The organism is Streptomyces sp. NPDC053513, from assembly GCF_044544765.1.
GTDB classification, from domain to species: domain Bacteria; phylum Actinomycetota; class Actinomycetes; order Streptomycetales; family Streptomycetaceae; genus Streptomyces; species Streptomyces litmocidini.
In genome coordinates, this window is the sequence record NZ_JBITXP010000001.1 from 1 (window position 1) to 196484 (window position 196484).

Genomic DNA, 196484 nt, shown 5'->3' on the forward strand with positions numbered 1-196484 from the left:
CCCGTCGAGCGCATGATGCGCGACGCCAAGATCACCCAGATCTACGAGGGCACCAACCAGGTCCAGCGCATCGTCATGGCCCGCAACCTCCCGTAACCACCAGCCCCTCGAAAGGAGACAGGCCGTGACCCTGAAGATCGCTGTCTGTGTGAAGTACGTCCCCGACGCGACCGGCGACCGCGGTTTCGCCGACGACCTGACGACCGACCGCGAGGCCGTGGACGGCCTGCTGTCGGAGCTCGACGAGTACGCGGTCGAGCAGGCCCTGCGCATCTCGGAGGAGTCCGACGACGCCGAGGTGACCGTCGTGACGGTCGGCCCGGACGACGCCAAGGACGCGCTGCGCAAGGCGCTGTCGATGGGCGCCGACAAGGCCGTCCACGTCAACGACGAGTCCATCCACGGCTCCGACGTCATCGCGACCTCCGCGATCCTGGCCAAGGCCCTGGAGAAGACCGGCTTCGACCTGGTCGTCTGCGGCATGGCCTCGACCGACGGCACGATGGGCGTCCTGCCCGCGCTGCTCGCCGAGCGCCTGAGCCTGCCGCAGGTCACCCTGCTGTCCGAGCTCTCCGTCGAGGACGGCCTGGTCAAGGGCCGCCGTGACGGCGACGCCGCCACCGAGCTCCTGGAGGCCCCGCTGCCGGCCGTCGTCTCGGTCACCGACCAGTCCGGCGAGGCCCGTTACCCCTCCTTCAAGGGGATCATGGCCGCCAAGAAGAAGCCGGTCGAGGAGCTGGACCTGGACGACCTGGACATCGACGCCGACGAGGTCGGCCTCGCCGGGTCCTGGACCCTGGTCGACGCCGTGGCCGCCCGCCCGGCCCGCACCCAGGGCACGATCATCACGGACGAGGGCGACGGCGGCAAGCAGCTCGCCGCCTTCCTCGCCGGCCAGAAGTTCATCTGACCCACCGTCACCCCACCTCAGGAGCAAGGAATCATGGCTGAGATCCTGGTTCTCGTGGACCACGCCGACGGTGCGGTCCGCAAGCCCGCCCTCGAACTGCTGACGCTGGCCCGCCGCGTCGGCGAGCCCTCGGCGGTCGTCCTCGGCGCCGGCGAGGCCGCCGCCTCGATCGCCGCCACGGCCGGCGAGTACGGCGCGGCCACCGTGTACGTCGCGGACGGCGCCGAGTTCACCGAGCAGCTCGTCGTCCCGAAGGTCGACGCGCTCGCCCAGATCGCGAAGGAGAAGGGGGTGGCCGCCGTCCTGGTGACCTCCTCCGGCGAGGGCAAGGAGATCGCGGCCCGTGTCGCGCTCCGCCTCGGCTCCGGCCTGATCACCGACGCCGTGGAGCTGGAGGCCGGCGACAAGGGCCCCGTCGCCACGCAGTCCGTCTTCGCCGCCTCGTACCAGGTGAAGTCCATCGTCTCGCACGGCGTCCCGGTCATCACCGTCAAGCCGAACTCCGCGGCCCCGGAGGCCGCTCCGGCCGCCGGCGCGGTCGAGAACGTCACGGTGGCCTTCACCGGCAACGCCGCCAAGGTCGTCTCGCGCACCCCGCGCGTCTCCACCGGCCGTCCCGAGCTGACCGAGTCCGCGATCGTGGTCTCCGGCGGTCGCGGCGTCGGCGCGGCCGAGGGCTTCTCGGTCGTCGAGAAGCTGGCCGACTCGCTCGGCGCGGCCGTCGGCGCCTCCCGGGCCGCCGTGGACGCCGGCTGGTACCCGCACTCCAACCAGGTCGGCCAGACCGGCAAGCAGGTCTCCCCGCAGCTGTACGTGGCGGCGGGCATCTCCGGCGCGATCCAGCACCGGGCCGGCATGCAGACCTCGAAGACGATCGTCGCGGTCAACAAGGACCCCGAGGCCCCGATCTTCGACCTGGTCGACTACGGCGTGGTCGGCGACCTCTTCGAGGTGCTGCCGCAGCTGACGGACGAGATCGGCGCGCGCTGATCCGTGCCGGTCGGGGGTCGGCGGACGCCGGCCCCCGACCGGAGCAGGAAGGGGGGGGGGGGGGGGGGGGGGCCCCCCCCCCCCCCCCCCCCGGGCCCCGGGGGGGGGGGGGGGCCCGCGCCCCCCCCCGCCCCTTCTTCGTGTACTCACCCGGCGCTCAGTACCAGCCGTCGAGCGGGACCTCCTCGCAGAGCCGCACGACCGGCCTGCGCCCGGCGGAGGCGGCGCCGGCGAGCTTGACCCGGACCCCGGGGCGCACGGCGTGCAGCGGTCCGTCGACGCGGCAGCGGACGACGAAGCCCTCCGTCATGTGGACCGGCCAGAGGTCGGCGTCGGCGGCCGCGACCCCGCGCCGTACGGATATCACGCCCTCACCCCCGCTGAGTTCGGGCGCCAGGTCGGTCGACCCGCAGGTCGGGCAGAGCAGACGCTGGAACGTCGTGGTGTGGCACCAGCGGCAGCGCTGGAAGTACAGCTCGGACTCGGGGGCCGACTCCTCGGCCTGGACGGCGGTCCCGCTCCTCATTCCCGTGTGGAACACGATGCCTTCTCCTTGCACTCGGCGGCTCGACCGTGCATGGAGCAAAGATATGGCACTGAGTGCCACCAAATAAAGACCTGAGTTCCCTCAATTCGAGATACTGAGGACCCCGAGGCCGTTCGGTGACCCTCCTGAGATCCCCCGGTGACCCCTCAGCCCTCGCCGAGGCTCGACTCCACCTCGCGCACCACGCGCCACATGGGGGTGGAGCGCTTGGTGATCACCACGACGACGTCCTCGGCCTCCTCGGCCGGCGCGTCCGCCGCCTGGCCGCCGGTGGCCCAGGTGGCGCGGACGAACTCCAGGGCCCCGTCCACCTCGGCCAGCGGGTCGCCCTCGCCGCCCGAGCGCAGCCAGTGCCGCAGGGCGTGGTTGTGCGCGGCGACCACGGCCGCCGCGACGACGTTGGCGCGCAGGGTGCCGTCCCTGCGGTCGGCCCAGCGGGTGCGCAGGTAGTCGCCGAGGGTCTTCTCGTACCGCCAGACCACCGACAGCTCGTACGTGCGCAGTCCGGCCACCTCGCGGGTGAGCCGGTAGCGCTGCACGGAGAAGGTGGGGTTCTCGGCGTACATCCGCATGACGAGCCGGGCGGCGTCGCAGACCCGGACCACCGGGTCGTCGGAGTCGGCGCTCGCGGCGAGGAAGCGGGTCATGTCGGCGAGGCACTGCTCGTGGTCGGGGAAGACCACGTCCTCCTTGGACGGGAAGTACCGGAAGAAGGACCGCCGGCCGACGCCCGCGAGCGTGACGATGTCGTCGACGGTGGTCTGCTCGTAGCCCCGCTCCAGGAAGAGCTGGAAGGCCGCGGCGATGAGGGAGTCCCGCATCGCGGGCTTCGTGGAGTTCGTCGAGGCTGTTCCCATGGCTCGAACCTAACACCCGGACGGACCCTTACAGCACTCGGTGCCGGAAGAATCCGGCACCGAGTGCTGTAGTGGGGGTACGGAGGCTCAGCGGGCGCTCATGCGGAGGGCGCCGTCCATGCGAATCGTCTCGCCGTTGAGGTAGTCGTGCTCGGCGATCATCGTCACGAGCCGGGCGTACTCCTCCGGACGCGCGAGGCGCTGCGGGAAGGTGACGCTCGCGGCGAGACCGGCCCGGACGTCCTCGCCGAAGCCGGCCATCATCGGGGTGTCGACGATGCCGGGGGCGATGGTGACGACCCGGATGCCGAACTGCGCCAGGTCACGTGCGGCGGTGACGGTCATCCCCGCGACGCCCGCCTTGGAGGCGGCGTACGCGATCTGTCCGACCTGGCCCTCGAAGGCGGCGATGGACGCGGTGTTGACGACGAGGCCGCGCTGGCCGTGCTCGTCGGGCTCGTGGCGGGCGATGGCCTCGGCGGCGAGCCGCATCACGTTGAAGGTGCCGAGCAGGTTGACGTTGAGCACCGTACGGAACAGGTCGAGGTCGTGCGGTCCCTTGCGGCCCAGGATGCGGGCGGAGGGGGCGATGCCCGCGCAGTTCACGGCGAGCCGCAGCTCGGCGCCGTCGGCGTCGATCGCGGCGAGCGCCTCGCGGACCTGGTCCTCGTCGGTGACGTCCGCGGCGAGCAGCTGCACGCCCTCGGGCAGCGGCCCGGCGGCGGCCACGGCCTTGTCCAGGTCCAGGCCGTAGACGGTGGCGCCGCGCGCGGCGAGTGCGGCGGCGGTGGCGGCGCCGAGGCCGGAAGCGGCGCCGGTGACGAGAGCGGCGGAGCCGGCGATGTCCATGGAACTCCTCGTTCGTGTCGTGCGGGTGCGACCCTGCCGCCGGGATGGCCGCCGGATCGGGCGCGTGCCCGCGGAGGACCGCGCGGTCCGCGCGATCTGCGCCGCCCACCATAGAACCGTGTGTGCCGCCCCCGGAAGCGGAGGCCGAGCCGGGGGCCGGCTCCTCTTCGCCGGGCCGTACGGCGGCGGGGCCGACCCGACCGCCGATCAGGTCTGACCACACATCAGAAGGCTTTTCTGAGCGGGTACTTGTCGTCGTGGTTGATGACGGCGCGCGGTCGGCTGCCGCGGCGCGGCGGGGGCCCTCACCGAACCGGCCGCGCGGTGGGGGGAGGAGGCCGGGGGTCGACCGATCGGATGACCCCGGGGTCCACCGCCCGGGGCGCCGGGTGCAGCCGGGACGACGACGGGAGACGGCAGGGTACGGCACCAGGATGGAGGACAGAGCGGGCCACGGCTTCCCGACGGCCCCCGCGGTTCCCCGAGTCCACTGGAGCAGACCCCATGAAGCACGTGAAGAAGGCCCCCTCGCGCACCCGAGTCGTGACCGGTGGCGCGATCGTCGCCGCCCTCGCCCTCGGCGGCTTCGGGGCCTACTCCGCGAGCGCCACCGGCGAGGACACGGCGGCCGCGCCGGCCGCCGCCACCGCCGAGGCGGACGCCAAGAACAAGAACACGACGCGCTCCACGCACCTGACGGTCGAGGCCGCCACGAAGGCCGCGCAGGCGGCCCTGGACGCCGCCGAGCAGGAGAACCAGCGGGTGTCCGTGGCGGTCGTGGACCGCAACGGCAACACCCTCGTCACCCTGCGCGGCGACGGCGCGGGCCCGCAGTCCTACGAGTCGGCCGTGAAGAAGGCGTACACCGCCGTCTCCTGGAACGCCCCCACCTCCGAGCTGGCCAAGCGCCTCACGAACGCGCCGACCCTGAAGGACATCCCCGGCACCCTCTTCCTCGCCGGCGGCGCCCCGGTCACCGCCAAGGGCGCCCCGATCGCGGGCATCGGCGTCGCCGGCGCCCCCTCGGGCGACCTCGACGAGAAGTTCGCCCAGGCCGGCGTCGCCTCGCTCGGCAAGTAAGTCCCCGGGCAGACGCCCGCGTACGAGGAAACCCGCCATGAACGCGCTCGACCACACCCTCCTGGCGGCCGCCGCGCACGGTGACGCCGTCGCCGTCCGCGCGGCCCTCGACGCGGGCGCCCGCGTCGAGGCCCGGGACCGGCACCGCCGCACCCCGCTGCTGCGGGCCGCGCTGCGCGACCACGTCCCCGCCGCGCGGGCCCTCCTCGCCGCGGGCGCCGACCCGAACGCGCAGGACGACCGGTCCGACAGCCCGTGGCTGGTCACCGGCGTCACGGGCAGCGTCGCCATGATGCGGGCCCTGCTCCCGGCGGGCCCCGACCTGAAGCTGACCAACCGCCACGGCGGCACCGCCCTCATCCCCGCCGCGGAACGCGGCCACGTGCCGTACGTCCGCGCCGTGCTCCACGAGACCGCGATCGACGTCGACCACGTCAACCGGCTCGGCTGGACGGCGCTCCTGGAGGCCGTGATCCTCGGCTCGGGCGCCCGCGCGCACCAGGACGTCGTCGCCCTCCTGCTCACCGCGGGCGCCGACCCCGAGCTCCCCGACCCGTACGGCCGCACGGCGCTCCAGCACGCCGAACGGCACGGCCTGACGGAGATCGCGGCGCTGCTCCGGAGGGCCGGGTCAGGCGGGGCCCTGCGTCCCGCCGCCTGAGTGCCGTCCCCGGTGGGCGGCGACCCGCTCGCGGGTGGCGCAGCGGCGGGAGCAGTAGCGGCGCTCGGGCCCGCTTCCCTGCGAGACGAAGACGTTCCGGCAGCTGCCCGACGCGCACGCCCTGCCGGGCGGGCGCTGCCGGTCCCAGACGAGGACGGCGAGTGCCAGACAGGACGAGGCGAGCAGCCACTCGGCCCAGGGCGCGTCGTCGTCCCGGTCGACGTGCGCGTGCCAGGGGGCGGTGCCGCCGTGCGAGGTCAGCCGGAGCGGCCCGGTGTGCTCCCGCAGGAGCCGGTTCAGGACGGCGGCGGCCTCGTCGGCGGTCGCGGCGGCGAAGACCTCCCGCAGCAGGGCGGCGGCCGCCCGCATCCCGGCCACCTCCTCGGGACCGAGCTCGACGGGGCCGGCCTCCCCGTACTCCAGGAGCACGGCGGCGACCTCGCCCGGGTCAAGCCGGTCGTCGGCGAGGACGTTGACGAGGGCGGCGGCGCGGCGGGCCGTCGTCAGGACGGAGTGGCGGGTGGACCGGTCGTCGTCGAACACCCCTGGAATGTAACGCAACTTGTGGAGTTTTGAGTTACCTCCGTACTGTCCTGCGGATGCGGACCCCTACCTTTCTGGCCGGGGCGCTGGTGGCCCGCGTCGGGGACGAGGCGGCCGGACCGGCGCTGCTCCTCACCGGCTTCGCCCTCGCCGGATCCACCGCCGAGGCGTCGGCGCTGCTCGCGGCCGTCAGCGTCTCCGCCGCCCTCGGCGGACCGGTGCTCGGCGCGCTCCTCGACGGGGCGGCCCGCCCGGGCCGGCTGCTCGCCGGGGCGCTCGTCCTGTACGCGGCGGGCCTGACGCTCGTCCTCGCGGGGCTCGGCCGGCTGCCGTTCGCCGTCACCGTGGCGACGGCGGTCCTCACGGGCCTGGCGGGCCCGGCCCTCTCGGGAGGCTGGTCCGCCCAGTTGCCCCGGGTGGCGGGCGACCGGCTGTCCCGGGCGAACGCGCTGGACACGATGACCTTCGGCGCGGCGGCCCTGGCGGGCCCGGCCCTCGCGGGCGGGGCGGCGGAGGCACTGGGAGCACCGACGGCGGTGGTCCTCGCGGCGGCCCTCGTCGCCTCGGCGACTCCCGCGGCGTGGCTGCTCCCCGCGCGGGAGCGGGCCGGGGACGGGCACACCGGGCGTGCCCCGCACGGGCGCGCCGAGCCGGCCGCCGCGCCCCCGCTCACGCGTCCGGCCCCGGTGCTCCGCGTCCTGGTCTCCGGGACACGGGCCGTCCTCCGGAACCGGAGTCTCGTCCGGGCGACCCGTACCTCGGTCGTCACCTGTGTCGCCCAGGGCATGGTGACGGCCTGCGTCCCGCTGCTGGGCGAGCGGGTCCTCGGTGGAGCCGGGCGCGGGGCGGTGCTGCTCTCCTGCACGGCGGTCTCCGCCCTCGTGGCGAACGCCCTGCTCGCCCGGTTCCCGCCCGCCCTCTCCCCCGACGCGCTCGTACGGGCCGGGGCGCTGGTCCAGGCGGTCGCGCCCGCCCTCGCCCTGACCGGCGGGCCCGTGGCCCTGGTGGCTGCCTTCCTCGTCGCGGGGCTCGGCGAGGGGCCCCAGCTCACCGCCCTGTTCGCGGTGCGGCACCGGGAGTCCCCGGAGCATCTGCGCGGTCAGGTCTTCACCACCGGCGCCAGTCTCAAGATCACCGGTTTCGCCCTGGGGGCCGCGGCCGCCGGCCCCCTGGCGGCGCGGTCGCTCCCGGCCGCCCTGACGGCGGCGACGGCCGTGGCGCTGCTCGCGGCGGTCGGGGGCAGGCGGTGACCGGGGGCATGCGTCCGCCCCCGGCGCTCCGCTGCGGCCGGGGGCGGACGGACTCCGGGGTCACGCCGTGCGGGCGAGCCCCCGGCTGATGACGAGGCGCTGGATCTGGTTCGTCCCCTCGAAGATCTGCATGATCTTCGCCTCGCGCATGTAGCGCTCGACGGGGAAGTCGCGGGTGTAGCCGTAGCCGCCGAAGACCTGGACGGCGTCCGTGGTGACCTTCATCGCCGTGTCGGTGGCGATGAGCTTGGCCGCGCTGGCCTGACGGCTGAAGGGGCGGCCGAGGTCGCGGCGGCGGGCCGCGTCCAGGTAGGTGGCGCGGGCGGCGTCGACGGCGGCGGCCATGTCGGCGAGGAGGAAGCCGAGGCCCTGGTGGTCGACGATCCGGCGGCCGAAGGTGGTGCGCTCGTTGGCGTACACCACGGCGGCGTCCAGCGCGGCCTGGGCGAGGCCGGTGGCGCAGGCGGCGATGCCGAGGCGGCCGCTGTCGAGGGCGCTGAAGGCGATCTGGAGGCCCTGGCCCTCGTCCCCGATGCGCCGGTCCTCCTCGATGAGGGCGCCGTCCCAGTACGCCGCCGTCGTCGGCACGGCCTGGAGGCCCATCTTGCGCTCGGGGGCGCCGAAGCTCAGGCCCTCGGTGGCGCCGGGGGCGAGGAAGCAGGAGATGCCGTGGCTGCCGGGGGCGGTGCGGGCGAAAAGGGCGTAGAAGTCCGCCTTGCCGCCGTGGGTGATCCAGGCCTTGGTGCCGGTGACGCGGTAGCCGCTGCCGTCCTCCTGGCGCTCGGCCCTGCAGGTGAGGGCGGCGGCGTCGGAGCCGGCCTGCGGCTCGGAGAGGCTGTAGCCGCCGATGGTCCGGCCCTCGAGGATCGCGGGGAGCCAGCGCTCCTTCTGCTCCGGGGTGCCGAAGGTGTGCAGGGGGTGGCTGGCGAGGGTGTGGACGCTGGTGGCGACGCCGACGGCGGCCCAGCGCGCGGCGAGCTCCTCCAGGACCTGGAGGTACACCTCGTAGGGCTGGCCTCCGCCGCCGTACTCCTCGGGGTACGGGAGGCCGAGGAGCCCCGCCTCGCCGAGGGTGGCGAAGAGCCCCTCGGGATAGGTCTCGGCGGCCTCGTGCTCGTCCACCCGGGGAGAGAGCTCCTTGTCGGCGATCTCCCGGGTGAGGGCGATGAGGTCCGCTGCCTCGGGGGTGGGAAGCAGGCGGTCGACATCCATGGCGACTCCAGCGGCGCGCAAAGTGGTACTGGGGGAGGTACTACAGTACCGGTTAGCGTAGCGCAGAAGGGTGACGGCGTAACCCCCCGGAAGGACGGCCTGGAATACTGGCGGGGTGATCGAGACCTCCGCCGCCGACGCCCCCAAGCTGACGGGGCGCGGAGCGGCACGCCGCTCCGCCCTGTTCGAGGAACTCGTCGCCCTCCTCGTCGGCGAGGGCTTCGCCCGACTGACGCTCGACGACCTCGCCGCGCGGCTGCGCTGCTCGAAGCGGACCCTGTACGGCCTGGCCGGCAGCAAGGAGCAGCTGGTCCGGGCGGCGGTCGTGCACTTCTTCCGGCGCGCCACGGCCCGGGTCGAGGCGGTGCTCGCCGCCGCGGCGGATCCGGCCGAGCGGCTGTCCGCCTATCTGCGGGCGGTCTCGGCCGAGCTGGCGCCCGTCTCGCCGCAGTTCTTCGACGACGTGGCGGCCTTCGAGCCGGCGGCGGAGGTGTACGAGCGGAACACCCGGGCGGCGGCCGGCCGGGTGCAGCAGCTCATCGAGGAGGGCGTGCGGGCCGGCGTGTTCCGCGAGGTGCACGTGACCTTCGCGGCGGACGTCATCTCCTCGGTGATGGTCCGCATCCAGCGGCGCCAGGTGGCCGCGGCGACCGGCCTCGCCGACGCCGAGGCCTACGAGCAGCTGGCCGAGCTGCTGCTCAGTGGCCTCCGGAAGGCCTGATCCCCCGCAGCACGCGCGCCCGGCCCCGTCCTCGGAAGGACGGGGCCGGGCGGGAACGGCCGGAAACCGGCCGCTCGTACGGGCGGCCGGTCCCCCGCGCCCGGCTCCGGGCGCTGGGGGGGAACTAGCGGGCGTGCAGCGCGCGATGGGCGGCGACGATCTCCGCGTACCGCCGCCCGCTCGTCTTCACGGTGCGGCGCTGGGTCGCGTAGTCGACGTGGACGAGCCCGAAGCGCTTGTCGTAGCCGTAGGCCCACTCGAAGTTGTCGAGGAGGGACCAGGCGTAGTACCCGGCGAGCGGGACGCCCTTGCGCAGGGCGCGGGCGCAGGCGGCGAGGTGCTCCTCCAGGTAGCGGGTGCGCTCCGGGTCGTGGACCTCGCCGTCGGGTCCCGTGGTGTCGGGGAAGGCCGAGCCGTTCTCGGTGACGTACAGCCTGCGCGCGCCGTAGTCCTCGGTGAGGCGCAGCAGGAAGGCCTCCAGGCCGCCCGCGTCGATCTGCCAGTCCATGCCGGTGCGGGGCACGCCGGGGAGGCGGACCTCGCGGGCGTACGGGACGGGGCCCGTCGGGTCGTCGGCGACGGTGACCGGGAAGTAGTAGTTGAGCCCGTGCCAGTCGAGCGGGGCGGCGACGGCCTCCATGTCGCCCTGTCGCTCCGGGAGTTCGACGCCGTACAGCTCGCGCATGTCGGCGGGGAAGCCGCGGCCGAAGACCGGGTCGAGCCACCAGCGGTTGGTGTGGCCGTCCATGCGGGCGGCGGCGGCGACGTCCTCGGGGCGGGTGCTCGCGGGCGCGACGGTGGAGTGGTTGGTGACCAGGCCGACCCGGGCTCCGGGGGCGGCGGCGCGGACGGCGGCGGTGGCGAGGCCGTGGCCGAGGAGCAGGTGGTAGGAGGCGCGGACGGCGGCCGTGAGGTCGGTGAGGCCCGGTGCCATCCGGCCCTCCAGGTGGCCGATCCAGGCGGAGCAGAGGGGTTCGTTGAGGGTGGCCCACCGGGTGACGCGGTCGCCGAGGCGTTCCGCGACGATGCCGGCGTAGGCGGCGAGGTGTTCGGCGGTCTCGCGGACGGTCCAGCCGCCGCGGTCCTGGAGGGCCTGCGGCAGGTCCCAGTGGTAGAGGGTGACGGAGGGGGTGATCCCGGCGTCGAGGAGGCCGTCGACGAGCCGGTCGTAGAAGTCGAGCCCGGCCTCGTTGACGGGTCCGTCGCCGCCGGGGACGACGCGGGGCCAGGCGACGGAGAGCCGGTAGGAGTCGGTGCCGAGGCCCTTCATGAGGGCGATGTCCTCGGGCCAGCGGTGGTAGTGGTCGCAGGCGGTGTCGCCGTGGTCGCCGTTGTCGATCGCGCCGGGCACGCGGGAGAAGGTGTCCCAGATGGAGGGGGCGCGGCCGTCCTCGGCGACGGCGCCCTCGATCTGGTACGCGGAGGTGGCGGTGCCCCAGGCGAAGGACGGGGGGAAGGCGGCGAGGTCGAGCGGTTCTGACACGGGAGTCCTTTCGGGCCGGGAGGCCGTCACTTGACCGCGCCCGCGGTGAGGCCGGTGACGAGGTAGCGCTGGAGGAGCAGGAACCCGGCGACGACGGGGACACTCACCACGAGGGAGGCGGCCATCACCTGGTTCCAGTAGACGTCGTTCTGGGTGGCGTAGCCCTGGAGGCCGACGGCGAGGGTGCGGGTGGTGTCGGTCGTCATGACGGAGGCGAAGAGGACCTCGCCCCAGGCCGTCATGAAGGCGTAGACGCCGACGGCGACGATGCCGGGGACCGCGGCGGGGACGACGACGCGGAAGAGGGCGCCGAGCGGGCCGCAGCCGTCGACCTCGGCGGCCTCGTCGAGTTCGCGCGGGACGCCGTCGAAGTAGCCGATGAGCATCCAGATGGAGAACGGCAGCGAGAAGGTCAGATAGGTGAGGATCAGACCGCCGCGCGAGCCGAAGAGCGCGATGCCGGTGGCGTTGCCGATGTCGACGTAGAGGAGGAAGAGCGGCAGCAGGAAGAGGATGCCGGGGAACATCTGGGTGGAGAGCACCGTCACGGTGAAGACGCGCTTGCCGCGGAAGGCGTGGCGGCTGACGGCGTAGGCGGCGAAGACCGCGACGACGAGGGAGCAGACGGTGGCCGTGCCCGCGACGACCAGCGAGTTCACGAAGTAGTCGGCGAGCGGGACGGTCCGCCAGATGTCGAGGTACGGGCGGAGGGTGAGCCCGGAGGGGATCCACTGGAACTTCCCCGAGACGTCCGCGAGCGGTTTGAGGGAGCTGGAGACCATCACGTACACCGGCAGCAGGACGAAGCCGGTGAGCAGGGTGAGGAAGATCCGCCGGCTCCAGAGGAAGGAGCGGGGCGCGGCCATGGGCGAGCGGGGCTTCTTGTCAGCGGGCACCGGCGGCCTTCCTTTCCCGGCGGCCCCGGGTGGTGAGCAGCAGGTAGGTCCCCGTGACGGCGAGCAGGAACAGCAGGAGCAGGACCGACATCGCCGAGCCCGTGCCGAAGTTCCAGGTCTGGAACGAGGACTGGTAGATGTGCAGGGAGATCAGGTCGGCGGATTCGGGGGCCGCCTTGCCGAAGAGGACGAAGGGGGTGTTGAAGTCGTTGAAGGTCCACAGGAACAGGACGAGGACGAGGACCTGGTTGACCGGCCGCAGGGACGGCAGGGTGATGTGGCGGATCTGCTTCCACCGGCCCGCGCCGTCGAGGGCGGCGGCCTCGTAGACCTCCCGGGGGATGTTCTGGAGGCCGGCCGTCAGGACGAGGAAGGCGAAGGGCCAGCCCTTCCAGACGGAGACGACGAGCAGGGTGACGAAGGCGTTGTCGCCGATGAGCCAGAAGGCGGGGCCGTCGCCGATGCCGAGCTGGTCGTGGAGGACGTGGTTCACCAGGCCGTTGTCCCGCTGGAACATGAACGCCCAGGTGATGACCGCCGCGTAGACCGGCAGGGCGTACGGGACGAGGAAGAGCGCGCGCAGGAGGCCCCGGCCGCGGAAGGTCTCCTGTGTGAAGAGGGCGGCCGCGGTGCCGAGGAGCCAGCACAGGCCGACGGAGCAGAGGGTGAAGAGGCAGGTCGTGAGGAACGACTTCAGGAGCGCTTCGCCGACGGGGGCGTCGAGGTCGACCGAGACCGTGTAGTTGCCGAGTCCGGCCCAGGGGGCGGACGTCCAGTCGCGGATGAAGAACTGGGTGAGCTCCTTGAAGCTCATCGTGATGCCGATGAGCATCGGCAGGAGGTGGACGAGGAGTTCGAGGAGGAGGGCCGGGAGGAGCAGCAGATAGGGCAGGCCGCGGGTCCGGAGCCGCCCGGGGCGGCGCCGGCGCGGGGCCGTCCCGGGGGTGTGCCGCTGCCCGGTCCGCCCGGGGGGCTTCTCGATGGCGGTGGTGGTCATGGTGGCGTCCGGCTCACTTCTTGGGCATCTGCTGCTGGGCCTTGTCGAGCTCGGCGCGTACGGACTCGGTGGTGACCGGGCGGCCGGCGGCGGCGTCGGCGAAGAGCTTCTTGACGGCGGTGCCGACGACGGTCTCGAACTGGGACTCCTCGGGGACCTGCGGCAGGGCGGCGGCGCTGGTGGCGAGGGTCTGCTTGAGGACGGTGACGGCGGGGCCGGCGAAGGCGGGGTCCTGCTGGGCGCTCTTGACCGGGGGGATGGAGCCGTAGGCCTGGTTGAGCTTCTTCTGCTCGGCGTCGCCGGTCATGAACTTCACGAACTTCAGGGCGCCTTCGCGGTTCTTCGTGTTCTTGAAGACGGCGAGGTTGATGCCGGCGACCATGGAGTTGATCCCCGTGCCCTGACCGGGGGCGCCGGAGGCCACGGGGGCGGGGGCGACGCCCCACTCGTCGGGGTCCATGCCCTGGGCCGCGAAGGTGGTGCCGGGGGTCTGCCAGAGGACCATGGCGGTGCGGTCCTTGGCGAAGTCGGCGAGGGACTGGTTCTGGGCGTACTCGGCGTTGCCGGGGGCCACGATCCTGTGGGCGGCCATGAGGTCGACGTACTGCTTGACGGCGGCGACGGCGCCGTCGGAGGTGAAGTCGGCCTTGCCGTCGGGGGTGAAGAAGTCGGCGCCGTGCTGCTTGCCGAGGACGAAGACCTGGTGGATGTTGTTGGCGAGGTTGCCGCCCTCGACGCCGATGGCGGACTTCCCGTCCTTGCTGAGCTTCTTGCCGTCGGCGATCAGTTCGTCCCAGGTGGCCGGCGGCTTCGCTATGCCGGCGTCCCGGAACATCTTCTTGTTGTAGTAGAGCGCGTAGGCCATGGAGTAGAGCGGGACGGCGGCGGGGTCCTGGCCGGCGGCGCCGGTGGAGCCGAGCGCGGAGTCGACGAAGCGGTCCTTGCCTCCGATGGCCTCGAAGTTCTTCGCGTCCCAGGGCAGCAGGGCGCCGGTGGACTGGAGGGAGGCGCTCCAGGTGTTGCCGATGTTGAGGACGTCGGGGCCCTGGCCGGAGGTGGCCGCGGTGAGGATGCGGTTGAGCAGGTCGGACCAGGGGATCACCTCCAGCTCGACCTTGATGCCGGTCTCCTTCTCGAAGCGGTCGAGTTCGGGCCGGAGGACCTTCTTGTCGACCTCCAGGTTCGCGCCCTGGTTGGAGGCCCAGTAGGTGAGGGTCTTGCCGCCGCCGGAGCCGGAGCCGTCGGCCGGGGAGCCGCCTCCGCAGGCCGCGGCGGTGAGGACGAGGGAGAGGGTGACGGCACCGGCGGCCGCGGCTCTGATTCTGCGCATGGCTCCTCATGGCCCTTTCGGGGAGTGGCGGGGAGCTGGGGAGGGCGGGGGCGGCGGTCGCGTCCCGCGTTCAGGAGGTGAAGGCTCCGACGGCCCCTCCCCGGCTTATTTCAGGACGTGAGTTAAACCTCAAGAGAAGGTCGCGTCAAGGGTCCCGACGGCGGTATGTTGCGGGCAGGACTACTTCCCCAGGGGGCCCAAGTGACCATGCGGAACGGCCGCACCGTGCGTGACCTGCGACGCGAGAACCGCACCGCCGTCCTCCAGCGCCTGTACTTCGACGGCCCCATGAGCCGCTTCTCCCTGGGCCCGGCCACCGGGCTGAGCTCCGGCTCCGTCAGCAACGTGGTCGCGGAGCTCGTCGCGGAGGGCCTCGTCGAGGAGGCGGGCAGCGTCGACTCGGCCGGCGGACGCCCCCGCACCCTGCTGCGGATCACCCCCGGCAGCGGCTGCATGATCGGCGTGGACGTCGGCGAGACCCGGATCCGGATCGAGCTGTTCGACCTCGCCCTCACCGAACTCGCCCGCACCGAGCGCCCCTTGGCGGTCGAGAGGCCGAACCCGCACGAGCGGTACGAGGTCGGGGTCGTCGTCGACCACGTCCGGGCCGGCATCGCGGAGGTGCTCAGGACCGCGGGCGTCCCCGCCGAGCGGCTGCTCGGCGTCGGCGTCGGCGTGCCCGGCATCGTCGCCCGCACCGCCGAGGAGGGCGCGGTGGTGCACGGCCAGACCATCGGCTGGGACGCCGTCCCGCTGGAGCGGCTGCTGCGCGAGAGCGTGGACCTGCCGGCCTCGGTGCCGTACCGGATCGACAACGGCGCCAAGACCCTGGGCCAGGCCGAGATGTGGTTCGGCGCCGGACGGGGGGCGCGCAGCGCCGTGGTCGTGCTCTTCGGCTCGGGCGTCGGCGCCTGCGTGGTCACCGACCCGATGGGGCCGGGCCGGGCGCTCGAATGGGGTCATCTGACGGTACGGGTCCGGGGCCGCCGCTGCCGTTGCGGCGCCCGCGGCTGCCTGGAGGCGTACGCGGGCGCGGAGGCCCTCCTGGAGCGCTGGCGGGAGGCGGGCGGGCGGCCTCCGGCGGGCGCGGACGAGGAGACGGCCCTGACGGCGATGCTGGCGGCCGCGTACCCGGCGGACGCGGGGACGGGGCCCGACTCGACCGCGATCGAGGTCCTGGAGGAGACCGCCGAGTACCTGGGCGCCGGTTTCGCCGATCTGATCAACCTCTTCCAGCCCGAGCGCATCCTCGTCGGCGGCTGGGCGGGCCTCCAGCTCGGCGCCCGCTTCCTGGAGACGGTGAAGAAGTACGCGGCCGAGTACGCCCTGAAGTACCCGGCGGCCCGGGTCGGCATCGGCATGGGCACCCTGGGCCCCGACGCGGTGACGGTCGGCGCGGCGATCCTGCCGCTCGCGGACTTCTTCGCCCGGGGCGGGCGGCGGGCCGAGGCGGAGCCGGCCGAGGAGCAGCCGGCGTGGGCGTCGACCGTACGGGAGAGGGCGGCGCACTGAGCGCGCGCCGCCCTCCGGCTCACCTCGCGGCGGTCACGGGTACGAGACGACGGTGGACGGCACGGTGGCGGTGCCCGAGGTCGGGGCGCCCACGTCGTTGATCACGTGCTCGTACTGGCCGTTGCCGCCGAGCGAGACGACCAGCAGGTCGTGGAACTTCACGCCGGGCCGCACCGGGGCCCGGAAGCCGTGGTCCTGGCGGATCGTCGGGTCGACGTTGTAGTAGCAGTAGCTGCCGAGCCCCCAGCCCTCGTGGGTGGTCACGGAGTCGTCGACGCGGTAGGCGGCGTAGCCCTTGTGGGGACCGTCCTGGACGGCGGCCTGGTTCGGGGCGTCGTACGCCTTCTCGTTCTGGAAGAAGATCGTGCGGCCGCGCTCGCCGAACCACTCGACGTCGTACTTGTTGAAGTGCTCGACGAAGAGTCCGGTGGCGAGGACGTCGTCGCCGTACACGCGGACGCCGTAGTCGGCGCGGTTGGTCTCCCAGCCGACGCCCTCGCCGTGGTCGGCGCGCCAGACCCAGGTGTGGTCGACGATCGTGTCGTCGTTGTTGACCACCAGGGCGACGGTCGCCCTTCCGGGGCCGGCGCCGCCGACGCGGAAGTAGACGTCCTGGACGGTGGTGGGGTCGGCGGCGTGGTCGGCGGAGGCGTTCTGCGGCCCGACCTCCAGGAGGCTCGGCGAGTTCACCTGGCCGGCGTCGATCAGGAAGCCGGCGAGGCGGACGCCGTCGACGTCGGCGACGCGCATCGCGGTGACGCCGTTGTCCGGGACGATCGTGGCCAGGCCGAGGCCGAGGACGATCGTGCCGGGGCGGTTCACGGTGATCGTCCGGTCGACGTGGTAGACGCCGGGCGTGAACAGCAGGTGGAGGCCCTGGTCGAGCGCCTGGTTGACGGTGGCGGCCGTGGTTCCGGGCCTGACGACGTAGAACCGGCTCAGCGGGATCTTCTCGCCCTGCGGGGTGCCGTTCGCCCAGGTGGTGCCGCGGGCGCCGGTCCGCCTGGCCGGGGAGAAGACCTTGTACTGGTTGTCCTCCCAGATCAGGTACGGCTTCTCGCGGGAGACCGGGGTGGTGTCGAGGGTGGTGTACCTCGGCTCGGGGAAGGCCTGCGCGGGGGCGCCCTCGGTGCCGGAGAAGACCTGGTTCCAGACGGAGTTGGACCAACCGCCGATCGAGCTGTCGCGGGTGTACCACTGCTGCTGCGAGTAGTTGCCGATCTGGCCGTCGACCTTCGAGTCGGCGATGTAGCCGCCGCTGGCCCAGCCGTAGCCGCTGGGGGCGAGGTTGAGGCCGCCCTTGACATGCATGCGGCGGAAGGAGGAGGCCTGGGCGACGGCCCACCGGTCGGTGCCGTTCACCGGGTTGAGGGCGAGGCCCTCGGCACCGCGCCAGAAGTTCTGGGTGGCGTTCCCGTTGAACCAGCCGGCGTCGACGGTCACGTCGCCGTTGACGGTGGTGTCGTCGGGGCGCAGTCCGAGACCGGCGATCTGGGTGTAGAAGCCGAGCTGGGCGTTGAGGCCGTTGTAGGTGCCGGGCTTGAAGAGGAAGGCGTGCCGGCCGCTGCCGAACTGGGCCGACTCCTGCTGGGCGAAGACCTCGTCGAGCTTGGCCTGGATGCCGGGCGTGGACGGGTCGAAGACGTGCACGTTCGGCCCGAGGTCGCCGCCGCCGGGGAGGGCCGGGCCGGTCCCGGTGGTGCCGTGGACCTGGAACTCCCAGAGGGAGTAGCCCCATGCGGTGGCGCGGGCCGTGCCGTACACGCGGACGTAGCGGGCGGTGCCGGTGACGGGCAGGGACTCGTCGCCGCCGGGGCCGTTCGCCGTGCTGTACGCGGTCGTCCAGGTGGTGCCGTCGGTGGAGAGCTCGATGCGGTACGCCTTGGCGTGGGCGGTCTCCCAGCGCAGGTCGACCCTGCTGAGCGCGGCCGGGGCGCCCAGGTCCACCTGGATCCACTGCGGATCGGCGAAGGCGCTGGACCAGCGGGTCGCGGGGTCGCCGTCGACGGCGGCGCTCGCGGGGGTGCCGCCGTTCTCCTGGCTGGAGGCGGTGGCGGGCCTGCCCTGCGAGAGCAGGACGGGCGCGGCCGCGGCGGGCGGTGCGGCGACCAGCGCGAGGAGACCGGCGAGGAGCGCGGTGACGAGGACGGCGGCGGTGGCGCGGGGGCCCGGTCGTGGGGGTGGCGCGAGACGGGTGCCGGCTGCGGGCATGGCTCGAACTCCTCATGGGTGAGGGGGGTTTCGGGGATGGGGAGCGCGCACTCCGCAGCAGATGCTGGCGGTTGGCCGGTATGAGGGTCAAGGCCTCCGACACGACTTTTCTTTTGGCTTGCATTAAGTACCGAGCGAGGTGCCCCGGCGACGGTCCCCGGGCATGCGGAGGCTCCGGACCGCCGACCCGGCCCGGTCACGCGCGCGGAAGTTCCCCGCTAGCGACCGCCGGAGGAGGCGGGGACCTCGGACTTCATCATCAGCCCCCCGGTCAGCCCGGCGAGCAGCAGGAGGACGATCGACCACCAGGGCGGTCCGCCGTAACCGCCGTACAGCGCCGTGCCGAAGCCCACGCCCACCGTCTGGACCGTGACGGCCGCGGCCGCGCCCGCCCCCTTGTGCCGGCGGCCGAGGCGGTCGTCGAGCACGGTGACGAAGAGCGGCATGAAGGCCAGGCCCATGCCGAGGCCCGCGAGGATCATGAACGGGAGCAGCGCCACGTATCCCCCGCCGCCCTCGATGCCGACGATGGTCAGCGCCACACCGAGCGGCGTGATCACCAGGCCCGACACGACGAGGGCACGGGGCGCCGCGCCATGCGCCGGCAGACGCGGGGCGACCAGGACGGCGCCGACGGCGGTCGCGGCGACCATCGGCAGCATGGCGAGCCCCGTCAGGAGGGGGGAGAAGCCGAGGTCCATCAGGATGAAGGCCAGCGCCGGCACCAGGGCGAGGATGCCGGCGCCGGCGAGGAGCAGGGTGAGCAGGGCGCCGAGTCGGCCGCGGTCCTTGAGGACGTACGGGGGGAGCAGCGGGTCCGACGCGGCCCCCTGCCACCCCAGGAAGGCCGCGAGCAGCACCACGCCTCCCGAGATCAGACTCAGGACCAGCGGGGTTCCCCAACCCGGAGCCGCCTTGACGGAGCCGTACAGGAGCAGGGCGACCCCGAGGGTGCCCAGCAGGACCCCGGCCAGGTCGAAGCGGGTGCCGGCGCGGTCCGGCCGGTCGTGCGGCAGGACGCGGGCCCCCGCCAGGGCGATCAGGGCGAGGAGCGCGATGACGCCGAACAGCGGGCCCCGGCCCAGCAGCCCGGTCGAGATCTCGACGGCCGGCCCGCCGACACCGACCGTGACGTACACGCCGAAGGCCCTGGCCCGCGCCTTCGGCTCCGGGAAGGCGGTGGCCACCAGGGCCGGCGCCGCCGCCGTCACGAGCGCGCCGAAGCCGCCCTGGAGCACCCGGGCCACGATCAGCGCCGGGGTGGCGAACTCACCGGCGGAGCCGCCGAGCACACAGGCCGCCGCGAGCCCCGAGAGGCCGACGACCAGCGTCCGCCGGCCGCCGAAGCGGTCGACGAGGTGCCCGCCGAGCAGCAGCAGCGCGGCGAAGGGGACCGCGAAGGCGTACGACCGCGGATCCTCCCTGTCGAAGCCGAACGGGCTCTCCCCACCGAAGCCGAACGGGTCCTGCATCGCCCCGAGCAGTACCGCCAGTTGCGCGAGCGCGATCACCGCGAGGCCGCCCCGGCGGCGCGGTGGCACGGCGGGGTCCTGGTGGGCCGGAGCCGTGGGGGTGTACGCGGCGGGCGTGGCGGCGCGGACGTGCGCGGGGGCCGGGGGCCGGGCCTGCGCCCGGGGCGCCGTCTCCGTCACGGACCGGTCGGCGGGGGCCTCGGCCCGTGCGGCGGGCGCCTCGGTCCGTGCGGCGGGCGCCTCGGTCCGTGCGGCGGGGACGTAGTCCAACAACCCGGCCGCGTGGCGGCCCAGTTGGACCAGGACCTCGCCGGGCAGCCAGACCCCGCCGCCGTCCCCGGCGGTGGCGGCGGCGATCCGCTCGGGGGTGGGCCGCGCGGCCGGGTCCTTCTCCAGGCAGGCGCGGACGAGGCCGAGCAGCGACTCCGGTACGCCGGTGAGGTCGGGCTCCTCCTCGGCGACCCGGAAGAGGTGGGCGTTCAGGCCGGTGTCGGTGGCGCCGAAGAGGAGGCGGCCGGTGGCGGCGTACACGAGGACGGCGCCCAGGCAGAACACGTCGCTGGCGGGGGTGAGTTCGAGGCCGCGGACCTGCTCCGGGGACATGAAGCCGGGCGAACCGATCAGCATGCCGGTGCGGGTGTGCAGGCTGTCCCCGGTCAGGCCGTCCATCGCGCGGGCGATGCCGAAGTCGATGACGCGGGGCCCGTCGACGGTCACCAGGACGTTGGACGGTTTGAGGTCGCGGTGGATCAGGCCCGCCTCGTGCACGACCCGCAGCGCGAGGGCGAGGCGGTTGGCGAGGACGCGGACCGAATACTCGGGCAGCGGCCCGAAGTCCCGTGCGACGACGGTGGTCAGGTCCGGCCCTGCGATGTACTGGGTGGCCACCCAGGGCACGGCGACCCCGGGGTCCGTGTCCGCGTCGAGGACGTCCGCGGTCCAGTTCCCGCCCACCCGCCGGGCCGCCGCCACCTCGCGGGCGAAGCGCTTGCGGAACTCCGGCTGGGCGGCGTACTCGGGCTGCACGACCTTGACCGCGACCGTGCGGCCGACGTCGGAGCGGCCGAGGTAGACGAGGCCCATCCCGCCCGCCCCCAGACGGGCGATGAGGCGGTACGGGCCCACGTGCGTGGGGTCTTCGGCGGTCAGCGGGTCCACGCGGGAAATCTAGCCCAGCTCTCGGCCGCCGTCCGGGAAACGGATCCAGGAGTGATCCGAAGGACACGCCCTGCGCTGCCGACCCTACGCGACCGGCCCTACGCGACCGAGCCTATGAGCCCGTCCGGACGGTGGGGTCCGTCGTGGTGGATCGGGGTGTGGGCGCCGGTGAGGGAGACGCCGCTGCCGCCCCGGCGGTTGGCGACGATCTCCGCGCCGATCGAGAGGGCGGTCTCCTCGGGCGTGCGCGCGCCGAGGTCGAGGCCGATCGGGGAGCGCAGCCGGGCGAGTTCGAGTTCGGTGACGCCGACCCCGCGGAGGCGCTCGTTGCGGTCCTCGTGGGTGCGGCGGGAGCCCATCGCGCCGATGTAGGCGACGGGAAGCCTGAGGGCGGCCTGGAGGAGCGGCACGTCGAACTTGGCGTCGTGCGTGAGGACGCACAGGACGGTCCGGCCGTCGACCTCGGTCGACTCCAGGTAGCGGTGGGGCCAGTCGACGACGATCTCGTCGGCCTCGGGGAAGCGGGCGGGCGTCGCGAAGACGGGCCGCGCGTCGCAGACGGTGACGTGGTAGCCGAGGAACTTGCCGACCCGGACGAGGGCGGCGGCGAAGTCGATGGCGCCGAAGACGATCATGCGGGGGGCCGGGACGGAGGACTCGACCAGGAGGGTCAGCGGCTGTCCGCAGCGACTGCCGTCCTCGCCGATCTCCACGGTGCCGGTGCGGCCCGCGTCGAGCATCGCCAGGGCCTCGGCGGCCGCGGTGCGGTCCAGCTCGGGGTGGCCGCCGAGCTTCCCCTCGTACGAGCCGTCGGGACGGACCAGCAGGGCCTGCCCCAACAGGTCCGCCGGTCCGTCCACGATCCTCGCCAGGGCCGCCGCCTCCCCCGAGACGGCGGCGGCCAGCGCGGCGGGGAAGACCCCGCCGCGGACCGGGGTGACGAGGATGTCGATGATGCCGCCGCAGGTCAGGCCGACCGCGAAGGCGTCCTCGTCGCTGTAGCCGAAGCGCTCGACGACGGTCTCGCCGTCCTCCAGGGCCTGGACGCACAGGTCGTAGACCGCGCCCTCCACACATCCGCCGGAGACCGATCCGATCGCCGTGCCCTCGCCGTCGACGGCGAGGGCGGCTCCCGGCTGCCGGGGCGCGCTGCCGCCGACCGCCACCACGGTGGCGACGGCGAAGTCGCGTCCCTGCTCGACCCACCGGTGCAGCTCTTCGGCGATGTCCAGCATGTCGGTCTCCTTTGGAGTGTGCGGAGGGCGGGTCGGGCGTCAGCTGACGCCCAGCCAGCCCTCGATCGGGTGAAGGGCGAAGAACACGATGAAGATCGCGGTGAGGGCCCACATGAACGCGCCGACCTCGCGCGCCTTGCCCTGCGCCACCTTGATGACGGTGTAGGCGATGACGCCGGCCGCGACACCCGGGGTGATGCTGTAGGTGAACGGCATCAGGACGACGGTCAGGAAGACCGGGATCGCGACGGAGCTGTCGCCCCAGTTCACGTGCTTGGCGTTCATCATCATCATCGCGCCGATGACGACCAGGGCGGCGGAGCCGACCTCACGGGGCACGATCTGGGTGATCGGGGTGAAGAAGATGGCGGCCGCGAAGAACAGGCCGGTGATCACCGAGGAGAAGCCCGTGCGGGCTCCCTCGCCGACGCCGGTGGCGGACTCCACGAAGACGGTCTGGCCGGAGGCGCCGGAGACGCCGCCGATCGCGCCGCCCGCGCCGTCGATGAACAGCGCCTTGGACAGGCCGGGCATCCGGCCCTTGTCGTCGGCGAGGTTGGCCTCGGTGCCGACGCCGATGATGGTGGCCATCGCGTCGAAGAAGCCGGCGAGGACGAGGGTGAAGACGATGACGCCGACGGTGATGAAGCCGACGTCGCCCCAGCCGCCGAAGGAGACGTCGCCGAAGAGCGAGAAGTCCGGGCTGGAGACCGCGCTGCCCTTGAGCTCCGGGGCGCCGTTGGCCCAGGCGCCCGGGCCCTTGGCCGGGATGTCGGCGACCGCGTTCACGATCAGGGAGACGATGGTGCCGGCGACGATGCCGATGAGGATCGCGCCCGGGATCTTGCGGGCCTGGAGCGCGAAGATCGCGAGCAGGGTGACCGCGAAGATCAGGACCGGCCAGCCGACGAGCTCGCCGCCGGCGCCGAGGGTGATGGGCGGGCCGAACTGCGGGCCGGCGCCCACGAAGCCGGCCTTGTTGAAGCCGATCAGCGCGATGAAGAGGCCGATGCCGATGGTGATGCCGTGCTTGAGCGGCAGCGGGATCGCGTTCATGATCATCTCACGGAGACCGGTGACCACCAGGAGGCAGATCACCACACCGTAGACGACACACATGCCCATGGCCTGCGGCCAGGTCATCTGCGGGACGACCTGGGTCGCCAGCACACCGGAGACGCTGAGCCCCGCCGCGAGGACGAGCGGGACCTTGCCGACGAAGCCCATCAGCAGGGTGGTCACCGCCGCCGCGAAGGCGGTCGCCGTGATGACGGCGGAGGAGGCGAGGACGTGCTTGTCGACGTCCGGGCCGCCGAGGAGGATCGGGTTGAGCAGGAGAATGTACGCCATCGCCATGAAGGTGGTGACGCCGCCGCGGATCTCCGTCGCGACGGTGGATCCTCTCTCCGAGATGTGAAAGTACCGGTCGAGCCAAGAACGGCCGGCGGGGACGTTGGAGCCGGAGCCCGCGTCCTCCGAGGCGGTCTTGGGCTCCACAGACGACTGGGTCATGGGGCCTACTCCCAAGGTTCAAAGGGGCACCCGCATCAGACTTCGAAGCTCTGACGGTGAAGCTGCGGGATTTGGGATATTTCGTTGGCTGCACGACCCGGGGGACGGCCCGAGACGAACGGGTGATGCCGTGAAGCGTGGGTACTGCGGTGATGCTGGTACTGCGGTGATGCGGAGGTACTGCGGTGATGCGGGTTTCCCGAGAGGGAGTTGCTCCGGGCGGTGCGGGCGGTGGAAGTGTGACGTTCCGGGGAGGCACGCACCGCCCGGAGAGTCCTACAGGGTGCCGGTGAGCGCCTCGGGGCGGACCGGCGTCTTGTTGAGCTCCAGGCCCGTCGCCGCCCGGATCGCCGCGAGGACGGCCGGGGTGGACGACAGGGTCGGGGCCTCGCCGATGCCCCGGACGCCGTACGGCGCGTTGGGGTCGGCCAGCTCGAGGTAGTCGACCGGGATGGTCGGCGTGTCGAGGATGGTCGGGATCAGGTAGTCCGTGAAGGAGGGGTTGCGCACCTTCGCGGTCTTCGGGTCGACGATGATCTCCTCCATCACCGCGACGCCCAGGCCCTGGGTGGTGCCGCCCTGGATCTGGCCGATCACGGAGAGCGGGTTGACCGCCTTGCCGACGTCCTGGGCGCAGGCCAGCTCGATCACCTTCACGAGACCGAGCTCGGTGTCCACCTCCACGACCGCGCGGTGCGCGGCGAAGGCGTACTGGACGTGGCCGTCGCCCTGGCCGGTGACGCGGTCGAAGGCCTGGGTCGGACGGTGCCGCCACTCCTCCTCGACCTCGACGGCCTGGTCCTCCAGGACGTCCGCGATGGTGGCGAGGGCCTCGCCGCCGTCGGTGACGACCTTGCCGCCCTCCAGGAGGAGTTCGGCATTGGCCCACGCCGGGTGGTACGAGCCGAACTTGCGCCGGCCGATCTCCAGGACCTTCTCGCGGACGAGTTCGCAGGAGTTCTTGATGGCGCCGCCGGTCATGTACGTCTGGCGGCCCGCGGAGGTCGAACCGGCCGAGCCCACCTGGGTGTCGGCGGGGTGGATCGTGACCTGCTGGACGCCGAGCTCGGTGCGGGCGATCTGCGCGTGGATCGTGACGCCGCCCTGGCCGACCTCGGCCGCCGCGGTGTGGACCGTGGCGACGGCCTCGCCGTTGATGACCTCCAGGCGGATCTTCGCGGTCGAGTAGTCGTCGAAGCCCTCGGAGAAGCCGACGTTCTTGATGCCGACGGCGTAGCCGACGCCGCGGACGACGCCCTCGCCGTGCGAGGTGTTGGAGAGGCCGCCCGGCAGCGCGCGGACGTCCGCGCCCTCGCCGGCGGTCTCCCACTGGCGCTCCGGCGGCATCGGGCGGGCCTTGACCCGGCGGAGCAGCTCGGCGACCGGGGCCGGCGAGTCCACGACCTGGCCGGTCGGCATGATCGTGCCCTGCTCCATGGCGTTGAGCTGGCGGAACTCGACCGGGTCCATGCCCAGCTTCGCCGCGAGCTTGTCCATCTGGGCCTCGTACGCGAAGCAGGCCTGGACCGCGCCGAAGCCGCGCATGGCGCCGCAGGGCGGGTTGTTGGTGTAGAGGCCGATCGCCTCGATCTCGACGTCGTCGATGACGTACGGGCCGACCGAGAGGGAGGAGGCGTTGCCGACGACCGAGACCGTGGACGAGGCGTAGGCGCCGCCGTCCAGGACGATCTTGCACTTCATGTGCGTGATCTTGCCGTCCTTGGTGGCGCCGTGCTCGTAGTAGAGCTTCGCCGGGTGCCGGTGGACGTGCCCGAAGAAGGACTCGTACCGGTTGTAGACCATCTTGACGGGCTTGCCGGTGCGCAGGGCGAGCAGCGAGGCGAGGATCTGCATGGAGATGTCCTCGCGGCCGCCGAAGGCGCCGCCGATGCCGGCCATGGTCATCCGGACCTTGTCCTGGGGCAGGCCGAGGCAGGGGGCGATCTGCTCGCGGTCCGCGTGCAGCCACTGGGTGGCGACGTACAGGTCGATGCCGCCGTCCTCGGCCGGCACGGCGAGGCCGGACTCCGGGCCGAGGAAGGCCTGGTCCTGCATGCCGAAGGTGTACTCGCCCTTGACGATCACGTCGGCGCGCTTGGCGGCCTCGGCGGCGTTGCCGCGGATGATCGGCTGGCGGTGCACGATGTTGGGGTGCGGGACGTGGGCCGCGTGGTGGTCGTCGCGGTTCTCGTGGACCAGGATCGCGTCGGGGGCGGTGGCCGAGGCCTCGTCCGTGATGACCGGGAGCTCCCGGTACTCGACCTTGATCTTGGCGGCGGCGCGGCGGGCGGTCTCCGGGTGGTCGGCGGCCACGAGGGCCACCGGCTCGCCGTGGTGCCGGACCTTGCCGTAGGCGAGCACCGGGGTGTCCCGGAACTCCAGGCCGTAGTTCTTGGCGGCCGGCAGGTCCTCGTGCGTCAGGACGGCGTAGACGCCGTCCGTCGTGAGGGCCTCGGAGGTGTCGATGGACACGATCTCGGCGTGCGCGACGGTGGAGCGCAGGACCTGGCCCCACAGCATGTCCTCGTGCCACATGTCCGAGGAGTAGGCGAACTCGCCGGTCACCTTGAGGGTGCCGTCGGGGCGGAGCGTGGACGCGCCGACGCCGCCCTGGGTGTGGTTCTGGGTGACGTCGGTGGGCGTGCCCACCGGAGCCGTACGGGTGTTCTGAGCCATCGTCAGACCGCCTCTCCCTGACGCTCCTGGCGCGCGGCCGCGAGGCGGACCGCGTCGAGGATCTTCTCGTAACCGGTGCAGCGGCAGAGGTTGCCGGAGAGCGCCTCGCGGATGTCCGCGTCCGTCGGGGACGGGTTGCGCTCCAGCATCTCGTCGGCCGCGACGAGCAGACCGGGGGTGCAGAAACCGCACTGGACGGCGCCGGCGTCGATGAACGCCTGCTGGATCGGGGAGAGTTCGACTCCCTCGCCGGTCTGCGAGTCCTGGGCGGGCTTCGCCTCCCACTTCCTGGCGGCGTCGACCGAGGTGCCGCAGGCACCGCTCGCGCAACCGCCGTGCGCCTCGCGCTCCTTGGCGTACTCCGCCAGGCCCTCGACGGTGACGACCTCGCGGCCCTCGACCTGACCGGCGGCGACCAGACACGAACACACCGGCACGCCGTCGAGGCGGACCGTGCAGGAGCCGCACTCGCCCTGCTCGCACGCGTTCTTGGAGCCGGGCAGACCCAGGCGCTCACGCAGAACGTAGAGGAGGGACTCGCCCTCCCAGACGTCGTCGGCTTCCTGCGGACGACCGTTGACCGTGAAATTGACGCGCATGGTTATGCAGCTCCCTCAAGCGTGCGGCCGGCGCCGCGGTACTGCTCCCAGGTCCAGCCGAGCTGGCGGCGAGCCATGATGCCGACGGCGTGGCGCCGGTACTTGGCGGTGCCGCGGACGTCGTCGATCGGGTTGGCGGCGGCCGAGCAGAGGTCGGCGAACTGCTTCGCGATCGAGGGGGTGATGATCTTGCCGTTGTCCCAGAAACCGCCCTCCTCCAGAGCCGCGTTCAGGAAGGCCTCGGCCTCCTTGGCGCGGATCGGGGTGGGCGCGGCGGAGCCGATGCCGGTGCGCACGGTCCGGGTCTCCGGGTGCAGGGCCAGGCCGAAGGCGCAGACGGCGATGACCATCGCGTTGCGGGTGCCGACCTTGGAGTACTGCTGGGGGCCGTCCGCCTTCTTGATGTGGACGGTCTTGATGAGCTCGTCGGGCTGGAGCGCGTTGCGCTTCACGCCCGTGTAGAACTCGTCGATCGGGATGAAGCGGTTGCCGCGCACCGACTCGACCTCGACCTCGGCGCCCGCGGCGAGCAGGGCCGGGTGGGCGTCACCGGCGGGCGACGCGGTGCCGAGGTTGCCGCCGACGCCACCGCGGTTGCGGATCTGCGGGGAGGCGACCGTGTGCGAGGCCAGCGCCAGACCCGGGAGCTCCGCGCGGAGGTTCTCCATGATCTGCGTGTACGGAACGGAGGCGCCGAGGCGCACGTTCTCCTCGCCGACCTCCCACTCGCGCAGCAGCTCGATACGGTTCAGGTCCAGGAGGTACTCGGGGCGCCGGTGGTCGAAGTTGATCTCGACCATGACGTCGGTACCACCGGCGATGGGCACGGCCGTGGGGTGCTCGGCCTTGGCGGCGAGCGCCTCCTCCCAGCTGGCGGGGCGAAGGAAGTCCATGGTGGCTCTCTTCTAGTGATTCTGGTGATCGGGGGTCGAGCTAGTGGGTCCGGGGGGACGGCCGGCCCTCGACATCGTGTTCATGTGCTGTTCACGCGGTGTGTGGCCTAGTACACAAGCCACTGTCGCCCGGGGTGCAGTCACCGAAAACATGAAGGAGTTGGCTGGTGCCCGTCGTCGTCTTGTAGATTCGAACGAACGATGGAGAACAGAAACCTCTCCGTTTCCCCCTGGAAACGGTGGCACCGCGCCACCGTCGACAACGCGACACCCACCATCACCGAACGAAGGAACGGCGGCGACACGATGCGGCTGCGCGCACTGCTGGAGAACGACGCGCTCGGGCTGCGCCTGCTCGGCGGCGAGGACGAGCTGGACCGGACCGTCCGAGGCGTCATGACGACGGACCTCAAGGACCCCAGCCGGTACCTGTCCGGCGGCGAGCTGGTGCTGACCGGCCTCGCCTGGCGGACGGACCCGGCCGACGCCGAGCCCTTCGTCCGGATCCTGGCCTCGGCCGGGGTGGCCGCGCTCGCGGCGGGCGAGGCCGAGCTCGGCGACATCCCCGACGATCTCGTGGAGGCGTGTTTGCGCCACCGGCTGCCGCTGTTCGCAGTGAACGAGTCCGTTGCGTTCGCGACGATCACCGAGCATGTTGTTCGACAGGTCTCCGGCGAGCGGGCCGGCGACCTGGCGGCCGTCGTCGACCGCCACAGGCGGCTCATGACCTCCGGACCGGCGGGCGGCGGACCCGAGGTCGTCCTCGACCTCCTCGGCTCCGACCTGGACCTGCGGGCCTGGGTCCTCTCCCCCACCGGCCGCCAGATCGCGGGCGCGGGCGAGCCCCTGGACGCCGGGCGCGCCGCCACCCTGGCCGGTGAGCACCTGGCCGCCACCCGCACCGGCCGGCGCGGCCCGCACCGGGTGAGCATCGCCGGAACGGCGTACTCCCTCTTCCCGATCCGCAACACCGGCCGGGGCGCCGCTCCCGCCTCCCGGGACGTGCGCGAGACGGTCCTGTCGGACTGGCTGCTGGCCGTCGAGGCGGACGCCGGGGACTGGCCCGCCGCCCGGCTCGACCTGCTCCAGGGCGTCACCCAGCTGATCGCCGTCGAGCGGGATCGGCGCGACGCGGCCCGTACGGTACGGCGCCGGCTCGCCCAGGAGGTCCTGGAGCTGGTGCAGACGGGCGCCGCGCCCGCCGAGATCGCGGCCCGTCTGCGGGTCGCCGCCCCGGTGCTGCTGCCCGGCCTCGGCACGGCCCCGCACTGGCAGGTGGTCGTCGCCCGCGTGGAGTGGGACCAGGAGGCCGGCCAGGCCCCCGTGGACAGCGGGCCGGTCGCCCAGTCGCTCCTGGAGGAGATCCTGGTCGACCCGGCGGCCGTCGGCGCCGAGTCGGCCGACCGGATCGCGGTCGCGCACAGCGGCGACGAGGCGATCGCCCTGGTCCCGCTGGCCGCGGGCCCGCTGCCGGAGAGCGAGGACGAGGGCCCGGCCCCCGCCCTCGGCCTCCACGCGGACGCGCTGCTCGCCTCCGTACGGGCGCCGCTCTCCTCGGGCCTCGACGGCGACGGGCGCCTCACGCTGGGCGTCAGCGCGGCCGTAGCGTCGGCGGAGGGCCTGCGCGGGGCCCTGGAGGAGGCCCGGCACGCCCGCCGGGTGGCCGCCGCCCGGCCGGGCCGGGTCTGCGCCGCCGGGCACCACGAGCTGGCCTCGCACGTGCTGCTGCTGCCGTTCGTCCCGGACGACGTCCGGCGCGCCTTCACGGCCCGGCTGCTCGACCCGCTGCGCGACTACGACCGGCGCCACCGGGCGGAGCTCATCCCGACCCTGGAGGCCTTCCTGGACTGCGACGGCTCCTGGACCCGCTGTGCGACCCGCCTCCACCTGCACGTGAACACGCTGCGCTACCGGGTGGGCCGGATCGAGCAGCTCACCGGCCGTGACCTCTCCCGCCTGGAGGACAAGCTCGACTTCTTCCTGGCGCTGCGGATGAGCTGACGCCGTTCGGGTGAACCGGACCGGATCCGCCAGGGCCCGGCGCGGCCCCGATGATTCACTCCTTCGGGCGAGTCCGGAGGAGTGGCGCACGGGGCCGCGCCGGGCCCTTCGGCGTGGGGCCCGCGGACCGGGCCCCGGGCCTGATCACCGGCGTGATCACGGGCCGGCCGGCCGTCCGGCGCCCGCTCGGAACGGGCCGGGGCGGAGGTCCGCGCCCCCCGCGGACTCTTGTGAAATCTTTCACCCGACCCCTTGGCCGGGTACTCCGATCCGTGCTGAGATGCCGTCCTACTCAACAGCTCGATGGCGCGCTCGGGGAGGGCAATGTGGCGGATACCGCCATGTCTGGTTCCGAATCAAGGGGTGGCGAAGATCCGTCCCTCGCCTACGGCAAGGAGACACCCGTGGAGACCGCCATATGGCGGCTCCGCTCCCGAGGTTGCTGGACGGACGCGGCCGCGCTGCTCGCGCCGCACGCGTCCGAACCGGCGGCCGCACTCGAACGGGCCGCGCTGCTCATCGAGCGCTGCCTCTACACCGAGAAGGGCTGGGCCGACGCCGAGGAGGCGCTGCGGGCGGCCGAGGCCGTCGCCGGAACCGACGAGGAACGCGGGGCCGCCGCCTGCGAACGCGGCTATCTCGCCTACGCCTCCACGCTGTTGGGGGTGCGCGACCGGGCCGACGAGGCCCGGATGGCGCTGGGCCGGGCGGCGGCGCTGATCGGCCCCTCCGCCGCCGGCCGCCCCCTGCTGGACTTCCGGCGCGGGCTCGTCGCCCAGAACCTCGGCGACTCCCCGCAGGCGGCCCGCGCCGCGTACCGCAGGGCGCACGAGGGGGCGACCGCCCAGGGCGACTCGCTCCTGCTCTCCTTCACCTGGCGGCACCTCGCCGGACTCGCTCTGCGCGAGGGGGAGTTGGCGGAGGCGCGGCACGGCTTCGCGGAGTCCCTGCGGATCCGCGAGGAGCTGGGCTACCTGGTGGGCACGGCTCCGGCGCTCACCGCCCTGGCGACCACGGAGACCGAGCCGGAGGCGGGCCGTCTGCGCGCCGAGGCCCGGCGCCTCTTCCAGCTGCTCGGCGGGGTGCCGACCTGGCTCTCGGGCCAGCTGACCCCCCGGGCCGCCACCTGAAGTCGCCCGTACGGGACGTCTGCTGACGTCCCGTCACGGGTCAGTTCCTCGGCGCGAGGCACACCAGGCTCTCGTCGGTGCCGACGAGCAGGGAGCCGGCGCCGGTGACCGCGACCGCGCGGACCGGGGGACCCGGGCGGAAGGAGAGCGTCGCCCCGCCCTCCGGCCGGTGGAGTTCGACCAGGCCGTCGGCCCAGGCGGCGGCGACCAGCGGCCCGTGCGGGGTCTCGGTCGCGTGCAGGGAGACGACCGGCGAGGGGCGTTCGGCGAGGGGCTCGGGACGCGTGGTGCGGCCCGGCGTCCAGAGCCGGACGCTCCCGTCCGCGCCGCCGGAGCAGACGAACGGGGTCTCGGACTCGACCGCGGCGACGGCCGTGACCCGGCCGCTGTGCGCGGCCGACTGGTGAAGGCCCGTCAGACCGAAGGCGTGGACGGAGCCCAGCCGGTCCCCCACCACCACCGAACCGGCGATCGCCGCGAGGGCCGTCCCCGGATGACGGGCCAGGGTCGCCGAGACCGCCTCGGTGAGCCGCTCCAGGTACGGGGGCCGGGGCGCCGTTCCCCGTACGGCGTGCAGCCGGCCCCGGTCGTCCAGGAGCAGCACCGTGCCGTCGGGCGCGGGCGCCAGCGCGGTGATCCGGCCGGGGACGGTGTGGGCGAGCCGGCCGGCCGGGCTCGCGTCGGCCTCGTGGAGCAGACGCACGGTGCCGGTGGGGTCGCCGACGAGGAGGATCCCCTCCAGGGGGCCGCCGGCCGCGCCGAGCACGGTGACCGGGCCCGGCCAGGGCGGCGTCAGATCGCCTCGGTGGCGAGCCCACCGGATCCGCCACGGCGCGGCCTCCGCGAGCTCGGCGAGCGCGGGGCGGAGCCGGGGGTCGGCGCCGTCGCCCAGGGCGGCGAGCAGGACCAGCGCCCGGTCCGCCGGGGCCTGGGCGCGGCAGAGCGACTGCCCGGCGCGCATCCAGGCGGTCCGGAGCCCGCCGTGCTCGTCGACGGCGCCCTCGCCGGGGCGGGCGGACGGCTCGGGACCGTCGAGGGTGCCGGGCACCCCGGCGAGGGCGGCACCGGTGACGTACGCCGTGGTGACGAGCAGCGGGTCGGCCGCGCAGACGGCGGCCGGGTCGGAGAGGTCCGGCAGCGGCGGGGCCGGCTCCGCCCGGGCGCCGTCGGCGGCCTCGGGCCCGCCGTCCAGGTCGACGACGGCGATCCGGCGTTCGGCGCGCAGGACGGCCGGGGCCGGGGTGTCGCTCCGGGCCTCGACCACGAGGCGGATCCGCCCGACACCGGCGAGTTCCGCGATGAGCCGGGTGAGGGCTGCGGGTTCGGCGGCGGCGTGGAGGTCCGTGAGGAGGAGGACGGCCCCGCCGGCGGGCCGCGGCTCGCTGGTGGCCAGGGCGTGGACGAGGTCGCCGGGCGACCGGGCCACGACACCGAGGCGGTCGGCGATCGTCCAGGCCGCGCCGAGGGCGCTCTGCCCGGCGAGCGGGACGAGCACCCGGGGCGTCCGGCGGCGGGAGCGCCCGGAGCGCGGGCCGTGCGCGGCGAGCCAGGCGAGGAGGGCGGTCTTGCCGTTGCCCGGGGCGCCGGTGACGAGGCAGAGCCGGGGCGCCTCGGGATCGGTGAGCCAGCCGAGCAGCGCGGCGGCCTCGGCTTCCGTACCGCCCCGTGCCGGGGACGGGCTCGCGGACGGCATGGGGACACCTCACGGGTGACGCGACACGGCGGACGGCTGACGACTTCGACCTTAGTCGTCCGGGCCGCGGCCGGTACCCCACCGACGGAACCGGCTCGTGAACCGAAGCGGAACACCGGGGCCCCGCCGGTCCCACCGGCCCCTCCCGAGGTCTTCCCGCCGGACGGGCCTCAGCACTCCGAGCCGGCGAAGTGCTCCCGCACCAGGGCCTGGACGACGCCCAGGTCCTGGGCGATCAGGGCGTCGAGCAGGGCGGTGTGCTCGGCGGCGTCGGCGACGAGGTCGCCGTGGCGGAGGGCGGGGGCGCTGATCAGGGGCCACTGCGAGCGGCGGTGGAGGTCGTCCGCGACGGCGAGCAGCTGCTCGTTCCCCGCGAGGGAGAGGACGGCCCGGTGGAAGGCCCGGTCGGTCTCGGCGTAGTGGGCGCGGTCGCCCCGGGCGGCGGCGGTCGCGGTGGCCTCGGCGAGTGGCCGGAGCTCGGCCCAGCGGGCGGCCGGGACCGTGCGGGCGAGCCGCAGCATGACGGGGACCTCGATGAGCGCGCGGACCTCGGCGAGTTCGGCGAGCTCGCGGGGGGTGCGCTCGGTGACGCGGAAGCCCCGGTTCGGCACGACCTCGACGGCCCCCTCGACGGCGAGGCGCTGCATGGCCTCGCGGACGGGGGTGGCGGAGACGCCGAAGCGTTCGGCGAGGACGGGGGCGGAGTACACCTCGCCGGGGCGGAGCTCCCCGCCGACCAGGGCGGTGCGGAGGGCTTCGAGGATCTGGCCGCGGACGGAGTGCCTGCGCACGGTGCGGGGGCCGGGGGCCGTCGGTTCGTCGTGGGTGTGCTCGCCACGGGCGTGCTCGGCGCTCCGGCCCGGCTCCGCGCCGCGCGTCTGCTCCGGGACCCGTACGGCCTCCGCGCGCGACGGCCCCGGTCGCGGGGGCGCCGTACGGGCGGACTCCGTGGGCGACGGCTCCGGACCCGGGGACGTCGCGCGGGCGGACCCCGGACGCGCCGGCTCCGAACGTATGAACGTCGCGCGGGCCGGCTCCGGGCGCGCGGTCCCCGTGGCGTCGCCGAAGGGCGGGGACGGTCTCTCCGTCGCCCGCTCGCGCGCTGCGCCCTGCTCCACCCGGGTCCTCCTGCGGCCTCGTGCCGGGCCCGGCTCGCGTCGCCGGGGTGCTCTGTGCACCATAGGCGAACGGACCGACATCCGGGGCATACGGGCTGCCACCGCAGGTGGGAGGGGTTCTCCCTCGGTGAGAGACCACCCCGAATCGGGTAAGGTAAGGCTAACCTGCCCGCGCTCGCGATTCGGTGGTCCGCATGACCGTCCCCGCCCTGCTGCCCGCCCCGCCGCCCGCTCCCCCCGCCTCGCCCGTCGCGGCCTCCTACGCCCGGCTCGCCGAGGTCTTCCCCGGCCTGCGGATGGAGGAGCCCGCCCGGGACGAGCGGCTGCCGAGCGGCGCGGGCTGGGTCGGCGCGGACGAGCTCGCCGCCGGCGGTCCCCGCCTCGACGCCTTCCTCGCCTGGGACGACGCGCAGGTGCTGCGGGACCACGGCACCCGGGCCCGCCCCGACGTCGTCGCGGGCTTCGGACTGCACCGGTACGCCTGGCCCGCCTGCCTCCTCGTCACCCTCCCCTGGTTCCTGGACCGCAGGGTGCCCCGCCTGCCCGTCCGGAACGTGGCCTTCCAGCGGGCGCTCGGCCGCATGGCGGTCCGGGTGGAGGAGTTCGCCTGCCTGCCGGGCGATCCCGCGGCCGCCCTCCCCGGCGCCCGGGTCGTCGCCGACGAGGAGGCGCTGCGCGCCGAGGTGCGCGCCTCGCTCGCCGAGCACCTCGAGGCGGTCCTCGACGGCTTCGGGCCCCGGATGCGGCGCGGCCGCCGGGCCCTGTGGGGGATGGCCACGGACGAGGTCGTCGAGGGTCTCTGGTACGTCGCGGCCCTGCTCGGCGAGGAACGGCGGGCGACGGCCGAGCTCGAACTCCTCCTGCCGGGCACCACCGGGCCGTACAAGCCGTACGCGGGCGGGGCGGGCTTCCGCGAGCTGGCCGGCGCCGAGGGGACGGACGGCGCTCCGCGGGCCACCCGCGACCGGGCCACCTGCTGCTTCTTCTACACGCTGCGCCCCGAGGACACCTGCCTCACCTGTCCGCGCACCTGCGACGCCGAGCGCGTCCGCCGGCTGACCGCGACCGCCTGAGGGCCCTGGGGCGCGACCGCGCCTACGCCACCCGGAGGGGTGACGTAAATCGAACTCAAACCCCTTGCCCTGCACGTGAGTTCGACCAGATCGCACCTATTCGCATGCCCCGCGACCCCGATGGCGTGCTCTTGCCCCGAAACCCCTTGAGCACCCCACGGGGTCGGCCAGTATGGGCCGCCAAACGCCCTACTGCGATGCAAGGGACACCGCATGAGACTGACCGACATATCGCTGGACTGGCTGCTTCCGGGCGGCGTGATGGTGGCCGGAGTCCTGACGGCGGTGGCGGTGCTCGCGCGCGGGAAGCGCGCCGGTGACCAGGCCTCGGCCGACGACTCCTGGGAACGCAGCGAGGAGCGCCGCAGACGCAAGGAGGCCGTCTACGGATTCGCCTCGTACGGGCTGCTCTTCCTCTGCGCGGCCGTCGCGGCGGCGCTCTCCTTCCACGGCCTCGTCGGCTTCGGCCGGCAGAACCTGAACCTCGCCGGGGGCTGGGAGTACCTCGTCCCCTTCGGCCTCGACGGCGCCGCCATGTTCTGTTCGGTGCTCGCGGTCCGCGAGGCCAGCCACGGCGACGCGGCCCTCGGCTCGCGCCTGCTCGTCTGGCTGTTCGCGGGCGCGGCGGCCTGGTTCAACTGGGTGCACGCACCGCGCGGCATGGGCCACGACGGTGCTCCGCACTTCTTCGCCGGCATGTCCCTCTCGGCGGCGGTCCTCTTCGACCGGGCGCTGAAGCAGACCCGGAGGGCGGCGCTGCGCGAGCAGGGCCTGGTGCCCCGCCCGCTGCCGCAGATCCGCATCGTGCGGTGGCTGAGGGCGCCCCGGGAGACCTTCGCGGCCTGGTCGCTGATGCTCCTGGAGGGCGTACGGACCCTGGACGAGGCGGTCGACGAGGTGCGCGAGGACCGGCGGGAGAAGGAGCAGAACCGGCTCCGCCGGCGCGACCAGGTCAAGCTGGACCGGGCGAGGCTCAAGGCGATCAACCGTCAGCACCGCGCCTTCGGGCTCGGCCGCGGCGGGGGTCGCCAGGTCGAGATGGCGGCCCTCGGCACCTCGTCCGGTACGGGTACCGGTCCGGGTGCGGGCGGCGGTTCGGGCTCCGCGACGGCGGCCGTGCAGGCCGCCGTCGCGGAGCCCGCCATAGCGGACCCCGGACAGCTGCCGCTTCGGCCCCGGCCCTCCCTGCAAGCCGTGAGGGGCGATGAGCCCCGCCCCGGCGAGTCCCGGACGGTGGACCTCACCGCCGAGGACGACACCCAGGCGCTGCCCCGTCTCGACTCCCTGGAGCGCAAGCTCAAGGACCTGGAGCAGCAGTTCGGCTGAGCGGGGGAACGGAAAGGAGAACGGCGGGGCCGCCCCTCAGGCGGCCCCGCCGTTCAGTTCGAACCACACCACCTTGCCCGCGCCGCTCTCCTCGACCCCCCAGGAGTCGGCCAGGGCCTGGACGAGGACGAGTCCCCGGCCGTGCGTACCGTCGTCGGCGGGCGGCGCGGGCGGCCGCTCGAGTCCGGGCACGAAGTCGCGGACCTCGACCCTCAGCTGCTCGGGGACGACCGTCGCGGTCACGACGGCCCCGTGCTCGGTGTGGACCAGGGCGTTGGTCACCAGTTCGCTGGTGAGCAGTTCGGCCACGTCGGAGGCGCCCGGTCCGCCCCATCTCCGCAGCAGTTCACGCAGGGCGTGCCGCACCTCCGGCACCGCGGTGAGATCGGCGCATCCCACCTTTCTGAGCAGTTGAGTCGGCTGTCGTGCCTCCCCGGCCATATCCCCCACCCCAGGTCGCGTCGAACAGGCTCACGGGGATGCATGCCCCGCCTCACCGTCCGCATTCATGAGGCGGGACTTCCGGACACCCCTCAGGGCCGGGGCACGTTGCGCAGGTTGGAACGGGCCATCTGGAGCATCCGGCCCACGCCGCCGTCCAGGACGATCTTGCTGGCGGAGAGCGCGAAGCCGGTCACCATGTCGGCGCTGATCTTCGGCGGGATGGAGAGCGCGTTGGGGTCGGTGACCACGTCGACCAGGGCCGGCCCCTTGTGCCTGAAGGCGTCCTTGAGGGCGCCCGCGAGGTGTTTGGGCTTCTCGACGCGGACGCCGTAGGCCCCGGCGGCGCGGGCGATGGCGGCGAAGTCCGGGTTCTTGTACGTCGTCCCGTACGAGGGGAGTCCGGCGACCAGCATCTCCAGCTCCACCATGCCCAGCGAGGAGTTGTCGAACAGGACGACCTTCACGGGCAGGTCGTACTGGACGAGGGTCAGGAAGTCGCCCATCAGCATCGAGAAGCCGCCGTCGCCGGAGAGCGAGACGACCTGGCGGTTCCGGTCCGTGAACTGGGCGCCGATCGCCTGCGGCAGGGCGTTCGCCATGGAGCCGTGGCTGAACGAGCCGATGATCCTGCGCCGCCCGTTGGGCGAGAGGTAGCGGGCGGCCCAGACGTTGCACATGCCGGTGTCCACCGTGAAGACCGCGTCGTCGTCGGCGAGGTCGTCGAGGACGGAGGCGACGTACTCGGGGTGGATCGGGACGTGCTTCTCGACCTTGCGGGTGTAGGCCTTGACGACGCCCTCCAGCGCGTCGGCGTGCTTCTTCAGCATCTTGTCGAGGAAGCGGCGGTCGGTCTTCGCGCGGACCCGGGGGATCACACAGCGCAGCGTCTCGCGGACGTCCCCCCAGACGGCGAGGTCGAGCCGGGAGCGGCGGCCGAGGTGCTCGGACCGGACGTCGACCTGCACGATCCTGACGTCGTCGGGCAGGAAGGCGTTGTACGGGAAGTCGGTGCCGAGCAGGATCAGCAGATCGCACTCGTGGGTGGCCTCGTAGGCAGCGCCGTACCCCAGCAGACCGCTCATCCCCACGTCGTAGGGATTGTCGTACTGAATCCACTCCTTGCCCCGCAGCGCGTGGCCGACCGGCGCCTTGATCCGCTCGGCGAACTGCATCACCTCGGCGTGCGCGCCCGCCGTGCCGCTGCCGCAGAACAGCGTCACCCGGTCGGCGGCGTCGATCATCCGTACGAGCGCGTCGATCTCGGCGTCCCCGGGGCGGACGGTGGGCCGGGTGGTGACGAGCGCGGTCTCCGCCGTCTTCTCCGGGGCCGGCTGGGAGGCGATGTCGCCGGGCAGCGAGACGACGCTGACGCCGCCGCGGCCGACGGCGTGCTGGATCGCCGTGTGGAGCAGCCGGGGCATCTGCTTCGGGCTGGAGATGAGCTCGCTGTAGTGGCTGCACTCGCGGAACAGCTGGTCCGGGTGGGTCTCCTGGAAGTAGGAGAGCCCGATCTCACTGGACGGGATGTGCGAGGCGAGGGCGAGGACCGGGGCCATGGAGCGGTGGGCGTCGTACAGGCCGTTGATGAGGTGGAGGTTGCCCGGTCCGCAGGAGCCCGCGCAGGCGGCGAGGCCGCCGGTGATCTGGGCCTCGGCGCCCGCCGCGAAGGCGGCGGTCTCCTCGTGCCGCACCTGGACCCAGTCGATCGCCCTGGTGCGGCGGATCGCGTCGACGACCGGGTTCAGGCTGTCTCCGACCACTCCGTACAGGCGCCGGACGCCGGCCCGGACGAGGATGTCGACGAACTGTTCCGCAACGTTCTGTTTGGCCATGGCTCCATCAACACACGGCCCGGCGGGTCACGCCTCCCAGACGGCCACCCCCGTACGGTCGTCGGCGTAACCGGTCACCCTCAGCTGGGTGTCGGCGAGGAAGGCGGCGAGGCCGGGCGGCTCGGCGTCGGCCCAGCGGGCGGCGAGCTCGTGGGCGAGGGCGGGTTCGCCGCGCATCGGCTCGGCAAGTCCGGGCGAGGCGAGGAGCAGGGTGTCACCCGGGCGGGCCACGGAGGCGCGGAAGCGGAACGGGTCGGCGGGCGGCGGCACGGGCTCCTCGACGAGCGGCGGCGCGGTGGTGATGCCGAGGTCCATGGTGAGCCTGTCCCCCTCCTCGGTCGCCTCCGGGACGGGCGGCGAGCCGAAGCCGACGACGGGGGCGCCGGTGACGGCGGCCGGTTCGGGCAGGAGCGGTTCGAGGTCCTGCCAGGAGCCGTCGCGGAGCCGGAAGAGACCGCCGCCGCCGATCCCGAAGAAGACGCGGGTGCGGCACTCGGGGTCGGCGGGGACGAGGAGGCAGCGGAGGGTCGCGGTGTACTCGTCGGGGGCGAGGCCCCGTTCGGCGGCGCGGGCCCGCAGCTTGCCGTAGGTCCGGTCGGTGAGCCGGTGGAGGCCGGACTTGAGGTCGCCGCGGCGGCCGGACCTGATGTCCTCGGAGAGCCGGGCGTGGCTGCGGCAGACGGCCTCGGCGATCCACTGGCAGGCGTCGGCGGCGGCGAGGTGGGCGTCCTCGGCGGCGCGGGAGCCGGCGGCGACGGCGACGAGGACGAGCGCGGACTCGTCGTGGCCGAAGCGGGCGGTGAGCAGGGCGTCCCGGCGGGGCTCGCCCCGGTAGCGGGCGGAGTCGCCGCGTACGGAGGCGGCGCGCAGGGTGCAGGTGCCGTAACGGGCGCCGTCGAGGACGGTGTCGGCGACCAGTTCGGCGAGCCCGCCGGGCCGGGCGACGGGCAGCGCGGTGGGCTCGGCCTCGTAGGTGGGCGGCCTGCTCCCGATGAACCCGGTCCTCGGACGGGGCACGGAGACCTCGACGGTCGGCTCCGGGGGCACGGCCGCGGCCACCTGGACGGTGAGGTCGGGATCGGGGTCCGGCTCCTCGGACGGGGACCCGCCCACCGGGACGCCGGGTCCGGCTGCGGGCTTCTGGGGCAACGGCACCTGGACGGTGGGCGTGACGACGGGCGCGGTGACCGGGGGCGGCGGGGGCGGGGCCGGGAAGGTCCGCGGCCCGCTGCCCCCGGGTGCCTCCCAGGGGGCGGGGGGCGCGGAGGGGGCGGGCGGCGCGGGGGGCACGCTCGGCACGGAGGGCCTGCCCGGCGTGGGCGGCGCACTCGGCGTACGCGACGCGGAAGCCGCACTCGACGCGGGCGGCGCGCTCGGCGCGGGCGACGCAGACGGCGCGGGCGACGCAGACGGCGCGGGCGGCGTCGGCGGGGTGTTCGGCCGGGAGGCCGCCGGCGGTGTCGGCGGCACCAGGGGCGCCCTCGGTGCCGGGGGCACGGACGGCGCGTCAGGCGCGCTCGGCGCGGAGGCGACGGGCGGTGCAGACGCCGTGGGGACCGCAGGCGGCGCAGGCGCCTCGGCGCCCCCGGACGGCGCGGGTGGCGCGGCGGCCGTGGGCAGCGCAGGCGGTGGCTGGGGTGGGCAGGAGGTCGCCGGTGGCGGCGGGACCGGGGGCGCGCTCGGTGGCACGAGTGGCGCCGGTGCTGCCGACCGCGCCGGCGGAGGGGGCTCCGGGGCCGACGTCGCCGCCTGCGCGCCGTCCGGGCGGTCCGGCCGCGTCGCGCGGGGTGTCGTGTCGAAGTGGTCGTCGAGCGTGTCGCCCGAGACCGTCGGGGCCGTGTCCGGCACCGACTCGTCGTAGAGCCTGTCCCACCAGTTGTCCCCCTGCTGAGTCATGCCCTTATTGTCCACCGCCGACGGCACCGGAAAACGGGACACCAGGAAAACCGTTGCCGCAAATGGGTGGTCCGCCGGGCGGCCCCACCCCCCACGGGAAGGACGCCCGGCGGACCGGCGTGATCAGCGCACGTCGTAAGCGCGGACCACGGTCTGGGTGACGGAGTTGCCGTTGGCGTCCGTCAGTTCGGTCTTCAGGGTGACCTGCTTGCCGGTCGCGCCCGCGTGGTTCACGGTCGCGGTCCAGCCGTCGCCCTGAGGGGAGACCCGCGCTTCGGTCCAGGTCGTACCGCCGTCGTAGGAGTACGAGAGCTTCGCCGAGGTGAGCGCCGCGGGAGTGTAGCCCGCGTGACCGGTCGCGGTGAGGCCGATGTGCTGGCCGTCGGTCGCGGCGAGGGTCTTGAGTCCGTCCTCCGGAAGGTCGTACCGGGGGAAGAGAATCGGGATGCCCTGAGAATAGACGCTCTCGTCAAGCTTGGAGGTGAATTTCCACACCGAGTTGACGGATGTGGAGCGGGCCCACACCTTGCTGCCGATCTTCATGGTGTTCTGTTCGAGCGTGTACGTCCCGGCTTCGGCCGGTACCTCGAAGACACCGAACGGCCAGCCGGTCTCGCCGACGACCTCTCCGTCACGACGGAGGCTCAGGTTCCCGATGTCGCCGAAGGAGCCGGGCTCGGCGTAGTGGGTGCGGTCGCCCCACATGGCGTCGGCGAAGCCGATGAGGTTGCCCTGCCGCTCGGCGGCGAGGACCGGCTCTCCGGTGGCGTCGCGCGGCGCGGTGGGCGCGATGACGCCGTCGTACCACTTCTCCGTGCGCCGCTCGCCGGGCGCGTACGCGTGGCGGGCGCCCATCATGATCTCGCCGAACGGGAAGCTGCTGTTGACCATCTGCAGCCAGGCGGTGTCACCGGTGGAGTAGTACTCCGTGCGGGTGCCGGGCGCGGGGACGGTCTCCAGGGAGCCGAAGGAGACGCCGACGCCGTTCGGACGGTAGGCGGCCGGGAACTCCGTGAAGTCGGTGGTGACGCCGGCCGATCCGTAGGTCGAGTCGGTGCGGCCCAGCCGGGCGTCGCGGACCCGGTACTCCTCGTCGTCGCGGATCGCGCCGGTCTCGGGGAAGGCGAGGTTGTAGAGGTAGGGGCTCTTCGCGGTGGCCTTCCAGTCGAGGGTGACCTCGCCGGCCGCCAGCTCGCCGAGGAGCGCGGTGGCCTCGGCGGACGGGACGGAGAGGACGGGGAGGCCGAGGCCGGTGAAGCCTCCGGTGGGGTACCAGCGGCCGGGGGCCCGGTGGTACGTGACGACGGCGACGGCTCCGGCGGCCTTGGCGTTGCGGGCGAGGACGCCCGCGTTGGTGGAGTCGTCCGGGAGCCGGACGAGGGCGATGCGGCCCTGGACCCCGGCGGCCTTGAGCTCGTCCGGCGTGCCTGTTCCGGCGTCGACGAGGCGGGCGGAGCCGGTGCCGTCGAGGTTGTCGGAGCCGATGGAGGCGGTGAGGGGGTGGAGGGCCAGGCCGTCGTCCGTGCGCAGCGAGGTGATCTGCGGGGCGGCGGTCCGCCAGTAGCTGCCGAACTCGAAGTCGCCCTCCGCGGGGGTCCCTTCGACCGAGGCGTAGTAGCCGCGGATGGTGCGCGGGCCCGCGGCGGTTCCGGCGTGCAGCCAGAAGTCGTCCCAGGAGCGGGCGAACGCGAGGGTGGCGCCGCGGAGTTCGGAGGCCCGGTCGGTCCGCACCGACAGCTTGTGGGCCTTGCGGGCGTCGAGGACGACCGTGGTGTCCTTCTTCAGCTCCACCTGCGGGCGGCCGAGGTAGCTGAGCGAGTCGTTCAGCGTGGCGCCCTCGCCCGCGTCGGGCGTGGTGACGAAGGAGGAGAGGAAGTAGCTGCCGGGGCGCAGGCGGTAGACCTGGTCGGCGGCGCCCTCGTTGAAGCGGCGCTCGCCGGTGGCGTCGTCGGTGCCGATGACGTCGAGGGAGGAGGCGCCGGAGGCGGGCTCGCCCTGACGGTCGATCAGCTTGACGCGCAGGGTGACGGTCTCGGGCTCCACGTACAGCGAGAACGGGGTGGAGACGTGGACGCCGCCCTTGCCGGTGGCGACGACGCGGCCGGTGACGTCGCCGTACTGGGCGCGCTCCAGGCGGGCGTCGGGGTCGAGGGCGAGCGGGACCTCGACGGTGGCGCCGGCCGGGACGGTGACGGTCCTCCTGCCGAGGCGGGCGACGGCCGACCGGACGGCGGAGCCGTCGTTGCCGGTGACCTTCTCGACGGCCAGGTCGAGGGTGACGGGCGCGTCGGAGGTGTTGGTGTACGGCACGGAGACCGTGGTCCGGTCGGACTTGTCCTGCGGCCAGGCGAAGGTCCCGCCCTGGACGGCGGGGGCGCCGAGGACCGTCTGGTCGATGGCGGCCTTGACGTCGAGGCGGCCGCCGCCGACCTCGCGGACGTCGCCGGGGACGCCGCTGTCGGCGGAGGCGACGAGCGCGGACTTGATCTCCTGGGCGGTCCAGTCGGGGTGGCGCTGCTTGACGACGGCGGCGGCGCCCGCGACGTGCGGGGTGGCCATCGACGTGCCGGACATGGACTGGTAGGCGTACACGCCCCGCCCGCCGGCCGCCGCGGCGGAGATGCCGACGCCGGGCGCGGCCACCTCCGGCTTGAGGGTGTGGTTGACGATCGTCGGACCGCGGCTGGAGAACCAGGCGGTGGAGTCGTCGCGGTCGGTGGCGCCGACGGTGAGGACGCTGGGGGCGCAGCCGGGCGAGGAGACGGTGTTGTGCGCCGGGCCGGAGTTGCCGGCGGCGATGACGAACAACGTGCCCTCGTTCCGGGCGAGTTCCTCGGCCGCGACGCTCATCGGGTCGGTGCAGTCGGTGGGTACGGGGCTGCCGAGGCTCATGGAGACGACGTCGGCGCCCTGCGCGACGGCCCATTCCATGCCCGCGATGATCCAGGAGGCGGCGCCGGAGCCGGAGTCGTTGAGGACCTTGCCGTTGAGGAGGTCCGCGCCGGGGGCGACGCCCTTCTTCTTCCCGCCGCTCGCGGCGCCGGAGCCGCCGACGGTGGAGATGGTGTGGGTGCCGTGGCCCTGGTGGTCGCCGGTGGTGTCGGAGTCGGTGAAGTTCTCCGAGGCGACGATGCGGCCCTTGAGGTCGGGGTGCTCGGCGTCGGCGCCGGTGTCGAGGACGGCGACCTTGGTGCCCTTGCCGTCGTAGCCGGCGGCCCAGGCCTCGGGGGCGTGGATCTGCTTGGTCGACTGCTCCAGGGTGGCCTCGACCTTGCGGTCGAGCCAGAGCTTCTTCAGGCCGGAGGCGGAGCGGGCGGCCGGGGCGGCGATGTCGGCCCAGAAGGTGGCGGCCTGCTTCTTCTCGGCCTTGAGCGCGACGCCGTCGACGGCCTTGAGGACCTGGCCGCGCCTGGCGCCGCGGGGGGCGGCGGGGACGGAGCGGGCGAGGTCGGAGCCGTAGACCGCGATGAGGGGGAGCGTGGTGGTGGCGGAGTCGTCGTAGCCCTGGCGGATCAGGCCGGTGACGTTGAAGAGCTCCTCGTCGACGCGTCCGGCGGCGAGCGCGGCGGTGGCGTCCTCGGGGTAGACGTACAGGTCCTGGCCGGAGCGGCGGGTCTGGACCAGGGGGACGGTGCCGTCCTCCCGGGGCAGGGCCGTGGCCGCCGGGTTCCCCTCGGCGTCCCGGGTGACCAGGACGCGGTCGCCGGTGACCAGGGTCACCGTGGCGGTCCTGGCTCCGTCGCCGGCGCGGGCCGAGGCCTCGCTGCCGACCAGCGGTCGCTTGCCGGTCGTGTCGTCCTGCGGCTCATCGGCCATGGACGGCGCGACCGCGGTGACGGCCAGGACGACGGCGGTCGCCACCCCCAGGGCCGTACGCGGAATCGGACGCATCGCTCTCCCCATCTGAATCCGGAAAAAGGACATAAAGGGCCCCTCTCCGGAGGCTGTTGGTGCTGCGGTGGCGCCACATTGGCAGAGGTGAGGGCGGTACAGGGATGATGGGAGAGGCGGGAATACGCCGTGGCCGTTTCCCGCCAGGTCACCAACGGAACGAATGCCTCCGGTGAACGTCCCCGGAAGATCCGGGACGCCCGCGGGAGGTGCGGCGAGGGGTGGGGCATCCATGCTGGGAGCGATAGGGCTCGACGAACGCCAGGAATCCGCGTACCGCGCCCTGGTCGCGCTGGGCGCGGCGGAGGTCACCGATCTGGCGCACCGGCTCGCCCTGTCCGAGCAGGAGACCGAGCGGGCGCTGCGCCGTCTGGAGTCGCAGGGGCTCGCCGCCCAGTCCTCGGCCCGCACCGGCCGGTGGGTCGCGGCGCCGCCCGGGGTCGCGCTCGGCGCGCTGCTGACCCAGCAGCGGCACGAGCTGGAGCAGGCCGAGCTGGCGGCCAAGCTGCTCGCCGAGGAGTACCGGGCGGAGGCCGCGGAGGCGGCCGTGCACGACCTGGTGGAGGTGGTGGTCGGCGCGAGCGCGGTGACCCACCGCTTCCTCCAGCTCCAGCTGGGCGCCCAGGAGGAGGTCTGCGCCCTGGTGACGGGCAAGCCGATCGCCGTCTCCGGCCTGGAGAACCACGCCGAGGAACAGGCGGCCGGACGCGGGGTCCGCTACCGGGTGGTGATCGAGCGCGAGGTGCTCACGCTCCCGTCGGGGCTGCTCGAACTCTCCGCGGCGCTGAGCCGCGAGGAGCGGATCCGGGTCGCCGACCGGGTCCCCACGAAGCTGGTCGTCGCCGACCGGTCCCTCGCCATGGTCCCGCTGACCGGCCGGGGCGCCGAGCCGGCGGCGATCGTCGTGCACGCGAGCGGGCTGCTCGAATCGCTGATGGGGCTCTTCGAGTCGGTGTGGCGCGAGGCGCTGCCGCTGCGGCTGGGGGCGGGCGCGCAGATCACCGAGGACGAGGCGCCGGGTCCGGACGCGATGGACCTGGAGATCCTGTCGCTGCTGCTCGCCGGGATGACGGACGCGAGCGTGGCCAAGCAGCTGGACCTGGGGCTGCGGACCGTGCAGCGGCGGGTGAAGGGGCTGATGGAGCTGACCGGGGTGACGACCCGGCTGCAGCTGGGCTGGCACGCGTACGAGAAGGGCTGGGTCGCCCGCGGCTGACGCGGGGGCGTATGGGAAGGTGAGCGGCCGGTTCCGCATACCTCCGGGAGTCCCCCATGAACGGAAGGCGCCGTCGCGCCCTGCTCGCCACCGTCCACCCCCTGCTCGAACCCGGGGAGCAGGTGGAGGTGACCTGCGTCGTCGGCCTGAGCACGGTCTCCGTGGGCCGTACCGCCGCGTTCGGGGTGGCCTCGGCCGTCCTCAGCGGCGGCGCGATGGCGGTGATACCGACGCCGGTCCCGATGTACCTGGCGATGACCGACCGCCGGCTCTTCGTCTTCCGGGCGGATCCGGTCTTCGCCAAGCCGGTCGAGCACACCATGACGATCGCGCGCGACGGCCTGTTCCGCTCGGCGATCAGGGAACGGATCCTGAACTCCTCGTTCGTCCTCTCCTCGCCGAACAGCGACAACGTCCTGAAGCTGGTCTTCCCGCTGATCAGCCGCAAGGAGCGGAACCTGGTGGCCGCGGCCCTGCCCCTGGCGCCCTGACCCTTCGGCCCCTGCCGCGTACCCCGTCCGCCCCGTGCGACCTGCGGACATCCCGGGCGTCGTGCACGCTGACAGCGTGGGTGTGTGGCAGCTCCTGATGATCGGGACGGTGATGCTGCTCGGCCTGTTCGGGGTGCTCGCGCCCGGCGTGCCGGGGACGTGGCTGGTGTGGGCGGCGATGCTCTGGTGGGCGCTGCACGAGCGCACGGACCTGGCCTGGATCCTGCTGGCCTCCTCGACCGGCCTGCTGCTCCTCACCCAGGTGATCGTCTGGCAGCTGCCGCCGCGCCGCCTCAGGGGCGTCGGCATCACCCGGCGCATGGTGACGTACGCGGGGGTGGGCGCCGCCCTGGGCTTCGTCCTGATCCCGGTGGTCGGCGCGATCCCCGGCTTCGTCGGCGGGATCTACCTCTCGGAGCGGCTCCGCCTCGGCGGCCACGGCCAGGCCAGGGCGGCGACCCGGACGGTGATGCGGGCGGCCGGCACGAGCGTGCTCGTCGAGCTCTTCGCCTGCCTGCTGGTCGTGGGCGCCTGGGCGGGCGCGGTGATCTGGGGCTGAGGGGCTCAGGGGTGTCTTGCCGATCAGGCCGGGCTCAGGTAGCGCGCCGCGTAGGAGCGCCAGGGGCGCCACTCCTCCGCCCCCGACGGGGCGCCCTTCGGGGGCACGTCGGGGTCGCCGAGGGCCCGCATCCGGATCAGCGCGGCGGCCTCGGCGGTCACGCCGGGGACGGTGAGCAGGGCGCGCTCGGCCTCGTCGCGGTCGGCGCCGGGGTCGAGGCGTACGGCTCCGTCGGCGAGGGCACGGGCCAGCGGCCCCGCGACGGGGTGCTCCGTCAGGGCGGCGGGTTCCGGGAAGACGTGGGTGAGGGTTCCGCAGGCGGTGGCCAGCGGGGTGCCGTGGAGCTCGACGAGCCGGGCCGACTCCTCGGCGCCGAGGACCGTCCGCAGCGCGAACTCCTCGGGCTCGGCCGTGCCGGGAGAGCGCACGCCCGGCCGGGCCGCCACCTCGGCGGCGAGCGCGGGGGCCGTCCCGAGGCGTTCGGCGACCGCGTACGGGTCGGCGTCCAGGTCGAAGAGGCGGCGCAGCCGGTGCACGGCGGTGGTCAGGTCGCGCAGCTCGGTCAGGTGGATCCGGGCCTCGAGCCAGCGTCCGCCGGAGCGCTCGTCGACGGAGACGACGCCGGTGCCGTACGGGAGGCGGAGCGTGCGCCGGTAGGTGCGGGCGCCGGGGGCGCCGACGACCTCCTCCACCCGGGGCACGGCCTCGGCGGCGAGCAGGTCGAAGACCTCGCCGGCCGCGTACGGCCCCCGGTGGGCGAGCCGCAGCGGCACCCCGGCGGCGAGCGCGGTACGGGCTCCCGCGCCGCTGCCCGCCTCGGCGCGCAGGGCGGTGGGGGTGCGGGCGTAGACGGCGCGGATCGTCTCGTTGAACTGGCGGACGCTGGCGAATCCGGCCGCGAAGGCGATCTCGGTGACGGGCAGCCCCGTGGTCTGGAGCAGCAGCCGCGCGGTGTGCGCCCGCTGGGCGCGGGCCAGCGCGACCGGTCCCGCGCCCAGTTCGGCGGTGAGCTGGCGCTGCACCTGCCGGGTGCTGTAGCCGAGCCGGCCGGCGAGGCCGGGCACGCCTTCGCGGTCGACGACGCCGTCGCCGATCATCCGCATGGCGCGCCCGACGACGTCGGCCCGGACGTTCCACTCGGCGGAGCCGGGCACGGCGTCCGGACGGCAGCGGCGGCAGGCGCGGAAACCGTGACCCTGGGCGGCGGCGGCCGTGGGGTAGAAGGAGACGTTCTGCCGCTTGGGCGTGACGGCGGGGCAGCTGGGACGGCAGTAGATGCCGGTGGTCCGGACGGCGAAGAAGAACTCTCCGTCGAACCGCGCGTCCCTGCTGCTGACCGCCTCGTAGCGGGTGTCGTCGTCCCTCATGGCTCCCAGTGTGCGGGAGCCGGCACCGCCCGGCTCGCGGTTTTCGGACACCGCGATCGGCTCGGTCCCGGCATCACCGGGTCCTGCCGCCGCCGCGCTTGAGCTCCATGGCCTTCTGGCCCTCCCTGCCCATGCGCTTCCACTCCTTGAGCATCTCGGAGCGCACCCGGGCGTCGGTCTTGGCCACGATCCGCCGGTTCTCGCGGATCAGCTTGCGGTAGCTCTCCAGGCGGCGCACGGGCAGCGAGCCGTCCTCGATCGCCGCCGCCACCGCGCAGCCCGGCTCGGACTCGTGGGCGCAGTCGTGGAAGCGGCAGTCCCCGGCCAGTTCCTCGATCTCGGAGAAGACCTGGCCGACCCCGGCCTCGGCGTCCCAGAGTCCGACGCCGCGCAGTCCGGGGGTGTCGATGAGGACTCCCCCGCCGGGCAGGACGAAGAGGTTGCGGGTGGTCGTGGTGTGCCGGCCCTTGCCGTCGACGTCACGGGCGGCCTGGACGTCCATCACGTCGTCGCCGACCAGCGCGTTGGCGAGGGTCGACTTGCCGGCGCCGGAGACGCCGAGCAGCACGGTCGTGCCGCCCGCGATCGTCGCGGCGAGCACGTCGAGCCCTTCCCCGGTGGTGGAGCTGAGCGGCAGCACCTGGACGCCGGGCGCGACCGTCTCCACGTCCTCGACGAGGTAGGAGAGCCCGACCGGGTCGGGCACGAGGTCGGCCTTGCTGAGGACGACGGTCGGCTGGGCGCCGGACTCCCAGGCCAGGGCGAGGAAGCGTTCGATCCGGCCGAGGTCGAGTTCGACGGCGAGCGAGACCGTGATGACGGCGTGGTCGACGTTGGCGGCGAGGATCTGGCCCTCGGACCGCTTGGAGGAGGTGGAGCGCGCGAAGGCCGTACGGCGCGGCAGGCACGCGCGCACGTACCGGGGGTCGCCGGCGCCCTCCGGGTCGACGGCGGCCCAGTCGCCGGTGCAGACGACCCGCAGCGGGTCGTGCGGGGTCACGAACGCCGTGTCGGCGCGGACGATGCCCTCGGCGGTGGCGACGTCGCACTGCCCGCGGTCGACGCGGACGACCCGCCCCGGGACGAGTCCCCGGGCGGCGTGGGGCGCGAAGTCGGCGGCCCAGCCGGAGTCCCAGCCGTGGGCGTCGAGCAGGGAGGAGGAAGAGGAGAGGGAGGAAAGCGGGAAAGACAAGGGGGACCCTTCGAAGGGCGGCCCCGGCGGCGCGCTCCGAGCGCGCGGATCGAACGGGTGTCAGCCGGAGGCCACGGAAGTGGGAACGATGAACTCCTGAATGCGGGCAGAGCCCGTCACCGTGACAGTCATCAATGTCCTCACCTCCGGCTTCTTCTCGACGAACCGACACCGTCCCTCTGGGTACGGACGAGCAGCACCATAGCCCGCCCCGGGGCACGGCACCACCGATTAAATCCGGAACCCCGCCGCCGCACCGGGGCGTTGACGTGGTGCGGCGGCCTGGCGGTGGTCAGTCCCGGCCCGGCGTCAGCCGGAACAGGCCTTGACGATCACGTAGATGATGACGCACAGGAAGATCACGCCGAAGCACCCGTCGCCGTCGTCGCCGTCGACCGACCGCCGGATCCGGTCGCGCTCGTCCTGGCGTCCCCGGTCGTACGCCTGCCGCTTCTCCCAGTCGTCGAAGTACATGGCGTCTCCCCCAAGCCACCGCACGAACGATCACGTCAGAGTCCCCTCCGGGCGGCCCCGTGCCGTGGGCGCAGGTGAGGGCCGGCCCGGTACCGGACGAGTACGACCCGGACGGGTCTCCTCTCGCCGGGGCGTGTGCCCGGGCCGGTGTGGTCCCCGACCCGGGCAGGAGCGACGCCGCCCCCGGTCCCGTCGATCAGCGCGCTGCCCGGGTCGGTGGGTTCTCATCGTGCCGTCGGCCCGCCGGATCGGCTTGTGGGTGCGCGCACAGTGGCTTGTGATCCCGTGCGGATCGCCGGAGGCGGGTCGCCTCCGCCCGGTACTCGCCCGGGCTCATCCCGTATGCGGCCCTGAACGCACGGCTGAACTCGGCCGGTACGAGCAGTCCCCAGCGGGCGGCGATGGCGGCGATCGGCCGGTCGTGCATTCCGGGGTCGGCGAGGTCGGCGCGGCAGCGTTCCAGGCGCCGGTGCCGGATTGTCGCCGCGACCGTGGCCGGTTCCTGCTGGAACAGGGCGTGGAGGGAGCGCAGGGAGATGTGGTGGTGGGCGGCGATGACCGCCGGCCGGAGCTCCGGGTCGCCGAGGTGGCGGGTGATGAAGGCGTTGATCCGGGCACGCAGCACCGTGGTGCGGGTCTCCGACGGCACGAGCTCCGCTCTGTCGAGCCGGTCGGCGGCGAAGGAGGCGATCAGGTCGGCGGTGACGGTGCCCAGGCGATGGGCCTCCGCCGGCCCGACCTCGGACGCGTGGGCGAGCAGGGTGTGCAGGTGCTGGTGCAGCAGGGCACCGCTCACCCCCTCGGGGGCGAGTCGTCGTGCGAGGAGGCGGTCGACCTGTGCGGACGGTAGGGGCAGGGCGTTCTTCGGGATGCGGAGCACGGCCACCTCGGTCATGGCGCCCTCGTCCCGCACGCCGGCCCGCAGCGGGTGGGACGTGCCGAAGAGGACCATGTCACCCGGCCCGACGAACGCGTCGTTGCGGAGTTGGGTGGCCGTCATGGCGCCGCGGCGCATCCACCCGAGCTGGTAGGTCTCGGGGTCGACGCTTCGGATGTGCCGTGCCGTACGCGCTGCTTCCAGCGGAGGAAAGGTGAAGCGTGCGACCTGCACCGCGCCGAGCTGGAGCGCCGACACCTCGGAACGGAAGTCCGCTGTGTAAGGGGTGGAGAGGGTGATGGGGAAGATGTACCGCTGTATCTGATCGGAGTACCACGCGAAACGGTCCACGGCCTGCACGGCCTCGCTCGACAGGGTGGTCAGCAGCCCGTCCCGCCCGCCGGCCCTCTTCGGGTCGGGGCGCAGGCCGGCCGGCTCCTGGGGGTTCGCCTTGGACACGCGCCCATCGTGGGGAGCGGGTGCGAAAGCCGGACAGCCCGTTTCCGGCCAACACGGCGTGCGCTCCGGGACGGCGCACACGCGCGTGCTTCACGGCCCGGCCGTGGGCCGGGAGGTGCGGGGGCGGCCGGGGGCCGCGTCCGATTCGTACAAGACCGGCCACGGGCCTCGCGCCTACCGTGCGGTCATGGACACAGCACCGCGCATCACTCCCCGCTTCGACCTCGTCGGCCTCGTCGTCTCGGACATGGCCGCCTCGCTCGCGTTCTACCGGCGCCTCGGCCTGGACGTCCCTGCCGGGGCCGGGTCGGCCCCGCACGTGGAGGCGGCGCTGCCCGGCGGGCTGCGGATCGCCTGGGACACGGAGGACGTCATCCGTTCCTTCGATCCCGGCTGGACGCGTCCGGTGGGCAACCGGGTCGGGCTCGCCTTCCGGTGCGGTGCGCCGGCGGAGGTGGACGCGGTCTACGAGGAGCTGGTCACCGCCGGGTACCGGGGGCATCTGAAGCCCTGGGACGCCGTGTGGGGGCAGCGCTACGCGGTGGTCCTCGACCCGGACGGCGGCGAGGTCTCGCTCTTCGCGGCCTCGGAGGCCGCGTAGGCGCTCAGGGTGGTCCCCGCGAGGGCCCGGACCTCCCGCGCCAGGTGGGCCTGGTCGACGCAGCCCGCGCGCGGGGCCGCCTCCGCGAAGGGCACCCCGGCCCGGACCAGGGCGAGCGCGCGCTGGAGGCGCAGGACGCGGGCGAGGATCTTCGGGCCGTAGCCGAAGGCGTCGAGGGAGCGCCGGTGCAGCTGCCGGGCGCCCAGCCCGACCGCCTCCGCCGTCTCGGCGACCGGCCTGCCCGCCGCGAGCCGCGCCACGACGGCCCGGAGCAGCGGATCGGGCCCGGGGCCCCGGGCGGCCCGGCGCAGGACGAGGTCCTCCAGGGCGGCGGCCGGATCGGCGGCCTCCGTGATCCGCTCGCCGAGCCGCCGCGCCGTCGCCTCGCCCCACAGCGCGCCGAGGGCGACCCGCCGGTCGCGGAGTTCGCGGGCCGGGACGCCCAGGAAGCCGGGGGCGTCACCGGGGGCGAAGCGGACGCCCGCGTACCGCGCGGCGGACTCGCCCGGTACGTACGCGCGCGTGTCGGGTCCGGCGACGAGGAGGCTCCCGTCGGCCCAGATCAGGTCCATGCAGCCGTCGGGCAGGACGGGCCGGTCCGCCGTGGGGCCGGCGGCGGTCCGGGTCCACAGCACGGCTCCGTCGAGCAGGGCGGGGCGCTCCTCGTACACCCTTCGAGCGTAGGCCCTGGGCCGGGGCGGAGGTCAGTCCTTCTCCCAGCCCGAGTGGAGGCGGGACTTCACGTCGTCCGGGGGGAGGAACCTGGACCAGCGCTCGGGGAACTCGGACGGCATGTCCGGGTCGTCCTCGTCGACGTCCTCCGCCTCGGCCCGCACGCGGGCGACGAGTTCGGCGGCCTGGACGGCGCGGGCCCGTTCGTTGGCCTCGCGGGCGGCGGCGGTGGCGACGGAGGGCCAGACGCGGTCGATGGCGGCGTTCACGGCGGCGCCGACGAGGACCGCGAAGGCCGAGACGCCGATCCAGAGCAGGACGGCGATGGGCGCGGCGAGCGAGCCGTAGATCGTCGGTCCCTCGACCTGGCTGGTCAGGTAGATGCGCAGCAGGAAGCTGCCGAGGACCCACATGCCGAGGGCGACGAGGGCGCCGGGGATGTCCTCGATCCACGGCGACCTGACGGGCACGGAGACGTGGTAGAGCGTGGTGAGGAAGGCGATGGAGAGCAGGATGACGGCCGGCCAGTAGAGGACGGCGACGACCTCGGTGCCCCAGGGGACGAGCTGGACGACCCGGTCGGGGCCGACGACGGCCAGGGGCAGCACGACGGCTCCGATGAGCAGCGCCACGATGTAGAGGAGCAGGGCGAGGAGCCGGGTCTTGACGATGCCCCGGTGTCCGTCGAGGCCGTACATGACGGTGATGGTGTCGATGAAGACGTTCACCGCGCGCGAGCCGGACCAGAGGGCGATGGCGAAGCCGAGGGAGATCAGGTCGGGCCGTTTGCCCTGGGTGATGTCGTCGAGGAGCGGTTCGGCGATCTCGTGGACGCCCCGGTCGGAGAGGACCGTGCCGGCCGCGTGGAGGATGTTCTCCCGGATGCTGGTGACAGTGTCGGTGTTGGTCCAGTCGTCGGCGTAGCCGAGGACGGCGATCAGACCGAGCAGCAGGGGCGGCAGCGACAGCAGGGTGAAGAACGCGGCCTCGGCGGCGAGGCCGAGGATCCGGTACTCGATGCACGAGTTGACGGTGTCCTTGAGGAGCAGCCAGGCCATCTTCCGCTTCGAGACGTTGCGGTAGAGGACGCGCGCGCGGTGGAGCCTGCTCCAGGGCCGACGCTCGGGCCGATCGGGTGTTTCTCTTGCTGCCTGCACCTGCTTACCGTATCGGCATGGCAGCGAGCACCCACACCGTGACCAACCAGGCTCCGCCCCTGGTGGGGTACGACGTCTTCACGAGCGACCGGGCGCTGGCGGAGGCGGTCGAGCGCCACCTCGCCCCGGCCCTCCTGGAAGAGGCGCGCGACGAGCTGAGCCTGCTGGGCCGGGCGACCGGTTCGGCCCAGGTGCGGGAGTGGGGTGAGCAGGCGAACGAGCATCCGCCCCGGCTGCGGACCCACGACCGGTACGGCCGGCGGATCGACGAGGTCGAGTTCCATCCGGCCTGGCACCGGCTCCTCGGGAAGGCCGTCTCGGCGGGCCTCACGGACGCCTGGGGCCGTCCGGGTGGTCATGTGCGGCGGGCCGCCGGGTTCCTGGTGGCCTCGCAGGCGGAGGCGGGGCACGGCTGCCCGGTGTCGATGACGCACGCCGCGGTGCCCGCGCTGCGCGTCGAGCCGGAGCTCGCGGCGGTCTGGGAGCCCGCGGCCCTCTCGCACGTGTACGAGCGGGAGCTCCGTCCGGTCGCGGAGAAGCCGGGGGCGCTGCTCGGCATGGCGATGACGGAGAAGCAGGGCGGCAGCGACGTCCGGGCGAACACCACGGAGGCCCGGCCGCTCGCGGCCGACGGCGAGTACGTCCTGACGGGGCACAAGTGGTTCTGCTCGGCTCCCATGTCGGACGCCTTCCTGGTCCTCGCGCAGGCTCCGGGGGGCCTGACCTGCTTCCTGGTGCCCCGGGTGCTCGCGGACGGCTCGCGCAACGCCTTCGCGCTCCAGCGGCTCAAGGACAAGCTGGGCAACCGGTCGAACGCCTCCGCCGAGGTGGAGTTCGACGGGACGACCTGGGCGCGCCGCGTCGGCGAGGAGGGGCGCGGGATCCGGACGATCATGGGCATGGTCGCGGCGACCCGGCTCGACTGCGTGCTGGGTTCGGCGGCGCTGATGCGGCAGGCGGTGGCGCAGGCCGTGCACCACGCCTCGTACCGCTCGGCCTTCGGCGGGCTGCTCGTCGAGAAGCCCCTGATGCGGAACGTGCTCGCCGACCTGGCCCTGGAGTCGGAGGCGGCGACGGTACTCGGCATGCGGCTGGCAGCGGCGTACGACGCCACCGACGGCGGCGACAACACCGACGGCGGCAGCGACAGCGGTGACAACACCGACGGCGGCAGCGCCCACCCTGCCGACACCGCCGGCGGGAGCGACCCCGAACAGGAGCGCGCTTTGCTCCGTATTGCCGTGCCTGCGGCGAAGTACTGGGTGACGAAGCGGTGTACGCCGGTGGTGGCGGAGGCACTGGAATGCCTGGGCGGCAACGGGTACGTGGAGGAGTCGGGGATGCCCCGGCTGCTGCGGGAGTCGCCGCTCAACTCGGTCTGGGAGGGCTCGGGGAACGTGCAGGCGCTCGACGTGGTGCGGGCGCTGCGGACCGAGCCCGCCGCCCTCGACGCGCTGCTGCGGGAGGTGGGGGCGGCGCGGGGCGCCGATCACCGGCTCGACCGGGCCATCCGGGGGCTCCTCGTCGAACTGGCGGACCTGGAGGGGATCGAGGCGCGGGCCCGGCGGCTCACGGAGCGGATCGCACTGGTGCTCCAGGGCGCGCTGCTCGTGCGGTGGGCTCCGCCGGAGGTGGCGGACGCGTTCTGCGCGGCGCGGCTCGGCGGGGACGGCGGCGCGGCCTTCGGGACGCTCCCGCACACGCTGGACCTGCGGGCGGTGGTGGAGCGGGCGCGGGCCGTGGTCTGAGGAGGCGTACGGCGGCGCGGGCCGTGGTCCGAGGGGAGGTACGGCGGCGCGGGCCGTAGCACGAGGGTACGTACGGGGGTGCGAGCCGTGGTCCGGGGGGAGGCACGGCGGCGCGGGCCGTACGGAAACGCCGTGCCGGGCGCGCCGGAGGTGGACCTGACGGGGCGTCGATCAGGTCGGCACGCACGGAAAAGCGGGGGTGGTGCTGCGCCGACACGGCACCACCCGCCGCTGTCACCACCCTCGCCCACGGGGCCGGTCGGTCGCCAGAGTTGCAAAGGGTTGCAGGATTACCCGAACCGGGCCTCGCCGGGCGCTCCCGGACGGCACGATGGGCACCGACACTCCGGACATCTGCCCTGTGCAGAACCGATACATCACGCCGGGTGGCGGGGAGAGACCGATGAAGAACACGCAGCTCGACATGAAGCGGCTCGCCGCCATGGACGCCACCCAGGCCAGCCGACTGCTCCATCGGGTGCGCGAGGAGACCCTGGCCGGGCGGCGCCCGCCGATCGCGCCCCGCCCGGAGATCGACGCGTCCTGGCGGCGGATGGCCCGGCTCGGACTCGACCCGGACCAGAGCACCAGCACCGTGCTGCTCCAGCGGGACGAGCTGGAGGAGCGGCGCAGGACCACGCTCCTCTCCGAGGTGATGCAGACGCTGAGCGGCGGCATCGCGGGCATCGCCGACGCCTCCCTCCAGATCATGGTGGTCACCGACGAGCACGGGCGGGTGCTGTGGCGCCAGGGGAACTCCGCCGTGCTGCGGAAGGCGAACGGCATCTGTCTGGAGGAGGGCGCCGCCTGGGCCGAGGACGCCACCGGGACGAACGCCGTCGGCACGGCGCTCGCCCTGGACCGGGCGGTGCAGGTGCACTCCGCCGAGCACTACGTGCAGGCGCTGCACAACTGGACCTGCGCCGCCGCGCCCGTGCACGACCCGCGCGACCAGCGGCTCCTGGGGATCCTGGACGTGTCCGGCCCCGCCTCCAGCTTCCACCCCGCGATGCTGGCCCTGGTCGGCTCGGTGGCGCAGCTCGCCGAGGCCGAGATGCGGGAGCGCCACCGCCGGTCGGTCGAGCGGCTGCGGGCGGTGGCGGCGCCGATCCTGTGCCGGGTGGGCGGCCGGGCGGTCGCGGTGGACGACCACGGCTGGACGGCGGCGGTGACCGGCCTCGCGCCGGTGGACCGGATCCCGCTGCCGAAGTCGTTCCGGGCCGGCCGGGTCTGGCTGCCCTCGCTCGGCGTGTGCGCGGTGGAGCCGCTGCCGGGCGGCTGGCTGCTGCGGGTCGAGGAGGAGGCCCTGCCCGAGGAGCCGGACGCGGGGGCGGCGAGCCGGGTGGTCCTGGACCTGAGCCGGCCGCGCCGCTGGACGGTGGCCGTGTCCGGGGCGGCGGGCAGCTGGCAGCAGGAGCTCAGCCCCCGGCACGCGGAGCTCCTCTATGTACTGGCGCTGCACCGCGACGGGCGGACGGCGGCCGAGCTCGCGGACGACGTGTTCGGGGACCGTACGCGGACGGTGACCGTACGGGCGGAGATGTCCCGGGTGCGGCGGAACCTGGCGGGGGTCCTGGCGCACCGCCCGTACCGCTTCCGGGAGGAGGTCGCGGTGGAGGTCCTGCGCCCGGAGCGCCCGGGAGACCTGCTCCCCCACTCGACGGCCCCGGCGGTCCGCGCCGCGAGCCCGGCCTGATCCGTCGCTCTAGGAGGCGAGCTTCCGGAAGAGGGCGCCGATCTCGGCCCGGTCCGCGACCAGCGGCAGGGTGTCGAAGTACAGCTCCCATTCCCCGCCGGGGCCGAAGCGCTCCACGATCCCGAAGGGGATGCCGGTGCCCTTGGCGCCGGAGGCGGTGCCGTGCCACTCGACGTAGGTCGTGGTCGTGCCCTCGGCGACCTGGCCGGCCTTGAGGTGGAGGTCGGCGGTGGCGAAGAGCCGCTCCAGGTAGGCGCGCTTGCCGGCCCCGGTGGTGAGCGGGGCGTCGAGCCCCGGGCCGGAGAGGCGCGCTCCCGCGGTACGGGCGAGCAGGGCGTCGACGTCCTCCGTGTTCCAGGCGGCGAGGCGGTCCGGGACCTCGGCGGCGCGGAGGCCCGCGGGGATGCCGCCGCCGGGCTCGTCGCCGCGCCGGCCGCTGTCGCCGCGCTCGCCGCCGCGCTCGCCGCTGTCGGTGATGCCCGCGAAGAGCGGGACCGGCGCGTCCCCGGGCAGGGTGTCCCGGAAGAGGACGGCCCGGTCGTAGTAGCGGCGGGCCTGGAGGGTGCGGCCCTCGTCGCCGAGGACGTTCCGGGCGATCTGGGGGTAGGCGACGGTGCGGCCCTTGAGGGTGACCTCGTTCCACTGGCCGAACATCACGGTGCTGCCGTCGGCGACGACGTTCGTGCCCCGGTAGGCGAGGCTCGGCGCGAGGACGAGGGAGCCGGTGATGGAGGTGCCGATCGCGGTGCGCCCGCGCTGCGGCTCGGCGCCGGCCTCCCAGAGGGTGGCGTCCGGGTCGAAGATGTCGAGGTAGGCCCGGACCCGGGGGTGGCCGAGGTCGCCGTACGCGGGCGGGGTCCCGGTCGGGAGCTTCCCGAAGGCGATCTGCCGCTCCATGAAGGCGCAGGCGTTGGGGGTGATCCGCCCCTCCAGCCGGTCGACCTCCGCCCGCGCCGCCGGGCAGTCGCTCCGGACGGCGTCCGTGCCCCCGCCCGGCTGTGCCTGTGCCGTCGTCACGGTGACCGCCGCCGCCACGACCGCGGTCGCCATCGCGATGCCCAGCAGACCACGCCGACCCGTACCCATGTTCTCGCCCTCTCGTCCGATCACCGGGCGGCCGCTGCCGTCCCGGTGCGATCACCCTGCCGGGGGCGGGGCCCGGCGGTCGATTACCTCCGAGGTCATGGGCGGCCCGGCTCGCGCGCGGCAGGGTGGCGGCCCGGTTCGCACGCGGCAGGGTGGCGGCTCGGTTCGCACGCGGCGGAGTGGCGGCCCGACTCGCGCGGCCGGAGGGGGCGGTCCGCTCCACCCGCGGCCGGGGGCGCGCGTCGCCCAGGGCTGTCCGTATGCCGGACGCCTTGTCCGCCGGCGCCGAACAGGGTGGGAATCCGGCGCTCCGCATGATGCGATGACCCCATGAGCATCACTCTCACCACCTGGTCCCTCGAACAGACCTCCCCGTCCGACCTCCGCCCCGCCACCCCGCCGGAGGGCGACGACGTGGAGATCCGGCGCGCCGAGGTGCCCTCGGCGGAGTTCAGCCGCTTCCTCTACACGGCGGTCGGCGGCGACATCCGCTGGTCCGACCGGCTGTCGCTGACGTACAAGCAGTGGCAGGAGATAGTGGAGAAGCCGGGCGCCGAGATCTGGGTGGCGTACGACAGGGGGACGCCGGCCGGGTACGTGGAGCTCGACCCCCAGGACGACGGTGTGGTGGAGATCGTCTACTTCGGCCTGATCCCGGCCTTCCGGGGCCGCCGGATCGGCGGCCACCTCCTCTCCTACGGAGCGGCGCGCGCCTGGGACCTGGCCGAGCGCTGGCCGGAGCGGGAGGCCACGAAGCGGGTGTGGCTGCACACCTGCTCGCTCGACGGCCCGCACGCCATGGCCAACTACGAGCGGCGCGGCTTCCGGCTCTTCGACACCAAGGTCGAGGAGGTCGAGGAGTCGGAGACCCCCGGTCCCTGGCCGGGCGCGCACGCCTGACGCCCTCGGGTGTTCTCGTGCGCTCGTGAAGGGGCCCCGAACAGGGCCCCTTTCGCGTGACCTGGAACACACCGTCTCGCTCTGCGGGACGACTATGTCCGAATGATGGACGATGCTGGACTGGGTCCAAAGTCCCGTGACACGCTTCCGTCATGCCTGGAACTGGAATTGCCTTGGTGAGTCGGCGGCACGTCGACCTCGGCCGCATGTCCAGCGCCATCTGTTCGGCGCGCTGAGAGAACCAGCACCGCCGCCATCTCCTCATCGCCCGACTCTGCCCCACCCTGCTGCGCACTGACGCGCCACCCTCTGACCTGAGCGCGAGTGTGCAGGTCAGAGCCGCCCTCTCGCAGTCCCGAAGGACAAGACGCCATGGCCGCCACCCCGGAAAACCCCACTCCCGCCGCCGCCCGCCGCAAGGCCGGGCGCCACCGTGGCGAGGGTCAGTGGGCCGTGGGGCACTTCACCCCCCTGAACGGCAATGAGCAGTTCAAGAAGGACGACGACGGTCTCAACGTGCGGACACGTATTGAGACGGTCTACTCGAAGCGCGGCTTCGACTCCATCGACCCCAACGACCTGCGCGGACGCATGCGCTGGTGGGGCCTCTACACCCAGCGCAAGCAGGGCCTGGACGGCACCAAGACGGGCGTGCTGGAGCCGGAGGAGCTGGACGACGAGTACTTCATGCTCCGGGTCCGCATCGACGGCGGCCGGCTGACCACCGAGCAGCTCCGGGTGATCGGCGAGATCTCCGAGGAGTTCGCCCGCGGCACCGCCGACATCACGGACCGGCAGAACGTCCAGTACCACTGGATCCGCATCGAGGACGTTCCCGAGATCTGGAACCGCCTGGAGGCGGTCGGCCTGTCGACCACCGAGGCCTGCGGTGACACCCCGCGTGTCATCCTCGGCTCCCCCGTGGCCGGCATCGCCGCCGACGAGATCATCGACGGCACCCCCGCCATCGACGAGATCCAGCGCCGGATCGTCGGCAACAAGGACTTCTCCAACCTGCCCCGCAAGTTCAAGTCCGCGGTCTCCGGCTCGCCGCTCCTCGACGTGGCGCACGAGATCAACGACATCGCCTTCGTCGGCGTGGAGCACCCGGAGCACGGCCCCGGCTTCGACCTCTGGGTCGGCGGCGGTCTGTCCACCAACCCGAAGCTCGGCGTCCGCCTGGGCACCTGGGTCTCCCTCGACGAGGTCCCCGACGTCTACGAGGGCGTCATCTCGATCTTCCGCGACTACGGCTACCGCCGGCTGCGCAACCGCGCCCGCCTGAAGTTCCTCGTCGCCGACTGGGGCCCGGAGAAGTTCCGCCGGGTCCTGGAGGACGAGTACCTGAAGCGCAAGCTGACGGACGGCCCCGCCCCCGAGCAGCCCGCGGGCCAGTGGCGCGACCACATGGGCGTGCACGAGCAGCGGGACGGCCGCTTCTACATCGGCTTCGCCCCGCGCGTGGGTCGGGTCGACGGCGCCACCCTGACCAAGATCGCCGACCTGGCCGAGCGGCACGGCTCCGGCCGGGTGCGGACCACCGCCGACCAGAAGATGCTCCTGCTCGACATCGAGCAGGACCAGGTCGACTCGGCGGTCGCCGCCCTGGAGTCGCTCGACCTGCGGGTGAACCCGACCCCGTTCCGGCGCGGCACGATGGCCTGCACCGGCATCGAGTTCTGCAAGCTCGCGATCGTCGAGACGAAGGGCCGCGGCTCCTCGCTCATCGACGAACTGGAGCGCCGTCTCCCGGAGTTCGACGAGCCGCTGACGATCAACATCAACGGCTGCCCGAACGCCTGCGCCCGCATCCAGGTCGCGGACATCGGCCTCAAGGGCCAGCTGGTCCTGGACGACGAGGGCAACCGCGTCGAGGGCTACCAGGTGCACCTGGGCGGCGCGCTCGGCCTGGAGGCCGGCTTCGGCCGCAAGGTCCGCGGCCTCAAGGTCACGGCGGCCGAGCTCCCGGACTACGTGGAGCGGGTCCTCAAGCGCTTCCAGGCGGAGCGCGAGACCGGCGAGCGCTTCGCGACCTGGGCGGCCCGCGCCTCCGAGGAGGCCCTCTCATGAGCGAGCGTGCGGCCCCCTTCTTCTGCCCCTACTGCGGGGACGAGGACCTGCGTCCGAACGAGCAGGGCCACGGCGCGTGGGAATGCGCCGCGTGCAGTCGAGCCTTCCAGCTGAAGTTCCTGGGGCTCCTCGCCCCGGCGACTTCGGGCAACACCACTGGAAGGAAAGACATATGACGGTCACTCAGGACACGACCGCGGCCGACCTGAAGGCACTCGCCGAGCAGGCCGGCCGTGATCTGGAGGACGCCTCCGCGCTGGAGATCCTCCGCTGGGCCGTGGACACCTTCGGCGACCGCTTCTGCGTGACCTCCTCCATGGAGGACGCGGTCGTCGCCCACCTCGCCTCCCGCGTGAAGCCCGGCGTGGACGTCGTCTTCCTCGACACGGGCTACCACTTCGAGGAGACCATCGGCACCCGGGACGCCGTGGACGCCGTCATGGACGTCAACGTCATCACCCTGACCCCGCGTCAGACCGTGGCCGAGCAGGACGCCGAGTACGGTCCGAAGCTCCACGACCGCGACCCGGACCTGTGCTGCGCGCTGCGCAAGGTCAAGCCGCTGGAGGAGGGCCTCACCGCGTACGGCGCGTGGGCCACCGGCCTGCGCCGCGACGAGTCCCCGACCCGGGCGAACACCCCGGTCGTCGGCTGGGACGAGAAGCGGCAGAAGGTCAAGGTCTCCCCCATCGCCCGCTGGACGCAGGACGACGTCGACGCGTACGTCACGGAGCACGGTGTCCTCACCAACCCGCTCCTCATGGACGGGTACGCCTCCGTCGGCTGCGCCCCCTGCACCCGCCGCGTCCTGGAGGGCGAGGACGCCCGCGCCGGACGCTGGGCGGGCCGCGCCAAGACCGAGTGCGGGCTGCACGGATGACGAACCCTCAGAGACTTCAGGAGAACCACGTGACCGGTGCCACCATCTGGCTCACCGGCCTGCCGAGCGCCGGAAAGACCACCATCGCGTACGAGCTGGCCGGTCGCCTCCGCGACGAGGGCCACCGCGTCGAGATCCTCGACGGCGACGAGATCCGCGAGTTCCTCTCCGCGGGCCTCGGCTTCAGCCGCGAGGACCGCCACACCAACGTGCAGCGGATCGGCTTCGTCGCCGAGCTGCTCGCCTCGCACGGCGTGAAGGTCCTGGTCCCGGTCATCGCCCCGTACAACGACAGCCGCGAGGCGGTCCGCAAGCGGCACCAGGCCGAGGGCACCGCCTTCGTCGAGGTCCACGTGGCCACCCCGGTCGAGGTCTGCTCCGTCCGTGACGTGAAGGGCCTCTACGCCAAGCAGGCCGCGGGCGAGATCAGCGGCCTCACCGGCGTCGACGACCCGTACGAGGCGCCCGAGAGCCCCGATCTGCGGATCGAGTCGCAGAACCAGACCGTGCAGGAGTCCGCGGCGCAGCTCCACGCGCTGCTCACCGAGAGGGGTCTGCTGTGACCACCGTTGCCCATACTCACGACACCACGGACAGTCCGTTCGCGCTGTCGCACCTCGACTCCCTGGAGTCCGAGGCCGTCCACATCTTCCGCGAGGTGGCGGGCGAGTTCGAGCGGCCGGTGATCCTCTTCTCCGGCGGCAAGGACTCCATCGTCATGCTGCACCTGGCGCTGAAGGCCTTCGCCCCCGCGCCGGTCCCCTTCACGCTGCTGCACGTCGACACCGGGCACAACTTCCCCGAGGTCATCGAGTACCGCGACCGGGTCGTGGCCCAGCACGGGCTGCGGCTGCACGTGGCCTCCGTGCAGGAGTACATCGACGCCGGCAAGCTCCGCGAGCGTCCCGACGGCACCCGCAATCCGCTGCAGACCGTCCCGCTGACCGAGGCGATCCAGCAGCACCGCTTCGACGCCGTCTTCGGCGGCGGCCGCCGCGACGAGGAGAAGGCCCGCGCCAAGGAGCGGGTGTTCTCGCTGCGCGACGAGTTCTCGCAGTGGGACCCGCGCCGCCAGCGCCCCGAGCTGTGGCAGCTCTACAACGGCCGGCACGCCCCCGGCGAGCACGTCCGGGTCTTCCCGCTCTCCAACTGGACCGAGCTGGACGTCTGGCAGTACATCCAGCGGGAGAAGATCGAGCTCCCCGAGATCTACTTCGCCCACGAGCGCGAGGTGTTCGCCCGCAACGGCATGTGGCTCACCGCCGGCGAGTGGGGCGGCCCGAAGGAGTCGGAGACGGTCGAGACGCGGCTGATCCGCTACCGCACCGTCGGCGACATGTCCTGCACCGGCGCCGTCGACTCCGACGCCACCACGCTGGACGCCGTCATCGCCGAGATCGCCGCCTCCCGCCTCACCGAGCGGGGCGCCACCCGGGCCGACGACAAGCTGTCCGAGGCCGCGATGGAAGACCGCAAGCGCGAAGGGTACTTCTAAATGAGCACGTCCACCGAGCAGCTGTCCGACCAGCTGGCGGCCACCACCCTGCTGCGTTTCGCCACCGCCGGCTCCGTCGACGACGGCAAGTCCACCCTGGTGGGCCGACTGCTGCACGACTCCAAGTCGGTCCTCGCCGACCAGCTGGAGGCCGTGGAGCACGCCTCGCGCTCCCGCGGCCAGGAGGCCCCGGACCTGGCGCTGCTGACCGACGGCCTGCGGGCCGAGCGCGAGCAGGGCATCACGATCGACGTGGCCTACCGCTACTTCGCGACGCCCCGCCGCCGCTTCATCCTCGCCGACACCCCCGGGCACGTGCAGTACACCCGGAACATGGTCACCGGCGCCTCCACCGCCGAACTGGCCGTGGTCCTGGTCGACGCCCGCAACGGCGTCGTCGAGCAGACCCGCCGGCACGCCGCCGTCGCCGCGCTGCTCCGCGTCCCGCACGTGGTCCTCGCCGTGAACAAGATGGACCTGGTCGACTACCGGGAGTCCGTCTTCGCCGCGATCGCCGAGGAGTTCACGACGTACGCCTCCGAGCTCGGCGTCCCGGAGATCACCGCGATCCCGATCTCCGCGCTCGCCGGCGACAACGTGGTGGAGCCGTCCGCCAACATGGACTGGTACGGCGGCCCGACGGTCCTGGAGCACCTGGAGACCGTCCCGGTCAGCCACGACCTGACGGCCTGCCACGCCCGGTTCCCCGTGCAGTACGTGATCCGCCCGCAGACCGCCGAGCACCCCGACTACCGGGGCTACGCCGGCCAGATCGCCGCCGGTGCCTTCCGGGTCGGCGAGGAGATCACCGTCCTGCCGTCGGGGAAGAAGTCGACGATCACCGCGATCGACGCGCTGGGCGAGTCCGTGGACATCGCCTGGGCCCCGCAGTCGGTGACGATCCGGCTCGCCGACGACATCGACATCTCGCGCGGCGACCTGCTCGCGCCGAGCGGCGACGCCCCGGCCACCAGCCAGGACGTCGAGGCGACGGTCTGCCACGTGGCGGACCAGCCGCTCGCCGTCGGCCAGCGGGTCCTGCTGAAGCACACCACGCGCACGGTCAAGGCGATCGTCAAGGACATCCCCTCGCGGCTGACCCTCGACGACCTCTCCCAGCACCCGAACCCCGGGCAGCTGGTCGCCAACGACATCGGCCGGGTCGTGGTCCGCACCGCCGAGCCGCTCGCGCTCGACGCGTACGCGGACTCCCGTCGTACGGGATCGTTCCTGCTGATCGACCCCGCGGACGGCACCACGCTCGCGGCCGGCATGGCGGGCGAGTCCTTCGCCACGACCAAGGCCGTCGCCGCGGTCGACGAGGAAGAAGGGTGGGATTTCTGAGATGAGACAGAACGTCTACGCCACCTTCGCGAAGGAGGGCGGCCGGGTCGGCTCCGGCGCCCTCGGTGCGGGCATGGGAGGTGTCGCGCGATGTGCGTGCTGACCTCCGTGCGCCGCGCGAGCGGTGCGACACGGCTCCACCCGCTCCACCCCGAACGACATAGACGCAGACTTCGCTGAGAAGTTGAACCGAGGGGAACCACCCGTGCCTGCCACCACCCGTACCACCCTGCGCCGCGGCCTGGCCGCCGCCGCCGCCCTGCCGCTGCTGATCGGCGCGCTCGCCTCCTGCGGCTACGGCTCCGAGGCCAAGAACGACGACGACGCCACGAAGAAGGTGGCCTCCGAGGGCGAGAAGCTCTCCGCCGACACCGTACGGCTCGGGTACTTCCCCAACCTGACGCACGCCACCGCGCTCGTCGGTGACCAGGAGGGCATCCTCCAGAAGGAGCTGGGTGGCACCAAGCTGGTCCCCACCACCTTCAACGCGGGCCCGTCCGAGATCGAGGCGCTGAACGCCGGCTCGATCGACATCGGCTTCATCGGCCCCTCGCCGTCCATCAACGGCTACGTCAAGACCAAGGGCACCAACCTCCGCATCATCGGCGGTGCCGCCTCCGGTGGCGTGAAGCTCGTGGTGAACCCGGCGAAGATCAAGACCCTGGACGACCTCAAGGGCAAGAAGATCGCCACCCCGCAGCTCGGCAACACCCAGGACGTGGCCTTCCTCAACTGGATCTCCGAGAAGGGCTGGAAGGTCGACGCCCAGAGCGGCAAGGGCGACGTCTCCGTGGTCCGCACGGACAACAAGGTGACCCCGAACGCCTACGCCTCCGGCGCCATCGACGGCGCCTGGGTGCCCGAGCCGACCGCTTCGAAGCTGGTCAGCGAGGGCGCGAAGGTGCTGCTCGACGAGTCCGACCTGTGGCCGGACAAGAAGTTCGTCATCACGAACATCATCGTGTCGCAGAAGTTCCTCAAGGAGCACCCGGACGTCGTCGAGGCGTTCCTGCGCGGCTCGGTGAAGACCAACGAGTGGATCAACGCCAACCAGGACAAGGCGAAGGCCTCGGCCAACGCCAAGCTGAAGGACCTCTCGGGCAAGGCCCTGGGCGCCAAGGTGATCGACGCCGCGTGGCCGTCCATCCAGTTCACCAACGACCCGCTGGCGGCCACCCTGCAGGCCCAGGCCGACCACGCGGTGAAGGCCGGTCTCCTGAAGCAGCCCGAACTGTCCGGCATCTACGACCTGAAGCCGCTCAACAAGGTCCTGAAGGCCGCGGGTCAGCCCGAGGTCTCCGACGCCGGTCTCGGCGCGAAGTAACAGTCCGCAGCTGATCCCCAGGAGGTGACGACCATGGCCACGACCACGACGCTCGCCAAGGCCGAGGACCGTGCGGCGGTGACCCATGCCGCCCGCATCGAGCACGTCTCCAAGTCCTTCGGCGGACCCGCCGGCGGGCAGCTCGTCCTCGACGACATCTCGCTCGATGTCGCCCCCGGCGAGTTCGTCACCCTCCTGGGCGCCTCGGGCTGCGGCAAGTCCACCCTGCTCAACCTGGTCGCCGGGCTCGACCGGCCGTCCGCGGGGTCCATCGAGACCCCCGGCGGCCGGCCGGCCCTGATGTTCCAGGAGCACGCCCTCTTCCCGTGGCTCACCGCGGGCAAGAACATCGAACTCGCCCTGCGGCTGCGCGGGGTGCCCAAGGCCGAGCGCCGGGACGAGGCCGAGCGCCTGCTCTCCCTCGTCCGGCTCGGCGGCTCGTACGGCAAGCGGGTCCACGAGCTGTCCGGCGGCATGCGGCAGCGGGTCGCGCTGGCCCGCGCGCTCGCCCAGGACAGCGACCTGCTCCTGATGGACGAGCCGTTCGCCGCGCTCGACGCCATCACCCGGGACGTGCTGCACGACGAACTGACCCGCATCTGGCGGGAGACGAAGCTGTCGGTGCTCTTCGTCACCCACAACGTGCGCGAGGCCGTGCGGCTGGCCGAGCGCGTCGTCCTCCTCTCGTCCCGGCCCGGCCGGATCGCGCACGAGTGGGCCATCGACATCCCTCAGCCGCGCCGCATCGAGGACTCCGCCGTCGCGGAGCTGTCCCTCGAGATCACCGAACACCTCCGTGGGGAGATCCGCCGCCATGGCCAGCACTGACATCAGTCCGCACACGGACGACCTCGCCGGTCTCGAAGCCGGTCTGGACGCCCTCGACACCGTGAACGTCGACCGGACCCCGGTCCGCCAGGTGCTGGTCAAGAAGGTGCTCCCGCCGGTCGTCGCCGTCGTGCTCGTCCTGGTGGTGTGGCAGCTCCTGGTGTCCTTCAAGGTCACCGACGAGTACAAGCTCCCGGCGCCGTCCGCCGTGTGGGACAGCCTGACGGTGATGTGGCGGGAGGGGACGCTGTTCAGCGTCCTGTGGACCAGCGTGTCCCGGGCCCTGTACGGGTTCGTCCTGGCGCTCGCGATCGGCACCCCGCTGGGCCTGCTCGTCTCCCGCGTGAAGTTCGTGCGCGCGGCGATCGGCCCGATCCTCGCGGGGCTCCAGTCGCTGCCCTCGGTGGCCTGGGTGGCGCCGGCCGTCCTGTGGCTCGGCCTCAACGACAGCATGATGTACGCGGTGATCCTGCTCGGCGCGGTCCCATCGATCGCCAACGGCCTCGTCGCCGGCGTCGACCAGGTCCCGCCGCTCTTCCTGCGGGCGGGCCAGACGCTCGGCGCGCGGGGCATCAAGGGCGCCTGGTACATCGTGATGCCGGCGGCGCTCCCCGGCTACCTGGCCGGCCTCAAGCAGGGCTGGGCGTTCTCCTGGCGTTCGCTGATGGCCGCGGAGATCATCGCCTCCTCGCCGGACCTGGGCCTCGGCCTCGGCCAGCTCCTGGAGAACGGCCGCAACAACATCGACATGGCCGGGATCTTCCTGGCGATCATCCTGATCCTGATCGTCGGCATCGCCATCGACCTGCTCGTCTTCAGCCCGCTGGAGCGAGCGGTCCTGCGCCGCCGCGGCCTGCTCACGAAGGCCTGACCATGAACCGCCCCGCCCTCCCGTCGCCCACCACCGCCCTTGCGAGGAAGCGCTCCGCGCCTGTCCTGTTCGTCGTCGCCCACGGCAGCCGCGACCCGCGGCACGCGGCGACCGTCCAGGAGCTGGTGCGCCGGGCCGGTGCGCTGCGGCCGGGGCTGCGCGTGGAGACGGCGTTCCTGGACTTCAACCTGCCGTCGGTGCCGGGGGCCCTGGACCGCCTGGCCGCCGACGGGGTGCGGGACGTGGTGGCCCTGCCACTGCTCCTCACCCGGGCCTTCCACGCGAAGGCCGACATCCCCGCCGTGCTCCGCCAGGCGCCCCCGTCCCTGAGCATCCGCCAGGCGGAGGTCCTCGGCCCGTCGCCGCTGCTGCTCGCGGCGGTGGAGCGGCGGTTGTACGAGGCGGGCCTCACGCCCGCCGACAAGCCCACGACCGGGGTCGTCCTGGCCTCGGCGGGCTCCACGGACCCGGAGGCGATCGCGGTGATCGCAGAAACGGCGCGGGAGCTGCGGCGCACCGGTTGGTGCTCCGTGCGGCCCGCGTTCGCCTCCGCATCTCTTCCCCGCACGGAGGACGCCGTCCGCGCCCTGCGCACGGACCCGGCCGTCCGCCGGGTGGCGGTGTCCCCGTACGTGATCGCCCCGGGCCGCCTCCCGGACCGCATCGCGGCGGGCGCGACCGAGGCCGAGGCCGACGTCCTGGCGGACGTCCTGGGCGCCTCTCCCGAACTGGCGAGCCTGCTCCTGGAGCGGTACGACGGGGCGCGCGCGGCCCACCGGCCGGTCGCCAGGACCGCTTAGGCGTGTGACTGCCGCGGCTTGATCACAGCGGGGTCTGGGTCTTCTGCTCGAGGCGCTCGTAGGTGGACACGAACTCCGTTCGGCGCTCGTGTCCATATTCGACCGGTACAGGCCGACGAGCCGCTCTTGCACCGGACGACGGTGCCGCGCATCCGGCAGGGGTTGTGCGGGGCTGCCGGAGAACTGACGAAAACCGATTCGTCACCGTGCGTCAGTAGCCGGTGCCGCGTTTGACCTGGGTGCGCTCGATGCTGTGGGTCGCTCCCTTGTCGTCCAGCGTGCGGCATGCGTCGGCGATGTCCTGGGTCAGGCGGTCGATCTGTTCGCGGCTCAGGGTCTCCTTGGCCAGGGCACGCAGGATCTTCACCCGTTCCGCGTTGGGCGGGAGGGTGTAGGCCGGCACCATCCAGCCCCTCTCGGCCGAGAGCTGCCAGGCGATGTCGGACTCGTCGTAGGCGTGCTCGCCGGCGAGGCGGAAAGCGACCAGCGGCAGCTGCTCGAGGTCGCTCCCGATCACTTCGAAGCGGCCACTGCTGCGCAGGTTGTCCGCCAGTGCGCGGGCGTTCTCCTGCATCGCCTTCATGACGTAGGTGTAGCCCTGGCGACCGAGCCGCACGAAGTTGTAGTACTGCGCGAGCACCATGGAGGCACCGGTGGAGAAGTTCAGCGTGAACGTCGCGTCGGTCTTGCCCAGGTAGTTCTCGTAGAAGACGAGGTCCTTGGCGAGGTCGGCCTCTTCGCGGAAGACAAGCCATCCGATTCCGGGGTAGACCAGTCCGTATTTGTGTCCGGAGACGTTGATCGAACGGACCTGTTCCAGCCGGAAGTCCCATTTCGAGTCCGGGTAGAGGAAAGGCCACACGAATGCGCCGCTGGCGCCGTCGACATGGATCGGAATGTCGAGGTCCCGCTTTTCGCGGACGTCCCGCAGGAGCTTGTCGATCCCGACGACATCGTCCTTGTGGCCGGTGAACGTGGTGCCGAGGACGGCGACGACGCCGATCGTGTTCTCGTCGAGGTGGGGCTCCACGTCCTCCGGGCCGATCGTGTACTTGTCCTCTGCGAGCGGGACGATCCTGGGCTCGACGTCGAAGTAGCGGCAGAACTTCTCCCACACGACGTGGACGTCACCGCCGAAAACCAGGTTGGGTCGGTCGATCGAGAGGCCGGCTGCCTGGCGGCGCTCGCGCCACTTCCACTTCAGGGACAGCGCGCCGAGCATGATCGCCTCGGATGAGCCCTGGGTCCGGCATCCGGTCGTCCGGCCGGGCGCGTGGAAGAGGTCGGCGAGCATGCGTACGCAGCGCTGCTCGATCTCGGCGGAAATGGGATACTCCGCATGGTCGATGAAATTGCGGTGAAGGTTCTCGGCGATCAGCCGTTGGGCCTCCGGCTCCATCCACGTGGTGACGAACGTGGCGAGGTTGCGCTGCGGGTCGCCCTCCATGGCGAGATCCACATCCACGAGCCTCATTGCGTCCGTCGCGGCCATGCCCTCCTCGGGGAAGGTCTCGGACGGAGCGGGAACCGTCAGGAATCGGTTGCCGAACAGAGCCGCGTCATCGCGCTTGGTCATGCCCCGAATTCAACAGCTTCGGAGCCCGCCGCAGTCGAGGGACACACCGCGAGGCCGACGAGGTCGGCGACACCAGGCTTTGCCCGGCCTCAAGGAAGGGATTGCAAAAGAAACGGCTCTGTTCCACGTCCGGTAATGACGGAAGGCGGTGTCAGGGCATCGTCGTCATCGACCCCGGCATTGCCTGTCCCCTGTCGTGCGACGACAGGGATCGTCCAGCTGTCCGGTGCCTGTGTGCATCGGGGTGCGTCCGGCCGAACCGCCCCCACGCATGATCGGCCGCGAAGTTCCCAGATCTGACATGGCCTGGCAGCCGTGCGACGGTGGATGGAGGACCGCGGCCCGGGCACGCGTGTCGCTGCCGCGTGAGAGATCCCCTGACCGTGCTGATCAGTGGAGGACGGGCCATGCGGGCGAGGGACGAAGCACCGGGCAGATCCCGGGACGAACACGCGACACGGCGGGACGGGACGGGGGCCCGTAAGCGGCTCGGCCGGGAGGCGGCCGAGCGGGGGGCTCGGCACACCAGGCGGGCGACCGAATGGGGCAGGGCGAAGTACGTGGGGTCGTGGGCCGAGGACCTGTGGCGGCGGCTGGACGCGTTCGACTTCCTCAACCAGGCCATGCTGCTCGCCGCCACGCTCCTGCTGTGCGCGGTCCCGTTCCTGCTCATCGCATCCGCCCTGGCCGGACGGTCGGCGGTGTCGGGGCTGTCGCTCCGGCTGGGGCTGAACGGGCAGGCCGCCACCGACGTGAGTGACCTGTTCACCTCCGACGCGGCCACCTCGGCGGCGGTCACCGGCCTGTCATGGGTGTTCTTCGTCCTGAGCGGAATCGCCGTCGCAAGTTCGCTCCAGAAGCTCTACCAGCAGATGTTCCAGCTCCGTCCGCGTGGGGCGCGGGACCGGCTGCGGGCACTGGTCTGGCTCGTCCTGGTCGTGGGCTGGACCGCCCTGGGCACCGCCACGGGGCCGGGGTTCTACGAGAAGGCGCCGGTCCTGTGGTGGATCATCATTGTTCCCGCGTTCATCGCGTTCTGGTGGTTCACGATGTGGTTCCTGCTTGCGGGGCGCGTCGCCTGGCGCAAGCTGCTGCCGTGCGCGGTGGCCACCGGTTCGTTCTGGATCGGCATGTTGATCGTCTTCCATTTCGTCTTCTCCGGCATGGTCACCGGATACGACGAGAAGTACGGGCCGATCGGCGTGGTCTTCGCCCTCATGTCGTTCTTCATCGCGATCGGAGTGGTGATCACCCTCGGCGCGGCCACGGGCATGATGTGGCAGGACCGCCACATGTCCTTCCGGGCAGCGCTCACGAAGATGAGGCGGTCGTCGTGACTCCCGGCAGTGACGGTGTGAACCAGAACCGGCACAGACCCTCGATCCGAAGGATCGTCTGGACCGTGGCCCGCGTGGTCGGCTCGGCCACCGCCCTGGTCGCCGTCTACTACCTGCTGCCCCTGGACCACTCGTCCGTAGCGGCCACCCTCACCATGCTGCTCGTCGGGCTGGCGGGGTTCGTCGCCCTCCTCGCCGTCCAGGTCCACTCGATCCTGCGCGCCCGGGACCCGGGCCTTCGGGCCGTCGAAGCCATGTCCACCAGCATCCCGTTCTTCCTGCTGCTGTTCTCCGCGAGCTACGTCGCACTGGCCGCGCTCTCGCCCACGAGTTTCGGCGAGCCGCTGTCCCACAGCGACGCCCTCTACTTCACCGTCACCGTGTTCTCGACCGTCGGATTCGGCGACATCACCGCCAAGACCGAGGCCGCGCGGCTCGTGGTGACCGTCCAGATGCTCGCCGACCTGGTGATTCTCGGCCTCGCCCTCAAGATCATCGTGGGTGCGGTCCGCCGGGGCCGGCAGCGCAGGGCCGATACGGACCGTACTCGGAGCGGAGGCCACGGACGATGACGACGAACGGGTCCAACAGGCGGGAGCCTCCTGCCCCCAGGGAGCACCGGAGCGACCGGAGCGCCCTCCCAACAGGGGCGTTCGTCGACCACGTGCGCGCGGACGGGGCCGTGGTCCGGTGGGAACCGCGGCGTCACCGCAAGCATCAGCGGCCCGCCGCCGGGTCGACCTGGTGGGCGCCCGCCGCCCGCGGCTGGTGGATCGCGGTGCTGTTCGCCATCGGGTCGCTGCTGTTCGCCGTCGGCTCGGTGCCCGGCTACACCGAGGCGGTCGGGGCGCACCGGGACACGGTCACGTACTTCGTCGGATCCCTGTTCTTCACCGCGGCGTCGTACCTCTCCTACCGCGAGGCGGTCGACGCGGCCCCGCCGGCACTCGACCCCACGCCGCGGCGGCTCCTCGTCTGCCGGCCACGACGGATCGACTGGTGGGCCACCGCGATCCAGCTGGTCGGCACCCTGTACTTCAACGTCAGCACCGGCGTCGCCATGGGAGGCAACCTGGCCGCGACCACCGCCCACCAGCACATCTGGCGCCCCGATGCCATCGGCTCGGTGTGCTTCCTCGTCTCCAGTCTCCTCGCCTGGTACGAGACCTGTCACGGCTGGACCGCCTGGCGGCCGGCGTCGTGGGCCTGGTGGATCACCCTGGCCAACCTCGTCGGGTCCGTGGCCTTCGGCATCTCCGCCGTGGCCGGCTACATCGACCCGGTCACCGGCCAGGTGCACAACGCGACCGGAGCCGACACGACGACCCTGATCGGCGCGGCCTGCTTCCTCGTCGGCTCCGTACTGCTCCTGCCCGAGCGCACCGAGGAAATCCGCGATCAGGCAGCCTCACCTGGAGCGACGCCATCCCGGGTTCCCCGCGGGCGATGAGGGCGACCACTGCTCCACGCACCGCGCCATGCCCGTGCCGGGTGCCGCCCTCGGCCGTGGGGAACGCAGGCGCGGGCGGGAGGCGGCTCGCTCATCATGCAGCCGCCTCGCGGCGCACACCGAGGTCAACGCTGCCCGGCGCGCCCGGCGGGAGCCGCGGCCCGGGGCGGTCGATCGTCGGCTGATGTGCGCTTGGCGAGGAGTCCGGCCAGGTACGTCACCACGACCGCGATCCCGACCCCGGCGAAGGTGAAGCCGATCCGCCGTGCTTCCTCCGCCAGATCCGTCGGATGCGGCAGCCCCTCCGCGATCAGCACGGTTCCGGCCACGGCCGCGATGTACCAGGTGTAGTTCACGGCACGGATCGCCCCGGCGAGGCCGCCGAGAACCACGATGATCGCTCCCATCGCGACCTTGTTGTCGACTCCCAGCAGGACCACCGCCGCCAGAACGGCACCGATCACCGTCCCGGTCAGGCGCTGCGCCGCCACCAGCGCCGACTGGCCCAGGCTCGGCTTCATCGCGACCAGCGCGGCGACCGGCATCCAGTCGGCGTTCGGGACGTCCAGCCCGAACGCGATCGCCACCGCGGCCGCCACGGCGACGGCGCGGATCATCGCGTACATGATCACCTTGCGGCTCAGCGGCATCGGTGTCGTGTCGCCGGGGAGCAGTTCCGCGCCGGTCTGCTGCCGCCCGGAGCGTCCGCCGGCGAGCCACATGAGACCGATGTACCCGATCATCAGGGCCGACCCGATCAGCCAGGCGAGGGCCTGCGGCCAGGCGCTGGTGTGCACCCCGTCCGCCCGGTACGCGCCCGGCAGGGCGAGCGCGATGAGGAACCAGACGTTCAGCAGCAACGCGGCGACGAACCGGTGCGTGCCGTACGTCACGGCCAAGCCGGCCAGGACGGTGACCAGGAACGCGGCCAGCACCACCCATCCCCACGCCTGTGCCCCCAGCCAGTAGCCCAGCGCGGTCAGCAAGGCACCGGAGAGGGCGATGACGGCCAGCCGCGGGGCGCGGTAGGAGTACCGGCCGCCCGGGTCGCACAAGCCGGTGAACAACGCCCCCAGCGCCACGCTGACGAAGTACTTCTCCTCGCGCAGAGCGCCCAGGACGACCAGCGGGAGCAGCATCACCAGCAGAATCGAGACGCCCCGCCGCAGGTTGAACCCCTGCGGGTTGATCTTGAAGATCGCCGAGGCTTCGAACCCGGCCATCACCGCCACCTCCGACCCGGGATCGGCCAGTGGCCCGGACTGCCCGGACCGACCCCGGCGGGGCCGGCCCTACGGCAAAACGAGCCCTCACTACGAGAGTCCCCGCCCGGACCGCAGCCCGCGACCGCGACGGGACACCCGAGGCGAGCGGTGTAAAACTGCCGGACGTCGGTTACACATGGGTCTCCGAACAGACGGAGATCTGCCATGCCCCCTTCGTCGCACCAGCAGCGGGACCGTCAGGCCCAGCATCGTCTGGCGGTCCTGCGCCACGCTGCGGCCTCACGGAACAGCCACCGGCCGCGGCGCCGGTCACCGCACCCCTGCCCCAGCGGCGGCGCCGGGCGAAGTACTACCAGTTCACCGCCATCGACGACACCGGCGTCTTCGACGACAAGCCGAGAGAGCGGGAGGACTACGACGACTACCACCGCCCCCACGGCGCCCTCGGCGGACAGACCCCCTACGAGCGCCTCGAGCAGAAGACCCAGACCCCGCTGTGATCAAGCCGCGGCAGTCACACACCTAGCCCTTCGGGTTCCGCCCGCTGGCGGCGAGGGCGCGGTCGAGTGCCGGGGCGTCGTCCGGTACGTCGACGACCGCGGCGAAGCCCTCGTACCGGCGGTACATCTCCGCGTACCGTTCGACCACGTCGAGCAGGAACACCGCCGTGGCCTCGGGCAGGGTGAAGTCCTGTCCGGTGGAGCGGGCCAGGTCCCAGCCGTGCAGGGCGAGTTCCTCGACGAGCATGGCGGCGATCTCGGCGGCCGGCACGGGGCTGCCGCTCATGTCGACGTCCCCCTCCCAGGCCTCCGGCCTCTCCCAGGCGGCCAGGGCCCGGTCGAGCTGCGCCGCGTACGCCTCGGCCCAGCCGTCCTCGCCGGCGAAGTCCCGCTGGACGGTCTCCTCGGGGAGCTGGGTGCGCAGGGCGCGGTGCTCCAGGCCGTGCGAGGTGTAGAGGACCAGGTGGTTGGCGAGTTCGCGGACCGTCCAGCCGTCGCAGAGGGAGGGGGCGGCGAGGTGGTCGTCGCGGACGCCGCGGGCGACCCGGCGGGCCTCGGCGGCGCAGACGGTGAGGTGGGTGTGGATCTCGTTCATGCCGTCGACCGTACGGAACGCTCCCGCACCCGGTCTTGAACTTTCGCGACAGGGTGTCCCCGTCAGCCGAAGTCCAGGCCGCCCGTGCGGGTGCGCTTGAGTTCGAAGAGGTCCGGGTCGGACGCGAGGACCCGGAAGCTGTCGAAGAGTGCCGCGGCGCGCTCGCCGCGCGGGATCGCCCGCAGGACCGGGCCGAACCAGACGGTGCCGTCGACGTGGAGGGTGGGCGTGCCGACGTACGCGCCCGCCTCGGGGTCCTTGCCCGCCTCGTGGCTGCGGCGGACGGCCTCGTCGTGGGCGGGATCGTGGGCGGCGGCGGCGAGTTCCGGCGGGAGGCCGACCTCGGTGAGCGATTCGGCGACGACGGCGTCGAAGTCCTTCTGCTTCTTCTCGTGGATGCGGGTGCCGTACGCGGTGTAGAGCGGCCGCAGGATCTCCTCGCCGTGCTGTTCGGCGGCGGCCGCCGCGACCCGGACGGGGCCGATGGAGGCGTCGACGAGTTCGCGGTACCAGTCGGGCAGGGTGTTGCCCTCGTTGTGGAGGTACAGGCTCATGACCTTGAAGCGGAGGTCGATGTCCCGGTGGCGTTCGACCTCCAGGATCCAGCGGGAGGTGATCCAGGCGAAGGGGCAGGCGGGGTCGAAGTAGAAGTCGACGGCGGGGCGGCCGGCGGCGGCGGTGGTCTCGGTGGGCGTGGTCCCGGTGCTCGTCATGACCTCGAATCTAGTGAGGTGATGGCCCGGTGCCACGGGCCATTGCACAACCGTCCGACTGGGCCACTTCGGGGTCAGTCCTCCCGTGTCATCTCGATGAGCTTGAGCACGGTGTTCCAGTTCCGGGCGGTGGCGACGAGGCCCTTCACGACGGACGGCCGGGAGACCGCCTCGCCCAGCCTGGAGTTCCCGAGGCCCTCGGGGGTGTAGAGGTAGAGCACGCGGTCGCCGAGGGCGAAGTCCTCGGGCAGGAAGGCCTGGCGGTCGATCGCGGCGAAGCGCTCGGGGTCGGCGGGCCCGGAGTAGTAGACGGCGTGGAGCTGCTTGCCCTGGAGTTCGGCGGCCGGGAAGGGGCAGGCGTCGGCGACGGCGGCGAGGTAGTCGCCGTCGCGGACGAGACAGTCGACGCGGAAGCCGAAGCGTTCCTCGATCGCGTCCTCCAGCGCGGTCCCGAGTCCGTCCTCGCCGGCGCCGGAGTCGGTGGTGAAGACCGCGTTGCCGCTCTGGAGGTAGGTGCGGACGTCCGTGTGCCCGAGGCCTTCGAGGAGGTTCCGGAGCTCCGCCATGGGGACCTTCCGGCGTCCGCTCACGTTGATGCCGCGGAGCAGGGCGGCGTAGGTCTTCGCGTTCGTCATGGGGGTCAATCTAGGGGGCCACCGCGCCTCGTGGGGGGCGGCACGGTGGCCGGTTCGAACACTGTCCGATGGCGGGGGCGCGGAGAAGACCCTTCACCCATCTGTGACTTTTTCAACAAGGTTTCGTAATGACGAATCCATCATTTCCGTTGATAGCGGGCGAGGACCCGGTTGCCGTCCTCGACCAGTCGCCTGCGCAGCTCCGCGCCGTCGATGGCGCCGCTGTAGTACTCCTGGAAGGCCGGGGTCGCCACCTTGTCCTTCCACTCGGGGTAGCCGCGTACGGACTGCGCGGGGGCGGGCCGCAGCCACCGGGCCACCGCCGCTCCGGTCGCCCAGCCGTCCTTCGCGGTGTGCAGGGAGGGGTCGGCGAGCGCGGCGGTGCCGGTCGGCAGCATCCAGTCGCCGCGCGCGAGCCGCACCATGTTCGCCGGGCGCAGGAAGAAGTCGAGGAACGCGGCCGCCTCCTTCTTGTGCGGGCTGTCCTCGGCGATCGACAGGGTCTGCGGGGAGACGCCCTGGGCGAGTCCCTCGGCGCCGGCGGGCGCGGGCAGCACGGTCCACTCGAAGCCCTTCGGTGCCTGCTGCGCGATCTGCTGCCGGTAGGCGAAGCCCAGGGGGACCATGGCGTACTTGCCGGCGAAGAAGCCGGGGAGGGTGTCGGAGCCGCCGCTGCCGAGCGTGGTGCGCGGGGCGGTCCGGTCGGTGACGACCTGGTCGTGGACGGTGCCGGGGACGATGCCGTCGGCCTCGGTGAAGTCGAGGGTGACCCGGCCGTCCGGACCCCGGTGGAAGAGCCGGCCGCCGGCCGAGACGCCGAGGTTGAGGCTGACGGAGACGGGTTCCCTGAGCGGCCAGGCGACCGCGTGGCGGCCGGGGCCCATGGTCCGCGTGAGGTCCTGGGCGATCTGCCGGAACTCGGTCCAGCTCCAGGGTTTCCCGGGGGTGGGGACGCGGACGCCGGAGGACTCCAGGATCTTCCGGTTGGCGATGATGACGCGGGGTTCCTGGAGGAAGGGCACGCCGTACACGCCCTCGCCGAAGGTGGTGGTCTCCCAGCCGGCGGCGGGGATGTCGGCGCGCAGCCGCTCGGACAGCAGCGGGCGGAGGTCGGCGAGCCGGCCGCCGTAGGCGAAGTCGGCCAGGTCGTCGGAGGCGTCGTGGATGATGTCGGGCGCCTCGCCGCCCTCGAAGGAGGTGAGGAGCTGGTCGTGCACGGAGTCCCAGCTGCCCTGGACGTACTCGACCTGGATGCCGGGGTGGCCGGCGTTCCACTCGTCCACCAGCCGCCGGTTGGCCTCGACGGACTCCTCCTGCCAGGCGAGGGACTGGAACCGGAGCCGTACGACACCGTCGCCGGGGCCGTCGCCGCCGCCGGCGCATCCGGTGAGGAGGAGGGCGAGCGCGGCGGTGAGGGCGAAGATCCGTCGTCTCATGACTTCACCGCCCCGGCGAGCGTCCCGCCCGCGATCCGTTTCTGGAGGACTCCGAAGACGACGAGGGAGGGCAGGGTCGCGAGGAAGGCGGCGGCCGCCAGCGGGCCGAGGTCGGCGACGCCCTCGGCGCCGAGGAAGTGGGTGAGGACGACCGGGAGGGTCTGCTTCCCGGGGGACTTGAGCAGGACGAGCGCGAAGAAGAACTCGTTCCAGGCGGTGACGAAGGCGAAGAGGGCGGTGGCGACGACGCCCGGGGCGAGCAGCGGCGCGACGACCGAGACGAGGGTGCGGATCCGGCCGGCGCCGTCGACGGCGGCGGCCTCCTCCAGTTCGGCCGGGACGGCCCTGACGTACCCCATGAGCATCCAGAGGGCGAAGGGCAGCGACCAGACCACGTAGACCAGGACGAGGCCGACGACGCTGTTGACGAGGTGCAGGTTCTTGAGGACGAGGAAGAGCGGGATGATCACGAGGACGAAGGGGAAGGCCTGGCTGATCACCACCCAGCCGGTGGCGGCGCCGGAGAGTCGGCCCCGGTGACGGGCCGTCACGTAGGCGAGCGGGGTGGCGATGCCCACCGCGACGACGGCGGCGGAGACGGCCGCGAGGAGGCTGTTCGCGGCGGCCCTCAGCAGCGGCTGCTCGTCGAAGGCCTGCCGGAAGTTGTCGAGGGTGGGGTCCTTCGGGATCCAGGTGGGGTGGAGCGAGGCCAGTTCGGGTGCGGGCTTGAAGGCGGTGGAGACCAGCCAGAGGAAGGGGAAGGCGAGGAAGACCAGGTACGCGAGGAGGGCCAGGTACTGGCCCGCTCGCGCGGGCCCGCTCGTCCGCAGGGCGCTCACCGGTCCTGGTCCCCTTTCAGACGGCGTACGAGGGAGAGGGCGATGAGCACCGAGACGGCGGCGACCATCACGCAGCCCATGGCGGAGGCATAGCCGAACTGCCCGTAGCGGAAGGCCTCTTCGTAGGCGAAGAGCATGGGGAGCCGGGTCCGGCCGCCCGGTCCGCCGCTGGTCAGGACGTAGACCAGGGCGAAGGAGTTGAAGTTCCAGATGAGGTTGAGGGCGGTGACGGCGAGGGCGACCGGCCGCAGCGCGGGCCAGGTGACGGCGCGGAAGCGGCGCCAGGCACCGGCGCCGTCGAGGGCGGCGGCCTCGTGGAGTTCGCGCGGGGTGTTCTGGAGGCCGGCGAGCAGGGCGACGGTGGTCTGCGGCATCCCGGCCCAGACGCCGACGACGATGACGGCGGGGAGGGCGGTGGCGAGCCCGGAGAGCCAGTCGTGGCCCTCGCCGAGGCCCAGGTTCCGGAGGGTCTCGTCGAGGATGCCGGCGTCGGGGTTGTAGACGAGCCGCCACATGATGCCGACGACGACCTCCGGCATCGCCCAGGGAATGACGGCGAGGGCCCGGGCCGGCCCGCGGAGGCGGAGGTCCTGGTCGAGCAGCAGGGCCAGGCCGAGGGCGAGGAGGAACTGCGGGACGGTGACCCCGACGGCCCAGACCACGCCGATGCGGAAGGACTCCCAGAAGAGCGTGTCGTGCAGCAGGTCCTGGAAGTTGAGGGTGCCGATCCAGCGGGTGGCCTGGGTGCGGCCGGACTGGGCGTCGGTGAAGGCGAGCGCGATGCCGTAGAGGAGCGGGCCGACGCTGAGGACCAGGATCGGCAGGAGCGCGGGGAGGACCAGGAACCAGGCGCCGGGGTCCGGGCCGCGTGGCCGTGTCCCGGGGGCGGCGTCCGCGGCGCGCGCGCCGCCGGGCCGCTTCGTCGCGGTCACCGAGCTCACGATCGGACCTCCCTCTGCTGCTGACGCCGCCGTGGGAACCCCGTCATGGTGCTGACGGGGTGGGGGGCCGTCAAGCCGCCCTGCGGGACGAGCCCCGCGGATGGGAGACTTTGGCTCGAACGCACAGGTGAGGGAGAGGTCGATGGACGAGGCGCGGGCACGGGAGATCCTGGCCGGGGCGGGGCTGCCGGTGGCGGGGGCGCGGCTGCTCGCCCTCGGGGAGAACGCGGTCTTCGCCCTGGGCGATCTGGTGGCGAAGGTCGGCCGGGACGCGGAGCTGGTCGCGCGGGCCGAGCGGGAGCTCGCGCTGGCCTCCTGGCTGGAAACCGCGGGTGTTCCGGCCGTCCGGGCCGCCGAGGAGAAGCCCCGGCTCGTGGACGGCCACCCGGTGACGCTCTGGCACCGGCTGCCGGACGCGGTGCGGCCGACGGAGCCCCGCGACCTGGCGCCGCTCCTCCGAGCCGTCCACGCGCTGCCGGAACCGGCCGGTCTCGCGCTCCCCCGTCGTGAGCTGCTCGGCGGGGTCGAGCGGTGGCTGCGGCTCGCGGGGGACGCGATCGCTCCGGCGGACGCGGCGTTCCTGCGGGAGCGGCGCGACTCCTTCGCCCCGGCGGCGGCCGCGCTCGTCCCGCACCTGACCCCGGGTCCGATCCACGGGGACGCCCTCCCCCGGAACGTGCACGTGGGCCCCGACGGCCCGGTCCTGGTGGACCTGGAGACCTTCTCCTCGGACCTGCGCGAGCACGACCTCGTGGTCCTCGCCCTCTCCCGGGACCGGTACGGCCTGGACCCGGCGGCGTACGAGGCCTTCACCGAGGCGTACGGCTGGGACGTCCGGGAGTGGGAGGGGTGCGCCGTGCTGCGCGGGGCGCGGGAGACCGCGAGCTGCGCGTGGGTGGCCCAGCACGCGCCCTCGAACCCGAAGGCGCTCGCCGAGTTCGAGCGGCGGGTGGCCTCGCTGCGGGACGGCGACCCCGAGGTGCGCTGGTACCCGTTCTGACATCATGTTCCCCGTCGAACCGGCCGGTGACGAACGGGGTGTTGAAGATGCGCGTGGAACTGTCGGACGTCACGCTGGACGTCGAGGTGAGCGGTGAGGGCCCCGCGGTCCTGCTGGTGCACGGCTTCCCGGACTCGCACCACCTCTGGCGCCACCAGGTCGCCGCGCTCACCGCGGCGGGCTTCCGGTGCGTCGCCCCGACGCTGCGGGGCTTCGGCGCCTCCGACCGTCCCGAGGGCGGTCCGGAGGCGTACCACCCGGGCAAGCACGTCGGCGACCTGGTCGAGCTCCTCGCCCGGCTCGACCTGGACCGGGTCCATCTGGTGGGTCACGACTGGGGTTCGGGCATCGCCCAGGCCCTGACGCAGTTCTTCCCCGACCGGGTGCGGAGCCTGAGCATCCTGTCCGTGGGGCACCTGGCGTCGATCCGGTCCGCGGGCTGGGAGCAGAAGCAGCGCTCCTGGTACATGCTGCTGTTCCAGCTCGCCGGGCTCGCCGAGGACTGGCTGGCGCGGGACGACTTCGCGGGGATGCGGGACATGCTGGGCGAGCACCCGGACGCGGAGGCCGTGATCGAGGGGCTGCGGGCGCCGGGCGCGCTGACGGCCGCGCTGAACATCTACCGCGCGGGCATCCCGGCGGAGGTCCAGTTCGGCCCCGAGGCGCCGGCGGTGCCGCTGCCGGAGGCCGTGCCGGTGATGGGCGTGTGGTCGACCGGCGACCGCTTCCTGACCGAGCGTTCGATGTCCGGGACGGAGGAGCACGTGGCGGGGAGCTGGCGCTACGAGCGGGTCGAGGAGGCGGGGCACTGGCTCCAGCTGGACCAGCCGGAGAAGGTCAACGAGCTGCTGCTGTCCTTCCTCAAGGAGAACTCCTGACGGACCGGTTCCGGTCGATCGTCGCCGATCCCGGCTGACCGCTTCCGTCGGACCGCCGGCGAAGGGTGATCGTTTCCATGGACGGGGCCGGCGGAGGGCGATTCCAAACCCGCCGGGAGAGTGAGTCCGGCGCCGTCGCGCGGAGCGGGGGCGGTGGCCGCTTTCCGCACCGCCGCGGCTTCTGAGCTGGAACGATGCCGCCGTCCCCGCTCCCCCGCGCGCCGCAAGGCCGGGGAACAGGCGGGGACTTCCCGGCATCAGGCACGGACCGGCCCGCGCGCCCGCGGGCCGGCCGGCCCCAGCGAGAGGACGGCTCAGTGAGCACCCCTCAGGACGACAACGAGCTCAGCGCGGTCACCGCGGCCCAGGTGACGCGGATCGCCGACCACGGCATCTACGCCTCCGCCACCGAACTCGACCCGGCCGCCGCCGACCTGGCCCGGGCGCTGGTCGCCACGCTGACCGAATCGGCGGAGCAGCCCCTTCTCACGCCCGAACTCCGGCAGCTGGTGGAGCAGGTGCGGGCCAGGGCGGTCCCGGACGTCTTGAAGATCACCGCCCACGACGGGGTGCGCCTGTCGGCGTTCACGATCAAGCTGAACGGCGACGAACCCCGTCCGGTGGTGATCGTGCCGGCGGGCTGGACGCCGCTCGGCTGGACCATCTTCGCGTACGCCTACCTCCGGCTGGCACTGCGCGGCTACCACGTCCTCGCGTACACCCCGCGCGGCATCGGCCAGACGTTCCCGCTGCTCGGCGGCGGCTACCGCGACGCGTTCTTCACCTCCGGAGGCACGATCGACGTCGCCGGTCCGAACGACTGGGCCGACGGCTCCACCGTCATCGACTACGCGCAGCAGTACTTCGCGCCGAGCGCGATCGCCTTCCTCGGCGAGTCGTACGGCTCCGGCATCAGCCAGCTCGTCGCGGCGCACGACCCGGCCGACCGCGTCGACGCGGTCGTCGCCCTGAGCACCTGGGGCAACCTCGCCACCAGCCTCTACGACAACGACACCCGGCACCTGAAGGCCGTGGAGGCCCTGGTCGCCCTCACCGGCGGCCCCGAGGAGCGGAAGTTCGACCCCGCCACCCGGCGGCTCCTTGCGGACTTCAGGGCCGGGAGGAACCTCCCCGGCGTGGTCGCCTGGGGCACGGAGCGCGCGCCGGCCTCGTACGTCGACCGGACCAACGCCCGCGGCGTCCCCACCTTCCTCTCCAACACCTGGCACGAGACGCTGTTCCCGGTCAACCAGGTCGTCGAGCACTTCGAGCGGCTGACCGTGCCCAAGCACCTGAACCTGTGGATCGGCGACCACGCCGCCCCCGAGGGCGCCGGGCTGACCGCCCCGTCCGGCGGGCCGGACCTCCCCGTCGAGGAGGCCTTCGCCTGGCTCGACCACCATGTCCTCGGTGCCGCCGACGGCGTGCCCGAGTGGCCCGTGGTCAACAGCCAGATCATGTTCACGTACCGGACCCGGACCGACCCGGAGACCGGGAAGACCGTCATCACCGAGCCCGCCGTCCGCGAGCCCCACGGCTCCTGGGCGGAGGTCACCACCTCCACCGAGCGCTGGTACCTGACCTCCGTCGGCTCCGACAGCCGTGACGGCGGCCTCGCCCAGGAGGCGGAGACCGGCTGGAAGAGGGAGTTCACGGCGGGGCGGATCACGGACGCCACCGCGGTCGACGCCCTCGTCACCACCGGCCAGGCCGAATGGAGGGGCGACCCGAAGACGTACCCCACGGGCAAGTTCGACCGGCAGCACCTCGCCGTCTGGACCAGCGCGCCCCTCCAGGCCGGCGCGGACGGCACGGGCCGCCGCGTCCGGGGCGTCCCCGAGCTCACCCTCACGGTCCGCAGCACCACCGAGTCGACGACGCTGGTGGCCTACCTCTTCGACGTCGCCTCCGACGACACGGCCCGCATCATCACCCACGAGCCGCTCACCCTGACGGACCTGACCCCCGGACAGGACCGCATCGCCACCTGGAGGCTCCAGGCCGCGGGCTACGACGTGGCCGCGGGCCACCGCCTCATGCTCGTGGTCAACAGCAAGGACCAGCTCTACTCCGACGCCCTCACCGACGCCGGCGCCGACAGCAGCACCACCACGATCGTCTCCACCGACGAGGGGGCCGCGCACCTGACGCTGCCGCTGGGCTGACCCGGACGACGGGCCTCAGGCCGCCGCGACCGCCGTGCGCAGGGGCCACGCGGAGTCGACGACCGCCTCCGCGTCGCCCTTGCCGCGCAGGAAGGCCTGGAGGCCCTCGGCCCAGACGCGGTACCAGCCGATCTGGCGCTCGTGCAGCTCGGCCGGGTCCAGACCGGCCACCTGCGGGTGCCGCTCGGCTATCGCGACGGCGACCCGGACGGCGGCGAGCGCGTCGGCGGCGGCCTGGTGGGCGGCTTCGAGCACCACGCCGTACTCCCCGCAGACCGCCTCCAGGGTGCGCTTGCCGCGTCGGTAGCGGTCGACGGCCCGGTCGATCGTGTACGGATCGACGACCGGGCCGATGGCGGCCCCGCCGAGCCGCTCCTCGAGGGACGGCAGTCCGTGGCGGCGCAGCTCGGCGGCGAGGAGCGTGAGGTCGAAGGAGGCGTTGTACGCGACGACCGGGACGCCGTCCTGCCAGTAGGCGGCGAGGGCCTTCGCGATCTCGTCGGCGACCTCGCGGGCCGGCCGGCCCTCGGCCGCGGCGCGCTCGGTGCTGATGCCGTGGATCGCGGCGGCCTGCTCCGGGATGGGGACGCCCGGGTCGGCGAGCCAGTCCCGCCGCCGCCTGACCTGCCCCCCGCCGTCGACCTCGACGATCGAGGCCGTGACGATCCGGGCCTCCAGCGGTTCGGTGCCGGTCGTCTCCAGGTCGAAGCCGACAAGGGTCGAGCCGTGCCAAGCCATCGGGTCCTCCTTACGTGATCTCCCCCGTGGTGCTGACCACCCTCGCACGCACCACTGACAACGTCCCCGGCCACCCCCGGGAACGGGGCGGAAGACCGGCCGGCCGGATCAGGAGACGGGCCGGGAGTCGAGCCAGACCGACTCGAATTCCTCCCGGTACGTCTCGAAAAGTCCGTGATCTCCGTCACGGGTGGACTGTCCGTGCCGGACGACGTTCCGGCCGCCGCCGCGCAGGACGAGGACCGGCGCCTCCATGCCCCGGGCCCGGCGCAGGTACGACTGGACGACCCCCACGCCGTCCGGCCCGTCGCCGTCCACCAGATAGGCGGTGAAGCGCGGGGTCTCGTCGAAGACGTGGATCTGGAAGGCGCCCGGATCGCGCAGCTTCGAGCGGACCCGGCGCATGTGCAGGATGTTCATCTCGACCGAGCGGCTCAGCTCGCCCTTCTTCAGGCCGAGTTCGCGCTCGCGGCGCTTGACGGCGCTGCTCGCGGGGTTGAGGAAGAGCAGCCGGGTGCGGCAGCCGGACTCGGCGAGCCGGACCATGCGGCGGCCGGAGAAGTTCTGCACGAGCAGGTTGAGGCCTATGCCGGTGGCGTCGAGGCGGCGGGCGCCGCCGAAGAGGTCCTCGGCGGGCAGCTGTCGCTGCAGCCGGACCCGGTCGGGGTGGACGGAGACGACGTCCGCGTACCGGTCGCCGACGAGGTCCTCGACCGCGTCTACGGGCAGCCGGTCGGCGGACGGCACCCCGGCGCCGCCGCCGAGGATCTCCAGGATGCGGGCGGAGGCCCGCTCGGACTGGGCGAGGACGGTCAGCGAGAGGGCCCGGTTGCGGGAGACCACGTTCCGCGTGACCTCCAGCTCGTCGAGGGCGAGCTCGACCTCGCGCCGGTCGTCGAAGTAGGGCTCGAAGCAGGGCCAGTGCTGGACCATCAGCTCGCGCAGCTGCGGCAGCGTGAGGAAGCTCAGCACGTTGTCGTCGGCCGGGTCCAGGAGGTAGCCCTTGCGCCGGGAGACCTCGCGGACGGCGACGGCCCGCTGGACCCATTCCTGGCCGGCGGGTCCGGCCGCGGCCACCACCCACTCCTCGCCGTGCACCGGTTCGTACACGGGCCGCAGGACGGCGGCGACCACGGCGCGCAGCCGCTGTTCGACCAGGTTCAGCCAGATGTAGGCACGGCCGGCGCGCTGGGCGCGGGTGCGGACCTCGCTCCAGGCCTCGGGGCCCCAGTCGAGCTCCGCCCCTATCTCCACCGGCCGCCCGACGGTGACCGTGCCGGGCGGCACGGCCCCGCCCGGCGGCAGGACGACGCCCGGAGGCACGGCCGTGCCCGGCGGCGCCTCCACGGGGTCGGTCGGACCCTCCTCGTGACCCGCGTCGCCTGGGGGCAGCTCCAGACCTCCCGAGCTCACCCGCGCACCGCCTTCTGCTCCCGGACACCCGTTCCGGCGGACAGGATGACCATGTGACAACGATCAAGGAAGGGTACTCCGCGAGCGGGAGGCGGTGCAGCAGGATCGTCAGGCTGCTTCCTCAACTCCCCAGATCGGGCTGCCCGTTCTGGGAGGCGAGATCGGCCGGAGTGAGCGGATTCATAGCGGTTACGTCCCTGGGCGCGAGCTGGAAGCCCTGCCAGTGGACCGGCATCGGCTGCTGGTCCTCGTCCCGGGCGATGTGGTGGAACCCGATGTTGACCCACACGGACGGTTTGGTCAGAGTCTCACCGTTGACCCATTCGTCCACGCTGTCTCCGGCGCCGGCCGCGCAGCCGCCGATGTTGTTGCTCGCGAACTTCTCGCAGGCGCGGGACTGGGTGAAGTACACGTCGTGCCTGGTGAAGCCGCGGCCCGCGTGGGTGTCGGTGTGACCGGGCACGATCTCGTACGAGCGGGCGTGGCCGTCGGCGTTCTTGCCGGTGCCGCTGACCACTCGCCACCAGCGCATGTTCTTGGCGTCGCCGGCGAGTTCCTTGGTGACGACGGTGCGCTTGGTCTTCACGGTGGGTCCGCCGCCGCCCGCGGGGGGCGCGGTGACGGTGGAGTCGAACTGCTCGATCCGGTCCTTGGTGGAGCCGTCGAGGCCGAAGTCGAGCTTCCAGAAGACGTTGTGGGCGTGGCTGGTGGCGTAGCCGCGGGCCCCCTTGCCGAGGGGCCAGCCGCGTCCGTCGGTGGCGTTGTAGTCGACGGGCGAGAGGCTGCCGGTGGCTCCGACGTTGGCGCCGATGGTGCCGTCGGCGGTGAAGCGCCACTCGGTGATGTACTCGTACCAGCCGACCTTGTTGACGGTGTAGACGAGCAGGTCCTTGGCCTGGGCCTGCCAGACCTTGGAGCCGCCGTCGCTGGCCATGCGGTACGCGTGCCCGCGCGCCCGCGTGGTGGTGCACAGGCCCTTGACGTCGCCGACCTCGGCCACCTTGACGGTGGTGATGGTGCCGCCGGGGCATTCGGCCGGCTTGAGGTTCTGCAGGCCCCAGCCGAAGCCGGCGCCGGTGAGGTCGTCGTACTCGGCGCCGCCGTCGTCGTACGGCACGTGGATCTGGGCGAGCCGGGCGCTGTTGAGGACCTTGATGGGGGCGGCGGCGCCGGGCGGCTGGTAGGTGACCCGGTCGAGCGTGAGCCCGGCGTCGGTGTCGTACCGCCAGCACATGCGCCAGGTGGTGCCGCCGTCGAGCTTCTGCGTGATGCGGTACGCGGCCGAGCAGTCGGGCATCACGGAGTGCGCCGCGCGCGTCGGGGCGGGCGGGTTGGGTGCGGCGGTGGCGCCGGCCGCGGGGCCGGCGGCGGCCGTGGCGGTGCCGAGCAGGGCGGCGGCGGTCAGGACCGCGCCCCGCTTGCGGGTGCGCCCGTTCCGGATTCGCTGGATGGACATGGGGACGTACTCCCTCGTGCGTGTCGTGAGGCTGTGGAGTGGCCGGGCCGGTGGTCAGCCGACGCGGGTGACGGTCCTCGCGGAGAGGTCGACGACCAGGTTCCGGGTGTCGATCCAGGCCCCGTTGAGGACCTTGGTGACGAGCCGGACGCACCGGTGCTCCCCGCAGCGGGCGAGCGCCGCGGGCACCTTGCTCTCGCGGTAGGTGCGGTAGACGTCGCCGTTGAACCACAGCTGCTCGGTGGAGGTCAGCTCCTTGCCGGTGGCGTCCTCGTAGTCCTCCTTGACGCCCTTGCCGAGCGGGCCGGCGAGGATCAGCTCCAGGGCCTCGCGCAGCTCGTCGGGGTGGGCGGAGGGCTGGACCCCGCGCTGCGCTCCAGAGCTCTCGACCTTGCCGGTGTCGAGGTTGACGGTCTTGGTGACGAGCTCGTCCCGCCCGTAGTCGTAGAGGCGGACCTCGGCGCGGCGCGAGTCGTCGCCCGGGACCGGGTCGGCGAGCCGGGTGCCGAGGCGCTGGGGGCCCCTGCCGCCCGTGACGTCCTGCTGGGCGGTGGCGGCGGGCGGGGCCAGCGCCAGCGCCTCGGCCCGGGCGAGCTCGTCGTCCGTGAGCGGGTCGCTTCCGACGCCCTTCTCCCCCTCGGCCGCGGGCGGGGCCACGGTGGCCGGCGGCGGCGCGGATCCCTCGGCCCGGTCTCCGGTCTCCCCCTGCCCGGTGTCACCGGCCGAGCCGCCGCCCGCCGTCGCTCCGGGGACCCCGGCGGCGCCGACGGCCCCGGTGGAACCCCCCGGCCCGGCGGAATCGTTCGCCCCTGCTGATCCCGGCAGGCTGATCGCGACCGCGACGGCGGTTCCCGTCACCGCCATGGCCGCTCCGGCCACCACCTTCCCCAGGTGGCGGCGCGCTATTTCGTACACACTTCCCCCTCTGTCCCCCTCTTGGTCTGCGGTCACCCGGTAGGACGGGGCGAAGTCCTAGGAGGTTGCCACTCTTTCGGGCAGGATCTGGCCGAAGAAGACCTATAAAACCCGGACAGAAGAGGAAGAGTCGTATCCATGCAGGTCTGGCCGGGACAGGCGTACCCCTTGGGCGCCACCTATGACGGAGCGGGAACCAACTTCGCGGTCTTCTCGGAGGCCGCCCACAGGATCGAGCTGTGTCTGCTGCACGACGACGGCTCGGAGACGGCGGTGGAACTGCGCGAGACCGACGCGTTCGTACGACACGCCTATCTGCCGGGCGTGATGCCCGGTCAGCGGTACGGGTTCCGCGTGCACGGCCCGTACGCGCCGGAGCGCGGGCTGCGCTGCAACGCGGCGAAGCTGCTGCTCGACCCGTACGCCCGCGCGGTGTCGGGGCAGATCAAGTGGGGCGAGGCGGTCTACGGCTACCCGTTCGGGCGGCCCGACGCGCGCAACGACCTCGACTCGGGCCCGCACACCATGGCCTCGGTCGTGGTCAACCCGTACTTCGACTGGGGCGACGACCGGCGCCCGCGCACCGAGTACCACCACACGGTGATCTACGAGGCCCACGTGAAGGGCCTCACGATGCTCCACCCGGACCTTCCGGAGGAGCTGCGCGGGACGTACGCGGGGCTCGCGCACCCGTCGGTCATCGGCCATCTGAAGGAACTGGGCGTGACCGCGCTCGAACTGATGCCCGTACACCAGTTCGTGAACGACCACCGGCTCGTGGACGCGGGGCTCTCCAACTACTGGGGCTACAACACGATCGGCTTCTTCGCCCCGCACAACGCCTACGCGTCCTGGGGCGACCGGGGCCAGCAGGTCCTGGAGTTCAAGTCGGCGGTCCGGGCGCTGCACCAGGCGGGCATCGAGGTCATCCTGGACGTGGTCTACAACCACACGGCCGAGGGCAACCACCTGGGTCCGACGCTCTCCTTCCGCGGCCTGGACAACCCCTCGTACTACCGGCTCGCGAACGACCGCCGGTACTACATGGACACCACCGGCACCGGGAACTCGCTGCTCATGCGCTCCCCGCACGTGCTCCAGCTGATCATGGACAGCCTGCGGTACTGGGTGACCGAGATGCACGTGGACGGCTTCCGCTTCGACCTGGCGGCCACCCTGGCCCGTCAGTTCCACGAGGTGGACCGGCTGTCCTCGTTCTTCGACCTGGTGCAGCAGGACCCGGTGGTCAGCCAGGTGAAGCTGATCGCCGAGCCGTGGGACGTGGGCGAGGGCGGCTACCAGGTGGGCAACTTCCCGCCGCTGTGGACCGAGTGGAACGGCAAGTACCGGGACTGCGTGCGGGACCTGTGGCGCGGCGAGCCGCGCACCCTCGCCGAGTTCGCCTCCCGGCTCACCGGCTCCTCCGACCTGTACCAGGACGACGGGCGGCGCCCGCTCGCCTCGGTCAACTTCGTCACCTGCCACGACGGCTTCACCCTGCGCGACCTCGTCTCGTACAACGACAAGCACAACGAGGCGAACGGCGAGGGCAACCGGGACGGCGAGAGCTACAACCGCTCCTGGAACTGCGGGGCGGAGGGCGAGACCGAGGACGTGGGGATCGCCGAGCTGCGCGCCCGCCAGATGCGCAACTTCCTCGCCACGCTGATGCTCTCGCAGGGCGTGCCGATGCTCAGCCACGGCGACGAGTTCGGGCGGACGCAGGGCGGCAACAACAACGCGTACTGCCAGGACAACGAGGTCTCCTGGGTGCGGTGGCCGAAGGAGAACGACGAGGCGGACTCCACGCTCCTGCGGTTCACCCGGGCGATGGTCCGGCTGCGCCGGGACCATCCGGTCTTCCGGCGCCGCCGCTTCTTCCACGGCAGGCCGGTGGAGGGCACCCACGACGAGCTGACCGACATCGCCTGGTTCACGCCCGAGGGCGAGGAGATGACCTCCCGCGACTGGCAGGCGGCGCACGCCCAGGCGCTGACCGTCTTCCTCAACGGCAACGCCATCTCGGAGCCGGGCCCGCAGGGCGAGCGGATCGCCGACGACTCCTTCCTGCTGATGTTCAACGCCTCCTCGAAGGAGCTGGAGTTCGCGGTGCCGGACAGCCACGGGCGCTGCTGGCGCATGGTGGTGGACACCTCGGACCCGGAGGGCATGCCGCCGCGGGAGGGCCCGGAGCTGGCGGGCGGCGAACGGGTGACGCTGGCGCCGCTCAGCCTGGCCGTACTGCGCCGGCCGGCCTGAGCTCCCGCGCGGGAGGGGTGACCCGGACCGTCCAGGACAGCGCCGCGCAGGCCACGGCCGCTCCCACCGCCACCGCGAAGGCGGCGGGGGCGCCGTGGCCTTCGGCGAGCCGGCCGGAGAGGGCGAGGGCGAGGGCCTGGCCGCCCACGATCCCGCTGGTGAGGAAGGCCATCGACTCGGCGAGCCGGGCGGCCGGCACGGTCCGCTCGGTGAGCCCGAAGACGGTGATCAGGTGCGGGGCGTAGGCGGCGCCGAGGACGACGACGACCGCGTACAGGGCGGCCAGGGAGCCGACGAACAGCAGCGGTACGGAGAGGAGGACGAGCCCGGCGGTGGCGGCGCGCCAGCGGGTCGCGAGTCCGATCCGGGCGGGCACGGCGGCCATGGAGAGGCCGACGGCGGCGCTCATGACGCCCATGGCCGCGTAGACGAGCCCGGCCTGGGCGGGCGCGCCGAGCTCCTCGGTGAGGGCGGTGATCCCGGCCTGCGAGGCGCCGAACATGGCGCCCTGGAGGACCATCGTGCCCCGCAGGGCGTACGCGGACCCGGGCAGCCGCGTCCGTTCGGCGGCACCCGTACGGGTGGAGACGACCGGCGCCGCGGGGGCGGTCGCCCGGGCCGTCGGGTGGAGGGCGAAGGCCGTCCCGCAGACGGTGAGGAGCAGCGCCGCCAGGAGGAGCGCGGCCGCGGGGTGGGCGAAGGCGGCGGCGAGGCCGACGAAGGCCGGGCCGAGGACGAAGGAGACCTCGTCGAGGGTGCCCTCGAAGGAGAGCACCGCGCCGACGAGCCGGTCGTCCGCGCCGGCGCGCCGGGCGAGGGCCACGGAGCGGGTCCGGGCCAGCGGCCCGACCTGCGGGACGGTGGCCCCGGCGAGCGCCCCGAGCGCCATGAGCGGGCCGGTGGCGGCCCCGGCGAGGGCGGCGAGGACCAGGGCGGTGACGGCGACCGCGTTGGCGAGGGAGGCGGCGAGGACGATCCCGCGCTGGCCGTGCCGGTCGGCGAGCCGGCCGATGACGGGCCCGGCGACGGTCTGCCCGGCGGCGAGCGCCCCGCCCGTGAGGCCCGCGACGGCGAGCGAGCCGCTGGTCTCGGCGACCAGGAGCAGACTGCCGAGCTGGCACATGGCGGTGGGCAGCCGGCCGAGGAAGGAGACGACCGGCAGGGCCGGGCCGAGCAGGGACAACGTGTCGCGATACGTCCGGAGCATCACGCGAACGTAACGCGATGCACACGAACGGGTGCATGGGGCGATGACACAGAAGCCTCCCGACGGGGTACGTACGTTCGCATGACGCCCATTCCCCCCACCTCGACCTACCGGCTGCAGCTCCAGCCGGAGTTCCCGTTCGCGGCCGCCGAGCGCGCCGTGCCGTACCTGGCGGGCCTCGGGGTCTCGCATCTGCACCTCTCCCCCGTCCTGGAGGCGGTGCCCGGCTCGACCCACGGCTACGACGTCACCGACCACCGCTCGGTACGGGCCGAACTGGGCGGCGAGGAGGGGCTGCGGGCCCTGGCGGCGACCGCGCGGGCGCACGGCCTCGGGCTCGTCGTGGACCTGGTGCCCAACCACATGGCGGCCTCCCCGCGCCACAACCACGCGCTGCGCGCCGTGCTCCGCGAGGGCCCCGACTCGCCGTACGCCCGCTGGTTCGACATCGACTGGCGCGCCGGGGACGGCCGGGTGCTGCTCCCGGTGCTGCCCGCGCGGCTCCCGGAGGTGCGGGACCGGTTCCGGGTCTTGGACGGGTCCCTGCACCTGGACGGCCAGGAGTTCCCGCTCCGCGCGGGCACCGAGGGGCTGCCGCTCGACGAGCTGCTCGACGCCCAGTGGTACCGGCTCGGCTGGTGGCGGCTCGCCCGGACCGAGCTCGGCTACCGCCGCTTCTTCACCATCTCGGACCTGATCGGGGTGCGGGTGGAGGACCCCGAGGTGTTCGCGGCGAGCCACGCGAAGATCGTGGAGCTGGTCGGGGACGGGGTGATCGAGGGGCTGCGCATCGACCACCCGGACGGGCTCGCCGATCCGCAGGGCTATCTGGAGGACCTGGCGGCGGCGACCGGCGGGCGGTGCTGGACGGTCGTCGAGAAGATCCTCACCGGGCCCGAGACGCTGCCCGCCGCCTGGCCGGTCGCGGGCACCACCGGGTACGACGCGCTGCGGCAGCTCGACGGCGTCTTCACCGACCCGGTGGGCGCCGACGAACTCGCCGACGCGTACCGGGAGTTCGTCGGGAAGGCCGCAGACCGCGGCGGGCACTGGGAGGCGACCGCGCGCCGCGCCGCGTACGAGGTGGTCGGCCACGACCTGGCCGCCGAGACAGCCGCGCTGACCCGGATCGCCGGCCGGATCTGCGCCGTCGACCCCGAGCTGCGGGACCACGCCCCCTGGGCGCTGCGCACCGCGATCCGGGAGCTCCTCGTCCGGGTCCCCGTCTACCGCCCCTACCGGACCGGCGGCGAGGAGGTGCTGACCGCGGAGGCGGCGCGCGGCGCGAAGGCCGCGTTCGCGGTGCCGGAGGAGGCGACGGCGGTCGACGCCGTACGGGACCTGGCGCTCGGCAGGCGCGGCGACGGGCCCGAACACCGGGCGTTCCGCGCGCGGTTCGCGCAGACCTCGTCCGCGCTGCGGGCCAAGTCCGTGGAGGACACCGCCTTCTACCGGTACACGCCGCTGCTCTCCGCGAACGAGGTCGGCGGCGACGCGGGGCGCCCGGCGGTGCCGGTGGAGGAGTTCCACGCGTACTGCCTGCGGATCGCCCGGGACTGGCCCGGCACCGGCACCGTGCTCTCCACACACGACACCAAGCGCAGCGCGGACGTCCGGGCCGGGATCGCGGTGCTCTCCCAGTGCCCGGAGGTGTGGGCGGAGCTCCTCGCGGAGGTCGCGGGGGTGCCCGCGCCCGATCCGCACGTGGCGTGGACGGCCTGGCAGACGGCCTTCGGGCTCGGCGCCCCGGACCCGGACCGGCTGGTGCCCGCGATCCTCAAGTCCGTGCGGGAGGCGGGGCTGCGGACCAGCTGGACGGAGCCGGACGAGGAGTACGAGCGGGCGGTGGCCGAGTTCGCGGCGGCCGGGCCCGGCCGGATCCCGCTCCGGACGGCCTCGGAGGCGGCCTTCGCCCTGGAGCCGCACGTCCGGGCGCACGCGCTCGGGGCCGCGCTCGTCCAGCTGACGATGCCGGGGGTGCCGGAGCTGTACCAGAACACGGAGCGGGAGTACCGGGCGCTCGTCGACCCGGACAACCGGGCGCCGTTCGCGGTCGGCCCGGAGGACGAGCGGACCGCCCTGGTCCGGGCGACGCTGGGGCTGCGGCGCGCGCACCCGGAGGCCTTCGGGGCGGGCGGCACGTACGTCCCGCTGACGGCGGAGGGCCCGGCGGCCGCGCACTGTCTGGCCTTCGCCCGTTCCGGCCGGGTGGTCACGGCCGTGACCCGGCTCTCGCTGCGGCTCGCCCGGGCGGGCGGCTGGCAGGACACGGAGCTGGTGCTGCCCGAGGGGCGGTGGGTCGACGCGCTCGACGGGGTGCGGGAGTTCACGGGCGGTCCGGCGACGGAGGTGAAGCTGGCGGAGCTGTTCGAGGAGCGGCCGGTGGCGCTGCTGGCACGGGCGGAGTGAACGGCTGTTCCCCTCCATGACAAGCTGATGATCATGACAAAGGACCAAACCGGCCGGCTCATCGGCGCCGCCTTCGGGCTCGTGTTCGTCCAGGCCAACGCGAGCGCCCTGCCGACGGCGGTCGCGACGCCGCTGCGCCTCCTCGCGATCGCCGCGTTCCTGGGCGTGGTCGTGTTCGGCCGCCGTCGCGGCCGGGCCGTGCCGGCGGCCGGGACCGCCGTCGCGCCCGGCGCCGGCGTCGGCTTCGGGCGCCGCTACTGGTACGTGGTGGCGGCGGAGGTCCTCGGCCTCGCGGCCGGGCTCCTGGTGATCAGCCGTGTGCTGCACGTCCCGCAGGCGGCCGTGGGCTGGATCGCCTTCGTGGTCGGCGTGCACTTCTTCGGCCTGGCGGTGGCCTGGCGCAGACCCGCGCTCCACGTCCTCGCCGCCGGGCTCACCGCCTGCGGCGCGGCGGGCCTGGTGCTGGCGGCGCTCGACGCCCCCGTCACCGCCGTCAGGGTGACCGCCGGAGTCCTCCCCGGCGTCCTCCTGCTCGCCTCCGTCTGGCGCTCCCCGACGGGACCCGGCCGCGTCCGCGGACCGGGTCCCGTCGGGGAGCCGGGGGTGATCAGGAGCGGGAGGCGCGGGTGACCTCGCACCTGGTGTACTCGGAGCCGTCGCCGGATCCCGGGTACGAGGTGGTCAGCTCGGCGCTCTGGGAGGCGCCGGCCGCGACCGCGACGGCGGTCTTCGTCGCGGTGGCCGGGACGGCGGTGCCACCGGCGGCGCCGGTGAACTTCATCGTGACGTCGTAGTCGTAGTCCAGCAGGCCGTCGTTCTTGATGGTGATCCGGGCGACGAGGTTCTTCGTCGCCGGGTCGAACTTGCACTCGTCGATGGTGATGTCGCGCGAGGCCTTGTTCGAGCTGCTGGAGCCGCCGGGCACGGAACCACCGGAGCTGCTGCCCGTGGTGCCGTCGTCGTCGTGGTGGCTGCCGCTGCTGCTGCTGTGGCTGCCGGAGCTGCCGCCGCAGCTGCCGCCGTGCGAGCCGCGGGCGCCCGTCAGGGCGACGACCGCGATGCCGAAGACGGCGATCGCGCGGACATGACGCATATTCATATGTGAATCCCCGTGGAAAGTGGAATGACGTGCACCCGTTGACGAGCGCACGTCACCTTCTCACATCGGCCGGAGGACCCCTCAACCACCCGGCCGGACGATCAGGCTCCGGGGCGCCCGGGTGATCAGCCCGGTGAAGACGGGACGGAAACCGTCGGCCAGACGCAGGCGGGGCATGGCCGTGAAGAGGGCCCGCAGGGCGTACTCCGCCTCGAACCCGGCGAGGAGGACCGCCGGGCAGAAACCGGCCCCGTAGGTGAGCTGGCCCGGGTCGTCGCGGAACGGATCGAAGCGGTCGGGTTCGCGAAAGCGATCGGGATCGCGGCCCGCCGAGCCGACGAGCAGGGCGACGGACGCGCCCGCCGGGACGACGCCGCCGCTCACCGGCACCTCGGCGCCGGTGCGGCGCACCGCGATCTGCACGGGCGGGTCCCGGCGCAGCGACTCGGTCCAGGCGCGGGCGACCAGACCGGCGGGCGCGTCGCGGAGCGCGACGACCAGGTCGGGGTCGGCGAGGACGTTGCCGAGGAAGGAGGCGAGCGCCTTCTCCCGTACGGCGATCTGGCCGCCGCACTCCCCCGCGAGCGCGCCCGCCGCCCGGCCGCGGACGAGCCGCATCATGTCGCGGTAGGGCACGCCGACGGCCGCGGCGACGGTGCCGGCCGGCAGCCAGTGGCAGAAGTCGGCGACCAGGTCCGCCTGGGAGCGTTCGGCGATCCGGCGGGCCAGGACGTAGGCGGTGCGTTCGGTGACGGCGCGCAGGGCCTCGACGTCGACGTCGACGTGGGCCCGCGCGCACGGCGGGTCGCCGGGCCGGTGTCCGTGCGTGAAGCGTTCGTCGGTGAGCGCGGCGGCCACGTCCGCGTACCGGCTGAGGACCCAGGCCCGCAGCAGCGGGTCGTACGTGAGCGGGAACTCCTCGCGCAGGGTCCGGTGGATCCCGTGCGGGTCCAGCGAGGCGCCGGGGTCGAGGGGGCTCGGCGCGACGGTCCGTCCGCCGGGCGGGAAGGGCCCGGCGGAGGCCGGGCCGACCGGGGTCGGTACGCGTCCGGCGCCGGGGGCACGGGCCGGAACGCCGGAGCCGGACGCCGCGCCGGGGCCACGGCCCGGCCCGCCCGCCCCAGACGCGGCGGGAGCACCGACAGGGCTGCCGGCCGGGGGGCCGCCGGGCCGCCGGAGCGGCTTCGTGGGGGCCACGGCCGACGGGGCCGCCGGAGCCATCGACGGCAGACGTTTCCAGGGGTCCCCGGACTCCTCCGGCCGCTCGCTCCGGTCCGGCCGGCGGTTCGGCGCGTCGCTCATCTCGCCCCCTGTCGATCGGCGGTGGGTGGCGCGGCCGGAGATCGTGGCGCGCGTCTGCCCAGCCCATCACCGCGGGTCCCGCACCGCCCGCCACGTACCGCCGAACGGGTGAACGCGGGGGTCAGCCGTGCGACAGCCGGAAGGTCATCTGGCCGAAGCCGACCACGTCGCCCGCCCGCACGACCACGGCGCCGGTGACCCGCCGTCCGTTGACGGTGGTGCCGTTGGTCGAGCCGAGGTCGCGCAGCACCCACATCCCGCCCTGCAGCGAGAGTTCGGCGTGCAGCCGGGAGGCCGTCTCGTGGCTGAGCCGCAGTCCGTTGACCGGGTCGCGCCCGATCCGCAGCGGGTACGGGCCGGGCTGGGGCAGCAGCAGCTTCGGGAGCCGCTCCGCGCTCCAGGCCCGCCCGATCCGCGCCGTGAAGGCGGACATCCGCTCCACCGCGCCGACCACCCGCCGGGTCCAGGTGCCCTCGGTCCGCAGGTCGGCGGTGAGCAGGGCGAGTTCGTCCGGCCGGCGGGCCTGGAGCGCGCGCTCCATCCGGAAGAGGAAGGTGTCGTGCGAGAGGCGGCCCTGGGCGGCACCCTCACGGAGCAGCCCCAGCGCGCGGTCCCGCTCGGCGTCGGTCAGCCGAGGGGAGTTCGCCGGAAGCTCGAAAGGGGTCGTCACATCCGAGATTGTCGGTCCGTCGGGCCCGAAGTGTCCAGAAGGGCCCCGGGCCTGGGGAAACTCCGTACACAGTCGTGACGGATCGCTGTTACGGTCTGGCGTCCTCACACCAGAGACCCCCGGGGGAACCCAGACGTGACCACGTCTTCTTCGTCCACGCACGACCCGCACCACGAGGGGCACGACCCTCACGACCCGCACGGCGTCGCCGCCGCCCCGTCCTCCTCCCTCGTCCCCGGCCTGTACGTCCGCCGGCTCGCCGGACCGGAGGAGCTCGACCTCTTCCTGCGCCTCACGTACTCGCTCGACCACGAGCTCGCCGACGACCTCGCCACCGGCCGGCGCCTGCCCTCCTGGATGTGGGTGGCGCTCGACGGCGACCGGCTCCTCGGCCGGGTCGCCTGGTGGACGGGCACGGCGGGCGCCGCACCGCAGATGCTGGACGTCTTCGACCTGGCCCCCGAGCTGTCCGCCGAGGAGCGCGCCGAGGTGGGCCTGCGGCTCCTGCGGACGGCGACGGCCGACGTGGTCGGGGACGCCCGGCGCCCCGAGTACATACGGTTCCTCCCGGCCGACTGGCGCGAGGTCCCCGAGACCCGGTCCCGCCTGGAGTCCCTGTTCTCCGTCCTGGAGCGCACGGGCGCCCGCCCGCTGGTCGAGCGGCTGCGCCTGGAGTGGCGCCCCGGCACCCCCGTACCGGAGCCGACGGACCGTCTGGAGTTCCGTCCCGTCAGGGACCGCGAGGACCTCCTCGCGCTGATGACGCCGGTGATGGAGGGCACGCTCGACGCGCACGGCCGGGCCGGCCTGGCCTCCGGCCTGTCGGCGCGGGAGGCGGCGGAGCTGCACCACGACGAGGAGCTCGCGCGCTACTCCTCGCCGCGCGCGTGGTGGCGCGTCGCCGAACTGCCGGGGAGCGGCGAGCCGGTCGGCTTCGTCGTGCCCGCGCGGAACAACTACCACCACGTCATCGCGTACCTCGGTGTGCTGCCCGCCCACCGCGGGCACGGGTACGTCGACGACATCCTGGCGGAGGGGACCCGGATCCTGGCCGCCGCCGGCGTGCCCCGGATCCGTGCGGCGACGGACCTGCGGAACGTGCCGATGGCGGCGTCCTTCGCCCGGGCGGGCTACGTGACGTTCGAGCGCGCGGTCAACTACGTGTGGGACGCGCCGGGCGAGTCGGGGTCCTGACTGCCAGGATGGTCGCGGTGGTGGAGTGAGTGGACCGTCGACGAGGGGATTCCCGTGCTCTTCGAGGTGTGGGCGCCGAGCGCCCGTGACCGGGTGACGCTGGAGCTGAACGGCTCCGACCACCCCCTGGACCGGGACGCCGAACGGGACGGCTGGTGGACGGGCGTGGTGCCCGCCGAGGACGGCGACCGGTACGGCTTCTCGCTCGACGGCGGGCCCGTGCTGCCCGACCCGCGCTCGCGCCGGCTGCCCGACGGGCCCGACGGCCTGAGCGCGGTCGTCGACCACTCGGCGTACGCCTGGCGCCACTCCTCCCCGCGGCTGCGGCTGCGCGGCGCCGTCCTGTACGAGCTGCACGTCGGCACCTTCACCCCGGAGGGCACGCTCGACGCGGCGGCCGCGCGGCTCGGGGAGCTCGCGGGCCTCGGCATCACCCATGTGGAGCTGATGCCGCTGTGCCCGTTCCCCGGGGTGCGGGGCTGGGGGTACGACGGGGTGGCGCCGTGGGCGGTCCACGAGCCGTACGGCGGACCGGAGGCGCTGAAGCGGTTCACGGACGCGGCGCACGGCCTCGGCATGGGCGTGGTCCTCGACGTGGTGCACAACCACCTGGGCCCGTCGGGTAACCATCTCCCGTCCTTCGGGCCGTACTTCACCGACACCCACCACACGCCGTGGGGCGCGGCGGTGAACCTGGACGCGCCGGGTTCGGACGAGGTCCGGGCGTACTTCCTGGGGAGTGCGCTCGCCTGGCTGCGGGACTACCGGATCGACGGGCTGCGGCTCGACGCGGTGCACGCCCTCGCCGACACCCGGGCGCTGACGTTCCTGGAGGAACTGTCGGCGGCCGTGGACGAGTTGGCGAAGGAGCAGGGCCGCCAGCACTTCCTGATCGCCGAGTCCGACCTCGCCGACCCGCGCACGACCACCCCGCGCACGCTCGGCGGGCTCGGGGTGCACGCCCAGTGGAACGACGACTTCCACCACGCCCTGCACACCGCCCTGACCGGCGAGGACCAGGGCTACTACGCCGACTTCGCGCGCGCCCCGATGGCGGCGCTGGCCAAGACCCTCACCCGCGTCTTCTTCCACGACGGCACGTACTCCGCCTTCCGCGGCCGTCACCACGGGCGCCCGGTGGACCGGGAGCGCACCCCCGCCCACCGCTTCCTGGGCTACGCGCAGACGCACGACCAGATCGGCAACCGGGCCCTCGGCGACCGCCTGTCGGCCTCGCTCTCCCCCGGGCTGCTCGCCTGCGCGGCGACGCTCGTCCTCACCGGCCCCTCGGTGCCGATGCTGTTCATGGGCGAGGAGTGGGGGGCGAGCACGCCCTGGATGTACTTCACCGACCACACCGACCCGGAGCTCGCGGAGGCCGTACGGCGGGGCCGCAAGCGGGAGTTCGCCGCGCACGGCTGGTCCGAGGACGAGGTGCCCGACCCGCAGGAGCCGGCCACCCGCGACCGTTCGGTCCTCGACCGCTCCGAGCGCGAGCGGGACCCGCACAAGCGGCTGCTGGCCTGGCACCGTCAGCTCATCGCGCTGCGCCGCACCCTGCCCGATCTGACGGACCCGGACCTGGCGGGGGTGAAGGTGGCCTTCGACGAGGAGGCCCGCTGGCTGGTCTTCCGGCGCGGGGACCTGCGGGTGGCCGTGAACCTGGGCAAGGAGCCGGTGGTGATCCCCCTCGGCTCCAACGGCCGCGACCGGGTCCTGGCCTCCTGGGACCCGGTCGAGCCGCCGGCGGCGGACGGACTGCTCAGCCTCCCCGGCGAGTCGGCGATCGTCCTCACGGACGGCTGAGCCCCTATTCCACGATGGCCATCTCGTGCGGGGTGTTGTTGAAGCGGCGCCCCGCGCCGTCCTCGGTGGCCGTGACGATGTCCTCGATGCGGACGCCGAAGCGGCCGGGGAGGTAGACGCCCGGTTCGACGGAGAAGCACATGCCGGGGACGATGGGGAGCTCCTCGCCCTCGATCATGTACGGCGGCTCGTGGGTGGTGACGCCGATGCCGTGGCCGGTGCGGTGGATGAAGTACTCGCCGTAGCCGGCGTCCGTGATGACCTTGCGGGCCGCCCGGTCGACCTCCTGGCAGGCGACCCCGGGGCGCACCGCCTCGAAGCCGGCCTGCTGGGCCTCGCGGACCAGGTCGTGGACGCGGCGCTCCTCGTCGGTGGGCTCGCCGACGTGGACGGTGCGGGTGGTGTCGGAGCCGTAGCCGTGCTTGAGGCCGCCGAAGTCGAGGACGACCATGTCGCCGCGCTCGATGACCCGGTCGCCGGCCTCGTGGTGCGGGTTGGCGCCGTTGGGGCCGGAACCGACGACGGTGAAGTCGACCTGCGAGTGGCCGGACTCCATGAGGAGCCGGGCGAGGTCGGCGGCGACGTCGGTCTCCCTGCGGCCCGCGAAGCGGACCTTGAGGATCTCGCCGTACGCCTGGTCGGCGGCGGCCCCGGCGGCCGCGATCCGGGCCAGTTCGTGGGCGTCCTTGACGCCGCGGAGCATCGGCAGGGCCTCGGTGAGGGAGACGTACGAGGTGCCGGGCAGGGCCTGCTGGAGGCCGAGGAGGTGCATGGCCCAGGCGTTGTCGCTGACGCCGAAGCGGCCGTCGGCGTCGAGGAGCGGGGCGGTGACGGCGTACGGGTCCTTGCCGTCGGTCCAGTCGCGCAGGGTGAGCGCGGCGGCCCCGGCGGCCTTCTCGGCGTCGGGCGCCTCCAGGGTCGGGACGACGAGCACCGGTTCCTGGCCGACGGCGAGGACGAGGACGGTGAGCCGTTCGGTGATCGCGGTGGGCTGGTAGCCGGTGAGGTAGACGAGGTCGGGGCCGGGGGCGACGAGCACGCCCGCGAGTCCGGCGTCGGCGGCGGACTCGACGGCCCGGGCCATCCGGGCCCGGTAGTCGTCCGCGGTGAAGGGCACGACCTCTTCGGGGGCGTCCGTGCTCGGCATGGTGGCTTCTCCTCGACGTCATCGTCCGGTACGACGTACAGCATCCTGCCGGGCGGGGACGCGGGCCGCGACCGGATACCGGACGGGAGCGACCGGTTCAGCGGCGGTCGGGCCCCTGGGCGATGAGCCGTTCCAGGAGCTCCTGGAAGTCGTCGCCGACGACGATCCGCAGGTCGCCCCGCTCCTCGTCGTGCTCGCTGAGCTGGGTGAGCGTGCCGCCCCGCCACCAGAAGACGTACGGGCTGATGGCACCCGGCACGTCCTCGTACCCGGCGGCGGCGAAGGAGGCCATCGCGCCGAGGGCCGGGATGATCGAGGTGTCCCGGATGGGGTGGAAGGCGAGCTGGTGCCGGAAGGGCAGGGCGACGAGGGCGCCGTGCTCGCCGAGCGGGAGGCCGGTGACCCGCCGGACGACGCCGTCGAGGTCGAGGACGCGGCTCGCGGTGTAGAAGGAGTCGCCGAGGATGACCTCGAAGCACATGCCGTCGGCGTCGCGGACGGTCTCGTGCTCCTCGACGGGCAGTCCGCGCAGGTTGCGCAGGGCCCGGTCGCGGAGCTGCGCGTGGTCCCCGAGCCGTTCGAGCGCCTCGTCGGTGAGCATCATGACGCTCTCGGGCAGGTCGAGGGCGAGGACCTCGTAGAGGCCGGGGGCGACGGTCCTGGCATAGCCGAAGGCTCCGGCGTCGATGCCGTCCCCGCTGACGATCCGGGGGTAGAGCTGGGCGCGGATCTGTTCGGGCGGCAGGGTGTCGAGCGCGGAGGGGCCGTCCATGGCGCGGACGACGAGACCGATGTGACGGCCGATCATGTCGGGCCAGACGCGGGGGCCGCGCCGGTCCTGGTGGCAGACGGCGGCGAGGTTGCCGAGGCCGAAGCGGCGGCCCTTGTCGTCGACGACGTGGTCGGCGTAGACGGTGACCTCCAGGCCGAGCTCGGCGAAGGTCTGGCGGACCCGGCCGCGGAAGAGCGCGGCCTCGCGCTGGGAGAAGTACGCGAACTCGGGATCCCTCGGTGCGTCGTCGCCGTCCCTTCTGGGTCCTCGTCGCAGCCACCCCACGCCCGTCCGCCTTCCGTCGCCGTTGCGCCCAGGGTAGCGACTGCGGGTGTCAGCTCTTGAGGCGTCCCGTGAACTCGGCCACGGGCCCGGACGGTTCGCCGTGGGCGCCCGCCGGCAGGAGGAGCTCGACGCGGTGGACGAGCCGGGGCGCGACCAGGGGGACGGCGGCCGCGCCGGGGACGCCGTCCGTCGCGGACAGCGGCAGCAGGGCGAGTCCGTGCCCGGCGGCGGCCAGGGCGCCGAGGGTGCGGGTGTCGGTGCCCTCGTAGCGCAGGGCGGTGCGGAAGCCGCGCCCGGCGGGGCCGCCGTGGACGGCCCGCAGCCGGTCGAGGGGGATGCCGGCGGCGGGGGCGTCCAGCCAGCGGGCGTCGACGAGGTCGTCGAGGCGGAGTCCGGGGCGTGCGGCGAGGGGGTGCCGGCCGGGCAGGACGACGGCGAGCGGTTCGTCGGCGACGCCGGTCGCGGCGAGCGGGGCGACGTCGGGCAGCCGCAGCGGGTCGCTGGGGGCGGCGATGCCGTCGACGAGCCCGGCGTCGGCATCGCCGGTGGCGACGGCGACGGGCACCCGCTCGCGGGACAGGGCGCGCAGGGTGACGCCGGTGGCGGGCAGGGCGGCGAGGACGCGGGCGGTGAGGGCGAGCGGGGAGGCGGCGACGTCCAGGGTCGCGCGGGGCGCGGCGGTGAACCGGTCGAGGTCGGCGCGGGCCGCGTCGAGGCGGAGCAGCAGCGCCCCGGCGTGTTCGAGGAGCCGCTCCCCGGCCGGGGTGGGGGCGACGGGCCGCCGGGTGAGCAGGGGAAGTCCGAGGTCGGCCTCCAGGGCGGCGATGTGCTGGGAGACGGCGGACTGGGTGTAGCCGAGGTCGCGCGCCGCCTCGGAGAAGGAGGCGAGGCGGGCGACGGTGACGTACGTGCGGAGGAGGTGCGGGTCCATGGGTTCAGGACCCGAAGGGGGTCTTCAGGAGGTCCTTGGCGTAGTGCGCGAGGGAGCGGTTGTAGCGGGGCAGCAGGGGCGCGAGGGCGCCGAGGGCGAGGGAGGCGGCCTCGCGGTCGCGGCCGGTGTCGGCGAGGGCGAGGGCCAGGAAGGCGTCGACGGCTCCGGAGAGCGCCCGCTCGTCGGCGTCGAGCCGGTCGGCGGGGAGGGCCCGCTCGGCGGTGAGGAGTTCGACGCTGCGGTCGGGGCGGCCGAGGTTGCGCAGGCTGCTGGCGAGCTGGATGACGGCCCGTCGACGGCGCAGTCCGGTGAGGCCGAGGCCGAGGGCCCGCTCGTAGTGGGCGACGGCCTCCTCGGGCATGCCGGTGGAGTCGTGGGCGGCGCCCTGCTCGAAGACGGCGTCCGGATCGTCGGCGGGCCGCTCGGCGGCGAGTTCGGCGACGCGGGCGCGGAAGTCGGCGGGCTCGTGGTCGTCGAGGCGCTCCCAGAGCGCGGCGACGCGGGTCTCCCAGTCGTGATCGTTCGTCATGCGGCCACCCTAACGGGAGGCCCATAAGCGTTTGTGATGGCGAGTGCAGGAATCATCGTTGGACGTGAACGAGGGGGGCGGCCCAGCATGGCGACCATGACCACGAACACGAACACGCCCCCGCACACCCCTCGGATCGCCCTGGTCGGCGACCGCTCCCCGCACGTCCGCTCGCACGTCCGCATCCCGGTCCTCCTGGACGCCCTCGCCGAGCGGGACGGGCTCGCGCTCGACGCGTACTGGATCCAGACGGTCGACGCGGAGGCCCCGGGCGCGGTGAAGGGCTTCGACGCGGTGTGGGTGCTGCCGGGGAGCCCGTACGCCAGCGAGGCGGGGGCGCTCGCGGCGATCCGTACGGCCCGCGAGGACGGCATCCCGTTCCTCGGCACCTGCGCCGGCTTCCAGCACGCCCTGATCGAGTACGCGCGGGACGTCTGCGGCCTGGAGCGGGCGGCGCACGCCGAGAACGATCCGGCGGCCGATCCGGGCGACCTGCTGATCGCGCCGCTCTCCTGCTCGCTCGTGGGCCACGAGGGGGTCGTACGGGTCACCCCCGGCTCGCTCGCCGAGAAGGCGCTCGGCGCGGAGCGGACGACGGAGCGCTACCACTGCGACTACGGCCCGGACAGCCGCCACCTGGACACCCTGCGGGCACACGGCCTGCGCTTCACGGGCGCGGACGAGGAGGGCGGCATCCGCGTCGCCGAACTCCCCTCGCACCCCTTCTTCCTGGCGACCCTCTTCCAGCCGGAACTGGCGGGCGACGGCACCGTGCCGCACCCGCTGGTCCGGGCACTGGCGGTGGCGGCGACGGAGCACGCGGCGGCGCTTCAGGGGGCGGGCGCGCCGTAGAGCTCTTCCGTCGGGCCGTCCGCTCGGAGGCGGGGCAGGTGCTCGCCCGTCAGGACGCGCGGTCTCGGCCGTGGGCCCGGAGCCGCCCACGGACGCGCGGCGGCCGCGTACGCCGACCCGCCCCGAGCCCACGGTCACGGGACGGAATCACGGTGCCCGGCTAAGCCGTCCTCACGACGACGTGGGCGCGGTCCCGGCCGCGGGCCACCAGGCGGGCGTTGGCCTCGTCGGAGTCGTGGACCCAGCGCTCGGCATACGCCCGGTCCTTGCCGAAGCGGACGTGCCGCTCGACGAGCCGGGGCACCCGGAGCCGGGCGTCCAGGTCGAGGTACCAGGCCTCGTCGAGGAGCGGCAGGACGTCGGCCCAGGCGCCCTCGTCGTGCAGCAGGTAGTTCCCCTCCGTGACGACGAGCGGGACCTCGGGCGCCACGGGGATCGCCCCGGCGACCGGCTCCTCCAGGGAGCGGTCGAACGCGGGCGCGTAGACGGTGGTGCCGGGGACGGGGGTACGGAGCCGGGCGAGGAGCGCGGCGTACCCGGCGGCGTCGAAGGTGTCCGGCGCCCCCTTCCTGTCCGCCCGCCCGAGCCGCTCCAGCTCCGCCTGGGCCAGGTGGAAGCCGTCCATCGGGACGAGCACGGCGAGCCCGTCGAGCCGGTCGACGAGACGGGCGGCGAGCGTGGACTTCCCGGAGCCGGGCGGGCCGGCGAGCCCGAGGATCCGCCGCCGCCCGGGGGCGGCGAGCGCCTGCGCGCGTGCGACGAGCCGATCGAACTCCTGGACCTCCATGCGGCGCATTCTCGCACCGCGCGCCCCGATCGGTGACGGGCGTCGCGGGCCGGTGGCGGGATCGAGGCCGGGGCGCGGCAGCGGGCCAGTGGTGCGGCAGGGCAGGGGTGGCGACGGGGCCCCGGCCGGGTCGCGTCCGGGCGACCGTGTCCCTGTCCCCGCCGGTCCGGGTGGTGTCAGACGGTGCTGATGTCGGCGAGGGTGCTCTGGAGCCGGCGGATCGCCTCTTCGGCCTCCGCGTACTGCCGGGGGGTCGGGAGGACGGCGCCGAAGGTGGGGCCGTCCTCGGCGGGCAGGGCGCGCCAGTGCAGGATGGGAGTGAGCGCGGTGGCGGCCGCGCCGAGGAACCAGGCCAGGCGTCCGTGGACGTGGGCGAGGGCGATGGCCAGATCGGCGAGCGCCTCCCGCAGGTGTGCCAGCCGGTCGACCGTGGACAGGCCCTGCTGGGCCTCCGGGGTGCCGACGGCGGCGCGCAGGTCGGCGGCGGCCTTCGCGGCGACGGTGCGGTCGGCGCCTTCCGGCACCCACGTCCGATCGCGCAGCTGCCGTTCGGCTTCTTCTACCAGGTCGTCGATGACCGTTCGCATGTCCACGCGCGTCACTCTATGCCCGTTTCCGCTCATCGACGGCAGGGCGTGGACAGGCCGGCCGATGATCAGACCGCCTTGAGCGCCGAGCGGCCCGCCGTGATCGGCAGGACGCCCCCCGGCGGCGCCTCCGCGTCCCGCGCCTCGACCCGCACCCCACGTGCGCTGTGCACGGGGTGCGGGGTGCGGGGTGCGGGTCGGGGGACCCTCGGGGCGACCCTCCCCGGACCCTCGCTCCGACCCTCCATCCCGCAAGGGTCATCCCCACCACGACGCGGGTCGACGCGGGTGGGTTCCGACCCTTCCGCGTATTACGTTGGGGAAATGCCGTCCATCGCACTCGTCACCCTCGTCGTCCGTGAATACGACGAGGCCATCGCCTTCTACACCGACGCCCTCGGCTTCGAGCTGGTCGAGGACACCGACCGCGGCGACGGGAGCCGCTGGGTCGTCGTCCGTCCGCGCGGCGCGGCCGGCGTCGGCGGCCTCGGCAACACCGGGCTGCTGCTCGCCCGCGCGAAGAACGAGGAGGAGGAGGCCTCGGTCGGCAACCAGACGGGCGGCCGGGTCGGCTTCTTCCTCCACACGGAGGACTTCGCCGGCGACCACGAGCGCATGACGGCCGCCGGGGTGAAGTTCCTGGAGGAGCCCCGCCACGAGCCGTACGGCTCGGTCGCCGTCTTCGAGGACCTCTACGGCAACCGCTGGGACCTCCTCCAGCCCGCCGGGTAAAAACCGGTGTCGCCCGCGCGGCGGCCCTCCCTACACTCGCGGCACGGCGCACCGACCGGTGTGCCGTGCCGCGAGCATCCACCGAGGAGAGCCGACCGTGCGTACGCGCCGCTTCGACGTGATCCTCGCCTCTCGCTCCGGCCGGTGGCGGCTGCGCGCCCGCCATCGCCGACCCGTGACGTACTGATCCCCTGGGATCCGTCCGGGAATCGCGCTGCCCCTCTCCCACGCAGCAGCGAAAGGCACGACACACCGTGCGTACCGACACCACCACCCGAAGCGTCCGCAACCTCGGCATCCTCGCCCACGTCGACGCCGGCAAGACCACCGTCACGGAGCGGTTCCTGTTCCTGACCGGCGCCACCCACAAGCGCGGCGAGGTCCACGACGGCACGACCGTCACCGACTTCGACCCGCAGGAGCGGGACCGGGGCATCACGATCTTCGCCGCGGCCGTCAGCTGCGACTGGGCGGGCCACCGGATCAACCTGATCGACACGCCCGGTCACGTCGACTTCTCCGACGAGGTCGAGCGCTCGCTGCGCGTCCTCGACGGCGCCGTCGCCGTCTTCGACGCCGTCGCGGGCGTCGAGCCGCAGAGCGAGACGGTGTGGCGCCAGGCCGACCGGCACGGGGTACCGAGGATCGCGTTCGTCAACAAGCTGGACCGCGCGGGCGCGGAGCTCGACGCCGCCGTGGCGTCGATCCGGGACCGCCTCGGCACCGTCCCGCTCCCCGTCCAGCTGCCCATCGGGCGCGAGGACGGCTTCACGGGCGTCGTGGACCTGGTCCGGATGCGGGCGTACGTGTGGGCCGACGGCTCCGACGCGTTCGCCGTCCTGCCGGTCCCCGACGAGCTCCGGGACGAGGCCCGGCACCGCAGGCGGCGCCTGGAGGAGACGGTCGCGGAGCTGCACCCGCGCGCCCTGGAGGAGTTCTGCGAGCGGAACGCGCTCTCCGAGGACGTCCTCACGGCCGCCCTCCGCGACCTCACCCTCTCCGGCGAGGCCGTCGTCGTCCTCTGCGGCTCGGCGTACCGCAACCGGGGCATCGAGCCGCTGCTCGACGCCGTCGTCGCGTACCTCCCGGCCCCGTCCGACATGCCGCCGGTGCGCGGCGAGGTCCCGGCGGACCCGGAGGCGCCGTTCACCGCGCTCGCCTTCAAGGTGAACGCGACGGCCACCGGCCGCATGACGTACATCCGCGTCTACGCGGGCACGCTCGGGAAGGGGGACACCGTGCTCGACACGACCGCCGGGCGTACGGAGCGGATCGCCCGCATCCTGCGTGTCCAGGCCGACCGGGCGACGGAGGTGGACTCGGCGCGCGCCGGTGACATCGTCGCCGTCGTCGGGCCGAAGTCCGCCCGCGCCGGGGCGACGCTCTGCGCCCCGGACTCGCCGGTCGTCCTCGAACCGCCGACAACCGCCGACCCGGTGGTCTCGGTCGCCGTGGAGGCCCGCCGCGGCACGGACACGGGCCGGCTCGCGACGGCCCTCGCCCGGATGACGGAGGAGGACCCGTCGCTCGTGGTGCGGTCCGATCCGGAGACGGGCCAGACGGTCCTGTCCGGTCTCGGCGAGCTGCACCTGGAGGTCGCGGTGGAGAAGCTGCGGCGCGACCGGGGCCTGGAGGTCGCGGTCGGCCGTCCGCAGGTGGCGTACCGGGAGACGGTGACGAAGGGCGTCACGAATCTCACCTACCGCCATGTCAAACAGGACGGCGGCGCGGGCCAGTTCGCCCACGTCGTCATCGACGTCGAACCGACGGAGAACGGGGAGGAGTTCGCGTTCCGCTCCACGGTCACGGGCGGTCGCGTCCCGCAGGAGTACGTCCGCGCGGTCGAGGCCGGCTGCCGGGACGCCCTCGTCGAGGGCCCCCTCGGCGGCCATCCGGTGACGGGTGTCCGGGTCACGCTCACGGACGGCGCCACGCATCCGAAGGACTCCTCGGAGATGGCGTTCCGCACGGCGGGCCGCTTCGCCCTGCGCGAGGCGCTCCGCGCGAGCGTGACGACCCTGCTCGAACCGGTGGCCGAGGTGACGGTCACCGTCCCCGCCGAGTCGGTCGGCTCGGTCCTCGGCGACCTCGCGGCCCGCCGGGGCCGGGTCACCGACTCGACGACCCGCTCCGGCACGGCGGTGGTCTCGGCGACGGTCCCGCTGGCCGAACTCTTCGGCTACGCGTCCCGCCTCCGCGGCCGCACCCAGGGCCGGGGCACCTTCACCACCCGGCCGGCGGGGTACGCCCCGGCCCCGTAGGGGCCGACGGCGTGAACGCGGTCCGGGCCGTGGTGACCCCACGGCCCGGACCGCGTGCCGGGGCGCGCACGACGTGACGCATACCGCCGTCGTCAACAGGCTTGGAGAGGAGTCAGGTTGGCAGCACCGGACGGCAAGGGGGACAAGTGACGGACCGACAGGAGCTGCTGTACCGCGTAGAAGTCGACCTCTCCTGACACAAGTCCATCTACAGCAGCGGTGACGGCGGCAACTGCGTCGAGGTCGCCACCTGCCCCACCACCGTCCACGTCCGCGACTCCAAGAACCCCACCGGCCCCCGGCCGGCCCTCTCCCGCGACGCCTGGACGGAGTTCCTCGGCCAGCTCGGCCGAGGAAGCATCACCTCCATGTCCGTGGTTCGTAACGAGCTGTCCCGCACCGGAACACGGCAGCCGCGCCGGTGCAGAATCTGCTCGTCGAGCCATGTGAAGGACACGGGGGATCACCATGCGCGCTGCCCGCAAGAGCTGGAAGACGTACGCCCTGGGAGCCGCGGCCGTCGCCGCGCTCCTCTCGTCGACGGCCTGCGGGCCGGACGGCGGTACGGATGACGGGGCCGTGAGCCCGGCCCCGTCCCGTACCGCGAGCGCGACCGGCACCACCGCCCCCGCCACCCCGAGCCCGGCTCCGACCACCGACGCCCCGCAGCCCACCGCGACCCACTCCGCGAAGCCGAGCGGCAGCGGCAGCGGCAGCGGCAGCAAGGAGAAGGCCCCGGCCTGCGGTGACCAGGACCTCTCCATCGGCACGTCGTACTGGGCGCACGACTCGGGTCAGCACCTCCTGATCACGGCCACCAACGTCACCGACAAGCCCTGCACGCTCTACCACTACCCCTTCATCACCTTCGGGCAGGACGTCGACGGCCCGCTCCAGCCGATGGAGTCCCCGGCGAAGGCCGTCGCCACGATCGGGCCGAAGCAGAAGGCGTACGCGGGCGTGAAGCTGTTCCTGGGCGGCGAGAAGACGAAGACGTACGAGTCGTTCGGCATCGCGTACCAGGACCCGAACAGCAACGACGACGGGTCTCCGATCGACGTCGCGCTGTCCGACGAGGTCCAGTTCGTCACCGTCGGCCGGAACCCGTCGGTCACGTTCTGGAACCTGGACCGCAGCGAGGTCGAGAGGTTCGTGTTCAAGGCCCGGTGACGCCGGCGGCGCGGTGGTCGCCGGGCCGCGAGCCCCGCGATTTCGCCGACTGCGTGCGGGCGACGGCCGCGACCGGGGTCTGACACGGCTGATCAGGACCCGTGTGCCAGGATGCGGGGGCCGGCCCTCCACCGCACACGGGCGGCCGGCGCCGTACGACACGAGGAGCGACACGATGAGCACGGGCCCCGCAGGCTACCTCTCCGGGATGTTCTCGCTCGAAGGGCGAAACGCCCTGGTCACCGGCGGCAGTTCCGGCATCGGCAAGGCCATCGCGGGGGCGCTGGCCCGGGCGGGGGCGAGCGTGGTGGTCCTGGCCCGCAAGGAGGCCGAACTCGTCGCGACCGTCGACGAGTTGACGGCCGACGGCCGCCGGGCGGCCTGGGTGAGCGCCGACCTGGGCAGCCGGGAGGGCATCAAGGCCGGGGCGGAGGCCGCGGCGGCCGTCTTCGGGGAGCCGGACATCCTGGTGAACTCGGCCGGCATCAACCTCCGTCCGCCGTTCGGCGAGCTGGGCGAGGAGGTGTGGGACACGACGATGACCGTGAACCTGGAGGCGCCGTTCCTCCTCGGCCGACGCTTCGGCCCCGGCATGGCGGAGCGGGGCTTCGGCCGGATCATCCACATCACCTCGCAGCAGGCGCACCGCGCGTTCGTCCAGAGCGGGGCGTACGGGGTGTCCAAGGGCGCCCTGGAGTCGCTGGCCCGCTCGCAGGCCGAGGCCTGGTCCCCGTACGGGGTCACCGTCAACACCCTGGTCCCCGGCTTCGTGATGACCCCGCTCAACCAGCGCCTCTCCTCCGACCCGGAGAGGGTCGCCGCCCTGGCCGCCCGCACGATGGTCGGCCGCAACGGCCTGGCGGAGGACTTCGCGGGCGCCGCCGTCTTCCTGGCGAGCGCCTCCTCCGCGTACGTCACGGGCCAGTCGCTCTTCGTGGACGGCGGCTTCTCGGTGCACTGAAGGCCCTGCCCGGATCAGACGTAGAAGTCCTCCGCGTCCCGCATGGGATACCCGTAGAGGTCGGTCATCGCCCCGTACTTGCCGGTGCCCATGTAGTAGTTGCCGGTGTGGTGCAGGCAGAAGAACCGGCTCCGCTCGTCCATGACGATCACCTCGCCCTCCGAGGAGTCCCAGCCGACGGGGAAGACCCGCACGCCCAGGTTGCGGCTCAGCTCCGCGATCTCCTCGGCGGTGCTGTCCCAGACGATGACCGGCTTGAAGTGCAGGTACTCCTCACGCCGCGCGTCGATGGTCAGGCGGAGACCCGCGTGCTCGGCGAGGAATTCGGTGGCGGCGGCGAACGGCTCGACCGGGTACCCGTCGTTCCGGGTCTCCTCGACGACCTCCGCCACGAACGCCGCCGCCTGTTCGGCGACGTTCCGGCCGGGAAACCAGCCGTGCTCGCCGAACCAGGCGTCGACGTCGGCGGGGACTCTCAGACGGGGCACGAGGGACTCCTCGGTCGCGCGAGCGGGGCATCGGTCAGGACGCCGGGGAACCCGCCCAGTCCGCGAGGGCCCGGGCGCAGGCGTCCAGGGCCTTCGCCGTGGGGCCGCTCGTGGCGGACAGGGCGGCCGACAGGGTCAGGCCGGGGCCCTCGGTCTCGCCGCCCACCGTCACGGCGCAGGCGGCCGTCGCCGCCGGGCCCTCCGTGCCGGGCGGCGCGGACACCGTGAGGGTCAGCTCGCAGGCGCCGGGGCGCGCGCCCGCCGCCTCGCACCGGTCCGCCATCGCGGCGGCGAGGGGTTCGGCGTTGTCCTCCAGCGCCCCCGGGCGCAGCGGGAACTCCTCGTCCACGGCCACGACGCCGATCCCCCGCAGGGTGGTCGCCCTCAGGTGCAGGGCGCGGGCACCGAACAGGCCCGCGCTGTGCAGGACGTAGACGGCGACGAGCGCGGCCCGTACCGCCGCCCCGAGGTCGTTCCCGCCGCCGGACAGCGGGAAGCGCCACCGGGGCGGCCGGAGCCGTACCGGCGCGATCCCGGAGGTCAGCGCCGTCAGACCGGCGTGGACCGTCTCGCCGAGGAGCCAGGGGCCGCCCGGGCCGAGCATGAGGAGCCGGCCGTGCTCGTCGACCGCGAGCGGCGCGTCCGTGTCCGTACGGCCGAAGGGGAAGAGGCGGGCGCCGAGGGAGTGGGCGAGCCGGTTCAGGGCCGGGACGTCGAAGCGGGCCTCGCGGGGGTCTATGACGGCACCGAGGGCGGCGACCTCCCGGCCGCCGTCGGCGGCCGGGAGGACGTGCAGGCCGTGGAACTCGCGCACGGCGCGGTCGGCGGCGGGGAAGAGTTCCGCTCCGACGGTCACCACGACGAGGACCGCCAGCATGGCGGGGTCTCCCGCGTCCCGGCCCGGCCGCCAGCCCGCTTCCGTCAGTACGTCGCTCATGCCTGGTCGCGTCATGCCTGGTCGTGGAGGATCGTGATCCCCAGCCGGTCGAGGAGCGCCGAGCAGGAGCGGCAGACCTCGGCCTCGGTGCCGTGCTCGGGATCGCCGTGCGGGCGGATCTTGCGGGCGACGACCGCCGCGCCCGCGAAGTGCGGGACGGCCTCGTCGAGGGTGGCGGTGCGGCCGTCGCCGCGCTGCCGGTCGAAACCGAAGAGCTCGTCGGAGACGAGGGCGGACTCGGCGCAGTAGCCGATGAAGGGCTCGCGCAGGGCGGGCGGCAGCCCGTCGAAGAACTCCCGCACGGCCGGGTGGAGATCGGGCTCGCCGTCGCCGGTGAGGTTGGTGTGGCTGGTGATGGTGCCGTGGATGAGCAGCGAGGCAGCCGTACCAGGGATCAGGTCAGACATAGAGGTCCTCCGCGTCCTGCATGGGCCAGTGGAAGAGGCCGATCATGGCCCCGTGCTTGCCCGTCCCCATGTAGTAGTTGCCGAAGCTGCTCATGTTGAAGAAGCGGCCCTGCTCGTCGATGACGAGGATCTCCCCCTCCGCCGAGTCCCAGCCGATCGGGAAGACCCGGGCGCCCAGGCCGCGGCTCAGCTCGGCGATGTCCTCGAAGAGGTCGCCCCAGACGGGGACGGGCGTGAAGTGGAGGTGGTCCTGGCGCTGGGGGTCGGTGGTCACGCGGAGTCCCGCGTGCTCGGTGAGGAAGTCGGTGGCGGCGGCGAAGGGCTCCAGGGGGAAGCCGCTCTTCCGGCTCTCCTCGACGACCTCCGCCACGAACGCCGAGGCCTGCTCGCCGGCGTTCCGACCGGGAGTCCAGCCGTTCTCCGCGAACCAGGCGTCGACGTCCGCGGGGGCGTTGAGATGGGGCATGGGGAGGTTCCTAACCTGCGTAAGCGGTGATGCCGGCCATGTCGAGGGCGATCGCGCACGAGCGGCACGGCTCTTTGTAGTCGTTGTGCTTGAGGATGCCCCGCGGGTCCCGGCCGACCTGCACGGTGTACATCTGCGCACCGTTCATCGCATCCCGCACGTGGTCGATCGTACTGATGTTCGTACCGCTCGGGTCGAGCTGGCGGAGCCGGTCCGAGAGCAGCAGAGGCTCGGCGCACTGCCCGTGGCCCGCGCCCGGCCTGCCGCCGTCCCCTTCGATCCTGGCCTTCACCTGGTCGTAGATGTCCTGCACGGCCGGATGCAGGTCCGGCTTGGCCTGACCCTCGAACTTGGTCGCGCTGGTCTGGCTGGTGACGACACCGTCGTGGAGCAGCCCGCCGGCGCAGGCGTTGTCCTTGACGAGGTGTTCGCCGACCGGGAACCGGGTCTTGGCCAGGTCGATCTGGTGCTTGGGGTCGTTCTTGTTCTCCGGGTCCGCCCTGCGCGCCTTGTCGGCGAGGTCGCGGGCCTCCTGGACGAGGGCCTCACGCTGCTGCTCGGGGGTGAGGTGGCTCACGTCGAGCGGGTCGGTGCGGTGGTGGCGCATGGTGCCGGCGGAGCTGCCGTGCCAGGGCGGGGCCGGGGTGATGCGGTTGCCGCCGGGGTTGTTCCCGGAGCCGCCGTTGCCGCCACCGCCGGGGGGATTGCCGTTCCCGCCGCCACCGCCGCCGCCCGCGCCGCCCTTGCCCCCGTTGTCGTGGTCGCCCTTGCGCTGGCGGGCGAAGCGGTCGCGCAGGTCGTCGTCGGTGTTCTTGTGGTCCACCGAGATCTGCTTGACGACCTTGGGCAGCGTCTGGCCGACGTGGTCGCCCATCGACTTCGCCGCCTTGGTCAGGGCCTCCATCGCCTTGTCCGCGACCGGATCGATCGCGTCCGCGATCGAGTCACGCCCCCGGGTGCGGCCGTGCGCGGTCTTCGCCTTCGTGAGTTTGCCCGCCGTCTTCCCGTGGATGCGCACGCTCACGGTGTTGAGCTGGGTCGAGGCGTGGTCGTGCTCGGCGTGCTCGATGTGCAGGTTCTTCAGCCCGCTGCCCCGCGCACCGCCGCCCCCGCCGCCGGCCGAGGCCAGGTTCAGGCTCTCCTTGCCCGACTGCACCCCGTCCTTGAACCCGTCCGTACCGGCCTTCTTGGTCTGGTCGAGGTCCACCCCGTCCTGCAGCCCGATCGCCATCGCGCCCAGCTGCACCACCAGGTCCGCCGCCATGCCCTCCAGGGCCGCCACCGCCGGCTCGGTCAGCGCGGCCACCACGTACCCGACGGCCTCCTCCACGCACTCCTTGATCAGCCGCTTGATCACCTCCTGCGTGGCCCGCATCGCGCCCGCGCCGATCAGCGCCGACAGACCGCCGGTCACCGGGATCAGCGAGAGCGCGATGCCCGCCTCGGAGGCGAGGTAGCCCAGCTGCACCAGGGCCGCGAGCTTCATGCCCTCCACGGCGCCGGCCGCCAGGTCGAGGCCGCCCGCGATGGTGCGGGCGGCGCCGGCGATGTCCTTGAAGTGCTTGCCCTTGACCTTCTGCCAGTGCTCGTCGAGGGCGTCGATCGCCTCGCCCTGGCCCGAGGACAACAGCCGCTCGAAATGGTTGTTCGCGAGCTGACCGTCGTCCTCCAGGTCGTCCGCGAACTCCCTGAGCGCGTCCGCCATCTCTCGGTACGCGTCCTCGTCGACGTTCGGCCAGGCCACACCGATCAGATCCAGCAGTGTGTCGGCCCAGTCCGGAACCGTGACAGCCATGTTCATGCCCCCGTGTCGGCTGTTTGCAATCCGCAACAGTCCTACCACAGGGGGCGGCTGACGAACCGTCCGGGGGTCAGCCTTCCTCGGGCTCCAGGCGCAGCGAGATCGAGTTGATGCAGTACCGCTGGTCCGTCGGGGTCGGGTAGCCCTCGCCCTCGAAGACGTGACCCAGGTGGGAGCCGCAGCGGGCGCAGCGGACCTCGGTGCGGATCATGCCGTGGGAGGTGTCCGCGACGAGCTCGACGGCCTCGCTGTCCTTCGGGTCGTAGAAGGACGGCCAGCCGCAGTGCGACTCGAACTTCTCGTTCGACGTGAAGAGCTCCGCCCCGCAGGCGCGGCAGGAGTAGACGCCCTTCGTCTTCGTGTCGGTGTACTCACCGCGGAAGGCGGGCTCCGTGCCGGCCAGCCGGAGCACCTGGTACTCCGCCGGGGTCAGCTGCGCCTGCCACTCCTCGTCCGGCTTCTCGACCTCGTACGCCATCGTTCGTCCACTCCCTCAGTTCGCCAGGCGGGCGAGGATCTTCGGACCGAGGTCCGTGACGTCGCCCGCGCCCATCGTGAGAACGAGGTCGCCGGGGCCGGCCATTCCCGCGATCACCTCCGGGACGGTCTCCTTGTCGTGGACGGGCGTGACGTCGGCGCCCGCGGCGACGGCGGCGTCGATGATCAGCCCGCTGGTGACGCCCGGGATCGGGTCCTCGCGGGCCGGGTAGATGTCGAGGACGACGGAGGCGTCGGCGAGGGCCAGCGCGTCCCCCATCTCCTTGCCCAGCTCCTGGGTGCGGGAGAAGAGGTGCGGCTGGAAGACGACGAGGAGGCGGGAGTCCCCGGCGGCGCCGCGCATGGCCTCCAGGTCGGCGGTCATCTCGGTGGGGTGGTGCGCGTACGAGTCGATGACCTGGACGCCCTTGGCCTCGCCCTTGAGCTGGAGGCGGCGGCCGACGCCGGTGTAGGCGGTCAGCGCCTGGGCGAGCCCGGCCGGGTCGATGCCGGCGCGGGCGCCGGCCGCGAGGGCGGCGGCGGCGTTGTGGGCGTAGTGGCGGCCGGGGACGGAGACGGTGAAGGTGTGCTCGACGCCGTCGAGGAGGACGGTCACCTCGCTCTTCATGCCGTTCGGGACGATCTTCAGGATGCGGGCGTCGGAGTCCTCGGACTCGCCGACGGTGACGATGCGCAGGCCGTCGCGGTCCGCGACGCGGCGGGCCAGCTCGCGGGCGCCCGCGTGCTCGCCGACGACCAGGGTGCCGCCGGGGCGGATCTTGGCGGCGAAGGCCTCGAAGGACTCGTAGATCTCGTCCATCGACGCGTAGTTCGCGTGGTGGTCCAGCTCGACGTTGAGGACGATCGCGACGGCGGGGTCGTACTTCTGGAAGCTGCGGTCGCTCTCGTCGGCCTCGGCGACGAAGATCTCGCCCTCGCCGTGCCGGGCGTTCGTGCCGGGGCCCGCGAGGTCGCCGCCGATGGCGTACGAGGGGTCGAGGCCGAGCTCGGTGAGCGCGACGGCCAGCATGGAGGTGGTGGTCGTCTTGCCGTGCGTGCCGGCGACGGCGATCGCGCTCAGGCCGTCCATGAGGGAGGCGAGCGCGTCGGAGCGGTGGACGACGGGGACGCCGAGCTCGGCGGCGCGGGCCAGCTCGGGGTTGTCGGCGCGGATGGCGCTGGAGACGACGACGGCGGAGGCGTCGTCGGCGAGGTGCTCGGCGGCGTGGCCGATGTGCACGGTGACCCCGAGGGCGCGCAGCGACTCGGCGGTCGCGGACTCCTTGGCGTCGCTGCCGGCGACCTTGGCGCCGCGCTGGGCGAGGATCTTCGCGATGCCAGACATCCCGGCACCGCCGATGCCGATGAAGTGCGGCCGTTCCATGGCGGCGGGAATGGCGGGTGCCATGCGGATCTCTCCCCGGGGTGGTTCGTGGCTGCCTGCTGCGCGCGCGACGGGCAGGCGTCTGGAAGCCCCCAGCCTAGTGGCTCCCGGTCCGGGCCCCGGCGGCCGACGGGTCCGTGTCCGCGCCCCCTGCACGGGGCGCGGACACGGGACGTCCGCTACTCGCTGTGGGCGAAGAGCTTCAGGACGGGGACGCCGACCTTGTGGCGGGCCCGGGAGGCCCAGTCCCGGTGGAAGAACTCCTCCACGTAGTGCGGGGCGGTGAGGACGATCACCTCGTCCGCCTTCGACTCGTCGACCACCGCCTTCATCTTGTCGAGCGGGTGGTCCTCGACGACCTGGCCGACCGCTTCGCAGCCGGCCTTCCTCAGGGCCTGGAGCGAGACCTCCAGGGCCTGCTCGGCCAGCGGCCGGGCCTCCTGGCCCTCCGGTTCGTCGCCCTCGCGGGCGGCGTCCTTGAGCTCGCCCATGGCGACGTCGTCGATGGCGCGCAGCAGTACATCGGCCTGGTCACCACGAGGCTGCATGAGAACGATGAAGGACACGCCCTCGTCGCCGTGCAGGGTGGTGACGAATTCCACGTCGACGGACGTGAGGGGCTTCTCGATCATCAGAACGCTTGTGAACAACTCCGGAGCCCTTCTGCGGAAACCATCCTTCCCCGTGCCCGCACGGGGTCTGCGACAGTAAGTGTGCCCAGCCGACGCTAAGCGGAACGGCAAATTCCGCCGATTGTCAGATCCGACGGTAGCGGGTGAAGAGGAAGCCGTCCTGCTCCAGCACGGAAGCCACCTGGAAGCGTGTCGGGACGGCCACCGTGGGGCCCCCGGCGATCCGCTGGGCGTCACCCGCCGTCATCGTCGGCGAGATCGTCAGGCACAGCTCGTCCAGGACGTCCGCCCCCACGAACTGGCCCAGCAGCCGGGGCCCGCCCTCGGTCAGCTGGCGGCGCAGCCCGCGCTCCGCGAGCACCGCCACCGCACGGGCCGGCACCACCCGGGCCCCGTCGCCCGCGAAGAGCACCTCGGCGCCCGCCTCCCGGGCGGCCCGGATCCGGTCGGCGGGCGCGCCGGAGCCGGTGAGGACCACGGTCGGCACCAGCGGCTCGGTGAAGAGCGGCAGCGAGAAGTCCAGGTCGAGGGAGGCGCTGACCACGGCGATCACGGGCGCCGGGCCCTGTCCCGCGGCGGCCCGGCGGTCCGCGAAGGCCTCCCGCGCCCGGGCCGGGCGGTAGCCCTCCAGGCGGACCGTCTCGGCGCCCACCACGACCACGTCGGCGAGCCCGCGCAGGATGCCGAAGATCCGCATGTCGGTCTCGGAGGAGAGGGGCTGGGAGCGCCCGTCGTGCTGACCGGCGCCGTCGAGCGAGGAGACCATGTTGGCCCGCAGCCAGGTGCCGCCGCCCTCCGGATACGCGTAGGCGTCGGCGAGGGCGTCGAGCGACCACTCGCGATCGGAGGCGGGCGACCACCCCTGGTCGGAGGCGGTCGAGGCTGTCATGTCCGTCACAGGGAAGAGCTGGCGCATCCTCGCAGTCTGGCACGGCGCTTACAGTGGGGAACTGTGTCGACCCGTGCCTTCACCGAAGCGGCTTCCTCCGAAGCGGCCCCGCTCTCGCTCTGCTCCCGAGAGCCCCACGTCCCCGCCGACCGCCTCGTCGCGGAGATGGTGCCGCCGCCGCGCTTCGACTCCGTCCGCTTCGACACGTACCTGCCCGACCCGAACCAGCCGAGCCAAACGGACGCCGTCAAGGCCCTGAGCGCCTTCGCCGAGGGCCTCGGCGGAGCGCACGCCTCCGGCGCCGGCAAGCGCCGCTGGTTCGCGAAGAAGCCGGCCGCCCCGAGCGGCCCCCGCGGGGTCTACCTGGACGGCGGGTACGGCGTCGGCAAGACCCACCTGCTCGCCTCGCTGTGGCACGCGACCCCCGCGGAGCCCGCGCTGAAAGCATTCGGCACCTTCGTCGAGCTGACCAATCTGGTGGGCGCCCTCGGCTTCCAGCAGACCGTGAAGACGCTCAGCGGACACCGTCTCCTCTGCATCGACGAGTTCGAGCTCGACGACCCGGGCGACACCGTCCTCGTCTCCAGCCTCCTCGGCAAGCTCGTCGAGTCGGGCGTGGCCCTCGCCGCCACCTCGAACACGCTCCCGGGCAAGCTCGGCGAGGGCCGCTTCGCCGCCGCCGACTTCCTCCGCGAGATCCAGGGCCTCTCCGCCCACTTCCGGCCGCTGCGGATCGACGGCGAGGACTACCGCCACCGCGGCCTGCCCGAGGCCCCGGCCCCGTACTCCGACCAGGTCGTCACCCAGACCGCGTACGCGACGCCGGGCGCCTCCCTCGACGACTTCCCGCACCTGCTCGAACACCTGGCCAAGGTTCACCCGAGCCGGTACGGCGCCCTCACCGACGACCTCGGCGCCGTCTGCCTCACCGACGTCCAGCCGGTCCCGGACCAGTCGACGGCCCTGCGGCTCGTCGTCCTCGCCGACCGCCTGTACGACCGCGAGATACCCGTGCTGGCCTCCGGACTCCCCTTCGACAAGCTCTTCAGCGACGAGATGCTGAACGGCGGCTACCGCAAGAAGTACTTCCGGGCGATCTCGCGGCTCACCGCGCTCGCCCGCGACGCGAAGGGGCTCGTCGCGCAGTAGCTTGGGGGCCGTACCCGATCGAAAGGGATCCACCATGGCCACCGTGCGTCACGCCCACACCGTCTGGCAGGGCGACCTCCTCAAGGGCTCCGGCGTCGTCACCCTCGACTCCTCCGGCATCGGTTCGTACGACGTCTCCTGGCCGGCCCGGTCGGAGGAGCCCAACGGCAAGACCAGCCCCGAGGAGCTCATCGCCGCCGCGCACTCCTCCTGCTTCTCGATGGCCTTCTCCAACGGTCTGGCCAAGGCGGGCCACGCCCCCGAGCGCCTGGAGACGAAGGCCGACGTCACGTTCCAGCCGGGCGAGGGCATCACCGGCATCCACCTGACCGTGCGCGGGACGGTCTCCGGCCTGGACGCGGACGAGTTCCAGGCGCTCGCCGAGGACGCGAAGAAGAACTGCCCGGTCAGTCAGGCGCTCACGGGCACGACCATCACCCTCACCGCCGAACTGGCCTGACGACAGGTCAGCGTCCGCGCCACATGAGGCCGTTGTGGCCCGCATGGTTCTCCTGTCACCACCGTGCGTGATACACACATGCGGGTCACACGTCACATCTGTCCTGTCCGCCAGCAGGAAGTGGGTTGTTGCCTCATGTCCGCAACACGACGTCAGATCCTCTCCCGCACCGGCGCGTCCGTCGCCGGGATCGCCTTCACGGGCGCCCTCTCCGAGCTCTTCGCCGGAAGCGCGAGCGCCGCTCCCCGGACGGCCGGCTACGGCCCCCTCGTACCGGACCCGGACGGTCTCCTCGACCTCCCCGCCGGCTTCCGCTACAAGGTCCTCTCCCGGCAGGGCGACCCGCTCCGCTCCGGCGAGGGGCTCGTCCCCGGCAACCACGACGGCATGGGCGCCTTCGCCGGCCGCCGCGGCCGGGTGCACCTCGTCCGCAACCACGAGAACCGGGTCACCGGGAAGATCGCCGTCCCCACCGTCCCGGGCCTCACCTACGACCCGGCCGGCAAGGGCGGCTGCACGGTCCTCGAACTCGACGGCCGCAACGACGTCCTCGGCGAACGGGTCGCCATCGCCGGCACGGCCGTCAACTGCGCCGGCGGCCCGACCCCCTGGAACACCTGGCTGACCTGCGAGGAGACCGAGGACCGGGCCGGCACCAACGGCTACACCAAGGACCACGGCTTCATCTTCGAGGTCGACGGAGCCGACCCGCACCGCACCGGGGCCGTCCCGCTCACCGCGATGGGCCGCTTCCAGCACGAGGCGATCGCCGTCGACCCGAGGAGCGGCATCGTGTACGAGACGGAGGACGCCTTCGAACGGCCCTTCGGGCTCTTCTACCGCTTCCTGCCGGAGAAACCGCTCGGCGGCACCGGCTCGCTGCGCGCGGGCGGCGCCCTGGAGGCGATGCGGGTGCCGGGCGTACCCGACCTGTCCGCCGTCCAGGAGGCCGGTACCCGCTTCGAGGGCATCGAGTGGGTCCCCGTACCCGATCCGCTGGCGACCGGGACCCCCGTCCGGCACCAGGACTTCGGGCCCAAGGGCATCACGCACGCCCAGAAGCTGGAGGGCTGCTACTGGGGCGGCCGGGCCGTCTACTTCGTGTCCTCCTTCGCGCGGGCCAAGGACGGCTCGGCGGCCACGCACTTCGGCCAGGTGTGGAAGTACGAACCCCACCGGCGGCGGCTCACCCTCGTCGTGGTCTTCGGCCCGAGCACCGACGTCCGGCTGCCCGGCGAGTCCCCGGACAACATCTGTCTGGCGCCGACCGGGGGCCTGATGGTCTGCGAGGACGGCGACGGGGCGCAGCACGTCTTCGGGGTGAGCAGGGACGGCGAGGTGTACGCGGTCGCCCGGGGCGCGCAGAACATCGGAACCCCCGAGGCCCCGGAGTGGGGCGAGTTCGCGGGCGTCACCTTCTCGCCGGACGGCTCGACGATGTACGTCAACTGCTACACGCCCGGCACGACGTTCGCGGTGACGGGGCCGTGGTGCTGAGCTAGCGGGCGCCCGGGATCCGTCGCACGATCGGGAGAGGACGATCGTGCGGGCGCGATCGGCGCGGCGGAAGGGGCGACGGATGCCGAAGAAGGACGGCGGGAAGAAGGACGGGGGGAAAACGGGTGGCGGGAAGAAGAAGCGGAAGGCCCCGGCTCCCGAACCCGCACTGCGCGACCTCCTGCGCGTCCCCGAGGGCGAACGGATCGACCTCGCCGCGTACGACGCGGGGGCGACCCCGGCCGGTCCCGCCGACAAGACGGCGGGGCTGGCCGCCACCACCGCCCTCGGGCCGCGCCTCGCCGAACTCCAGGAGCGGCTGTACGCGGCGAGCACCGCCGGCGACCGGCGACGGCTGCTCCTCGTCCTCCAGGGCATGGACACCAGCGGCAAGGGCGGGACGGTCAAGCACGTCATCGGTCTCTTCAACCCCTCCGGCTGCCGCATCCACGCCTTCAAGGCGCCGACGCGGGAAGAGCGGAACCACCCCTTCCTGTGGCGGGTCGTGTGGGCGCTCCCCCAGGCGGGCGAGATCGGCATCTTCGACCGCTCGCACTACGAGGACGTCCTCGTCGCCCGGGTCCGGGAGCTGGTCCCCCGCCGGCTGCTCGGCCGTCGCTACGGCCAGATCAACCGCTTCGAGAAGTCCCTCGCCGAGGACGGGGTGACCGTCGTCAAGGTCTTCCTCCACCTGTCGTACGAGGAACAGCGCGCCCGGCTCCTCGCCCGCCTGGACAACCCCGAGAAGCACTGGAAGTTCGATCCGGGCGACATCGAGGAGCGGACGCTGTGGCCGGCGTACCAGCAGGCGTACGAACTCGTCCTCGAACGCTGCTCGACGGACGAGGCCCCCTGGTACCTGGTCCCGGCGGACCACAAGTGGTACCGCAACTGGGCGATCAGCAAGCTTCTGCTCGAACACCTCGAGGATCTGGACCCGCGGTACCCGCCGGGGGACTTCGACGTGAAGGAGTACCGGGCGCGGCTACTGGCCACATGAGCCGATCCGGACGTGGGCGGAACCCGATGTGGGCCGATCCGGCGGGTGACCGTGGAGCCGTCAACCGATAATCACTTTGATCGGTTAACTTCCGGTCGTGAACACTTCTGCACGGAAATTGGCGGCGCTCGGTCTTCTGGGCGCCGCCCTCGTCGGCTGCGGCACCGGCACGGCCGATGCCCCGGCGCCCAGGCCGAAGGCGAAGGCGGCCGTGGTCGCGAGTCCCTCGCCCAAGGCCAGCGCGGCCGCCCCCGGCCCCAAGCCCGCGCGCGTCCCCGCCGCCCCGCCCACCATGGCGCCCGGCCCCAACGGCCTCACCCCCGTCTACACGCACCGCGCGAAGAGCACCGAGAAGGTCGTCGCGCTCACCTTCGACGCCGACATGACGGCCGATCAGGGCTCCCGCGCCGCGCGCGGCGAGCACTTCGACAACCCCGAGCTCATCGCCACCCTGCGCCGGCTCAAGGTGGACGCGACCGTGTTCATGACCGGCCGCTGGGCGGAGGAGTACCCGGACCAGGCCAAGTCCATCGGCGGCGACCCGCGCTTCGAGATCGCCAACCACTCCTACAGCCACTACGCCTTCTCGTCCCCCTGCTACGGCCTGCCGACCGTCCCCCGGCCCGACATGGCGTCCGACGTGCAGCGCGCCTTCGACGCCTTCCGGGACGCCGGGGCCGTCAACGTCGTCCCGTACTTCCGCTTCCCCGGCGGCTGCTACGACGACGCGGCCCTGCGCGCCCTCGCCCCGGCCGGGGTCACCGCCGTCCAGTGGGACGTCGTCAGCGGCGACGCCTTCGCGAAGGACGCGGACGCCGTCGCCGACCAGGTCCTCGACGGCGTGAAGCCCGGCTCGCTCGTCGTCATGCACTGCACGCGCAGCGCCGCCCCCGTGACCGAGACCGCGATCCGCCGGATCGTCCCGGAGCTCCGCGCCCGCGGCTACCGCTTCGTCAAGGTCTCGGAGCTCATGAGCCGCTGACCCGGCGCCTCACTCCAGGCGCGCCGTCGCCCGGCACGCGAGCGCCGCCGTCGCCGCCGCCAGGAGCAGCGCGCCGGCGCAGGCGGGCCAGGGCGGCTCGGCGGTCGCCGTGCGGGCCCCGGCGACCAGGACGGTCATCGCGAGCTTCGCCGGGGACCCCGTGGTCACGAGCGCGAGGAGGGAGCCGAGGACCAGGGCGGCCAGGGACCAGCCGGGGGCCCGGAGGAAGGGGCGGGAGGTCAGCGCGCCGACGGCGGCGCCCGTCAGGGCGCAGGCCAGGGCCGCGGGCAGCCCCGTGAGGACGGCGGCGAACGGGGTGAGCCCGCGCCGGTCGCCGACCGCCGTCACCACGAGCACGGCGACCGTGCCGACGAGCACCGGCCAGGCGGCCCCGTTGAGCAGCGCCGCGAGGTGCGCGCGGCCCCGGCCGGCGGCGGCCGCGACCACGCTCCGGGCGGCGGGCGGCTCCTGGGTGAGGCAGATCCGTACGGTCCAGGCGGCCACCGGGAGCAGGGCGGCCGCGGTGAACCCGAGCGCCCCGAGCACCGGCTCGCCGGCCTGGACGCCGACGCCGATGAAGGCCGCGTAGAGGAGCAGCGGTGCCAGCCAGCGCTGGGACCGGAGCAGCAGACCCGACTGGTAGCGCAGGAGCGCCGTCATACCCGTACGCCTTCGGTGCCGAGGTGGTGGATGTGCCAGGAGGCGGCGAGCAGCACGCCGAGGAGGGCGTCGGAGTGGGCCGCGTCGACGGTGAGGACGGTGGTGCCGCCGTCGGCGCCGGGGGCGGCGACCGGGTCGCCGGGCAGACGGCCGGGGAGCGCCCGCCCGCCGGAGACGACGATACGGACGCGGGCCCGGGAGGCGGCGGGCACGGCCCCCGACAGGGGCACGGCAGGGCCGGGCCCCGGCCCGCCCGTCGAAGAACCGCCCGCCACCGCCCCGGGCCCGGGCCGAACCCCCTGAAGACCCACGCCCGCCGTCCCGGGGGCGGGCCGAGCCTCCCCGGGTCCCACGCCCGCCGTCCCGGGCCCGGGTCGGGCCTCCCCAGGTCCCGTAGTCGTCGTCCCGAGCTCGGGACGAGCCTCCCGGAGGCCCACGCCCGTCCCCACGGGCCCGGGCCCGGCCGCCCGGGCTCCCGGTTCCGGGTCCGGACCCGCCGGGCCGGGAGCCGTCGCCTCCCGTACCCGGCCGCCCTCCACCCCGTACACCGCCGCCGCCTCCCCCTCCAGTCGGCGGGGGTCGTGGTCGACGAAGACGACCGTCGCGCCGGCGGCCAGGCGTTCGCGGACGGCGGTGTCCAGTTCGGCGCGGGCGCCGGTGTCGAGGCCGGTCCAGGCCTCGTCGAGGACGAGCAGGGCCGGGTCGGCGAGGAGGGCCTGGGCGACGGCGACCTTCTGGCTGGTGCCCTTGGAGAGCTCCGCCAGAGCCGTACGCGCGTGCTCACCGGCCCCGAACCGCTCCAGCCACTCCCCCGCCCGGGCCCGCGCCGCCGCCCGGCCGAGGCCCTGGACGCGTCCGAGGTGGACCAGGTAGTCGACGGCCGTGAAGGGCAGGGCGACGGGGAACCGCTCGGGGACGTACGCCGTGCGGGCGGGCCGGCCGGTGACGCGGCCCTCGGTGGGCGCGTCGACGCCGGCGAGCAGCCGGAGCAACGTGGACTTGCCGGTGCCGTTGGTGCCGACGACCCGGACGAGCGCGGCGGCGGGCAGGTCGAGCGAGACCTCCCGCAGCACCCACGGCCCGCGAAGGCCGTGCCGCCGCCCGACCTGCTCCAGTCTCAACGCGAGAGCCTCAGTTCGAGGTCTTCTGCGGGGTGAGCTCGCTCGGCCGGACGACGACGAAGCCCTGCCCCTCCAGCTTGAGCTGCACCGCCTCGCCCGAGCCGCCGCGGATCATCGAGCCGAGCGACTGCGAGCGGTGCAGGGAGGTGTGGAGCTGCTCGCTCCAGCCGACGACGGCGTCGGTGTCGACGTACACCGGGGCCTGCGGGGTGACGGGGATGACGATCGGGTTGCCCTCGCACATCAGGGCGATCTTGCCGTGGCCGGAGAAGACGGAGTTGAAGAGGCCGCCGCCGGTCATGCCGGCGCCCTTCACGGTCCTGATGTCGTAGTGGAGCGTGGAGTCGAAGCAGAGCACGTTGCGGCCGTTGACGGTGAACGCCTCGCCCTGCTCGATCTCGACGATGAAGCAGTTCTGCGCCTCGTGCGCGAACCAGGCCTCGCCCTGGCCGCGTACGGCCATCAGCGGCAGGCCCTCGCCGGTGACGGCGCGCTTGAGCATGCCGCCGATGCCCTGGCCCTTGCGTTCGAACTGGAGGTCGCCGCGGAAGGCGATCATCGAACCCTGGCGGGCGTGCATCTCGCCGTTGACCGTGTACTTGACCGATTTGGCGTTCTGGAGGGTCATTCCCGGGAAGGTCGCCGCCTCGGCGAGGTGTTCGCCCGCAAAAAGATCACTCTTCATGCAGGGCATCCTGTCCCGGAAGGGATGATTCCCACAAGAATCGCTCGTCACCCTGATGGCAGACTTGCCGGGTGAGCAGCAACGAGACCGATCTCCGCGACGAGAAGCCCCAGTTCGTCCTCCCCCTGGTCGTCCGGATCGAGCGCGACGCGCCCCCGAGCCGCACCGACGCCCTGGAGACCGCGGCGCGGGCCGTCCTGGAGATCCTCAGCGACGACCGGTCCCTCGGCGAGGGCGAGTGGGCGCGGGCGATCGCCGACTGGCAGGACGCCCGGATCCGGAAGGTGGTGCGCCGGGCCCGCGGCGCGGAGTGGCGCCGGGCGGGCGCCCTCCCCGGGATCACCGTCGGCGGTACGGAGGCGGAGGTACGGGTCTTCCCGCCGGTCCCGCTCGACGGCTGGCCCAAGGACCTCGCCAGGCTCCAGGTGTCGGGCACCGACCTCGACGACCCGGCCGGGCCCGGTCCCGTGCCGGAGGGCGCGGTGGTGCTGTGGCTCAACCCGGAGCTCGACATGTCGGCCGGCAAGGCGATGGCCCAGGCCGGACACGGGGCGCAACTGCTGTGGTGGGCGATGTCGGACGCCGACCGGAAGGCCTGGCGCGAGGCGGGCTTCCCGCTCGCGGTGCGGACCGCGACGGCCGAGGACTGGTCGGAGCTGACGGTGAGCGGCCTCCCGGTGGTGCGGGACGCGGGCTTCACGGAGATCGCCCCGGGTTCGTGCACGGTGGTGTCCGAGGGCGGCACGCGTTTCGCCCCGCAGCTGCGGCTCCCCCGGACCTGACCGGCACGACCGGGCGGCCGGGTGTCGGACCCGTGCCGTAGCGTGCGGGTCCTTCGCTTCGAGGAGATCCACATGTCCGTTCCCGCCCGCCTCAGGGCCACCGTCCCCGCCCCCCTGTCCTCGCCCGATGCCGGTCCGCCGGAGATCGCGGGCCTGCCGGGGCGCAGGATCCTCGTCCAGGGGAGCGACGAGGAGGTCGTGGCGCGGCCCCTGGACGACGCCTTCGCCGCGGTCCCGGGGACGGAGGTCCGTTTCCCCGCCCCGTGGCCGCGCCGCCGCGGGACGTGGGAGGTGGCGCCGGACGCGAGCCTGGCCGTCTTCGCCGGGGTGCACGCCGTGCGCGCCGTGGAGCCGTCGGGCGCGACGCGCTGGGAGGTCCGGCACGGCTGCTGGTACGGCGCGTGCCGGGAGATGCACGAGTCGTACGAGGAGTACGCGGAGGAGCGGGACCACCGCTACCCGGACGGGGGTTCGGTCGGCTTCTCCGCGGACGGGAAGCTCGTCTGGGCCCATGTGCGCGGCCCGTTGCCCGAGGGCGGGCTGGGCCCGGACGCCGTCGACGAGTGGCTGGTGATCGACGCCGTCGACGGTCGTGTGCTCGCCCGTGGCGACGCCGGGGCCGCGGCGGCCGGCAGCGAGCACCTCCCCCACCCGACCGACCCCGGCCGGATGGGCCTCGGCATCGGCGAGGGCCAGGACGGCGCGTCCCTGCGCCTGGGCCGCTGGGACGGAGAACGGCTGGACGTCACGTATGTGGAGGGCGACCTCTGCCTGCTGGACGTGAGCCCCTCGGGCGAGCGGATCATGACGGTCTCCCACGACCAGGACGCGCTCTCCGTCCGCGACTTCGACGGCCGGCCGGTGGAGGGGCTGGAGTGGGACGCCGAGTCGGTGCTGCCGCCGCACCCCGACGCCCCGTCGAACGACGAGGACGCCGAGGACGAGGCGCCCGCCTGCTGGGACTGGGCGGGCGGCTTCGTGGACGGGACGACCCTCGTCGTCTCGTCCGTCGAGAGCGACGACGAGTGGGGCGAGGTCCGGCACTGGCTGCTCGACACCACGGGCACGCACGGCCTCCGGCGGATCGCCTATCCGTCCCCGCCCTCCGGACAGCCGACCGCACTCGGGCACGGCGCCTGGGCGACGCCGTCCGAGTCCGGCGACGCCCTGCACGTCTGGGTGGCGGCCGAAGCTCAAATGAACCTCTGAACCTGGGCCCCTCGCGGTTCGGACGGAGGCGCCCGGGCCATCACGTGAGGGACTGAGGACCGAAGGAGGGGGACATGACGGAACTCGGCATCGGCATCGGGTGGCGTCCCGAGATCGCCGAGGCGGTGGAGGCACTGCCCGGCGTCGACTGGGTGGAGGTCGTCGCGGAGAACATCTGCGCGGACCATCTGCCCGACTCCCTGGCCCGGCTGCGCGAGCGCGGCGTGACGGTCGTGCCGCACGGCGTCTCGCTCGGGCTCGGCGGCGCGGACCGGCCGGACCCGGCGCGGCTCGCGGCGCTCGGCGAGAAGGCGGTGGCCCTGGGAGCGCCGCTGGTCACGGAGCACATCGCGTTCGTACGGGCCGGGGGGCCGCTCACCGCGACCCCGCTGCTCGAAGCGGGCCACCTGCTGCCCGTGCCCCGCACGCGGGACGCCCTCGACGTGCTCTGCGAGAACGTGCGCATCGCGCAGGACGCGCTGCCCGTCCCGCTCGCCCTGGAGAACATCGCGGCCCTGATCGCCTGGCCGGGCGAGGAGATGACGGAGGGACAGTTCCTGGCGGAGCTGGTGGAGCGTACGGGGGTGCGGCTCCTCGTCGACGTCGCCAACCTGCACACGAACCACGTCAACCGGGGCGAGGACCCGGCACGGGCCCTGTCCGAGCTGCCGGTCGAGGCGATCGCGTACGTGCACGTGGCGGGCGGCGTCGAGCGGGACGGGGTCTGGCACGACACCCACGCGCACCCCGTGCCGAAGCCGGTGCTGGACGTCCTGGCGGACCTCACCTCACGGGTGTCCCCGCCGGGGGTACTGCTGGAGCGCGACGACGACTTCCCGCCGGCGGCGGAGTTGGCGGCGGAGCTGGAGACCATCCGGACCGTCGTGGGCACACGTTCCGCGAGGGCGAAGGGGCTCCCCCCTGCTCGAGCGGAGTCGAGGGCTCGGGGGAGGGTGGGCACGGCCCACGCGCACGGCGCCCGATCCCTTGAGCCCGCACCCCGACGGGCCGTCGCCGACCCGCTCCTCATCGGCGCGGGCGCCCGCGCATCGGGCGGCCCGATGCCGAGCGCCCCGGTCGTCCACGAGCCCGACCCCGCACCGCGAGCCGGCGCCCGCCAGCGCCTGGCCGTGACCCAGGCCGCCCTCCTCTCCGCCCTCGTCGCCGGCACCCCCGTCCCCGAAGGCTTCGACACCCGGCGGATCGGGGTCCAGAGCCGCGCCCTCGCGGCCAAGCGGGCCGGGGTCGTCGCGAAGGTCGCGCCGGAGCTGCCGGAGATCCTCGGCAAGGGCTTCCGGCCCGCGTTCCTCGCGTACGCCCGGTCCCGCCCCATGACCGGCGGCTACCGCCGGGACGCGCTCGACTTCGTCGAGCACCTGCTGCTCGCCGACCGGCCGGAGGACCCGGCGGCGCGGCGGCGGCTCACGGAGTGGTGGCAGGACCGTTCCGGCAGCCGCCCGCCGGGCCGCGCCACCCGGCTCGTACGGGCCGCCCGACACGCCCTCGTACGGAGATGACCATGGACGTCCTGCTCGTGCTCCTCTACCTCGCGGGCGCCGTCGGCATCGCCCTCGTCATCACCCGGGTCGTCCGGACGCGCGGCGGGCCCGGCGGGCCCGTCCACGACCGGTACGAGGTCGCCTTCCTCAACGGCGGCCCGGCCCGCGTCGTCGACACCGCGCTCGCCGCCCTCCAGGGGGACGGCAGGATCGCGATCGGCGGCCCCGGCATCGTCGCGGTCGTCCGTCCCACCGCGTACGACCCGGTGGAGCGCGCCGTCCTCCAGGAGCTCGCCGCAGCCCCGCACGGGGCCCTGCCCCCTCTGCGGCTCGGCGTGATGCGGCATCCGGCGGTCCAGGAGATCGGCGACGGCCTCGCGGCGCGCGGACTGGTCGTCGCGCCGTCGACCCGGCGGACCACGGCCCGCTGGTGCCTCGCCCTCGGGCTGACGGCCTTCGTGCTCTTCCCGGTCTCGATCCTCCTCACCGTGGTCGACTTCGCGAGCGCCCCGGAGTTCCGGCTCCCGTTCGTCATCAAGGTGCTGCCGGTGCTGCTCGCCGCCGGGATCACCGCGATCGTCTGCGGCTCGATCTCCGCCGGGCAGGTCACCCCGGCCGGCCGCCGTGCGGTCTTCGCGTACGGGCGGGCGCACGGCCATCCCTCCGACGCCGGGCGTCTCGTGGCCCTGCACGGGCTGCGGGCCGTGCCGGATCCGGTGCTCCGGGAGCAGCTCGTCGCCGCCGCCCGGTTCCACGCGCCGCCTCGGCGGCGGAACGGGCGCGGCGGGCGGCCCCCGGCGGCGCACTTCCCGTCCGCGGACGCGGCCGTCCTCGGCGCGGCGACCGAGTGGTGCGCGACCAGCGGCTCCTGCGGAGGGGGCGGCGGGAGCTCCTGCTCGGGCGGCGGGAGCTCCTGCTCATCGGGGTCCTGTTCCTCGGGTTCCTGCTCCGGCGGCGGGTCGAGCTGCGGCAGCTCCGGGAGTGGGTCGAGCTGCGGAAGCTCCGGCGGCGGGTCGAGCTGCGGAAGCTCCAGCTCGTGTTCGAGTTCGAGCTCCAGCTCGTGTTCCGGTTCCAGCAGCTGAGGGCCGGGGCCGATCGGGTGGCGGGCGCGTCCCCCGTCCCGTAGAACCGGGGCATGATCTGGGTTCCGCTCCTCCTGGTGGCGTACGTCGTGGCCGGTGTCGGCTGCGCGCGGGTCTGCCGTGCCTCGCTCGCCGCCGCCCGCCCGCACGGGTCGCCCGGCGGTGCGCGGGAGCTCACCGTGTGCGAGGCGGCCTACCTCGCCGGCGGGCCGCCGCGGGTCGTCGATCTGACCCTGGTGTCGATGCACCGGTCGCGGCGGCTGCTGCTCGCCCGCACCGGCTGGGCGACGGTCGTGGACGCGACCGGCGGGGACGAGCTGGAGCGCGCGGTGCTGGCGGCCATCGGGCCCGGCGGGCAGTCGCCGGTCCCCGCCGTCCGTCCGGTGGTCGCGGCTGCCGAGTGCGTGCGCCTCCTCGCGGAGGATCTGGTCGAGCGGGGGCTCGCCGTGTCCGAGGAGGGCCGTCGGGAGGTCGCGTCGGGGGTGCGGGCGGTACGGGCGGGGTTCCTGCTGACGCTGGTCCTCGGGACGGTCGCGGTGCTCCTGGTGCCGGCGGCCGACCGGCCCCCGGTCGTCGCCGGGTTCGCGCTGCCGCTGGTCGGGGCGGGGCTGTGCCTGCTGATCGGCCGGACCGAGGCGTATCCGTACACCCGCTGGGCGTCGCCGGCCGGGCAGCGGCTGCTCGCCGGGCTCTCGCGGACCGATCCGCCGACCGCCCTGGCGACGCGTGGTCCCGCCGTCCTCGAACCGGAGCTCCGTGCGGCCCTGGAAGGCTGAGGCACGGTCGGGAAGGTCCCGGAAATGACGCCGGTGCGGCGCGCGTGACGCGCGCCGCACCCGGAGCCGGACCCGGTGTCGCTGGAGCGGCGGGCAATGGTGCCGCCCGCCGTCTGATCTTCCGGGTCAAGGGGTGGCGGGGGGGGGGGGGGGGGGGGGGGGGCCCCCCCCGGGGGGCCCCCCCCCCCGGGCCCCCCCCCCCCCCCCCCGGCCGCGCGCCGGGGGGGGGGGGGGGGTCGAGGCGCCCCGCGCCCCCCCCCCCCCCCCGGCCCCCGGGCCCCGCCCCCCCCCCCCCCCCCCCCCCCCCCCCCCCCGCCACCAGGTTTCACACGGCCGTCAGGCCAGGCCCGCCACCAGGTCGGCGACGCTCTTGCGGCGGCCGGTGAAGAACGGGACCTCCTCGCGGACGTGCATCCGTGCCTCGGAGGCGCGCAGGTGGCGCATGAGGTCGACGATGCGGTGCAGCTCGTCGGCCTCGAAGGCGAGGAGCCACTCGTAGTCGCCGAGCGAGAAGGAGGCGACCGTGTTGGCGCGGACGTCGGGGTAGCCGCGGGCCATCTTGCCGTGGTCGGCGAGCATGCGGCGGCGGTCCTCGTCCGGCAGCAGGTACCAGTCGTAGGAGCGCACGAAGGGGTAGACCGAGACGTAGTCGCGCGGGTTCTCGTCGGCCAGGAAGGCCGGGATGTGCGACTTGTTGAACTCGGCGGGGCGGTGCAGCGCCATGTTCGACCAGACCGGCTCCAGGGCGCGGCCCAGCTTGGTGCGGCGGAAGAGGTTGTACGCCTCCTGGAGCTCGTCGCTCGTCTCGGCGTGCCACCAGATCATGACGTCGGCGTCGGCGCGCAGACCGGAGAGGTCGTACGTGCCGCGGATCGTGATGTCCTTGGCCGCGAGCTGGTCGAACAGCTCCTGGACCTCGTCGGCGTAACCGCCGCGGTCCTCGGGAAGAACGTCGCGCAGCTTGAAGACGGACCACAGGGTGTAGCGGATGACCTCGTTGAGGTCCTTCGCCTTCTTACCGGCGTTCGGGATCTTTTCGGGCGCACTCATACGCCTATTCTCGCCCGTCACGAGGAGTGCCCCGCACCGGGGTGCCCCGTTCCCGACGTGGCGATGATCTCGTCGGCCGCGCGGTGGGCCGAGGCGATGCAGGCGGGGATGCCGACGCCGTCGTACGCGGCGCCCGCGAGCCGCAGTCCGGGGAGGGCGGCGACGGCGGCGCGGACGCGGGCGACGCGGGCGAGGTGGCCGACGGGGTACTGGGGCAGGCCGCCGATCCAGCGGGTGACCGTGGACGCGACCGGGCGGGCGGAGAGTCCGGTGGCGGCGGCGAGGTCCTTGAGGGAGGCGTCGACGAGGTCGGAGTCCTCGCGATGGACCTGTGCCTCCTCGCCGTGGCGGCCGACGGAGGTGCGCAGCACGAACAGGTCGGGGGCGGCGTCGGAGACCCACCGCCACTTCTGGGCGGAGAAGGTGGAGGCCTTGACGGTGTGGCCGTCGACGGGCGGGACCAGGAAGCCGGAGCCGGACAGGGCGGGCACGTCGGAGCGGCGGAAGGCGAGGGTGATCAGGGCCATGGAGGCGTAGTCGATCGCGTCGAGTTCGGCGGCGGCGGCCGGGGCGAGGCCTCCGAGGAGGCCGGCGGCGGTGCCGGCGGGGGTGGCGAGGACGACGGCGTCGGCGTCGAGGGACCGGTCCCGGGTCACCACCTGCCAGCCGGTGGCGCCGGTGCGGACCAGCGCGCTCACGGGCGTGCCGGTGAGGATCTCGCCGCCGGCGGCGCGGATCGCGTCGGCGACCGCGCCGGGGAGGGTGCCGATGCCGCCCTCGATGCCGAGGAAGACGGAGCCGCCGAGGCCGGTGGCGGCGCCCGCCGCGTCGGCGGGGGTGGCGGCGCCGGCGCGCTGGACGGCGTGGACGGCGGCGGTGAGCGTGGGGTGGACGCGGGCGGCCTCGAAGAGGGCGGGGACGGCGGCCTTCATCGAGATGCGGTGGGCGTCACCGGCGTACACCCCGCCGAGGAGGGGTTCGACGAGCCGGTCCACGACCTCGTGGCCCATGCGGGCGGCGACGTACGCCCCGATGGCGATGTCCTCGCCGATCTCGGTCGGCGGCAGCTCCAGGTCGCCGCCGATGCGGCGCACGCCCTCCGCCGAGAGGAGCCCCTCGACGGCGGCGGGGCTGCCGGGGACGCCCATGACGTGTCCCTTGGGCATGGGGACCAGCTCGCCCCGGGACCAGACGGACGCGGTGGTGGTCGCGGGAGGCTGGAGCCGGTCGCCGAGGCCGACGGCCCGGGCGAGGGCGACGGCCTCGGGACGGCGGGCGAGCAGCGACTCGGCGCCGAGGTCGACGGGCGCGCCCGCGATCTCCCCGGCGAGGAGCTTGCCGCCGAGCCGTCCCCCGGCTTCGAGGAGGGTCACCCGGTGGCCGGCGAGGGCCAGCCGGTGGGCGGCGGCGAGTCCGGCGATCCCGCCTCCGGCGACGACGACGTGCGGCCCGGTCCGAGGCCCGGCGTGCTGTCCCGTGGTGTCCGCGTTCATGGCACCACTCTCTCAAACCGGCCCCCCGCTCCCGTTCCGAGGCCGGACCGTGACCGCATCGCTACCGCCGGAGGGCAACCCGCACCCGGGAGCCGTACGTCCAAGAGGCATCACTCGTCACCACCTTGGGGGGATCCTCGTGCGGGCAGCAAGAACGAGAACGGCGGCCGCGGTCCTGCTGGCGGCCTCACTGGCCCTGACCGGCTGCGGCGCGGGCGCCGCGGACACGGCCTCGGACGGCAAGGGGGGCGCGGCGGCGGGGCCCGCCGACGCGGGGGCCGGGGGCGCCGCGGACCGCTCGGCCGCCGGGAGCGGCGCGGGAGCCGCCGGGAAGCCCGCGTCGAAGGCGTCGGCCGGGCAGCACGTCATCCGTACCGCCTCGCTCTCCGTGGAGGTGAAGGACGCGGCGAAGGCCCTGGTCACGGCCCGCCGGGCGGCGGCGGACGCGGGCGGGCACGTGGAGAACGAGTCGACGGAGCGCGTCGACGACGCGTACCTCGTCTCACAGCTCGTGCTGCGGGTGCCGCAGGAGCGGTACGACTCCGTCCTCGCCGAACTCGCGGGCACCGGGAGGCTCCTCGACCGCAAGGCGGGCGCCGAGGACGTCACCGACCAGGTGGTGGACGTGGAGAGCCGGATCGCCACCCAGCGGGCGAGCGTGGCGCGGGTGCGGGCCCTGATGGACCGGGCGGAGAAGCTGTCCGACGTGGTGACCCTGGAGGGCGAGCTGAGCCGCCGTCAGGCGGACCTGGAGGCGCTGCTCGCCCGGCAGTCCTCGCTGAAGGACCGGACGACGATGGCGACGATCACCCTGCGGCTCTCCGAGAAGGAGAAGCCGCCGGCGGAGGAGCCGGAGGAGGGACGTCCCGGCTTCGGGGACGCCCTGAGCGGCGGCTGGCACGCGCTGGTGGGCGCGGCGGCCTGGGTCGGGATCGTGCTGACCGCCCTGGCCCCGTGGCTCGCGGTCGCCCTGGTGGTCTTCGTCCTGTGGCGCCGTCTCGTCCGGCCGCGCCTCGCGTCCCGTCCCCGGCCGGCGGCCGCCGTCCCCGCCCCGCCGGACGTCCCGCGGAACGCCGCCGGAGCGCCCACGGGGACCGAGGGACCGAAGGCCCCGCAGCCCCGGGAGGCCCCCGAGAAGTAGCGTCTCCCCATGAGCGAACGACTGGTGGTCATCGGTGGCGACGCGGCGGGCATGTCCGCCGCGTCGCAGGCACGCAGGCTCAAGGGCCCCGACGAGCTGGAGATCGTCGCCTTCGAGCGCGGGCACTTCTCCTCGTACTCGGCCTGTGGGATCCCGTACTGGGTCGGCGGGGACGTGGCCGCGCGCGGGGAGCTGATCGCGCGCTCCCCCGAGGAGCACCGCGCCCGTGACATCGACCTGCGGACGCGGACCGAGGTGACGGAGATCGACCTCCCGGGGCAGCGGGTCCGCTCGCGGGACCTGGAGGCGGGCACGGAGACGTGGACGGGCTTCGACAAGCTGGTGATCGCGACCGGGGCCCGGCCGCTGCGCCCGCCGCTGCCGGGGATCGACGCGCCGGGGGTGCACGGGGTGCAGACCCTGGACGACGGTCAGGCCCTGCTCGACTCGCTGTCCGCGGCGCCGGGGCGGCGGGCGGTCGTCGTCGGCGCCGGGTACATCGGCGTGGAGATGGCGGAGGCCCTGCTGAGCCGGGGCTACGAGGTGACGGTGCTGACCCGGGGCGAGCAGCCGATGGCGACCCTCGATCCGGACATGGGACGGCTCGTGCACCGGGCGATGGACGGTCTGGGGATCAGGACGGTCGTCTCGGCGCCGGTGACGAAGATCCTGACGGGTTCGGACGGCCGGGTGCGGGCGGTGGCGACGGAGGCGGACGAGTACCCGGCGGACGTGGTGGTCCTCGGCACGGGCGTGGAGCCGGAGACCTCGCTCGCGCGGGCGGCGGGGCTGCCCCTCGGGGCGTACGGGGGGCTGCTCACCGATCTGTCGATGCGGGTCCGGGGGCACGGGAACGTCTGGGCCGGCGGGGACTGCGTGGAGGTCCTGGACCTGGTCTCGGGCCGGGAGCGGCACGTGCCGCTGGGCACGCACGCCAACAAGCACGGCCAGGTCATCGGGGCGAACGTGGGCGGCGGTTACGCGACCTTCCCGGGGGTCGTGGGCACGGCGGTGTCGAAGGTGTGCGACCTGGAGATCGCGCGGACGGGCCTGCGGGAGAAGGATGCCCGGGAGGTGGGGCTGCGGTTCACGGCGGTGACGGTCGAGTCGACGAGCCGGGCGGGCTACTACCCGGGGGCCGCGCCGATGACGGTGAAGATGCTGGCCGAGCGGCGCACGGGCCGGCTGCTCGGGGTGCAGATCGTGGGCCGGGAGGGCGCGGCGAAGCGGGTGGACGTCGCGGCGGTGGCGCTCACGGCGAGGATGACGGTGGAGGAGATGACGGCCCTGGACCTGGGGTACGCGCCGCCGTTCTCGCCGGTGTGGGACCCGGTGCTGATCGCGGCGCGGAAGGCGGCGGGGGCCGTGCGGGCGGCGGGTTGACCCGAGCGGCGCAGCGACGGTGCGTGACCGTTTGCGGCCATGATGTCACCATGAGTGACTGGTCGCATGATCAGACACACGACGCGCGCGCTCTGCGCCGCCTCTCTCGTCATAGCCCCGGTCGCCCTGGCGGCGACGCCCGCCCACGCGGTGACCACCTGCCAGGTCAACGGCGTCACCGTCAGCAGCACGAACGTCGTCGGCACCGCGGGCTCCGACCGCATCACCTGCGGCTCGCTGGCCCCCGGTGACCAGGTCAGCGGCCTCGGCGGCGCCGACTACATCTCCATCGGCGGCAGCCTCGGCAGCGGTGCCGTCGTCCGGGGCGGCAGCGGCCAGGACTACGTCCTGGTCAACGGCTCCGTCGGGTCGATGGCCCAGGTCCTCGGTGAGGCGGACGGCGACTACATCCGCACCGGCACGAACCTGGGCGTCGTCAACGGCGGCACCGGCTTCGACCTGTGCCGGGTGGCGGGCGGCAACCCGCCCGTCAACTGCGAGGCCTGACACCCGTCGGCCCCGTTCCCTGTGCGCCGCCGGCCCCGGCGGCGCACAGGGGCGTGCGGGCTCCGCTCAGCGGGCGGTCCGCGTGTGCACGTACTCGACGAGGCGGCTCAGCGCGTCCGGGTCCATCGCCGGCATGACGCCGTGGCCCAGGTTGAAGACGTGCCCCTCCAGGCCCTCGGCGGCGGCCAGGACCTCGTCGGTCTTGGCCTCCACGACCTCGCGCGAGGCGAAGAGCACGGCCGGGTCCAGGTTGCCCTGGAGGGCCTTGCCGGGGCCGACGCGGCGGGCGGCCTCGTCGAGCGGGACGCGCCAGTCGACGCCGACGACGTCCGCGCCGGCCTCGCCCATCAGGCCGAGGAGCTCGCCCGTGCCGACGCCGAAGTGGATGCGCGGGACGCCGTAGGAGGCGACCGCGTCGAAGACCTTGGCGGAGGCCGGCATCACCGAGCGGCGGTAGTCGGCCGGGGCGAGGGCGCCGACCCAGGAGTCGAAGAGCTGCACGGCGGAGGCGCCGGCCTCGATCTGGACCTTGAGGAAGGTCGAGGTGATCTCGGCGAGGCGGTCGAGCAGGTCGGCCCAGAGCTGCGGGTCGCCGTACATGAGCGCCTTGGTGTGCTCGTGGCTGCGCGACGGGCCGCCCTCGACGAGGTAGCTCGCGAGGGTGAAAGGCGCGCCGGCGAAGCCGATGAGCGGGGTGTCGCCCAGCTCCTCGGTGAGCATGCCGATGGCCTCGGTGACGTAGTGGACGTCCTCGGGGGTGAGGTCGCGCAGCCGGGCCAGGTCGGCGCGGGTGCGGATCGGGTCGGCGACGACCGGTCCGACGCCGGGCTTGATGTCGAGGTCGAGGCCGATGGCCTTGAGGGGGACGACGATGTCGCTGAAGTAGATGGCGGCGTCGACCTTGTGGCGGCGCACCGGCTGGAGCGTGATCTCGGTGACCAGCTCGGGCCGCATGCACGACTCGAGCATGGGGATGCCCTCGCGGACCTTCAGGTACTCGGGGAGGGAGCGCCCGGCCTGTCGCATGAACCAGACGGGGGTGTGGGGCACCGGCTCGCGCCGGCACGCCCTGAGGAACGCGGAGTCGTGCGTCCGCGACTGCTGCTTCGTCTGCTGGCCCTGCGGGCTGTCCATGGCACTCACGCCCAAATCTTCGCATGTGGCGGGAAGCCGCTCGTCCGGGCCGGGTGTCCTCCCTGCACAGAGGCCCCGTTCCGCCTACTCTTCCCCGCATGGCTGCGGCTCAGGGACATTTTTCCGATCATTCCGACGGCGATCGAGGGACGGACGTAACGGCGGACAGTACGGAGGCGAACCCGGTTCCGCCCGCCTTCCGGCGGGCGGTGGAGGCCTTGCGGTCGGCGAGGCTGCGGTCGGAGATCGAGATCGACCCGACCAGGCCGCCGCAGCGGCTCGCCCCGTACGCGTACGCGGTGGAGGCGGCCGTCGTGGAGGGCGAGGAGGACCTGGCGGACGGGCGGCTCGTGCTGCTGCACGACCCGGACGGCCACGAGGCCTGGAAGGGCACGTTCCGCCTGGTGACCCTGATCCGGGCGGAGCTGGAGCCGGAGATGGCGGCGGACCCGCTGCTGCCCGAGGTGTGCTGGTCCTGGCTGACCGGGGCGATGGAGGCGCGGGGGCTCGCGTACGGGGAGGCGAGCGGGACCGTGACGATGGCGGGTTCGCACTACTTCGGCGGGCTCGCGGACCGCAGGCCGGCGACCCAGATCGAGATCCGGGCGTCCTGGACCCCGCGCGAGGGCCTGGGCGGGGTGCCGGACACCGGGGCGCACCTGGCGGCCTGGTGCGATCTGCTCTGCCAGATCGCGGGTCTGCCGCCCGCGCCGGCGGACCCGGGGGCGGGGACGGTGACGGGCGCGGGGATCGTCTCGTTGCCCCAGCGCCGGGGGCCGCAGGGGGCCTGAAGGGGTCCCTGCGCGGCCCGCGGGCCCTTCCGGGAGGGCACCCCGGCCCTCCCCCGTGGGGGTGACGGGGCGGGGGCCGCTCGTAGGATGATCGATCACGCGTCCGAATTGCCCTAATTGTTACTCACCAAATCGTGATCTTTCCCTAAAGGCGGGCGGCCATGCTGCCGAAGGAGTCAGTGACCCCTTCACAGCACGGGTTCGCCCCCGGCTTCTTCCCCGAGCCGGCTCCGTCCCGCACCCTTCCCCCCAGGAGGCCTGGTGTCCGTTCTCCTCGAGCAGCCCGCAAGCCTGGTCGCCTACCGCCCGAACAAGCCGACGGCCATGGTCGTCGTGGCCGATCCGCGCGTCCGTTCCACCGTGACCCGCCACCTGTGGGCCCTCGGAGTACGCGACGTGATCGAGGCTTCGTCCATCGCGGAGGCCCGTCCCCGCGTCGGCAACCCGCGCGACATCTGCGTTGCCGACGTCCACCTGCCCGACGGCAGCGGCCTGACCCTGCTGTCCGAGACCCGCGCCGCGGGCTGGCCCAACGGCCTCGCCCTCTCGGCCGCCGACGACATCGGCGCCGTGCGCAACGCCCTGGCGGGCGGCGTGAAGGGCTACGTCGTCACCGGCACCCGGACCAACATCGGTCACCCCACCCGCCCCGGCGCCGCCCCCATCGGCGCCGCGGCGGCCCGCCTCGGCCACCGCCGCCCCCCGGGTGCCCCGAGCCACCCGGGCGGCTACCGCGAGCTCTCCGGCCGTGAGGTCGAGGTGCTGCGGCTCGTCGCGGAGGGCCAGTCGAACAAGGCGATCGGCGTCTCCATGGGCCTCTCCGCCCTCACCGTCAAGAGCCACCTCGCCCGCATCGCCCGCAAGCTGGGCACCGGCGACCGCGCCGGCATGGTCGCGGTGGCCCTGCGGACGGGGATCATCCACTGACGGCCGTCGGACACGGGTGCGCGCCTGTCGGCGGAACGTTCCGTCGACAGGCGCTTGCCGTTCACCGATACCCTTGACACGTGACCGACGCCCAAGAGACCGCAGCAGACACAGCACTGCGCACCACCGGGGGCGGCCCCCCGGACGACGATGTCCCTGCGAATGGGCTTCCGATCCCGTTGCTGGAGCCCCGCGAGGGGATTCCGCCCGTCGTCGAGACCGAGGACGCCCTCGCCGAGGTGATCGCCGCGTTCGCCGCCGGGAGCGGTCCCGTGGCCGTGGACGCCGAGCGCGCCTCCGGCTACCGCTACGGCCAGCGCGCCTATCTCGTCCAGCTCCGCCGCGAGGGCGCGGGCACCGCGCTCATCGACCCCGTCGGCTGTCCCGACCTCTCGGGGCTCGGCGAGGCGCTGTCCGGGGCCGAGTGGATCCTGCACGCCGCGACCCAGGACCTCCCGTGCCTGCGCGACATAGGCATGCTCCCCACCTCGCTCTTCGACACCGAGCTGGCCGGCCGTCTCGCGGGCTTCCCGCGGGTCGGCCTCGGCGCGATGGTCGAGTCCGTCCTCGGCTACGCCCTGGAGAAGGGCCACTCCGCGGTCGACTGGTCGACCCGCCCGCTGCCCGAGCCGTGGCTGCGGTACGCGGCGCTCGACGTCGAGCTCCTCGTCGACCTGCGCGACGCGCTGGAGAAGGAGCTCGACCGGCAGGGCAAGCTGGAGTGGGCCCGCCAGGAGTTCGACGCGATCGCCTCGGCCCCGCCCGCCCCGCCGCGCAAGGACCCCTGGCGCCGCACCTCCGGCATGCACAAGGTGCGCCGCCGCCGTCAGATGGCGGTCGTACGGGAGCTGTGGACGGCCCGTGACAAGGTCGCCCAGCGGCGCGACGTCTCCCCCGGCAAGGTGCTGAGCGACGCGGCGATCGTGGAGGCGGCGCTCGCGGTGCCGGTGAACGTGGCCGCGCTCACCGCGCTGCCCGGCTTCGGCAACCGGATGGGCCGCCGCCAGCTGGAGCAGTGGCAGGCCGCGGTGGACCGCGCCCGGGCCCTCCCGGAGAGCGAGCTGCCCCAGCCGGGCCAGCAGGTCGCGGGCCCGCCCCCGCCGCGCGCCTGGGCGGACAAGGACCCGGTCGCTGCCGCCCGCCTCGCGGCGGCGCGCACGGCGGTCTCGGCGCTCGCGGAGGAGCTGAACCTCCCGCAGGAGAACCTGATCACCCCGGACACCGTGCGCCGGGTCTGCTGGGAGCCGCCGTCCCCGGGCACCCCGGAGACGGTGGCGGCGGCCCTGACCGGCCACGGCGCCCGCCCGTGGCAGGTCGAACTGGTGACCCCGCTGCTCGTGAAGGCGCTGGCAGCGAACGCGTGATCCGGACGGCGGGGCCCCCGGCGCCCGGAGAGGCGCCGGGGGCCCCGCCGCGTCCCGGGACGGGCCCTACGGGGCCGGGCTGAGGTTGCCGTCGACGTCCATGTCGAAGACGCCTTGCGTCTTGCCGTCGACCTTGAGCTGCTTGAGCCAGTGCTTCGAGAGCTCGTGCACGTTCCCGTGCTGGATCTCCCACAGCACGGAATGCCCCGCGCAGGCCAGCTTGACCATCAGCTTGTGGGTGCCCGCGATGGAGTCGTACAGCGCGGGGACCGAGAAGTTGAGTTCCGGGTTGGGGTTGGGCGGTTTCGTGTTCGCCTGCCTGTCGTGCTCCCCGTACACGATCAGTACGGGCACGCTTCCGCCGAGCACCCCGCCCTGCTTCGCCGTGGTCTCGTTCCACCCCCACCGGGCGAAGCTCCTGAACCGGCTGAGCCCGTCGAGGCCTCCCCAGACGCTGCCGACCGGGTCGCTCTTCAGCAGCGCGTCCCAGACCACGTCGACGATGCCGTCCTCGCGCTGACCCTCGCAGTGCAGTTCGCCGCCCCAGCCGCCCGGGGAGGACAGTCCGCCCTTCGTGCTGAGGTTGGTCGGGAAGCCGGGCACCGGCAGCGAGGCCGGCGGATCCGAGGTGCCCTTGGCCGGGAAGATCGGCGCCAGCAGGAACAGGCTCTCGACCTTGCCGGGGTTCTGGACCGCGTACGGCCCCATCCAGAACGCGGCGGCGGACCAGCCGACGAAGGCGACCTTGTCCGCCTGGCACAGGTCGAGGACGAACTTCACGACGGTGTTCAGCTCGTCCCGGTCGCTGTACGAGTCGTTCAGCTGGTACGGGTAGTTCGGCGGGCCCGGTGTGAACCCCGGCGGCCGCGGCGTCAGCAGGTTCTGCTGGGTGGGGTTGACGTTGCGGGGGTCGCCCATCTCGGGACGCGCCGAGAGGCCGGAGCCCTGGAGGTCCATCATGAAGACGTCGTAGCCGGCCTGGGCCAGCGCCCCGGCCCAGCTGTAGTCCTTGTACCGGAGGTCGAAGCCCGGGAGCACCGGGACGCTCCGGCCGTGGAGCATGAGGACCGGCTTGCGCTTCTGACCCGGGGGCGTGCCGTTGCGTTCTCGTACGAAGAGCTCGACCTCCTCGCCCTTGTTCGCGGGGACGGTGGACGTGTGCCAGACCCAGTGATCGGTGGTGATGACCTTCGCCATGGAAGTCCGTTCCGTGAGGGGACCCGGGGTCGCGCGCCCCGGTCCGGCCAGCGTCTTCCGGGCGGGTCGAGGGCGCCACGGCACGGCCGCCGGTCTGGGCCCATCGGGTTGCGGGAACCTCCCAACGGAGGGGCGCGCGGAGGGGGCGCGTGCTGTGGTGTGGGATGTGACCTTCGCCGCTTGGCCCCCAGGGGGTGGGCAGCTTGGTTACCCGCAAGTAGCATGGGGGAAGCAAGCGCACGCTTAGACGTGGGCCGCAGCAGCAGTGCCATCCCGCACCCTGGAGGAGAGCCATCGTGCCTCGTACCGTCAGGGACGTCGTCTTCGTCGACGGCGTCCGCACCCCGTTCGGCAAGGCGGGCCCGAAGGGCATCTACCACGAGACCCGCGCCGACGACCTCGTCGTGAAGGCCATCCGGGAGCTGCTGCGCCGCAACCCGGGCCTCGACCCCGCGAAGATCGACGAGGTCGCCATCGCCGCGACCACGCAGATCGGCGACCAGGGCCTGACCCTCGGCCGCACGGCCGGCATCCTCGCCGGACTGCCGCAGTCGGTGCCGGGCTACTCCATCGACCGCATGTGCGCCGGTGCCCTCACGGCCGTGACGAGCCTCGCCGGTTCGATCGCCTTCGGCGCCTACGACGCCGTCATCGCCGGTGGCGTCGAGCACATGGGCCGCCACCCCATGGGCGAGGGCGTCGACCCGAACCCGCGGTTCGTCAGCGAGAAGCTGGTCGACGAGTCCGCCCTCTTCATGGGCATGACCGCCGAGAACCTGCACGACCGCTACCCCACCATCACCAAGCAGCGCGCCGACGAGTACGCCGTGCGCTCGCAGGAGAAGGCCGCCAAGGCGTACGCCGACGGCAAGATCCAGCAGGACCTGGTGCCGATCTCGGTGCGCCGCACCGACGCCTCCACCGGCGAGACCGGCTGGGGCCTGGTCACCGCCGACGAGCCGATGCGTCCGGGCACCACCCTGGAGTCGCTGGCCGACCTGAAGACGCCGTTCCGCGTCCACGGCAACGTCACCGCGGGCAACGCGGCCGGCCTCAACGACGGTGCCACCGCCTCGATCATCGCCTCCGAGGACTTCGCCCGCGAGAACGACCTCCCGGTCAAGATGCGCCTCGTCTCGTACGCCTTCGCCGGCGTCGAGCCCGAGGTCATGGGCTACGGCCCGATCCCGGCGACCGAGAAGGCCCTCGCCAAGGCCGGTCTGTCCATCGAGGACATCGACCTCTTCGAGATCAACGAGGCCTTCGCGGTCCAGGTCCTCGCGTTCCTGGAGCACTACGGCATCGCCGACGACGACGCCCGCGTCAACCAGTACGGCGGCGCCATCGCCTACGGCCACCCGCTCGCCTCCTCCGGCGTCCGCCTGATGACGCAGCTGGCCCGCCAGTTCGAGGAGCAGCCGCAGGTCCGTTACGGCCTCACCACCATGTGCGTCGGCTTCGGCATGGGCGCGACGGTCATCTGGGAGAACCCCCACTGGGAGGGCAAGTGAGCACCACCGCCGAGCTTCTGAAGGGCGCCGCCGAGCTCTTCCCGGACGAGGTCGTGACCTCGGCCCACGTACGGCACTTCGAACTCCCCGCCGGTGCGGGCAGGTTCGCGCTGATCACGCTGGACAACGGCTTCGACCACACCAAGCCGACCACCTTCGGCCCGCAGTCCCTCGCCAACCTGAACGCGGCGATCGACCAGGTCGAGGCCGAGGCCGCCAACGGTGACATCGTCGGCGTCGGCATCACCGGCAAGCCGTTCATCTTCGCCGTCGGCGCCGACCTCAAGGGCGTCGAGCTGCTCAAGAAGCACGACGAGGCGCTCGCCATCGGCAAGGGCGGCCACGACGTCTTCAAGCGGCTGTCCGGCCTGGCCGTGCCGACCTTCGCGTACTACAACGGCGCGGCCATGGGCGGCGGCGTCGAGGTCGGTCTGCACTGCACCTACCGCACCGTCTCGAAGGCCCTGCCGGCCTTCTCGCTGCCCGAGGTCTTCCTCGGCCTGGTGCCCGGCTGGGGCGGCTGCGCCATCCTGCCGAACCTGATCGGTGCCGAGAAGGCCGTCTCGGTCATCATCGAGAACTCGCTCAACCAGAACCGCCAGCTCAAGGGCAAGCAGGTCTTCGAGCTCGGCATCGCCGACGCGATCTTCGAGGGTGCCGACTTCCTGGAGCAGTCGCTGCTCTGGACCGCCTCGGTCCTCAAGGGCGACGTCACCGTGGACCGTCCCGAGGTCGACCGCGGCGAGGCCTGGGACCAGGCCGTCGCCAAGGGCCGCGCCATCGCCGACTCCAAGGTGCACGGCGCCGCCCCGGCCGCCTACCGCGCCCTCGACATCATCGAGGCCGCCAAGGACGGCGACCTGCAGAAGGGCTTCGACGCCGAGGACCAGGCCCTCGCGGACCTGATCATGGGCGGCGAGCTGCGCTCCGGCATCTACGCCTTCAACCTGGTGCAGAAGCGCGGCAAGCGCCCGGCCGGTGCCCCGGACAAGTCCCTGGCCCGCCCGGTCACCAAGGTCGGCGTCGTCGGCGCCGGTCTGATGGCCTCCCAGCTCGCGCTGCTCTTCCTGCGCCGCCTGGAGGTGCCGGTCGTCCTGACCGACATCGACCAGGAGCGCGTCGACAAGGGTGTGGGCTACGTCCACGCCGAGATCGACAAGCTGCTCGGCAAGGGCCGCATCAACCAGGACAAGGCCAACCGCCTCAAGGGCCTGGTCTCCGGCGTCCTGGACAAGGCCGAGGGCTTCGCGGACGCGGACTTCGTCATCGAGGCCGTGTTCGAGGAGATGTCCGTCAAGCAGAAGGTGTTCGCGGAGGTCGAGGCCGTCGCCCCGGCGCACGCGATCCTCGCCACCAACACCTCCTCGCTGTCGGTCTCCGAGATGGCGTCCAAGCTCCGGCACCCGGAGCGCGTGGTCGGCTTCCACTTCTTCAACCCGGTCGCGGTCCTCCCGCTCCTGGAGATCGTCAAGGGCGAGCAGACCGACGACGCCTCCCTGGCCACCGCCTTCGGCGTCGCCAAGAAGCTGAAGAAGACCGCGGTCCTCACCAAGGACGCCCCGGCGTTCGTCGTGAACCGCATCCTGACCCGCTTCATGGGCGAGATCCAGAACGTCATCGACGAGGGCACCCCCGTCGAGACGGCGGAGAAGGCGGTCGAGCCGCTCGGCCTGCCGATGTCCCCGCTGGTCCTCCTGGAGCTCGTCGGCCCGGCCATCGGCCTGCACGTCTCCGAGACCCTGAACCGCGCCTTCCCGGAGCGCTTCAAGGTCTCCCCCAACCTGAAGGCCGTCGTCGAGGCCGGCAAGCGCGGCTTCTACGTCTACAAGCCGGAGAACGGCTTCAAGCCGGAGCTCGACCCCGAGGTCGCCGCGCTCCTGAAGCAGGGCGACGTCGTCCTGACGGAGGAGCAGGTCCGCGACCGCGTCCTCGACGCGGTGGCCCAGGAGATCGGCCTCATGCTGGAGGAGGGTGTCGTCGCCGAGGCGCAGGACATCGACCTCTGCCTGATCACCGGCGCGGGCTGGCCCTTCCACCTGGGCGGCATCACGCCGTACCTGGACCGTGAGGGCGTCTCCGAGCGCGTCAACGGCAAGCGTTTCCTGGCGCGGGGCGTGGCGAGCGTCCCGGCGTAACACCCGGACGCGTCAAGACGACGGCCCCGGCACCTCGCACAGGTGCCGGGGCCGTTCCCGTGTCGCGGGCGGGCTCAGCCTATGGAGCGCCAGCCTTCGAGCAGCAGCCCCTCGGCGCCCACCTTCTGACGGGTGGTGACCGGCGTGCCCCCGTCGGCGACGGTCATCGCGACCAGACCGCCGTCGAGGCCCCGGGTGAGGACGGCGTCCAGGTGCCCGTGCCGCTCCCCGGTCTCCGACCAGTCCAGGCCCTCCGCCTCCTGCTCGCTGGGGTAGGCGGCGAGGGCGAGCCTGCCGCCCTCGGACTGCTGGGCGAGGACCGTGCAGTCGAAGCCGTCGATGCGACAGCGGGCGGCGGACAGCCGGCCGGTGCCGACGGCCTTGCCCAGCGGCGTCGGCTGCAGGGAGCGCTCCGGGGACCAGGCCATGACCCGGCCCTCCTGGTCGAGGTAGAAGAGCGTCGCGTGCCCGGAGGGGCCGGTGACGGCCGCGAGGGTGCCCATGGTCACCGAGGCCGGCAGGATCTCCTCGCGGAGCGGCTTCGCCCCGGCTTCGCGCTGTACGTAGCGGACGAGGCCCGTGGCGTGCGAGCTGTACAGCTCGACGAGGCCGGAGCCGTTGGTGAGGGCGACCGGCGAGGGGTCGGTCCTGGAGCCCTTCAGGTCCCACCAGGGGTGCCAGCCGCCCGCGTCCTTCTGGGCGCGGACGCTGAGGCCGCCGCCGCCGTTCCGTACGAAGGCGTAGACGCGGCCCTGGGCGTCCACGGCGACGGCGGGGTTGCCGGTCCAGGGGCCCTTGCCGTTCGAGTGCCCCAGGGGCCGCCAGGCGGCCGCGGGGCGGCCCGTCTGGAACTGGACGGCGTGCACCAGCTCGACGTGGCCCTCGTCCCCGCCCGTGGGCCGCAGGCCGACGAGGTGGACGTACCGGTCGGCGCCCTGGCCGACGGCGAGGAAGGGGGTCAGGCCGTCGCCGCCGAGGGAGACGGGGCCGCTCCAGCCGCCGCCGGGCTCCTCGGTCCAGCGCACCACCTCGCCGTCCCGGGGCAGATAGGCGCTGAAGCGGCCCTCCTCCCCTCTGGTCAGCCAGCCGCCCTGGAGCACGGGGGCGGCGGGGCCGTGGGAACGGTCGGTGGGGGCCTGGGATCGATTCGCCATGAGGGGGTCCAGCACTCCGGTCGTCGGGAGGAGTTCGGCTACGAACCGACTGTATCCGCCCTCCCGGACGCTCTCCGCCGCGCCCGGGGACCCCGCGGCCCTGGCCCGCTCAGTACCGGGCGTCCTGGCCCTCCCGGCCGAGCCGGCTGTGACCGCGCCCGTACAGGAAGTACACGAAGAAGCCGATCACCATCCAGACGGCGAACCGGAACCAGGTCTCGCCCGGCAGGTTGAGCATCAGCCAGACCGAGGCGGCGACGGAGAGGATCGGCAGCACGGGCACCCAGGGGGTGCGGAAGGCGCGCGGCAGGTCGGGGCGGGTGCGGCGGAGGATGATGACGCCGATGGCGACCATGACGAAGGCGAAGAGGGTGCCGATGTTCACCAGGGTCGCGAGCTCGTTGATGCTGGTGAAGCCGGCGACGACGGCGATGATCACGCCGAGCAGGATGGTCGGCCGGTACGGGGTCCTGAACCGGGGGTGCGTGACGGAGAAGAAGCGCGGCAGCAGGCCGTCGCGGCTCATCGCGAAGAAGACGCGGGTCTGGCCGAGCAGCAGGATCAGACAGACCGTGGTGAGGCCGACGGCGGCGCCGAAGCTGATCACGCCCGCGTACCAGGGGTGTCCCGCCGCCTTGAAGGCGTCGGCGAGCGGGGCGCTGGTGGACAGCCTGGTGTACTTCTCCATGCCGGTGACGACGAGGGCGACCGCCACGTACAGCACGGTGCAGATGAAGAGCGAGCCGAGGATGCCCCGGGGCATGTCCCGCTGCGGCAGCTTGGTCTCCTCCGCGGCGGTGGCCACCACGTCGAAGCCGATGAAGGCGAAGAAGACGACGGAGGCGGCGGTGAAGATGCCCATGACGCCGAAGTTGGTCGGCTCGTAGCCGAAGATCAGCTGGACCATCGGCGAGTTCCAGCCGGAGGTGCCGCCGGGCGGGGAGACGGCCGGCGGGATGAAGGGCTTGTAGTTGTCGCCGACGATGAAGAACAGGCCGGCGATGATCACGATCATCACCACGGTCACCTTGATCGCGACGACGACCGCGGTGATCCGGGCGGAGAGCTTCATGCCCAGGACGAGGACGACGGTCAGCACGAGGACGAGCAGGAACGCCAGGATGTCGAAGGTGCCGCCCGTGACGTCCGGGCCTTCGAGCGCGGCCGGCAGGTGCCAGCCGATGTTGTCCATCAGGGATCTGACGTACCCGGACCAGCCGACGGCGACCACCGCCGTGCCGAGGGCGAACTCCAGGACCAGGTCCCAGCCGATGATCCAGGCGGGCAGCTCGCCGATCGAGGCGTACGCGAAGGTGTACGCCGATCCCGCCACCGGCACCGTCGAGGCGAACTCGGCGTAGCACAGGGCGGCGAGGGCGCAGACGATGCCGGCGGCGACGAAGGCGAGGGCGGTCGCCGGTCCGGCGTTCTCCTTGGCGACCTTGCCGGTGAGGACGAAGATGCCGGTGCCGATGATGACGCCGACGCCGAACACCGTCAGGTCCCAGGCGGACAGGGACTTCCGGAGCGCGTGCTCCGGCTCCTCGGTGTCGCGGATCGACTGCTCGACCGTCTTGGTCCGGAACATTCCGGTGTTGGCGCGTGGCTGCTGGTCCGTACTCACGTCCACCTCCCTGCCATGGGGCTGCCCGTCCTGTGGCCAGAATGCACGCGAAAGGGCCGGTCGGCACTCCGAAGAGTGAGCCGACCGGCCCAAAGGTGACGCCGGGTGAGGTCGCCCCCCGTCAGTCGCGGGCGGGCTCCACGGCCTTCGCGCTGCTCTCGAACCGTCCGTCGAGCCGCGAGACCAGACCGGTGACCTGGCGCGCGATGTCCGGAGCGGTCAGCCCGATCTCGGCCAGGACCTCGCCGCGGGAGGCGTGGTCGAGGAAGCGCGGCGGGATGCCGAAGTCACGCAGCGGTACGTCCACCCCGGCGTCGCGCAGCGCCTGGGCGACGGCGGAGCCGACACCGCCGACGCGGCTGTTGTCCTCGACGGTGACGACGACCCGGTGGCGCTCGGCCAGCGGGGCGAGGGCCTCGTCGACCGGCTTGACCCAGCGGGGGTCGACGACGGTGGTGGAGATGCCCTGGCGGTCCAGGAGGTCGGCGATCTCCAGGCACATCGGCGCGAGGGCGCCCACGGAGACCAGGAGGACGTCGGGCTTGTCGGTGCCGGCCTCGCGGAGCACGTCCATGCCGCCGACGCGGCGCACGGCGGGGACGGCCGGGCCGACCGCGCCCTTGGAGAAGCGGACCACGGTCGGGGCGTCGGTGACCTCGACGGCCTCGCGCAGCTGGGCGCGGACCTGGTCGGCGTCGCGCGGGGCGGCGAGCCGCAGGCCGGGCACGACCTGGAGGATCGACATGTCCCACATGCCGTTGTGCGAGGCGCCGTCGGTGCCGGTGATGCCGGCCCGGTCCAGGACGAAGGTGACGCCGCACTTGTGCAGGGCCACGTCCATCAGGACCTGGTCGAAGGCGCGGTTGAGGAAGGTCGCGTAGACCGCGAAGACCGGGTGGAGGCCGCCGGTGGCGAGGCCGGCCGCGGAGACCGCGCCGTGCTGCTCGGCGATGCCGACGTCGAAGACCCGCTCGGGGAAGGCCTTGGCGAACTTGTCGAGGCCGACGGGCTGGAGCATGGCCGCCGTGATGGCGACGATGTCCTCGCGCTCCTTGCCGAGCGCCACCATCTCCTCGCCGAAGACCGAGGTCCAGTCGGCGCCGGAGGAGGCGATGGGCAGACCGGTGTCGGGGTGGATCTTGCCGACGGCGTGGAAGCGGTCGGCCTCGTCCTGGAGGGCGGGCTGGTAGCCGCGGCCCTTCTCGGTGAGGCAGTGGACGATCACGGGGCCGCCGAAGCGCTTGGCGCGCGTGAGGGCGGACTCCAGGGCCTCGATGTCGTGGCCGTCGATGGGGCCGACGTACTTGAGGCCGAGGTCCTCGAACATGCCCTGCGGGGCGATGAAGTCCTTGAGGCCCTTCTTGGCGCCGTGCAGGGTCTCGTAGAGCGGCTTCCCGACGACCGGGGTGCGCTCCAGGATGTCCTTGCCGCGGGCGAGGAAGCGCTCGTAGCCGTCGGTCGTGCGCAGGGTGGCCAGGTGGTTGGCGAGGCCGCCGATGGTGGGCGCGTAGGAGCGCTCGTTGTCGTTGACGACGATGACGAGCGGGCGGTCCTTGGCAGCGGCGATGTTGTTCAGCGCCTCCCAGGCCATGCCGCCGGTGAGGGCGCCGTCGCCGATGACCGCGACGACGTGGTCGTCCTTCTTCAGGACCTCGTTCGCCTTGGCCAGGCCGTCGGCCCAGCCGAGGACGGTGGAGGCGTGCGAGTTCTCGATGACGTCGTGCTCGGACTCGGCCTGCGAGGGGTAGCCGGAGAGGCCGCCCTTCATCTTGAGCTTCGAGAAGTCCTGGCGTCCGGTGAGGAGCTTGTGGACGTAGCTCTGGTGGCCGGTGTCCCAGAGGACCTTGTCCTTCGGGGAGTCGAACACCCGGTGCAGGGCGATGGTCAGCTCGACCACGCCGAGGTTGGGGCCGAGGTGCCCGCCGGTCTTGGAGACGGCGTCCACGAGGAACGTCCTGATCTCGTCGGCCAGCTGGTCCAGCTGTTCCGGGGAGAGCCGGTCCAGATCTCGCGGTCCCCTGATACGGGTCAGCAGAGCCACCCGTTCCTCCTTGCTTTGAGCTGGTCGAGCTTGCCGATTTGTCGAGTCTAATGTTCCGTCTTGGATCGTGGGCATCGGGCCGGGGGGTGAGGCGTCACCCGTACGGCCGACAAGCCGCTGACCTGTACGGCTCCGGTACGCGCGCGTGCACCGGTTCCGTACGCGCGCGTGCGCCTTTGTCCGTACGCGCGCGCACCTGCTTCCGTACGCGCGCGTATACCGGCTCGGACGCACCACAGCCCGGCACCGGTTTCCGGTGCCGGGCTGCTGTGACGGGGGTTACGCGCGGCCCGCCGTCTTCTGCGTGCGGCGGGAGACCGAGTCGATGATCACGGCGATGAGCAGGACCGCTCCGGTGATCATGTACTGGATCGCGTTCGAGGACAGGTTCATCTGGTTGAGGCCCTGGACGATCGACTGGATGACCAGGATGCCCAGGAGCGCCGACCAGACCTTGCCGCGTCCGCCGAACAGGGACGTGCCGCCGATGACCGCGGCCGCGATGCACATCATCAGCTGGTTGCCGCCGCCGAGGGAGCGGTCGGCGCCGCCCGTCGCGGAGGCGAGGAAGAGACCGCCGACGGCGCCCAGCGTGCCGGAGACCATGAAGACCGAGATCCGGATCCACGACACGTTGATGCCGGCGCGGCGGGCGGCCTCGATGCCGCCGCCGACCGCGAAGACCTGGCGGCCGTAGGTGGTGCGGCGCAGGACGAAGTCGGTGACGAGCAGGATCACCAGGAAGATCACCAGGGAGAGCGGCAGGCCCTGCTCCTGGTTGAAGCCGTACGCGGCGACGAGGACGAGGACCGCGAGGACGGCGGTGCGCAGGATGATCTCGCTCTGCGGGCGGTGCGGCAGCTCGGCGGCCTTGCGGCGGCGGGAGTCGCGCAGCTGGGCCAGGTAGAAGGCGGCGACGACGACCACGGCGAGGCCGTAGGCGGCGGCGACGTCGGAGAAGTAGTACTTCGTGAGGTCGTTGACGAAGCTGCCGATCGGGGTGGAGATGGTCGACCGGTCGCCCATCACCCAGGTCTGCAGGCCGGCCCAGCCGAGGAAGCCGGCGAGGGTGACGACGAAGGCGGGCACGCCGATCTTGGCGAAGACGATGCCGTGGAAGGCGCCGATCAGGGTGCCGGACAGGATGCCGAGGAGGATGGCGAGGCCGTCGGGCATGTCGGTGCCGAGGACGCCCCAGACCGAGCCGGCCAGACCCGCCACGGAGCCGACGGCGAGGTCGATCTCGCCGAGCAGCAGGACGAAGACGATGCCGACGGCCATGATGCCGGGGCCCACCGCGTACAGGGTGATCTGGTCGAGGTTGTACGAGGTGATGAAGTTGCCGGTGAGGGCCTGGAAGACGACGCCGATGACGATCAGGCCGACGACGACGGGCAGCGAGCCGATCTCGCCCGAGCGGATCTTGCGCTTGAACTCCTCGACGTAGCCCTTGAAGCCCTGCTCGCGGACGAGGAGGCGGGGGTCGACGGCGGGGACCGCGGCGGCGGCCGGGGCCGCCTCCTCGCCCGCGCGCGGCTCGGGCACGGTGTCCTCGGAGGTGCTGGGGGTGGTGCTCACTTCGCTACCTCCGCGTTGCGGGCCTGACGGCGGGTCACGGCGTTGTCCGTGGCTCCGGTGATCGCGGCGATGATCTCTTCGTGCGTGGTGGTGGCCACCGGGAAGGTGCCGTTGTTGCGGCCGAGGCGCAGCACGGCCACGGTGTCGGCGACGGCCTTGACGTCGGCCATGTTGTGGCTGATGAGGATGACGCCGAGGCCCTGCTCGCGCAGCCGCTCGACCAGGTCGAGGACCTGCGCGGTCTGCTCGACGCCGAGCGCGGCGGTGGGCTCGTCCAGGATCACGATCTTCGGGTCGCCGACCAGGGCGCGGGCGATGGCCACGACCTGTCGCTGGCCGCCGGAGAGGGCGGCGACGGGGATGCGGACGCTGGGGATGCGGATGGAGAGCGTGGAGAGCAGGTCCTTGGCCCGCTTCTCCATGGCGACCTCGTCGAGGACGCCGCCCTTCTTGATCTCGCGGCCGAGGAACAGGTTGGCGACGACGTCGAGGTTGTCGCAGAGCGCGAGGTCCTGGTAGACGGTCGCGACACCGAGGTTCTGGGAGTCGTGCGGGCGCTGGATCTCGACGCGCTCGCCCTCCCACTCGATGACGCCCTCGTCGATGGGGTGCACGCCGGCGATCGTCTTGACCAGCGTGGACTTTCCCGCTCCGTTGTCGCCGACGAGCGCGACGACCTCTCCTGCGTGGACTTCGAGATCGACACCGGAGAGGACCTGGACCGCTCCGAACCGCTTGAAGATCCCGCGCAACGCCAGCACGGGCGTCTGGGACACGTGAACCAACTCCTTCGCCGCCCGGGGGGGCGGCGGCATGTCGCGCCGCCGGTGCAGCGCCGAAGTTTCGAGGGGGGGCTGGGCTCGTCCGGCCCCCGGACCGACAGCGGGGTCTGGGTCGGTCGGGGGCCGGACGGGCTGGAGGGGGCGGATCCGGGCGCGGTGCGCCGGCCTTGTTACCGGGGGTCTTCACCCTCTGTACTCGGGGCCGCGCGGCGCCCGCTTCGGGGGCGGCTCACGCCGGGATCCGCGCCGGCGGGCCCTCGTGGGGCCCGGCCGGTTCGGGCGGGGTTACTTGATGCCCAGCTCGGTGCACTTGGCGGCGAGGTCCGCCGTGCAGAGGTCGGCGGCCTTGTAGATGCCGTCCTTGACGACCGTGGACTGGATGTTGGTCTTGTCGACCACGACCGGGGCGAAGAGCGTGGAGGGCACGCCGTCGGTCTGGCCCTGGGCGCCGATGTCCTTGCCCTTGAGCAGGTTCACCGCGAACTTGGCGGCCTCGGGGGCCAGCTGGAGCGGCGACTTGTAGATGGTGAAGGTCTGGGTGCCGGCGATGATGCGCTGGACGCCCGCGACCTCGGCGTCCTGGCCGCCCACCGGGATGCCCTTGACGCCGGCGTTCTCGAGGGAGGTGACGATGCCGCCGGCCATGCCGTCGTTCGCGGAGTAGACGGCGCCGATCTTGTCCTTGCCGACCGAGGAGATCGCGGCGGACATCTTCTCGCCCGCGACCTTCGGGTCCCACTCGCCGGAGGCCTCGTAGGCGATCTTGCCGACCTTGCCGTCGAGGGCGGTGTGGGCGCCCTTCTTGAACAGGGCGGCGTTCGGGTCCTTCTCGTCGCCGTTGATCATGACAACGTTGGCGGTGGCGGCCTTCGCGCCGAGCGCGGTCAGCAGGGCCTGGCCCTGGAGCTCGCCGACCTTGTTGTTGTCGTGGCTGACGTAGGCGTCGGCGCCCGGGACGGCACGGTCGTACGCGACGACCTTGACGCCCTTGGCCTTCGCGTCCTTGACCCAGCCCTCGGCCTTGGCGGCGTCGACCGGGTCGAGGGCGATGACCTTCACGCCGTCGGCGATCAGCTGGTCGAACTGCTGCTTCTGCTTCACCACGTCGGAGACCGCGTTGTTGTAGACGATCTCGCAGTCGGAGCAGGCGGCCTTGACGGCCTTCTCGAACTGGGGCTTGTCCAGGGCCTCGTAACGCGAGGTCTTGTTCTCCGGCAGGAGCAGACCGATCTTGGTCGAGCTGCCCTTGTCACCGCTGTCGTCGCCACCGGCCTTGCCGCAGGCGGCGAGCGAGAGGGCCATCGAGACCGCGGCCGTGGCTATGACGGCACGACGCGTCACTGCGTTCATGTGGGGTTGCCTCCCTGACGAGGCCGCGACGGTGCGGCCGAGGTGTCCCGAAGTCAACTCGGCCGCAACGTCGCCGTCAAGAAGTAAATCCTTAACGAGATGACAACGACGGTGTTCGTTATCTAAGTGAAGGCAAGGCGGGACGTCGGAGCAGCGGCGGGCAGCGCGCTCCCCAACAGGGTCGAATCGCCCATTTCGCTCAGTACGAGGGCGAGGGCGCCGAGCACCTCGGCGCGGCCGCCGAGGGCCCCCTGGGCCAGCGAGAGCTGCCGGGCGGCACTGGGGATCGCGTACCGCGCGACGGAGTCCCTGATGGGCGCGAGGACCAGCTCACCGGCCTCCGCGAGGTCGCCGCCGAGCACCACCCGGCTGGGGTTGAGGAGGTTGCAGAGGTTGGCGATGCCGCTGCCGATGTGCCGGCCGACGTCGGCGATCACCCGGCGGCAGCCGGGGTCGCCCTCCCGGGCCAGCTGGACGACCCGCTCCATGGTCAGGTCGGGGCCGTGGCTCGGCTGGAGCAGCGGCAGGACGTACCGCGCGGCGGTGAAGGTCTCCAGGCAGCCGCGGTTGCCGCAGCGGCAGACCGGTCCCGACTCGTCCAGGGTGATGTGCCCGATCTCCCCGGCGGTGCCGCCGGGGCCCCGGTAGACCCGGCCGTCGATGACGAGGCCGGCGCCGACGCCGCTGGCCACCTTGATGTAGGCCAGGTCCTTGACGCCCCGGCCGCTGCCCCAGACGAGCTCGCCGAGCGCGCCGAGGTTGGCGTCGTTGTCGACGTGCACGGGGACGCCGAGCCGGCCGGAGAGCTCGTCGGCGGGGTTGATGCCGCTCCAGCCCGGCAGGATCGAGGTCGAGCCGAGGGTTCCGGAGGAGACGTCGATCGGACCGGGCACGCCGAGGCCGACGCCGATGACCTTGTCGGGGCCGATGCCGGTGGCCCGGATCAGCCGTTTGACCAGCTGCTCGGCCCGGTCGAAGCCCTCGGCGGCGGAACCGTCCACGTCGAGCGGCTCGGCCTCCTCGGCGAGCACCTGGTGGGCGAGGTTGCCGACGGCGACCCGCAGGTGGGTGTGGCCGAAGTCCACTCCGATCACGATGCCTGCGTCGCCGGAGAGCGAGACGCTGCGGGCCCGGCGGCCCCCGGCGGAGGTCGGCGTGACCTCGACGGTGCCGCCGTCCTTCAGCTCCCGCACGATGTTGGAGACCGTCGCGGCGGAGAGGCCCGTCGTCCGGGCGATCTCCGCCTGGGTGAGCGAGCCGGCCATGCGCACCGCCCGGACGACCCGTTCGAGATTGGCCCTGTGCAGAGACGTCTGCGATCCCGGAGTCTCCATCGACTCTCTCACTCCCACCGTTTTCTCCAACATGTGAACTCTAAGGGGACGCTTTCGGCTTGGTCCCCGTCAAGACCTTGAGTGTCGGACGGCGAGCGTCACACGACGCGCGGGGCCCCCGGCGCGGACGCGCCGGGGGCCCCGGGAAGTGCGGTGGCGGGGTTACTTCACGGCGCCGGCCGTGAGGCCGGCCACCACCTGCCGCTGGAAGACGATGTACGCCGCGAGGACCGGGAGCATCGCCATCACCAGGCCGGCGAAGAGGCCGGACCAGTCGCCCTTGTAGCCCTGGCTGACGGCCAGCTGGACGAGGCCCTGCGAGAGCACCTTCTTCTCCGGCTCGGTGTTGAGCACCGTCGGCAGCAGGTACTGGTTCCACTGGCCGAGGAAGTTGAAGATGCCGACGCTGATGAGGCCGGGCCTGGCCATCGGCAGCATCACCTGGAAGAAGGTCCGGGTGTGCGAGGCGCCGTCCACGAAGGCCGCCTCCGCCACCGAGGTCGGCAGGGTGCGGAAGAAGGCCGTGAGGAAGAAGACGGTGAACGGCAGCGAGTACGCGATGTAGACCAGGATCAGGCCGTGCAGCGTGTTGAGCAGGGCCATGTTCTGGAGCACGTAGAAGAGCGGCACGAGCGCCAGGATGACCGGGAAGCTCATCCCTCCGATGAAGAGGAAGTAGATGAAGCGGTTGCCCGGGAAGTCGAAGCGGGCCAGGACGTAGGCCGCCATGGAGCCGAGGAGGAGCGTGCCGAAGAGCGAGCCGCCGACCACCAGGAGGGTGTTCAGGAAGTAGTCGCTCATGTGCGCCTCGGTCCAGGCGCGCGACCAGTTCTCGAAGTGCAGACCGTCGGGCAGCGACCAGGGGGAGGTGAAGATCGCCTTGTCGGTCTTGAAGGAGGTCATGACCGCCCAGAGCAGCGGCATGACGACCATGATCGCCCAGATGATCAGGACGCCGTGCGAGAAGACGTTGAGGGTCGCGCCCTCGGCCTTGGCGGTCCTGCGGGGGGCGGGCGCCGCCGTCTTGGCGACCGCGGGGCCGGGGCCGGCCGGGGAGCCGGGGGTCTCGACGCCGGTGGTGGCAGTGTCGGTCGTCTTCATCAGAACTCCAGCCGCTCGCGCCGGCCCACCTTCATCACGACGGCCGCGAAGGCCAGCGTGACGACGAGGAGCGCGACACCGATGGTCGTTGCGTAGGCGGCCTGACCGTCCCGGAACGCCTTCTGGTACACGTACAGCGGAAGGACGATGGTGGAGAAGTCGGGTCCGCCGCCGTTGGGGCCGACGGTCATGATCTGGACGACGGCGAAGGATTCCGCGCCGAGCGCGAGGATGCCCATGTAGATCCAGCCGGACTGCACGGTGTCCCAGAGCAGCGGCATGGTGATCCTGAAGAACGTGGTGAAGCGGTTCGCGCCGTCGAGCAGGGCCGCCTCGTAGAAGTCCCTCGGAATGGAGGCCATGCCGGCCGAGAAGAGGACGACGAAGAATCCGACCGTGGACCAGACGAGGACGACCATCACGCAGATGAGGGCGAGGTCGGGATCTCCGAGCCAGTCCGGCTGGATGCTGTCGAGACCGACGCCCTTCAGTACGGAATTGATGGCTCCGCTGTTCGGGTTGTACGCGAACTGGAAGAGCAGCGCGACGATCGCGATCGACAGCACCTGCGGGAAGAAATAGACGATCTTGTAGAAAGAGGATCCGCGCACACCCGCGATCGCCGCGCCCCTGCGGCGCCGACCGCCGACATTGAGCATGAAGGCGAAGAAGAGCGCGAGCCCCACGGTCACCAGGGGCAGCACCACCGCGAAGGTCAGACTGTGCTGGAGCGATTTCCAGAAGACCTCGTCGTCCAGCATCCTGCTGTAGTTGTCGAATCCGACCATCCCGAATTCGGGACTCAGTCCGGTCCAGTCCGTGAACGAGTAGTAGATGGACTGGATGAACGGCCAGATGACGAACAGCACGTAGAGCGCGAGGGGGGCCGCCAGGAACCCCACGATGAAACGGTACTTTCCGTGTTGCATTCCTACCGACCCCGATCTTTCCCGCGACAGACGCGCCGCTGGTGCCACGCGCCGAGGGCCGGGGCCCGCTCCCGGTCGGCGGGAAGGGGCCCCGGCACTGCTCACTGGTGCTTGTAGTGCTTGATCGAGGAGTCCTTGGCCGCCTCGTCGGCGTACTTCTGGATCTTCTTGATCGTCTCGGCCGGGGTCGCGCGGCCGGCCATCATCTCGCCGAGGCCGGCGACACCGATCTTCTCCTTCTGGAGGGCGACGTACCAGTCCTGGAGGCGCGGGTTGACGACGTTCTGGCCGGCCTTCTCCAGGGCGGCGACGCCGGACTTGAGGCCCGGGGTCAGCTCGATGCCGTCGGTGCCGCCGTTGAAGGCGGTCAGGGACTTCACGGACTGGGTGAAGTTCTTCGAGGAGGCCTCGCTGAGCATGATGCGCAGCTGCTCCAGGCCGCCCTCCAGGTTCTTCGCCTTCGCCGGGACGATGAAGGGCTCGCCGCCGGACGCCCAGATGGTGCCGAAGGGCATCTTGTCGGACGAGTCGATGCCGGTCGGTGCCGAGACCGCCAGGTCGAAGTCGGCCGGCATGGTCTTCGCGGCCTCGTTCTCGACCCAGGAGCCGTTCGGGATGAACAGCGCCTTGCCCTCGGTCCAGGCGGTCTGCGACTGGATGTGGTCGAGGCCGGGGGTGCCCTTGAGGATGTAGCCCTTCCTGACGAGCTCGTAGTACGCCTCGAAACAGGTCTTGACCGCGGGGTGCTCCCAGGCCTTCGGCTCCAGGTTGTCGATGGCGTCGAGGACCTCGCGGCCGCCGACCTTGCCGATCATCGGGTAGAGCGAGAAGGGGACGTAGTACGGGTACTTGCCGGCGTACGTCCAGCCCGCGATGCCCTTCTTCTTGGCCTTCTCGCAGACGGCCAGCATCTCGTCCCAGGTCTCGGGGTACTTCGCGTCGAGGGAGTCGAGCAGCTTCTGCGAGTACCAGACGCCGTAGACCGTGTAGGCGTAGTACAGGATCCACACCGGGTCGCCGTCGAACTGGCCCATCTCGACGATGCCGGGCCGCAGGGTGTCGCGGACCTTCTTGCTCGGGTCGTCGATGGACGGCGCGTCCAGGAGCGGGGTGAGGTCCGCCAGCTGCTTCTGGCCGACGAGGACGCCCATGTCCATCTGCTCGGCGCCGGAGTTGTCGATGAGGTCCGGCGGGGTGCCGCCGTTGAAGCGCGGCTGCAGCGTGGTGGTGATCTTCTGGGTCGGCGTGAACTTGACGCTCGCCTTGGGGTAATTGGTCTCGTAGACCTTGATCGCGTCCTTGGCGTACTGCTGTCCGAATCCGCCGTCGAAGAGGACGAAATCGAGCGGTGCCGCCTCGTTCACCCCGAGCGGATTCTTGTCGGACTTCGTGCCCTTTTCGACCTTCTCGTTACCACTGTCGCCACCGCTCGCGCAGGCGGACAGGAAACCCATGGTCGGCACGGAGATCAGACCGATGGCGGCGGAACGCTTGATCAGATCGCGACGGCCGAGGCCCTCACTGTGGTGTGCGGAGGTGGATCCCATGCTCAAGTCCTCGCCTTCATTCAGGACTCAGGCGGTGTGCCGGTCGCCCGTACTCACTCGCCACAGGCGAAGGGCCCCGCCACCGCGGTCATTTGCAGCCGGGTCGTGCACGCGTCGGGCCGTCGCCGGATTGCTCCGACTGGCTGGACGCCGACAGGTATAGTCCACTTCCCTTCACGGGAGCAAGATCGAAACCAGGTTTGCACGACCATCTTTCCCGAGTTGAGACCTCCGGGATAAGCACGCTGGATCTGCGGCGTTTCGTCCAAGCATTCGCCGCGCAACACCCTTGACATGGCATCAGGGTCGCCCCATGGGCCGGGCCGGGGCGTCAGGCGACCGGAGACGCGCGGAAGGAAACGCGCAAATGGTGCATACGACCGCCATCGAAACAGTTGTGTCACAAACCAGTTGCCCGGTGAAGATCTCGTGAGAAGGATCCTGGATCATAGAGGTCCCGCCCAGCCCTGCCCTCCGGCACGAGCGCGCGGCGGGACTGCCTCATTCCATACGGATCTGGAGTATTACGTGGCCAACTCTTCTGGCCTGAACCGCACGGGCGTCCTGTCCCGTGTCACGGTCGCGGCGATAACGGCCGCCCTGGTCGGTACCACGACGGCCGCCGTCGCGGCGGACGCGCCGCAGGAGCGGACGGCGTCCGCCGCCGTCCAGAAGCCCTCGGGCAACGCGAGCGCCTTCGCCGCCGAGAGCACCTCCGACGCCCAGGTGAACGCCCTCTACGGCGTCGACTCCCGCGGCGACATGTACGGCTACCCGCCGAACGGTCAGGGCGGCCTCGACGCCCGCGTCTACACCGGCTACGGCTGGGGCAACGCCAAGTTCATCACCCAGGTCGACCAGGACCACGACGGCAGCGCCGACGGCATCTGGGACGTCACCGCGGGCCGCCTGTCGTACATGGCGTACGGCGGCGACCCGGTCTCCATCGGCAGCGGCTGGAGCATCTACAACAAGGTCCTGTCCGCGGGCCAGCTGGGCGGCGGCACCGCCGACGACCTGCTCGCCCGTGACAGCTACGGCACGCTGTGGCTGTACCTGGGCTACGGCAACGGCAAGGTCACCACCCGCTACAAGGTGGGCGGCGGCTGGCAGGCCTACAACCAGATCGCCGGCAAGGGCGACCTGAGCGGCGACGGCAAGGACGACATCGTCGCCCGCGACAGCTCCGGTGTGCTGTGGCTCTACAAGGGCACCGGCAGCTACACGACGCCGTTCGCCCCCCGCACCAGGATCGGCGGCGGCTGGAACGCCTACAACGCCCTCGTCTCGACCGGCGACATCGACCTCGACGGCATCACCGACCTGGTCGCCCGTGAGACCACCGGCGCCCTGTGGCTGTACAAGGGCACCGCGAACGGCACCACGCCGTTCAAGCCGCGCGTGAAGATCGGCACCAGCGGCTGGAACACCTACCGCCTCATGTTCTGATCCGTGCTCCCGTCGTGAGACGGCGCGCGTGACGAACGAAAGGGCCCCGCTCCTCTTCCGAGGAGCGGGGCCTTTCGTCTACCGGATCCGGTGGCGTCAGCCGCGGATCAGATTGCGGAGCACGTACTGCATGATGCCGCCGTTGCGGTAGTAGTCCGCCTCACCGGGGGTGTCGATGCGGACGACCGCGTCGAACTCGACACCGGTGTCGGTGGTGACCTTGACCGTGCTCGGCGTGGTGCCCTCGTTCAGCTCCGTGACGCCGGTGATGGAGAAGGTCTCCTCGCCGGTCAGGCCGAGCGAGTCGGCCGACTGGCCGGCCGGGAACTGCAGCGGCAGGACGCCCATGCCGATGAGGTTCGAGCGGTGGATGCGCTCGTACGACTCGGTGATGACGGCCTTGACGCCGAGGAGCGCGGTGCCCTTGGCGGCCCAGTCGCGGGACGAGCCGGAGCCGTACTCCTTGCCGCCCAGGATGACCAGCGGGGTGCCGGCGGCCTGGTAGTTCTGCGAGGCGTCGTAGATGAAGGAGACCGGGCCGCCCTCCTGCGTGAAGTCGCGGGTGTAGCCGCCCTCGGTGCCCGGCGCGATCTGGTTGCGCAGGCGGATGTTGGCGAAGGTGCCGCGGATCATGACCTCGTGGTTGCCCCGGCGCGAGCCGTAGGAGTTGAAGTCACGACGCTCCACACCGTGCTCGGTGAGGTACTTGCCGGCCGGGGTGTCGGCCTTGATGGCACCGGCCGGGGAGATGTGGTCGGTGGTGACCGAGTCGCCCAGCTTGGCCAGGACGCGGGCGCCGACGATGTCGGTGACCGGGGTGGTCTCCATCGTCATGCCCTCGAAGTACGGGGGCTTGCGGACGTAGGTGGACTCGGTGTCCCACTCGAAGGTGTTGCCGGTCGGGATCGGCAGCGCCTGCCACTGGGCGTCGCCCGCGAAGACGTCCTGGTAGGACTTGTTGAACATGTCCTCGCCGATGGCGTTGGCCACGACGTCGTTGACCTCGGCCTCGGAGGGCCAGATGTCCTTGAGGAAGACCGGGTTGCCCTCGGTGTCGGTGCCGAGCGCGTCCCTGGTGATGTCCACCTTCATGGAGCCCGCGATGGCGTACGCGACGACCAGCGGCGGGGAGGCCAGGTAGTTCATCTTGACGTCGGGGTTGATGCGGCCCTCGAAGTTGCGGTTGCCCGAGAGCACCGAGGTCACGGCCAGGTCGTGCTCGTTGACGGCCTTGGAGACCTCCTCCGGCAGCGGGCCGGAGTTGCCGATGCAGGTGGTGCAGCCGTAGCCGACGAGGTTGAAGCCGACCTTGTCGAGGTACGGGGTGAGGCCCGCCTTGTCGAAGTAGTCGGTGACGACCTTCGAGCCCGGGGCGAGGGTGGTCTTGACCCACGGCTTGCGGGTCAGGCCCTTCTCGACGGCCTTCTTCGCGACGAGCGCGGCGGCGACCATCACGTACGGGTTCGACGTGTTGGTGCAGGAGGTGATGGCCGCGACCGTCACCGCACCGTGGTCGAGGGTGTAGGTCGAGCCGTCGGGGGCGGTGACCTGGACCGGGTTCGACGGGACCGTGCTGGAGACGGCCGGGGCGTCGGAGGCCGGGAAGGACTCCTGGCCCGCCTCGTCGACGCTGTCGACGTAGTTGCGGACGTCCTGGGCGAACTGCTCGGCGGCGTTCGCGAGGACGATGCGGTCCTGCGGGCGCTTCGGGCCGGCGATCGACGGGACGACGGTGGAGAGGTCGAGCTCCAGCTTCTCGGAGAAGTCCGGCTCGGCCTTCGGGTCCAGCCAGAGGCCCTGCTCCTTGGCGTACGCCTCGACGAGCGCGACCTGCTGCTCGGAGCGGCCGGTGAGCTTGAGGTAGTTCAGGGTCTCGTCGTCGATCGGGAAGACCGCGGCGGTGGAGCCGAACTCCGGCGACATGTTGCCGATGGTGGCGCGGTTGGCGAGCGAGGTGGCGGCGACGCCCTCGCCGTAGAACTCGACGAACTTGCCGACGACACCGTGCTTGCGCAGCATCTCGGTGATGGTCAGCACCAGGTCGGTGGCGGTGGTGCCGGCGGGCAGCTCGCCGGTCAGCTTGAAGCCGACGACGCGCGGGATGAGCATGGAGACCGGCTGGCCGAGCATCGCGGCCTCGGCCTCGATGCCGCCGACGCCCCAGCCGAGCACGCCGAGGCCGTTGACCATGGTGGTGTGCGAGTCGGTGCCGACGAGGGTGTCGGGGTAGGCCTGGCCGTTGCGGACCATGACCGTGCGGGCCAGGTGCTCGATGTTCACCTGGTGGACGATGCCGGTGCCGGGCGGGACGACCTTGAACTCGTCGAAGGCGGTCTGGCCCCAGCGCAGGAACTGGTAGCGCTCCTTGTTGCGGCCGTACTCCAGCTCGACGTTCTGGCCGAAGGCGTCCTTGGTGCCGAACTTGTCGGCGATGACCGAGTGGTCGATGACCAGCTCGGCCGGGGCCAGCGGGTTGATCTTCGCCGGGTCGCCGCCGAGCTCCTTGACGGCCTCACGCATGGTGGCGAGGTCGACGACACAGGGCACACCGGTGAAGTCCTGCATGATCACGCGGGCGGGCGTGAACTGGATCTCCTGGCTCGGCTGAGCCTGCGAGTCCCAGTTGCCGAGGGCCCGGATGTGGTCGGCGGTGATGTTCGCGCCGTCCTCGGTGCGGAGCAGGTTCTCCAGGAGGACCTTCAGGCTGTAAGGGAGGCGCGCGGAGCCCTCGACCTTGTCCAGCTTGAAGATCTCGTACGACTCGTCGCCCACGCGCAGCGTGCTGCGGGCGTCGAAGCTGTTCGCCGACACGACAGTCTCCTTCATATATGTGCGCGTTCCACCACATCCTGCCGCCACGTACACGTCGTCGATCCGCTAAGGTAAGGCTAAGTTAGGTAACCCTTACCAGGGTGGCGGCAGCGGTGCGCCTCGGCAGATATCTCGATGTCGAGATAACTCTAGTACATCACCGCCGCCCGGTCATGCCTGGCATGCTGCGGATCCACGGGACGCACGACCCGTCCCGCCCACCCCCCTTCCCCTCCACCCCGAACGGATGCGGCCCGATTGCCGCGGCGGACGCCCCGGCCGACGATCGATCCATGATCAGCGGCGCGCACGTGGTTCTCTACACCCGGGACGCGGAGGCCGACCGGGCCTTCCTCAGGGACGTCGTCGGCTTCGAGCACGTGGACGCCGGAGGGGGCTGGCTCATCTTCAGGCTGCCGCCCGCCGAGATCGCGGTGCACCCCACGACGGGCGAACCGCAGCACGAGGTGTACCTCATGTGCGACGACCTCACCCATACCCTGACAACCCTGGAGGATCGGGGCGCGGAGATCTCACGGGCCATCACCGACCAGGGCTGGGGCCTGCTCGCCGCCGTCCGCCTGCCGAGCGGCACCGAACTCCCCCTGTACGAACCGCGCCACCCGACCGCTCACGCCGATTCACCCTGATGGCCCACCCCATGACGGAACACATCTCATATCTGAGATAACGTGACGCCATGGAAGACGACTACCTCGTACGCATCGGCAAGCTCATCCGTGACGCCCGGCAACACCGCGGCTGGACACAGACTCAGCTCGCCGAGGCGCTGGCCACGAGCCAGAGCGCCGTCAACCGGATCGAGCGCGGCAACCAGAACATCAGCCTTGAGATGATCGCCCGGATCGGCGAAGCCCTCGACAGCGAGATCGTGTCCCTGGGATACGCGGGACCCATGCACCTCCGCGTCGTCGGCCGCCGTCGCCTCTCCGGCTCCATCGACGTCAAGACGAGCAAGAACGCCTGTGTCGCACTGCTCTGCGCCACGCTCCTCAACAAGGGCCGCACCGTCCTGCGCCGGGTCGCCCGCATCGAGGAGGTCTTCCGGCTCCTGGAGGTCCTCAACTCCATCGGCGTCCGCACCCGCTGGATCAACGACGGCGTGGACCTGGAGATCGTGCCTCCGGCCGAGCTCGACATGGAGTCCATCGACGCCGAGGCCGCGATCCGCACCCGCTCGATCATCATGTTCCTCGGCCCGCTGCTGCACCGCATGGACCGCTTCCGGCTGCCGTACGCCGGCGGCTGCGACCTCGGCACGCGCACGATCGAGCCGCACATGATCGCGCTGCGCCGCTTCGGCCTGGAGGTCACGGCCACCGAGGGCATCTACCACGCCCGGGTCGAGCGCTCCGTCTCCCCCGGCCGCCCGATCGTCCTGACCGAGCGCGGCGACACCGTCACCGAGAACGCGCTGCTCGCCGCCGCCCGGCACGACGGCGTGACCGTCATCCGCAACGCCTCCTCCAACTACATGGTCCAGGACCTCTGCTTCTTCCTGGAGGCCCTCGGCGTCCGGGTCGACGGCATCGGCACCACCACCCTGACCGTGCACGGCGTGCCGCAGATCGACGTGGACGTCGACTACTCCCCCTCCGAGGACCCGGTCGAGGCGATGAGCCTGCTCGCCGCGGCCGTGGTGACGGAGTCGGAACTGACCATCCGCCGGGTCCCCGTCGAGTTCATGGAGATCGAGCTCGCCGTCCTGGAGGAGATGGGCCTCGACCACGACCGCTCGGCGGAGTACCCGGCGGACAACGGCCGCACTCGCCTGGTCGACCTGACGGTCCGTCCCTCCAAGCTGGAGGCGCCGATCGACAAGATCCACCCGATGCCGTTCCCGGGCCTCAACATCGACAACGTCCCCTTCTTCGCGGCGATCGCGGCGACGGCCCAGGGCAAGACCCTCATCCACGACTGGGTCTACGACAACCGCGCCATCTACCTCACCGACCTCAACCGCCTCGGCGGCCGCCTCCAGCTCCTGGACCCCCACCGCGTCCTGGTCGAGGGCCCCACCCGCTGGCGCGCCGCCGAGATGATGTGCCCGCCGGCCCTGCGCCCGGCCGTGGTCGTCCTGCTCGCCATGATGGCGGCGGAGGGCACGTCGGTCCTGCGCAACGTCTACGTCATCAACCGCGGCTACGAGGACCTCGCGGAGCGCCTCAACTCGATCGGCGCGCAGATCGAGATCTTCCGGGACATCTAGGTCCCGGTCCCGGAGAAAGTCGCGAGAAGCCGGAGAACCCCCGCGCCGGGCGCGGGGGTTCTGTCTACGATCCCCGCGTGGACTCGTACCCCTCTGCCCCGCCGCCGTCCCCGTCGCCTCCCCGGGAGGCCGTTCGGCGGTGGTGGCGGCCGGGGGTGGTCGTCGGTGGTCTGGTCGTGCTGCTCGTGGTCGTGTGGGGCGTGCCCCGCCTTTTCGGTGGTGGTGCGCCGGGGGAGGAGCCGGTGCGGGGTGGCGGCCGGTCGCCGGAGGTCACGGGCACCGTCTCCGTCGCTCCTCGGCCCACCGGGCCTCCCGTGCTCGTGGGGAGGAACATGGAGGAGGCGAAGGCCGCCGCCTCCGCCGCCGGGTACGCCGTCGTGTCGCACGACGCCTCCGACCAGGATGCCCGGCAGTGGGACGCGGACGAGTGGACGGTGTGTTTCCAGGCGTCGGCGGGGCGGCGGGACGGCGGGCGGCCCGTGCTGGATCTCGGGGTGGTGCGCGTCGGGGCGCCCTGTCCCGCCGTCGACGGCGGGAAGATCCCCTGGCCCGCCATGCCCGCCGTCACCGGCATGGCCTTCGCGCGGGCCGGGCAGGCGCTGGCGCCGGTCGGGTTCAGGAAGGTCGTGCCGGAGAGCGCGTACTCCGACGTGGCGCTGCCCGGCGTCGCGGATCCGTGGAAGGTCTGCTTCCAGGATCCCGAGCCGGGCGAGACGGTCGAGGATCCGCAGTTCGGGACCGCCTATCTGAAGCTGGCGCCGCCCGACGCCCCCTGTCCCGAGCGGCCCTACGCCACCTTGAGGCCGTAGTGGGGTTCAGCCGGCGCCCGGCATCACTCCGCCGCCCTTGAGGCGTTCGAGGTCGGAGGCGCGGACCTGGATCACGAAGAGGGCGACCAGGGCGCCGACCACGGCGAAGACCGCCGCCGTGACGAAGCCCGCGGAGACGCCGGAGGTGAGGACCTGGTCGCTCCAGGGCGGCGGGAGCTGCCCGGTCTTCGCGAACTGGGCCTTCTCCAGCGGGCCGGCCTGGGAGAGGAAGGCGGGGACCTGCTTGTCCGCCTCGTTGCGGCTGGCCGTGCCGAAGACGGTCACCAGGATCGAGAGGCCCAGCGAACCGCCCACCTGCTGCATGGCGTTGAGCAGGCCGGACGCCGCGCCGGACTCCCGCTGTTCGACGTTCGACAGCGCCATGATGGTCAGCGAGACGAACATCAGGCCCATGCCGAGGCCGAAGACGAGGATCGGTCCGAGGATGCTGCCCGCGTAGGTGGAGTTCACGTCGGTGAGCGTCAGCCAGGACAGGCCGGCCGCGGCGAGCACCGAGCCCGTCACCATGAAGGGCTTCGGACCGTACTTGGGCAGCAGGTTGGACGTGAAGCCGGCGCCGACCGCGATGATCGCGCTGACCGGCAGGAACGCGAGGCCCGTCGTCAGGGGGCTGAAGCCCAGCACCTGCTGCACGAAGAGGGTGAGGAAGAAGAACATCCCGAAGATGGCCGCCGCCAGGCAGAGCATGATGACGTAGGTGCCCGAGCGGTTGCGGTCGGCGAACATGTGCAGGGGCGTGATGGGCTGCTGGGAGCGCCGCTCGATGAGGATGAACGCGGCCAGGAGGACGATCGCGGCGCCGAACGAGCCGATCGTGTAGGGGTCGCTCCAGCCCTCCTGCGCGGCCCGGATGAACCCGTACACCAGCGCCACCATGCCGAGCGTCGAGGTCAGCGCGCCGGCGAGGTCGAAGTGGCCGGGGTGCCGCTCGGACTCCCTGACGTGACGCGGTGTGAGGAGCGCGATCACCACGGCGATCGGGACGTTGACGAAGAAGATCCAGCGCCAGTCCAGCCATTGGACGAGCATGCCTCCGGCCACCAGTCCGATCGCGCCGCCGCCGGCCGAGACGCCCGCGAAGACGCCGAAGGCCCGGTTGCGTTCCGGGCCTTCGTCGAACGTGGTGGTGATGAGGGAGAGCGAGGTCGGCGAGGCTATCGCGCCGCCGACGCCCTGGAGCGCCCGGGCCGCGAGGAGTTGCCACTCACTCTGCGCGAGCCCGCAGAAGAGGGAGGCCAGTCCGAAGAGCAGCACGCCGAAGATGAAGACGCGTCGCCGGCCCAGGATGTCGCCGGTTCGCCCGCCGAGGAGCAGCAGCCCGCCGAAGGTGAGCGTGTAGGCGTTGACGACCCAGGACAGGCTGGTGGTCGAGAAGTCCAGCGCCGTCTGGATGTGCGGGAGGGCGATGTTCACGATGGTGATGTCGAGGACCACCATCAGCTGACAGGACGCGATCACGAACAGGGCTATGCCCTTGCCGTCCCCGCCCTTCTTCGGAGGGGCGGTCTGCGCAGGTGTCGTCGGCTTGGGTGTACTCATGTGGCGCCTCGGGCCTCGCCTGGTGAGTGTGCCGTGGGCCGGTCAGTCCACCTTTCGACACTAAGCCCGGCCCGAGCGGGTGACCAGTTGATCAAGCGGACGCGGGTTCGTCGAGGACCGCGAAGCCGTCGAGCTCCACCAGGGCCTGCTCGTCCCAGAGGCGTACGACTCCGATGACGGCCATCGCCGGGTAGTCGCGGCCCGCCAAGCGGCGCCAGATCCGGCCCAGTTCGTGCGCGTGGTCGCGGTAGCCGGGGACGTCGGTGGTGTAGACGGTGACGCGGGCGAGGTCGGCGGGGGTGCCGCCGGCGTGCCGCAGGGCGGTGAGCAGATTGCCGAGGGCGGTGGCGAACTGCTCGGTGATCCCCTCCCCCACGACCTTGCCCCCGGTGTCGAGGGCGGTCTGCCCGGCGAGGAAGACGAGCCGGGTGCCGGTGGCGGTGACGGCGTGCGAGAAGCCGGTGGGCGGGGAGAGTTCGGCGGGGTTGTGGCGGTGCAGGCTCATGCGGTCGTCTCCTTCGGCTCCTTCGGGGCGTACGGGGCTCCCAGGGGTCGCCGCTCGCCGGGCGGCACCTCGGTGGGCACCACCTCGGTGGGCGGCACCTTCGCGTACAGCTCCTTCGCGATGATCGTGCGCTGCACCTCGGTCGCGCCCTCGTAGATCCGGGGCGCGCGGACCTCTCGGTAGAGGTGTTCCAGGAGGTGGCCGCGCTGGAGGGCGAGGGCGCCGTGCAGCTGGACGGCGGCGTCGACGACGTACTGGGCGGTCTCGGTGGCGAGGAGCTTGGCCATGGCGGAGCGGCGGGGGACGTCGGGGTCCCCCTCGTCGTACGCGACGGCCGCCGCGTACACGAGGAGGCGGGCGGCCTCGGTGCGGGTGGCCATCTCGGCGACGCGGTGCGAGACGGCCTGGAGGTCGGCGAGGACGCCGCCGAAGGCGGGGCGGGCGACGGTGTGGGCGAGGGCCGCGTCGAGGGCGGCCTGGGCCATGCCGACGGCGAAGGCGCCGACGCTGGGCCGGAAGAGGTTGAGGGTGTTCATGGCGACCCGGAAGCCCTTGTCGGGTTCGCCGAGGAGGTCCTCGGGGCCGACGGGGACGCCGTCGAAGGTGAGGGTGCCGAGGGCGTGCGGGGCGAGCATGTCGAGCGGTTCCCCGCCGAGGCCCGGGCGGTCGGCGGGGACGAGGAAGGCCGTGACGCCGCGCGCTCCGGCGCCCCGGGTGGTGCGGGCGAAGACGGTGGCGAAGTCGGCCTCGGGGGCGTTGGAGATCCAGCGCTTCTCGCCGTGCAGGCGCCAGCCGCCGCGGCCGTCGGGGACGGCGTCGAGGGCGAGGGCGGCGGCGTCGGAGCCGGCGTCCGGTTCGGAGAGGGCGAAGGCGGCGACGGCCCGCCCGGCGGCGGCCTCGGGGAGCCAGCGGGCGCGCTGGGCGGGGGTGCCGAAGGCGGCGACGGGGTGGGTGCCGAGGCCCTGGAGGGCGAGGGCGGTCTCGGCCTCGGTGCAGGTGCGGGCGAGGGACTCGCGCAGGAGGCAGAGGTCGAGGGCGCCGGCCTCGAAGAGGCGGGAGAGGAGGCCGAGCTCGCCGAGGGCGGCGACGAGCGGGCGGTTGACCCTGCCGGGTTCCCCCTGGTCGGCGAGGGGCTTGAGCCGTTCGGCGGCGAGCGCGCTGAGCTCCGCACACCAGGTGGTCTGTGCCGGATCGAGCGAGAATGCGGGCATGTGGGCCCTCTCCGGCGCCCTCCGGCGCCCTCGTCGCGGCGCCGTGAAGCGCCCTGATCCCTGCGCCTCGCGGCGCCTCGGTCCCGGCGCCGTGGGGCGCCGCGGTGCCGGCGCCTCGCAGCGCCGTGGTGCCTGCGCCTTGCGGCGCCTTCGTCGCGACGCCGTGGGGCGCCGTGGTTCCGGCGCCGTGAAGCGCCCCGGTTCCTGCGCCTCGCGGCGCCCTGCTTCCCGCGTCCTGAAGCGCCCCGCCTCCCGCGCCCCCGGGTTCCTCCGTCCCGGCGCCTCCCGGCGCCCCTGTCGCGGACCGTTGACTGTCGTCACCAACACGATACGCTCGTGGAGCGACGGACGACCCCACCACGACAGGGGGACGGACTCATGGAGCTGACGCCCTCGGCCCACCTCGACACGTTCGCCCGCGACCGGCTGCCGTCTCCCGACCACTGGCCGCGTCTCCTCTTCGACCTCCCCGAGCTCCGCTACCCCGATCGGCTCAACTGCGGCACGGAACTCCTCGACCGCACGGTGGAACGGTTCGGCGCCGACCGGCCCGCCTTCCACGACGGCGAGGGCGGGGTCTGGAGCTACGGGGAGCTCCGCGACCGGGTGGACCGCATCGCCCACGTCCTCACCACCGACCTGCGGGTGCTGCCCGGCAACCGGGTCCTCCTGCGCGGTCCCACCACCCCCTGGCTCGCCGCCTGCTGGCTCGCCGTGATGAAGGCCGGCGGCGTCGCCGTCACCGTCCTGGCCCAGCAGCGCGCCCCCGAGCTGGCCGTGATGGCCGAGGCGGCCCGGTGCACCCACGCGCTCTGCGACGACCGCGTCCTCGACGAGCTGCTCGCGGCCCGGATACCCGGGCTCCGGGTCACCCCCTTCGGCGGGGACGGGCCCGATGACCTGCTGACCCTCGCCGAGCGCCACCCCGACCCGTACAAGGCGGTGCCGACCGCCGCCGACGACGTGGCCCTGATCGCCTTCACCTCCGGCACGACCGGGCGGCCCAAGGGCTGCGTCCACTTCCACCGGGACGTCCTGGCCGTCGCCGACACCTTCTCCGCGCACGTCCTGCGGCCGCTGCCCGACGACGTCTTCGCCGGCTCTCCCCCGCTCGCCTTCACCTTCGGCCTCGGCGGGCTCGTCGTCTTCCCCCTGCGGGCCGGGGCGAGCGCGGTCCTCCTCGAACAGGCCGGGCCCAAACAACTGCTCGCGGCGATCGAACGGCACCGGGTGTCGGTGCTCTTCACCGCCCCGACGGCCTACCGGGTCATGCTGCAGGAGCTGACCCAGGGCACGGCCCCGGAGGTGGCCTCGCTGCGCCGCTGCGTCTCGGCGGGCGAGAACCTGCCCGAGGCGACCTGGACGGCCTGGTACGCGCGGACCGGGCTGCGCCTGATCAACGGCATCGGCGCCACCGAACTGCTGCACATCTTCATCTCCGCCGCCGACGGCGACATACGCCCCGGCACCACGGGCCGCCCGGTGCCCGGCTGGCAGGCCAGGATCGTCGACCGCGACGGCAAGGGCGTCCCGGACGGCGAGGAGGGGCTGCTCGCGGTGCGCGGCCCGGTGGGCTGCCGCTATCTGGCCGACCCCCGCCAGGAGGAGTACGTACGGGACGGCTGGAACATCACGGGCGACACGTACGTCCGCGAGCCCGACGGCTGGTTCCGCTACGTCTCGCGCGCCGACGACATGATCATCTCGGCCGGCTACAACATCGCCGGGCCCCAGGTCGAGGAGGTGCTCCTCGACCACCCCGACGTGGTGGAGACGGCGGTGGTCGGCCGCCCGGACGAGCTGCGCGGCCAGGTCGTCGTGGCGTACACGGTGGTACGGGACGGGGTGCCGCGCGACGCCGGCACCGCCGCCGCGCTGCGGGCCTTCGTCCGCGCCCGCATCGCCCCGTACAAATCGCCCCGGGAGATCGTCTTCCTCGACGCGCTGCCGCGCACGGCGACGGGGAAGCTCCAGCGCTTCCTGCTGCGGGACCCGGCGTGACCGGCATGACGTGTCCACCACCGCTTAAAGTGATCACGTGGCCGAGCAGCACACCCCCCGATCCCTGATCGTCTCCTTCTACGGCGCCTACGGCCGTGCGCCCGACGAGTCGCCGGTGCCGGTGGCCGCGCTCATCCGGCTGCTCGGCGTGCTCGGCGTCGACGCGCCCTCGGTGCGTTCCTCGGTGTCGCGGCTCAAGCGGCGCGGTCTGCTGCTGCCGGGCCGGACGGCGGCCGGCGCCGCCGGGTACGCCCTCTCGGAGGACGCCCGGCGGCTCCTGGACGACGGCGACCGCCGGATCTACGCCCGTACGGAGCCGAAGCTGTCCGAGGGCTGGGTGCTCGCCGTCTTCTCGGTGCCCGAGGCCGAGCGGCACAAGCGGCACCTGCTGCGCTCCCGGCTCGCCCGGCTGGGCTTCGGCACGGCGGCGCCGGGCGTCTGGATCGCGCCCGCCCGGCTGTACGAGGAGACGCGGAACGCCCTGGAGCGCCTGGAGCTCTCCCCGTACGTGGACCTCTTCCGCGGCGACCACCTGGGGTACGCGGCGACGGCCGGGGCGGTGGCCCGCTGGTGGGACCTGCCGGCGATCGCCGGGCTCCACGAGGAGTTCCTCGCGGCCCACGAGCCGGTCCTGCGGGCCTGGCGGTCGGCCCCGGCGGGCGCCGAGGACGCCTACCGGGACTACCTCCTCGCCCTGGACTCCTGGCGCCGGCTGCCCTACGCGGACCCGGTGCTCCCGGCGGAGCTCCTGCCGGACGACTGGCCGGGCCGCCGCTCGGCGGAGGTCTTCACGGCCCTGCACGAACTGCTGCGGGACCGGGGCGCGGAGTACGTGCTCCCCTTCCTGTCGGGGGACGCCGACACCCCCTAGACCAGATGGCCGCCGCCCTGCGGGTTCCGCGCGTTCGGGGAGGCGGCGCCGTCGGGTCAGACGTGGGGGGAGGCGGGGTCGCCGCCGAGTCGCAGGGTGCCGACTCCGTCGAGGATCCTCTCGGCGGAGGCGACGTGGCGGCCCGCGGTGATCAGGTCGCGCAGACACCGGTCGAGCGGGGTGCGCTCGGTGTAGACGGCCGCCGATCCCACCGCGTCGTACAGCAGCTGGACCGCTTCCCGGCAGGCGCGGTGGGCGAACCGGCGGGCCAGCGCGGCCGTGCCGCGTTCGGGTGCCACGCCGGCGGTCTGGGCCGCCCAGGCCTTCTCCAGCGTGGAGTACACATAGGCGTCCGCCGCGCCGATCAGGGATTCGGCGCGCGCGAGGTCGGCCGGGGCCCCCGGCCACGGCGGCGCGGCGCGCCTGGCGGCGAGGAGCTCACGGGCGCTGTCCAGCGCGGCCCCGGCGATGCCCAGCGGGATGCCCGCCATCTTGTGGGCGAGGTTGTCGGCGCGCAGGTGGGGCGGTTCCCCGTGGGCGCCGGGCGGCTGGAGCGCGAAGGTGTGGTGCCGCGGTACGTGGAGGTCGACGGCCTCCACGTCGTGCGAGCCGGTGCCGCGCAGGCCGGTGGCGTGCCAGGTGTCGATCACGCGCAGCCGCGCGGTGTCGAGGACGGCGATCCTCGGGGTGCCGTCCGGGGCGTGGAAGCCGGCCAGCATCCGGTCGGCGTGGGTGATTCCGCTGGCCTGGGCCCAGCGGCCCGACAGGAGGTAGCCGTCGCCCCGCCGGACCGCCCGCCCGGTCGGCGGGAGCACGGTGGCGGTGACCATGTCGGGGTCCGGGAACAGTTCGGTGAACACCTCGTCGGGGAGGTGGACCGCGGCCAAGGCGGCGTTCAGGGCGACGGCCGCGCACCAGGCGACCGAGCCGTCCCCCCGGGCCAACAGGTCGACGGCCCGGGTGATCTGCGGCACCGTCAGCTCCACGCCGCCCCGGCGGGGCGGCAGGGCCGCGCGCAGCAGCCCGGTGGCCTTCAGGCCGTCGAGGACGTCGGCGGGGAGCCGGCCCAGCCGTTCGATCTCGGACGCGCGTGCCGGGAGGTCCGCGGCGTATGCCCGTACGCGGTCCATGACCTGCCCGGCCGTCGGGGCCGGTTCGGCCGGCGGGGCCGGGGCGGCCGGCGGGGCCGGGGCGGCGGTGCGGGGACCGAGGGCGGCCGGCGGGGGCGGGGCGGTCGTCAGGGCCGGTTCGGGGTGGGGCGGCAGTTCCGCGGTGGTCATCCGGTCCTCCTCCTGGTGCGGCTGTCCCCACCGGTCCGGTGGGGGTGGTGCTGTCGGCGGGCGCGGGTCACAGGTCGTCCAGGGCCTTGTCGAGTGCGGCGGCCAGGGTCCGGAGGTCCGGGTGGCGCATGACGCTGTAGTGGTCGCCGGGCACGTCGACGCTCTCGGCCCGGTCGCCGAGGAGCGCCAGCCACCGGCGGGTGGTCCGGGGAGTGGCGCCGTCCATGGCGCGCAGGAGCCGGACCCTGCCCCGATAAGGGGCGGGCTCGTGGTCGGCCAGGGCGCGGCTGAGGCGCAGGAAGCGGCCCGCGAGCCGTTCCAGGGTGGGGGCGTCGACGTCGGCGGGCAGGACGGCGGCCTCCCGGGCCCGGACGAACAGTTCGCCGATCGGGGACCTGCCGTCCGCGGGTTCCAGGTCGGCCGGGTCGGGGGCCCAGTCGCTGCCCGCGAGTCCGGCCAGGTCGCGGGCGAAGCGGGCGAGCAGCTCCGGGTCGGAGGGCGCTCGCGTGCGGCCGGGCGGTTCGAGCAGGTCCACGGCCGCGACGAGTTCGACCGTCCTGCCCCGCTCGGTGAGCAGGCGGGCGGTCTCCAGGGCGATCACGCCGCCCATGGACCAGCCGCCGAGGCGGTACGGGCCTTGCGGGAAGCGGGCGGTGAGCGCGTCGGCGTAGTGCGCGGCGAGGTCGGCGACGGTGTGCGGCGCGGGGTCGAGGTCGGGGTACTGGAGGGCGTGGAGCGGCTGGTCGTCGTCGAGGAGGGTGCCGAGCGCGGCGTAGCAGAGCACGTCGCCGCCGACGGGGTGGACGAGGACGAGCGGCGGCCGGGTCCCGCCGTCCCGGATCGTGACCAGCGCCGCCCGGTCCGTGTCGTCCGGCCGCTCGCGCAGCGCCTCGGCGAGGGCCGCGACGGTCGGCCGTGCGAGCAGCGTGGCCACCGGCAGCGACCGGCCGGTGCGCTGCCGGACGCGGGCCATGAGCCGTACCGCGAGGAGGGAGTCGCCGCCGAGGTCGAAGAAGTCCGCGGTGACGTCGACGGGTCCGTCGGCCGGCGGGAAGAAGTCCGCCCAGATGCCGGCGAGGAGCCGTTCGGTCGCGTCGCGCGGGGCGGTCGCCCGCGCCGGGCGGGCCGCCGTCTCCCGGGGGGACGGCAGGCGGCCGCGGTCCACCTTGCCGTTGCCGGTCAGCGGGAGTTCGTCCAGGAGGACGACGCGGGCGGGCACCATGGCGCCGGGCAGTTCCTCGCGGAGCGCTTCGCGCAGCGCGTCCTCGGTGCTGTGCGAGACGGCGTACGCGACGAGGTGCCGCGGGCCGCCGCGCTCGCCCTCGGCCGTCACGGCCGCGGCGCGGACGTCCGGCCGCCGCAGCAGCGCCGCCTCGATCTCGCCGAGTTCGATGCGGTGGCCGCGGATCTTCACCTGGGTGTCGAGGCGTCCCAGGAACTCGATGGTGCCGTCCGGGAGGTAGCGGCCGAGGTCGCCGGTCCGGTAGAGCCGTTCCCCGGTGGTGGGGTGGTGCGGGAACGCCGCGCGGGTCTTCTCCTCGTCGCCGAGGTAGCCGCGGGCCAGGCCGGCCCCGGAGATGTACAGGTCGCCGGGGACCAGGGCCGGGCGGGGCCGCAGCGCCTCGTCCAGGACGTGGAACTTCTGGTTCCGTAGGGGTCTGCCGTACGGGACGCTCGTCCACCGCGGGTCCACGTGGGTGATCGGGTGCTGGATGGACCAGATGGCCGCCTCGGTCGCGCCGCCGAGGCTCCAGGTCCGCGCGTTCGGCAGCGCCGAGGCGATGGCGCCGGGGAGGGTGACCGGGATCCAGTCGCCGCTCAGCATCACCACGCGCAGCGACGGCGGGCCGTCGAGGGTGCGCAGGTGCTCGACGAACATGTCCATCAGGGCGGGGACGCTGTTCCAGATCGTCACCCGGTGCCGGTTCACCAGGTCCAGCCAGGCGGCCGGTTCCCGCCGGTCCGACGCGTCGGGCAGGACGACGGCGCCGCCGGCCGCGAGCGGGCCGAAGACGTCGTAGACCGAGAGGTCGAAGTGGAGTGCGGACAGGCCCAGGACTCGGTCGTCCGCGGTCACGGCGAACCGGTCGTTGACGTCCTGGACCGTGTTGACCGCGGCGGCGTGCTCGATCATCACGCCCTTGGGGGTGCCGGTGGAGCCCGAGGTGAAGATGACGTACGCGAGGTCGCGGGGCCCGGCCGGGCAGGGCGGCGGGGTGCCCCTCTCCCCGTCGGCCGGCCCGGCGTCGACGCGCAGCGCGCGGGTGCCGTCCGGGAGGTCGAGGCCGTCCGCGTCCGGCGTCCGGGTCAGGGCCAGCCGTACGCCGGCCGATTCCATGATCGTGCGGAGCCGGCGGGCGGGCATGGTGGCGTCGAGCGGTACGTAGGCGGCGCCGGCCTTGAGGACGCCGAGGGCCGCGACGACCTGCTCCCAGCCCTTCTCCATCACGATGCCGACGAGCGTGCCCGGGCCCGCGCCGTGGCCGGCCAGCCAGTGGGCGATCCGGTCGGAGCGGCGGTGCACCTCGTCGTAGGTCAGGGTCCGGGAGGCGGTGATGACGGCGGGCGCGTCCGGCCGGGCCGCGGCCTGCCGCAGGAACCCGTCGTGCAGCAGCCCGGCGGGGAGGGGGCCGTCGGTGGCGTTGGCGGCCCGCCGGAGCTCCAGGTCGGCGGCCGGCACCGGCACGGACGGCGGGCGGCGCCAGGCCGTCTCGCCGCACAGGTCCCGCACCAGTTCCCGGTAGGCGTCCCACATGCCGTCGACGACGCCGTCGGGGAACACCTCCTCCACCACGTCCCAGTTGAGGACCAGTTCCCCGTCCTCCTCCAGGGCCTGGTGGTCGAGCCAGACCTGTGGCGTCCGCACCGAGCTGGAGACCGGGCGGCCGGCGGTGCCGAGGGCGGTCAGCGCCGTGAGCGCGCCGGGCCCGCCGGTGGCCCGCCCCGAGAAGCCGAGCGTGCTGGTGAAGACCACCGGCATGCTCGCGAGGCCGGTGCCGCCCCGGGTGCGGTTGAGCTCGCGCAGCACCTCGACGCCGCTGACGTACCCGTGTTCGAGGTCGGTCAGGAGCTGGTCCTGCAGCCTCCTGGCGCCGGAGGCGAAGGCCTCGGCGGGGGCGGCGTCGACTTCGAGGAGGGTGGTCGCGCTGAGGTTTCCGACGATCCGGCCGGCGTCCTCGTGCAGGGGCCGCCGGTGGAACGCCAGCACGTTGAGCGTGAAGCGCGGCGAGGCGCTCCAGGCGGCGACGACCTGCGCGTACGCGGCGCACAGGGCCGCCGAGGGGGAGACCCCCGCCGCGGTGGCGTGGTCCTTGAACCGCCGCCAGGCGCCGGGTCCGACACGGGCCGTGCGGTGGGTGAAGACCGGCCGCCGGGGCGCGGGGCCCGGGCGCAGCGGCAGGGCGGGGGCGGGCGGCAGCGAGTCGAGGCGGCCCTGCCAGTAGGCGAGGGCCCCCTCGCGCCGCGCGGCGTCCTCCTCGGCCGCGGCCAGCACGTAGTCCCGGTAGGTGACGGCGGGGGCGGGCGCGTCGGGCGTGCCGGAGCGGTAGGTCTGCGCCCATTCCCGGAACAGCAGGGCGGAGCTGCGCCCGTCGATGATCAGCGCGTCGAAGTTGAGGTGCAGCCGGGTGGTGCGCGCGTCCAGCAGGGTCGCCCGGACGTCGAACAGCGGCCAGACCGCGGTGTCGAAGACCTGGTGGCGCATCTCCTGGTGGATCTCGGCCAGTCGGCGGGCCCGCTCGGCCTCGTCGCACGCCCGCAGGTCGACCGTCGTGATCCGGTACGGGGGGACCTCGGGGAGCACGCGCTGGCGGCCGTCCTCGCAGATGACCGCGCGGAGCATGTCGTGCCGGTCGACCAGGTGCCGGAAGGCGGCGGCGAGCCGCTCGGTGTCGGTGTCGTCGAGGTCGACCTCGACGAGGAAGGAGGTGGGGACGCCGCCGAGCTCGAAGGCATCGGTCCGGCCCACCAGATAGGCCTGTTGGAGGGCGGTGAGGGGGAACGGCTCGTACCGGGCCGCCGGGTCGGCGGGCGACGTCGTCGCGGGTGGTGCCGTGGCGGGCGACGCTGTGGCGGGCGGCGGCGTGGCGGGCTCGGCGGTCCGGTGCGTGCCGCCGGGCGCCGTCCGGGCGGTCCGGACGGTCCGGGTGAGGTCGTCGACGCTCCGGCCGTCCAGGAGGTCGCGCAGCGGGACGTCGACGCCGAGCCGGCGGACGAGGCTCTGCCGGACGTCCATGGCGATCAGCGAGTCGACGCCCAGGCTCCGCAGCGGCAGGTGCAGTTCGTCACCGGTGACGACGGCGCCCCGCGCCCGCCCGACGATGCCGGCCACCGTCTCGGGGGCGTCGCCGGTGGCGGGCTCGGGGTCCTGGCCGGTGCCGGGAGCGGTGGTCCGTACGGTTTCCCGTACGGTGTCGGACTCGGTGTTCCGTACGGTGTCGGGCGCGGTGTTCCGTATGGTGTCGGACTCGGCGTTCCGTACGGTGTCGGTCGCGGCGTTCCATACGGTGTTGGGCGCGGCTTCGGGGTGTGGGCGGTCGCTGCGGGTGGCCCTGGTCGGGAGCCAGTACCGCTCGCGCTGGAAGGGGTGTCCGGGCAGGGTGGCGGGCGGGCCGCCGAGGTCGCCGTGCACCCGCTTCCAGTCGATCCGCGTGCCGTGGACGAAGAGGGCGCCGAGGCCGTCGAGGAGGGTGCGGCGGGCGTCCTCCCCCGCGCACAGCGACGGCAGGAAGGCGGCGGGAGCGGTCGCCCGGAGCCCGTCGAGGACCGGCGAGGCGGGCCCCAGCTCCACGAAGCCGCGCTGTCCGCCGCGCAGGAGCGCGGCGACCGTGTCGGTGAACCGTTCCGGCCCGGCGGCGTCCGTCGTGGGCCGGGTCGCCGCCTGCCACGCGTCCCGCAGGCTCATGGTCCCCTGGAGGCAGGCGGCCACCGGCTCGCCGACGCCGTGGCCGAGGACGGCGGCGGGCTCCACGCCCCAGGACCGCCACAGTTCGGCGAGCGCGTACGCGACGGCGAACGGCGAGCGCCGGTCGGCACCCGCCTCGGCGCACCGCGCCAGGGCGTCGCGGAAGACGGGCTCGGTGTCGGCCAGTCCGGCGAGCGTGTCGGCGTACCCCGGTTCCGGGAAGCCGGTGACGAGGAAGACCGGGCCCCGGTCCGCCTTCGGGGGCCGGACGCCGACGCGGACGCCGGGCGGCGGATCCCCGTCCGGGCGCGTCCGGGCGAGGAGGCCGCGCAGTTCGGCGCGCGAGGAGGCGACGGCCGTGAGCCGGTGCGGGAAGTGCGCCCGCCCGAGGCTCGTGGTCCGGCAGATCGCCGCGAGCGATTCTCCGGTGGCGGCACCGGTGGACTCGGCGGCGAGCCCTGCGCCGCCGCCGTGGATGTCGATGTCGCTGCCGCTGCCGACATCGGAGTCGGAGTCGGCGTCGGCGTCGGCGTCGGCGTCGGCAAGCAACTCGGCGTAACGTGCGGCGAGTTCGGCGAGGGCGGTCGGGGTCCTGGCCGACAGGGTCAGCAGGCGCGGCCGGTCCGGCGCGTCGGCGGGCGGGGTGCTGCCGGGGTCGGCGGGGGCCTCTTCGAGGATGACGTGGGCGTTGGTGCCGCTGATGCCCTGTGAGGACACCGCCGCGCGGCGCGGCCCGGACGTCTCGGGCCACGCGGACTGCCGGGCGACGAGCTCGACGCCCGCCGACCAGTCGACGTGCGGGGTGGGCTCCGCCACGTGGAGGGTGGCGGGGAGGCGGCCGTGCCGCATCGACAGGACCGTCTTGATGACGCCGGCGACGCCGCCGGCCGCCTGGGTGTGCCCGATGTTCGACTTCACCGAGCCGAGCCGCAGCGGCCGGTCGCGGCCGGAGCCGTAGACGGCGAGCAGGGCGCGGGCCTCGATCGGGTCGCCGAGCGGGGTGCCGGTGCTGCCCGCCTCCACCACCTGGACGTCTCCCGGCTCCAGGCGCGCGTCCTTCAGGGCCTGCCGCAGGACCCGCTGCTGCGCGGCGCCGTTGGGCGCGGTGAGGCCGTGGCCGGCGCCGTCCTGGTTGACCGCGCTGCCGCGCACCACGGCCAGGACGGGGTGGCCCAGGCGCCGGGCGTCCGACAGCCGTTCCACCAGGAGCATGCCCACGCCCTCGGAGAGGCCGCTGCCCGAGGCGGCGGCCGAGAAGGGGCGGGACCTGCCGTCCGGCGAGAGGCCCCGCATGCGGGTGAACTCGGTGAACAGCCGGGGGGTGGACATGATGGTCGCGCCGCCCGCCAGCGCCAGCGCGCACTCGCCGCGGCGCAGCGACTGGACGGCCAGGTGCAGCGCGACCAGCGAGGACGAGCAGGCCGTGTCCACGGTGAGGGCCGGGCCGCGCAGGCCGAACGTGTAGGAGATCCGGCCGGAGGCGATGCTGCCGACCGACCCGGTGGTCAGGAAGCCCTCGGCCTCCTCCGGCACGTCGTCGCCCGTCTGCCCGTAGTCCTGGCAGGACAGTCCGGTGAAGACGCCGGTCTCGGTGTCGCGTACCGACTCCGGATCGATCCCGGCGTCCTCGAACGCCTGCCAGGCGGTTTCGAGGAGCAGCCGTTGCTGCGGGTCCATGGCCAGGGCCTCGCGCGGGCTGATGCCGAAGAAGCCCGCGTCGAAGTCCGCCGCGCCGCGCAGGAAGCCGCCCGCGCCGGTCAGGCTCCGGCCGCCGCCGTCGGGGTCGTACAGGCCCTCGTCCCAGCCCCGGTCCCGGGGGAAGGGGCCGACGGTCTCGCCGCCCTCGACGAGCAGCCGCCACAGGGCGGCGGGCGAGTCGATCCCGCCCGGGTAGCGGCACGCCATGCCGACGATCGCGATCGGCTCCCGGTCGCCGTCCTCCAGCTCGCGCAGCCGCTCGCGGGTCCGGTGCAGGTCGAGGGTGAGGCGCTTGAGGGAGCCGAGCAGCCTCTCGTCCGTTTCTGATGCCATGACGGATCGGTCCTTCGCGGGGTCAGGAGCCGGAGAGCTCGCGGTCGATGAAGTCGAGGAGTTCGTCGGCGGTCGCGGCCTCGATGAGTGCCGCCACCCGCGCCTCGGAGTCTTCGGAGTCCCCGGAGTCTCCGGAATCCCGGGAGTCCCCGGAGCCCTTGGAGTCCCCGGAGACGTCCGGGGGTGCGACCGCGGCCGTTTCGCGGGCCCCGGTCGGCGGGTCGGCCGGGGTCTCCTCGCCGAGGGCGAGTCCGGCGTCCAGGACGGCGACGACCTCCGGCGGCGTGGGGGCCTCGAAGAGGAGGGTGACGGGGAGTTCGAGGCCGGTCGCCGCGTTGAGGCGGTTGCGGAACTCGACCGAGGTGAGCGAGTCGAGCCCGAGCTCGCCGAACGGCCGGTCGTCCACGATCTTCTCGGGGTGGGTGCCGAGGACGGCGGCCATGTGGGTACGGACCAGGTCGGCCAGGACCTCCGCCCGTCGCGCGGCGGTCAGGCCGGTGAGCTCCTCCCGCAGCGGCCTCGGCCGCCGGCGGCCGGGGTCTCCCCCGGGCCGTCCCGGGCCGCCGGCCGCCACTTCGCGGAGCACCGGCGGGAGGTCCGCCGCCAGGTCGCGCAGGGCCTCGCGGTCGAACCTGGCGGGGGCCAGGACGGCGTGCGGGGACGGCAGCGCCGCCTCGAGGAGGGCCAGGCCGTGGTCGGGGGCCATCGGCACCAGGCCGGCCCGGGCGAAGCGGGCGCGGTCGGCGTCGGTGAGGGCGCCGATCATGCCGTCCGGGTCGTCCCAGAGGCCCCAGGCCAGTGCCAGGGCGGGCAGGCCCCGCGTCCGGCGGTGGCGGGCGAGCCCGTCGAGGAAGGCGTTGGCGGCGGTGTAGCCGCCCTGGCCGGCCCCGCCGAGCGTTCCCATGACCGAGGAGGCCAGGACGAACGCGGTCAGCGGGTGGCCCGCGGTCAGTTCGTGCAGGTGCCAGGCCGCGTCGGCCTTGGCGCGCATGACCCGGTCGATCTGACCGGGGGTCAGCGAGGTGACCGGCGCGTCGTCCACCAGGCCCGCGACGTGGACCACCGCGGTCAGCGGGTGCCGTTCGGGCACGGCGTCGATCAGCGCGGCGACGGCCCGCCGGTCGGCGACGTCCACGGCCGCGAAGTCCACCCGGGCGCCGAGGCCGGCCAGTTCGGCCGCGAGACCGGCGGCGCCCGGCGCGTCACCGCCGCGGCGGGAGGCCAGCAGGAGCCGTCGTGCGCCGTGGGCGGTGACCAGGTGGCGGGCGAGGGCCCGGCCGACGGCGCCGGTGCCGCCGGTGACGAGGACGGTGCCGTCCGGGTCGAGGACCGGCGGGACGGTGAGGACCACCTTGCCGACGTGGGCGCCCTGCCGCAGCAGCCCGAACGCCTCGGGCGCGTGCCGGACGTCCATGGCGGTGACGGCGGGCCAGGTGAAGACGCCCTCGGCGAACAGCTCGACCACCCGGTTCAGGAGCCGGCCGAGGTGCTCGGGCGGCAACTGGAGGAGGTCGGACGCCCGGTGGCGCGCGCCGGGGTGCGCGGAGGCCACCTCGGCGGGGTCCCGCGGGTCGGTCCTGCCCAGCTCGACCAGGAGGCCGCCGGGCCGCAGCAGCCGCAGCGACTCGTCGAGCAGCTCGCCGGTGAGGGAGTTCAGGACGAGCGCCATGCGCCGGCCGCCGGCGCCGAAGCGGGCGCCGAAGCCGGGCTCGCGGGAGGAGGCGAGCCGGTCGTCGGTCAGGCCGAGGGCGCGCAGCGCGGGCCACTTGGCGGGGCTCGCGGTCGCGTGGACGTCGGCGCCCAGGTGCCGGGCCAGCTGGACCGCGGCCATGCCGACGCCGCCCGCGCCGGCGTGGATCAGGACGGGGTCGCCCGCGGCCGTCCCGCCGAGTTCGGTCAGGGCGTGCAGGGCGGTCATGTGGGTGACGGGCACCGCGGCGGCCTGGGTGAAGGACCAGCCGTCGGGGATCTTGACGAGGGTGCGGTGGTCGGCGTGGGCCTGGTCGGCGAACGCGCCGGAGAACAGGCCCATCACCCGGTCGCCGACGGCCAGTCCGGTGACGCCGGGGCCGGTCGCGGTCACCACGCCCGCGCCTTCCAGGCCGAGCGGGCCGGGGTCGCCGGGGTGCATGTCGAGCGCGCCGAGGACGTCGTGGAAGTTGAGCCCGGCGGCGCGGACCGCGATCCGGACCCGGCCGGGTCCGGGTTCGGCGGCGGCCTCGGGGCACGGCCGGATCTCCAGGGCGGCCAGGGTGCCGCGTTCCGGGATGTCCAGGCGCCAGGCGGGCGCGTCCCCGGGCAGCGGCAGGGCGGGGCCGCCGGCGGCGGGCTTGAGGCGGGGCACGAGGACCGCGCCGTCGCGGACCGCCAGTTGGTGTTCGTCCGACGCCGTCGCCGCGGCCGGGACCCCGGCGGTCTCCGGGCCGAGGTCGACCAGGACGAACCGGCCCGGGTGTTCGACCTGTGCCGTCCGCACCAGGCCCCAGACCGCCGCCTGCGCGAGGTCGGTCACGGTCTCGCCGGGCCGGACCGCGACGGCCCCCCGGGTGACCAGGACCAGCCGGGCCCCGGCGGGCCGGTCCTCGGCGAGCCACCGGGCGAGCAGGTCCCGCGTGCGGCGGACCGCGTCCCTGGCCGCCGCCGGCACGTCGGAGGCGTCCGCGCCGCCCGGGCAGGCCACGACGGCGTCCCCGGCCGGCCGTGCCGCCGCGAGCGGCGCGTCCGGCTCGTACGCGTCCCACGGCACCGGCACCCGGTAGGCCGGTCCCCCGGCGGAGGTGGTGGGCAGCGGTTCCCAGTCCGGCGTGAACAAGGAGTCGCGGGCCGCGGCGGCGGGATCGAGGGAGCGGGCCGTCGTGACCGGGAGGAGTTCCAGCGACTCGACGAGGGCCGCGGGCTTTCCGGCGGGGTCGAGCAGGGTGAGGGAGGTCCCCCCGTCGTCGGCGGGCCGCGCGTGCGCCCGCAAGGAGGCGTGGCCGCCCGCGCCGAGGAGGGTCACGCCTCGCCAGCGCAGCGGCTGCACGGGCCGGCCCAGGCGGCCGAGCGCCTCCGCGGCCTGGGCGTGCAGGGAGGCGTCGAGCAGGGCGGGGTGGAGGTGGTACGAGCCGGCGTGCGGGGCCTCCGGCTCGGGGAGGACGGCCTCGGAGAACCACTCCTCCCCGTGGTGCCAGGCGGCCCGGAGCCCCTGGAACACCGGTCCGTGCCCGTGGCCGCGCAGGGCGAGGTCCTCGTACAGACGCGCCACCGACACCGACACCGGCGCCGACGCCGACGCCGCGCCGACGGGCGGCCAGGGGGTGGGGGCCGGAGAGCCGGAGGCCGAAGAGGCGGAGGCCGGTGGGACGGGAGCCGGAGAGGCAGAGGCGGCTGGGGCGGAGACCGGAGAGACGGAGGCCGGTGAGACGGAGCTCTCCGGGACGGAGGCCGGAGAGACGGAGGCCGGTGGGACGAGTCGGGTGGGGCCCAGGGTGCCTCGGGCGTGTTCGGTCCATTCCCCGCCGGGCGCCCGGCTCGACACCCGACAGGCGCGCAGCCCGGCGGCGTCTTCGGCAGCCACCCTGACCCTCAGGTCGACGGCGCCGTCCCGCGGGAGTTCCAGGGGCGCGAGGAGCGTCAGTTCCTCGACGCGTGCCGTGCCGACCGTCGCGCCGGCGTGCAGGGCCATCTCCAGGAATGCCGTGCCCGGCACGGCGGCCCCGCCCGCGAGCGTGTGGTCGGCCAGCCAGGGATGGGTGCGGATGGACAGCCGTCCGGTGAACACCGTCTCGCCGTCGCCGAGGTCGACGGCCGCCCCGAGCAGGGGGTGACCGGCCGGGTCCTGGCCGAGTTCGACGGCGCCCGAGGGGCCGGCCGTGGGCATGAGCCAGTGGCGGCGGTGCCGGAAGGGGTAGGTGGGGAGGGCGAGGAGGCCGTCGGTGTCCGTGACCGGGCCGGTGAGCCGTTCCCACGCCAGGGGCAGGCCCCGGACGTACGCCTCGGCGGCGGAGGTGAGGAAGCGGCGCAGGCCCCCGTCGTCGCGGCGCAGGGAGGCGGTCACGATCCCGTCGGCTCCGGCCTCCTGGAGGATCTGGCCGAGGGCGCCGGTGAGGACCGGGTGCGGGCCGGCCTCCACGAACGTGGTGTGGCCGGAGGCGACGAGCGCCTGGGCCGCCTCCTGGAAGCGGACCGTGTGCCGCAGGTTGCGGTACCAGTACGAGGCGTCGAGTCCGGCGCCCTCCTGCCAGTCGGCGGTGACCGAGGACATCATCGGGATCTCGCCCGCGCGCGGCGTCAGGGACGCGAGGCCGGCGAGGATCCGGTCGCGGATCGGTTCGACCGCCGGGCTGTGCGAGGCGAAGGCGGCGGGGATGACGCGGGCGTCGACGCCCTCGGTCCGGTAGCCGTCGACCAGGGCGGCGATCGCGTCCGGAGGGCCGGCCACGGCGGTGGTGGAGGGTCCGTTGACGGCGGCGACGGCGAGGAGGGCGCCGAGGCGTTCCCGTACCCGCTCGGCGGGCAGCGGGACCACCGCCATGCTCCCCTTGCCCATCAGGTCGACGGCGACGGCGCTGCGCAGCGCGATGGCGCGGGCGCCGTCGTCGAGGGAGAGCGCCCCGGCCACGACGGCGGCGGCGATCTCGCCCTGGGAGTGGCCGATCACGGCGTCCGGGACGAAGCCGGCCGACCGCCACAGCGCGGCCAGCGACACCATCACGGCCCACAGGGCGGGCTGTACGACGTCGACCCGGTCGAGCAGGGGCTCGCCGGCCAGGACGTCGGCGAGCGACCAGTCGACGTACGGGGCGAGGGCGCGCTCGCACTCGGCCAGGCGGGCGGCGAAGACGGGGCTCTCGGCGGCGAGCCGTGCCGCCATGCCCCGCCACTGGCCGCCCTGGCCGGGGAAGACCAGCACGGTCCGGCCGGGCTCGGCGGCCCGGCCGGTGACGAGGCCGGGGGCCTCCTCGCCGCGGGCCAGCGCGTCCAGGGCGCGCACGGCCTCCCGCCGGTCGGCGGCGATCACCACGGCGCGCTCGTCGAGGGAGGCCCTGGTGGTGAGGGCGGGTGCCGCGCCGACCGGGTCGAGGGGTCCGGCGGCCAGCCCGCGGGCCTGCTCCCGCAGCGCGTCCGTGGTCCGGGCCGACAGGACCACGGGGACCACGGGCGGCCGCGCCGGCTCCTCGGCGGGTTCGGGCGCGGGGGGCGGTTCGGCCAGGATCACGTGCGCGTTGGTGCCGCTGATGCCGAACGAGGAGACGCCGGCGCGGCGCGGCGCGCCGGTGGGCGGCCAGGGGCGGGAGCGGTCGAGGAGGGCCACCGCGCCGGAGTCCCAGTCCACGTGCGGGGAGGGTTCGTCGGCGTGCAGGGTGGCGGGCAGGGTCGCGTGGCGGAGGGCCTGGACCATCTTGATGACGCCGCCGACGCCCGCCGCCGCCTGCGCGTGTCCGATGTTCGACTTGAGGGAGCCGAGCCACAGGGGCCGGTCGCGGTCGCGTCCGTAGGCGGCCAGCAGGGCGTTGGCCTCGATCGGGTCGCCGAGCGCGGTGCCCGTCCCGTGCGCCTCCACGGCGTCGATCTGTCGCGGGGTCAGGCCGGCGTCGGCCAGGGCCTCCTCGATGACGCGCTGCTGGGCGGTGCCGCTCGGGGCGGAGAGCCCGTTGGAGGCGCCGTCGGAGTTGACGGCGCTGCCGGCGATCACCGCGAGGACGGGGTGGCCGTGGCGGCGGGCGTCCGAGAGCCGTTCGACCACGAGCATGCCCGCGCCCTCGGCCCAGCCGGTGCCGTCCGCCCGGGCGGAGAAGGCCTTGCAGCGGCCGTCGGCGGCCAGCACCCGCTGGCGGGAGAGTTCCACGAACATGCCGGGGGTCGCCATGACGGTGACCCCTCCGGCCAGGGCGAGCGCGCACTCTCCCCCGCGTACGGCCCGCACCGCCTGGTGCAGCGCGACCAGTGACGCCGAGCAGGCGGTGTCGATGGTCAGCGCGGGCCCGTTCAGGCCGAGGACGTAGGAGATCCGGCCGGAGACCACGCTCACGCCGGTGCCGGTGAGGAGGTGGCCCGCGACACCGGGTCCGGCCGCTTCCATGCCGGGCCCGTAACCGGAGTGCATCGCCCCGGCGAACACTCCCGTACGGCTCCCCCGCAGCGTCGCGGGGTCGATCCCGGCGCGCTCCAGCGCCTCCCAGGCGACCTCCAGGAGGAGCCGCTGTTGCGGGTCCATGGCGAGCGCCTCGCGCGGGCTGATCCCGAAGAACTCCGCGTCGAAACCGGCCGCGTCCCGCAGGAAACCGCCCTGGCGCACGTACGAGGTGCCCGCGCGTTCCGGGTCCGGGTGCTGGAGGGCCGCCAGGTCCCAGCCGCGGTCCTCGGGGAAGTCGCCGATGGCGTCGGTGCCGGTGGCGACCAGGTTCCACAGGTCGTCGGGGGACCCCACCCCGCCGGGGAAGCGACAGGCCATGCCGATGATGACGACGGGGTCGTCGTCCGGGGCGTCGTCGGAGTCGTCGTCCGGGGCTCCCGTGGCGGAGGGGACGTCGGTACGGGCGGGGGCGGGCGGCTCCGGTGCGGCCTCGGGGGAACGGCCCGTCGGCGACTCGCCCGCAGCGCCGATCGAGGTGATCGCGGCGGCCGCGGCGGCCGGGCTGGGGTGGTCGTACAGGAAGGTGCTCTCCAGCCGGAGCCCCGTGGCGGTCGACAGCCGGTCGCGCAGTTCGAGGGTCATGGCCGAGTCCAGGCCCAGTTCCCGGAAGGTCAGGCCGGGCCCGACGTCGGCGGCCGAACCGGCGCCGAGCACGACGGCGGTGAGGCTTCGCACCTGCTCCAGGACCGCTCGCGGGTCCCCGGACGGGGGCGCGGCCGGGGACGGGGCCGGGGGCGGGGGCCCGTCCGGTGCCTCCCCGATGGCCCCGGTGGCCTCGGTAACCCCGGTGGCCCCAGTGGCCCCCGGCAGTCCCGCGGGCCAGAAGGAGCGGCGCTGGAAGGGATAGGTCGGCAGATCGACCAGGGGGGCGGAGCGCGACAGCAGCGAGGCCCAGTCGACGGCGGCGCCGTGCACGAAGGCGTCGGCCGCCGCGGTGAGGAACCGGCGCCGGCCCCCGTGGTCGCGCCGGAGCGTGCCCAGCGCGGCCCCGTCGCCGCCGCGCAGGTCGATCGCCTGGCGGACGGCCGTCGTGAGGACGGGGTGCGGGCTGACCTCCAGGAAGGTCGTGTGGCCGGCGCCCAGCAGCCTCTCGACGGCCGGTCCGAACCGCACGGGTTCGCGCAGGTTGCGGAACCAGTAGGCGGGGTCCAGGGCGGCGGTGTCGATCGGTTCGGCGGTGACGGTGGAGACGAAGGGCACGTCGACGGAGCGCGGGGCGATCCCGGCGAGGGCGGCGAGCAGCTCCTCCCGCAGCTCCTCGACGTCCGCGCTGTGCGAGGCGTAGTCGACGGGGACCGGGCGGGTGCGCACCTGCTGCCCGTAGTGGGCGGCCAGCGCGTCGAGTTCGGCGACCGGCCCGGCGACCACCGTGTGCGCGGGGCCGTTGACCGCGGCGACTGCCGACGCGGGGGCGACCGTGCGGAGGTCCCGCGCCACCCGTTCGGCCGGCGCCTCCACCCACAGCAGTCCGCCCCGCCCCGCGATCCGGCGCAGCGTCCGGGCGCGCAGGGCCACGATCCGCGCGCCGTCCTGGAGGGAGAGGGCGCCCAGGGCGGTGGCCGCGGCGATCTCGCCCTGTGAGTGGGCCACCACGGCGGCGGGTTCCACGCCGGCCGCGCGCCACAGTGCGGCCAGCGACACCATCACCGCCCACAGGGCGGGCTGGATCACCTCGTCGCCCTCCAGCGGCGGCGCGCCGGGGACGGCGCGCAGGACGTCGGTGACCGACCAGCCGGTGTGGGGGCGCAGGGCGTCGGCGCAGGCGGCGAGGCGGTCGGCGAAGACCGGCTCGGTGTCGAGCAACTCCGCCGCCATGCCCGCCCATTGGGAGCCCTGCCCGGGAAAGACGAAGACCGGCCGGACCGGTGGCCCCTCGTGGCGGCCCTCGGTCACGGCCGCCGACGGGCGGCCGGCCGCCCGGGCCTCCAGCCCGGCGAGGAGGCCGTCGCGGTCGTCGGCGACGACGACGGCGCGGTGCGCGAACGTGGTGCGGGTGACGGCCAGCGACCGGCCGACGGACGCGGTCCCGAGGTCCGGGCGCACCTCCAGCCGGGCGCGCAGCCGTTCGGCCTGGTCCCGCAGGGCGGCTTCGTCGCGTCCCGACAGGACCCAGGGGACCGGGCCGGCGCCGCCCTCTCCGGCCGTACCGCTCACCCCGGCCGCGCCGCCCCCTCCGGCCGTCGCACTCCCCCCGGCGGCATCGCTCCCGCCCACGGCATCGCTCCCGCCTGCCGCATCGCTTCCGCCCGCCGCATCGCTCCCGCCGGCTCCGTCGGTCGCCTCGGCGCCCCGCCAGTCCGTCAGGATCACGTGGCAGTTGGTGCCGCCGATCCCGAACGAGCTGACCCCGGCCACCAGCGGTGCCTGCGGGGACGGCCAGGGCCGGGTCTCGGTGTTGACCCGCAGGCGGAGTTCGTCGAGCGGGATCCGCTCGCCGGGGCCGGAATGGTTCAGGCTGGGCACGAGTGCGCGGCGGCTGACGCACAGGACGGTCTTGATGAGGCCGGCGATGCCGGCGGCGCCTTCCAGGTGGCCGATGTTGGTCTTCACCGACCCGACCAGGAGGGGTGCGTCCCCGGTACGGGCCGAGCCCAGCGCCGCGCCGAGCGCGGCGGCTTCGACCGGGTCGCCGACCCGTGTCCCGGAGCCGTGCAGTTCGACGTACTGGATCTCGCCCGGTGCGACGCCGGCGTCGGCGCAGGCGGCACGGAGCAGCCGTTCCTGCGAGGCGCGGCCGGGGGTGGAGAGGGTCTCGGTGGCGCCGTCGTTGTTCAGGGCGCTGCCGCGGATGACGGCGTGGACGCGGTCGCCGTCCCGGACGGCGTGTTCCAGGAGCTTGAGGACGACGATCCCGCCGCCCTCGCCGCGCACGTAGCCGTTGGCGCGCGCGTCGAAGGTGAAGCAACGGCCGTCCGCCGACAGGGTTCCGGCCCGTTCCAGGGTCAGGGTGCTGCGCGGCGCGAGGATCAGGTTGACGCCGCCGGCGAGGGCGAGGTCGGAGGTGCCGTCGCGCAGGCTCGCGCACGCGAGGTGCACGGCGGTCAGCGACGAGGACTGTCCGGTGTCCACGACCAGGCTCGGGCCGGTCAGGCCGAGCGCGTGGGAGATCCGGTTGGCGGTCACGCCGCGCTGCAGTCCGGTGAGCGTGTGGCCGGTCACCGCGTCGGGGCCCAGGTCGTGCAGCAGGGTGGCGTAGTCGTCGGCCGTCACGCCGAGGAAGACGCCCGTGGGGCCGGCTTCGAGGCGGTGGGGCGGGATCCTGGCGTCCTCCAGGGCCTCCCAGGCCAGTTCGAGGGCCAGGCGCTGCTGCGGGTCCATGGCCACGGCCTCTCGGTGCGAGATGCCGAAGAAGTCGGGGTCGAAGCGGTCCACGTGGTCGAGGAACCCGCCGCGGGCCGGTCCGCGGCCGGCCGGCCGGTCGGTGAGGGCGTCGCGGCCGTCGTGGAGCAGCGGCCAGAACGCGTCGGGGCCGTCCGCCCCCGGGAAGCGGCAGCCGATGCCGACGACCGCGACGGCGCGTGGGGGGAGGTCGCGCCTGCCCCGGTCGGCTTCGTTCCTCATCGTTCCCCCTCGCAGTCCCCATACAATCAGACAGCAGATGACCATAAGACGCCTTACATTCACCGTCAACAGCACCCCGCCGCGCATCGGCCCGCGACCGGAGAACCGGAGCGTCCGCAGAAGCGCTTGCATACATAAGATCTCTTATATAGAGTCAGCCTCGAATCACCGTCAGCAAGTGGAGGGTTGAAAGTTCCATGACACTGCCTGCCAAGCAGCTCGGCACGACCTCGATGACCATCAGCCGCACCGGCTTCGGGGCCTGGGCCATCGGTGGCGGGGGCTGGCACTACGCCTGGGGTTCCCAGGACGACGCCGCCTCGGTCGCCGCCATCCGGCACGCCGTCGAGGCCGGCGTCAACTGGATCGACACCGCCGCCGTCTACGGCCTGGGACACTCCGAGGAGGTCATCGCCAAGGCCATCGCCGACTTCCCCGAGGCCGACCGCCCGTACGTGTTCACCAAGTGCGGCCTGGTCTGGGACGACAACGACCCGACCGCCCCGCCGCGCAACTCGATGCGGCCCGACAGCGTCCGCCGCGAGGTGGAGGGCTCCCTGCGCCGCCTCGGCGTCGAGAGCATCGACCTGTACCAGGTGCACTGGCCGGACACCGGCGGCGAGGCCCTCGACTACAACGACCCCCAGGCCCAGGCGGCGGCGCGGGGCGCCACGCCGCTGGAGGAGTACTGGCAGGTCATGGCCGACCTGAAGGCCGAGGGCAAGGTCCGCGCCATCGGCCTGTCGAACCACTCCCCCGAGCAGGTCGCCGCCGCCGAGCGGGTCGCCCACGTGGACGTCGTCCAGCCGCCCTTCTCGGCGATCAACCGCTCCTCCGCCGAGCTGATCGCGCAGGCGAAGGCGGCGGGCACCGGCGTCATCGTCTACTCGCCCATGCAGTCGGGCCTGCTGACCGGCGCGTTCTCCAAGGAGCGCGCCGCCTCCCTGCCGGACGACGACTGGCGCAAGACCCACCCCGACTTCACCACCGGCCTGGACGCCAACCTCGCCCTCGCCGCCGCCCTCGTCCCGGTGGCCGAGCGGCACGGCGTCTCCACCGGCGCCGTCGCCGTCGCCTGGGCGCTGGCCTGGCCCGGCCTCGACGGCACGATCGTCGGCGCCCGCACCCCCCAGCAGGTGGACGGCTGGATCGCCGCCTCGACGCTCGAACTGACCCCGGCCGACTTCGCCGAGATCGCCCGCGCCATCGAGACCACCGGCGCCGGCGAGGGCCCGGTCTCCGCCGCCTGACCCCCCGCGTGGAGCCGCCCGTTCCCCCCGGGCGGCTCCGCATCCCCCCACCAGGGCCGGACCCCGAGGGATCATCCCTCCCCGGGGCCCGGCCCTGCCGTGTGCGCGCCGGGGCCGTACGCCCCCGGCCCCGGATCGCCGGCCGCGGCGGGCCGCCGCGCGCCGGCGGCCGGGAGGTACGTGAACAGCAGCCGGTCCGGCTCGCCCCACGGGACGAGCACTTCGAGGTGGTGGCCGGCCTCACCACGGGCGGGACGCTCGGCGCACGGGGCACCGGCGGCACCCCCGGGCGCGCCCCGGCCGGACCAGCGCCGGGCGAAGTCGGGGCTGTGGGAGGACAGTTCGCGGACGAGGCCGGCCAGGAGCGGGTCGTCGGAGCACCGTGCGGCGTGGTCGCGCAGGGCACCCACCACCGCTTCCGCGGTGTCCTCGCCGCGGAGGGCCGGCGGCCGGGCCGGGAGGGGGAGGAAGACCAGCCGGGCGAGGTTGCGGTCGGCGGCGGGCAGGGCGGCGAAGTCCACCAGGGCCTCCCGCGCGCACGGGTTCCAGGCGAGGACGTCCGTACGGCCGCCGAGGAGGACGGCGGGCGCGTGGCGGAGCGCGGCCAGCAGCCGGAGCGGCCCGGGACGGGCTTCCGGGACCCCGGGGCACTCTCCCGGGACCTCGGGACGCTCCTCCAGGACTCCGGGGCGACCTCCCGGCCCCCCGGGCCGAGCGAGGGCCCGCAGCCGGGCGCTGCCCCGCTCGTCCAGCCCGAGGACGGCCGCCACCTTCGCGCAGACGGCCTCGGAGACGGTGCGGACGCGCCCCTGCTCCAGACGGGCGTAGTAGTCGGCGCTGATCCCCGCGAGCAGCGCGAGCTCCTCGCGGCGCAGGCCCGGCACCCGACGGCGCGTCACCCCCGGGGGCAGACCGAGGTCCGCCGGACTGAGCGCCGCCCGCCGGTCACGGAGGAACTCCCCCAGCTCCGACATGATAATCAGCCCCCTCATAGACATAAGACATCGAATAAGTGTCAGTAGACTACACAGAGAGAGCCGCATCCCGCGGCGACGGAGAGGAACGACCATGCGCACCACCACTCTCGGACGCACCGGCATCACGGTCAGCCGTGTCGCCCTCGGCACGATGATGCTCGGCGCCTGGGGAAACCCGGACCACCAGGAGGCCGAGCGCCTGATCCACACCGCCCTGGACGCGGGGGTCACCCTCATCGACACGGCGGACATGTACTCCGCCGGCGAGTCGGAGGAGATCGTCGGCAAGGCCCTGAAGGGCCGACGGGACGAGGTGGTCCTGGCGACCAAGGTCCACTTCCCGATGGGAGAGGGCGGGCTGCGGCAGGGCAACTCGCGCCGTTGGATCCGGCAGGCCGTCGAGGACAGCCTGCGCCGCCTGGACACCGACCGCATCGACCTCTACCAGGTCCACCGGCCCGACCCGACGACCGACATCGACGAGACGCTGTCGGTCCTCTCCGACCTGGTCCGCGAGGGCAAGGTCATGGCCATCGGCAGCTCCGACTTCCCCGCCGAGCAGATGGTGGAGGCCCGCTGGACGGCCGAGCGCCGCGGCCACGTGCCGTTCCACACCGAGCAGCCGCCCTACTCCGTCTTCATGCGGGGCGTGGAGCGGTCCGTGCTGCCCACCGCGCAGAAGTACGGCGTGGGGGTGCTCACCTGGAGCCCGCTCGCCAGCGGCTGGCTGACCGGCCGCTACCGCCGCAGCACGCCGCTCGAACTCAACGCCTTCCGGCGCGACCTCATCTCGCACAAGTTCGACCAGAGCCTGCCGGGCAACGCGCGCAAGTACGAGATCGTCGAGGACCTGATCGAGCTCGCCGCGGAGGCGGGCCTGCCCCTCACCCACCTGGCGCTCGCCTTCGTGCTCAGCCACCCGGCCGTCGACAGCGCCATCATCGGCCCGCGCACCGTCGAGCAGCTCGACGACCTGCTGGCCGCCGCCGACGTCGAACTCGACGACGCGATCCTGGACCGGATCGACGAACTCGTCCCGCCCGGCACCGACCTCAACCCGTCGGACGCCGACTACACGCCGCCGCACCTGGCGGACGCGGCGCTGCGACGCCGCTGATCAGCGCGGTGCGCGTGCCATCGGGACGGCGGTGCACATCTGAAACAAGACTGTTCTCAGATGCCATGCACCAATAAGAGATATGCGGGGTAACCTTCGAGTCATGGCGTCATCGGCGATGGAAGAACGCATCGGGGACCGCATCAAGCGGGTGGAGCAGGAGCTCACCTCCGCCAAGCATGCCGCGCTCCGGCCGTTCAAGATCAATGTCCCGCAGTACAACGTGCTCCTGGCCCTGCAGCAGCAGCCGGGACTGTCGGGAGCGGCCCTCGCGCGCCGCGGCATGGTCACACCGCAGACGATGTCGTCCGTCCTCTCCACCCTGGAGGGCCGGGGCCTCGTCGAGCGCCGGCCCCATCCGATCCACCTGAACATCCTGGAGGCCCACCTCACCCGGACCGGCAGCACGCTGGTCCGGCGCGCCGACGAGGCGGTCAAGGAGGTGGAGGGCCTGCTGGCCGGCTGCTTCAAGCCGCGCGAGGCCGCGGAGTTCCTGACCCGGCTCGACGCGTGCTCGGCGGCGCTGGCCGGCTTCAAGCCCGCCGCCGCCAAGAAGTAGCCGAGAAGCGGCCGCCCGCCCCCGGCTCCGTCCCGGCCCCCGTCCCGCATCCGGGACGGGGGCCGGATCCGCTTGTTCTATAAGATCTCTTATATAAGACTGGGATCGAATGGGCATCAGATACGCCACCCTTCGATCCAAGGAACCCTCATGTCCGCGAGCACCGCGAACCCCCGTGACCTGGACCCGGCCTTCGCCCTGCACCGCGGCGGCAAACTCGCCGTCACCCCCACCGTCCGCGTCGACGACCCCCAGCAGCTGTCCCTCGCCTACACGCCCGGCGTCGCCCGCGTGTGCACCGCCATCGCCGAAGACCCCGACCTGGTCCACGACTACACCTGGGCCGCGCGCACCGTCGCCGTCGTCACCGACGGCACCGCCGTCCTCGGCCTCGGCGACATCGGCCCCCGGGCCGCCCTGCCGGTCATGGAGGGCAAGGCCCTGCTGTTCAAGCAGTTCGCCGGCGTCGACGCGGTGCCCGTCTGCCTGGCCACCACGGACGTCGACGAGCTGGTCGAGACGGTGATCCGGCTCGCCCCCGGCTTCGGGGGCATCAACCTGGAGGACATCAGCGCGCCCCGCTGCTTCGAGATCGAGGACCGCCTGCGCGCGGCCCTCGACATCCCCGTCTTCCACGACGACCAGCACGGCACCGCCGTCGTCGCCCTCGCCGCCCTGCGCAACGCCGCCCGCCTGACCGGGCGGGACCTCGGCGAGCTGCGCGCCGTGGTCGCCGGAGCGGGCGCCTCGGGCATCGCCGTCAGCCGGATCCTGAAGGAGGCGGGGATCGGTGACATCTCCGTCGCGGACAGCAAGGGCATCGTCCACGCCGGACGGGACGACCTCAACCCGGCCAAGGCGGCGCTCGCCGGGTGGAGCAACGCGGCCGGCTACACCGGATCCGTCGAGGAGGCGCTGCGCGGCGCCGACGTGTTCATCGGCCTGTCCGGTGCCACGATCACCGAGGGCGCCGTCGCCGGCATGGCCGGGGAGGCGATCGTCTTCGCCCTGTCCAACCCCACGCCCGAGGTGGAACCGGCCGTCGCCCGCCGCCACGCGCGCGTGGTGGCCACCGGCCGCAGCGACCACCCCAACCAGATCAACAACGTGCTCGCCTTCCCCGGCATCTTCCGGGGGGCCTTCGACGCCCGCGCCACCGCGATCACCGAGGGCATGAAGCTCGCGGCCGCCGAGGCCATCGCCGGGACCGTCGGCGACGACCTGCGGGCCGACTTCGTCGTGCCGAGCCCGTTCGACCCGCGGGTGGCGCCCGCCGTCGCCTCCGCCGTCGCCGAGGCGGCCCGCCGCGACGGCGTGGCCCGCGCCTGACGCCGCGGGGGGGGCGGGCCCGCACCGGCCCGCCCCCGCCCCTCACCCCCTCCACCCCTTTCCTTCCTCCCATCCCTCTCCCTACGAAGCGAGGACACCATGTACACCGTCGCCGTCTCCTTCGACGTGCCCGCCGAACGGCGCCAGGACTTCATCGACGCCGCGCTGGAGGACGGGCGCCAGTCGCTCGCCCACGAGCCCGGCACCCGCGCCTTCGACCTCGTCGCCGACGCGGAGGACCCCGACCGCTTCTACCTGTACGAGGCGTACGACGACGAGGCCGCGTTCGACGCGCACTGCCAGGGGCCGTACTTCGCCCGCTTCTTCGAGACGGTCGGGGCCTGGGCCGAGGGCCCGACCTGGCTGCTGCGCGGCACGAGCGTGCCGGCGCCGACCCCGGCCTGACGGAGACGGCCGGTGCCCCTCGGGACACCGGCCGTCCGGCAGGCCGTACGGCGGGGGGGGGCCCCCGGGCCCCCCCCCCCGCCCCGCGCCCCCCCCCCCCCCCGGCCCCCGCCCGCGCCCCCCCCCGCCCCCCCCCCCCCCCCCCCCCCCCGCCGGCCCCCCCCCCCGCGGGCCCG

At 73.3% G+C, this 196484-nt stretch carries 159 protein-coding genes and 2 pseudogenes; 76 read left to right on the forward strand and 85 right to left on the reverse strand.

Going from position 1 to position 196484, the window contains the following annotated elements:
* The 3 genes from ACIGW4_RS00005 to ACIGW4_RS00015 all read left to right on the forward strand — a co-directional run.
* Positions 1–96: acyl-CoA dehydrogenase family protein (locus tag ACIGW4_RS00005; protein WP_157849844.1), on the forward strand; the 96-nt coding region annotated here is incomplete at its 5' end.
* Between the two features lie 28 nt (positions 97–124).
* Entirely contained in the window at positions 125–910 is a 786-nt protein-coding gene (locus ACIGW4_RS00010) for an electron transfer flavoprotein subunit beta/FixA family protein (protein WP_123456077.1), read from the forward strand.
* A 33-nt stretch (positions 911–943) separates the two neighbouring features.
* Positions 944–1900, forward strand: coding sequence for an electron transfer flavoprotein subunit alpha/FixB family protein (locus ACIGW4_RS00015; protein ID WP_398713490.1), 957 nt, complete (start codon positions 944–946; stop codon positions 1898–1900).
* Positions 1901–2057: 157 nt separating this feature from the next.
* Here ACIGW4_RS00015 and ACIGW4_RS00020 read toward each other — a convergent pair whose 3' ends face one another.
* The 3 genes from ACIGW4_RS00020 to ACIGW4_RS00030 all read right to left on the reverse strand — a co-directional run bounded on the left by ACIGW4_RS00020 (position 2058) and on the right by ACIGW4_RS00030 (position 4153).
* Complete coding sequence (locus ACIGW4_RS00020; RefSeq protein WP_190161086.1) at positions 2058–2441, reverse strand: zinc ribbon domain-containing protein; 384 nt, start codon at positions 2439–2441, stop codon at positions 2058–2060.
* Positions 2442–2593: 152 nt separating this feature from the next.
* On the reverse strand, positions 2594–3304 hold the full coding sequence (locus ACIGW4_RS00025) for a TetR/AcrR family transcriptional regulator (protein ID WP_123456074.1): 711 nt from the start codon (positions 3302–3304) through the stop codon (positions 2594–2596).
* A gap of 87 nt (positions 3305–3391) precedes the next feature.
* Positions 3392–4153: an SDR family NAD(P)-dependent oxidoreductase gene (locus tag ACIGW4_RS00030; protein ID WP_399577393.1), complete on the reverse strand. Its 762-nt coding sequence runs from the start codon at positions 4151–4153 to the stop codon at positions 3392–3394.
* A 513-nt stretch (positions 4154–4666) separates the two neighbouring features.
* Between ACIGW4_RS00030 and ACIGW4_RS00035 the strand changes: the two genes are divergently transcribed.
* Together ACIGW4_RS00035 and ACIGW4_RS00040 are read left to right on the forward strand one after the other, a co-directional pair.
* The gene (locus tag ACIGW4_RS00035; RefSeq protein ID WP_399578161.1) at positions 4667–5233 is read left to right on the forward strand and encodes a heme-binding protein; all 567 of its coding nucleotides are present in this window, start codon (positions 4667–4669) and stop codon (positions 5231–5233) included.
* A 37-nt stretch (positions 5234–5270) separates the two neighbouring features.
* A complete protein-coding gene (locus ACIGW4_RS00040; protein WP_399577394.1) occupies positions 5271–5894 on the forward strand; it encodes an ankyrin repeat domain-containing protein in 624 nt (207 codons plus the stop codon).
* On the opposite strand, the gene ACIGW4_RS00045 is transcribed toward ACIGW4_RS00040, so the two are convergent.
* Positions 5865–6437: a CGNR zinc finger domain-containing protein gene (locus tag ACIGW4_RS00045; protein WP_399577396.1), complete on the reverse strand. Its 573-nt coding sequence runs from the start codon at positions 6435–6437 to the stop codon at positions 5865–5867. The two genes, ACIGW4_RS00040 and ACIGW4_RS00045, sit on opposite strands and share 30 nt — an antisense overlap.
* 56 nt (positions 6438–6493) lie before the next feature.
* Here ACIGW4_RS00045 and ACIGW4_RS00050 point away from each other — a divergent pair, with 56 nt between their 5' ends.
* Positions 6494–7687: an MFS transporter gene (locus tag ACIGW4_RS00050; RefSeq protein WP_399577398.1), complete on the forward strand. Its 1194-nt coding sequence runs from the start codon at positions 6494–6496 to the stop codon at positions 7685–7687.
* 60 nt (positions 7688–7747) lie between these two features.
* On the opposite strand, the gene ACIGW4_RS00055 is transcribed toward ACIGW4_RS00050, so the two are convergent.
* Positions 7748–8899: an acyl-CoA dehydrogenase family protein gene (locus ACIGW4_RS00055; RefSeq protein ID WP_123456069.1), complete on the reverse strand. Its 1152-nt coding sequence runs from the start codon at positions 8897–8899 to the stop codon at positions 7748–7750.
* A 115-nt stretch (positions 8900–9014) separates the two neighbouring features.
* Here ACIGW4_RS00055 and ACIGW4_RS00060 point away from each other — a divergent pair, with 115 nt between their 5' ends.
* Positions 9015–9620 carry a TetR/AcrR family transcriptional regulator gene (locus ACIGW4_RS00060; RefSeq protein ID WP_359590459.1) on the forward strand — a complete coding sequence of 202 codons (606 nt, stop codon included), beginning with the start codon at positions 9015–9017 and terminating at the stop codon, positions 9618–9620.
* Positions 9621–9744: 124 nt separating this feature from the next.
* Here ACIGW4_RS00060 and ACIGW4_RS00065 read toward each other — a convergent pair whose 3' ends face one another.
* From ACIGW4_RS00065 to ACIGW4_RS00080, 4 genes are read right to left on the reverse strand one after another with little or no spacing between them, the layout of a single operon-like run.
* A complete protein-coding gene (locus ACIGW4_RS00065) occupies positions 9745–11103 on the reverse strand; it encodes a GH1 family beta-glucosidase (protein WP_398713499.1) in 1359 nt (452 codons plus the stop codon).
* Between the two features lie 26 nt (positions 11104–11129).
* Complete coding sequence (locus ACIGW4_RS00070; RefSeq protein WP_123457556.1) at positions 11130–11969, reverse strand: carbohydrate ABC transporter permease; 840 nt, start codon at positions 11967–11969, stop codon at positions 11130–11132.
* A 19-nt stretch (positions 11970–11988) separates the two neighbouring features.
* Positions 11989–12996 carry a carbohydrate ABC transporter permease gene (locus ACIGW4_RS00075; RefSeq protein ID WP_399577401.1) on the reverse strand — a complete coding sequence of 336 codons (1008 nt, stop codon included), beginning with the start codon at positions 12994–12996 and terminating at the stop codon, positions 11989–11991.
* Between the two features lie 13 nt (positions 12997–13009).
* Entirely contained in the window at positions 13010–14326 is a 1317-nt protein-coding gene (locus ACIGW4_RS00080; RefSeq protein WP_123456065.1) for an extracellular solute-binding protein, read from the reverse strand.
* Positions 14327–14527: 201 nt separating this feature from the next.
* On the opposite strand from ACIGW4_RS00080, the gene ACIGW4_RS00085 reads away from it, so the two are divergent.
* Positions 14528–15838 (forward strand): ROK family protein, encoded by a 1311-nt coding sequence (locus tag ACIGW4_RS00085; protein ID WP_398713504.1) that lies wholly within the window; start codon positions 14528–14530, stop codon positions 15836–15838.
* Between the two features lie 33 nt (positions 15839–15871).
* Here the strand turns inward: ACIGW4_RS00085 and ACIGW4_RS00090 are convergent, their stop codons facing one another.
* From ACIGW4_RS00090 to ACIGW4_RS00120, 7 genes are all read right to left on the reverse strand, one after another.
* Positions 15872–18049, reverse strand: a complete 2178-nt coding sequence (locus tag ACIGW4_RS00090) for a discoidin domain-containing protein (protein WP_398713506.1) — start codon at positions 18047–18049, stop codon at positions 15872–15874.
* Between the two features lie 218 nt (positions 18050–18267).
* Positions 18268–20679 carry an MFS transporter gene (locus tag ACIGW4_RS00095; protein ID WP_399577404.1) on the reverse strand — a complete coding sequence of 804 codons (2412 nt, stop codon included), beginning with the start codon at positions 20677–20679 and terminating at the stop codon, positions 18268–18270.
* Between the two features lie 98 nt (positions 20680–20777).
* Positions 20778–21914 (reverse strand): XdhC/CoxI family protein, encoded by a 1137-nt coding sequence (locus tag ACIGW4_RS00100; protein WP_359590464.1) that lies wholly within the window; start codon positions 21912–21914, stop codon positions 20778–20780.
* A 39-nt stretch (positions 21915–21953) separates the two neighbouring features.
* Complete coding sequence (locus ACIGW4_RS00105) at positions 21954–23426, reverse strand: NCS2 family permease (protein WP_359590465.1); 1473 nt, start codon at positions 23424–23426, stop codon at positions 21954–21956.
* Between the two features lie 276 nt (positions 23427–23702).
* The gene (locus tag ACIGW4_RS00110) at positions 23703–26102 is read right to left on the reverse strand and encodes a xanthine dehydrogenase family protein molybdopterin-binding subunit (RefSeq protein ID WP_123456059.1); all 2400 of its coding nucleotides are present in this window, start codon (positions 26100–26102) and stop codon (positions 23703–23705) included.
* Positions 26103–26104: 2 nt separating this feature from the next.
* Positions 26105–26701: a (2Fe-2S)-binding protein gene (locus ACIGW4_RS00115; RefSeq protein ID WP_123456058.1), complete on the reverse strand. Its 597-nt coding sequence runs from the start codon at positions 26699–26701 to the stop codon at positions 26105–26107.
* Between the two features lie 2 nt (positions 26702–26703).
* Positions 26704–27594 (reverse strand): xanthine dehydrogenase family protein subunit M, encoded by an 891-nt coding sequence (locus tag ACIGW4_RS00120; RefSeq protein WP_041131867.1) that lies wholly within the window; start codon positions 27592–27594, stop codon positions 26704–26706.
* 306 nt (positions 27595–27900) lie between these two features.
* Between ACIGW4_RS00120 and ACIGW4_RS00125 the strand changes: the two genes are divergently transcribed.
* Positions 27901–29595 carry a PucR family transcriptional regulator ligand-binding domain-containing protein gene (locus ACIGW4_RS00125; RefSeq protein ID WP_123457555.1) on the forward strand — a complete coding sequence of 565 codons (1695 nt, stop codon included), beginning with the start codon at positions 27901–27903 and terminating at the stop codon, positions 29593–29595.
* Positions 29596–29921: 326 nt separating this feature from the next.
* Positions 29922–30725, forward strand: coding sequence for a hypothetical protein (locus tag ACIGW4_RS00130; RefSeq protein ID WP_123456057.1), 804 nt, complete (start codon positions 29922–29924; stop codon positions 30723–30725).
* A gap of 40 nt (positions 30726–30765) precedes the next feature.
* Here the strand turns inward: ACIGW4_RS00130 and ACIGW4_RS00135 are convergent, their stop codons facing one another.
* Positions 30766–32418: a WD40 repeat domain-containing protein gene (locus tag ACIGW4_RS00135; protein WP_123456056.1), complete on the reverse strand. Its 1653-nt coding sequence runs from the start codon at positions 32416–32418 to the stop codon at positions 30766–30768.
* 170 nt (positions 32419–32588) lie between these two features.
* On the reverse strand, positions 32589–33536 hold the full coding sequence (locus ACIGW4_RS00140; protein WP_398713515.1) for an FCD domain-containing protein: 948 nt from the start codon (positions 33534–33536) through the stop codon (positions 32589–32591).
* A gap of 194 nt (positions 33537–33730) precedes the next feature.
* Here ACIGW4_RS00140 and ACIGW4_RS00145 point away from each other — a divergent pair, with 194 nt between their 5' ends.
* On the forward strand, positions 33731–34609 hold the full coding sequence (locus ACIGW4_RS00145; protein WP_399577408.1) for a (2Fe-2S)-binding protein: 879 nt from the start codon (positions 33731–33733) through the stop codon (positions 34607–34609).
* A 213-nt stretch (positions 34610–34822) separates the two neighbouring features.
* A complete protein-coding gene (locus tag ACIGW4_RS00150) occupies positions 34823–35935 on the forward strand; it encodes a DUF2637 domain-containing protein (protein WP_123456055.1) in 1113 nt (370 codons plus the stop codon).
* Between the two features lie 36 nt (positions 35936–35971).
* Here ACIGW4_RS00150 and ACIGW4_RS00155 read toward each other — a convergent pair whose 3' ends face one another.
* From ACIGW4_RS00155 to ACIGW4_RS00170, 4 genes are all read right to left on the reverse strand, one after another.
* Positions 35972–36376 (reverse strand): ATP-binding protein, encoded by a 405-nt coding sequence (locus ACIGW4_RS00155; RefSeq protein WP_123456054.1) that lies wholly within the window; start codon positions 36374–36376, stop codon positions 35972–35974.
* 92 nt (positions 36377–36468) lie between these two features.
* The gene (locus ACIGW4_RS00160; RefSeq protein WP_123456053.1) at positions 36469–38211 is read right to left on the reverse strand and encodes a pyruvate dehydrogenase; all 1743 of its coding nucleotides are present in this window, start codon (positions 38209–38211) and stop codon (positions 36469–36471) included.
* A gap of 27 nt (positions 38212–38238) precedes the next feature.
* Positions 38239–40107: a protein phosphatase 2C domain-containing protein gene (locus tag ACIGW4_RS00165; RefSeq protein WP_399577411.1), complete on the reverse strand. Its 1869-nt coding sequence runs from the start codon at positions 40105–40107 to the stop codon at positions 38239–38241.
* Between the two features lie 123 nt (positions 40108–40230).
* Entirely contained in the window at positions 40231–43998 is a 3768-nt protein-coding gene (locus ACIGW4_RS00170; RefSeq protein ID WP_399577414.1) for a S8 family peptidase, read from the reverse strand.
* Between the two features lie 232 nt (positions 43999–44230).
* On the opposite strand from ACIGW4_RS00170, the gene ACIGW4_RS00175 reads away from it, so the two are divergent.
* The 3 genes from ACIGW4_RS00175 (at position 44231) to ACIGW4_RS00185 (ending at position 46264) form a co-directional block, all read left to right on the forward strand.
* Complete coding sequence (locus ACIGW4_RS00175) at positions 44231–45214, forward strand: helix-turn-helix domain-containing protein (protein WP_359590472.1); 984 nt, start codon at positions 44231–44233, stop codon at positions 45212–45214.
* Between the two features lie 56 nt (positions 45215–45270).
* Positions 45271–45705: a hypothetical protein gene (locus tag ACIGW4_RS00180; RefSeq protein ID WP_399577416.1), complete on the forward strand. Its 435-nt coding sequence runs from the start codon at positions 45271–45273 to the stop codon at positions 45703–45705.
* 76 nt (positions 45706–45781) lie between these two features.
* Entirely contained in the window at positions 45782–46264 is a 483-nt protein-coding gene (locus ACIGW4_RS00185; RefSeq protein ID WP_123456049.1) for a DUF456 domain-containing protein, read from the forward strand.
* 23 nt (positions 46265–46287) lie between these two features.
* Here the strand turns inward: ACIGW4_RS00185 and ACIGW4_RS00190 are convergent, their stop codons facing one another.
* The 4 genes from ACIGW4_RS00190 to ACIGW4_RS00205 all read right to left on the reverse strand — a co-directional run bounded on the left by ACIGW4_RS00190 (position 46288) and on the right by ACIGW4_RS00205 (position 50633).
* The gene (locus ACIGW4_RS00190) at positions 46288–47631 is read right to left on the reverse strand and encodes a DNA-3-methyladenine glycosylase 2 family protein (RefSeq protein ID WP_398713526.1); all 1344 of its coding nucleotides are present in this window, start codon (positions 47629–47631) and stop codon (positions 46288–46290) included.
* Between the two features lie 73 nt (positions 47632–47704).
* A complete protein-coding gene (gene rsgA / locus ACIGW4_RS00195; protein ID WP_123456047.1) occupies positions 47705–48823 on the reverse strand; it encodes a ribosome small subunit-dependent GTPase A in 1119 nt (372 codons plus the stop codon).
* Between the two features lie 309 nt (positions 48824–49132).
* On the reverse strand, positions 49133–49297 hold the full coding sequence (locus ACIGW4_RS00200) for a hypothetical protein (RefSeq protein ID WP_185094670.1): 165 nt from the start codon (positions 49295–49297) through the stop codon (positions 49133–49135).
* Between the two features lie 196 nt (positions 49298–49493).
* Positions 49494–50633 (reverse strand): helix-turn-helix domain-containing protein, encoded by a 1140-nt coding sequence (locus ACIGW4_RS00205; protein WP_399577419.1) that lies wholly within the window; start codon positions 50631–50633, stop codon positions 49494–49496.
* 187 nt (positions 50634–50820) lie between these two features.
* On the opposite strand from ACIGW4_RS00205, the gene ACIGW4_RS00210 reads away from it, so the two are divergent.
* Positions 50821–51234, forward strand: a complete 414-nt coding sequence (locus tag ACIGW4_RS00210; RefSeq protein WP_399577421.1) for a VOC family protein — start codon at positions 50821–50823, stop codon at positions 51232–51234.
* Here the strand turns inward: ACIGW4_RS00210 and ACIGW4_RS00215 are convergent.
* On the reverse strand, positions 51168–51905 hold the full coding sequence (locus ACIGW4_RS00215; protein WP_399577423.1) for a DUF6597 domain-containing transcriptional factor: 738 nt from the start codon (positions 51903–51905) through the stop codon (positions 51168–51170). The genes ACIGW4_RS00210 and ACIGW4_RS00215 overlap by 67 nt on opposite strands.
* 33 nt (positions 51906–51938) lie before the next feature.
* Positions 51939–53063 carry a YihY/virulence factor BrkB family protein gene (locus tag ACIGW4_RS00220; RefSeq protein WP_359590481.1) on the reverse strand — a complete coding sequence of 375 codons (1125 nt, stop codon included), beginning with the start codon at positions 53061–53063 and terminating at the stop codon, positions 51939–51941.
* Between the two features lie 17 nt (positions 53064–53080).
* On the opposite strand from ACIGW4_RS00220, the gene ACIGW4_RS00225 reads away from it, so the two are divergent.
* Together ACIGW4_RS00225 and ACIGW4_RS00230 are read left to right on the forward strand one after the other, a co-directional pair.
* Complete coding sequence (locus ACIGW4_RS00225) at positions 53081–54811, forward strand: acyl-CoA dehydrogenase family protein (protein ID WP_398710433.1); 1731 nt, start codon at positions 53081–53083, stop codon at positions 54809–54811.
* A gap of 403 nt (positions 54812–55214) precedes the next feature.
* Positions 55215–56507, forward strand: coding sequence for a GAF domain-containing protein (locus ACIGW4_RS00230; protein ID WP_359590484.1), 1293 nt, complete (start codon positions 55215–55217; stop codon positions 56505–56507).
* 9 nt (positions 56508–56516) lie between these two features.
* Here the strand turns inward: ACIGW4_RS00230 and ACIGW4_RS00235 are convergent, their stop codons facing one another.
* A complete protein-coding gene (locus ACIGW4_RS00235; protein ID WP_399577426.1) occupies positions 56517–57593 on the reverse strand; it encodes a hypothetical protein in 1077 nt (358 codons plus the stop codon).
* Positions 57594–57923: 330 nt separating this feature from the next.
* Here ACIGW4_RS00235 and ACIGW4_RS00240 point away from each other — a divergent pair, with 330 nt between their 5' ends.
* The 12 genes from ACIGW4_RS00240 to ACIGW4_RS00295 all read left to right on the forward strand — a co-directional run bounded on the left by ACIGW4_RS00240 (position 57924) and on the right by ACIGW4_RS00295 (position 68105).
* Entirely contained in the window at positions 57924–58493 is a 570-nt protein-coding gene (locus ACIGW4_RS00240) for a GNAT family N-acetyltransferase (RefSeq protein WP_123456031.1), read from the forward strand.
* A 152-nt stretch (positions 58494–58645) separates the two neighbouring features.
* The gene (locus tag ACIGW4_RS00245) at positions 58646–58729 is read left to right on the forward strand and encodes a putative leader peptide (protein ID WP_356067285.1); all 84 of its coding nucleotides are present in this window, start codon (positions 58646–58648) and stop codon (positions 58727–58729) included.
* Positions 58730–58865: 136 nt separating this feature from the next.
* Positions 58866–60563, forward strand: coding sequence for a nitrite/sulfite reductase (locus ACIGW4_RS00250; RefSeq protein WP_399577428.1), 1698 nt, complete (start codon positions 58866–58868; stop codon positions 60561–60563).
* Positions 60560–60739 carry a hypothetical protein gene (locus tag ACIGW4_RS00255; protein ID WP_086825442.1) on the forward strand — a complete coding sequence of 60 codons (180 nt, stop codon included), beginning with the start codon at positions 60560–60562 and terminating at the stop codon, positions 60737–60739. Before ACIGW4_RS00250 ends, ACIGW4_RS00255 begins: the two co-directional genes overlap by 4 nt.
* On the forward strand, positions 60736–61443 hold the full coding sequence (locus tag ACIGW4_RS00260) for a phosphoadenylyl-sulfate reductase (RefSeq protein ID WP_041131841.1): 708 nt from the start codon (positions 60736–60738) through the stop codon (positions 61441–61443). The genes ACIGW4_RS00255 and ACIGW4_RS00260 overlap by 4 nt, the downstream gene beginning before the upstream one ends.
* The gene (gene cysC / locus ACIGW4_RS00265) at positions 61440–62006 is read left to right on the forward strand and encodes an adenylyl-sulfate kinase (protein ID WP_399577431.1); all 567 of its coding nucleotides are present in this window, start codon (positions 61440–61442) and stop codon (positions 62004–62006) included. The genes ACIGW4_RS00260 and cysC overlap by 4 nt, the downstream gene beginning before the upstream one ends.
* On the forward strand, positions 62003–62938 hold the full coding sequence (cysD, locus tag ACIGW4_RS00270; RefSeq protein ID WP_123456026.1) for a sulfate adenylyltransferase subunit CysD: 936 nt from the start codon (positions 62003–62005) through the stop codon (positions 62936–62938). The genes cysC and cysD overlap by 4 nt, the downstream gene beginning before the upstream one ends.
* On the forward strand, positions 62939–64282 hold the full coding sequence (locus ACIGW4_RS00275) for a sulfate adenylyltransferase subunit 1 (RefSeq protein WP_123456025.1): 1344 nt from the start codon (positions 62939–62941) through the stop codon (positions 64280–64282).
* A 205-nt stretch (positions 64283–64487) separates the two neighbouring features.
* The gene (locus ACIGW4_RS00280) at positions 64488–65606 is read left to right on the forward strand and encodes an aliphatic sulfonate ABC transporter substrate-binding protein (protein WP_359590490.1); all 1119 of its coding nucleotides are present in this window, start codon (positions 64488–64490) and stop codon (positions 65604–65606) included.
* Between the two features lie 33 nt (positions 65607–65639).
* Positions 65640–66434 carry an ABC transporter ATP-binding protein gene (locus ACIGW4_RS00285; protein ID WP_123456023.1) on the forward strand — a complete coding sequence of 265 codons (795 nt, stop codon included), beginning with the start codon at positions 65640–65642 and terminating at the stop codon, positions 66432–66434.
* Positions 66421–67305: an ABC transporter permease gene (locus ACIGW4_RS00290; RefSeq protein WP_399577435.1), complete on the forward strand. Its 885-nt coding sequence runs from the start codon at positions 66421–66423 to the stop codon at positions 67303–67305. The genes ACIGW4_RS00285 and ACIGW4_RS00290 overlap by 14 nt, the downstream gene beginning before the upstream one ends.
* Positions 67306–67307: 2 nt before the next feature.
* Positions 67308–68105: a sirohydrochlorin chelatase gene (locus tag ACIGW4_RS00295; RefSeq protein WP_399577437.1), complete on the forward strand. Its 798-nt coding sequence runs from the start codon at positions 67308–67310 to the stop codon at positions 68103–68105.
* 211 nt (positions 68106–68316) lie between these two features.
* Here ACIGW4_RS00295 and ACIGW4_RS00300 read toward each other — a convergent pair whose 3' ends face one another.
* Complete coding sequence (locus ACIGW4_RS00300; protein ID WP_398710443.1) at positions 68317–69681, reverse strand: glutamate decarboxylase; 1365 nt, start codon at positions 69679–69681, stop codon at positions 68317–68319.
* Positions 69682–70241: 560 nt separating this feature from the next.
* Here ACIGW4_RS00300 and ACIGW4_RS00305 point away from each other — a divergent pair.
* The 3 genes from ACIGW4_RS00305 (at position 70242) to ACIGW4_RS00315 (ending at position 72468) form a co-directional block, all read left to right on the forward strand.
* Complete coding sequence (locus ACIGW4_RS00305; RefSeq protein ID WP_398710445.1) at positions 70242–71018, forward strand: YhjD/YihY/BrkB family envelope integrity protein; 777 nt, start codon at positions 70242–70244, stop codon at positions 71016–71018.
* Positions 71019–71083: 65 nt separating this feature from the next.
* Entirely contained in the window at positions 71084–71590 is a 507-nt protein-coding gene (locus ACIGW4_RS00310) for a potassium channel family protein (protein ID WP_398710447.1), read from the forward strand.
* A 92-nt stretch (positions 71591–71682) separates the two neighbouring features.
* Positions 71683–72468 (forward strand): hypothetical protein, encoded by a 786-nt coding sequence (locus ACIGW4_RS00315; RefSeq protein WP_399577441.1) that lies wholly within the window; start codon positions 71683–71685, stop codon positions 72466–72468.
* Between the two features lie 125 nt (positions 72469–72593).
* On the opposite strand, the gene ACIGW4_RS00320 is transcribed toward ACIGW4_RS00315, so the two are convergent.
* The 7 genes from ACIGW4_RS00320 to ACIGW4_RS00350 form a co-directional block, all read right to left on the reverse strand.
* Positions 72594–73691, reverse strand: a complete 1098-nt coding sequence (locus ACIGW4_RS00320; RefSeq protein ID WP_399577443.1) for an FUSC family protein — start codon at positions 73689–73691, stop codon at positions 72594–72596.
* Between the two features lie 525 nt (positions 73692–74216).
* A complete protein-coding gene (locus tag ACIGW4_RS00325) occupies positions 74217–74789 on the reverse strand; it encodes a TIGR03086 family metal-binding protein (protein WP_399577446.1) in 573 nt (190 codons plus the stop codon).
* 62 nt (positions 74790–74851) lie between these two features.
* Entirely contained in the window at positions 74852–75502 is a 651-nt protein-coding gene (locus tag ACIGW4_RS00330; RefSeq protein WP_398710454.1) for a DsbA family protein, read from the reverse strand.
* Positions 75503–75576: 74 nt separating this feature from the next.
* Positions 75577–76137 carry a DUF1697 domain-containing protein gene (locus ACIGW4_RS00335; RefSeq protein ID WP_359590496.1) on the reverse strand — a complete coding sequence of 187 codons (561 nt, stop codon included), beginning with the start codon at positions 76135–76137 and terminating at the stop codon, positions 75577–75579.
* A 140-nt stretch (positions 76138–76277) separates the two neighbouring features.
* A complete protein-coding gene (locus ACIGW4_RS00340) occupies positions 76278–77573 on the reverse strand; it encodes an ABC transporter substrate-binding protein (RefSeq protein ID WP_399577449.1) in 1296 nt (431 codons plus the stop codon).
* Positions 77570–78412, reverse strand: coding sequence for a carbohydrate ABC transporter permease (locus tag ACIGW4_RS00345; RefSeq protein ID WP_123456014.1), 843 nt, complete (start codon positions 78410–78412; stop codon positions 77570–77572). Before ACIGW4_RS00345 ends, ACIGW4_RS00340 begins: the two co-directional genes overlap by 4 nt.
* Positions 78409–79353, reverse strand: a complete 945-nt coding sequence (locus ACIGW4_RS00350) for a carbohydrate ABC transporter permease (RefSeq protein ID WP_398710459.1) — start codon at positions 79351–79353, stop codon at positions 78409–78411. The genes ACIGW4_RS00345 and ACIGW4_RS00350 overlap by 4 nt, the downstream gene beginning before the upstream one ends.
* Positions 79354–79495: 142 nt before the next feature.
* Here ACIGW4_RS00350 and ACIGW4_RS00355 point away from each other — a divergent pair, with 142 nt between their 5' ends.
* The 3 genes from ACIGW4_RS00355 (at position 79496) to ACIGW4_RS00365 (ending at position 83396) form a co-directional block, all read left to right on the forward strand.
* Entirely contained in the window at positions 79496–80353 is an 858-nt protein-coding gene (locus ACIGW4_RS00355) for a phosphotransferase enzyme family protein (RefSeq protein ID WP_399577451.1), read from the forward strand.
* A 47-nt stretch (positions 80354–80400) separates the two neighbouring features.
* Positions 80401–81231 (forward strand): alpha/beta fold hydrolase, encoded by an 831-nt coding sequence (locus ACIGW4_RS00360; protein ID WP_399577453.1) that lies wholly within the window; start codon positions 80401–80403, stop codon positions 81229–81231.
* A 317-nt stretch (positions 81232–81548) separates the two neighbouring features.
* Positions 81549–83396 carry an alpha/beta fold hydrolase gene (locus ACIGW4_RS00365; protein ID WP_398710463.1) on the forward strand — a complete coding sequence of 616 codons (1848 nt, stop codon included), beginning with the start codon at positions 81549–81551 and terminating at the stop codon, positions 83394–83396.
* A 15-nt stretch (positions 83397–83411) separates the two neighbouring features.
* Here ACIGW4_RS00365 and ACIGW4_RS00370 read toward each other — a convergent pair whose 3' ends face one another.
* From ACIGW4_RS00370 to ACIGW4_RS00385, 4 genes are all read right to left on the reverse strand, one after another.
* Positions 83412–84134, reverse strand: coding sequence for a 3'-5' exonuclease (locus tag ACIGW4_RS00370; protein WP_123456009.1), 723 nt, complete (start codon positions 84132–84134; stop codon positions 83412–83414).
* A 108-nt stretch (positions 84135–84242) separates the two neighbouring features.
* Positions 84243–85547, reverse strand: coding sequence for an SAV2148 family HEPN domain-containing protein (locus ACIGW4_RS00375; protein ID WP_123456008.1), 1305 nt, complete (start codon positions 85545–85547; stop codon positions 84243–84245).
* Positions 85548–85668: 121 nt separating this feature from the next.
* On the reverse strand, positions 85669–87003 hold the full coding sequence (locus tag ACIGW4_RS00380) for a copper amine oxidase (RefSeq protein WP_123456007.1): 1335 nt from the start codon (positions 87001–87003) through the stop codon (positions 85669–85671).
* Positions 87004–87057: 54 nt separating this feature from the next.
* Positions 87058–87918, reverse strand: coding sequence for a Tat pathway signal sequence domain protein (locus tag ACIGW4_RS00385; protein WP_399577456.1), 861 nt, complete (start codon positions 87916–87918; stop codon positions 87058–87060).
* A 138-nt stretch (positions 87919–88056) separates the two neighbouring features.
* Here ACIGW4_RS00385 and glgX point away from each other — a divergent pair, with 138 nt between their 5' ends.
* Positions 88057–90177, forward strand: a complete 2121-nt coding sequence (gene glgX, locus ACIGW4_RS00390; RefSeq protein WP_123456005.1) for a glycogen debranching protein GlgX — start codon at positions 88057–88059, stop codon at positions 90175–90177.
* On the opposite strand, the gene ACIGW4_RS00395 is transcribed toward glgX, so the two are convergent.
* Positions 90146–91384: an MFS transporter gene (locus ACIGW4_RS00395; protein ID WP_398710465.1), complete on the reverse strand. Its 1239-nt coding sequence runs from the start codon at positions 91382–91384 to the stop codon at positions 90146–90148. The genes glgX and ACIGW4_RS00395 overlap by 32 nt on opposite strands.
* Before the next feature lie 90 nt (positions 91385–91474).
* Between ACIGW4_RS00395 and treY the strand changes: the two genes are divergently transcribed.
* On the forward strand, positions 91475–93793 hold the full coding sequence (gene treY / locus ACIGW4_RS00400; RefSeq protein ID WP_399578164.1) for a malto-oligosyltrehalose synthase: 2319 nt from the start codon (positions 91475–91477) through the stop codon (positions 93791–93793).
* A gap of 33 nt (positions 93794–93826) precedes the next feature.
* A complete protein-coding gene (locus tag ACIGW4_RS00405) occupies positions 93827–94423 on the forward strand; it encodes a hypothetical protein (RefSeq protein ID WP_399577459.1) in 597 nt (198 codons plus the stop codon).
* Here the strand turns inward: ACIGW4_RS00405 and ACIGW4_RS00410 are convergent.
* The 3 genes from ACIGW4_RS00410 to ACIGW4_RS00420 form a co-directional block, all read right to left on the reverse strand.
* Positions 94401–94892: a hypothetical protein gene (locus ACIGW4_RS00410; RefSeq protein WP_399577462.1), complete on the reverse strand. Its 492-nt coding sequence runs from the start codon at positions 94890–94892 to the stop codon at positions 94401–94403. The genes ACIGW4_RS00405 and ACIGW4_RS00410 overlap by 23 nt on opposite strands.
* 81 nt (positions 94893–94973) lie before the next feature.
* Positions 94974–96194 carry a cytochrome P450 gene (locus ACIGW4_RS00415; RefSeq protein ID WP_399577464.1) on the reverse strand — a complete coding sequence of 407 codons (1221 nt, stop codon included), beginning with the start codon at positions 96192–96194 and terminating at the stop codon, positions 94974–94976.
* 121 nt (positions 96195–96315) lie between these two features.
* Positions 96316–96864, reverse strand: a complete 549-nt coding sequence (locus ACIGW4_RS00420) for an FHA domain-containing protein (RefSeq protein ID WP_399577466.1) — start codon at positions 96862–96864, stop codon at positions 96316–96318.
* Positions 96865–97104: 240 nt separating this feature from the next.
* On the opposite strand from ACIGW4_RS00420, the gene ACIGW4_RS00425 reads away from it, so the two are divergent.
* Together ACIGW4_RS00425 and treZ are read left to right on the forward strand one after the other, a co-directional pair.
* Positions 97105–98058 carry a GNAT family N-acetyltransferase gene (locus ACIGW4_RS00425; protein WP_399578167.1) on the forward strand — a complete coding sequence of 318 codons (954 nt, stop codon included), beginning with the start codon at positions 97105–97107 and terminating at the stop codon, positions 98056–98058.
* Between the two features lie 54 nt (positions 98059–98112).
* Positions 98113–99864, forward strand: a complete 1752-nt coding sequence (gene treZ, locus ACIGW4_RS00430) for a malto-oligosyltrehalose trehalohydrolase (protein WP_123455999.1) — start codon at positions 98113–98115, stop codon at positions 99862–99864.
* A gap of 4 nt (positions 99865–99868) precedes the next feature.
* Here the strand turns inward: treZ and ACIGW4_RS00435 are convergent, their stop codons facing one another.
* The 4 genes from ACIGW4_RS00435 to ACIGW4_RS00450 form a co-directional block, all read right to left on the reverse strand.
* On the reverse strand, positions 99869–101011 hold the full coding sequence (locus ACIGW4_RS00435) for an aminopeptidase P family protein (RefSeq protein ID WP_123455998.1): 1143 nt from the start codon (positions 101009–101011) through the stop codon (positions 99869–99871).
* Between the two features lie 97 nt (positions 101012–101108).
* A complete protein-coding gene (locus ACIGW4_RS00440; RefSeq protein WP_123455997.1) occupies positions 101109–102068 on the reverse strand; it encodes a hypothetical protein in 960 nt (319 codons plus the stop codon).
* Between the two features lie 49 nt (positions 102069–102117).
* On the reverse strand, positions 102118–102999 hold the full coding sequence (locus ACIGW4_RS00445; RefSeq protein ID WP_398710476.1) for a LysR family transcriptional regulator: 882 nt from the start codon (positions 102997–102999) through the stop codon (positions 102118–102120).
* A gap of 4 nt (positions 103000–103003) precedes the next feature.
* Positions 103004–103528: a tetratricopeptide repeat protein gene (locus ACIGW4_RS00450; protein ID WP_123455995.1), complete on the reverse strand. Its 525-nt coding sequence runs from the start codon at positions 103526–103528 to the stop codon at positions 103004–103006.
* Between the two features lie 96 nt (positions 103529–103624).
* Between ACIGW4_RS00450 and ACIGW4_RS00455 the strand changes: the two genes are divergently transcribed.
* Complete coding sequence (locus tag ACIGW4_RS00455; RefSeq protein ID WP_399577471.1) at positions 103625–104380, forward strand: hypothetical protein; 756 nt, start codon at positions 103625–103627, stop codon at positions 104378–104380.
* Positions 104381–104540: 160 nt separating this feature from the next.
* On the opposite strand, the gene ACIGW4_RS00460 is transcribed toward ACIGW4_RS00455, so the two are convergent.
* Together ACIGW4_RS00460 and ACIGW4_RS00465 are read right to left on the reverse strand one after the other, a co-directional pair.
* Positions 104541–105176, reverse strand: a complete 636-nt coding sequence (locus tag ACIGW4_RS00460; RefSeq protein ID WP_398710479.1) for a nucleoside/nucleotide kinase family protein — start codon at positions 105174–105176, stop codon at positions 104541–104543.
* A gap of 167 nt (positions 105177–105343) precedes the next feature.
* Positions 105344–105754: a hypothetical protein gene (locus ACIGW4_RS00465; RefSeq protein ID WP_398710635.1), complete on the reverse strand. Its 411-nt coding sequence runs from the start codon at positions 105752–105754 to the stop codon at positions 105344–105346.
* A gap of 324 nt (positions 105755–106078) precedes the next feature.
* On the opposite strand from ACIGW4_RS00465, the gene ACIGW4_RS00470 reads away from it, so the two are divergent.
* The 5 genes and pseudogenes from ACIGW4_RS00470 to ACIGW4_RS00490 all read left to right on the forward strand — a co-directional run bounded on the left by ACIGW4_RS00470 (position 106079) and on the right by ACIGW4_RS00490 (position 110878).
* Positions 106079–106486 carry a VOC family protein gene (locus ACIGW4_RS00470; protein WP_359590513.1) on the forward strand — a complete coding sequence of 136 codons (408 nt, stop codon included), beginning with the start codon at positions 106079–106081 and terminating at the stop codon, positions 106484–106486.
* A 254-nt stretch (positions 106487–106740) separates the two neighbouring features.
* Positions 106741–108747, forward strand: a complete 2007-nt coding sequence (gene fusA, locus ACIGW4_RS00475; protein WP_399577475.1) for an elongation factor G — start codon at positions 106741–106743, stop codon at positions 108745–108747.
* 206 nt (positions 108748–108953) lie between these two features.
* A pseudogene (locus tag ACIGW4_RS00480) lies at positions 108954–109085 on the forward strand (DUF397 domain-containing protein); the annotation flags it as partial.
* Positions 109086–109215: 130 nt separating this feature from the next.
* A complete protein-coding gene (locus tag ACIGW4_RS00485) occupies positions 109216–109917 on the forward strand; it encodes a DUF4232 domain-containing protein (RefSeq protein ID WP_399577478.1) in 702 nt (233 codons plus the stop codon).
* 175 nt (positions 109918–110092) lie between these two features.
* On the forward strand, positions 110093–110878 hold the full coding sequence (locus ACIGW4_RS00490; RefSeq protein WP_399577479.1) for an SDR family NAD(P)-dependent oxidoreductase: 786 nt from the start codon (positions 110093–110095) through the stop codon (positions 110876–110878).
* A gap of 14 nt (positions 110879–110892) precedes the next feature.
* Here the strand turns inward: ACIGW4_RS00490 and ACIGW4_RS00495 are convergent, their stop codons facing one another.
* From ACIGW4_RS00495 to ACIGW4_RS00535, 9 genes are all read right to left on the reverse strand, one after another.
* Positions 110893–111366, reverse strand: a complete 474-nt coding sequence (locus ACIGW4_RS00495; protein WP_359590518.1) for an SUKH-3 domain-containing protein — start codon at positions 111364–111366, stop codon at positions 110893–110895.
* Positions 111367–111400: 34 nt separating this feature from the next.
* Positions 111401–112303 (reverse strand): SUKH-3 domain-containing protein, encoded by a 903-nt coding sequence (locus ACIGW4_RS00500; RefSeq protein WP_398710486.1) that lies wholly within the window; start codon positions 112301–112303, stop codon positions 111401–111403.
* Positions 112304–112314: 11 nt separating this feature from the next.
* Positions 112315–112710, reverse strand: coding sequence for a YwqJ-related putative deaminase (locus ACIGW4_RS00505; RefSeq protein ID WP_123455986.1), 396 nt, complete (start codon positions 112708–112710; stop codon positions 112315–112317).
* Complete coding sequence (locus ACIGW4_RS00510) at positions 112703–113176, reverse strand: SUKH-3 domain-containing protein (protein ID WP_123455985.1); 474 nt, start codon at positions 113174–113176, stop codon at positions 112703–112705. The genes ACIGW4_RS00505 and ACIGW4_RS00510 overlap by 8 nt, the downstream gene beginning before the upstream one ends.
* Before the next feature lie 10 nt (positions 113177–113186).
* Entirely contained in the window at positions 113187–114971 is a 1785-nt protein-coding gene (locus ACIGW4_RS00515) for a YwqJ-related putative deaminase (protein WP_398710487.1), read from the reverse strand.
* Positions 114972–115047: 76 nt separating this feature from the next.
* Positions 115048–115455: a peptide-methionine (R)-S-oxide reductase MsrB gene (gene msrB, locus ACIGW4_RS00520; RefSeq protein ID WP_123455983.1), complete on the reverse strand. Its 408-nt coding sequence runs from the start codon at positions 115453–115455 to the stop codon at positions 115048–115050.
* Between the two features lie 15 nt (positions 115456–115470).
* A complete protein-coding gene (gene murC, locus ACIGW4_RS00525; RefSeq protein ID WP_359590522.1) occupies positions 115471–116862 on the reverse strand; it encodes a UDP-N-acetylmuramate--L-alanine ligase in 1392 nt (463 codons plus the stop codon).
* A gap of 155 nt (positions 116863–117017) precedes the next feature.
* On the reverse strand, positions 117018–117488 hold the full coding sequence (locus ACIGW4_RS00530; protein ID WP_359590523.1) for an indole-3-glycerol phosphate synthase: 471 nt from the start codon (positions 117486–117488) through the stop codon (positions 117018–117020).
* A gap of 106 nt (positions 117489–117594) precedes the next feature.
* Positions 117595–118386 (reverse strand): pyrimidine reductase family protein, encoded by a 792-nt coding sequence (locus ACIGW4_RS00535; protein ID WP_399577485.1) that lies wholly within the window; start codon positions 118384–118386, stop codon positions 117595–117597.
* A gap of 36 nt (positions 118387–118422) precedes the next feature.
* On the opposite strand from ACIGW4_RS00535, the gene zapE reads away from it, so the two are divergent.
* From zapE to ACIGW4_RS00560, 5 genes are all read left to right on the forward strand, one after another.
* Positions 118423–119508 (forward strand): cell division protein ZapE, encoded by a 1086-nt coding sequence (gene zapE, locus ACIGW4_RS00540; RefSeq protein WP_123455979.1) that lies wholly within the window; start codon positions 118423–118425, stop codon positions 119506–119508.
* Between the two features lie 34 nt (positions 119509–119542).
* Positions 119543–119968, forward strand: coding sequence for an OsmC family protein (locus ACIGW4_RS00545; protein WP_123455978.1), 426 nt, complete (start codon positions 119543–119545; stop codon positions 119966–119968).
* Between the two features lie 135 nt (positions 119969–120103).
* Positions 120104–121465, forward strand: a complete 1362-nt coding sequence (locus tag ACIGW4_RS00550; protein ID WP_399577488.1) for an alkaline phosphatase PhoX — start codon at positions 120104–120106, stop codon at positions 121463–121465.
* A gap of 82 nt (positions 121466–121547) precedes the next feature.
* On the forward strand, positions 121548–122465 hold the full coding sequence (locus ACIGW4_RS00555) for a PPK2 family polyphosphate kinase (RefSeq protein WP_399577490.1): 918 nt from the start codon (positions 121548–121550) through the stop codon (positions 122463–122465).
* 97 nt (positions 122466–122562) lie between these two features.
* On the forward strand, positions 122563–123447 hold the full coding sequence (locus ACIGW4_RS00560) for a polysaccharide deacetylase family protein (protein ID WP_399577491.1): 885 nt from the start codon (positions 122563–122565) through the stop codon (positions 123445–123447).
* 9 nt (positions 123448–123456) lie between these two features.
* Here the strand turns inward: ACIGW4_RS00560 and ACIGW4_RS00565 are convergent, their stop codons facing one another.
* From ACIGW4_RS00565 to ACIGW4_RS00575, 3 genes and pseudogenes are all read right to left on the reverse strand, one after another.
* On the reverse strand, positions 123457–124107 hold the full coding sequence (locus ACIGW4_RS00565; RefSeq protein ID WP_399577493.1) for an ABC transporter: 651 nt from the start codon (positions 124105–124107) through the stop codon (positions 123457–123459).
* Positions 124108–124451: 344 nt separating this feature from the next.
* A pseudogene (locus ACIGW4_RS00570) lies at positions 124452–125228 on the reverse strand (ATP-binding cassette domain-containing protein); the annotation flags it as partial.
* A 10-nt stretch (positions 125229–125238) separates the two neighbouring features.
* Positions 125239–125913: an AIM24 family protein gene (locus tag ACIGW4_RS00575; RefSeq protein ID WP_123455973.1), complete on the reverse strand. Its 675-nt coding sequence runs from the start codon at positions 125911–125913 to the stop codon at positions 125239–125241.
* Between the two features lie 71 nt (positions 125914–125984).
* Between ACIGW4_RS00575 and ACIGW4_RS00580 the strand changes: the two genes are divergently transcribed.
* The 5 genes from ACIGW4_RS00580 to ACIGW4_RS00600 all read left to right on the forward strand — a co-directional run bounded on the left by ACIGW4_RS00580 (position 125985) and on the right by ACIGW4_RS00600 (position 131261).
* Positions 125985–126695 carry a peptidyl-tRNA hydrolase gene (locus tag ACIGW4_RS00580; RefSeq protein ID WP_123455972.1) on the forward strand — a complete coding sequence of 237 codons (711 nt, stop codon included), beginning with the start codon at positions 125985–125987 and terminating at the stop codon, positions 126693–126695.
* A 72-nt stretch (positions 126696–126767) separates the two neighbouring features.
* Positions 126768–127904: a hypothetical protein gene (locus ACIGW4_RS00585; protein ID WP_399577496.1), complete on the forward strand. Its 1137-nt coding sequence runs from the start codon at positions 126768–126770 to the stop codon at positions 127902–127904.
* Between the two features lie 74 nt (positions 127905–127978).
* Positions 127979–129421, forward strand: coding sequence for a DUF692 family multinuclear iron-containing protein (locus tag ACIGW4_RS00590; protein WP_399577499.1), 1443 nt, complete (start codon positions 127979–127981; stop codon positions 129419–129421).
* 2 nt (positions 129422–129423) lie between these two features.
* The gene (locus tag ACIGW4_RS00595; protein WP_399577501.1) at positions 129424–130485 is read left to right on the forward strand and encodes a TIGR04222 domain-containing membrane protein; all 1062 of its coding nucleotides are present in this window, start codon (positions 129424–129426) and stop codon (positions 130483–130485) included.
* A 53-nt stretch (positions 130486–130538) separates the two neighbouring features.
* Complete coding sequence (locus ACIGW4_RS00600) at positions 130539–131261, forward strand: TIGR04222 domain-containing membrane protein (RefSeq protein ID WP_398710504.1); 723 nt, start codon at positions 130539–130541, stop codon at positions 131259–131261.
* Between the two features lie 336 nt (positions 131262–131597).
* On the opposite strand, the gene hemQ is transcribed toward ACIGW4_RS00600, so the two are convergent.
* Together hemQ and hemG are read right to left on the reverse strand one after the other, a co-directional pair.
* Positions 131598–132311 carry a hydrogen peroxide-dependent heme synthase gene (gene hemQ / locus ACIGW4_RS00605; protein WP_030690075.1) on the reverse strand — a complete coding sequence of 238 codons (714 nt, stop codon included), beginning with the start codon at positions 132309–132311 and terminating at the stop codon, positions 131598–131600.
* Positions 132312–132328: 17 nt separating this feature from the next.
* Positions 132329–133804 (reverse strand): protoporphyrinogen oxidase, encoded by a 1476-nt coding sequence (gene hemG / locus ACIGW4_RS00610; protein WP_399577504.1) that lies wholly within the window; start codon positions 133802–133804, stop codon positions 132329–132331.
* A gap of 139 nt (positions 133805–133943) precedes the next feature.
* Here hemG and ACIGW4_RS00615 point away from each other — a divergent pair, with 139 nt between their 5' ends.
* The 3 genes from ACIGW4_RS00615 (at position 133944) to ACIGW4_RS00625 (ending at position 136835) form a co-directional block, all read left to right on the forward strand.
* A complete protein-coding gene (locus ACIGW4_RS00615; RefSeq protein ID WP_399577507.1) occupies positions 133944–134945 on the forward strand; it encodes a DUF4349 domain-containing protein in 1002 nt (333 codons plus the stop codon).
* 9 nt (positions 134946–134954) lie between these two features.
* The gene (locus ACIGW4_RS00620) at positions 134955–136328 is read left to right on the forward strand and encodes an FAD-dependent oxidoreductase (RefSeq protein WP_123455964.1); all 1374 of its coding nucleotides are present in this window, start codon (positions 134955–134957) and stop codon (positions 136326–136328) included.
* A 66-nt stretch (positions 136329–136394) separates the two neighbouring features.
* Positions 136395–136835 carry a hypothetical protein gene (locus ACIGW4_RS00625; RefSeq protein WP_398710510.1) on the forward strand — a complete coding sequence of 147 codons (441 nt, stop codon included), beginning with the start codon at positions 136395–136397 and terminating at the stop codon, positions 136833–136835.
* Positions 136836–136901: 66 nt separating this feature from the next.
* Here ACIGW4_RS00625 and hemE read toward each other — a convergent pair whose 3' ends face one another.
* The gene (gene hemE / locus ACIGW4_RS00630; RefSeq protein WP_123455962.1) at positions 136902–137978 is read right to left on the reverse strand and encodes a uroporphyrinogen decarboxylase; all 1077 of its coding nucleotides are present in this window, start codon (positions 137976–137978) and stop codon (positions 136902–136904) included.
* Positions 137979–138067: 89 nt separating this feature from the next.
* Between hemE and ACIGW4_RS00635 the strand changes: the two genes are divergently transcribed.
* From ACIGW4_RS00635 to ACIGW4_RS00645, 3 genes are all read left to right on the forward strand, one after another.
* On the forward strand, positions 138068–138760 hold the full coding sequence (locus ACIGW4_RS00635) for a DUF3000 domain-containing protein (protein WP_359591080.1): 693 nt from the start codon (positions 138068–138070) through the stop codon (positions 138758–138760).
* Positions 138761–139021: 261 nt separating this feature from the next.
* Positions 139022–139687 (forward strand): response regulator transcription factor, encoded by a 666-nt coding sequence (locus ACIGW4_RS00640; RefSeq protein WP_015037008.1) that lies wholly within the window; start codon positions 139022–139024, stop codon positions 139685–139687.
* Positions 139688–139767: 80 nt separating this feature from the next.
* Positions 139768–141051 carry a ribonuclease D gene (locus ACIGW4_RS00645; protein ID WP_398710513.1) on the forward strand — a complete coding sequence of 428 codons (1284 nt, stop codon included), beginning with the start codon at positions 139768–139770 and terminating at the stop codon, positions 141049–141051.
* Positions 141052–141117: 66 nt separating this feature from the next.
* Here ACIGW4_RS00645 and ACIGW4_RS00650 read toward each other — a convergent pair whose 3' ends face one another.
* Positions 141118–142248, reverse strand: a complete 1131-nt coding sequence (locus ACIGW4_RS00650) for an alpha/beta hydrolase (protein ID WP_399577514.1) — start codon at positions 142246–142248, stop codon at positions 141118–141120.
* Positions 142249–142544: 296 nt separating this feature from the next.
* Between ACIGW4_RS00650 and ACIGW4_RS00655 the strand changes: the two genes are divergently transcribed.
* Both ACIGW4_RS00655 and ACIGW4_RS00660 read left to right on the forward strand, forming a co-directional pair.
* Positions 142545–143759 (forward strand): thiolase family protein, encoded by a 1215-nt coding sequence (locus ACIGW4_RS00655; RefSeq protein ID WP_398710517.1) that lies wholly within the window; start codon positions 142545–142547, stop codon positions 143757–143759.
* A complete protein-coding gene (locus ACIGW4_RS00660; RefSeq protein ID WP_398710519.1) occupies positions 143756–145894 on the forward strand; it encodes a 3-hydroxyacyl-CoA dehydrogenase NAD-binding domain-containing protein in 2139 nt (712 codons plus the stop codon). The genes ACIGW4_RS00655 and ACIGW4_RS00660 overlap by 4 nt, the downstream gene beginning before the upstream one ends.
* A 74-nt stretch (positions 145895–145968) precedes the next feature.
* On the opposite strand, the gene ACIGW4_RS00665 is transcribed toward ACIGW4_RS00660, so the two are convergent.
* The 10 genes from ACIGW4_RS00665 to ngcE all read right to left on the reverse strand — a co-directional run bounded on the left by ACIGW4_RS00665 (position 145969) and on the right by ngcE (position 159334).
* A complete protein-coding gene (locus tag ACIGW4_RS00665; protein ID WP_123457546.1) occupies positions 145969–147048 on the reverse strand; it encodes a hypothetical protein in 1080 nt (359 codons plus the stop codon).
* Positions 147049–147157: 109 nt separating this feature from the next.
* Positions 147158–148636 carry an amino acid permease gene (locus tag ACIGW4_RS00670; protein WP_123455956.1) on the reverse strand — a complete coding sequence of 493 codons (1479 nt, stop codon included), beginning with the start codon at positions 148634–148636 and terminating at the stop codon, positions 147158–147160.
* 157 nt (positions 148637–148793) lie between these two features.
* On the reverse strand, positions 148794–150713 hold the full coding sequence (gene dxs / locus ACIGW4_RS00675) for a 1-deoxy-D-xylulose-5-phosphate synthase (RefSeq protein ID WP_123455955.1): 1920 nt from the start codon (positions 150711–150713) through the stop codon (positions 148794–148796).
* Positions 150714–150992: 279 nt separating this feature from the next.
* A complete protein-coding gene (locus tag ACIGW4_RS00680) occupies positions 150993–152291 on the reverse strand; it encodes a sugar ABC transporter permease (RefSeq protein WP_399577518.1) in 1299 nt (432 codons plus the stop codon).
* On the reverse strand, positions 152288–153076 hold the full coding sequence (locus tag ACIGW4_RS00685; protein ID WP_015037000.1) for an ATP-binding cassette domain-containing protein: 789 nt from the start codon (positions 153074–153076) through the stop codon (positions 152288–152290). Before ACIGW4_RS00685 ends, ACIGW4_RS00680 begins: the two co-directional genes overlap by 4 nt.
* A 282-nt stretch (positions 153077–153358) precedes the next feature.
* Positions 153359–154423, reverse strand: a complete 1065-nt coding sequence (locus ACIGW4_RS00690) for a sugar ABC transporter substrate-binding protein (protein ID WP_123455953.1) — start codon at positions 154421–154423, stop codon at positions 153359–153361.
* Between the two features lie 122 nt (positions 154424–154545).
* Positions 154546–155757, reverse strand: coding sequence for an ROK family transcriptional regulator (locus ACIGW4_RS00695; RefSeq protein WP_123455952.1), 1212 nt, complete (start codon positions 155755–155757; stop codon positions 154546–154548).
* A gap of 162 nt (positions 155758–155919) precedes the next feature.
* The gene (locus tag ACIGW4_RS00700; protein ID WP_123455951.1) at positions 155920–156858 is read right to left on the reverse strand and encodes a carbohydrate ABC transporter permease; all 939 of its coding nucleotides are present in this window, start codon (positions 156856–156858) and stop codon (positions 155920–155922) included.
* Positions 156858–157787 (reverse strand): carbohydrate ABC transporter permease, encoded by a 930-nt coding sequence (locus ACIGW4_RS00705; RefSeq protein ID WP_123455950.1) that lies wholly within the window; start codon positions 157785–157787, stop codon positions 156858–156860. Before ACIGW4_RS00705 ends, ACIGW4_RS00700 begins: the two co-directional genes overlap by 1 nt.
* 101 nt (positions 157788–157888) lie before the next feature.
* Entirely contained in the window at positions 157889–159334 is a 1446-nt protein-coding gene (ngcE, locus tag ACIGW4_RS00710) for an N-acetylglucosamine/diacetylchitobiose ABC transporter substrate-binding protein (protein WP_123455949.1), read from the reverse strand.
* Between the two features lie 528 nt (positions 159335–159862).
* On the opposite strand from ngcE, the gene ACIGW4_RS00715 reads away from it, so the two are divergent.
* Complete coding sequence (locus ACIGW4_RS00715; RefSeq protein ID WP_399577523.1) at positions 159863–160783, forward strand: FG-GAP repeat domain-containing protein; 921 nt, start codon at positions 159863–159865, stop codon at positions 160781–160783.
* Between the two features lie 96 nt (positions 160784–160879).
* Here the strand turns inward: ACIGW4_RS00715 and acnA are convergent, their stop codons facing one another.
* Positions 160880–163594, reverse strand: a complete 2715-nt coding sequence (acnA, locus tag ACIGW4_RS00720; RefSeq protein ID WP_123455947.1) for an aconitate hydratase AcnA — start codon at positions 163592–163594, stop codon at positions 160880–160882.
* A gap of 293 nt (positions 163595–163887) precedes the next feature.
* Between acnA and ACIGW4_RS00725 the strand changes: the two genes are divergently transcribed.
* The 3 genes from ACIGW4_RS00725 to ACIGW4_RS00735 all read left to right on the forward strand — a co-directional run bounded on the left by ACIGW4_RS00725 (position 163888) and on the right by ACIGW4_RS00735 (position 166633).
* Positions 163888–164244 carry a VOC family protein gene (locus tag ACIGW4_RS00725; protein WP_399577526.1) on the forward strand — a complete coding sequence of 119 codons (357 nt, stop codon included), beginning with the start codon at positions 163888–163890 and terminating at the stop codon, positions 164242–164244.
* A 50-nt stretch (positions 164245–164294) separates the two neighbouring features.
* Positions 164295–165824 carry a UDP-N-acetylglucosamine 1-carboxyvinyltransferase gene (locus tag ACIGW4_RS00730; RefSeq protein ID WP_123455945.1) on the forward strand — a complete coding sequence of 510 codons (1530 nt, stop codon included), beginning with the start codon at positions 164295–164297 and terminating at the stop codon, positions 165822–165824.
* Positions 165825–166156: 332 nt separating this feature from the next.
* Positions 166157–166633 (forward strand): PASTA domain-containing protein, encoded by a 477-nt coding sequence (locus tag ACIGW4_RS00735; RefSeq protein WP_399577529.1) that lies wholly within the window; start codon positions 166157–166159, stop codon positions 166631–166633.
* Between the two features lie 6 nt (positions 166634–166639).
* On the opposite strand, the gene ACIGW4_RS00740 is transcribed toward ACIGW4_RS00735, so the two are convergent.
* The 3 genes from ACIGW4_RS00740 to ACIGW4_RS00750 form a co-directional block, all read right to left on the reverse strand.
* Positions 166640–168193: an MFS transporter gene (locus ACIGW4_RS00740; RefSeq protein WP_123455928.1), complete on the reverse strand. Its 1554-nt coding sequence runs from the start codon at positions 168191–168193 to the stop codon at positions 166640–166642.
* Positions 168194–168284: 91 nt separating this feature from the next.
* Positions 168285–168698, reverse strand: coding sequence for a RidA family protein (locus ACIGW4_RS00745; protein WP_399577531.1), 414 nt, complete (start codon positions 168696–168698; stop codon positions 168285–168287).
* Positions 168695–169909 carry an acyl-CoA dehydrogenase family protein gene (locus ACIGW4_RS00750; RefSeq protein ID WP_399577534.1) on the reverse strand — a complete coding sequence of 405 codons (1215 nt, stop codon included), beginning with the start codon at positions 169907–169909 and terminating at the stop codon, positions 168695–168697. The genes ACIGW4_RS00745 and ACIGW4_RS00750 overlap by 4 nt, the downstream gene beginning before the upstream one ends.
* A 378-nt stretch (positions 169910–170287) precedes the next feature.
* On the opposite strand from ACIGW4_RS00750, the gene ACIGW4_RS00755 reads away from it, so the two are divergent.
* Both ACIGW4_RS00755 and ACIGW4_RS00760 read left to right on the forward strand, forming a co-directional pair.
* On the forward strand, positions 170288–171910 hold the full coding sequence (locus ACIGW4_RS00755; protein ID WP_399578171.1) for an AMP-binding protein: 1623 nt from the start codon (positions 170288–170290) through the stop codon (positions 171908–171910).
* A gap of 37 nt (positions 171911–171947) precedes the next feature.
* A complete protein-coding gene (locus ACIGW4_RS00760) occupies positions 171948–172781 on the forward strand; it encodes a PaaX family transcriptional regulator C-terminal domain-containing protein (RefSeq protein ID WP_123455924.1) in 834 nt (277 codons plus the stop codon).
* Positions 172782–172837: 56 nt separating this feature from the next.
* Here the strand turns inward: ACIGW4_RS00760 and ACIGW4_RS00765 are convergent, their stop codons facing one another.
* The 3 genes from ACIGW4_RS00765 to ACIGW4_RS00775 form a co-directional block, all read right to left on the reverse strand.
* Positions 172838–174061, reverse strand: a complete 1224-nt coding sequence (locus ACIGW4_RS00765; protein WP_399577536.1) for an acyl-CoA dehydrogenase family protein — start codon at positions 174059–174061, stop codon at positions 172838–172840.
* Positions 174062–174128: 67 nt separating this feature from the next.
* Positions 174129–180995 carry an amino acid adenylation domain-containing protein gene (locus ACIGW4_RS00770; protein WP_399577537.1) on the reverse strand — a complete coding sequence of 2289 codons (6867 nt, stop codon included), beginning with the start codon at positions 180993–180995 and terminating at the stop codon, positions 174129–174131.
* 22 nt (positions 180996–181017) lie between these two features.
* Positions 181018–190671, reverse strand: a complete 9654-nt coding sequence (locus ACIGW4_RS00775) for a type I polyketide synthase (RefSeq protein WP_399577538.1) — start codon at positions 190669–190671, stop codon at positions 181018–181020.
* Positions 190672–190868: 197 nt separating this feature from the next.
* On the opposite strand from ACIGW4_RS00775, the gene ACIGW4_RS00780 reads away from it, so the two are divergent.
* Positions 190869–191921 (forward strand): aldo/keto reductase, encoded by a 1053-nt coding sequence (locus ACIGW4_RS00780; protein WP_221211250.1) that lies wholly within the window; start codon positions 190869–190871, stop codon positions 191919–191921.
* Between the two features lie 71 nt (positions 191922–191992).
* Here the strand turns inward: ACIGW4_RS00780 and ACIGW4_RS00785 are convergent, their stop codons facing one another.
* Positions 191993–192895, reverse strand: coding sequence for a helix-turn-helix domain-containing protein (locus ACIGW4_RS00785; RefSeq protein ID WP_398710542.1), 903 nt, complete (start codon positions 192893–192895; stop codon positions 191993–191995).
* A 94-nt stretch (positions 192896–192989) separates the two neighbouring features.
* On the opposite strand from ACIGW4_RS00785, the gene ACIGW4_RS00790 reads away from it, so the two are divergent.
* From ACIGW4_RS00790 to ACIGW4_RS00805, 4 genes are all read left to right on the forward strand, one after another.
* Positions 192990–194015 (forward strand): aldo/keto reductase, encoded by a 1026-nt coding sequence (locus ACIGW4_RS00790; RefSeq protein ID WP_399577542.1) that lies wholly within the window; start codon positions 192990–192992, stop codon positions 194013–194015.
* Positions 194016–194118: 103 nt separating this feature from the next.
* On the forward strand, positions 194119–194574 hold the full coding sequence (locus tag ACIGW4_RS00795) for a MarR family winged helix-turn-helix transcriptional regulator (protein WP_123455918.1): 456 nt from the start codon (positions 194119–194121) through the stop codon (positions 194572–194574).
* Between the two features lie 150 nt (positions 194575–194724).
* Entirely contained in the window at positions 194725–195903 is a 1179-nt protein-coding gene (locus ACIGW4_RS00800; protein WP_123455917.1) for an NADP-dependent malic enzyme, read from the forward strand.
* A gap of 99 nt (positions 195904–196002) precedes the next feature.
* Positions 196003–196308 carry a putative quinol monooxygenase gene (locus ACIGW4_RS00805; protein ID WP_359591038.1) on the forward strand — a complete coding sequence of 102 codons (306 nt, stop codon included), beginning with the start codon at positions 196003–196005 and terminating at the stop codon, positions 196306–196308.
* Positions 196309–196484: the final 176 nt, after the last annotated feature.

What these genes read in the sequence shown, in the direction of transcription:
- ACIGW4_RS00015 (WP_398713490.1), top strand. Translation starts at nt 944, where the DNA reads ATGGCTGAGATCCTGGTTCTCGTGGACCACGCCGACGGTGCGGTCCGC.
- ACIGW4_RS00025 (WP_123456074.1), bottom strand. Translation starts at nt 3,304, where the DNA reads ATGGGAACAGCCTCGACGAACTCCACGAAGCCCGCGATGCGGGACTCC.
- ACIGW4_RS00030 (WP_399577393.1), bottom strand. Translation starts at nt 4,153, where the DNA reads ATGGACATCGCCGGCTCCGCCGCTCTCGTCACCGGCGCCGCTTCCGGC.
- ACIGW4_RS00040 (WP_399577394.1), top strand. Translation starts at nt 5,271, where the DNA reads ATGAACGCGCTCGACCACACCCTCCTGGCGGCCGCCGCGCACGGTGAC.
- ACIGW4_RS00050 (WP_399577398.1), top strand. Translation starts at nt 6,494, where the DNA reads ATGCGGACCCCTACCTTTCTGGCCGGGGCGCTGGTGGCCCGCGTCGGG.
- ACIGW4_RS00055 (WP_123456069.1), bottom strand. Translation starts at nt 8,899, where the DNA reads ATGGATGTCGACCGCCTGCTTCCCACCCCCGAGGCAGCGGACCTCATC.
- ACIGW4_RS00070 (WP_123457556.1), bottom strand. Translation starts at nt 11,969, where the DNA reads ATGGCCGCGCCCCGCTCCTTCCTCTGGAGCCGGCGGATCTTCCTCACC.
- ACIGW4_RS00075 (WP_399577401.1), bottom strand. Translation starts at nt 12,996, where the DNA reads ATGACCACCACCGCCATCGAGAAGCCCCCCGGGCGGACCGGGCAGCGG.
- ACIGW4_RS00080 (WP_123456065.1), bottom strand. Translation starts at nt 14,326, where the DNA reads ATGCGCAGAATCAGAGCCGCGGCCGCCGGTGCCGTCACCCTCTCCCTC.
- ACIGW4_RS00090 (WP_398713506.1), bottom strand. Translation starts at nt 18,049, where the DNA reads ATGCCCGCAGCCGGCACCCGTCTCGCGCCACCCCCACGACCGGGCCCC.
- ACIGW4_RS00100 (WP_359590464.1), bottom strand. Translation starts at nt 21,914, where the DNA reads ATGCTGGACATCGCCGAAGAGCTGCACCGGTGGGTCGAGCAGGGACGC.
- ACIGW4_RS00105 (WP_359590465.1), bottom strand. Translation starts at nt 23,426, where the DNA reads ATGACCCAGTCGTCTGTGGAGCCCAAGACCGCCTCGGAGGACGCGGGC.
- ACIGW4_RS00110 (WP_123456059.1), bottom strand. Translation starts at nt 26,102, where the DNA reads ATGGCTCAGAACACCCGTACGGCTCCGGTGGGCACGCCCACCGACGTC.
- ACIGW4_RS00115 (WP_123456058.1), bottom strand. Translation starts at nt 26,701, where the DNA reads ATGCGCGTCAATTTCACGGTCAACGGTCGTCCGCAGGAAGCCGACGAC.
- ACIGW4_RS00120 (WP_041131867.1), bottom strand. Translation starts at nt 27,594, where the DNA reads ATGGACTTCCTTCGCCCCGCCAGCTGGGAGGAGGCGCTCGCCGCCAAG.
- ACIGW4_RS00125 (WP_123457555.1), top strand. Translation starts at nt 27,901, where the DNA reads ATGCGGCTGCGCGCACTGCTGGAGAACGACGCGCTCGGGCTGCGCCTG.
- ACIGW4_RS00135 (WP_123456056.1), bottom strand. Translation starts at nt 32,418, where the DNA reads ATGCCGTCCGCGAGCCCGTCCCCGGCACGGGGCGGTACGGAAGCCGAG.
- ACIGW4_RS00145 (WP_399577408.1), top strand. Translation starts at nt 33,731, where the DNA reads ATGACCGTCCCCGCCCTGCTGCCCGCCCCGCCGCCCGCTCCCCCCGCC.
- ACIGW4_RS00150 (WP_123456055.1), top strand. Translation starts at nt 34,823, where the DNA reads ATGAGACTGACCGACATATCGCTGGACTGGCTGCTTCCGGGCGGCGTG.
- ACIGW4_RS00155 (WP_123456054.1), bottom strand. Translation starts at nt 36,376, where the DNA reads ATGGCCGGGGAGGCACGACAGCCGACTCAACTGCTCAGAAAGGTGGGA.
- ACIGW4_RS00160 (WP_123456053.1), bottom strand. Translation starts at nt 38,211, where the DNA reads ATGGCCAAACAGAACGTTGCGGAACAGTTCGTCGACATCCTCGTCCGG.
- ACIGW4_RS00165 (WP_399577411.1), bottom strand. Translation starts at nt 40,107, where the DNA reads ATGACTCAGCAGGGGGACAACTGGTGGGACAGGCTCTACGACGAGTCG.
- ACIGW4_RS00170 (WP_399577414.1), bottom strand. Translation starts at nt 43,998, where the DNA reads ATGCGTCCGATTCCGCGTACGGCCCTGGGGGTGGCGACCGCCGTCGTC.
- ACIGW4_RS00175 (WP_359590472.1), top strand. Translation starts at nt 44,231, where the DNA reads ATGCTGGGAGCGATAGGGCTCGACGAACGCCAGGAATCCGCGTACCGC.
- ACIGW4_RS00180 (WP_399577416.1), top strand. Translation starts at nt 45,271, where the DNA reads ATGAACGGAAGGCGCCGTCGCGCCCTGCTCGCCACCGTCCACCCCCTG.
- ACIGW4_RS00190 (WP_398713526.1), bottom strand. Translation starts at nt 47,631, where the DNA reads ATGAGGGACGACGACACCCGCTACGAGGCGGTCAGCAGCAGGGACGCG.
- ACIGW4_RS00200 (WP_185094670.1), bottom strand. Translation starts at nt 49,297, where the DNA reads ATGTACTTCGACGACTGGGAGAAGCGGCAGGCGTACGACCGGGGACGC.
- ACIGW4_RS00210 (WP_399577421.1), top strand. Translation starts at nt 50,821, where the DNA reads ATGGACACAGCACCGCGCATCACTCCCCGCTTCGACCTCGTCGGCCTC.
- ACIGW4_RS00225 (WP_398710433.1), top strand. Translation starts at nt 53,081, where the DNA reads ATGGCAGCGAGCACCCACACCGTGACCAACCAGGCTCCGCCCCTGGTG.
- ACIGW4_RS00230 (WP_359590484.1), top strand. Translation starts at nt 55,215, where the DNA reads ATGAAGAACACGCAGCTCGACATGAAGCGGCTCGCCGCCATGGACGCC.
- ACIGW4_RS00235 (WP_399577426.1), bottom strand. Translation starts at nt 57,593, where the DNA reads ATGGGTACGGGTCGGCGTGGTCTGCTGGGCATCGCGATGGCGACCGCG.
- ACIGW4_RS00240 (WP_123456031.1), top strand. Translation starts at nt 57,924, where the DNA reads ATGAGCATCACTCTCACCACCTGGTCCCTCGAACAGACCTCCCCGTCC.
- ACIGW4_RS00245 (WP_356067285.1), top strand. Translation starts at nt 58,646, where the DNA reads ATGCCTGGAACTGGAATTGCCTTGGTGAGTCGGCGGCACGTCGACCTC.
- ACIGW4_RS00250 (WP_399577428.1), top strand. Translation starts at nt 58,866, where the DNA reads ATGGCCGCCACCCCGGAAAACCCCACTCCCGCCGCCGCCCGCCGCAAG.
- ACIGW4_RS00255 (WP_086825442.1), top strand. Translation starts at nt 60,560, where the DNA reads ATGAGCGAGCGTGCGGCCCCCTTCTTCTGCCCCTACTGCGGGGACGAG.
- ACIGW4_RS00260 (WP_041131841.1), top strand. Translation starts at nt 60,736, where the DNA reads ATGACGGTCACTCAGGACACGACCGCGGCCGACCTGAAGGCACTCGCC.
- cysC (WP_399577431.1), top strand. Translation starts at nt 61,440, where the DNA reads ATGACGAACCCTCAGAGACTTCAGGAGAACCACGTGACCGGTGCCACC.
- ACIGW4_RS00275 (WP_123456025.1), top strand. Translation starts at nt 62,939, where the DNA reads ATGAGCACGTCCACCGAGCAGCTGTCCGACCAGCTGGCGGCCACCACC.
- ACIGW4_RS00285 (WP_123456023.1), top strand. Translation starts at nt 65,640, where the DNA reads ATGGCCACGACCACGACGCTCGCCAAGGCCGAGGACCGTGCGGCGGTG.
- ACIGW4_RS00290 (WP_399577435.1), top strand. Translation starts at nt 66,421, where the DNA reads ATGGCCAGCACTGACATCAGTCCGCACACGGACGACCTCGCCGGTCTC.
- ACIGW4_RS00295 (WP_399577437.1), top strand. Translation starts at nt 67,308, where the DNA reads ATGAACCGCCCCGCCCTCCCGTCGCCCACCACCGCCCTTGCGAGGAAG.
- ACIGW4_RS00300 (WP_398710443.1), bottom strand. Translation starts at nt 69,681, where the DNA reads ATGACCAAGCGCGATGACGCGGCTCTGTTCGGCAACCGATTCCTGACG.
- ACIGW4_RS00320 (WP_399577443.1), bottom strand. Translation starts at nt 73,691, where the DNA reads ATGGCCGGGTTCGAAGCCTCGGCGATCTTCAAGATCAACCCGCAGGGG.
- ACIGW4_RS00325 (WP_399577446.1), bottom strand. Translation starts at nt 74,789, where the DNA reads ATGAACGAGATCCACACCCACCTCACCGTCTGCGCCGCCGAGGCCCGC.
- ACIGW4_RS00330 (WP_398710454.1), bottom strand. Translation starts at nt 75,502, where the DNA reads ATGACGAGCACCGGGACCACGCCCACCGAGACCACCGCCGCCGCCGGC.
- ACIGW4_RS00335 (WP_359590496.1), bottom strand. Translation starts at nt 76,137, where the DNA reads ATGACGAACGCGAAGACCTACGCCGCCCTGCTCCGCGGCATCAACGTG.
- ACIGW4_RS00340 (WP_399577449.1), bottom strand. Translation starts at nt 77,573, where the DNA reads ATGAGACGACGGATCTTCGCCCTCACCGCCGCGCTCGCCCTCCTCCTC.
- ACIGW4_RS00355 (WP_399577451.1), top strand. Translation starts at nt 79,496, where the DNA reads ATGGACGAGGCGCGGGCACGGGAGATCCTGGCCGGGGCGGGGCTGCCG.
- ACIGW4_RS00360 (WP_399577453.1), top strand. Translation starts at nt 80,401, where the DNA reads ATGCGCGTGGAACTGTCGGACGTCACGCTGGACGTCGAGGTGAGCGGT.
- ACIGW4_RS00370 (WP_123456009.1), bottom strand. Translation starts at nt 84,134, where the DNA reads ATGGCTTGGCACGGCTCGACCCTTGTCGGCTTCGACCTGGAGACGACC.
- ACIGW4_RS00380 (WP_123456007.1), bottom strand. Translation starts at nt 87,003, where the DNA reads ATGTCCATCCAGCGAATCCGGAACGGGCGCACCCGCAAGCGGGGCGCG.
- glgX (WP_123456005.1), top strand. Translation starts at nt 88,057, where the DNA reads ATGCAGGTCTGGCCGGGACAGGCGTACCCCTTGGGCGCCACCTATGAC.
- ACIGW4_RS00395 (WP_398710465.1), bottom strand. Translation starts at nt 91,384, where the DNA reads ATGCTCCGGACGTATCGCGACACGTTGTCCCTGCTCGGCCCGGCCCTG.
- ACIGW4_RS00405 (WP_399577459.1), top strand. Translation starts at nt 93,827, where the DNA reads ATGACAAAGGACCAAACCGGCCGGCTCATCGGCGCCGCCTTCGGGCTC.
- ACIGW4_RS00410 (WP_399577462.1), bottom strand. Translation starts at nt 94,892, where the DNA reads ATGAATATGCGTCATGTCCGCGCGATCGCCGTCTTCGGCATCGCGGTC.
- ACIGW4_RS00415 (WP_399577464.1), bottom strand. Translation starts at nt 96,194, where the DNA reads ATGAGCGACGCGCCGAACCGCCGGCCGGACCGGAGCGAGCGGCCGGAG.
- ACIGW4_RS00435 (WP_123455998.1), bottom strand. Translation starts at nt 101,011, where the DNA reads ATGCCGAGCACGGACGCCCCCGAAGAGGTCGTGCCCTTCACCGCGGAC.
- ACIGW4_RS00445 (WP_398710476.1), bottom strand. Translation starts at nt 102,999, where the DNA reads ATGGACCCGCACCTCCTCCGCACGTACGTCACCGTCGCCCGCCTCGCC.
- ACIGW4_RS00450 (WP_123455995.1), bottom strand. Translation starts at nt 103,528, where the DNA reads ATGACGAACGATCACGACTGGGAGACCCGCGTCGCCGCGCTCTGGGAG.
- ACIGW4_RS00455 (WP_399577471.1), top strand. Translation starts at nt 103,625, where the DNA reads ATGACCACGAACACGAACACGCCCCCGCACACCCCTCGGATCGCCCTG.
- ACIGW4_RS00460 (WP_398710479.1), bottom strand. Translation starts at nt 105,176, where the DNA reads ATGCGCCGCATGGAGGTCCAGGAGTTCGATCGGCTCGTCGCACGCGCG.
- ACIGW4_RS00465 (WP_398710635.1), bottom strand. Translation starts at nt 105,754, where the DNA reads ATGCGAACGGTCATCGACGACCTGGTAGAAGAAGCCGAACGGCAGCTG.
- ACIGW4_RS00470 (WP_359590513.1), top strand. Translation starts at nt 106,079, where the DNA reads ATGCCGTCCATCGCACTCGTCACCCTCGTCGTCCGTGAATACGACGAG.
- ACIGW4_RS00485 (WP_399577478.1), top strand. Translation starts at nt 109,216, where the DNA reads ATGCGCGCTGCCCGCAAGAGCTGGAAGACGTACGCCCTGGGAGCCGCG.
- ACIGW4_RS00490 (WP_399577479.1), top strand. Translation starts at nt 110,093, where the DNA reads ATGAGCACGGGCCCCGCAGGCTACCTCTCCGGGATGTTCTCGCTCGAA.
- ACIGW4_RS00500 (WP_398710486.1), bottom strand. Translation starts at nt 112,303, where the DNA reads ATGAGCGACGTACTGACGGAAGCGGGCTGGCGGCCGGGCCGGGACGCG.
- ACIGW4_RS00505 (WP_123455986.1), bottom strand. Translation starts at nt 112,710, where the DNA reads ATGTCTGACCTGATCCCTGGTACGGCTGCCTCGCTGCTCATCCACGGC.
- ACIGW4_RS00510 (WP_123455985.1), bottom strand. Translation starts at nt 113,176, where the DNA reads ATGCCCCATCTCAACGCCCCCGCGGACGTCGACGCCTGGTTCGCGGAG.
- ACIGW4_RS00515 (WP_398710487.1), bottom strand. Translation starts at nt 114,971, where the DNA reads ATGGCTGTCACGGTTCCGGACTGGGCCGACACACTGCTGGATCTGATC.
- msrB (WP_123455983.1), bottom strand. Translation starts at nt 115,455, where the DNA reads ATGGCGTACGAGGTCGAGAAGCCGGACGAGGAGTGGCAGGCGCAGCTG.
- murC (WP_359590522.1), bottom strand. Translation starts at nt 116,862, where the DNA reads ATGGCACCCGCCATTCCCGCCGCCATGGAACGGCCGCACTTCATCGGC.
- ACIGW4_RS00535 (WP_399577485.1), bottom strand. Translation starts at nt 118,386, where the DNA reads ATGCGCCAGCTCTTCCCTGTGACGGACATGACAGCCTCGACCGCCTCC.
- ACIGW4_RS00545 (WP_123455978.1), top strand. Translation starts at nt 119,543, where the DNA reads ATGGCCACCGTGCGTCACGCCCACACCGTCTGGCAGGGCGACCTCCTC.
- ACIGW4_RS00550 (WP_399577488.1), top strand. Translation starts at nt 120,104, where the DNA reads ATGTCCGCAACACGACGTCAGATCCTCTCCCGCACCGGCGCGTCCGTC.
- ACIGW4_RS00555 (WP_399577490.1), top strand. Translation starts at nt 121,548, where the DNA reads ATGCCGAAGAAGGACGGCGGGAAGAAGGACGGGGGGAAAACGGGTGGC.
- ACIGW4_RS00565 (WP_399577493.1), bottom strand. Translation starts at nt 124,107, where the DNA reads ATGACGGCGCTCCTGCGCTACCAGTCGGGTCTGCTGCTCCGGTCCCAG.
- ACIGW4_RS00575 (WP_123455973.1), bottom strand. Translation starts at nt 125,913, where the DNA reads ATGAAGAGTGATCTTTTTGCGGGCGAACACCTCGCCGAGGCGGCGACC.
- ACIGW4_RS00585 (WP_399577496.1), top strand. Translation starts at nt 126,768, where the DNA reads ATGTCCGTTCCCGCCCGCCTCAGGGCCACCGTCCCCGCCCCCCTGTCC.
- ACIGW4_RS00590 (WP_399577499.1), top strand. Translation starts at nt 127,979, where the DNA reads ATGACGGAACTCGGCATCGGCATCGGGTGGCGTCCCGAGATCGCCGAG.
- ACIGW4_RS00595 (WP_399577501.1), top strand. Translation starts at nt 129,424, where the DNA reads ATGGACGTCCTGCTCGTGCTCCTCTACCTCGCGGGCGCCGTCGGCATC.
- ACIGW4_RS00600 (WP_398710504.1), top strand. Translation starts at nt 130,539, where the DNA reads ATGATCTGGGTTCCGCTCCTCCTGGTGGCGTACGTCGTGGCCGGTGTC.
- hemQ (WP_030690075.1), bottom strand. Translation starts at nt 132,311, where the DNA reads ATGAGTGCGCCCGAAAAGATCCCGAACGCCGGTAAGAAGGCGAAGGAC.
- hemG (WP_399577504.1), bottom strand. Translation starts at nt 133,804, where the DNA reads ATGAACGCGGACACCACGGGACAGCACGCCGGGCCTCGGACCGGGCCG.
- ACIGW4_RS00620 (WP_123455964.1), top strand. Translation starts at nt 134,955, where the DNA reads ATGAGCGAACGACTGGTGGTCATCGGTGGCGACGCGGCGGGCATGTCC.
- ACIGW4_RS00625 (WP_398710510.1), top strand. Translation starts at nt 136,395, where the DNA reads ATGATCAGACACACGACGCGCGCGCTCTGCGCCGCCTCTCTCGTCATA.
- ACIGW4_RS00635 (WP_359591080.1), top strand. Translation starts at nt 138,068, where the DNA reads ATGGCTGCGGCTCAGGGACATTTTTCCGATCATTCCGACGGCGATCGA.
- ACIGW4_RS00650 (WP_399577514.1), bottom strand. Translation starts at nt 142,248, where the DNA reads ATGGCGAAGGTCATCACCACCGATCACTGGGTCTGGCACACGTCCACC.
- ACIGW4_RS00665 (WP_123457546.1), bottom strand. Translation starts at nt 147,048, where the DNA reads ATGGCGAATCGATCCCAGGCCCCCACCGACCGTTCCCACGGCCCCGCC.
- ACIGW4_RS00670 (WP_123455956.1), bottom strand. Translation starts at nt 148,636, where the DNA reads ATGTTCCGGACCAAGACGGTCGAGCAGTCGATCCGCGACACCGAGGAG.
- ACIGW4_RS00690 (WP_123455953.1), bottom strand. Translation starts at nt 154,423, where the DNA reads ATGAACGCAGTGACGCGTCGTGCCGTCATAGCCACGGCCGCGGTCTCG.
- ACIGW4_RS00695 (WP_123455952.1), bottom strand. Translation starts at nt 155,757, where the DNA reads ATGGAGACTCCGGGATCGCAGACGTCTCTGCACAGGGCCAATCTCGAA.
- ACIGW4_RS00700 (WP_123455951.1), bottom strand. Translation starts at nt 156,858, where the DNA reads ATGAAGACGACCGACACTGCCACCACCGGCGTCGAGACCCCCGGCTCC.
- ACIGW4_RS00705 (WP_123455950.1), bottom strand. Translation starts at nt 157,787, where the DNA reads ATGCAACACGGAAAGTACCGTTTCATCGTGGGGTTCCTGGCGGCCCCC.
- ngcE (WP_123455949.1), bottom strand. Translation starts at nt 159,334, where the DNA reads ATGGGATCCACCTCCGCACACCACAGTGAGGGCCTCGGCCGTCGCGAT.
- ACIGW4_RS00725 (WP_399577526.1), top strand. Translation starts at nt 163,888, where the DNA reads ATGATCAGCGGCGCGCACGTGGTTCTCTACACCCGGGACGCGGAGGCC.
- ACIGW4_RS00730 (WP_123455945.1), top strand. Translation starts at nt 164,295, where the DNA reads ATGGAAGACGACTACCTCGTACGCATCGGCAAGCTCATCCGTGACGCC.
- ACIGW4_RS00735 (WP_399577529.1), top strand. Translation starts at nt 166,157, where the DNA reads ATGGAGGAGGCGAAGGCCGCCGCCTCCGCCGCCGGGTACGCCGTCGTG.
- ACIGW4_RS00740 (WP_123455928.1), bottom strand. Translation starts at nt 168,193, where the DNA reads ATGAGTACACCCAAGCCGACGACACCTGCGCAGACCGCCCCTCCGAAG.
- ACIGW4_RS00745 (WP_399577531.1), bottom strand. Translation starts at nt 168,698, where the DNA reads ATGAGCCTGCACCGCCACAACCCCGCCGAACTCTCCCCGCCCACCGGC.
- ACIGW4_RS00750 (WP_399577534.1), bottom strand. Translation starts at nt 169,909, where the DNA reads ATGCCCGCATTCTCGCTCGATCCGGCACAGACCACCTGGTGTGCGGAG.
- ACIGW4_RS00755 (WP_399578171.1), top strand. Translation starts at nt 170,288, where the DNA reads ATGGAGCTGACGCCCTCGGCCCACCTCGACACGTTCGCCCGCGACCGG.
- ACIGW4_RS00765 (WP_399577536.1), bottom strand. Translation starts at nt 174,061, where the DNA reads ATGACCACCGCGGAACTGCCGCCCCACCCCGAACCGGCCCTGACGACC.
- ACIGW4_RS00770 (WP_399577537.1), bottom strand. Translation starts at nt 180,995, where the DNA reads ATGGCATCAGAAACGGACGAGAGGCTGCTCGGCTCCCTCAAGCGCCTC.
- ACIGW4_RS00775 (WP_399577538.1), bottom strand. Translation starts at nt 190,671, where the DNA reads ATGAGGAACGAAGCCGACCGGGGCAGGCGCGACCTCCCCCCACGCGCC.
- ACIGW4_RS00780 (WP_221211250.1), top strand. Translation starts at nt 190,869, where the DNA reads ATGACACTGCCTGCCAAGCAGCTCGGCACGACCTCGATGACCATCAGC.
- ACIGW4_RS00785 (WP_398710542.1), bottom strand. Translation starts at nt 192,895, where the DNA reads ATGTCGGAGCTGGGGGAGTTCCTCCGTGACCGGCGGGCGGCGCTCAGT.
- ACIGW4_RS00790 (WP_399577542.1), top strand. Translation starts at nt 192,990, where the DNA reads ATGCGCACCACCACTCTCGGACGCACCGGCATCACGGTCAGCCGTGTC.
- ACIGW4_RS00795 (WP_123455918.1), top strand. Translation starts at nt 194,119, where the DNA reads ATGGCGTCATCGGCGATGGAAGAACGCATCGGGGACCGCATCAAGCGG.
- ACIGW4_RS00800 (WP_123455917.1), top strand. Translation starts at nt 194,725, where the DNA reads ATGTCCGCGAGCACCGCGAACCCCCGTGACCTGGACCCGGCCTTCGCC.
- ACIGW4_RS00805 (WP_359591038.1), top strand. Translation starts at nt 196,003, where the DNA reads ATGTACACCGTCGCCGTCTCCTTCGACGTGCCCGCCGAACGGCGCCAG.